Origin of the sequence: Haloferax sp. KTX1, from assembly GCF_902410085.1 — an archaeon.
Taxonomy (GTDB): Archaea; Halobacteriota; Halobacteria; order Halobacteriales; family Haloferacaceae; genus Haloferax; species Haloferax massiliensis.
The window spans coordinates 1-227523 of sequence record NZ_CABPRH010000006.1 but is presented as its reverse complement, the minus strand read 5'-3'; the positions used below and the strand labels follow the sequence as shown (position 1 = coordinate 227523).

The 227523-nt window shown below is 62.4% G+C and carries 223 protein-coding genes, 1 tRNA gene and 3 pseudogenes (1 of these 227 only partly in view); 107 read left to right on the top strand and 120 right to left on the bottom strand.

Going from position 1 to position 227523, the window contains the following annotated elements:
* The 3 genes and pseudogenes from FY251_RS11960 to FY251_RS23125 all read right to left on the bottom strand — a co-directional run.
* Positions 1–201, bottom strand: a pseudogene (locus FY251_RS11960) (type II toxin-antitoxin system HicA family toxin) (it extends 45 nt beyond the left edge of the window).
* Position 202: 1 nt separating this feature from the next.
* The gene (locus FY251_RS11955; protein WP_148415073.1) at positions 203–463 is read right to left on the bottom strand and encodes a hypothetical protein; all 261 of its coding nucleotides are present in this window, start codon (positions 461–463) and stop codon (positions 203–205) included.
* Positions 464–609: 146 nt separating this feature from the next.
* Positions 610–744 carry a hypothetical protein gene (locus FY251_RS23125; protein ID WP_007276028.1) on the bottom strand — a complete coding sequence of 45 codons (135 nt, stop codon included), beginning with the start codon at positions 742–744 and terminating at the stop codon, positions 610–612.
* A 53-nt stretch (positions 745–797) separates the two neighbouring features.
* Between FY251_RS23125 and FY251_RS11950 the strand changes: the two genes are divergently transcribed.
* Positions 798–2129: an RNA-guided endonuclease TnpB family protein gene (locus FY251_RS11950; protein WP_148415072.1), complete on the top strand. Its 1332-nt coding sequence runs from the start codon at positions 798–800 to the stop codon at positions 2127–2129.
* Between the two features lie 144 nt (positions 2130–2273).
* Here the strand turns inward: FY251_RS11950 and FY251_RS11945 are convergent, their stop codons facing one another.
* A complete protein-coding gene (locus FY251_RS11945) occupies positions 2274–3248 on the bottom strand; it encodes a hypothetical protein (RefSeq protein ID WP_148415071.1) in 975 nt (324 codons plus the stop codon).
* Positions 3249–3639: 391 nt separating this feature from the next.
* Entirely contained in the window at positions 3640–3924 is a 285-nt protein-coding gene (locus FY251_RS11940) for a hypothetical protein (protein WP_042665003.1), read from the bottom strand.
* Between the two features lie 205 nt (positions 3925–4129).
* Here FY251_RS11940 and FY251_RS11935 point away from each other — a divergent pair, with 205 nt between their 5' ends.
* The 6 genes from FY251_RS11935 (at position 4130) to FY251_RS11915 (ending at position 10606) form a co-directional block, all read left to right on the top strand.
* Positions 4130–4546, top strand: a complete 417-nt coding sequence (locus FY251_RS11935) for a hypothetical protein (protein ID WP_148415070.1) — start codon at positions 4130–4132, stop codon at positions 4544–4546.
* 284 nt (positions 4547–4830) lie between these two features.
* On the top strand, positions 4831–4992 hold the full coding sequence (locus FY251_RS22570; protein WP_187367401.1) for a hypothetical protein: 162 nt from the start codon (positions 4831–4833) through the stop codon (positions 4990–4992).
* Positions 4993–5706: 714 nt separating this feature from the next.
* Entirely contained in the window at positions 5707–6180 is a 474-nt protein-coding gene (locus FY251_RS11930) for a type IV pilin (protein WP_148415069.1), read from the top strand.
* A gap of 315 nt (positions 6181–6495) precedes the next feature.
* A complete protein-coding gene (gene agl6 / locus FY251_RS11925) occupies positions 6496–7734 on the top strand; it encodes a low-salt glycan biosynthesis hexosyltransferase Agl6 (protein ID WP_148415068.1) in 1239 nt (412 codons plus the stop codon).
* A gap of 122 nt (positions 7735–7856) precedes the next feature.
* A complete protein-coding gene (locus FY251_RS11920) occupies positions 7857–9353 on the top strand; it encodes a lipopolysaccharide biosynthesis protein (protein ID WP_148415067.1) in 1497 nt (498 codons plus the stop codon).
* A gap of 227 nt (positions 9354–9580) precedes the next feature.
* On the top strand, positions 9581–10606 hold the full coding sequence (locus FY251_RS11915; protein ID WP_148415066.1) for a polysaccharide pyruvyl transferase family protein: 1026 nt from the start codon (positions 9581–9583) through the stop codon (positions 10604–10606).
* A gap of 264 nt (positions 10607–10870) precedes the next feature.
* Here FY251_RS11915 and FY251_RS11910 read toward each other — a convergent pair whose 3' ends face one another.
* Positions 10871–11965 (bottom strand): glycosyltransferase family 4 protein, encoded by a 1095-nt coding sequence (locus FY251_RS11910; RefSeq protein ID WP_148415065.1) that lies wholly within the window; start codon positions 11963–11965, stop codon positions 10871–10873.
* Positions 11966–11996: 31 nt separating this feature from the next.
* Complete coding sequence (locus FY251_RS11905) at positions 11997–13211, bottom strand: sulfatase-like hydrolase/transferase (RefSeq protein WP_148415064.1); 1215 nt, start codon at positions 13209–13211, stop codon at positions 11997–11999.
* Between the two features lie 134 nt (positions 13212–13345).
* On the opposite strand from FY251_RS11905, the gene FY251_RS11900 reads away from it, so the two are divergent.
* Positions 13346–14911 (top strand): hypothetical protein, encoded by a 1566-nt coding sequence (locus tag FY251_RS11900; protein WP_148415063.1) that lies wholly within the window; start codon positions 13346–13348, stop codon positions 14909–14911.
* Between the two features lie 179 nt (positions 14912–15090).
* Here FY251_RS11900 and FY251_RS11895 read toward each other — a convergent pair whose 3' ends face one another.
* The 3 genes from FY251_RS11895 to FY251_RS11885 all read right to left on the bottom strand — a co-directional run bounded on the left by FY251_RS11895 (position 15091) and on the right by FY251_RS11885 (position 18546).
* A complete protein-coding gene (locus tag FY251_RS11895; protein WP_148415062.1) occupies positions 15091–16122 on the bottom strand; it encodes a glycosyltransferase family 4 protein in 1032 nt (343 codons plus the stop codon).
* Between the two features lie 109 nt (positions 16123–16231).
* Positions 16232–17287 carry a glycosyltransferase family 1 protein gene (locus FY251_RS11890; protein ID WP_148415061.1) on the bottom strand — a complete coding sequence of 352 codons (1056 nt, stop codon included), beginning with the start codon at positions 17285–17287 and terminating at the stop codon, positions 16232–16234.
* Between the two features lie 2 nt (positions 17288–17289).
* A complete protein-coding gene (locus FY251_RS11885; RefSeq protein WP_148415060.1) occupies positions 17290–18546 on the bottom strand; it encodes a sulfatase in 1257 nt (418 codons plus the stop codon).
* A gap of 166 nt (positions 18547–18712) precedes the next feature.
* Here FY251_RS11885 and aglF point away from each other — a divergent pair, with 166 nt between their 5' ends.
* The 3 genes from aglF to FY251_RS11870 all read left to right on the top strand — a co-directional run bounded on the left by aglF (position 18713) and on the right by FY251_RS11870 (position 22052).
* Entirely contained in the window at positions 18713–19441 is a 729-nt protein-coding gene (gene aglF, locus FY251_RS11880; RefSeq protein ID WP_148415059.1) for a UTP--glucose-1-phosphate uridylyltransferase AglF, read from the top strand.
* An 88-nt stretch (positions 19442–19529) separates the two neighbouring features.
* Positions 19530–20834 (top strand): UDP-glucose 6-dehydrogenase AglM, encoded by a 1305-nt coding sequence (gene aglM / locus FY251_RS11875; protein WP_148415058.1) that lies wholly within the window; start codon positions 19530–19532, stop codon positions 20832–20834.
* A 69-nt stretch (positions 20835–20903) separates the two neighbouring features.
* Positions 20904–22052, top strand: a complete 1149-nt coding sequence (locus FY251_RS11870) for a glycosyltransferase family 4 protein (RefSeq protein WP_148415057.1) — start codon at positions 20904–20906, stop codon at positions 22050–22052.
* 1049 nt (positions 22053–23101) lie between these two features.
* On the opposite strand, the gene FY251_RS11865 is transcribed toward FY251_RS11870, so the two are convergent.
* Both FY251_RS11865 and FY251_RS11860 read right to left on the bottom strand, forming a co-directional pair.
* Entirely contained in the window at positions 23102–24283 is a 1182-nt protein-coding gene (locus FY251_RS11865; RefSeq protein ID WP_148415056.1) for a tryptophan--tRNA ligase, read from the bottom strand.
* Positions 24284–25780: 1497 nt separating this feature from the next.
* Entirely contained in the window at positions 25781–26698 is a 918-nt protein-coding gene (locus tag FY251_RS11860) for an NAD-dependent epimerase/dehydratase family protein (RefSeq protein ID WP_148415055.1), read from the bottom strand.
* 417 nt (positions 26699–27115) lie between these two features.
* Between FY251_RS11860 and FY251_RS11855 the strand changes: the two genes are divergently transcribed.
* The 3 genes from FY251_RS11855 (at position 27116) to FY251_RS11845 (ending at position 30319) form a co-directional block, all read left to right on the top strand.
* The gene (locus FY251_RS11855) at positions 27116–27880 is read left to right on the top strand and encodes a hypothetical protein (protein ID WP_187367400.1); all 765 of its coding nucleotides are present in this window, start codon (positions 27116–27118) and stop codon (positions 27878–27880) included.
* Positions 27881–28769: 889 nt separating this feature from the next.
* The gene (locus FY251_RS11850) at positions 28770–29879 is read left to right on the top strand and encodes a PQQ-binding-like beta-propeller repeat protein (protein ID WP_187367399.1); all 1110 of its coding nucleotides are present in this window, start codon (positions 28770–28772) and stop codon (positions 29877–29879) included.
* The gene (locus FY251_RS11845; protein WP_148415053.1) at positions 29876–30319 is read left to right on the top strand and encodes a hypothetical protein; all 444 of its coding nucleotides are present in this window, start codon (positions 29876–29878) and stop codon (positions 30317–30319) included. The genes FY251_RS11850 and FY251_RS11845 overlap by 4 nt, the downstream gene beginning before the upstream one ends.
* Before the next feature lie 641 nt (positions 30320–30960).
* On the opposite strand, the gene FY251_RS11835 is transcribed toward FY251_RS11845, so the two are convergent.
* Positions 30961–31317 carry a hypothetical protein gene (locus tag FY251_RS11835; RefSeq protein WP_255516684.1) on the bottom strand — a complete coding sequence of 119 codons (357 nt, stop codon included), beginning with the start codon at positions 31315–31317 and terminating at the stop codon, positions 30961–30963.
* Positions 31318–31441: 124 nt separating this feature from the next.
* On the opposite strand from FY251_RS11835, the gene FY251_RS11830 reads away from it, so the two are divergent.
* Positions 31442–31675 carry a FaeA/PapI family transcriptional regulator gene (locus FY251_RS11830; protein WP_148415051.1) on the top strand — a complete coding sequence of 78 codons (234 nt, stop codon included), beginning with the start codon at positions 31442–31444 and terminating at the stop codon, positions 31673–31675.
* Here the strand turns inward: FY251_RS11830 and FY251_RS11825 are convergent, their stop codons facing one another.
* Positions 31676–31927 carry a winged-helix domain-containing protein gene (locus tag FY251_RS11825; RefSeq protein ID WP_187367398.1) on the bottom strand — a complete coding sequence of 84 codons (252 nt, stop codon included), beginning with the start codon at positions 31925–31927 and terminating at the stop codon, positions 31676–31678.
* 293 nt (positions 31928–32220) lie between these two features.
* On the opposite strand from FY251_RS11825, the gene FY251_RS11820 reads away from it, so the two are divergent.
* A complete protein-coding gene (locus FY251_RS11820) occupies positions 32221–32865 on the top strand; it encodes a hypothetical protein (RefSeq protein ID WP_148415049.1) in 645 nt (214 codons plus the stop codon).
* 315 nt (positions 32866–33180) lie between these two features.
* Entirely contained in the window at positions 33181–33591 is a 411-nt protein-coding gene (locus FY251_RS11815) for a hypothetical protein (RefSeq protein WP_148415048.1), read from the top strand.
* Positions 33592–33709: 118 nt separating this feature from the next.
* Here the strand turns inward: FY251_RS11815 and FY251_RS11810 are convergent, their stop codons facing one another.
* Positions 33710–34627: an NAD-dependent epimerase/dehydratase family protein gene (locus tag FY251_RS11810; RefSeq protein ID WP_148415047.1), complete on the bottom strand. Its 918-nt coding sequence runs from the start codon at positions 34625–34627 to the stop codon at positions 33710–33712.
* A gap of 145 nt (positions 34628–34772) precedes the next feature.
* Here FY251_RS11810 and FY251_RS11805 point away from each other — a divergent pair, with 145 nt between their 5' ends.
* A complete protein-coding gene (locus FY251_RS11805; RefSeq protein WP_148415046.1) occupies positions 34773–35309 on the top strand; it encodes a hypothetical protein in 537 nt (178 codons plus the stop codon).
* Positions 35310–35361: 52 nt separating this feature from the next.
* Here FY251_RS11805 and FY251_RS11800 read toward each other — a convergent pair whose 3' ends face one another.
* Positions 35362–35811: a hypothetical protein gene (locus tag FY251_RS11800; protein ID WP_148415045.1), complete on the bottom strand. Its 450-nt coding sequence runs from the start codon at positions 35809–35811 to the stop codon at positions 35362–35364.
* 289 nt (positions 35812–36100) lie between these two features.
* Between FY251_RS11800 and FY251_RS11795 the strand changes: the two genes are divergently transcribed.
* Positions 36101–37759: a nitrous oxide reductase family maturation protein NosD gene (locus tag FY251_RS11795; RefSeq protein ID WP_148415044.1), complete on the top strand. Its 1659-nt coding sequence runs from the start codon at positions 36101–36103 to the stop codon at positions 37757–37759.
* A 149-nt stretch (positions 37760–37908) separates the two neighbouring features.
* On the opposite strand, the gene FY251_RS11790 is transcribed toward FY251_RS11795, so the two are convergent.
* Positions 37909–38508 (bottom strand): cupin domain-containing protein, encoded by a 600-nt coding sequence (locus FY251_RS11790; protein ID WP_255516683.1) that lies wholly within the window; start codon positions 38506–38508, stop codon positions 37909–37911.
* Positions 38509–38607: 99 nt separating this feature from the next.
* The gene (locus FY251_RS11785; protein WP_148415043.1) at positions 38608–39582 is read right to left on the bottom strand and encodes an ArsR family transcriptional regulator; all 975 of its coding nucleotides are present in this window, start codon (positions 39580–39582) and stop codon (positions 38608–38610) included.
* A gap of 170 nt (positions 39583–39752) precedes the next feature.
* On the opposite strand from FY251_RS11785, the gene FY251_RS11780 reads away from it, so the two are divergent.
* From FY251_RS11780 to FY251_RS11765, 4 genes and pseudogenes are all read left to right on the top strand, one after another.
* Positions 39753–40016, top strand: coding sequence for a hypothetical protein (locus FY251_RS11780; protein ID WP_148415042.1), 264 nt, complete (start codon positions 39753–39755; stop codon positions 40014–40016).
* A 222-nt stretch (positions 40017–40238) separates the two neighbouring features.
* On the top strand, positions 40239–41393 hold the full coding sequence (locus tag FY251_RS11775; RefSeq protein WP_148415041.1) for a Fic family protein: 1155 nt from the start codon (positions 40239–40241) through the stop codon (positions 41391–41393).
* Between the two features lie 471 nt (positions 41394–41864).
* Positions 41865–42191, top strand: a pseudogene (locus FY251_RS11770) (DUF234 domain-containing protein); the annotation flags it as partial.
* A gap of 99 nt (positions 42192–42290) precedes the next feature.
* A complete protein-coding gene (locus tag FY251_RS11765) occupies positions 42291–42548 on the top strand; it encodes a hypothetical protein (RefSeq protein ID WP_148415040.1) in 258 nt (85 codons plus the stop codon).
* An 80-nt stretch (positions 42549–42628) separates the two neighbouring features.
* Here FY251_RS11765 and FY251_RS11760 read toward each other — a convergent pair whose 3' ends face one another.
* The 5 genes from FY251_RS11760 to FY251_RS11740 all read right to left on the bottom strand — a co-directional run bounded on the left by FY251_RS11760 (position 42629) and on the right by FY251_RS11740 (position 45193).
* A complete protein-coding gene (locus tag FY251_RS11760; protein ID WP_148415039.1) occupies positions 42629–42988 on the bottom strand; it encodes a type II toxin-antitoxin system PemK/MazF family toxin in 360 nt (119 codons plus the stop codon).
* A gap of 3 nt (positions 42989–42991) precedes the next feature.
* A complete protein-coding gene (locus FY251_RS11755) occupies positions 42992–43258 on the bottom strand; it encodes an AbrB/MazE/SpoVT family DNA-binding domain-containing protein (protein ID WP_148415038.1) in 267 nt (88 codons plus the stop codon).
* 179 nt (positions 43259–43437) lie between these two features.
* Positions 43438–44049, bottom strand: coding sequence for an HD family hydrolase (locus FY251_RS11750; RefSeq protein ID WP_148415037.1), 612 nt, complete (start codon positions 44047–44049; stop codon positions 43438–43440).
* A gap of 107 nt (positions 44050–44156) precedes the next feature.
* On the bottom strand, positions 44157–44642 hold the full coding sequence (locus FY251_RS11745) for a hypothetical protein (protein WP_148415036.1): 486 nt from the start codon (positions 44640–44642) through the stop codon (positions 44157–44159).
* 5 nt (positions 44643–44647) lie between these two features.
* A complete protein-coding gene (locus FY251_RS11740; RefSeq protein WP_255516681.1) occupies positions 44648–45193 on the bottom strand; it encodes a hypothetical protein in 546 nt (181 codons plus the stop codon).
* A gap of 471 nt (positions 45194–45664) precedes the next feature.
* Here FY251_RS11740 and FY251_RS23120 point away from each other — a divergent pair, with 471 nt between their 5' ends.
* From FY251_RS23120 to FY251_RS11710, 6 genes are read left to right on the top strand one after another with little or no spacing between them, the layout of a single operon-like run.
* Positions 45665–46087 carry a hypothetical protein gene (locus tag FY251_RS23120; RefSeq protein WP_255516680.1) on the top strand — a complete coding sequence of 141 codons (423 nt, stop codon included), beginning with the start codon at positions 45665–45667 and terminating at the stop codon, positions 46085–46087.
* A gap of 36 nt (positions 46088–46123) precedes the next feature.
* Positions 46124–47869: a hypothetical protein gene (locus tag FY251_RS11730; RefSeq protein ID WP_148415034.1), complete on the top strand. Its 1746-nt coding sequence runs from the start codon at positions 46124–46126 to the stop codon at positions 47867–47869.
* Complete coding sequence (locus FY251_RS11725; RefSeq protein WP_148415033.1) at positions 47866–48705, top strand: hypothetical protein; 840 nt, start codon at positions 47866–47868, stop codon at positions 48703–48705. Before FY251_RS11730 ends, FY251_RS11725 begins: the two co-directional genes overlap by 4 nt.
* 2 nt (positions 48706–48707) lie before the next feature.
* Positions 48708–49775, top strand: a complete 1068-nt coding sequence (locus FY251_RS11720) for a hypothetical protein (RefSeq protein ID WP_148415032.1) — start codon at positions 48708–48710, stop codon at positions 49773–49775.
* A 6-nt stretch (positions 49776–49781) separates the two neighbouring features.
* The gene (locus FY251_RS11715) at positions 49782–50906 is read left to right on the top strand and encodes a hypothetical protein (protein ID WP_148415031.1); all 1125 of its coding nucleotides are present in this window, start codon (positions 49782–49784) and stop codon (positions 50904–50906) included.
* Positions 50899–52998, top strand: a complete 2100-nt coding sequence (locus FY251_RS11710; RefSeq protein ID WP_148415030.1) for a VirB4 family type IV secretion system protein — start codon at positions 50899–50901, stop codon at positions 52996–52998. Before FY251_RS11715 ends, FY251_RS11710 begins: the two co-directional genes overlap by 8 nt.
* A 381-nt stretch (positions 52999–53379) precedes the next feature.
* Here FY251_RS11710 and FY251_RS11705 read toward each other — a convergent pair whose 3' ends face one another.
* On the bottom strand, positions 53380–54825 hold the full coding sequence (locus tag FY251_RS11705) for a PGF-pre-PGF domain-containing protein (protein WP_148415029.1): 1446 nt from the start codon (positions 54823–54825) through the stop codon (positions 53380–53382).
* A gap of 306 nt (positions 54826–55131) precedes the next feature.
* Here FY251_RS11705 and FY251_RS11700 point away from each other — a divergent pair, with 306 nt between their 5' ends.
* The 5 genes from FY251_RS11700 to FY251_RS11680 all read left to right on the top strand — a co-directional run bounded on the left by FY251_RS11700 (position 55132) and on the right by FY251_RS11680 (position 64219).
* Positions 55132–57168: a glycosyltransferase gene (locus FY251_RS11700; RefSeq protein ID WP_187367397.1), complete on the top strand. Its 2037-nt coding sequence runs from the start codon at positions 55132–55134 to the stop codon at positions 57166–57168.
* A 45-nt stretch (positions 57169–57213) separates the two neighbouring features.
* Positions 57214–58458 (top strand): oligosaccharide flippase family protein, encoded by a 1245-nt coding sequence (locus tag FY251_RS11695; protein ID WP_187367396.1) that lies wholly within the window; start codon positions 57214–57216, stop codon positions 58456–58458.
* A gap of 105 nt (positions 58459–58563) precedes the next feature.
* Positions 58564–59529: an LTA synthase family protein gene (locus FY251_RS11690; protein WP_148415026.1), complete on the top strand. Its 966-nt coding sequence runs from the start codon at positions 58564–58566 to the stop codon at positions 59527–59529.
* A 42-nt stretch (positions 59530–59571) separates the two neighbouring features.
* Entirely contained in the window at positions 59572–62325 is a 2754-nt protein-coding gene (locus FY251_RS11685) for a hypothetical protein (protein WP_148415025.1), read from the top strand.
* Positions 62326–62410: 85 nt separating this feature from the next.
* On the top strand, positions 62411–64219 hold the full coding sequence (locus FY251_RS11680; RefSeq protein ID WP_148415024.1) for a hypothetical protein: 1809 nt from the start codon (positions 62411–62413) through the stop codon (positions 64217–64219).
* A gap of 174 nt (positions 64220–64393) precedes the next feature.
* On the opposite strand, the gene FY251_RS23410 is transcribed toward FY251_RS11680, so the two are convergent.
* The 4 genes from FY251_RS23410 to FY251_RS23115 all read right to left on the bottom strand — a co-directional run bounded on the left by FY251_RS23410 (position 64394) and on the right by FY251_RS23115 (position 67933).
* Positions 64394–64843 carry a hypothetical protein gene (locus tag FY251_RS23410; protein WP_148415023.1) on the bottom strand — a complete coding sequence of 150 codons (450 nt, stop codon included), beginning with the start codon at positions 64841–64843 and terminating at the stop codon, positions 64394–64396.
* Positions 64844–65371 (bottom strand): winged helix-turn-helix domain-containing protein, encoded by a 528-nt coding sequence (locus tag FY251_RS11670; RefSeq protein WP_148415022.1) that lies wholly within the window; start codon positions 65369–65371, stop codon positions 64844–64846.
* 801 nt (positions 65372–66172) lie between these two features.
* On the bottom strand, positions 66173–67438 hold the full coding sequence (locus tag FY251_RS11660; protein WP_222847834.1) for a Fic family protein: 1266 nt from the start codon (positions 67436–67438) through the stop codon (positions 66173–66175).
* Between the two features lie 360 nt (positions 67439–67798).
* Positions 67799–67933, bottom strand: coding sequence for a hypothetical protein (locus FY251_RS23115; RefSeq protein WP_007276028.1), 135 nt, complete (start codon positions 67931–67933; stop codon positions 67799–67801).
* 53 nt (positions 67934–67986) lie between these two features.
* Here FY251_RS23115 and FY251_RS11650 point away from each other — a divergent pair, with 53 nt between their 5' ends.
* Together FY251_RS11650 and FY251_RS11645 are read left to right on the top strand one after the other, a co-directional pair.
* The gene (locus FY251_RS11650; RefSeq protein ID WP_148415020.1) at positions 67987–69318 is read left to right on the top strand and encodes an RNA-guided endonuclease TnpB family protein; all 1332 of its coding nucleotides are present in this window, start codon (positions 67987–67989) and stop codon (positions 69316–69318) included.
* A 1427-nt stretch (positions 69319–70745) separates the two neighbouring features.
* Positions 70746–73160 (top strand): type IV secretory system conjugative DNA transfer family protein, encoded by a 2415-nt coding sequence (locus tag FY251_RS11645; RefSeq protein ID WP_394349428.1) that lies wholly within the window; start codon positions 70746–70748, stop codon positions 73158–73160.
* 51 nt (positions 73161–73211) lie between these two features.
* On the opposite strand, the gene FY251_RS11640 is transcribed toward FY251_RS11645, so the two are convergent.
* Entirely contained in the window at positions 73212–74462 is a 1251-nt protein-coding gene (locus FY251_RS11640) for a hypothetical protein (RefSeq protein ID WP_148415018.1), read from the bottom strand.
* Positions 74463–74960: 498 nt separating this feature from the next.
* Between FY251_RS11640 and FY251_RS11635 the strand changes: the two genes are divergently transcribed.
* Positions 74961–76229, top strand: coding sequence for an RNA-guided endonuclease TnpB family protein (locus FY251_RS11635; protein ID WP_148415017.1), 1269 nt, complete (start codon positions 74961–74963; stop codon positions 76227–76229).
* 148 nt (positions 76230–76377) lie between these two features.
* Here the strand turns inward: FY251_RS11635 and FY251_RS11630 are convergent, their stop codons facing one another.
* The gene (locus FY251_RS11630; protein ID WP_148415016.1) at positions 76378–76566 is read right to left on the bottom strand and encodes a hypothetical protein; all 189 of its coding nucleotides are present in this window, start codon (positions 76564–76566) and stop codon (positions 76378–76380) included.
* Positions 76567–76885: 319 nt separating this feature from the next.
* Between FY251_RS11630 and FY251_RS11625 the strand changes: the two genes are divergently transcribed.
* The 3 genes from FY251_RS11625 to FY251_RS11615 all read left to right on the top strand — a co-directional run bounded on the left by FY251_RS11625 (position 76886) and on the right by FY251_RS11615 (position 79395).
* Positions 76886–77476 (top strand): hypothetical protein, encoded by a 591-nt coding sequence (locus tag FY251_RS11625; RefSeq protein ID WP_148415015.1) that lies wholly within the window; start codon positions 76886–76888, stop codon positions 77474–77476.
* Positions 77477–77526: 50 nt separating this feature from the next.
* A complete protein-coding gene (locus tag FY251_RS11620; RefSeq protein WP_148415014.1) occupies positions 77527–78366 on the top strand; it encodes a DUF4870 domain-containing protein in 840 nt (279 codons plus the stop codon).
* 327 nt (positions 78367–78693) lie between these two features.
* Positions 78694–79395, top strand: a complete 702-nt coding sequence (locus FY251_RS11615; protein WP_148415013.1) for a heme-binding protein — start codon at positions 78694–78696, stop codon at positions 79393–79395.
* A 93-nt stretch (positions 79396–79488) separates the two neighbouring features.
* Here the strand turns inward: FY251_RS11615 and FY251_RS11610 are convergent, their stop codons facing one another.
* A complete protein-coding gene (locus tag FY251_RS11610; RefSeq protein WP_255516679.1) occupies positions 79489–81327 on the bottom strand; it encodes a choice-of-anchor I family protein in 1839 nt (612 codons plus the stop codon).
* Between the two features lie 1195 nt (positions 81328–82522).
* On the opposite strand from FY251_RS11610, the gene FY251_RS11605 reads away from it, so the two are divergent.
* Both FY251_RS11605 and FY251_RS11600 read left to right on the top strand, forming a co-directional pair.
* Positions 82523–82864 (top strand): hypothetical protein, encoded by a 342-nt coding sequence (locus FY251_RS11605; RefSeq protein ID WP_148415012.1) that lies wholly within the window; start codon positions 82523–82525, stop codon positions 82862–82864.
* 383 nt (positions 82865–83247) lie between these two features.
* Positions 83248–83523, top strand: a complete 276-nt coding sequence (locus FY251_RS11600) for a hypothetical protein (RefSeq protein WP_089776799.1) — start codon at positions 83248–83250, stop codon at positions 83521–83523.
* A 69-nt stretch (positions 83524–83592) separates the two neighbouring features.
* On the opposite strand, the gene FY251_RS11595 is transcribed toward FY251_RS11600, so the two are convergent.
* Together FY251_RS11595 and FY251_RS11590 are read right to left on the bottom strand one after the other, a co-directional pair.
* On the bottom strand, positions 83593–87519 hold the full coding sequence (locus FY251_RS11595) for a heparinase II/III family protein (protein WP_148415011.1): 3927 nt from the start codon (positions 87517–87519) through the stop codon (positions 83593–83595).
* Between the two features lie 133 nt (positions 87520–87652).
* Positions 87653–88825, bottom strand: coding sequence for a hypothetical protein (locus FY251_RS11590; RefSeq protein WP_148415010.1), 1173 nt, complete (start codon positions 88823–88825; stop codon positions 87653–87655).
* A gap of 726 nt (positions 88826–89551) precedes the next feature.
* On the opposite strand from FY251_RS11590, the gene FY251_RS11585 reads away from it, so the two are divergent.
* Positions 89552–90769, top strand: a complete 1218-nt coding sequence (locus FY251_RS11585; protein WP_187367403.1) for a succinylglutamate desuccinylase/aspartoacylase family protein — start codon at positions 89552–89554, stop codon at positions 90767–90769.
* Positions 90770–90820: 51 nt separating this feature from the next.
* Here FY251_RS11585 and FY251_RS11580 read toward each other — a convergent pair whose 3' ends face one another.
* The 5 genes from FY251_RS11580 to FY251_RS11560 all read right to left on the bottom strand — a co-directional run bounded on the left by FY251_RS11580 (position 90821) and on the right by FY251_RS11560 (position 97063).
* Positions 90821–91939 carry a TrmB family transcriptional regulator sugar-binding domain-containing protein gene (locus FY251_RS11580; protein WP_148415009.1) on the bottom strand — a complete coding sequence of 373 codons (1119 nt, stop codon included), beginning with the start codon at positions 91937–91939 and terminating at the stop codon, positions 90821–90823.
* Positions 91940–92043: 104 nt separating this feature from the next.
* The gene (locus tag FY251_RS11575) at positions 92044–93099 is read right to left on the bottom strand and encodes an ABC transporter permease (protein ID WP_148415008.1); all 1056 of its coding nucleotides are present in this window, start codon (positions 93097–93099) and stop codon (positions 92044–92046) included.
* Entirely contained in the window at positions 93096–94226 is a 1131-nt protein-coding gene (locus tag FY251_RS11570) for an ABC transporter permease (RefSeq protein WP_148415007.1), read from the bottom strand. The genes FY251_RS11575 and FY251_RS11570 overlap by 4 nt, the downstream gene beginning before the upstream one ends.
* Positions 94223–95791 carry an ABC transporter ATP-binding protein gene (locus FY251_RS11565; RefSeq protein ID WP_148415006.1) on the bottom strand — a complete coding sequence of 523 codons (1569 nt, stop codon included), beginning with the start codon at positions 95789–95791 and terminating at the stop codon, positions 94223–94225. Before FY251_RS11565 ends, FY251_RS11570 begins: the two co-directional genes overlap by 4 nt.
* Before the next feature lie 57 nt (positions 95792–95848).
* Positions 95849–97063: a BMP family protein gene (locus FY251_RS11560; protein WP_148415005.1), complete on the bottom strand. Its 1215-nt coding sequence runs from the start codon at positions 97061–97063 to the stop codon at positions 95849–95851.
* Between the two features lie 261 nt (positions 97064–97324).
* Here FY251_RS11560 and lrp point away from each other — a divergent pair, with 261 nt between their 5' ends.
* Positions 97325–97786: an HTH-type transcriptional regulator Lrp gene (gene lrp / locus FY251_RS11555; protein ID WP_148415004.1), complete on the top strand. Its 462-nt coding sequence runs from the start codon at positions 97325–97327 to the stop codon at positions 97784–97786.
* A gap of 9 nt (positions 97787–97795) precedes the next feature.
* Here the strand turns inward: lrp and FY251_RS11550 are convergent, their stop codons facing one another.
* Positions 97796–99745, bottom strand: coding sequence for a PAS domain S-box protein (locus FY251_RS11550; protein ID WP_148415003.1), 1950 nt, complete (start codon positions 99743–99745; stop codon positions 97796–97798).
* Between the two features lie 254 nt (positions 99746–99999).
* On the opposite strand from FY251_RS11550, the gene FY251_RS11545 reads away from it, so the two are divergent.
* Positions 100000–100392: a DoxX family protein gene (locus FY251_RS11545; protein WP_148415002.1), complete on the top strand. Its 393-nt coding sequence runs from the start codon at positions 100000–100002 to the stop codon at positions 100390–100392.
* A 36-nt stretch (positions 100393–100428) separates the two neighbouring features.
* Here FY251_RS11545 and FY251_RS11540 read toward each other — a convergent pair whose 3' ends face one another.
* Entirely contained in the window at positions 100429–100608 is a 180-nt protein-coding gene (locus FY251_RS11540; protein WP_148415001.1) for a hypothetical protein, read from the bottom strand.
* Between the two features lie 100 nt (positions 100609–100708).
* Entirely contained in the window at positions 100709–101881 is a 1173-nt protein-coding gene (locus FY251_RS11535) for a PAS domain-containing protein (RefSeq protein ID WP_148415000.1), read from the bottom strand.
* A gap of 187 nt (positions 101882–102068) precedes the next feature.
* On the opposite strand from FY251_RS11535, the gene FY251_RS11530 reads away from it, so the two are divergent.
* The 6 genes from FY251_RS11530 (at position 102069) to FY251_RS11505 (ending at position 109974) form a co-directional block, all read left to right on the top strand.
* Positions 102069–103427, top strand: a complete 1359-nt coding sequence (locus FY251_RS11530; protein ID WP_148414999.1) for a hypothetical protein — start codon at positions 102069–102071, stop codon at positions 103425–103427.
* A gap of 779 nt (positions 103428–104206) precedes the next feature.
* The gene (locus FY251_RS11525; RefSeq protein ID WP_255516678.1) at positions 104207–106915 is read left to right on the top strand and encodes a 5'-nucleotidase C-terminal domain-containing protein; all 2709 of its coding nucleotides are present in this window, start codon (positions 104207–104209) and stop codon (positions 106913–106915) included.
* Positions 106908–107765 carry a hypothetical protein gene (locus FY251_RS11520; RefSeq protein WP_148414998.1) on the top strand — a complete coding sequence of 286 codons (858 nt, stop codon included), beginning with the start codon at positions 106908–106910 and terminating at the stop codon, positions 107763–107765. The genes FY251_RS11525 and FY251_RS11520 overlap by 8 nt, the downstream gene beginning before the upstream one ends.
* A 64-nt stretch (positions 107766–107829) precedes the next feature.
* A complete protein-coding gene (locus FY251_RS11515) occupies positions 107830–108435 on the top strand; it encodes an acetyltransferase (protein ID WP_148414997.1) in 606 nt (201 codons plus the stop codon).
* A gap of 272 nt (positions 108436–108707) precedes the next feature.
* The gene (locus tag FY251_RS11510; RefSeq protein ID WP_148414996.1) at positions 108708–108908 is read left to right on the top strand and encodes a hypothetical protein; all 201 of its coding nucleotides are present in this window, start codon (positions 108708–108710) and stop codon (positions 108906–108908) included.
* 262 nt (positions 108909–109170) lie between these two features.
* Positions 109171–109974 (top strand): DUF502 domain-containing protein, encoded by an 804-nt coding sequence (locus FY251_RS11505; RefSeq protein WP_148414995.1) that lies wholly within the window; start codon positions 109171–109173, stop codon positions 109972–109974.
* A gap of 53 nt (positions 109975–110027) precedes the next feature.
* On the opposite strand, the gene FY251_RS11500 is transcribed toward FY251_RS11505, so the two are convergent.
* Positions 110028–110258, bottom strand: a complete 231-nt coding sequence (locus tag FY251_RS11500; protein ID WP_148414994.1) for a hypothetical protein — start codon at positions 110256–110258, stop codon at positions 110028–110030.
* A 436-nt stretch (positions 110259–110694) separates the two neighbouring features.
* On the opposite strand from FY251_RS11500, the gene FY251_RS11495 reads away from it, so the two are divergent.
* From FY251_RS11495 to FY251_RS11475, 5 genes are all read left to right on the top strand, one after another.
* Positions 110695–110967 (top strand): PRC-barrel domain-containing protein, encoded by a 273-nt coding sequence (locus FY251_RS11495; RefSeq protein WP_148414993.1) that lies wholly within the window; start codon positions 110695–110697, stop codon positions 110965–110967.
* 276 nt (positions 110968–111243) lie between these two features.
* Positions 111244–111603, top strand: a complete 360-nt coding sequence (locus FY251_RS11490; protein ID WP_148414992.1) for a hypothetical protein — start codon at positions 111244–111246, stop codon at positions 111601–111603.
* 102 nt (positions 111604–111705) lie between these two features.
* Positions 111706–113088 carry a pentapeptide repeat-containing protein gene (locus tag FY251_RS11485; RefSeq protein WP_148414991.1) on the top strand — a complete coding sequence of 461 codons (1383 nt, stop codon included), beginning with the start codon at positions 111706–111708 and terminating at the stop codon, positions 113086–113088.
* Positions 113089–113171: 83 nt separating this feature from the next.
* Entirely contained in the window at positions 113172–114071 is a 900-nt protein-coding gene (locus tag FY251_RS11480; RefSeq protein ID WP_148414990.1) for a permease, read from the top strand.
* Positions 114072–114203: 132 nt separating this feature from the next.
* A complete protein-coding gene (locus FY251_RS11475; RefSeq protein ID WP_148415093.1) occupies positions 114204–115226 on the top strand; it encodes a cell division protein FtsA in 1023 nt (340 codons plus the stop codon).
* Between the two features lie 81 nt (positions 115227–115307).
* Here FY251_RS11475 and FY251_RS11470 read toward each other — a convergent pair whose 3' ends face one another.
* On the bottom strand, positions 115308–115727 hold the full coding sequence (locus FY251_RS11470) for a zinc finger domain-containing protein (RefSeq protein ID WP_148414989.1): 420 nt from the start codon (positions 115725–115727) through the stop codon (positions 115308–115310).
* A 122-nt stretch (positions 115728–115849) separates the two neighbouring features.
* On the opposite strand from FY251_RS11470, the gene FY251_RS11465 reads away from it, so the two are divergent.
* Positions 115850–117034: a tubulin/FtsZ family protein gene (locus FY251_RS11465; protein ID WP_148414988.1), complete on the top strand. Its 1185-nt coding sequence runs from the start codon at positions 115850–115852 to the stop codon at positions 117032–117034.
* A gap of 135 nt (positions 117035–117169) precedes the next feature.
* The gene (locus FY251_RS11460) at positions 117170–117565 is read left to right on the top strand and encodes a histidine kinase (RefSeq protein WP_148414987.1); all 396 of its coding nucleotides are present in this window, start codon (positions 117170–117172) and stop codon (positions 117563–117565) included.
* 856 nt (positions 117566–118421) lie between these two features.
* Here the strand turns inward: FY251_RS11460 and FY251_RS11455 are convergent.
* From FY251_RS11455 to FY251_RS11435, 5 genes are all read right to left on the bottom strand, one after another.
* On the bottom strand, positions 118422–118811 hold the full coding sequence (locus FY251_RS11455) for a hypothetical protein (protein ID WP_148414986.1): 390 nt from the start codon (positions 118809–118811) through the stop codon (positions 118422–118424).
* 186 nt (positions 118812–118997) lie between these two features.
* Entirely contained in the window at positions 118998–119306 is a 309-nt protein-coding gene (locus tag FY251_RS11450; RefSeq protein WP_089776818.1) for a phage repressor protein, read from the bottom strand.
* A gap of 102 nt (positions 119307–119408) precedes the next feature.
* Positions 119409–119678: a hypothetical protein gene (locus FY251_RS11445; protein ID WP_089776819.1), complete on the bottom strand. Its 270-nt coding sequence runs from the start codon at positions 119676–119678 to the stop codon at positions 119409–119411.
* A 223-nt stretch (positions 119679–119901) separates the two neighbouring features.
* Positions 119902–121659, bottom strand: coding sequence for an archaeosine synthase (gene arcS, locus FY251_RS11440; protein ID WP_148414985.1), 1758 nt, complete (start codon positions 121657–121659; stop codon positions 119902–119904).
* 119 nt (positions 121660–121778) lie between these two features.
* A complete protein-coding gene (locus FY251_RS11435) occupies positions 121779–122132 on the bottom strand; it encodes a hypothetical protein (RefSeq protein ID WP_148414984.1) in 354 nt (117 codons plus the stop codon).
* A 131-nt stretch (positions 122133–122263) separates the two neighbouring features.
* Here FY251_RS11435 and FY251_RS11430 point away from each other — a divergent pair, with 131 nt between their 5' ends.
* A complete protein-coding gene (locus FY251_RS11430; RefSeq protein WP_148414983.1) occupies positions 122264–122725 on the top strand; it encodes a pyridoxamine 5'-phosphate oxidase family protein in 462 nt (153 codons plus the stop codon).
* Positions 122726–122828: 103 nt separating this feature from the next.
* Here FY251_RS11430 and FY251_RS11425 read toward each other — a convergent pair whose 3' ends face one another.
* Positions 122829–124844 (bottom strand): PGF-CTERM sorting domain-containing protein, encoded by a 2016-nt coding sequence (locus FY251_RS11425; protein ID WP_187367402.1) that lies wholly within the window; start codon positions 124842–124844, stop codon positions 122829–122831.
* A gap of 244 nt (positions 124845–125088) precedes the next feature.
* On the opposite strand from FY251_RS11425, the gene epsC reads away from it, so the two are divergent.
* The gene (gene epsC / locus FY251_RS11420; protein ID WP_148414980.1) at positions 125089–125952 is read left to right on the top strand and encodes a serine O-acetyltransferase EpsC; all 864 of its coding nucleotides are present in this window, start codon (positions 125089–125091) and stop codon (positions 125950–125952) included.
* Between the two features lie 51 nt (positions 125953–126003).
* Here epsC and FY251_RS11415 read toward each other — a convergent pair whose 3' ends face one another.
* The 3 genes from FY251_RS11415 to tgtA form a co-directional block, all read right to left on the bottom strand.
* Positions 126004–126309 carry a hypothetical protein gene (locus FY251_RS11415; protein WP_007276061.1) on the bottom strand — a complete coding sequence of 102 codons (306 nt, stop codon included), beginning with the start codon at positions 126307–126309 and terminating at the stop codon, positions 126004–126006.
* Between the two features lie 79 nt (positions 126310–126388).
* Positions 126389–126664 (bottom strand): winged helix-turn-helix domain-containing protein, encoded by a 276-nt coding sequence (locus tag FY251_RS11410; protein WP_004041883.1) that lies wholly within the window; start codon positions 126662–126664, stop codon positions 126389–126391.
* Positions 126665–126749: 85 nt separating this feature from the next.
* Positions 126750–128309 (bottom strand): tRNA guanosine(15) transglycosylase TgtA, encoded by a 1560-nt coding sequence (gene tgtA, locus FY251_RS11405; RefSeq protein ID WP_148414978.1) that lies wholly within the window; start codon positions 128307–128309, stop codon positions 126750–126752.
* Positions 128310–128495: 186 nt separating this feature from the next.
* On the opposite strand from tgtA, the gene FY251_RS11400 reads away from it, so the two are divergent.
* Positions 128496–128777, top strand: coding sequence for a hypothetical protein (locus FY251_RS11400; RefSeq protein WP_148414977.1), 282 nt, complete (start codon positions 128496–128498; stop codon positions 128775–128777).
* Positions 128774–130294: a methyl-accepting chemotaxis protein gene (locus FY251_RS11395; protein WP_148414975.1), complete on the top strand. Its 1521-nt coding sequence runs from the start codon at positions 128774–128776 to the stop codon at positions 130292–130294. The genes FY251_RS11400 and FY251_RS11395 overlap by 4 nt, the downstream gene beginning before the upstream one ends.
* 158 nt (positions 130295–130452) lie before the next feature.
* Here the strand turns inward: FY251_RS11395 and FY251_RS11390 are convergent, their stop codons facing one another.
* From FY251_RS11390 to FY251_RS11380, 3 genes are all read right to left on the bottom strand, one after another.
* Positions 130453–131226, bottom strand: a complete 774-nt coding sequence (locus tag FY251_RS11390; RefSeq protein ID WP_148414973.1) for a CPBP family intramembrane glutamic endopeptidase — start codon at positions 131224–131226, stop codon at positions 130453–130455.
* Positions 131227–131318: 92 nt separating this feature from the next.
* Complete coding sequence (locus tag FY251_RS11385) at positions 131319–131918, bottom strand: NUDIX domain-containing protein (RefSeq protein ID WP_148414970.1); 600 nt, start codon at positions 131916–131918, stop codon at positions 131319–131321.
* A 45-nt stretch (positions 131919–131963) separates the two neighbouring features.
* On the bottom strand, positions 131964–132695 hold the full coding sequence (locus FY251_RS11380) for a hypothetical protein (protein ID WP_148414969.1): 732 nt from the start codon (positions 132693–132695) through the stop codon (positions 131964–131966).
* 119 nt (positions 132696–132814) lie between these two features.
* On the opposite strand from FY251_RS11380, the gene FY251_RS11375 reads away from it, so the two are divergent.
* Positions 132815–133531, top strand: coding sequence for a hypothetical protein (locus FY251_RS11375; protein WP_148415092.1), 717 nt, complete (start codon positions 132815–132817; stop codon positions 133529–133531).
* 33 nt (positions 133532–133564) lie between these two features.
* On the opposite strand, the gene FY251_RS11370 is transcribed toward FY251_RS11375, so the two are convergent.
* On the bottom strand, positions 133565–134182 hold the full coding sequence (locus tag FY251_RS11370; protein WP_148414967.1) for a bifunctional 2-polyprenyl-6-hydroxyphenol methylase/3-demethylubiquinol 3-O-methyltransferase UbiG: 618 nt from the start codon (positions 134180–134182) through the stop codon (positions 133565–133567).
* Between the two features lie 253 nt (positions 134183–134435).
* Here FY251_RS11370 and FY251_RS11365 point away from each other — a divergent pair, with 253 nt between their 5' ends.
* On the top strand, positions 134436–134630 hold the full coding sequence (locus tag FY251_RS11365; RefSeq protein WP_004041873.1) for a cold-shock protein: 195 nt from the start codon (positions 134436–134438) through the stop codon (positions 134628–134630).
* Positions 134631–134750: 120 nt separating this feature from the next.
* Here FY251_RS11365 and FY251_RS11360 read toward each other — a convergent pair whose 3' ends face one another.
* From FY251_RS11360 to FY251_RS11310, 10 genes are all read right to left on the bottom strand, one after another.
* Positions 134751–137114: a hypothetical protein gene (locus tag FY251_RS11360; protein WP_148414965.1), complete on the bottom strand. Its 2364-nt coding sequence runs from the start codon at positions 137112–137114 to the stop codon at positions 134751–134753.
* A gap of 99 nt (positions 137115–137213) precedes the next feature.
* Complete coding sequence (locus FY251_RS11355; RefSeq protein WP_148414963.1) at positions 137214–138449, bottom strand: ABC transporter substrate-binding protein; 1236 nt, start codon at positions 138447–138449, stop codon at positions 137214–137216.
* 265 nt (positions 138450–138714) lie between these two features.
* A complete protein-coding gene (locus FY251_RS11350; RefSeq protein ID WP_148414961.1) occupies positions 138715–139707 on the bottom strand; it encodes a hypothetical protein in 993 nt (330 codons plus the stop codon).
* Between the two features lie 499 nt (positions 139708–140206).
* Positions 140207–141244 (bottom strand): site-specific integrase, encoded by a 1038-nt coding sequence (locus FY251_RS11345; RefSeq protein WP_148414959.1) that lies wholly within the window; start codon positions 141242–141244, stop codon positions 140207–140209.
* Positions 141241–141444 carry a hypothetical protein gene (locus FY251_RS11340; protein WP_148414957.1) on the bottom strand — a complete coding sequence of 68 codons (204 nt, stop codon included), beginning with the start codon at positions 141442–141444 and terminating at the stop codon, positions 141241–141243. The genes FY251_RS11345 and FY251_RS11340 overlap by 4 nt, the downstream gene beginning before the upstream one ends.
* Positions 141441–141620: a hypothetical protein gene (locus FY251_RS11335; RefSeq protein WP_148414955.1), complete on the bottom strand. Its 180-nt coding sequence runs from the start codon at positions 141618–141620 to the stop codon at positions 141441–141443. The genes FY251_RS11340 and FY251_RS11335 overlap by 4 nt, the downstream gene beginning before the upstream one ends.
* On the bottom strand, positions 141617–141934 hold the full coding sequence (locus FY251_RS11330; protein ID WP_148414953.1) for a hypothetical protein: 318 nt from the start codon (positions 141932–141934) through the stop codon (positions 141617–141619). Before FY251_RS11330 ends, FY251_RS11335 begins: the two co-directional genes overlap by 4 nt.
* Positions 141931–143118, bottom strand: coding sequence for a J domain-containing protein (locus tag FY251_RS23110; protein WP_255516676.1), 1188 nt, complete (start codon positions 143116–143118; stop codon positions 141931–141933). Before FY251_RS23110 ends, FY251_RS11330 begins: the two co-directional genes overlap by 4 nt.
* Positions 143115–143756, bottom strand: a complete 642-nt coding sequence (locus tag FY251_RS23405) for a helix-turn-helix transcriptional regulator (RefSeq protein WP_148414952.1) — start codon at positions 143754–143756, stop codon at positions 143115–143117. Before FY251_RS23405 ends, FY251_RS23110 begins: the two co-directional genes overlap by 4 nt.
* A gap of 4 nt (positions 143757–143760) precedes the next feature.
* Positions 143761–144042, bottom strand: coding sequence for a hypothetical protein (locus tag FY251_RS11310; protein ID WP_255516675.1), 282 nt, complete (start codon positions 144040–144042; stop codon positions 143761–143763).
* Positions 144043–144150: 108 nt separating this feature from the next.
* Here FY251_RS11310 and FY251_RS11305 point away from each other — a divergent pair, with 108 nt between their 5' ends.
* Positions 144151–144429 carry a MarR family transcriptional regulator gene (locus FY251_RS11305; protein WP_255516674.1) on the top strand — a complete coding sequence of 93 codons (279 nt, stop codon included), beginning with the start codon at positions 144151–144153 and terminating at the stop codon, positions 144427–144429.
* 2 nt (positions 144430–144431) lie between these two features.
* Here FY251_RS11305 and FY251_RS11300 read toward each other — a convergent pair whose 3' ends face one another.
* The 18 genes from FY251_RS11300 to FY251_RS11215 form a co-directional block, all read right to left on the bottom strand.
* Positions 144432–144704 (bottom strand): hypothetical protein, encoded by a 273-nt coding sequence (locus FY251_RS11300; RefSeq protein ID WP_148414949.1) that lies wholly within the window; start codon positions 144702–144704, stop codon positions 144432–144434.
* Positions 144705–144908: 204 nt separating this feature from the next.
* Entirely contained in the window at positions 144909–145919 is a 1011-nt protein-coding gene (locus tag FY251_RS11295) for a Cdc6/Cdc18 family protein (protein WP_148414947.1), read from the bottom strand.
* An 88-nt stretch (positions 145920–146007) separates the two neighbouring features.
* Positions 146008–146493 (bottom strand): hypothetical protein, encoded by a 486-nt coding sequence (locus FY251_RS11290; protein WP_148414945.1) that lies wholly within the window; start codon positions 146491–146493, stop codon positions 146008–146010.
* A 45-nt stretch (positions 146494–146538) separates the two neighbouring features.
* Positions 146539–146976 (bottom strand): hypothetical protein, encoded by a 438-nt coding sequence (locus tag FY251_RS11285; protein WP_148414943.1) that lies wholly within the window; start codon positions 146974–146976, stop codon positions 146539–146541.
* 3 nt (positions 146977–146979) lie between these two features.
* Positions 146980–147462 (bottom strand): hypothetical protein, encoded by a 483-nt coding sequence (locus tag FY251_RS11280; protein ID WP_148414942.1) that lies wholly within the window; start codon positions 147460–147462, stop codon positions 146980–146982.
* The gene (locus FY251_RS11275; RefSeq protein WP_148414940.1) at positions 147459–147839 is read right to left on the bottom strand and encodes a hypothetical protein; all 381 of its coding nucleotides are present in this window, start codon (positions 147837–147839) and stop codon (positions 147459–147461) included. Before FY251_RS11275 ends, FY251_RS11280 begins: the two co-directional genes overlap by 4 nt.
* Entirely contained in the window at positions 147839–150967 is a 3129-nt protein-coding gene (locus tag FY251_RS11270) for an Ig-like domain repeat protein (protein ID WP_148414938.1), read from the bottom strand. The genes FY251_RS11275 and FY251_RS11270 overlap by 1 nt, the downstream gene beginning before the upstream one ends.
* Positions 150964–151179, bottom strand: coding sequence for a hypothetical protein (locus FY251_RS11265; protein WP_148414936.1), 216 nt, complete (start codon positions 151177–151179; stop codon positions 150964–150966). The genes FY251_RS11270 and FY251_RS11265 overlap by 4 nt, the downstream gene beginning before the upstream one ends.
* Positions 151176–151376 carry a hypothetical protein gene (locus FY251_RS11260; protein WP_148414934.1) on the bottom strand — a complete coding sequence of 67 codons (201 nt, stop codon included), beginning with the start codon at positions 151374–151376 and terminating at the stop codon, positions 151176–151178. Before FY251_RS11260 ends, FY251_RS11265 begins: the two co-directional genes overlap by 4 nt.
* Positions 151377–151378: 2 nt before the next feature.
* Complete coding sequence (locus FY251_RS11255; protein WP_148414932.1) at positions 151379–151570, bottom strand: hypothetical protein; 192 nt, start codon at positions 151568–151570, stop codon at positions 151379–151381.
* Positions 151570–154266: a hypothetical protein gene (locus FY251_RS11250; RefSeq protein ID WP_148414930.1), complete on the bottom strand. Its 2697-nt coding sequence runs from the start codon at positions 154264–154266 to the stop codon at positions 151570–151572. Before FY251_RS11250 ends, FY251_RS11255 begins: the two co-directional genes overlap by 1 nt.
* Positions 154266–154862 carry a hypothetical protein gene (locus FY251_RS11245; protein WP_148414928.1) on the bottom strand — a complete coding sequence of 199 codons (597 nt, stop codon included), beginning with the start codon at positions 154860–154862 and terminating at the stop codon, positions 154266–154268. Before FY251_RS11245 ends, FY251_RS11250 begins: the two co-directional genes overlap by 1 nt.
* Positions 154849–155028 carry a hypothetical protein gene (locus FY251_RS11240; RefSeq protein ID WP_148414927.1) on the bottom strand — a complete coding sequence of 60 codons (180 nt, stop codon included), beginning with the start codon at positions 155026–155028 and terminating at the stop codon, positions 154849–154851. The genes FY251_RS11245 and FY251_RS11240 overlap by 14 nt, the downstream gene beginning before the upstream one ends.
* Entirely contained in the window at positions 155029–155583 is a 555-nt protein-coding gene (locus tag FY251_RS11235) for a hypothetical protein (protein WP_148414925.1), read from the bottom strand.
* Positions 155584–155781: 198 nt separating this feature from the next.
* Positions 155782–156402, bottom strand: coding sequence for a hypothetical protein (locus FY251_RS11230; protein ID WP_148414923.1), 621 nt, complete (start codon positions 156400–156402; stop codon positions 155782–155784).
* Positions 156403–156412: 10 nt separating this feature from the next.
* A complete protein-coding gene (locus tag FY251_RS11225) occupies positions 156413–156718 on the bottom strand; it encodes a hypothetical protein (RefSeq protein ID WP_115879963.1) in 306 nt (101 codons plus the stop codon).
* Positions 156719–156727: 9 nt separating this feature from the next.
* Positions 156728–157159, bottom strand: a complete 432-nt coding sequence (locus FY251_RS11220) for a hypothetical protein (protein WP_148414921.1) — start codon at positions 157157–157159, stop codon at positions 156728–156730.
* 21 nt (positions 157160–157180) lie between these two features.
* Complete coding sequence (locus FY251_RS11215) at positions 157181–157492, bottom strand: hypothetical protein (RefSeq protein ID WP_148414920.1); 312 nt, start codon at positions 157490–157492, stop codon at positions 157181–157183.
* A 217-nt stretch (positions 157493–157709) separates the two neighbouring features.
* Between FY251_RS11215 and FY251_RS11210 the strand changes: the two genes are divergently transcribed.
* The 9 genes from FY251_RS11210 to FY251_RS22565 all read left to right on the top strand — a co-directional run bounded on the left by FY251_RS11210 (position 157710) and on the right by FY251_RS22565 (position 161397).
* The gene (locus FY251_RS11210; protein WP_148414918.1) at positions 157710–157988 is read left to right on the top strand and encodes a hypothetical protein; all 279 of its coding nucleotides are present in this window, start codon (positions 157710–157712) and stop codon (positions 157986–157988) included.
* Positions 157988–158449 carry a hypothetical protein gene (locus FY251_RS11205; RefSeq protein WP_148414916.1) on the top strand — a complete coding sequence of 154 codons (462 nt, stop codon included), beginning with the start codon at positions 157988–157990 and terminating at the stop codon, positions 158447–158449. Before FY251_RS11210 ends, FY251_RS11205 begins: the two co-directional genes overlap by 1 nt.
* Positions 158450–158459: 10 nt before the next feature.
* Positions 158460–159308, top strand: coding sequence for a hypothetical protein (locus FY251_RS11200; RefSeq protein ID WP_148414914.1), 849 nt, complete (start codon positions 158460–158462; stop codon positions 159306–159308).
* Between the two features lie 144 nt (positions 159309–159452).
* Positions 159453–159689: a hypothetical protein gene (locus tag FY251_RS11195; protein WP_148414912.1), complete on the top strand. Its 237-nt coding sequence runs from the start codon at positions 159453–159455 to the stop codon at positions 159687–159689.
* The gene (locus FY251_RS11190) at positions 159682–159870 is read left to right on the top strand and encodes a hypothetical protein (RefSeq protein WP_148414910.1); all 189 of its coding nucleotides are present in this window, start codon (positions 159682–159684) and stop codon (positions 159868–159870) included. Before FY251_RS11195 ends, FY251_RS11190 begins: the two co-directional genes overlap by 8 nt.
* A 251-nt stretch (positions 159871–160121) precedes the next feature.
* The gene (locus FY251_RS11185) at positions 160122–160403 is read left to right on the top strand and encodes a hypothetical protein (protein ID WP_148414908.1); all 282 of its coding nucleotides are present in this window, start codon (positions 160122–160124) and stop codon (positions 160401–160403) included.
* Positions 160404–160495: 92 nt separating this feature from the next.
* Entirely contained in the window at positions 160496–160681 is a 186-nt protein-coding gene (locus FY251_RS11180) for a hypothetical protein (protein WP_148414906.1), read from the top strand.
* 357 nt (positions 160682–161038) lie between these two features.
* On the top strand, positions 161039–161260 hold the full coding sequence (locus FY251_RS11175; RefSeq protein ID WP_148414904.1) for a hypothetical protein: 222 nt from the start codon (positions 161039–161041) through the stop codon (positions 161258–161260).
* Positions 161257–161397: a hypothetical protein gene (locus tag FY251_RS22565; RefSeq protein WP_187367395.1), complete on the top strand. Its 141-nt coding sequence runs from the start codon at positions 161257–161259 to the stop codon at positions 161395–161397. The genes FY251_RS11175 and FY251_RS22565 overlap by 4 nt, the downstream gene beginning before the upstream one ends.
* Positions 161398–161438: 41 nt before the next feature.
* Here FY251_RS22565 and FY251_RS11170 read toward each other — a convergent pair whose 3' ends face one another.
* A complete protein-coding gene (locus FY251_RS11170; protein WP_148414902.1) occupies positions 161439–162164 on the bottom strand; it encodes a recombinase family protein in 726 nt (241 codons plus the stop codon).
* Between the two features lie 176 nt (positions 162165–162340).
* On the opposite strand from FY251_RS11170, the gene FY251_RS11165 reads away from it, so the two are divergent.
* Entirely contained in the window at positions 162341–162577 is a 237-nt protein-coding gene (locus FY251_RS11165; RefSeq protein WP_147298802.1) for a hypothetical protein, read from the top strand.
* Between the two features lie 313 nt (positions 162578–162890).
* On the opposite strand, the gene FY251_RS11160 is transcribed toward FY251_RS11165, so the two are convergent.
* From FY251_RS11160 to trmY, 5 genes are all read right to left on the bottom strand, one after another.
* Positions 162891–164993 carry an Lrp/AsnC family transcriptional regulator gene (locus FY251_RS11160; protein WP_148414900.1) on the bottom strand — a complete coding sequence of 701 codons (2103 nt, stop codon included), beginning with the start codon at positions 164991–164993 and terminating at the stop codon, positions 162891–162893.
* Entirely contained in the window at positions 164990–165547 is a 558-nt protein-coding gene (locus FY251_RS11155) for a hypothetical protein (RefSeq protein WP_148414897.1), read from the bottom strand. Before FY251_RS11155 ends, FY251_RS11160 begins: the two co-directional genes overlap by 4 nt.
* Positions 165544–166011, bottom strand: a complete 468-nt coding sequence (locus FY251_RS11150; RefSeq protein ID WP_148414895.1) for a hypothetical protein — start codon at positions 166009–166011, stop codon at positions 165544–165546. Before FY251_RS11150 ends, FY251_RS11155 begins: the two co-directional genes overlap by 4 nt.
* Before the next feature lie 64 nt (positions 166012–166075).
* Positions 166076–166148 (bottom strand) — tRNA-Pro (locus FY251_RS11145).
* An 84-nt stretch (positions 166149–166232) separates the two neighbouring features.
* Positions 166233–166829, bottom strand: a complete 597-nt coding sequence (trmY, locus tag FY251_RS11140; protein ID WP_148414893.1) for a tRNA (pseudouridine(54)-N(1))-methyltransferase TrmY — start codon at positions 166827–166829, stop codon at positions 166233–166235.
* Positions 166830–166992: 163 nt separating this feature from the next.
* Between trmY and FY251_RS11135 the strand changes: the two genes are divergently transcribed.
* Positions 166993–168879, top strand: a complete 1887-nt coding sequence (locus tag FY251_RS11135; RefSeq protein ID WP_148415089.1) for an ABC transporter ATP-binding protein — start codon at positions 166993–166995, stop codon at positions 168877–168879.
* A 96-nt stretch (positions 168880–168975) separates the two neighbouring features.
* On the opposite strand, the gene FY251_RS11130 is transcribed toward FY251_RS11135, so the two are convergent.
* The 4 genes from FY251_RS11130 to FY251_RS11115 all read right to left on the bottom strand — a co-directional run bounded on the left by FY251_RS11130 (position 168976) and on the right by FY251_RS11115 (position 172788).
* Complete coding sequence (locus tag FY251_RS11130) at positions 168976–170031, bottom strand: hypothetical protein (RefSeq protein ID WP_148414891.1); 1056 nt, start codon at positions 170029–170031, stop codon at positions 168976–168978.
* On the bottom strand, positions 170018–170917 hold the full coding sequence (locus tag FY251_RS11125; protein ID WP_148414889.1) for a S49 family peptidase: 900 nt from the start codon (positions 170915–170917) through the stop codon (positions 170018–170020). The genes FY251_RS11130 and FY251_RS11125 overlap by 14 nt, the downstream gene beginning before the upstream one ends.
* Before the next feature lie 144 nt (positions 170918–171061).
* Positions 171062–171838, bottom strand: coding sequence for an ABC transporter permease (locus FY251_RS11120; RefSeq protein WP_148414887.1), 777 nt, complete (start codon positions 171836–171838; stop codon positions 171062–171064).
* Positions 171835–172788, bottom strand: coding sequence for an ABC transporter ATP-binding protein (locus FY251_RS11115; RefSeq protein WP_148414885.1), 954 nt, complete (start codon positions 172786–172788; stop codon positions 171835–171837). Before FY251_RS11115 ends, FY251_RS11120 begins: the two co-directional genes overlap by 4 nt.
* A 350-nt stretch (positions 172789–173138) precedes the next feature.
* Here FY251_RS11115 and FY251_RS11110 point away from each other — a divergent pair, with 350 nt between their 5' ends.
* The 5 genes from FY251_RS11110 to FY251_RS11090 all read left to right on the top strand — a co-directional run bounded on the left by FY251_RS11110 (position 173139) and on the right by FY251_RS11090 (position 177256).
* The gene (locus tag FY251_RS11110) at positions 173139–173393 is read left to right on the top strand and encodes a hypothetical protein (protein ID WP_148414883.1); all 255 of its coding nucleotides are present in this window, start codon (positions 173139–173141) and stop codon (positions 173391–173393) included.
* Complete coding sequence (gene aceA / locus FY251_RS11105; protein ID WP_148414881.1) at positions 173390–174427, top strand: isocitrate lyase; 1038 nt, start codon at positions 173390–173392, stop codon at positions 174425–174427. Before FY251_RS11110 ends, aceA begins: the two co-directional genes overlap by 4 nt.
* Positions 174420–175721: a malate synthase AceB gene (aceB, locus tag FY251_RS11100; protein WP_148414880.1), complete on the top strand. Its 1302-nt coding sequence runs from the start codon at positions 174420–174422 to the stop codon at positions 175719–175721. The genes aceA and aceB overlap by 8 nt, the downstream gene beginning before the upstream one ends.
* A gap of 217 nt (positions 175722–175938) precedes the next feature.
* On the top strand, positions 175939–176520 hold the full coding sequence (locus FY251_RS11095) for a DUF4112 domain-containing protein (RefSeq protein WP_148414879.1): 582 nt from the start codon (positions 175939–175941) through the stop codon (positions 176518–176520).
* Between the two features lie 100 nt (positions 176521–176620).
* Positions 176621–177256 (top strand): twin-arginine translocation signal domain-containing protein, encoded by a 636-nt coding sequence (locus FY251_RS11090; RefSeq protein WP_148414877.1) that lies wholly within the window; start codon positions 176621–176623, stop codon positions 177254–177256.
* A 139-nt stretch (positions 177257–177395) separates the two neighbouring features.
* Here FY251_RS11090 and FY251_RS11085 read toward each other — a convergent pair whose 3' ends face one another.
* Positions 177396–178373 carry a DMT family transporter gene (locus FY251_RS11085; RefSeq protein ID WP_148414875.1) on the bottom strand — a complete coding sequence of 326 codons (978 nt, stop codon included), beginning with the start codon at positions 178371–178373 and terminating at the stop codon, positions 177396–177398.
* 193 nt (positions 178374–178566) lie between these two features.
* Between FY251_RS11085 and FY251_RS11080 the strand changes: the two genes are divergently transcribed.
* The gene (locus FY251_RS11080; RefSeq protein ID WP_148414873.1) at positions 178567–179850 is read left to right on the top strand and encodes a tRNA pseudouridine(54/55) synthase Pus10; all 1284 of its coding nucleotides are present in this window, start codon (positions 178567–178569) and stop codon (positions 179848–179850) included.
* A 77-nt stretch (positions 179851–179927) separates the two neighbouring features.
* Positions 179928–180575 carry a ribonuclease HII gene (gene rnhB, locus FY251_RS11075; protein ID WP_148414872.1) on the top strand — a complete coding sequence of 216 codons (648 nt, stop codon included), beginning with the start codon at positions 179928–179930 and terminating at the stop codon, positions 180573–180575.
* Positions 180576–180644: 69 nt separating this feature from the next.
* Here the strand turns inward: rnhB and FY251_RS11070 are convergent, their stop codons facing one another.
* The 3 genes from FY251_RS11070 to secF form a co-directional block, all read right to left on the bottom strand.
* The gene (locus tag FY251_RS11070; RefSeq protein ID WP_148414870.1) at positions 180645–180875 is read right to left on the bottom strand and encodes a hypothetical protein; all 231 of its coding nucleotides are present in this window, start codon (positions 180873–180875) and stop codon (positions 180645–180647) included.
* Positions 180876–181170: 295 nt separating this feature from the next.
* Positions 181171–182742 carry a preprotein translocase subunit SecD gene (gene secD / locus FY251_RS11065; protein WP_148414868.1) on the bottom strand — a complete coding sequence of 524 codons (1572 nt, stop codon included), beginning with the start codon at positions 182740–182742 and terminating at the stop codon, positions 181171–181173.
* The gene (gene secF / locus FY251_RS11060) at positions 182739–183602 is read right to left on the bottom strand and encodes a protein translocase subunit SecF (RefSeq protein ID WP_148414866.1); all 864 of its coding nucleotides are present in this window, start codon (positions 183600–183602) and stop codon (positions 182739–182741) included. The genes secD and secF overlap by 4 nt, the downstream gene beginning before the upstream one ends.
* A gap of 127 nt (positions 183603–183729) precedes the next feature.
* Here secF and FY251_RS11055 point away from each other — a divergent pair, with 127 nt between their 5' ends.
* Positions 183730–184071 (top strand): hypothetical protein, encoded by a 342-nt coding sequence (locus FY251_RS11055; protein WP_148414864.1) that lies wholly within the window; start codon positions 183730–183732, stop codon positions 184069–184071.
* Between the two features lie 45 nt (positions 184072–184116).
* On the opposite strand, the gene FY251_RS11050 is transcribed toward FY251_RS11055, so the two are convergent.
* The gene (locus FY251_RS11050) at positions 184117–184608 is read right to left on the bottom strand and encodes a DUF5812 family protein (RefSeq protein WP_148414862.1); all 492 of its coding nucleotides are present in this window, start codon (positions 184606–184608) and stop codon (positions 184117–184119) included.
* A gap of 114 nt (positions 184609–184722) precedes the next feature.
* Between FY251_RS11050 and FY251_RS11045 the strand changes: the two genes are divergently transcribed.
* From FY251_RS11045 to FY251_RS11030, 4 genes are all read left to right on the top strand, one after another.
* Positions 184723–185322: a GNAT family N-acetyltransferase gene (locus tag FY251_RS11045; RefSeq protein ID WP_148415088.1), complete on the top strand. Its 600-nt coding sequence runs from the start codon at positions 184723–184725 to the stop codon at positions 185320–185322.
* Positions 185323–185449: 127 nt separating this feature from the next.
* On the top strand, positions 185450–186148 hold the full coding sequence (locus tag FY251_RS11040; protein ID WP_148414860.1) for a CDP-alcohol phosphatidyltransferase family protein: 699 nt from the start codon (positions 185450–185452) through the stop codon (positions 186146–186148).
* Positions 186145–186849 carry a PHP domain-containing protein gene (locus FY251_RS11035; protein WP_148414858.1) on the top strand — a complete coding sequence of 235 codons (705 nt, stop codon included), beginning with the start codon at positions 186145–186147 and terminating at the stop codon, positions 186847–186849. The genes FY251_RS11040 and FY251_RS11035 overlap by 4 nt, the downstream gene beginning before the upstream one ends.
* Positions 186846–187529 carry a TVP38/TMEM64 family protein gene (locus tag FY251_RS11030; RefSeq protein WP_148414856.1) on the top strand — a complete coding sequence of 228 codons (684 nt, stop codon included), beginning with the start codon at positions 186846–186848 and terminating at the stop codon, positions 187527–187529. The genes FY251_RS11035 and FY251_RS11030 overlap by 4 nt, the downstream gene beginning before the upstream one ends.
* 18 nt (positions 187530–187547) lie before the next feature.
* Here FY251_RS11030 and FY251_RS11025 read toward each other — a convergent pair whose 3' ends face one another.
* Complete coding sequence (locus FY251_RS11025) at positions 187548–188081, bottom strand: hypothetical protein (protein WP_148414855.1); 534 nt, start codon at positions 188079–188081, stop codon at positions 187548–187550.
* Between the two features lie 72 nt (positions 188082–188153).
* Between FY251_RS11025 and FY251_RS11020 the strand changes: the two genes are divergently transcribed.
* Both FY251_RS11020 and FY251_RS11015 read left to right on the top strand, forming a co-directional pair.
* Positions 188154–189446 carry a glucose-6-phosphate isomerase gene (locus FY251_RS11020; protein WP_148414853.1) on the top strand — a complete coding sequence of 431 codons (1293 nt, stop codon included), beginning with the start codon at positions 188154–188156 and terminating at the stop codon, positions 189444–189446.
* A gap of 329 nt (positions 189447–189775) precedes the next feature.
* Positions 189776–190513, top strand: coding sequence for a CPBP family intramembrane glutamic endopeptidase (locus FY251_RS11015; protein WP_148414851.1), 738 nt, complete (start codon positions 189776–189778; stop codon positions 190511–190513).
* Positions 190514–190545: 32 nt separating this feature from the next.
* Here the strand turns inward: FY251_RS11015 and FY251_RS11010 are convergent, their stop codons facing one another.
* Positions 190546–191004 (bottom strand): NOB1 family endonuclease, encoded by a 459-nt coding sequence (locus FY251_RS11010; protein WP_148414850.1) that lies wholly within the window; start codon positions 191002–191004, stop codon positions 190546–190548.
* Between the two features lie 19 nt (positions 191005–191023).
* Positions 191024–191269 (bottom strand): PRC-barrel domain-containing protein, encoded by a 246-nt coding sequence (locus FY251_RS11005; RefSeq protein WP_089776856.1) that lies wholly within the window; start codon positions 191267–191269, stop codon positions 191024–191026.
* Between the two features lie 197 nt (positions 191270–191466).
* On the opposite strand from FY251_RS11005, the gene infB reads away from it, so the two are divergent.
* Both infB and FY251_RS10995 read left to right on the top strand, forming a co-directional pair.
* Positions 191467–193269 (top strand): translation initiation factor IF-2, encoded by a 1803-nt coding sequence (gene infB, locus FY251_RS11000; protein WP_148414848.1) that lies wholly within the window; start codon positions 191467–191469, stop codon positions 193267–193269.
* 153 nt (positions 193270–193422) lie between these two features.
* Complete coding sequence (locus FY251_RS10995; protein ID WP_148414846.1) at positions 193423–193746, top strand: hypothetical protein; 324 nt, start codon at positions 193423–193425, stop codon at positions 193744–193746.
* A gap of 42 nt (positions 193747–193788) precedes the next feature.
* Here the strand turns inward: FY251_RS10995 and FY251_RS22560 are convergent, their stop codons facing one another.
* The 6 genes from FY251_RS22560 to FY251_RS10970 all read right to left on the bottom strand — a co-directional run bounded on the left by FY251_RS22560 (position 193789) and on the right by FY251_RS10970 (position 198325).
* Positions 193789–193950, bottom strand: coding sequence for a hypothetical protein (locus FY251_RS22560; RefSeq protein WP_172795730.1), 162 nt, complete (start codon positions 193948–193950; stop codon positions 193789–193791).
* Positions 193951–194121: 171 nt separating this feature from the next.
* The gene (locus FY251_RS10990; protein WP_089776859.1) at positions 194122–194505 is read right to left on the bottom strand and encodes a DUF5811 family protein; all 384 of its coding nucleotides are present in this window, start codon (positions 194503–194505) and stop codon (positions 194122–194124) included.
* A 186-nt stretch (positions 194506–194691) separates the two neighbouring features.
* Positions 194692–195537 (bottom strand): sensor histidine kinase KdpD, encoded by an 846-nt coding sequence (locus FY251_RS10985; RefSeq protein WP_148415087.1) that lies wholly within the window; start codon positions 195535–195537, stop codon positions 194692–194694.
* Between the two features lie 90 nt (positions 195538–195627).
* Positions 195628–196101 carry a pyruvoyl-dependent arginine decarboxylase gene (locus tag FY251_RS10980; protein WP_148414845.1) on the bottom strand — a complete coding sequence of 158 codons (474 nt, stop codon included), beginning with the start codon at positions 196099–196101 and terminating at the stop codon, positions 195628–195630.
* 111 nt (positions 196102–196212) lie between these two features.
* Positions 196213–197451 carry a proteasome-activating nucleotidase Pan2 gene (gene pan2, locus FY251_RS10975; protein ID WP_148414843.1) on the bottom strand — a complete coding sequence of 413 codons (1239 nt, stop codon included), beginning with the start codon at positions 197449–197451 and terminating at the stop codon, positions 196213–196215.
* Between the two features lie 400 nt (positions 197452–197851).
* Positions 197852–198325, bottom strand: coding sequence for a deoxyuridine 5'-triphosphate nucleotidohydrolase (locus FY251_RS10970; protein WP_148414841.1), 474 nt, complete (start codon positions 198323–198325; stop codon positions 197852–197854).
* Positions 198326–198597: 272 nt separating this feature from the next.
* Here FY251_RS10970 and FY251_RS10965 point away from each other — a divergent pair, with 272 nt between their 5' ends.
* The 8 genes from FY251_RS10965 (at position 198598) to FY251_RS10930 (ending at position 207228) form a co-directional block, all read left to right on the top strand.
* A complete protein-coding gene (locus tag FY251_RS10965) occupies positions 198598–200562 on the top strand; it encodes an aconitate hydratase (protein ID WP_148414839.1) in 1965 nt (654 codons plus the stop codon).
* A 174-nt stretch (positions 200563–200736) separates the two neighbouring features.
* Positions 200737–201225 (top strand): ribosomal protein S18-alanine N-acetyltransferase, encoded by a 489-nt coding sequence (gene rimI, locus FY251_RS10960; protein WP_148414838.1) that lies wholly within the window; start codon positions 200737–200739, stop codon positions 201223–201225.
* Positions 201226–201307: 82 nt separating this feature from the next.
* Entirely contained in the window at positions 201308–204517 is a 3210-nt protein-coding gene (locus FY251_RS10955; protein WP_148414837.1) for a GAF domain-containing protein, read from the top strand.
* A gap of 161 nt (positions 204518–204678) precedes the next feature.
* Positions 204679–205026: a HalOD1 output domain-containing protein gene (locus FY251_RS10950; protein ID WP_148414835.1), complete on the top strand. Its 348-nt coding sequence runs from the start codon at positions 204679–204681 to the stop codon at positions 205024–205026.
* Between the two features lie 214 nt (positions 205027–205240).
* A complete protein-coding gene (locus FY251_RS10945) occupies positions 205241–205756 on the top strand; it encodes a DUF5810 domain-containing protein (RefSeq protein WP_148414833.1) in 516 nt (171 codons plus the stop codon).
* A 24-nt stretch (positions 205757–205780) separates the two neighbouring features.
* Entirely contained in the window at positions 205781–206302 is a 522-nt protein-coding gene (locus tag FY251_RS10940; protein ID WP_148414831.1) for a DUF5809 family protein, read from the top strand.
* Positions 206299–206862 carry an NUDIX hydrolase gene (locus FY251_RS10935; RefSeq protein WP_148414829.1) on the top strand — a complete coding sequence of 188 codons (564 nt, stop codon included), beginning with the start codon at positions 206299–206301 and terminating at the stop codon, positions 206860–206862. The genes FY251_RS10940 and FY251_RS10935 overlap by 4 nt, the downstream gene beginning before the upstream one ends.
* Positions 206863–207228 (top strand): rhodanese-like domain-containing protein, encoded by a 366-nt coding sequence (locus FY251_RS10930; protein ID WP_148414827.1) that lies wholly within the window; start codon positions 206863–206865, stop codon positions 207226–207228. It begins immediately after the preceding gene.
* A 119-nt stretch (positions 207229–207347) separates the two neighbouring features.
* Here FY251_RS10930 and yciH read toward each other — a convergent pair whose 3' ends face one another.
* The 6 genes from yciH to FY251_RS10900 form a co-directional block, all read right to left on the bottom strand.
* Positions 207348–207641: a stress response translation initiation inhibitor YciH gene (yciH, locus tag FY251_RS10925; protein WP_004041826.1), complete on the bottom strand. Its 294-nt coding sequence runs from the start codon at positions 207639–207641 to the stop codon at positions 207348–207350.
* Positions 207642–207707: 66 nt separating this feature from the next.
* The gene (locus FY251_RS10920) at positions 207708–208718 is read right to left on the bottom strand and encodes a hypothetical protein (protein WP_148414825.1); all 1011 of its coding nucleotides are present in this window, start codon (positions 208716–208718) and stop codon (positions 207708–207710) included.
* A gap of 147 nt (positions 208719–208865) precedes the next feature.
* Complete coding sequence (locus FY251_RS10915) at positions 208866–210125, bottom strand: hypothetical protein (protein WP_148414823.1); 1260 nt, start codon at positions 210123–210125, stop codon at positions 208866–208868.
* Between the two features lie 52 nt (positions 210126–210177).
* A complete protein-coding gene (locus tag FY251_RS10910) occupies positions 210178–212424 on the bottom strand; it encodes a DUF3488 and transglutaminase-like domain-containing protein (RefSeq protein ID WP_148414822.1) in 2247 nt (748 codons plus the stop codon).
* Positions 212421–213449, bottom strand: a complete 1029-nt coding sequence (locus FY251_RS10905; RefSeq protein ID WP_148414820.1) for a DUF58 domain-containing protein — start codon at positions 213447–213449, stop codon at positions 212421–212423. The genes FY251_RS10910 and FY251_RS10905 overlap by 4 nt, the downstream gene beginning before the upstream one ends.
* Positions 213450–213454: 5 nt before the next feature.
* On the bottom strand, positions 213455–214411 hold the full coding sequence (locus FY251_RS10900) for a MoxR family ATPase (RefSeq protein WP_148414818.1): 957 nt from the start codon (positions 214409–214411) through the stop codon (positions 213455–213457).
* Between the two features lie 205 nt (positions 214412–214616).
* Here FY251_RS10900 and mutS point away from each other — a divergent pair, with 205 nt between their 5' ends.
* Together mutS and mutL are read left to right on the top strand one after the other, a co-directional pair.
* Entirely contained in the window at positions 214617–217433 is a 2817-nt protein-coding gene (mutS, locus tag FY251_RS10895; RefSeq protein WP_148414817.1) for a DNA mismatch repair protein MutS, read from the top strand.
* Entirely contained in the window at positions 217430–219121 is a 1692-nt protein-coding gene (gene mutL, locus FY251_RS10890; protein WP_148414815.1) for a DNA mismatch repair endonuclease MutL, read from the top strand. The genes mutS and mutL overlap by 4 nt, the downstream gene beginning before the upstream one ends.
* Positions 219122–219233: 112 nt before the next feature.
* Here the strand turns inward: mutL and FY251_RS10885 are convergent, their stop codons facing one another.
* A complete protein-coding gene (locus FY251_RS10885; RefSeq protein WP_148414811.1) occupies positions 219234–219494 on the bottom strand; it encodes a zinc ribbon domain-containing protein in 261 nt (86 codons plus the stop codon).
* Between the two features lie 151 nt (positions 219495–219645).
* Between FY251_RS10885 and FY251_RS10880 the strand changes: the two genes are divergently transcribed.
* Positions 219646–219882, top strand: coding sequence for a hypothetical protein (locus FY251_RS10880; protein ID WP_148414809.1), 237 nt, complete (start codon positions 219646–219648; stop codon positions 219880–219882).
* On the opposite strand, the gene FY251_RS10875 is transcribed toward FY251_RS10880, so the two are convergent.
* From FY251_RS10875 to FY251_RS10865, 3 genes are all read right to left on the bottom strand, one after another.
* Positions 219836–220822: a 5,10-methylenetetrahydromethanopterin reductase gene (locus FY251_RS10875; RefSeq protein ID WP_148414807.1), complete on the bottom strand. Its 987-nt coding sequence runs from the start codon at positions 220820–220822 to the stop codon at positions 219836–219838. The genes FY251_RS10880 and FY251_RS10875 overlap by 47 nt on opposite strands.
* Before the next feature lie 30 nt (positions 220823–220852).
* The gene (locus FY251_RS10870) at positions 220853–221608 is read right to left on the bottom strand and encodes a coenzyme F420-0:L-glutamate ligase (RefSeq protein ID WP_148414805.1); all 756 of its coding nucleotides are present in this window, start codon (positions 221606–221608) and stop codon (positions 220853–220855) included.
* A 106-nt stretch (positions 221609–221714) separates the two neighbouring features.
* A complete protein-coding gene (locus tag FY251_RS10865; protein WP_148414803.1) occupies positions 221715–222209 on the bottom strand; it encodes a metallophosphoesterase family protein in 495 nt (164 codons plus the stop codon).
* A 60-nt stretch (positions 222210–222269) separates the two neighbouring features.
* Between FY251_RS10865 and FY251_RS10860 the strand changes: the two genes are divergently transcribed.
* Together FY251_RS10860 and ddh are read left to right on the top strand one after the other, a co-directional pair.
* The gene (locus tag FY251_RS10860; protein WP_148414802.1) at positions 222270–223511 is read left to right on the top strand and encodes an NUDIX domain-containing protein; all 1242 of its coding nucleotides are present in this window, start codon (positions 222270–222272) and stop codon (positions 223509–223511) included.
* Between the two features lie 327 nt (positions 223512–223838).
* On the top strand, positions 223839–224765 hold the full coding sequence (gene ddh / locus FY251_RS10855) for a D-2-hydroxyacid dehydrogenase (protein ID WP_148415086.1): 927 nt from the start codon (positions 223839–223841) through the stop codon (positions 224763–224765).
* Between the two features lie 51 nt (positions 224766–224816).
* Here ddh and engB read toward each other — a convergent pair whose 3' ends face one another.
* Complete coding sequence (gene engB, locus FY251_RS10850; protein WP_148414800.1) at positions 224817–225434, bottom strand: GTP-binding protein EngB; 618 nt, start codon at positions 225432–225434, stop codon at positions 224817–224819.
* A 138-nt stretch (positions 225435–225572) separates the two neighbouring features.
* Entirely contained in the window at positions 225573–225905 is a 333-nt protein-coding gene (locus FY251_RS10845) for a hypothetical protein (RefSeq protein ID WP_148414798.1), read from the bottom strand.
* 483 nt (positions 225906–226388) lie between these two features.
* Here FY251_RS10845 and FY251_RS10840 point away from each other — a divergent pair, with 483 nt between their 5' ends.
* Together FY251_RS10840 and FY251_RS10835 are read left to right on the top strand one after the other, a co-directional pair.
* Positions 226389–227051, top strand: a complete 663-nt coding sequence (locus FY251_RS10840; RefSeq protein WP_089776884.1) for a helix-turn-helix domain-containing protein — start codon at positions 226389–226391, stop codon at positions 227049–227051.
* 87 nt (positions 227052–227138) lie between these two features.
* Positions 227139–227523, top strand: a pseudogene (locus FY251_RS10835) (5-formyltetrahydrofolate cyclo-ligase); the annotation flags it as partial.

The window sequence follows — 227523 nt, the reverse complement described above, 5'->3', positions numbered from 1 at the left end:
TGCACCGCACTGCTCCGCGATACTCCCGAGTGTTCAACGAGGAATCTCGCCGTGAAGTGGAACAGTCGGCCGTCGAACCTCGCCAGTGTCGGGGGTGACGTACTCCAGCGTGAGGTGACTCCCAGTCCGTGACTTCGGTTCGTAGCCGAATTTCATCAGCACTTTCGCGACTTCCCGGCCTGTGAACGTCGTCCGGCCCACGTTACTCGTGCCACGGCGGGCGGCCTTCGCTCCCGAGTTCGTCTTCGCTGAGACTGAGTTCGGCGGCCAGCTCGCCTTCATCGACGGGCTCTCCCTTCCCGTGGTAGGCATCGAGGGCGTCAGCGAGCATCCGCAGTGCTTCAGCGCGGTCGTCACCGAAGGAAGCGACACCCGTCTCGATGTCCTTTGCGGTGACTCGTCCATCATCCTCGTGGATGAACTCAACGCCCCCGTTACGGTTGTCACGAGTCGTGCTGGCCATCTCTATCGGAATTGAGTCGATCTCTACAAATAAGCGTTCGGACGGTCTTGCACCGAACTCTGGCCCCACTACCTGAATCAAGGAGAGAGTCCCGCCGTTCACGGCGGGCGTGAATCCGACAACAAGGACACAACCGCCGACAATGCTCAGTCCGGGGTATCCAAGTTCTCCGCCGCGTGGAGCAACATCCCCTTCCACGTCAGCCCGTTGTGCCGCTTAATCGCCCGTAACCGCTCGTACTGTTCGTCATCCTCTATCTCGATTTGGACCGTCGTTGCCATGTCACCATTGATTAACCATTGGTTTATCAATGTGGCGCACGAACCAGTAGTTGATGAAGCGGACCAACACCTTCGAGGTGGTTCCTCTGTCCGACGCGGACGAGGTGTTGCTTCGACGCCTATTGGACGCTTCTGCCGCTCTCTGGAACGAGATCAACTACGAGCGCCGCGAACACTACGCCGACTCCGACGCGGACGTATGGGACATCAGCGAGTATCGCGGGCGCTACGGCGGCACGCTCGGGGCTTCGACCGTTCAGCAAATCGAACGGAAGAACCGCGAAGCGTGGCGGTCGTTCTTCGCGCTCCAAAAGAAGGGCGAAGCAAACGGCAAGCCCGGATACTGGGGCAACGCCGAGGACGGCCGCGAACTCCGAACGTACATTCGGAACACGTCGTACTCTGTCGAGTGGGGCGAATACTCCCGGCTCGAAATCCTCGTCGGCCAAGACCTGAAAGAGGAGTACGGTCTTGGATACCGCGAGAGGCTTTGGCTCGAAGTCCGGGGCGAACCAAACTGGAAAGAGTACGACAAGCAAGGCCGGTTGGAGTTGTTCTGGGACGAGACTGCACAGACGTTCAGGGCCTTTCAGCCAGTCACCGTAGACAATTCTCGGCTGGCACACCCACTGGCGGACGAAACCGCCGCTCTGGATATTGGTGCGAACAACCTCGTCGCCTGCACGACCACGACCGGCACGCAACTGCTGTACGAGGGGTGCGACCTGTTCGAGCGGTTCCGCGAGACGACGCGAGAAATCGCTCGTCTCCAATCGCTCTTGGACGACGGCAGGTACAGCAGTCATCGGATACGCTCGTTGTACCGCCGTCGGACGCGCCGACGCGACCACGCCCAAGACGCACTCGCACGTGACCTCATAGAACGGTTGCACAACGAAGGCATCTCCACGGTGTACGTCGGGGCACTCACAGACGTACTCGACACGCATTGGTCGGTCGAAGCGAACGCGAAGACGCACAACTTTTGGGCGTTCCGGCAGTTCATCGACCGACTCGCCTGTACCGCCGAGGAGTATGGTATCTCGGTGGAGGTTCGTTCGGAAGCATGGACCTCTCAAGAGTGTCCGAACTGCGGTTCAACAGATCGGACGACACGCCACCGCGACACGCTGACGTGCCCGTGCGGTTTCGAGGGCCACGCAGACCTCACAGCGTCCGAAACATTCCTGAGACGTCATCAGAACTCAGAACGTTCTGATTGGCGAACGAGACACGCTGTGTCTCGTCAACGGCAGACCGACGTAGCACGGCCGATGGCACGGCCCGTGCGCCTCAAGTGGAACGACCACGACTGGTCAGAGTCACCACGCTCTTGTTCCAACGAGGAGCGCACGAACCCGCAAGTTGCCTCCGTGGGTCGGTAAGCGATCCCCCCAGCGAGAGGAAACCCCGGCGTTCGCGCCGGGGAGGATGTCATAACCATCGGTGAAACGTTGCTGAACTCTCCCTCTAAGTCTTGCACGGCTTTTCTGACAGGGTTCGGGGAGGTCTCTGTGCCCGTGTTGAACTCAGTCGTCTCTGACCCACCGGCGGCCGGTGAACAACAGCGCAGTCACCACGAGACCGCCGAAGAAGCCGCTGAGCAGGAACGTCGACGAGTTCGAGGGGTCCGCACTACCGAGGTTCATCGTGAGTGCGTTCGTTCCCGAGGCGGGCGTCGACGAATCGAACTGGACCGACTGCGTCGCCCGGCCGGTCGTCTCGCCGACGTCGTACGTCGCGGCGACCGTTGCGGTGTCCGACGGGCGCTCGTTGACCTCGACGACGACCGTCTCCGAGGTCGCGGCGGCGACCGACCGAAGCGAGGTCGTCGGCAGTGCCGACCGGTTCGACGCGCCCGAGATCACGACGTTGTCGATGGGTGCGTTCCCGTGATTGGTGACTCGATACCGAACGGCGACCGAGTCGTTTTCCTCGAAGGCGGTCGCGTAGACCGACACGTCGTCCCGGAGCGACTCGACCTGCATGGTGTCGAACGCCTCGACGGTCTCGCCGTCGTTGTAGCGGAGCGTCGCCTTGAGGGCGGTCTCGCCCGCCTCCGACGGTTCGACCGTGAACTCGTAGGTCGTCGAGTTTTCCGCGGCGAGGACCGGCGTGAGCGCGGTCTGAGCCTGCATCTCGCCGGTAACCGAGTCGAGTCGGAGCGACAGGTCCGTCAGCGCCTCGTCGTCGCCGTTCGACACCGTGACCGCCACGGTGGTCTCAGTCTCGGCGACCGCTTGGCGGGTCTCGATTTGGACCCGCGGTGGAACTGTCGTCGACGTGCTCGGTTCCGAGACCGTGACGAACACCGGATGCTTGAGGTGGACGATTTCCGACGTCGTACCTTCGGAGTCGTAATACCGACCGCGCACGTGCACCGTCAGTCGCTTGTCACCGGCGGTGGCGAAGCGCGCACTAATCGGCACTTCGGCGGTATCGCCGGCACCGAGAACGCCGATCTGGTTCGCTTCGCTGTGTTTCGTCCCAGAACGGTCCTCCACCGTCACCTCCGTGATTTCGAAACTGCCGCTTCCCGAACTGGAATGACTAATTGTCGGGGTTATTATAATACGGTCGCCGGTTTCCGGTTCGTCGTCGGACACGCTCACTCCAGTTACTGCGGTATGTGCGGGTGACGCCGCCGCACCACCCACTGCACTTCCAACCGTGAGTAAACAAACAACCGTTACTAATCCAACTAATACACCGTTCTTCGGGCCGAATTTCGATGTCATGCGAGTTTTAGGCTCGCCTAAATAGATAAAAATGCGTCGATTTTTAGGCCGGCCTAATACAGTAGGCAGGAGTTAGTGGGCAGAACTACTAGATGGCACTCGCCTGACACAATGGGGCTGTCCCGCCGTCAGCGACGAATTGTGCTAGAAAGATAGCTCAAGGAAAGAGTCGACCAGTTTGCCACTCCCAGACCAGTTCCGACCCCAACCAGACGACCAGCCAGACCGTTGCGAGGACGAAGACGAGGGCGGTGATCGACAACAGGTGGAGCGGCCGCGTGACCGCGAGCAAGAGCGGATAAAACAGAAACAGTACCGCCGCCACCGCGCCGAGGCCGATCAGACTACAGACGTACCGCTCAGTCGCGTCGATCTGTGCGGGCTGGACCACTTGCTGTGTCGGTTGGTCGTCGTCGGGCACGCCCCCATGTTGGTTGTACATCTGTTAGCTCCCCACATAGATAGTACATCAACAATCATTATAAATTTAGCGTCGTGACGACACGACAGCCGACGAACAGTTGTCTGACGGAATCTTGATTAGAACTGTCCGAGTGGACTGTATGATGCCACTGTCAAATTCGCCGGACGAATCGGCGGCCGATCGGGAACCGTCTGGCTCTCGCGACGGGGTCACACGTCGACGGGTGCTGCAGGCGTCGGCCGGAACGGGAGCGCTCTTGCTCGCGACGGGGACGGCGGCCGCGAACGGCAAAGGCGGCCAAGCGATCGTCAAGGAAGACGAGTACTACCCGGACGAGTCGTTCGTCATCCTCGAAGCCGAATCGTGCGACAACCAGACGCCTGACGGGTCCTGTCGCGACGACTCGCTTCCGTTCCGGTGTGAGGGTCAAGGCGGGCGATTCCCCCCGGGCAAAGGTGGCGCGCTCCCGTTCCCGTGGTGGAACTTCAAATACGAGAGCGGCCCGCTCGAAGGGGAGCTACTCCGAATCTACACGCGAGACAACAGCATCGACACCGACAGCACCTACCGCTGGACCCGAAAGGAAAAAGACTGCCCCGAAACGCCCGACTACTACCAAGTCGGCTTCGCTCGCGACTAGTACTACGGACCGTTTCAGTCGGCCAACTCGGACCGAGTCTCATTTCGACTGTCTCAAGCCGACTAGATGTCAGGTCTTCGCGTTTTCGTGTAGAAGAAATATCAGCGCCTCGGTTCGAATTAGAGCGCACCGAGAAGACACCACATAAGAGGTAGACGGTCTAGAAACACTTTTTAGATTAGATTAGCTATTAGACATGATGGTTGGGTTGTACAATATTACACGTCGCGGTACTCGGAACGTACCCGGACGGGGAACGACCGATGAAAGGGGACGTCACAGCGATGAGTGAGCAGTCAACGTTCGTCGAACAGACCAAGGTCCACCTGCACAAGGCGCTCGAAACGGAGGACCCCGACGAGAAGAACTTCCACCTCCGGAATGCGCTCCAACTCTGTGCGTGGGACGAGGTGACCGAACGAGCAGAACAGAACGACGCCGACTGACGTCTTTCTCACCGCAGCCACATTAGGGCTGTCTACCAAGGGACTCGCTTGGACACAGGTCGGTGACCTTTCCGTTGCTTCGTCTCCGGTGTGGAAACAGTCGCATTGGTAGTTCGAACAATAGTATCAGAACTAGAGTATATTCTGAATATGTATTGTTTTCGTATATGAACTGTCGTTATCTAAGTCGGGGTTCTTTGTTCCAATAGTAGCTGTTAGTCGGGTTAATTCGCAATCTAATGTGTTTATTGTTATTTTTCGCATAATAATATAGAATACTAAGTGTGGATGTGAACTAATGATCTTGGCAGTCTCAATTTTACTCGCTGTACAGAATATATCTGAATCTGATTATTTTCGTTCGCGTGGGTGCGCCCACAGCAGTCGGCGCGGCGTCACGGAGGGCCGCGCGACGACCGGCACCGTCACGAACGCCACGGCAGTCAGCGCGTGTCGTTCAGCGACTGCTCACTTGAGGCGAGCCAGTTCGGTGGCGAATCGCGATTTTGGCTCCGGGGCCGTGCCACACAGACCACTGGGAGAGATTGTCTGTCCGCTGTGACAGTCGCTCAATCTGTCTTTAAGACCGTTCCCGCCGAACGAACAGGTAAGCCCCACAGGCAGGTCGCACACAGTCGACAGGCGTCGCACCCGATTTCGCGGTTCGACCGCCATCGCCCGCCGATCACCCCTGTCCGGGCACAGGACATTCAAATGCAACTCACAACCCTCTTCAAAGACGAATCCGCCGTCTCACCGGTCATCGGCGTGATTCTGATGGTCGCGATTACCGTCATCCTCGCGGCCGTCATCGGCACGTTCGTCCTCGGCCTCGGCGACCAAGTCGGTGACACGTCCCCACAGGCGAGCTTCAGCTTCGACTTTGACAACGACGTATCCGACACCGATACCGACGCCCAGCTCGTCATCACGCACGAATCCGGGACCAGCATCTCGGCAGACCGCCTCACCGTGTCCGTCGACGGAACCGGCGTCGCCGCCGATACGACCGATGATTACCTGTTCAGCAGTCCGTTCCCGGCGACCGTCGGAGCCGGTAGCTCCGCGACGGTCGTGAAGAACGCAACTGGGGACGCCGTCTGGGAGGGCGAGTCCATCCGCGTCGTCTGGACCTCCGAATCCGGGTCGAACTCTGCTACCCTGCACTCCCAGACCGCACCGCAGTAACCACGCCGTCACCGCTTTTCTTCGTCGAATCGAGACGCCCGTCGGAACCCGAGACAGTTCACACAGTTGTTCTAACACCGATATGGCCGTTATATCTTCGTGAGCCACGGTCGCCATCCCGTGAGGAACGGACACACAAGTAGCCGACCAGAACAATCTAAATGCCCTGTAAGACCTAACACACCCTCAGACAGGAAGAGGCCAAATTCTTTATAGGTGTGCTTTCGTCTATCTGATAGTACGCGTCAACTCGGAGTGTGTACGCTTGTCGCCCCTCGCAGACACACCCGATAGCGAGACGGAGGAATCCAGTAAATGAGTACGAAACCCCAATCAGAATCCCCAGTAGACGCGCCACAAGAAGGCGCGACGAACGGGCAGTCTGCCTCGGACATCCAACTTAGCGGTGACGAACTACTCCTCTCGGCGGACAGTGAGGTCACCCCCACCCTCTCGGTCGTCATGCCCACCCTCAACGAAGAAGGTGGCATCGCCCAGTGTATCGAGTGGGTCAAAGCCGCCCTCGAAGACCTCCAAGTCTACGGCGAGGTCGTCGTCGCCGATAGCTCGACCGACCGCACGCCCGAGATTGCCGACGAAAACGGTGCCATCGTCATCGAACCCGACGGCAAAGGCTACGGCTACGCCTACCTGTACGCCTTCGAGCGCGTCCGCGGCGACTACATCGCCATGGGCGACGCCGACTGCACCTACGACTTCGAAGAGCTTCCAAAGCTGTTGAATATGGTTCGTTCGGGTGACGCGGATATGGCCATGGGCTCGCGGCTCGAAGGTGAAATCTTGCCCGGGTCGATGCCGCCGCTGCACGAACACGTCGGGAACCCGCTGTTGACGAAGTTCTTGAACGTCTTCTACGGCGCTGGCGTGAGCGACGCGCACTCGGGCATGCGCGTGTTTACTCGCGACGCCTGGGAGACCATGGACTGTTCGTCGACGGGCATGGAGTTCGCCTCGGAGATGATCATGGAGGCCGGCGCGAAGGATCTAGAGATCTCTGAGAAGCCGATTACGTACCATCCCCGCGAGGGCGAGGCGAACTTGGAGAGCTTCCCCGACGGCTGGCGACACGTTCGGTTCATGTTGGTTAATGCGCCGGGGTACCTGTTTTCGGCCCCCGGCTTCGGGCTGTCTGTGATTGGGGTGTTGTCGCTGGTGTTGGCCTGGAGTGGCCTGGAGATCGGTGGCGCACAGTTCGGGATTCACACCGGGATCGGTGGCGGGTTGTTGACGTTGGCTGGCTTCCAGTTGATGCTGTTCGGGGCCTTCTCGACGGTTTCGTCTGACCCGGTTCGGGGAGCTAGCGATCCGTTTACGACGTGGTTCACGAAGCGGATTTCGCTTGAGAGAGGGGCGACGATTGGGTCTGTCGTGTTGCTCTGTGGGCTGGCCTACGGTGGGTACCTGGCCGTTACGTGGGTGACCAGTGGATTCAGTGCGCTCCCAATTGCGGTCGCAGACGTCGTCGCGACCGTGGCCGTCGTGATTGGGTTGCAGATGGTCTTTGGGTCGTTTCTGTTGGGGTCGGTTGAGTGAATAATATCGTTAACTAACATGTCATAATTACTGAAATAGTTTCCGTGGCATTGACGGCTGCGAAAATATTATCATAATACTCAGAAAATGGACTTGATACTTACAACGATGGGGAATCAACATTGAAATCCGCGATTCAAAGTATTTATAGTAGATTAATTTCAGATGGGACTGCAGAACAAAAAGCCATCCAAAGTGGGGTTTGGGTGACCGGTATCAATGTCGGAGATCGAATTTTACAACTGATAAAAATAATTGTTTTAGCAAGGCTACTGTCACCGGCTGCATTTGGACTACTTGGTATTGGGCTAGTTACTCTCGCAGCATTCGAACAGTTTTCTCGATTAGGGCTGGATCAAGCATTAATTCAGCACAAAGACGAAAACGTGGATGGGTATTTAAACACTGTATGGGTTATGAAAATTATAAGAGGATTCACGATTGCGTCTATAGCATATATATTAGCCCCATTTATTTCAGATGTCTTTAATGAGCCTCAAGCGAAATCACTTATACGAGTTCTGAGCATCTCACCGTTAATACTGGGTATGCAGAACCCAGGGGTGGTTTATTTCCGGAAGGACCTAGACTTCCATAAAGAATTTGCCTACCAAATCGTTGCGAGGTTGGTTGATGCGGTGATTGCGATAGCCTTTGCGGTTGTCTTTAGGAATGTATGGGCACTAGCGGCTGGTTTGGTAGCTAGTAATGTCTCGAAGACCATAATCTCATATGTCATCCATAATTACCGTCCAGATTTGACTTTTAACGTTGAGTACGCAAAAGAGATGTTCGGCTTCGGAAAATGGTTACTTGCATCGAGTATTCTGATTTTCCTCTATGGCCAAGGAGATGATGCCTTTGTCGGTTGGTTCTTTGGAGCGACAACACTTGGTGTGTACCAGATCGCGTACAGATTTTCAAACGCACCAGCTACTGAGATTACGCATGTGATTTCACGTGTGACCTTCCCTGCATATTCGAAGGTACAAGACGATAAAAACAGGCTTCGAGCGGGATACTACCGTGCCGTGCAGCTATCGTCACTGATTGCTTTCCCTATGGTTGGTGGGATTATCGCAATAGCACCCATCTTTGTCACCACAGTTCTAGGAGACAGATGGACCTCAGCGATACCCCTAATCCAACTATTAGCATTCTGGGGAGGGATAAGAGCGATCGGGGCGAATATTGGACCAGTGTTAAAGGCCGTTGGTCGACCAGATTTTGACACAAAGATTCAGATAATCAAAGTCATTTTTATTCTAATATTCATATACCCGGCAGCAGAAATCTATGGGACCAACGGTGTGATTTATGTATTAATTGGAAGTGCGCTATTGACAATGCCAGTTCTATACCACATTGTTTTGTCGATTGTTGAAGGGACTTATTCAAGCCTCATTCACTATCTCATCTACCCTACAATCGGGAGTACACTGATGTATCTAATTGTGGTTAGCTTAAGAGAGAGGATTACAGTCATCGGTGGTAGTGGAAAGTTAATATTGTTAGTCATCATCGGGGTATTAAGTTATGTCGTGATAATGCTGTCAATAGATAAATGGATGAACTACAATATCACCGGGTTAGTTCAGTCATTAACTAAAGCAATTTAGTCCACAGCGGCATCATATTTTATTAGCTAGTGAACCTGAGAATAGATTCAACAGTAAATTAGTTAATTGGTTATTTAAAACACTGCATAGTCACCTGACATTTCAACAAATGGCAGGACTAAACGAGAATCAGACAGACTACAGAACAGAAGTGTCAAAATTCGATGACTGAATTCAAGTGAAAAGAACCGGAGGTTATACCATATCTGCGAGGTTAGAGATAAGTAATGTACACAGTTCAGGAGATCAAGAGAGGACTGCGAAATCCAAGTTTAGTTCAAGCGCAATTATCACGCATATATAGAATCTATCGCCCACACGATATTGGTGTCCATGGGAGTTATAAGACCGGAAATATCGGAGACAAAGCGTTAGGTGAGATATTTCAGAGTGAATTAACAGAAAAAGGATATAGAACACACATATTTGACAAAAACGTCACTGATAGCAATGCGAAAAAGATGATTCTAGGAGGTGGGGGAGTAATACATGATTTTTATGGCACAGAACATCTGAAGAAGAGACTAGACTACATTTCAAAAGACGGGTGTATCATTGGAGTTGGTGTCCCAGGATTGCGTTCTGAAGAAGCACGAGATCTGATCGATGCAATACTACCTAAGGTTCGATTAATTACTGTTAGAGATCAAAGGTCAAAAGACATATTGGAACGCTTCTGTGATGCTGAGATTATCAAGACAGCGTGTCCTGCGTTTCTATATCAAGAACCAAAGTGTGAAATTGATGACCGAACAGGTGTAAATTTCAGGCCATGGTATAATCGATCAAGAGAAGATATGTCGTATTATTTTGATTATGACAAAGATCTGGATGTGGATGCTGCTAAAATACAATACATAAATAACGCAAAAAGAATATGTAATAGTGTAGAAAATCCAATTTTCATCCCATTTCACAAGGATGATGAAGATTTCGCTAGGCGACACCTCGATATAGAGACATACCCATATGTGAATTCAGTTTCAGAGACATTAGATCGAGTAAGTAAGGTCAATAAGATGGTCACAATGCGCTACCACTCTCTCATCTTTGCAGCTGTCTGTCAAAAACCAGTACTACCGATTGCTTATGCTCCTAAAGTGAGTTCTCTATGTGATAGAATGAATATTGAGTCGTATACTCCACATGGAAAGATTCCAATACGGTTTTCCAGCATAGAGAAAGTCGACGACCTTAAAGAGCAAGCTGGATATAATTTCAAATTATTATTAAAAGCAATAGAGCACGAATAGAAGTAAGATAGCGCAAATAACTCATTTGTGGTATTATCTAAGGAGACACGACCTAGTTAGTAATATCTCCCGACTGGAACTCGTCCATTGAGCGCTTGATGCGACCTTTGAGAGTCGCAGTATTGCGTGAATTGTATGACCATCCACTATCTAACTACTACTTAGCGGTAAATCTCCATCAAATAGGATTCAACAGAGACCCGACGGCCTGTTCATTCCTCAGACTGGCTTAACTAAACAGTCCCGATACAACTAATTTGTCCATCAGTATTCTTGCAATAAAAGATCATATAAATCGACGTATCGATCTGCAATTGGAATTAAATCAAATTCGTCAACACGTTGATTAGCAGCAGACGAACACCGGTCCCGGACAGCTGGATCAGTCAGCATCCTATTCATCTTTGTTGCTAGTTCATCTGAATCTTGTTCGTCTTCCAGAAGGAGTCCAGCATCACCAACTGCTTCTGGTACACCCCCAATTGAAGAACCAATCACCGGGGTTCCAGTTGCTTGTGCTTCAAGATATACGATTCCAAACCCTTCAACGTCATAACCAGATCCACCAGCAGGAAGAACAAATAAGTCCGCGTTTTGAAGTCGACGCTGCTTTTCAGTCTCACTGATCCGACCAAGGAGATGTACGTCTTCCAAATCAGTAGATTGACTCTCTATTGAGTCATATAAGGGGCCGGTACCTGCAAGTTCGAGTCGATGATTTTCCCGAACATCTGGGTCAATTTTTTCCCATGCATCAACTATTGTATCCATATTTTTGCGCTCAACCATTCTTGAGATTGAAAAGACAGTTGAATCATTACTGTTATACTCCGAGTCAGTGAAATCATTATACTGTCCAATGTCAATTGATGGCGGAATTACTCGATCTGGAGTGAGGTCGTGATCCCGTTGCAGAATCGAAGACGTGAATTCACTAACAGAATGGACTGCATCTGAGTTACTGAACGCGATTGAGGAGAGGTGCTTTTCGCGTAGCTCTAATGCGTGCGTAGAGACAACAGTTGGGATACCCACCTTCTGGGCTGCAAATAACGCAGGCCATTCTCTTATGTGAAGCGCGTGAACAATATCTGGGTTGTGCTCACTAATCGCTTTCAGTGATTCACGATAGACTGCATTAAAGTAGGTATGCAGATGAGGCTTAAACGAGGCTACCGTTTGGAATGATATCTTGCTAGGTAACCTATCCTTGAATGTGGACTCGTAGTCTGTGGGATCCACTTGAAGGACAATCGGATCATGTTCTGTCAAATTTAGCCCGCGTTCAAGGTTTTTGACAACAGTCTGGATTCCACCAGGTGGTGGTGGGTAGTCCGGTGTTACTAGTAGTACTTTCATTAGATAGTAATTGATGAGGTAGCGAAAAATTCTATCGATATCCTAACGCCTCTAAATGTTCAGCTAAAGAATCATCAATATCCACCCCTTTAACATCTCCGTTCAGAAGAGGAACTTTCGTAAATTCCTCAGATTCAACGGCGGATCTCATATTCCGCGTGACATCACCCTTCTCGACCCCTGTCCCGTCTCGACGTTGTACTATAAAACCAGATTCTGTCGTCGCACGAATCGCACTATTCGATTTTGATATAACAATTCTAGGGTCATCACAATCTAATCTAAGTCCTGACGAGTCGACATCTGAGCCTGTGTGTGATACAACTTCCTGATACACATCTGCATGTTGAACAATGTAGTCACAGACCTTTCCTGACCGATATCCATCCGGAAATTTTACAGCTAATGGGGTTTTAATCACTTCTTCTATCGGATCCTCGTCCCAGGGGTGAACCATTTGTCCCATCTCACCAAACGCTTCACCATGATCACCTGCAAGAATCACCAGTGCATCGTCCCACCAAGGTTTTGACCGTAAATGTTCTAAGACTGTTGAAAGATGTCTGTCAAGGTATCTGATGTGCTCATCGTATAACTCTCGAAGGATTTCTAATTCTTCATCCGTAGATAGACCATCGTGAAAGCGGTCATTGAGTGACTGATAATCATCAACACCAACAGTTTTATCTTTTCGATCGGTGATCGTGAAATCTGTGTGCGGCGTATGAGGGTCCATGAAATGGCCCCATAAAAAATCGGGCTCCAAATCAACCGCATCTATGAGTTCCGACGAAAGTTCTTCAGCAGGAGTATACGGAGGAGATTCTAAATCAAGGGGAAGTAAGTCTTGAACACGGAAAAAGGCAGAGCGAGCAATCTCAAAATTGGATCCAATGTCCATCATCTTTGATATTAGTGAATAGTCACTATCTTTTTGCATATCATTAGAGATTCCACGTGAGTATCCTCGTTGTTCACTTAGATGAGGGTTATTTGGTATGGCAACAGATCGTCCAGAATGCATTTCGGCAAGTGTAGGCGTATCTTGTGATAGGGTTCCCTGACCCTCGGCTGTTTCCCCCGTGATTAGCCCTGGAAATGCTAGTGGTGTTGCGGTTCCATGCGAATACGAATTCGTGAAGATGCAAAAGTCATTCTGGATTATTGCCCAGCAAGAGGGGAAATAATCTGATGAAAGCCGATCAGCACGGATTGCGTCAATAGATAACAGCACCGTTTTTGCCATATGGAATACATCATCTTTCTCATATTTGTATGCTTGGTCTCACATGTCATATTAAATTAAATCGCGTGTTCAGACATTTGGATTGAGTATACAAAGCATCAAGTAGCATCAGATTGTCCATTGTGTGTAGGTAAATGGACAACGCTCAAGATGATTGGTGTAAACTCTGGATAGCCGGTTATTTTTTCCTATTCGCAGCTTTCTCTTTCCTCTCGATAGTCCCAAACACTTCCGTTTATGTTGAAGTGAATTATGCTACTTTGCTTGCAATATTCGCTTTCCCAATTTTCATAGCACTAAAATTTGACGTCCCCAAGTGGATATTATCAATCTTCGTTTTTGCGACCCCTTTCATCACGATGCTCGCAATCGTCGGCCCTCACGAAGCAGGCTTCTACGGGTATGATCCTAACAACCACACGATGGTAGCTTACGAACTTTTTCAGAGCGGGTGGGACGAAATAACGACTTGGTTGGGACACTGGCCTGGACTCCCTGCCTTAATGTCTGTCATCGTCGAAGTAACCGGTCTTGATGTAGAGACTGCTGGTAAGTACCTCCCTTTAGTCGTTGCTACAGTTCCGCTTTTTCTCTTCCGTGGACTGTCTCGTGTTGTTGATGACGACGCTGCCTTCTTGGCCGGGATGGGGGTGGCGTCTTCACAAAAACTGTTAATGTTTCAGGTGAAATTTATTGAGGAGCCCTTCGCGATGGTAATGTTATTCTTCTCGATTGCTGCAGTTTTTGTCGTCAGTAATCGACGAAAGCAAGTAATAGTTGTAATTCCTGCGATGGTAGTTATTGGATTTATTCATCACTACATCGCTGCAGTTGGGGCACTGATTTTCTTGTTGTGGGCTATTATTAACCATCTACCACTACCATCACGCTTCGATACAATTCCCACTGGATATACCCCAACAATTCTCTACGGAATTATTGCGACGTTGGTGTTGGTTTCCGTGTTCTTATTCGCATATGAATCATTCACGCGTTTTGTCACCATCAATGTAATATCCGGGGCTGAACCACCGTCACTCACCGGTTCCCTTGCCCAACCAAGTTCGTTAAGGCGGCTGTTAGTTCGGTCCTCATTAGTCGTATACTTGCTGATGAGCACCATCACGGCCGCAGGCGTGCTCTCGAAAGGTAAAACTGCTGACTGGGAACTCGCATGGGCAGTTCCGTCCGGAATTTTTGCGATTGGTTTCATTGGGACTACTGTCGCAGGCAAGATCGTTCCACTGTCTGCGGGCCGTTTTTTAGGTTTCATGATTCTATTCTTAGTTCCGGTCACTGTTGTAATGATAGTCAACAAGCGTGTCACCGTACCCCAACCAAAGACTGTCGCCGCGGTACTGGTTATGACCCTAATCATCACGCAGCTTAGCCTGGTCCCAGCGTATCGCATCGATACAAACCCGTCACAGATGGTCTATCCAGAGGCGCACTACACTTCCTCAGAATATGCAACAGTCGACTGGATGAAGATGTATGGAGAGGAGACAGTGGTTGTCGATCAACATCCTCGTTTCTGGACTGCCAATCAATACGATAACGTCGACAGGCTGTCTGGTGCCCCAAACTGCACGTCCTACTCAGTCCACCGTTCCGATTATTTGGGAGTTGATGAATGGGACAGGCCAGCCAAAGATGATATCATTTACTCAGCTGGGAATATAACGCTCGGCAGCTGTTAAGAGCCACTTCAGACGATCTAACCCACCACAATAAAAAAAAACTGGACTTAGTGGCTCTGTCAAAATTTTTCATCGTTGACATTAAGGGGCCACTCTCCCCACAGATTTTCACGTATGCTGTTACAAACTCACTCCTCAGCAAATCGCGAGACGTGAAATCTTTGACGATACGGTATTGCTCAAATAGTTTGTCTAATTAGAGAGGTTGTCTCAGCAGCAACTTGGGACCAATCAAATTGGGATGCAACCCTCACACAATCGTCTGGGTCAAGATCCTTGACCCTCTCAATTCCTGAATCAAGATCAGTAGTGACCCGACCACAAGTATGATCGATGATTTCAGACGCACCACACTGATCACTAACAACAACTGGTGTCCCACAAGCTAGTGATTCTAATACCACATTCCCAAAGGCTTCAAAGTTTGCGGGGTGGATAGTGGCAATTGCTGAACTATAATATTCAGCAAGCTCTTCCTGAGTTAGCCGTCCTAAGGTATGAACGTTGTCAACCCCCTGAGCATCACCAATAACGTAAATAGGATATGGTGAATTTTCAGCATACGACTCGACTTGTGGAAGTCCCTTCCTTGGACTATTTCCCACGAATAATACAAAATTCTCCTGCACTACATCACGAGGATGAAAGATACTTCGATCAACACCATTATAGATTGTAGTTGAAGGTGCAGTTATGTCATACTTATTGTTCCACACATCTTGTGTTAAATCACTATTGAATATTAATGCATCTGCACAGTTGAGTGCTCTTTGTGTCATCAAGCGTCGAGATGCCGCCAAAGTTGAGTCCATTACCTTCGAAATAACTCCCATCTGTTCCCGACTGAAAGACCTCTCAATGTGCTTTGCATCATGTATCTTGTGGATTGTTGGAATACCTAGTGAGAAAGGAACCTCAGTATGGGTGAGCGCGACATCATAATCTTCTATATCGACACTATTCAATTTTTTTCGAAGTGAAAGGGGAAACTGCAGGTGGTATCCAGTTAATGAGTAGAAATCTACCCACTGAATATCCAATTTTTCATCAACTTCGATTGAGCCTTGTTTTGATACAGTTCTCGGGCGTCCCGCTAAAATAGTAACATCATGGCCTAAATCAGCAATTTCTGAATACAGATAATGTAGATGGTAAGAAATCCCGCCAGCAACGTATGGAGGGAACTCGCGAGAGATAACCAACAGTCTCATACATCTATACAAGATATGAGATAATATAATTGTGTTGTTTAATTGATCAAATTTGAAACTATACGAAACGTATAGAATGCAAGTAATCTTCGACCCTCTATTCGAAACCTTATTTCACTTGTTCCTCAAACACCGACAACAACCGATCTGCTACGGACGGCCAAGTGAATTCTTTTGCCCATTCAATCAATATAGAGTCACTTGGAGGCTCGTTATCGAGAACTTCCATCATCCCATCGCTAATATCAGAGATAGCGTCGGGATCAACAAATACCGCATAATCGCCTAGAATCTCGGGTAGTGCCCCACGATTACTAGCAACAACAGGTGTTCCACACGCGAACGCTTCAAGTGGGGGTAAACCAAACCCCTCATAGAACGACGGAAATACCAAAGCTTCAGCATTTTCGTACGCATATTTCACCTCCCGTCTATCAAGGTATCCACAAAAATGAATTCCGTCAACTGGGTCAAGTTCAAGCGTCTTGAAGATATCTTTGTTCGATGGCCCAATTAATACTAGCTCAACATCACACTCATCCCGGATTTTGTTGAAAGATTGTAACAACCCACTAATATTTTTTCGAGGATTAAGAGAACCTACAAACAATAGATATCTGTCGGGGAGATCAAACGACGAGCTACTATCTTCAAAATAAAAATCGTCTACACCATTGTATATCACAGTCACATCATCCTGATTAATCCCCAGTTCGGAAGATATCTCGCTTTTTGAAAATTCAGATACAGTAACAACTTTGTCGCAAGCACGTGCAGCGACGGGAACGGTGAGTTTCCGATAAAGTTGATGAAGTCCATCTGACATTCCTTTTTGTGCATTTACATCGTGGATACACATCACAACAGGGATACTAAGTTCATGCAGAGGACCATTACCATTTGGACAATATAGAACCTCAACGTCAGCCTTACGGGCGAGACGCGGGAGAATGGTACGCTCCCACAACAACCCAAACATCTGATTTTCGTGAAACCTTGTTGAGTAGATGTCCACATCAAAATCAGATTCTAGTGTGTGTGACCCGAATAGAACAACTTCATGCTCTGGGTTATTGATTAATTCCCTAGTCAATCGAATTGATGCCTGCACTGCACCACCAGGCTCATCAACCGAGAATGTCCTAGCGTTAATTCCGATCTTCATTCCTACTTGTACCCCAACGCTTCCAACCGCCGCTCGATCTCCTCGTCGACGTCCTCATCGTCACCCGTAGACTCGCCGTTCTCGACGGCGACCCGGGCCTCAACATGCTCACGGAGTTCCGACTGCAACTCTGAGCCACTCAAGTCAGTAAATCCGATTTCTCCAGACTCACGGTCCCGTTCACAGAAGCACACGTCCTCAGCAGTCCGAACCGCGTACCGCCGAAGGTGACTGTCCTCGTTCTCACCGCGTGCCTGAGAAAAGACGCGCCGGTCCGAATCCGCAACTGGATCAACAAGCGAGAACTCCGACTCGTCACCGAACGCAGATTCGATCGTCGACACGATATCCAGCGTACTTGCGGGTGTCTCTACAACCCCGGATTCGCCGTTTGGATGGCGAACGATTAGCGGCACGTGCGTAATCTCGTCGTGGAGATACCGCGGGTGTTCGTAGTAGTCGTGTTCACCGAATGCGTCGCCGTGGTCGGCAGTAAAGATCACCAACGAGTTCTCTAACAGACCCCGCTCACGAAGCGCATCGAGGAACTCACCGATTCGCTCGTCGTTGTAGCGAATCTCGGCGTCGTACAGGTCGATCAACAACTGCTGTTCGTCGTCCGTAATCGAATCTGGCTCTTTGATGGCCCGCTGATAGAGCGACTGCGCGTTCCGCCCGGAAACCGTCTCGTCGGTGTAGAGTGTCGCGTACTCACCCGGTGGCTCGTATGGGCCATGGGTGTCCATGTAGTGATTCCAGAGGAAGAACGGTTCATCATCGTCGAGCGAGTCGAGCCAGTCTAACGAACGCTCGTTGATCTCTTCGGCGCGGGCATAGTGCCGATTCCGAAGTTTATCGAGCGCTCGCTGTGCCAACGCAATGACCTTGTGCTTCCCGAAGTGGAGGTCGTCGTCGAATGTGTCGAAGCCTTGGTCGAACCCGTAGGCCCGGGAGACGAACGGGTTCGAATGGAAGCCGGCCGTCGCAAAGCCCTCCTCGGAGAGCGTCTTGGCGACGGTGTCAGTTGCGAGCCGGTACTTCGCGTCGATGGCGGTGTCCGGATACTCACCAGTCAACAGCGCTGGAACCGCCTCACGGGTGTGCGAACTCGCGCTGTAGGCGTTCGTGAAGTGGAGCGATTCTGCTGCGAGGTCATCCAACACCGGGGAAGTCTCTCGATGGTAACCGTGGCACGAGAGATGGTCAGCCCGAAGGGCGTCGGCTGACAGGAGGATGATATTGTCCCAATCGGTAGTCATCTACTGCGTAGATGTTGAACCAGCGTTATATTACTAGCGTTAAATTCAACCTCGTGTCGACTGATTAAGACAGATGCGTATTGTAGGATGGGGAATCGTGTGGTTCAGAGGTGTACCTTCACACTGAGCAACAAGAACTATACAATACAACGACACAACACCCAGTATGAAAGCAGTCGTTTTAGCCGGTGGCGAAGGAACCCGACTCCGACCACTTACGGAAGACAAACCGAAGGGGATGGTCGAAGTCGACGATAAGCCTATCTTGACCCATTGCTTCGAGCAACTCGCTGAACTCGGCGCTGACGAACTCGTCGTCGTCGTCGGCTATCTGAAAGAACGAATCATCGAGTACTACGGCGATGAATTCCAGGGGCTTCCTATCACCTACACCCACCAACAAGAACAAAAGGGGCTTGCTCATGCTCTTCTGGAAGTCGAAGAGCACATCAACGACGACTTCATGCTGATGCTCGGCGACAATATCTTCGACGCCAACCTTTCAGATGTCGTCAACCGTCAACAGGAACAACGAGCTGACGCAGCGTTCCTCGTCGAAGAAGTCCCGTGGGAGAAAGCAAGCCGGTACGGCGTCTGTGACACGAACAAGTACGGTGAGATTACCGACGTCGTCGAGAAGCCGGACGACCCGCCGTCTAACTTAGTGATGACGGGCTTCTACACGTTCACACCTGAGATCTTCCACGCGTGTCATCTCGTGCAGCCGTCGAACCGCAACGAGTACGAGATTAGCGAGGCGATCGACTTGCTCATCCACAGCGGACGCACAATCGACGCAATCAGGCTCGATGGCTGGCGGCTCGACATTGGCTACCCCGAAGACCGCGATGAAGCAGAAGAACGATTGAGTGGCGAGGTCGCCGAAGCACAGTAAGCGAATCCAATTCTCAACCTTGGCTGGTGCGTCCGTTTCTTCATTTTTTCCGAGTATTTGATATGACCTGCGTGGGACACACGGAGTAATGGAACTCTCTGTCATCGGGAGCGGCTATGTCGGAACAACAATCGCCGCGTGTTTCGCAGATCTCGGTCACACAGTCGTCAACGTCGATATCGACACAGAGATTGTCGACGCAATCAACCGGGGCGAGCCGCCGATTCACGAGGACGGCCTCCCTGAACTTGTTGCGGCGCATGCAAGCGAAGACAGCACGGGCCGACTACGGGCGACCACGGACTACACCGATGTCCTTGAGACGGATGTTACGTTCCTCTGTCTCCCAACGCCACAGCAAGCCGATGGAGAAATCGATCTCTCGATTATGGAGGCCGGGGCAGAACAACTCGGCAAGACACTCGCACAGAAATCCGAGTGGCATACAGTTGTTGTGAAAAGTACCGTCGTCCCAGGGACGACTGAAGAAGTAATCACACCGCTGCTCGAAGAAGCGAGTGGGAAAGTCGAAGGCGAACAACTGGGAATCGGGATGAACCCAGAGTTCCTCCGTGAAGGAACTGCAGTTCAAGACTTCCGTAATCCCGAAAAAGTCGTTCTCGGTGCGGACAATGACCGAACGCTCGAAGATATGCACGAGGTGTTTGCACCACTCATTGCTGAAGCTGACCCCCACGTCGTCGAAACAAACAGCCGGACAGCGGAGATGATTAAATACGCCAACAACGGCTTCCTGGCAACCAAGGTCTCGCTGATCAACGACATCGGAAATATCTGCAAAGAGTTCGGCGTCGATGCCTATGAGGTTGCGGACGCGATTGGGCTTGATGACCGTATCGGAGAACAGTTCCTCCGAAGCGGACTTGGATGGGGTGGTAGTTGCTTCCCCAAAGACACCAACGCGATCATTCACGCGGCCAAGCAGCAGGGCTACACACCCGCTGTTCTCGAAGCCGCGGTCGAGGTGAACGACAACCAGCCCGAACGGCTGTTGTCCTTACTCGACCAGCACGTTGATATCGCTGGGCAGAAGGTCGCTGTTCTCGGGTTGGCGTTCAAGCCTGGAACGGACGACATTCGGAACTCGCGAGCAATCTCGGTGATTCAGGGTCTCAAAGACCGAGGTGCATCGATCGCCGCGTACGACCCTGTCGCGGCGACCAACATGCGCGAATACTTCCCGGATATTGAGTATGCGGACTCCGCTGTTGATGCACTTGCTGATGCCTCTGCATGTGCCGTGTGTACTGACTGGGATGAGTTTGAGGTGTTAGACGAGGAATTCGATCAGATGGAACAGCAGGTCGTCGTCGACGGCAGACACGTTATCGATACGTCTGAGGATCTTACGTATGAAGGGCTGACCTGGTAGACAACGTAAATCACAGGTAAAGTACCCTAATCGAAAAGGAATTCACCCGCCGTGAAGATGACACGAACAATGGATTTGGGCTTCGTCTCGAACGTCGTTTACCCCTACATAACCGGTGGCGCAGAAAAGCGCATCCACGAAATCGCCACCCGCCTCTCACAGAACGGCCACGACGTCACCATCTACGGCCGACATTTCTGGGACGGCCCGAAAGAGACCTCTCACGAGGGCGTCACCCTCCGCGCGGTCGCGCCCGAAACGGACCTCTACACCGACGACCGTCGCTCCATCACCGAAGCGCTCGACTTCGCCGCCCGACTCGCCTACCCGCTCGCCAAGCAGCTCCGCGACGAAAATCACGACCTCGTCGTCGCTTCCGTCTTTCCGTACTTCCCCGTGCTCTCTTCGAAGCTCGCCGCCCTCGGCACCGACGTGCCCGTCGTCACGACCTGGCACGAAGTGTGGGGCGACTACTGGGGCGACTACCTCGGCATGCTCGCACCCTTCGGGAAGGTCACCGAACACCTCACCGTCCGAGTCCCCCAACACCCTATCGCCGTCTCGGGTATCACCGCCGACCGCCTCGCCGATATCGGCCGCGACAGGGACACAATCGAGGTCGTCCCGAACGGCATCGACGTCGACCAGATTCGAAACGCGCCGCTGCCCGACGAGGGCGACTCGTTCGACGTGCTGTTCGCCGGACGACTCATCGCCGACAAGAACGTCTCCATCCTTCTCGATGCGTTCGACCGCGTGGCCGACGACTACGACGACGTGACCCTCGGCGTCGTCGGTGACGGCCCGGAGTCCGACCGCCTCGAACAACAGGCGAGCACGTTGGACCACGCCGACCGCGTGAGTCTGCTGGGCTTCCTCGACGAGTACGAAGACGTGTTGGGCCAGATGCGCGCCGCGGACGTGTTCGCCTCGCCCAGTACGAGAGAGGGATTCGGCATCACCTACGCCGAAGCGATGGCCGCCGACTGTACGGTTATCGGCGTCCAACATCCCGAATCCGCGGCGAGTGAAGTTATCGGCGACGCGGGCTATCTCGCCGAGCCGACTGTGGATTCGGTCGCCGAGTCGTTAGCCCGAGCACTCGCGGGCGAGACACCACCGACCGAACCCACGAACCGCGCCGACCAGTACGATTGGGACAGCGTCGCCGACCAAGCTGAGGCGGCGTACGAGCGCGCCATCGACGGTCGGTGGTGATGTTCGTTGGGGACCGAGCGACACGCCAGACCACGGGGGGAGAGTGCGAGACACGAATAGCGGTGTCGAGCATCGATTTAGTTAGTTGATTGTGTCCGTCGTATCACCGTAACCGCGCCGTCGAATGAGCCACACAGAACGGTCCGATCCGGACCTCTCTCCCCCCATGACTTCATCTGTTCTTTCAATGTCGGCATGGGGTGACTCATCGACCAATCGAAACCAATGCAGTCGGGGAAAAGCACACAAGATGTACTGTCTTTCAGCAGCAGATAGAATCCACTGAGAGACTGAGACGATCTGATACAGAGTGGGCATTTCGCGTGCGTCCGAGTCAGAAACATCCGTGTGGACATCTCGGGGGCTATGGGAGTCAGGCGTGGATCGCAGAAGCAGACGAGACGAACAAACACCGGTTCCGGGTATGAAGGCAGACGTCACGTGAGACAGCAGTTGAGGACCGGGTTGACCCACCACTTCATCTGTTCTATGCTATATGACCTGTCTACGACCGATACCGGTGGTTACGAGCCAGCGACCTCCAACTATCGAGCCACCCAAACCAAACAGAGACGATGCAGATAGTCAGAACAGATGAAGTGGTGGGGTGGGAGAGTATCCAACATTGTTGGTCATGGCTGTTCAGGTAGCCGAGAGGATTTAGTAATCGTTCTACCCCCACCACTTCATCTGTTTAGATGCGTCTCAGGAAGTAGTACACACGAAATCGGCAACAGAGACTCCGAGGCCGATACGAAGGACACGAGATCAGATACACTCGAAGTCGTGGAGATACACTCGAAACGGTACTCCCCGAGGAACCGTCATGTCGTCATCGCATATGCAGTGACCTGTACAACGCGATACATTCAAAATCCACCCCTCCTCCTCGTAGAACGCTTCGGCTCTGTCGAAACTCTCAGGTGCTGATAGTTTGCTGAGGCCGTGCTGAATAGAGAGCGCAAGTCGGTCAGTTTATTCGGCTGGTTATGCGGAAGCACTGCCCGCCCAACTACCGGCGAATCAGGGAAAAGTGGTGAATGAGACGTCTATTGTTGTGAGAGTGCGTTATCCGGATGTCCCGCCCGCCTTCTTGCAGCCTGCCGCTCGGTTTCAGTCAGTCGGTATGGGGACAACTCTTCCTCCAGCGAACCGAGTGCCGACCGACGCGCTTGATGAGATTCAAGGAAATCCGCGATACGTTCTGCCGCGAACTCCTTGAGTTCACCACTCAATAGAGACCCCTCACGGTATTCCTCTGCGAGTTGTTCAACCCGCTTGTCATCCTCCTCAAAGAAGTAGTACAACAATAGGTAGGGAACGTCAACCTCCGGATTCCCGCCTTTCGCACGATGTTCCTCGATGCTCGTCTGTCCACCTGAGTACGCGTACGTTCGGATTTTATCGGTGACCGTCTCTCGGTCGTCCGAAAGGAGGATACTCGGGGCGTCGTCAGACGAACTCATCTTTCCCGGCCCTTCGAGACTCGGGAGGAACTTCGAAAGCAATGCTCCGGGCTTGCTCACGTCGTACCGTTGCTTCGCGGCAATGTCACGACAAACACGTACATGTGGGTCTTGGTCTACTGCAATTGGAACGAGTGTCGGGTGGCATCCCTCGACAAGCTGTGGAAGGAGCAGATGAGTTGCTTGCACGGCAGGATAGAACGATAGGCCGATATTCTCGGGTTCTCCGTACGTCGCGTCGACTGTCGATTGGGTCACTTCCTTTGCAAAGGCAGTGGCAAGTGGATACACTACGTCGGCGTCTGCTGTATCTACGACGATGCGAGTGCGGTCAGGGTCGAAGCCGACCGCAAGCAGGTCACGGAGATTCTGGCGAGTGTAGTCGCTAATTTCATCCAGCGGTTTGTTCTTGAGGAAGTACTTCTCGTCGTCAGAGAACGGTATGTAGACAAGTGTGCCAGTCTGTTCTTGGAGATATTTTGCAAAGTAGAAAGGGAAAATGTGGCCGATGTGCATCGGCCCAGAGGGGCCACGTCCAGTTACGATTGAATGAAGTTCGCCATCGTTTGCGGCATTGAGGAACGGGTCTACGTCTCGCTGGGCATAGAATACGTCCCGTCGGACGAGTGGGTGGCCGGAGGCGGGGAACCGCATTTTCTGTTCGGGAGTGAGTCGGTCGGCTCCGAATCGGTCAAGGAGTCGGTCGTAGTCGATGTCGCCTTCGACGGCGTAGGGCGTTACGGTGAAGTTGTCTTCTGCTGGCATTGGTGGTATTGACGAGGTAGTCACTTGGAGTGCGATACAGCGAAGAAGCGAGTGAGCATCGCGGTGGTATCGTTGGGTGAAGCCCGTCAGACCCTATACCGAGATACTGTCCACTTCCCGTGACGCGTGCCAACGCCAGCAGTTGGCGGAGGAAGTGGACTGCATACACCTGACGAAGGGTACTTGTGATATATAACCTGTGCTTCGCTTGTTACGTTTTCTTAGATGTTGTACTATCGAGTCTGTCAATCAGACCTGTTGAATAGAACCTCTGTCTGTGTCACGTCACTACTGGCAGCATTCAGTGAAGTTTCTGTGATCGTGTTGAACTCAGAGCGCGTATCTCACATCAGCTTCTACACCCCACACCTTCCCGTTTATGAAGGCAGATCACCAGCGAGGCCAAGTAAACCGACGATTACTCCGAGAATCATAATAAGGAGCCCAATTTGACCAAATACGTTTGAATCCGCCGCGAATAGGTCTCGACCCAGCATTAGAAAACCCCCGAATACAACCAGGAGAAGACCGAAGTCAAACACACGATCGCTCATGTTTTCCAATTGAAACAGTCAGTTCATATTCTTTTTGACAGGCCCATCCTCTATATTCAGCACACGACAACTGTCAGGTTCGGAGGGTTTCAACAGAGCAAACGCTTCATATTGAGGAAAGCATACGAACTGTACTCTCTGACTCGGCCGTCAGTTCGACGTGAGTATTGTTCGTCGGGAGGGTGCAACACGGTCGTGGCTGTGTCTACCGAAGAAACTGACGCCAACGAGTGTACAGATACATCCCGCCGAAGATGAGGCCGACGAGCACCACGAGCCCGGTCACATGCGTTTCGCGCACACCGACGGGAAAGGGAGGTGTTTGGAGGGACACGCCGGACCACAGGAATGAGATCGGGGACACAGCTAGCAGTATCGAACGTCAATTGAGTTAGTGGTTGTGTCCATCGCATCGTCGCACTCGCGTCATCAAACGGACCACGCCGAGCAGTACGGGTGGGAGAGCGTCGCTAACTAGCCAGACGTGGTGAGCACCACAGTCGAGAATCAATCGAGGTGGTCGTACCCCCTCCCCCCATGACTTCATCTGTTCTTGTAATGTCGGAATGGGTGACTCGTCGACCAATCGAAGCCAATGCAGTTGGGGAAAAGCAAACGAGATGTGCCGTCGTTCGGTAGTAGAACGCTTCACACTGTGGAAAGCATCCGAAATGTACGCTCTCACTCAGCAGAGATGACCGAAGACGGGTGAGTCAGAGTACGTTTCGTATGCTTTCTTTCTTGGTTGAAACCGCAAGACAGTACAGACGATAGCATATGAAATACACTCTCTCACTTGAGTTTCAGTCCGACGACGGACGAGACCTATACGTAGTCGTCATCACGAGAAGCGCAGAGTCCAGTTCGTATGCTCAAATCTACGTCCAAAAACGGCAGGCACCGACGTGGAAAGCATACGAAATGTACTCTCCCTCGTCAAATCTTACTCTAGATACGGCTCACAAACACGCTCGACACCGTCTTCGAACGAGACTTCGGGCTCCCACCCGGTCGCGTCGTGTATCTTCGAGTAGTCCGCCTTGGTGTCGTGGACGTACACCTCGAACGGATTCTCCACGTACACCGGCTCGACGTCCGTCCCGAGCACCTCATTAATCAGCTCGACCATCTCGTTGAACGAGTAGCTCTCGGCAGTCCCGAGGTTGTAGATGCCCTGCAGCCGGTGGTCGGCGGCGAGTTCGATGCCGCGGACGATATCGTCCACATGCGTGAAGTCACGCGTTTGGGACCCGTCGCCGAACAGTTCGGGCGACTCGCCGTTTGCGATCTTGTCGGTGAACTGCGCGACCGTATTCGCGAACTCGCCTTTGTGTTCTTCCGCGCCGCCGAAGCCCTGGTACACAGAGAAGAAACGCATTCCCGCGAGCTGCATGTCGTAGTGGTGGTGGAAGTACTCCGCGTAGCGCTCGCGGCCCAGCTTCGACGCTTCGTAGCCCGTCCGCGATTCGACGGGCATGTCTTCCGGCGAGGGCTCCGTCCGCGACCCGTAAATCGACGATGTCGTCGCGTACACCACGGTGTCGCAGCCGTCCTTGCGGGCCTGTTCGACCGTGTTCACGAAGCCTTCGATATTGACACGGGCACCCTTCGTCGGATTCTCTTCGTGCATCTTGTACGACGACAGCGCCGCGAGGTGGAACACCACGTCGACGCCCTCGGTCGGGAGGTCGTCGTCGAGCACGCTCATATCGTGGAACTCCACGGCGTCGTCGAGGTTGTCGGGCGTCCCGAGATAGAGGTCGTCGAGTGCGATGACGTCGTTGTCGTCGGCGAGGTGGTTCGCCAGATTAGAACCGATAAATCCGGCACCGCCAGTAACGAGGACTCGTTTGCCGTCCATGTGTCGAAGCTCTCGCGGAGTGACAAGAACCTATCGTCAACGTGGAGTGAAGTTGGGGTGTGTTCTCTTGTACTCTTCAGAAAGGAACTCGGCTGATCACCCACCCCTCAAACCGAGTGATAGAATGGTGTATGAAGCGTTGTAACGCCCATCATCAACAGAGACCAAACACGGATGTATCCACAATCGCTGTCGTACCAGCATACCACCATCCAGAAGCTTCGCCGTTCGCAGCGAGAAGGACGTCATGCTGGTCTCAAAAATAAGTCAGAGAACACCGAGAACTCACGAGTGGGTGTCACAGCCGTACGACTGCCACACTGAAACGAGGACAGCCAGTCGATTCGCGGGAGTCGCCGCAGTTCCGAGACAGAACGTTGCACGGGAAGTTATGTGCCTGACCCATCTCGTTCGATTATGGGAGTCCTCCAAGCCCTCCAACGGACACCCGGTGCGCTCAAACGCGCCCCTGGTCTCGTAATCCCACAGCTGATCGTGTTCGTCTTAGTGCTACCACAACTGCTGTTACAGACGACGTATCCGTTCGTGTCGATGCTGTACTCATTGGGGTCTTCGCTCATTCTCCTGCTCGGAATGCCATTTATTCAGGGAGGAATGTTCGGGATGGCCAACGAAGCCCTCACGACGCGCAGTTCGCTATCACGATTCGTCAGCGATGGAAAGGCCAACTATGTGCAGTTGCTAGTCGCCTACATCGTGTTAGTTGTCGTCAACGGTGTCATCGGTGCAGTCGGAGTTGGATCTGGTATCGGTGCGGTTGTGGGCCATGGATCCGTCAGAATCGTCTTTATCGGACTGGCAGCAGTCGCGGGACTGCTGTATCTCGTTACCGTGTTCGTGCTCCAATTTTACGGCCAAGCAATCGTTATCAGCGGTGCGTCCGCAATCGCATCGTTCAAGCGGAGTTATCGTATCGTCCGAGAAAACCTTCTCGCGGTTGGCGGCTACACGCTGGTTGCGCTGGTAATCGGCATGTTGGTCGGCGGCATCTACGGCGGTATTTCGTTGGTAGCCAGTCCTGAGGCCACGACGATGATTGGCCTCCCGCCGCTTTCGACGCCGTTACTCGTAGTCGTCGGGCTCCTTGCCGCAGGAATCGGCAGTATTGTATCGGCGTTTATGCTCACCTTCTCGGTTGCTGTCTACGACGAATTGGCCTGAGCGAAGCTGATTTTCGCCTCTCGTGTTGGTGACGAGACGACGTACGTCCCGGTCGTCAACACAGACCGCTCAGAAAGCGGCAAAATTCGTGACCAATCGCTTATGTATCGTTCGCACAACGATCTCAGTAGGAGGCGCACCCGATCCGAACGAGACGGTGCGACCGAAGATATGCCTACTGAAGAGAACACACAGAGTGGCGACACTCGCAGACAGGTAAACCAGGCGACACAGCTTACGCGAATACTAGCAGTGAGTGTGATGAGTGCGGCGACGTTGATAGCCGTCGCTGTGACATCATTTACACAGTTCATCCTCGTCGTACTTCTCGCAGTGGTACTCGGAGTCGGTATCTATCTGTTAGCGGGAGTACTTCACCACGACTGACCGAGTGGCCATCGTTGACGGACTGAGCTTTCTGCTTCGGGGTCGAACACAGACGATAGCGATCGAAACGAAATGACACGGACCGACCACTCAATCACGAGGGTCGACGACGTAGAAACAGAGCCGTACAGATAGCGTCCTACCCCCGAAACCGAGTACTGAGCCAGCGGTCAAGTCGCCGAAAGTGACTTCTCACTATCGCTATCGTGTGCCGAAACCATCATCATAACACCATTGCAAGATCCGGTAGCGTCACCGCACCCAATAAGCGCACTCCGCCCGATAGCGTCGATAGAGAGAAGATCGTACCAACGAGAGCGCCAGACACAATACCGAGTCAGGAAAAACAGCGAGTATGCCCTCCGAATCGCTCGTCTCTCGACGGGGCTTGCTTGCCTCGCTGGGCGGTGCTGCCTCGATCGGCCTCGGGACCCTGTTCGGGACCGACGCTGTCCGCCCTCCGGTCCGTCTCGAAAGTCGGGTCCCCCCTGGTGAGTGGCCGATGGCAAAACGGTCCCCTCGGCGCACCGGCTTTCAACCACGTCCCGGCCCGCAAGACGGCCTCGTCGAAGCGTGGCGACAACCAGTCGAATCCGCGCCCGTCGTCGCTCCGGGAGTCGTCGCTGCACACGACCGGGTGTACACGGTCGGTCGGTACACGGTGCGGGCGCTGGCGAGTGCTGACGGCCGTCCCGACTGGACGCGTCCCCGAGAGAACGCCCCGGGTCTCTTGTCCAGTCGTGCCCCCTTCGAGTTCCTCCAGACGGGCCCGACCATCAGCGGCGACCAACTGTACGTTGTCGGCGGAGTGACGCTGTACGGACTCGACGCGACCAGTGGTCGGTCGACATGGGCGTTTCGCACGACCAGCAGCTTCGAGCACGTCCTCCCGGTCGGAAACCTCGTCGTCGTCGGCATCTCTCGCGGGTCGGATGACCAACTCGTCGCGCTCGACCGGTCGACGAGTTTCGAGCGCTGGACACGGTCGACCGCCGAAGTCCCGCTCGCGTTCGCATCGGCCACGGACGGCCACGTGGACTCCCCGCTGCTCCTCACCGCGACGACAGCCCACAGCGACCGGCGGCAGTTAGTCAGCCGCGACCCGGTCGATGGCTCCGTCCACTGGCGAGCGCCCGCCGACGCGCCGCAGTTTGAGGCGTTCGCGCTGCCTGCAATTAGCCGGGGGCGGGTCTACGCCGGTGGGACGAGACTGACCGCGTTCGCAGCCAGCGACGGGAGCGTCGTGTGGCAGACCGCGGTCGCCGACGGTGCCAAATCAATCTCGCCGGTTACCGATGGTGAGCGTGTCTATGGTGTTGGTGGTGGCGTCGCCGTCGCGGTGGACGCCGCGACCGGGGATCCGCAGTGGTCGGTTTCGGTTGGCGAAGTTACCCCGTTCGTCTCGCCTGTCATCGCCGGTAAGACGTTGTACGTCCCCGGCGACGGTGTGGTGATTGCGCTCGACACGACCGACGGCTCTACTCGGTTTCGTCACACGCTGTCGGGGACGACAGATGGTATCGACGGCATGGCGAGTGCTGACGGGACCCTCTACGTCAGGTCCCACCAGTCGGTCCGTGGGTACGCCGCCCCCGAGGAGGGTGACTCGTGAGCGAATCTGAGTCAGCGACCGAAACAGCGGTCTCGGGGTTCCTACAGCAGGTGGGTCGTGGCATCGTCTCCTTTCTCATCCTCCAGTACTCCCTCGGCATCGGTGTCAGAGCGGTAGTCAACCAAGCGGTCGGACCGACACCCATTGCGAGTACAAGTCTCATCTCAACTCTCGTCGTGGCGCTCGTCGTTGCGGCCCTCATCAACTACTCGAAGCTACCCAGCTATCGCCGGCAGGTAGGGTTCACGGTGGTTGCGTTGGCGATCGGAATCACAGTAACGACGCTCGTCATGAGTGGAGACCGTCATGTCGGTGGCCTGTACCCGACACTGCAGACGGGCCTTTCTTGGTTGGGTGCGTTTCTCATCGCGTACGCGGTTGCCTTCGAAGTCGAGTGGAGTCGAGTCGTTTCGTCGTTAGTACCGCCTGGAGCCGACTAACCACTCCCAAGTAGTGTCTCACGGAATATAAGAGAAGAGTATTGTATAATATATACTTCTTACTGTGATGAGAATATGAATTGGAACCGTCCTAAAAAGAGTAACAGCCAGTTCGATAGTATTACCACAGGTGGATGACTGCAATACCTGCCCCGGGGACTATAGAGATACAGAATAGTGGAATGTAGTGATTCAAACCGTCTTATTCGGGCGATAAGCAATACACTATCCAATGTGCCGCGCATTAGTCTTTGTAGGCGAGTTCTATTACCCCAAAATGGACACAACAGCAAGAAAAAGCAGTATAAGGGGTTCTAGATGTCTCACTACCGATCAGTGATACCCTCGTTTCGAGAGATACCCAGAGATCACATCCAAGTAGAATATCCAAGAAAACAGTAGCTATATGATAGAATATATTTTTGGAATGGTGTTTTAGTTTTCTTACTATTCTCTACAGCAACAGTCGTGAATCTCAATTCGCTCTGGCAGTCCCACTACACCACACGCGGGACACGCCACGAGCGTCGTCGGTAACGCCTGACAGGACTCCAACGCGGCGTGCAGATGCGCCTGTACGTCGGGTTCGGTCGTTCGCGTCAGCGCTTGAGCGAGGTGCATTTGCAACTCTTCGTGGGCACTCATACGCGAGGGGTCTCCTTGCGCTCAGAATCCACTCGGAGTCCGAGGGATGCAAGCTGGCCCATCGAGGCCCACCCACGCTTCTGGGAGACGAACGCCTTCCACTCAATGAGGGGCCGGCCATCAAGTGTCTGGTAGTGATCGAGCGTTCGACCGTCAAAAACGACGACGGCGTCGGCCCGGCGGTAGTAATGGTGTGTACAGCCCTCAGTGTCGACACCAAGGGTAAACGAGCGTGCGAGGGCGTTGATAAGGTGGTCGGCTAGCGATACGGTACGCTCTTGTGTCGCGGTGTGCGTAGTTGACATTGGTCTTCTGGTATCCATTCGGAAGACCGGTCCCGCGTGTTCCTGCACGCGGGCATTCTCATACCTTAGAGGGACCAATCTTCCTTACCAATTGCTACGTGGCAATGGGTCATAAACCTTCCCACTTGCCACCTAGCAGTAGGGTTATCAGCTGTGAATTAAACAAGAGTACATGGACCGCGAACGAGACAACCAAGGGCGATATTCGACACAAATTACACCAGAAAGAGTTCTCGAAGTTCTGTCTGAGGCAGAAACACCAGTTTTGACAGCAAAGTTAGTTGCAGAGGCTCTCGGATGCTCTAGTGAGGCAGCTCGACAGAAGTTACAGGCACTCCACGAAGATGGCGACGTAGGAAAGATGAGCGTCGGTGCCCGTGCAGTTGTGTGGTGGAAAGAAGAGTAGCTAGTCCTTGATCTCTTCTGGTTCTACGTCTCCCTGTAAGAATCGCTGTCCAACCTCAGACACTTCGTAATAGCCACCACTTCCGACTTCTTTCACTAACCCACGTTTCTCAAGTTCACTTATTCGAAGGCGTACTGTCGAATATCCAATCTCGTGCCCATGACGGTTGAGATTCCGGTAGAGCGGCTTCGGTGGGAGCTCCAAATTATGCTCCGCAAGAAACTCAAGTATTAGCCCATCTTTCAGTGACATCCATTCTGGGCGGGGTCGCATTTTTCCTAGCAGGTTGTTCTGTTACAATAGTACGGGCGATGAGTGCGTATATTAGCTTATTTGGGATATTACTCTAGCTCAAATATGCTAAAGATTATAGTACCCGAGAGTCTATTCGCGGTAACAACCGCTCTTGGGTACTGTCCTCGTAGAAAGGACCCGTGCTGAAGACACGGACCCCGGCGGTTGGTTGGACCAAACCGCATGTCTTCGAACACACCACCCACGCAAAAAGGTCTCGTCGCACAGCCACCCCGGACGGAGGGCAACGAATGACCTCCATCGAGGACCTCGCCGCCCGAATCGACGAACTCGAAGATCGCGTCGACGAACTCGAAACCGACACCCAACAACTCGAAGAGACAGTCGACGCCCAAGCACAAACAATCGCGTCCCAACGCGAGGAGCTCTCCCAATACAACACTCACATCCAAGATCTCGAAGCCAAACTCGACGCGGCATCGGACCACCGCAAGCATCTCCAACAGCGCCTCTACGCCGTCGAATCATCGGACACCCCCATCGACGAAACCACTACCCCAACCTCGCCACTCCAACAACTCATTCAACTCCCCTCGAAAGCGCTGTCGAAACTCACCGCCAACCAAGAACGCGCTCGCTTCATCGCAAAGGACATCAGAGAGTACGCCACGAACGTCCCCGCAGGCTTCGCACTCGATTCGAGTACCATCAGAACCGTCCTCCACGCAAAGGAAGGCCGAACACCCCATACCCAAACCGTCACTCGCGTGATGGACTTTCTGGATGACCTTGGCAAAGAAGGCGTGAAGATCGTGAAACGCCGCGGGACAAAACGCGTCATATTCTCTGAACACGCCGTCTCGGAACTCGCAGAGACGTCACCTGCGTCCGCGGGTGGAAGTGGGATCACGGACGTTGTGATGAGGTGGCGCTAGCGAGCGTGTGATCACCGATCGATAGTCGGACGCACGCCACAGGTCGTCGACACCCACTGTGGGTACAGACGCTCGTTCTAGCAGCAGCACTGGAGAGAACTCCTCTGTGGACAACGGTAGTGTGAGTGAATAAAACGAGTTCGAGGCTCCGACCCAACTGAGACAGATCACAACGGATGTGATGAGAATCGGTTGGCCAGGCCACGTTGAGGAACATCCCCTGCCGTAATACCCAACTATGCGCCGCGAGTGGATTCGCTCACGATGTCGGTCGAATCGTACGGTCCCACTCGTCCAGACCCGCTGACTCGATTCATGGCCGCCTGCCAGGGTGCTGGGATTGCCTCCATCGCATCTCCAACGGTCGGAAGTGCGTCGATCCTCGCCGTGAGTGCTATCACCAGTTGGACGCCGGGTGAGCTAGTGGTTGGGAATGAAAATCTCCTGTTGTTGCTGTTCGTGTGTGCAATCGCCGTCGGCTTCATCGCGGGGTCGTACTGGCCGGTGGTCGATGGCCTCCCACAGAAACGCGAACACGAACTGTACTGGGTTCGAAAGCGCTTCACCATGTGTCTCTTTGGCGGCCTCGGGTGTTACGGTGTGTTCTCGCTCATGTTCGTCGTGACGGTCACAGACCTACTCCAGAATATGGTCGGCCTTGGCGCGGCGATTCTCGTGTGTACCTATCTGTATGCGTATTCTGCGGACCGACGTGGGGTGAGGTGAGCAGCTGAAGCAACGCGTCAAGACTCCACGAGAACCGAACGATCGGGACGCCCAGCTTCTGCCCGTTCGAATCGCTCAAGTAAATTCGAAACCCCCGGCCGAAACACGAACGCTTCCGTCAGTCGAGATACGGCTCACAAACCCGCTCGACACCCTCTTCGAACGACACCTGAGGTTCCCATCCGGTCGCCTCGTGTATCTTCGAGTAGTCCGCCTTGGTGTCGTGGACGTACACCTCGAACGGATTTTCCACGTACTCAGGCTCCACATCCGTCCCGAGCACCTCATTAATCATTGCGACCATCTCGTTGAACGAGTAGCTCTCGGCAGTCCCGAGGTTGTAGATCCCCTGAAGTCGCTCCTCTGCGGCGAGTTCGATGCCGCGGACGATATCGTCCACGTGCGTGAAGTCACGCGTTTGGGATCCATCACCGAACAGTTCGGGCGACTCGCCGTTCGCGATTTTGTCGGCGAACTGCGCGACTGTATTCGCGAACTCGCCTTTGTGTGCTTCTGCGCCGCCGAAGCCCTGGTACACCGAGAAAAAGCGCATCCCAGCCAGTTGCATATCGTAGTGATGGTGGAAGTACTCTGCGTAGCGCTCACGGCCGAGCTTCGATGCTTCGTATCCCGTCCGCGATTCGACCGGCATATCCTCGGGCGACGGTTCCGTCCGCGAGCCATAGATCGACGACGTGGTCGCGTACACGACCGTGTCGCAGCCGTCTTTCCGGGCCTGTTCGACCGTGTTGACGAAGCCTTCGATGTTGACACGGGCACCCTTCGTCGGGTTCTCCTCGTGCATCTTGTACGACGACAGCGCCGCCAGATGGAACACCACGTCGACGCCCTCGGTCGGGAGGTCGTCGTCGAGGACCGTCATGTCGTGGAACTCCACGTCGTCATTCAGGTTCTCGGGCGTTCCGAGATAGAGGTCGTCGATTGCGATGACGTCGTTATCCTCCGCAAGATGATTCGCGAGGTTCGAGCCGATGAATCCGGCACCGCCAGTAACGAGGACTCGTTTGCCGTCCATACGAGATGGCTTTCGCCAAGTGACAAGAACCTATCGCGTGCGTGTCCATTCACGAGCCGGGAGACGACCACGGGAACCTGTGGGAACCAACCGAATCTAGTTAATCAACCAACACATTTTCAGGCCCACCCGCGAACCCGTTTCCATGCGACAGTACACCCGCCGGACCGCCCTTCGTGCGTGCGGCGTCGCCGCCTGCAGTTCGCTCGCTGGGTGTTCGGCCCTCCAAACGGACGATTCAGACACTGAGAAGCCAACCTACGAGCGGCTCGACGTGACGCCGGTCTACGTCGCCGATGAACTGGACCTCTCGATACCCCCAGACATCGAGACGGTGAGCGCACCGCACAACGCCGACCTGCTCGTCCTCCCCGACGACACGGACACCGACGCCACGCAGGCGCTCGAGTGGCTGACCGACGACCGAGTGCTGGCACTCCTCGGGGAGAACGCCGAAACAACGTGGCTTTCGTGGGCCCGGAGCGACGCGTTCAACGACGTGTTCGACACGCAGGGATACAGCGAGAGCGAGCCAGCCCCAACACTCGTCGTTGCTGCAAAAGTCGGCCTCAATACCACGACGTCTCGGTACTCCTGGGGGAGCGAACCAAGCACTCGCGACGTACTCGGGGCGCTCGATGAGTCCCTTGTTGCGATTGAAAAGTGGACGCCGACAGGATGACCTGGCGTCGGCTGCATTGAGCGGAGTTCCTGATTCCCTCTCGCTACCGGTGTCAGGTTCGGGGTTCGTCGTGAAAATTCACAGAGAGCCTGAAAAACCCGGTGTAGGTGACTGTGTATTCGATGTAGGGCTTGTCATGAACTGCCCTTGTTCTGTGGGTTAACACGTCAGATAGCGTCAGCGCCACCTGTTCACCGGCTGTCGATGTGACTCGAATCCCGTACCGTGCGTTCTCATCCATCCAGGGTTCTTCAAGCACCGTAGAGGAGTCGCCGTCGTCAGCGTCGAGCGCACTGAGTGTAACGGGTGTGTCGTATATCGGGTCCGTTCCATCCAGTATCTCCACTGTGAACTCGATTGCTTCGTCGACCGCGTTGTCTGTGAAGATACCGTCGAGTTGGTATGTGACGAACGGTTCTTCGACCGTTTCGAGGGTGCTACACCCGGAAAGAGATGATATCCCGACTGCAGAAGCAGTTCCAAGGAAGGCACGACGGTTCATAGTCCCCGATCATGTCTACTGAGTGTGAATTTTTCTATCGTCTGGACCGAGCCGCGGCCTGTCTGCAGCACCGCACCAACAAAATCAGCACCAGCGTCGACGAGTTCACGCATACTGTCTAGGCCGACTGACCCCCACACCTCGCACCGAGTGACACCGTGCCGAATACAGGCGTCTCCCACCGAACGAGTATCCATGCACGCAAACCCCCGCATCACCACGCGAAACCCCCAATTGCAGACCTTAGCCGACTGATAATAATGCGGTAACACCGACCACACCCACGCGGATGCGACGATTACTTACGACAGTCGCCGTCGTGACGGCCCTCGTAGTGGCGTCGACGGCGGCTCCCACAATTGGTACGGCACAGACATCTCACTCACAGTCGATCACCGAGTGTACCACCATCACCGACCCCGGTGTCTACACGCTCGGGACCGACATCACGAACGCCACCGCCAGTCCCTGTCTCGACATCGAATCGAGTGCTGTCGTCGTCGACGGGAACGGTCACACCCTGACCGGCGACGGTGACGGCGTCGCGGTCAACGCGAACCAGACCGAAAACCGGACTGCAGACGGCCACGCGAACGTCACCGTCCGCGACCTCACCGTCGACTCGTGGGGGACCGGCCTCAACTTCGTCTTCGCGCCGAACGCGACGGCGACTGACCTCACGGTGACCGAGACAGCTATCGGCGTCCAGGTTGGCTCGCTCGACACCCGGCCGGGATACGAGACCGCTTCAGACGGAGCGATGGTCAGGAACTCGACCTTCGAGCACGTCGAGAGCGCGGTCCGCACAGCGGGGTCGAACCGAATCGAAGTCGTCGATAACGCGATCACGACCTACGAGACGGTTGGTATCCGCCTCGATACCGTCAACGACGCCATCGTCAGCGGGAACGACGTAGTCGCGACCGCCGAGTCGGGAGACGCGATTCAGGTCCGCACCTCGGATCCCGCGGTGAACGACGGCAGTTCCGACAACGTCGTCGCATCGAACCGTATCGTCAACGGGGCGATCACCGTCGAACACGCGTCCGATGACGTCACGAACACCCACCTCGTCGACAACGAGGTCGTGAACGGCTCGATTGCGGTCGGGCTGGCCCGCGGCGTCCCGACCCAGACGCGCGTCGCGAATAACACGCTCACCCACAGCGACATCACCGTCTCGTTCGCGTCGGCCGTGACCATCGAAGACAACGTCCTCACCAACCCCGGTACGGGGCCACGCGGGAGCATCGCCCTCCGAAACGCCGGGTCGAACACCGTCCGGAACAACACGATTTCCGGGGCGGAAACCGGAGTCGTCATGAGCCAACTCGCGACGGACAACACGATCACAGCCAACACGATTACCGACACTGACGTCGGCGTGTCGCTTCGGTCGAACTCGTACAACAACACCATCGAGGGGAACACGCTTGCAGACAACGCAATCGGCGTCGAGGTCTCCTTCGTCGACTCGACTGATGACCGCGCGAACGACATTCGCGGGAACGACATCATGAACAACACGGACGGCATCTTCGTCAGGGCGCTCGACCGCAACCTCGTCGTCGAGGGCAACGATATCCGGCACAACGAACACGGCATCACCCTTCGGGCGTCGGCAGTCTGTTCGCCCACGGCCGAGGGCGCTGCATTCGTCGCCGTCCACGACAACCGCATCGCCAACAACACCGCGTACGGCGTGTTGAATCAGAATGCCGACGTGGTGAATGCGACGTCGAACTACTGGGGCGCGAGCGACGGCCCATCGAGCGCCGCGGACGTGGACGCACCGTTCGCGGACCCGGAAACGGGGACACTCGCGAACGGCAGCGGTGCAGCCGTCTCCGAAGACCCGAACAGCGCGGGCCAATCGAACGTCCACTTCGACGCGTGGCTCCAGCAGGCACCCGAGGACGTGGGTGCGGACAACCAATCAGCAGCGTAACGAACCGTGCTCCACGGCGTCCCCGCTAACGGGCCGCCACCGCACGCCAGTTCCCGACCCCACACGACACAGCACGGCGCCCGGCCGAGTTCGCAATGCCCGCCGAGCGTGACTCAAACACCCGACGCTGGATACGCAGGACCCAGCGTCTACTCACAGGCCACCGGAGGCACCAGCACCGTCGCCGGCGCGCCGGCTGGCACGCCGAGGAACGTCGCGTAGGCGACGGCGATGTCGCGCTGGCTCGGATTCGACGCGATGTGGATGTTTCCCTGCCCGGGGTCGATGAAGGCTTCACCCGCCGAGTAGGTCCGGGTGATGCAGTCGCGCTCGTTGATGAGTTCGAGTTCGCCTTCGACGACGCTGACGATGACCGGCCCGGGGTGGGTGTACCAGCCCGAGGTACCCTCGGGTTGCCACGTCACCTTCGCGAAGATGGTCGTCGACGCGTCCCGTGGCAAATTGGAGACGATGGTTCTGTCTCCATCCTCGTATTTCAGCCGGAACGTCGCGGCAACCTCGTCAGGGAACGTGGCGTGCCCTGCGAGGAGGTCGACGGTGAAGCCCGCGGGGCTGTCGACGTCGCGGTCAGCTTTCGATTCGCCGTTGTGATCTATCGGGTCGGCGGCAACGGGAACGCTCATGCCGAGCGCGGCGACGGTCGCGGCGCTGGCTTTCAACACGGTCCGGCGCAACACACCGTCGGGCTGTTCATGCTCGCTTCCGCCACCCAGTTCGAATCTGGTCATGTCTCCTCGTGCGTACTGACGGCCGCTCAGGGCATATATGTAAGCTGAATTATATTTCTATCCAGGATCGGACTGGAATTCAGTAGCCTGAGTCTCCTGTCATGACTGCTCTCGAGAGCATCTACAGAGGGTTGTGACCGCTCCCCGTTCGTCCAGGGTTGCGACCAGTCGGTCCCCGTCGGCTTCGAGGACCATCTCCAGTTCGAACGGGGTCTCCGAGAGAACGGTCTGGCGGTGGACTAATTCCAGTTCGATCAACAGCCAGTCGTACCAGGGGTCGTAGTCGTGGGCTTCGAGGAAGACGAGCACTCGGGGCTCAGTGAGCAAACAGCGGTTGCTCGGAATACTGAATCGCTGGTGGCAGACGTCACAGACGATGTCGTACTGGACCTCGAAGATGGTGTCACACGATACACAGCGGTGGCCCGGCTCCACGTGGTGGTCCCGACAGACGTGGGGCGTCGCGCTCGTGGTTCCGGTACAGTCGGGACAGACGCCTTCGATTGCGGACATAATCTGGTGTTTCACCATGACGTCGAGCGCTCGGTAGAACTCCGCGGGGTCTCGACTGCGAGTCCCGACCGGCGAGAGCGATTCGGTCAGGCTCAACGTCCCATCGAAGCCGGTGCCACCGAACGCTCCGTCGCACTCGGTACACCTAATCGCGAAGTACCCACGGGTCAACTCCGTGTTGCACTCGAAGACGGTTTGGCCGCCACAGAGTTCACACGGCTTGTCGTTCGGGACGGCGTCGAATACGAGTTCGTCGGTGAACGCGCCGGCGAGGATGGCGCTGACCACACGCTCGCCCTCCCGTCGGAGCACGTACCCGTCTGCGACGTGGTGGACGAACCGACCGAGGAGGGGCTTGAGGTGGTAGTTGAACTGCGAGCCGTCCCGCATCCCGAGGGTCTTCCGTAACGCTGAGAACGTCATCGGGTGCTGCGGAACGTGTTCGTCGAGACGCCGGTGTTCCCAGAGCGCAAACAGGATGGCGAGTCGCGTCTCGTGGCCGAGAACGGCAAACGCCTGCTCCGGTGTCGGTCCGTATTCCGACGCTTCGTCGGCGGTCATACTGGCATCTCACTAGGTGCCAGCGGTGGTTAACGATTGTTAACAAACTTCATGAATGCGGTTTCGGACTCGCTTGGCAATTCATCGGTCGCGGACGGGAACACAGGCCGACTCGCGCGCTCGATGCTCTAGCCACCACCCTTAGTGTCACAGCGCCAATTGGTGAGCATATGGTCCAAGAAGACCCGTCAGGACCCGGATTCGGCAGTGCAGTCGGCAGAGAGACTGTCGACCAAGACGCGTCGCAGGGCCAGCGAGACGCCAGCTCGTCGAACACCGGTTCCGACGCCCTCGAGGCGATGGGCTACGTTGACGGTGCCGGTGGAACGGACGACGGTGGGTCGTCGCTTCTCACATCGACGGTGAAATCGATGCTGTGGGTCGGGCTCGGGATTCTTGCAGTTGCTGCCCTTCTCGCGGTCATCTTCGGGTGAGGTGTGTCTCTTCCACCCACTCACCGGTTTGCACGTGTTTTGCTGAGACAGACACATCTCGTCTGTCGAAACTGATGGCTCACACGTGAGCAACAATTCCGACGCACCCACATACTCCAGAACGACGACTCAATTTTGACTGAAGAGACATACTCGATTCACTATCCAAAATCAAGTTAATACAGATATGATTAAGGTACCACAGACTCTGTCTTACTCAAAATGAGGACGCGAAACCTTCCACCAGACGCACCCGGTCGCTATCTCGAGTCCCATCCGAACCCCTACTACATTCCGGACAAGTTACCGCTGTCGTCGAAAATCGAGATGGACGACGAGCTTGCATCGTCCGTTGCAGATGCGATGTTCCAACTCGGACGTATCGATGGCATCAGCCCCACCGTCGACTTCTCCCCGGTTCTGTACACCTCACTGCTCCGACTCGAGGCAGTCGAAACAGCCGAAATCGAGGGCGCAGATGTCGATGTCGACGAGGTGTACGCGTATCACACGCGCAGTCGGTCCCAGGAGACAGTCGACGTCAGTCGCGACCTCCAAGAGGTACTCAACGCCGAACGAGCACTCAACGAGGGATTCGACGCGATGAGAGATGGCGAATCGATTACGCTCAGTCTGCTGCAGTCGCTCCACGAGACACTCCTCGAAGGCGTTCGGAACGAAGGAGACGTCGTCGGCGACTGGCGGGAAAGCGACGTCCACATCCCGTCACCACGTGGCAGCCAGCCACCGTTTGTTCCACCGCCGCACGGCAACGTGCCTGAGCTGATGGACTCGCTCGAAGCCTACATCCAGATGGGAGGCCAGCACCACCCCCTCATCGACCTCGCTATCGCACACTACCAGTTCGAGACGATTCACCCCTGTTCTGATGGGAACGGAAGACTCGGACGGATCCTCATCGTCCTCCAACTGCACGACACGGGGTATCTCTCGGACCCCTGTCTCTACCCGAGTGCCCACTTCAATCGGAACAAACAGGCGTACGTCGAGAAGATGCGCGCAGTCAGCGAGGAGGGGAACTGGCGTGACTGGATTCTGTTCTTCCTGGACGGAATCGAAGCCCAGGCGAGAGACTCCTACGAGCGGACGTTCGAACTCATCGAGCTTCGACGGGACTACGAGACGCGTTATCCGCACTCGAAAACGAGCCACAAACTCGCCCGGAGTCTGTTCGACCTCCCGTACTTCACCGCGAACGAGGTCGAATCACGCTTTGACGTCAGCCGACAGACGGCGTACAATGCAATCGAGGAGCTGGAAGCAGACGGTCTCATCGTCGAAGCAACCGGAAAACAGCGCAACCAGGAGTACAAAGCAGTCGACGTCTTCGATATCCTCGAACGCTCGACGGTGTGAGGGCCTCCACACGACTGCAGTCACAGTCGTTCTTGCATGGCCAGCGAGACGGTCCTCGTTGGCACGAGTTGTGTGTGCAGTTCTGTGACTGCGGGCGTCACAACGCCGTCACTCACCAGTCTGTCACTCGGTACGAGGGTGTGGGTTCCCACATTTGAATACGGTATCCCCGTGACCACAACCGAGACGCCGAGTCCACGACCGACTACTGACTCGAGTATTCGTTGTATCGGTGGACTGTGAAAGCCGAACGGCTGACTGGAAAGCCCAACACCGTCGTCGAAATGAAATCTGCCGAGAAGCGTCGACCACTCAATATCGACGCAGACGCCAATCAAACCGAGTCTCAAGCGGTGAATTCAATTCGAACACGGTGGGCGAAGAACCCTCCCGTCGTGGGGTTCTGCCTTCGTGATTGACCCGTAGAGTTAGAGTTTGAACTATTATAGTTTGAACTATTATAGTTTAAACTATCCAGACTACCAGCTCACACAGATGCCAAGTCAGTGGTGGTACAAGGGCCAGGAGATAGATGTCGTTGCACCAACCGACGAATCAACGCTGATCGCTGGCGAAGCGAAATTCACCAACGCTCCCCTCGGCTACGACGTGCTCGCGGATCTCGAAGACGACGTGGAGCACATCGATTGGACACCCACGGGGGGTGGTAAGCCGACGTATGAATTCGCCTTGTTCAGCCGTTCTGGGTTCAAACGCTCCGTCGAGGAAGCCGCAGCCGAGCGTGATGACCTCCGCCTCTTCGATCTCTCGGATATCGTTGCTGCTCTCGAAAGTTAGACATTCACGCCTGCCCCCTGGGAACGGGATTGAGGAAGGGTCTGCACGGGACTTTTCACCGTCCGAACGCTTATCGTCTGAGATCGATTCGAGTTCAGTATGGCAAGTGCGACCCGGAACGGTGAGCCCAACGGAGTTGAGTTCGTCCGCGAAGATGATGGGAGCATCACCGCCTACGATACCGAGACCGATCTCGCACGTGGTGGCGACACCCGGGCGGAAGCACTCTCGCAACTTGCGGAGGTTCTTGTTCTCCACGAGGGAGGTGGTGAACCCCTCACCGACGATGACCTCGAAGAACTTGGCCTCACCGACGATGAGTTCGAGAACCGCGACCTGCCCGACTTCACGCAATAACGCGGCGTACTCAGGGCGCTCGATGAGTCCCTTGTTGCCTTTGAGACGACTGAGAACACGAGAACGTTCGCCAATCCCTCTCAGACCTCGGTGAGGCCGAGACTGTATTCGAGTGCGGTATCGACCTCGTCCATCCGCTCTTGCGGAATCGAGCCGATGTTCTCGGTGATGTGGTGCTCTACGGAGACGGTTCGAACCTGGCTACAGAGCGCGACAGAATCCTCCCGAAGCGCACACTCTTCGGCTGGGACGAGCACTTCGAGCGGGTAGAGCTGCTCTCCGAATGAGGTCGTGAACGGAACAACGATCGTTGTCGGTGCGTTTGCATTCCCGACGTTATTCTGCACGACGAGACACGGACGCGTTCCCCGTTGTTCGGATCCCTGCGTCGGATTGAGTTCAACAATAACGACGTCTCCTCGACGGACAGACGTGGCCATTCGCTACCACTCTGGGGCATCGCCCAGGTGTTCATCAGCCTCCGTCGAGACACCCTCCAGTTCGTTAGTAAGTTCGCGGGTCCGTTGGGCACGCTGGCGGTACCCCGCGGCCAACTCTTCACGAGTGATTGACCGCTCGATAACGAGCTTCCCCGCCTCTTCGTGGATCACGACGTCATCTCCTCCCTTTATTCCGAAGCGTTCGCGGAGCTCTTTGGGGATCGTTACCTGGCCCCGCTCCCCGACTTTCCGGCGTTCACCCTTACTCATACATATTCGTATCATATTCATACTGATGAGCGCTTCGGGCGGAAGGCAGTCAGTACGGACCGATGTGAGAATCTGTCGAAAGGGCTCTGTTGAAATCCTCAGAAAGTGACACATTCTGACCCAGTCGTAGTCAATACAGGAGTTACACCGACCAGGGGAGTTGCGACTGAAAGATGTATTCAGAGCTGGCAGGGTCGCCCGAGTTCTCGTTCGTACTGCGATTTAATTTGCTCGAACAGGTCCTGGCCGACTTCTGTCTGGAAACGAGGCGCGGCGGTAGCAAAGAACTCGTCCAGGTTCTCGAACTCGGCAAAGTGGTCGTTCGCCTCGGTCTCGTCGTACCGACCTTGGCGCTCGTACTTGAGCGCTTGGAGGCAATTATCGATCAGATCCATGTCTTTGACGAACTGTGCTGTCGGGGTGTCACGAGCTTCGTACTCTTCCCAAAGCGACAGCAGTTCGGTATCGTTGAAAGGTCCGACGAGATCGGTTACTGCGCTCCGTTCAGCCGACTCCTTTTCGGACGTGGGGGTGGTCTGGCGTCCGTCCTCCGCGCGGGTTGCGATATCACCCGTTCGAGCTTCGCCGAGGTCGTGAATGAGTGCCATCGTCACTGCTTTCTGACAGTCAACGTCTTCCTGGTCGGCATAGAGCAGACAAAGCGACGCTGTTCCCCACGTGTGGGCTGCGACCGATTCAGGCGAGTCGATATTCCGAAGCACCCATCCCGTCCGAAGTTCGTCCTTCAACTCGAACCACTCGAGCAAGGAGTCGAGTTCGTTGGTCATCATATCGTGGAGAAGGGAAGTGGCCAATTCAACTCATCGAGACTATTCCGCCGGGGCGCCGACATTCAATCTGAAGTTGCGGGGTTCCGTCTTGAAGACCAATCAATTAGTCAATTGCCGACAAGATAGTCTGCGCCGTCCTCCTGCTCGAATTCGTATTCCGACGGAAAAACCGGATCTGTTGTCGCCCAGATATCGTTGATTCGCTTCTCGATACTCTCGAGAACCATCCGAAGCACGTCATTCGGATCATCTGGATACACTGCATCAATCGCACGCTCTTCTCGTGGCTGGGGTGGCACGTGGTAGTGGTTGCGTGTGTTGTGCGTATTTGGGTGGCGGTCCCATCGACACGACCAGCGTTCACCAGCCCATTCCTCAACATACTGAATGTTGAACTCTCCATTCAGTCGAAGGCGGATCTCGAGAGTCGCAGTATCCACGACGTTGGGGTAGTAATTCGACCGAAGAGTGGCAACAACACGGTCTTCCTTTCCAGATGGGAAGTACTGGACGGTCTCGATTACCGAGAGGTCTGCGAGGCGGCCACCGAGGATTCGCATCCGTTCTTCATTGAGGTCATCTGTGCGTCCCATCGAGGTTAGGGGAACGAGGAGGCAGGACTTCCACTGACATTTGATTCGAGACGGAATTTGGCTTCTCGGAGTTCACGAAGGCGGCGAGTGACAGTTCGCCATTCACTCAGTCTATCGTACGCCTCATCGAGATCGTCGTACGTCGTCTCGGAAAGGACAACTGCCTCAGGCGAGGATTCCTCAAAGTAACTCGAGAGCTCCTGTTCTCGGGCTCGGTACTCGTCGATTGCTTCCTCGGCCGCTTCTGGTGTCTTGAGCTCCCGGGTCAGTTCCGTGATACGACGGAACTCAAAGTAGGCCTCATTGCGAACGAAGAGCGCAGGATTGTCGGCAACTTTTTCGAGCACTCCGACGTCAACGAACCACTCAAGATGAGGACGTGCGCCTTCTTTTGTACAGTCAGCACGCGCTGCGACATCCGAAACAGTGGTCGGCGACGTGAGCGTCGTTGCTGCTTCATACACACGATCTTTGACCGTCCGACCCTCAACGGCTGTGTCCCATTCACCAGCCAGATTCATGTCCGGCGGAGACGATGTATCCTCAGTCATTACGCATAGAGACAGGGTGCACTCATATTAGTTTGTGGGTGCAAATATATATTTGTAATTGCGATAGCATACTGTAGGTCGGCTCTGTTGGGAACCAATCGATAACTGAGGAGTTAACCCGAACCGCTCTGTTCGTCTCTCGTTCTCGAAAGAAGACACACCGCACACCGAGTGAGCAATGCAGCGACAGTACTGGCAGGGGACCGACCACACTGAGTAGCAGTGAACGCACGCTCGGCCACTCACGCACAAACAGCAGGCCCGTTCGTGGTACGATCTTGTGTTGAAATCTGCAGTGAACTCCTCGTAGACAAGACAGTCATGAGATAATGAATTACCATTGAAATCTAGATATTTCACAGATATTAGCACCAATTCCACACATTCTACAACCAAAAGAACTTAATTATCGCCTGAAAGTTGAAAGTGTAGGAATTGTCTCCAACGGGACGCAATTCACAAGCAACCCACATGTCGAACGAAAAAGACAGCCCAACCAATACAGTAGTCACTTCAGCTCACGATTCAGTTCGAGTTGTTCCGTCCGGCCGTATCCTCGCGATAACTGCCCTCTTTGGACTCGTCGTCCTCACACAGCCTGTTGCAGCCCAAGATGGAGTCATCTGCAGTACAAGCAAACTGCCGCAGATGCTCGAAGGCTTCTTCCAATTAACCACGGCGCTCGGGCTGATCGGTCTCATCGTTGTCTGGCAAGGAGATTCGCTCTTTCAGATGTTTACGACGAATCACGAGCAGAAAGCCAAACTGAAAGAGCATATGCGTGCAGCCCTGAAGTCTGCAGTCACCCTGCTCGTACTCGGCCCCCTCTACACCGTTGCGGGGTCGTTGATGGGACTGCCACTTGCGCAGTGTGTTGATCTCGCGCCCTGGTAGGCTGGTCGAGAGACTCACATCACATTGCCTTCCCGTATGCGCACTTCCGTGTGGCCTGTCGTCTTCGTTTGCCTCCTTCTCACGAGTGGTCTCGGTCTCGCCGGGCTCGTCACAGCAACGCCACACCCGGAGACGGAATCCAATGGCTTGACCGAAAACGAGACGGCAACACTGTGGTCTCGTGACGCAGACGAGTACGTGAACGAAACGGTGTATCGCCAACGCTACGGCGAAAGCCGAACCCCCATCCAGCAACTCGCCAATGGGACAGACATCACGTTCACACGCCCACCGGCGACCGCAGCAACGTGGACACGAAATGACTTCGGTGACCTGAGCGCAGGCAGTACACAGACATCGGTGTATCCGGACCACGCGTCTCTCACAAGTGGACGTTTCATCGACGATGCACACGCGACGTTCTTCGGTGTCCATCCATCGACACGCGGTCATCTCGAAGCAGGTGAGACACCGCTGTACGTCGCACCCAACGGAAGCGTTCGCGGATTTGTGGATTACCGTGTTCGGATTCCTGCTGGCCACCACTCCAATCGATCGTCTGTGACGTGGTCTCTCGTCGACGACGAAATCTCAGAGGTTCGCCTGAAGTCGGATGGTGACGTCATTTCGCGATCGACGGGGACGCACACGCCACTCCTTGCGTACCATCTCGACGAGACATGGAGCACAACACTCACACTCGAAGCCGACATCGACGTCCGACTGGAGAAGACGACGACAGTCTCTGTTGGGAACCGAACCCAGACAGAGGTCGCCTATCGGACTGAGACGATCACCGTCGCTGATTCACTCGATGTCGAGGTGTACAATCTTCATGCATACGCCTACGACGCGGCGTATCCCAATGGTGACACCGGCATTGCAATCTTCCAATCGAGGCCGTGGCAGGGCTACACACTCACCGAAGATGGCGACGCACGCGTTCGTGGAGTCTGGCGGTTCTACACAGCTCGTGACCCACGCTGGGATCGGCTCACCCAAGCGACGGCCACAGACGAGACTGAGATCCATTCCGAAGCACACCCGGTGTACGTCCATGCCTACCCATCACGCATCGGGCCACGAGCTGACCCAATTCGTGATGGGCCGACCATAATCGACTCGTGGGGACGCGAACGAACGTCGCCACACTCGACACTCCCAGACACGGTGGCTGTCGAAGTCGTCGACCGGGCGTATACACCCACCTACGGGCTTGCAGTCCGCACAGCGGAACTTGACCGCGACGCCCTCCGTGTGACTGGCATCGTCCGCGACAGCAACGCAACACCCATCACGTCATCTGTTGGCCGTGGTCCGGATCGTGAACTTCGCGAGAGTCGACTCACCGCCGACGTGGTCACACAGACGAACGAGCAGGCGACCGTTCACATTGAACTTCAAGATACCGAGACTGGCACACCGATCGACCTCACGGCCGACGAACGCCAAGTCTCGCTCAACGGTGAGTCTGGTGGGGGCTACATCACCATTGCTGACCAGCGTGTTCGGACGAACGAGTCCGGCGTCGCAGTCGTGAGTATCGACCAACCAGGAGTCTACACCGCACGCTATCATCCGGGAACGTGGCTTGTCGCAAACCCAGCCTATGTTTCCGACACGGCGACTGTCCGGTGGCATCCACTCGGAACGCTCAATGGGTGGATTGGGTTACTGATCGAGGTCGGCTGGCAGTTCATCCCCTTCGTTGTGACGTTCTATGCTGGCAAGCAGGTTCTCCGATTTTTCGGGCCACGCGATGATTCTGAACGATATCCATGACACACGATCAATCACAGTTCGATCGACGTACCGTTCTCCGAACAACTGCAGGGCTCTCACTCGCTGGCATTGCTGGCTGTCTCACCGGCAGTGACTCCAGTAACGAAACGACCAGCACGAATGGCGACTCCGACGACCAAGGAATCTTGCGTCAGGTCGCTGTGGAGGGAACCACGCTTGTCGTCAGACTCGGCTCTGAGAGTGCTGTCGAACAGCTCAACCTCATCCAGCCGAATGGAGAGCTATTCGGGACGCGCGAGGTCGCGACCGGCGTTCAGCAGGTCCCATTCGAGATTGGGACTGCGTACGATCCCGGTGACTATCGAGTGCTCGCCGTTCACGGCGACGAGACAGTAGCCGAGACGAGGTTGGAGATCCGACCGCAACTCGAAATCGTTGACGTCGGTCTCTTTAGGAACAACCCAGACAAGCCGTGGGATGAGATCTACGGGGAGAGTGAGACTAATCGAACGAGAAATAGCGAAGTGTATGTCGAAGTTCGGAACCTCGGTACTGGGCCTGAGGCGATCCTCTCACTTCGATTCTCTGGAGATGTTCCTAACCCAATTGAGAAACCTAGAAATCGCGGTCTGCATGATGCTGAGGAAATAATCACCCCACCCGGCGAAAGCAGAGATCTGTACAGCAGCTCTCTACCGTTCAGTGAACAGTTTGGTGACGATGGTATGGGTTGTAGCGTAGAAAAGAGCACAGGAGAATTCACTGTCTTCGTTGGAACGGGTGTTTCCGATAGGGAACTGTGGCAGGAATTCGATATTGAATACTCAGGTTCGGACACAGTGAGTGACTGCGACATAATGATCAACAGGGCCTAATGATGGTTGATCTAATAGATGTCGTTTTAGAGGGTTTCAAGGACGTTCTTGGCTGGCTCACCGACTCATTCTCCGAAGGTATTCAAACTGGTTACGATACACTCTCTACGGAGTTGTTTGGTACGCCAACTCCTGAGACGAGTGAGACTTTTGTCTTTGGTACTCCCTCCAACAGCCCTTGGGTTCAGATTAGGGAAGCCCTCGTCGGTGGCGACATCATGCTCATCGCACTGTTGCTGCTCGTGGTAAGTGTGCAGGCTCGACATGTGATTCGTATTTTCAACATGGGTAGTACGTACGAGGCCCGCAAAACGATGAAAAACGCATGGGCTGGTGCAGTTTTCATTATTTCGTGGTACTGGGTTGGTGTCGTCTCTCTGTACCTCGTGAATGGATTCACGATTGCTTTGATCCCGTCACTTGAAACATTGGCAGAAGTCTTAGTTGGGTTCTTAGGGGTGACCCTCACCAACCCCATCTTAGGCCTCCTCCTCGCCGCACTCGGGGGGATCTCGATGTGGGCGATTCAAGCCCTCTTTTTCATCCGCGAGATCTTGCTGTACGTCTACGTCTATGGGATGCCCATCGCCATCGCGCTCGGATATGGAAACATCCCCATTCTCTCCGACATCGCGACTGGCTTCGCAAAACGATTCGTTCCGTTAGTCGTCCTCCCACTCCCCACAGCGGTCGTGTTCAAAGGCTATGACCTCCTATTCGCCAGTGGGACATTCAACCCCGCGACCGCCTTTCTCCAGTATCTCGTTGCCGTCTCACTCCCTGTCATCGCACTCTATCTGACGTGGAAGACCTTCGCTTACGCCACCCCACTCACTGCGAAGGCCATTGGAACCGCAAGCAAAGGCGCAGTCATCGCCGGAAGCGTCGCCACAGGCGCGGCCATCGGCGGGTCTGGTGTCGCAACGACCGCCGCCCGCTGGGGGCCAAAAGCCGCTGCTGGGCAGGTACTCGCACAGAAAGCTGCCAGCCGAGCTGAAAGTACTACCACCACACCCACCACTGCTGCGTATCGCCGTACCGAAAACGACCCACACAACACCAATCGCTAATTCATCATGTCGACAGATTCAGACGCTGCAGAACGCCGCCTCATGGACGAATTCGGAGAAGAAAGCCGCATCCCAGGGCTCAATATCGAAGAAGGGGACGTTGGCGTCCTCATTGTGTTCCCACTGCTCGGATTGTTCATTGCCGGCCTCACTGGAATCGACTCACTCGCAGTCCCACTCATCGCAGGGGGTGTTGGGATGGGTGCCGCCGTCGTCTATGTCGCACCGGACCACCTCACTGCGTGGGCATGGGCCACAGACGTGTCTCGATTCGCACTGCGACCGCGGCAGACGTTTAGCGCGCCTATCGAAACAGACACAGACATCACCGCAGAGGCCGTCCGAAATGCGGGTGGCCTTGCGAACTACACACCGTTCAAACCGGATGAACGAACACAGGAACTCACCAACATCGAGCGGGCGTGGCCGGGCGTGGGTGCAATCCAGCGTACTGACGGTGTGATGGAGGCATTCATCGAAGTGAACCCAGGGAATATGGACTTCGCCATGTCTGATGACTGGGCGAGCCTCCAAGCAGCAGGCGCTGCGTTCGCAAACACGGAACTCGATTCGAAGCTAACGTTTCACGCGACGACGCGGTCGTTTCCAGTCGAACAACTCACAGAAAACATCGAACAGCGGCTTTCGGATGAAGACGTCACCCAAAACCCTGTCTTCCGTGAACTCCTCGAAGAGTACCGCGAGAGACGCCCACGGGCGATGCGAACCCGCGGGACACAACAGATTCGCTTTTTCATCGGCGTCGAGGTCTCGCCACTGGAAGTCTATGACCGCTTCCACGATGAGCGAACACCCGCAGAGAAGTTGACTGAACTTCCTGGGATTGGCTTCCTATTCACGCCATTCGTCACGCGCCGAGAAGACCTCTCGAAGCCCGAAGAGCGTGCCCGAATGTTCGAGCGATTAGCGACCCGAATCACGAACATCGACTCGGGGTTCATCCAACAGGCGTCGGGGTGGTCGGCTCGGCGAGTGAGTACAGCCGAGTTGTTCATACTGACGATGGAGTTTTGGAACGGCCACGAACACGACTACGACAACCCACAACGAGTGATCCGCGACCACCCGATTATCGGACGGTCTCGTCGAGAGGATGCGTTCGATGCGTAATCTCACCTTCCAAACGGCGAGCGAACTCGCACACCAGCTTTTCGAGTGGCTCCAACAACCAACGTCACCCGAGGGTGCTGCTGTGTACGCTGTTGGAGCGCTTGGTATTGCGCTCGGAGCCATCGGTGTGTGGAGAACCCGTTCTTCCGACGACGTACCCGAAGTCGAGTTCTCGGACGTCCTCGACGAAGACACAATCCAAACAGGACACACTGAGGGGCAACTCCTCGATGACGTCGCAGAGTCACACAAAACCACGATTGCACCCACAGCCATCGAATGGGAGACCCGAACTGCCCGTGTGGGCGAACAGTGGACCTCGACACTCATGATTACTGACTACCCTGATTACCCGAATGATGGCTACCTCAGTGATCTGTTCCAGCTAACAGACGTTGAGTTCGACCTCACAGCCCATATACGGCCAAAAAACCAGCTGCGTGCTCGAAGCGAACTCCAAGAGATCGCCGATGACCTCCAGGTTGACGCCGACCTCGAACAGAGCGTTCGAAGTGGGTATCTCCAACAGCGAGCACACCAAGCTGCGGCGACGTACAATGCGGTCGAAAGTGGGACTCGTGTCTTCGACCAGTCGGTGTTCGTCACTGTGCGTGCCGACACACGCGAGAAACTCAACGACGCCGTCCAACGCGTCAAAAGCGCGCTTCGAGATGAGCCGGCCAGTCTCACACCGAAAACTGCGATTTGCAAACAAGACCTCGCACTCCAATCTGCAGCACCGATTGGAAAGAACATCGTTGGTCGCAGCTCAATCGCGCTTGGTGGGGCCGTTGGCGCGCTCCTTGCATCACCGCACAACGCGACCATCCTCGAAGAGGGCGGCGTCGAATTCGGGATTCACAAAGATACCCACAGCCCAGTGGTGATCGACCCATTCGCTCGCGATAACGGCTATGCGATGTTCACCGTCGGCGATACCGGCTCTGGGAAGTCGTTTAGCTCGAAACAGAACTTCATCCGGTCGATCGAACAAAGCACAGACCGGATTGGCATCATCCTCGAACCACTCAACAATTGGGCTGGCGTCGCCGAAGCCTTGGACGCCAAGCGCATCACCGTTGGCGGGACACTCGGGTTGAATCCCTTAGAGATTCGCCAGACGCCTGAGCACGTCCAGCGGGCGATGGGTGAGGATGCGAGTCCGTTCAACGAGAAACTCGATGACGCAATGAGCTTTCTTACGAACTACTTCGCACTGCGTGGAATCTCGCTTGGTGACCGCCGAACCACACTCGAACTCGGACTTCAACAGGCGTACGAACGCCAGGGGATCACCGACGAGATCGACACGCACGGCAATCAGAGTCCGACCATCCGCGATATGATGGACATCTTCGAGGAGATGGTTGCATCACCCAGCGAGTTTGTCGTTCGGGCAGACGCCGAGGCGCACAAACTCCGCGCGGACGCGACGTGGCTTCTCGGACAACTTGGTCTGTTCGAAGACGGTGGCCGATATGCAAACTTGGGTCGACAATCTGAGTTCAACATCCGCGACGAGAAGGTCGTCTACCTTGATTTAGCCCAACAAGAAGGCAGCGTCAGCAGTAGTACGGCACTGACGATGCAGCTTCTCATCTCCTTGGTGTACGAACGTGCCAAAGAGACAGACAAGGAAGTCGTGTTCGTCATCGACGAAGCACGGTACATCATGCAAGACGCCGCAAGTCTGGCGTTCTTAGAGACGGTATTCCGTCATCACCGCCATCATGATCTCTCGATTCGACTTGTCACACAGACCGTCGACGAGTTCTTCCAACATACTGAGTCCGAAGCGATCCTCGACCAGTGTGCAGTCAAGCAGTTCCACCATCTCGATGGCATGGACGAAACGTGGGCCAAAGAGTTCGGGCTAAACTACGCGCAGATGCGATTCGTCCAAGATGCGATTCCGGGGAATGAGGATGCAGGGTACTCCGAAGCGCTCATTGGCGTCGACGGTGAGTGGCGTGGAATTCGCGTCGAGGCGATGCCCAAAGAAAAGCGAGTCATCGACTTCGACCCAACGGAGTCGTCTGCCGGATCGCTACCCGGAGGTGAGAACACTCGTCGAGCGTACAGGCGTTCGTGAGGATCCCAACGCCAAATTTAGCAAAAATCGAAGTTATTTCCCTGAGTGAACAACCGGTTGCGTGAAGACGGACGATGAGTGTCCCAGAATGCGGCGCGTTCTGGTGTCTTGGAAACCAACATCCGCTGAGTCCGCAGAATCTCTAATGCTGCGAGATGCGAATGAGACGCGAAGCATCTCAGTCACGTTCGAAAGACGTGCTGCGTCTTTCGAGCCTACAAACTCGCTCTGCGTGTGTGGGACATCGCCGTCCACACACGTGCCTCATATTCTTGGCTCTGTTGAAATAGTTTATATCTGACATTGAAGAGGGTTACCACAGATTTTCGCGGATGCTGTTGCAAACTCGCATCTCAATAAAAACGAGAGGTCGTTTGTGCGTTAGTCTTGACGGCGAAGACCAACGAGCGCAACTGCGAAGAGAGCAATAACTGCGAGGACTACAGAGAATCCTGGGCCATCGGTTGACGTCGTTTCAGTCTCTAGATTCTCATCCGTTGTCGTTACCTCCTCTTGAGGTGTCGCAGTAGACGTCGCGGTAGGTGCCGCAGTAGACGTCTCGGTAGTAGTCTCAGGTGTGTTCGATTCGGTCGTCGTTGTACTCTTGTTCGAGATCGCGAACACAGAGAGACCAGGAGACTCAGCTGTGAAGCGGTAGGAGTCACCAACTTGCTCAGTAAAGCTAGTATCGAGTGCATTCCACTCACCGTCATGGTACCGGTAGAGTGCAATATCTTCTGGTGAGCGGTCGCCAAGTTGTTGTTCACTCACACGGAAGTTGAAGTCGACCGTCGCAAGGTTGTCATCAGGTGCGCTGTGGTCGACGTTAATGTATCCAAGCACGTCGTCATCTGTTGGCGAAGTGGATACCTCTTCATCACCGATCTCTGGTTCGTCAGGTGATGAATAGGTCACATCCATGTCGAAGTCAGAGTCTTCCTCGAAGTTGACGTTAATATTCTCGACAGCACCACCAGAAGTTTTGACCTGCTCCTCAACCGTCTCCTTGTTAACAGTCAACTTGACGGATTCACCGGCCGATCCAGACTTGATATTCACTGAGATACTCCGTCCGTCAGGAGAATCTTCGACGGAAACTTCTGCGCTTCCAGTCGATTCAACTGTCGCCCGCTCAGACGTTGCTATGTTGGAGGCTGTGCTGCTTTGGGAAGCACCACCACCACCGCCGCCGCCGCTGCGGTCGTCATCATCGTCGTTGTCGCTGTTGTTATTGTTAGTCGACTGCTCTTTGACGTCAAACGTATACGTTGTTTGACTGTCATCGAACGGGAGGAACTCACCATCGGTGGCTTCCGTGTCGAAGCGTACGGTCCACTGACCGTTATCAAAGTTGCTGGTGTCAATGACAAGTTCGTAGGTGAGTTCACTATCAGCGCTACCGTAGCCGTAGCCGTAGCCGTATCCGAAGTCCTTGCTGTATCCGGAGCCGTAGCCAACAGTGTTTGAACCGTACCCGTAGCCTGCGTTGTTTGAGACAAGCGTCACGGAGTTCAACCAAGACGGTTGCTTAGATTCAACGCCGCCGCTCGCATCAATGCGGACGGATTGTTGTTTGCCATCGGGGCCCTCAAGCTCAATCAGGTGATTTTTGATTGGCGTACTGTCGCCCGATTCAAGGTCGATATCGACAGTAAGAGTCACTTGATTACCGCTCTGGACCGAGGACTTGTCCCCGTCGAGAGTCCCTGTAATAGCTGATGCTGGTGATGCGACACTCAACACAGAGACCACGACAACCGCTGCGAGCAGGACACTCAGCAGCCGTGTGTGGTTCTGAAGTTGAGACAACTTGTCGGTGAGAGACATGTCTGCGTGCTAGGTCCAACCATTCACATATAGTAGCTTCGGATTACCAGATCTGAATTCAGATATTCGGAGAACTATCAGTCGGCCCTATCAAATTCACCATTCGTTAACCGCCCTAGTTTGATGGTTAAACGCCTGTTATAGGACGTTATAGATAGAGCGGTGACATTCTCGGGAGAGACTAAGGGACGTTTCTGAGAATCATTATTCTGAATGATAGCCAGTTTTATAAGCAGTATTGTCAAAAGGATTTGTAACACAACCGGGTCCGCGACGGACGGATCCTTCACTCACAGAATCAAAGACATGCTCCAACTCATACAGACTCTCGCAGTAGGCTGCTTCTTCATCGTTTTACTTCCCGTGAAGTTGCTTGCACGCGTTCTCCCAACTCGTGTTCTCAGTCGTTGGACGACAGGTCAGGTTAGTCAGCAAAGCCAGCCTCGTGCGACCGAAAACTCATCCAGCACGACGCGGAGTATCGTTCTTCCGATTTACAATGAAGATCCGTCTACTTGGGAATCTCTTGCCTACTCGCTTCGTGTCTCGGGGTGGGACGAAGTCATACTCACAATTGACCAACCGAATTCGGAAACACAGGCTGCCATTGATCGCATCTCCGACCCAAATATTAAATTCTCAATCTCGCAATCACGCCGCGGAAAGGGGGGAGCACTCCACGAAGGTCTCACAAGCACAACAGGAGATATTATCGGATTCATTGATGCAGACGGGGCAATTAGTACCGAGAGCATTGACAAGCTCTACGCAACTGTTGAATCGACCGATGCACATGTTGCGATCGGCTCTCGCGATATTGGGTCAAATAGCAGAGCTTCTCAGTCAGCCTTACGGCAACTGCTTGGACAGATCTATAGTAGGCTTGCACAAGCGGCAACGAAGGTCCAGGTGACCGATTTTCAATGTGGCGCGAAGGCGTTTGATGCACAAGTCTGGGAACAGACTCACCCCACGCTCCGTGAACGCCGGTTTGGGTTCGATACTGAATTCCTTGCACATGCGAATGCAAACGGATACACAATTGAGGAAGTCGGAATTGAGTGGAATGATCCTGGAGATAGCGAAGTAACGCTGTACACCGATATCCCGGATATGCTTCGGGCATTACTCCGTGTCCGGCGTTCACTACGGACAGTTTCTGAACAAGGAACTACGAACAAGCAATCGCTCGCACTTGTCTCTGCACACCCCCCAACGCGAGGTGGGCTTGCAGAGTACGGAGAGAAACTGGCACATGCATATCATCGTCGCGATGATGTCGTCCCAACAGTCGTCTCTCGAACAACTGAGAACACTAATAGAGAGTACCCATATCAAGTTGTGCCTCGCTGGCGGCGGGACTCATTGGCAGCTGCAGTATCACTTATTCGCGAAATTGCAGATCCGACGTACGATGCAGTACAGTTCAACATCCATATGACATACTTTGGTTCACAGAACCTCCACCGGTTTGTTGGCCTTCTCATCCCACCGTTTCTCAGCACGGTTCTCGAAACCAAAGTCGTCGTCACAATGCACGATTTCTTCGAAGTGGTAGAAGACGAGGAACTCCCAGACGATGTGGGACGGCTACACGTGTGGGGAGCGAAAATCGCAACTCGACTGTTGCTCCTTAGCGATGTTGTGACTGTCACATCGGAGAAGTATCTGGAACTCGTCGAGGTTGAATACGGGATCACGGACGCCGAGTACATTCCTCATGGCACCTTCCAGCAACCAATGAAAGCAGATGGAGGACAAAGCCATGAGACAGATAACCAGTCGGAGAAGACAGACTCGCCGTTCACGGTCTTATTGTTTGGCCATCTCGGCCCCACGAAAGACGTTGAAACTGCTGTCAACGCGTTTGAGCGTTTCCACCGCCGAGTTCCGGATTCCGAATTAGTAATTGCTGGTGGGTCCCACCCCGAGTATCCGGAATACCAAAAGGATCTCAAGCAACGATACGGGGATCTCGACGGTATTCGATTTACCGGATATGTTCCAGATAACGATCTTCGACGTGTCTGGAAGAATGCAACCATCACAACGATGCCGTATCATACGATGACTGGCGTCTCCGGGGTGTTCCAACTCGCTAAGTCCTACGGAGTCCCTGTTGTTGCAGCCGACGTTGAGGGGATGCGAACATCGACTGTCGATACTGGTGGAGACGCAGTATTTGTCACACCAAGTGATGCACACGAATTATGCCATGCGTTTGAGAAATTGCACGGGGACATCGAGTATCGACAAGAACTCGCATCGAAAAACCGGAAAGCGGGCGAAGAATGTACAATTGAGGATACCGCAGCAATGATGTCTGCAGTTCTCGCGGATTAGCCTTACATCGCTATGGATTTTCTCCGTTCAACCTTTCTGACTCGGTTGGGGTCGCAAGTCGACTCGTTACTGAGAGATGCGGGTATCGTCACCATTGGAGTCATCCTCAGTGGAGGAATCAACTACGGGTTTCAACTGTTCATGGGTCGAGCACTTGGTCCTGAAGAATATGGCGTATTCGGCGCTCTGTTTGCACTCACGTATCTTCTGCAAGTATTCAGCCGCGGGATTCGGTTTGCCTCAAGTCGCCATGGGGCAAAACTCAACCAAGCTCAGCAGAGTGTCTTAGCCTTCCATTCGTCGTTCGCAATACGTGCTGTCGGGATTGGTATCGTTCTTGCTAGTATTGTAGTTCTCGCGACTGAAGAACTATCAGCGTTGCTTGGTATCGGGCAGTTCAGCACAATAATAATTGTAGCCCTCTCGATTCCGTTTTCTTTGCTTCTTCCGGTCAATATTGGGTTAATGGAGGGAACGAGTCAATTCAAAGATCTTGCTGGGTTTCAGGTGATTCCTGCGGTTCTCAAGCTTGGGGTCGGTGCTGGGTTAGTACTACTGGGCTACGGGATTGCAGGTGCATTTCTTGGTATCTTCGCTGGCGTTGCCGTCGCTGCAGTCTGGTCTACGAAGCGTATTCGTGACCGAAACGCCGCGTTGGGGGATCTGTCAGAACTCTCTACCCACCATGCATACCGGTATCTAGTCCCAGCAACGCTTGCAGGGCTCTGTTTCAACATTCCAGGTAATGTTGACGTGATACTCGTCCAAGGGCTTACGAGTGATACCGCTGCGGGCTACTATACAGCAGCGTCTGTTCTCGGTAAGTCACTTATCTTCCTTGTGATCGGCTTGACTGCTGCGTTATTCCCTGCGATTGCTCGGATAGATTCTGATGAGACTGCAGACCAAAAACAGATGCAGTCGCTATTCAAACGGGGGATGGGGTATTCGGTACTACTCCTCGGAAGTGTAACCGCAGTATACGCCCTGATACCAAAGTACATCCTTGTGATTTTGTATGGGGGTGCATACGCCAATGCTGCACCCTTTGTTCGATGGTACGCCGTTGCAATATTCGTATTCTGTCTGGCATTGGTCATTCTGAATTTCGAGCTGGCACGGTCCAACTATCGATTCGTAGTCTTGTTCTCAATCGTCTCAATTAGTGAGGTCATTGCAATGATAGTGCTCGGAGGAGACCCAATTGCGCTCATCCAAACGTTACTGGCCGCAAACACGGGGTTAGTCTGTGTTGGGGGTGTCAAGGTGGGCTACGAGTTATGGGGCTAAGTAGTCCACACGAACCGATACAGGTTCCCATTGACTTTGCCTCCAATACAACAATTGAGAATCCCCTCGATTGTTTTATAACTGCGCAGCAGGGACCGGATTAGTATGGGTGCAATTCGTAACGTGGTCGAGGGGGTGAAACTCTGGGCACGGAGTTCTGTGAAAGCAATTAGGAAAGAAGGCTTATCCGGATTCTCGGAGTCAACTCGACTGCTTTACACACATATTCTGCGATTTTACGGACTCATTCACAACTACGGTGAGCCGATCTACGATGCTGAGTGGGACGTATTAATCGTGCTTGATGCGTGCCGAGCCGACCTCATGGAAGAGGTTGCATCCGAGTACGATTTTATCAATTTCGATGTCACCAACTCTCTCGGGAGTTGCTCTCCAGAGTGGATGGAGAAGAATTTCACATCGTCCTACATCGATGAAATGCAACAGACGGCATATATTACTGGGAACCCATATTCTGAGACCTGTCTTGAGTCAAGTGAGTTCGAACTGTTTGACGAAGTCTGGAGATATGCGTGGGACGAAGAACTTGAGACGATTCCACCAGGGCCACTTACTGATCGAGCAATTACAGTCGCCCGGGAAGGCCAGCCAGATCGACTAATTGTCCACTATATGCAGCCACATCACCCCTTTGTTCCATCACCTCTGGGTGAAGGCATACGACCTGACACGGGAGAGCGAATCGAATTTAGTGATCTCGAAGACGTGTGGACACGGCTTCAACGTGGAGACCTCAGTCGTGAAGAAGTCTGGGAGGGGTACCGAGACAATCTCGAATATGTCCTTGAGAGTGTCGAAACACTCATCAACAATATCGATGGGAAAGTGGTCATCACAGCTGATCACGGCAACGCACTCGGAGAATTCCACATGTACGGTCATCCGATCTATGCACCTGTGTGGCCACTCAAGCGAGTTCCGTGGTGTGAGTATGAAGCAACCGACTCAGGGACGTACACTCGGGACCAGACTGCATCGGAACGCCACGACACGACAGATGACGAAACCCTCTCAACAGAAGACAAACTCGCCGCACTTGGATATATATAGCACGTTCAACGGGCTGAAACAACAATATTTCAATCACATCACATGCAAAGAATCCTAACTCGTCTCTCTCAGCACAAGATCACCGATGACCAGCGTAACAGAGTTCTTGCAGGAATCGCATTTCTTGTTGCCTACAGTATTCTCCTCCAGGGGATTATTCTCGGCCGATACTATGCGATTGGTGACCTACCACCACACGCAAAAGGGATTGCACTAGCGAAGTTCTTCGGGACGTGGCATGAGACGATGTTGGGATTCGCACACCAGTACCCGATTCACAAGATGTACTTTGGTGTGTTTACTCAACTCCTTGGGCCACTCGGGCAGAACCTGCTGTTTCTGTCACTCCCAGTTGGTGCGTTCATTGCTTTCATCTTCCTTGGACGCCGGTTTGTTCCAGAAGGAACAGCACTCTTTGTTGCGGCAGGAGTGTACGCTCTCAACCCGCTAACGCTAGCGGAGATGGTAAACGGAGGGTCTGGAGAATTCCTTGCGTACGTTGGCGGACCAATTGTCATTGAGTACCTATACCGGATTACAGAGCGAGATTCGCTCAGGCCTGTGCTCAAAGCAGGAGCAGCATTCGGGTTATTTGGTGTGATTCCATGGACCCTCTTTTGGATCCTTGCTCCGTTCGCGCTAAATCGCCTGTATTCAGTTCGTAAGGACCCAAAGTCGGTTTCCCGATTGGTAGCATCTGGGGGTCTTGGAATCCTGCTTTCGATTCCGGGCGTATTCTATCTCTTCGTTCGTGGGGCAAGTATCTCAACAGCCAATGGGTTTGCGAGCCATCTGGATTGGAACTACGCCGATGCTACTGTCCTATCGATACTCCGCCTTGCCGGCAATCACGGCTCATACGCGTTGACCACGTACGGATACAATACTGATTCATGGGCGGCTGTTGGTCTCATTATCCCCTGTATTGCGCTCTTCGCAGTTACGAAGACAGAACTTCGGTTTCTCTACCCAACCGTTGGTGTGTTTGTCTCGTTCGCGGTACTTACGAATGCAACAGTCACCTACCCGCTCTTCGAGCTGTTTCCACCACTATGGACGTTCCGTAACATGACCAAGATTCTCTTCCCGGTTTCACTCTGTGTCTTGTTGCTGTTTGCTGCTGGCTTCCACTATCTTCTAGCACTCACACGACGCGTGCCGTCTTTGGGACTGTTCGATTTTCAGGTGACCGAACCAATGCAGACAGTCTTCAATCGGCTTCCACAAGTGCTACTCGTCGTCCTCATCGTCAGTAGCTCGTTTGCGTATGTCGCTCCCATGGCAGGCGCAGCAGGACTGAATGGGACCTATGATGATAGCTATGCGATTCCTGAAGAATATGATACGGTCGCAAACTCACTTGATGGAAAGGTCCTTTGGGCACCATACAGCTATACGACACAGCTTCGGCTGCGAGCCACATACCCAAATCATGTCGGAATAAAAAGTGGTGGTCTTAATACTGGAAAAGCGAACGGAGAGTACGTTCGCCAATTTTTCAGATCGATCGGAGCTGGTGACCGCCTCTACCCGCACCTTTCGGCGCTTGGAGTCCAGTATATTGTTGTTGACGAACTCCCCCAACAACGCTATCCAGCAACAGAAGGGCGTATTCGAATGGAAGAACGCCACGGTGCACCCTGGTTGTTCGGAAATCCGACCGAATTTGCCAGTCGATTCGACGACTCAGCAGCCTACACGCGAGTGATGGAGACTGAGAATCTAACGGTGTATCGTGTGAACGGTATTGAGCGAAAGTCCGGAAGCGTCATCAAACAGGGAGTACACAGGTTATACACACCACAAACGCCGAGTACGCACGCCGGTGACGCCTCGAATCTAATTTCGAACCCTAATTTCGAACAAGGGCTCTCCAGTTGGTGGACGAACCCACGGTCGACAGGTACCCAAGCAACAGTGGTTTCTAACAACGACACGCGAACACTCAAACTTGAGACGTCGACCGGAAACGTCATCCCTGTTGCTCAAGGATTCGAGACAGATCCGAAGCAAGCATACCAGGTAGCTGTAAATTCAACTGGTAATGTGTCGGTTGTTCTCTACTGGTATGACGGAGAAAAACGGGCAGATAACTCAAATCTCATCGATCGAAGGGAATACCCCATCTCAGAACACCCCGTACAAGTGATTGCAAAGAGCGATTATCTATCGTTGCGCCTTCGACCGAAGAACGAGACAGTCTACCTTCACTCGGTCTCCGTCAAGCCAACGACTGTGCCGGCTGCAGTTGGCTTCGAGCAGAATACCGAGGACATTCCAGGCGTCCTTATTGACGGAGAACGAACAGATACAAACGTCGGAAAAACGGTGGCTGTGAACCTCCCAGCAGATGAACGTGCCTCGCTAAATCCCGACATTGTTGTGACTGATGCAGAGTCCGTCCTGCCTGGAACTGTAGTGCTGAACGATACATATCGACAAGGGGCTGGGGTACTCCTCCCTAACGAGACGATTGAGACACAAATCCCGGAGAATGCGACAGTCACCACGTATGAAACAGAAAACGGGACTGTCGTTGATTATTGGGTCGTTGGAGAGTGGGATCACACGGAAACCGCAGTCAAATATACTTCCTACCACGATGCTTGGACAGCAGGAGCCAATGCAACGCATCTCCGTGCGTTTGGTTGGGCGAACGCATTCACGAATACAACGACAGCAGAGATCACTTGGTCCGGGAACGGAGTTAGATTACCCGTGATCGGGATCTGGGGCTTCAGTTGGCTTGCTATACTGGCTGGGCTGACCTATCTCCGGCGAGAGCAAAACCAATGAATACACATCGGAGAGGAGTAGCCCGAACTACTCACAGGAGAGATTGCCCGAACTGCTCGCAGGAGAAATATCTCGAATAGCAAATATGAACCAAACGCAGAGCCTCTATATTCGTGGTGTACTTGTCTTCTCGGGAATTGCACTTCTTGTATTTGCACCGCTGTTTGGTTCGGGGTATATCCTGTCGCTTGACCTTGTTTGGGCACCCGGAATGTCGCACGTCCAGCACCTCATTGAGATCAAAGGGCCACTATACTATGGCCGGTTCCCCTTTGTCTTCCTCCTCGATACACTCGGGGTAGTTGTTCCGTTAGACGTCCTTGAGAAACTCGTCTTGATGAGTGTGATTGTGATTAGTGGTCTTGCAGGCATCCACAGTACTCCTGCACAGACACACACTAGCAAGTTTGCTACGGGGCTAATCTATGCTGTCAATCCATTCGTATACACTCGGTTTCTTGCCGGTCACTGGTATCTACTACTGAGTTACGCCGTATTACCGCTCGCCATCCGTGCGTACTATCAGTATCTATCTGGAGAGGTTGAGCAACCCTATCGTGCCTTACTGTGGGGAACGCTAGTCTCAGTATTCGACCCCCATGGAACTGTTCTACTTGCGTTCATTGGAGGGATATTCACTGTTGTACACGGCTTCCACTCGGAACTTGAACAAAACCTCTCAACCGTGAAACGGGTCGGGTTCTACTGTGTAGGATTTGTGCTTCTGAACAGCTACTGGATCCTCCCAGTCGTTACAAATTTGACCGGCGGCAACGGGACGCTGTCGGCGTACAGTATTGCCGACCTCACCGCGTTTTCAGCATATCCAACGATCGATGAGAACATCCTACTGTCCGTAATGATGCTCTATGGGTTTTGGAGACCAGGCTATCTCACCACAACGAGTGTTCTCCCCACACCACTCGTGTTTGGCTTGTTTACACTGCTGCTAGCATTGTTATTGTATGGGGTATTTATCTCAGACGACAAGTCATGGCGAGACGGGCTGTTTGTAAGTGCTATCTGCTGTTTCATCCTAGCAATGGGCGCTACTGGGCCAGTGACTGGGCCAGTTGTTACCAAACTGTTTGAGACTGTGCCCGGCCTTCTCGCGATGCGTGATACCCAAAAATTCAGTATTGGGCTTTGTCTCGCATACGCGTGGTTTAGTGGGGTTGCTCTCGATGAGCTTATTCGGGATCCCCCGATCAACGTCCCATCATTCTCAAGAGACTCATCACTCCGAGTTGGACTTAGTCTGGTGATCTTAGTTGCGACGCTTTCATACTCTCTTCCAATGCTCAATGGTTTCCACGGCCAGTTATCACCAACTGAGTACCCTGATAGTTGGAACGTACTCAATGAACGGCTCACCGACGACCCGACACCGTCTCGTGTTCTCGTGTTTCCATGGCATCAATACATGATGTTTTCATTTACAGACAGGACAATTGCAAACCCCACCGACATATATTTCGATAAACCAGTTTTGCGGGGCCGAAACATCGAAATCGGGACTATCGAAAGTAACGCTCCAGAACCCGCCCATCAAGAAGTTCGCAGCCTCTTGGCAATGGACTGGCGTGATCGATCAGGGTTCGGAGAAGCAACCGCTCCACTTGGAGTGAGATACATTGTGCTATTCAAATCTGCAGACTACGAGAGCTATAGCTACCTCAACGATCAAACGGATCTCAGAATCCAGCGTGAGACAACGGAATATGTTCTCTACGAAAATACGGCCTTTGATGGTCAACAACAGGACGCATGGCCAGCAAAAAGTTCGCCGATCCCAATGACAGCTGTTCTCGTTGGTTTCGGACTGTCGCTGCTGACATTACTGTCAATAAGTATCCCAGTAGGTCGACGAATACTAAACGGAAACTCTCGTTAACTTCCTGGGCTGGCGGTCGTCTGTCGCGCGATTGATGTAGTCTTCGGCACGCGTGACATCCTCCTCGTCGGAAACCTCGCCGTTCACGGCGAGGAGGATGTCATTGGTTCTCGTTCTCGTAGGCAACACAAGACCGAAGCGTGGCCATGTCGTGGATGGTCGCGATACCTGCGTTCATTGAGTCGACCACAGAGTTTCAAGTCGCTGATCAACTGCTGTGAGAACAGTCGAGTACACTTCGAGAGGATGGAGTGAAGACAGAGAAAGGCCAGTGACCTCCGCTGCATCTGGGGGCTGGTGAAAATGTACCCGTGCGTTGTGGGTGTTTGGGTGTTGATCCCAGCGGCACTCCCATTGGAATCCGTCGTCATGCGCTTCGACATAGTGAATCGAGAAATCACCAGTCGTGAACCATCGGATATCAAGTCGTGCAGTCTCTATCGATTCGGGGTATCGGCCAGCATCAAGCAATACGTGGAGGAGTCGTGGTTCGTAGGAGTCTGGGTCGAACTCTGTCTCGACCACGAACGAATCCGACGCGAGGTGTCGCTCAAGCAATCGCAGAGTCTGACGGTCGGGAGGCCCAGTTGAATTCGGTTCTGGGTCTTCAGGAGGTGTACCCATTTAGGCCGGGATGAGGTGCCCGTCGTTCTGGGAGAGCTGGCGTGCAAGCTCGTAGAGCCGAATATCCCGGATCACTCCCTGCCATTCATTGACCGCAGTCATGCGGTCGTGAATCGTTTCATGGGCTCTGTGGTCGAACACCGAGACCTCGTTGGGATCTGTGGTCTCGAATTGTGTCTCGTACTCCCGTCGTCGTTCTTCGAGCGCCTTCACGCGCTCAAGTATCTCTTCGACAGAGAGGTCATTTGCAATTCGACTGGCGTCTTGCCACTCCAGATACCCCTCATTCCGCTCATACTGAGCCGGTCGACTGTCTCTGTCTGCTCGGACAATGCCCATCTCAGCGAGTCGGTCAAGATGTTTTTTCGCAGCGTTAGGTGAGCAGTCCGCTAACTCTGCGATATCAGTGTACGCGGTAGGCGACGTAACACCCAGAACAACATCATAGACACGGCCAAACGTGTCTGTTCCCTCTTGCCATCTTCTCCGAGCGGAATCAGAGTCAGGTGAAGGATCGAATTCAGTCATACGTTGGTGTAAGCGCTTTCTCTCAATATATCTTTGTGTTTTGCAGATATTTGGCTCTGTTGAAATCCTTCAGCGTTGACATTGAGAAGAGCGACTCTACCCACCGGCTTTCGTCGATCCGGTTAGAAACGAGCCTCTCAGCAAATCGCAAGACGTGAAGAGGATTTCAACAGAGCCGGGAGCTACAAATCGCTGAAGGAAATGATACTTGGTTGTACAAAACATCGTACACTGCAGGATATGGTCTCCGAGAAGACGAAACTAATCGCCCTTACACTTATAACTGGATACCTGTTCAGAGCAGCAGACCCCCAAGAGCCGTTTTCACCCATCTGGTGGGGGCTTCTCTTCGGCTGTTTGCTCAGTGGTGTGTTTCTCATCCGAGTTCTCCGGCAATACCAGTCTACATGAATGATAGCTCTGCACGCCTACCTAACAGCTGTTTCAGAGAGGCAGGTGTCGAATCAATAGGATTTCAACAAGGCCAGATATTTGAATTGTCATTGAAACGACTGGGAAGTGTCTGTGACATCCTCCCCGCAGTAAACGGCGAGGCTTCCCACACATGGGGAATACCAGTCAGTCGTCGCCAGAGTCACGGACAACTGCTCCCACACGGGAGTGACAAAATTTCTCGCTGAAACTAGAATTACGGGGGAACTCCCGGACCCAATGCTAATTGTCTCCGGTTATGTTGAATTTCCGAGTTACCTCGTCTCCTGCTCGCACGTCTCGAAGTGGCGATTCGTCTGCGGAGACACTAGCGTCTAGACAGTCCAAAATACGTCGGAGTGAGGTGGCTCAGCGGTCAGGGAGTTTCCAAGCGTGCTCAATATCGACGAGGTCAGCTGCATCGGGCAGGTCTCTTGCTGGCCGTTCGACGATATTCATTATCTCATCAGCTCTGAAGACACGGTTTTTTTCGTTGCCAGTAATTTCAGACACAACACCGTCCGATTCTAATCGCTTCACTGCATTGTTCGCGGTCTGATAGACGACTCCAATTCGATCACTCGCTTCTGTAACCGTGAAATATGGGTCTTCGAATATCTCCAGTGCAAGGTTTCGGACAGACTTCGCTGCATCCGCGTATCGATTTTCGTATGTCTGTCGTGTGCTAATCAGGAGTTTTGCACGAACAAATGCTTCTGCGGCTTGCTCACGGATTCCTCGAAGAAAGAACTGAAGCCATGCGTCCCACTCACCGTCTTCACTCACAGCCAAGAGACGGTCTGCATACTCTGTACGATGCTGTTCAATATACGAACTTAAATACAGAAGTGGGTAGTGCAGTAGTCCATCAGCGATAAGCATTAGTACAGCCAGTAATCGACCGACTCGCCCGTTACCGTCGTTAAACGGGTGAATCGTCTCGAATTGATAATGAGCAACGGCGATCTCGATCAGTGTCGGCCACGTGCGGTCAGTCTGGATAAACTGTTCAAGGTCGGCCATCAATCGCGAGACCATGTCTGGTTTTGGTGGAATGAACCGAACACGATTTCCAAACCCATGAGGGTTCGATTCTTCGATGACCGCAAACCCAGGGCGAAATTCACCTGGGAGTGGATCTGTTCCATCACTTCGCCCGCGTTCCAATAATTGCTCATGAAGTGACTTTACGAGCGCTGTCGTGAGACTCGTGCGTTCGAATCCAGCGGTTCTGAGGTACGAGACTGCACTGTCCAATGCTCGGATATAATTTCGTGCCTCACGGACGTCTGCTTCGTGGGAGCGACTCTGACCACTCTGTATCGTGAGTTGGTTAATATCGTACCGATAGATATCTGAGACAGTCACGTTTGCTCCTTCAACACGAGATGACTGCTCAGCTTCTTTATATACAAACGAGCTGAATACTGCTCCAGGATTGTCGATCTCGCTTCCAAGTCCTTCTAACCGACCGAGGGCCCACATCGCATTTCCATGTTCTCGAATAACGTCCTCGGAGAGTTCAAACCGTGGGGGGAGCTTGTCTGGGAAATATGCCTTTGGGAGAGCCTGGTCTGTCCGGAGAGGCATATATTGTCCTGGTGCGTTTGCAGGCAGGTCGTACCCATCTTTCATTGTAGAAGACACACAGCCATCAGATAAAAATTTCCCGCTATAATTACAATGTGACCGATATAGAATCTCCCCAATTTTAATTTTCGACGTTTATATTGAATTGCGAAGCCACCACGTCTCCTGCTCGCACGTTGCGAAGCGGCCAGTCGGCTTGGGCAGCACTCGCGTTCGGATTTCGAACAGAACACCACGGAGATGCTGACACTCGACACCACGTTTCCGGTGGACACGAACACGTCCCCGCTTCAACGTCAACGTCGTACGTCTTCCCGTTCGACGAGTCTACCTGAATCAAGGAGAGAGTCCCGCCGTTCACGGCGGGCGTGAATCCGACAACAAGGACACAACCGCCGACAATGCTCAGTCCGGGGTATCCAAGTTCTCCGCCGCGTGGAGCAACATCCCCTTCCACGTCAGCCCGTTGTGCCGCTTAATCGCCCGTAACCGCTCGTACTGTTCGTCATCCTCTATCTCGATTTGGACCGTCGTTGCCATGTCACCATTGATTAACCATTGGTTTATCAATGTGGCGCACGAACCAGTAGTTGATGAAGCGGACCAACACCTTCGAGGTGGTTCCTCTGTCCGACGCGGACGAGGTGTTGCTTCGACGCCTATTGGACGCTTCTGCCGCTCTCTGGAACGAGATCAACTACGAGCGCCGCGAACACTACGCCGACTCCGACGCGGACGTATGGGACATCAGCGAGTATCGCGGGCGCTACGGCGGCACGCTCGGGGCTTCGACCGTTCAGCAAATCGAACGGAAGAACCGCGAAGCGTGGCGGTCGTTCTTCGCGCTCCAAAAGAAGGGCGAAGCAAACGGCAAGCCCGGATACTGGGGCAACGCCGAGGACGGCCGCGAACTCCGAACGTACATTCGGAACACGTCGTACTCTGTCGAGTGGGGCGAATACTCCCGGCTCGAAATCCTCGTCGGCCAAGACCTGAAAGAGGAGTACGGTCTTGGATACCGCGAGAGGCTTTGGCTCGAAGTCCGGGGCGAACCAAACTGGAAAGAGTACGACAAGCAAGGCCGGTTGGAGTTGTTCTGGGACGAGACTGCACAGACGTTCAGGGCCTTTCAGCCAGTCACCGTAGACAATTCTCGGCTGGCACACCCACTGGCGGACGAAACCGCCGCTCTGGATATTGGTGCGAACAACCTCGTCGCCTGCACGACCACGACCGGCACGCAACTGCTGTACGAGGGGTGCGACCTGTTCGAGCGGTTCCGCGAGACGACGCGAGAAATCGCTCGTCTCCAATCGCTCTTGGACGACGGCAGGTACAGCAGTCACCGGATACGCTCGTTGTACCGCCGTCGGACGCGCCGACGCGACCACGCCCAAGACGCACTCGCACGTGACCTCATAGAACGGTTGCACGACGAAGGCGTCTCCACGGTGTACGTCGGGGCACTCACAGACGTACTCGACACGCATTGGTCGGTCGAAGCGAACGCGAAGACGCACAACTTTTGGGCGTTCCGGCAGTTCATCGACCGACTCGCCTGTACCGCCGAGGAGTATGGTATCTTGGTGGAGGTTCGTTCGGAAGCATGGACCTCTCAAGAGTGTCCGAACTGCGGTTCAACAGATCGGACAACACGCCACCGCGACACACTGACGTGCCCGTGCGGTTTCGAGGGCCACGCAGACCTCACAGCGTCCGAAACGTTCCTGAGACGTCATCAGAACTCAGAACGTTCTGATTGGCGAACGAGACACGCTGTGTCTCGTCAACGGCAGACCGACGTAGCACGGCCGATGGCACGGCCCGTGCGCCTCAAGTGGAACGACCACGACTGGTCAGAGTCACCACGCTCTTGTTCCAACGAGGAGCGCACGAACCCGCAAGTTGCCTCCGTGGGTCGGTAAGCGATCCCCCCAGCGAGAGGAAACCCCGGCGTTCGCGCCGGGGAGGATGTCATGCGCTGTCCTCAAACCATCGGACGTCAAGGCGAACGTCACGAATCGACTCTGTGTTCTGTGTCAGTCAAAAGTCAAGTCCGACCCCAATTATCAAACAATAATGTAATTCCATCTAGTTTTATTTCTGAAACCACAGATGTAGAAGGAATTATGTCCACAGTGTGAGAGTGAAACTCGTTATTTCGTCTACAACCGACCGAGCCTTCATCCGCCTCTCGCCAACTGCGGATACGTTCACCCCTTCGACTGTCACCGCACAGTTCACTCGATTGTACTACCTCTTAGCGTCGACACAAACTCCATCCACTCTCGAATGGCTACTCGTCACTGATGGATCGAACGCAGACACGATCGAGTACGTTCTGAGCGTCGACACTGCACTCGCATCGACGATCGAAGCGTGGTGTCGAGAACTCGTTCCGAACTCGTTCGATATTTCGACTCCAACGACAGACCCACTCAATCGGCTCTCACCTGCTGACGCTGACGTCGACCCAGACGATGGGGCTCTCGAATCGTATTCACCACCACAATACCGAGCAGTCGAGTTCGTGGGCGTCACTGACCGACGCGAAGACTGGCAAACCACGCTCACTCGATACGACGAGTTCACCGACAAACATAGCCGCCTTCCACTCGCAACGGTGGTGAGTACGCTTGCGGACGCGTCCGTGCCGATGGCCGTCCAGATACTCATCACACCGTATCCAGACTGGCGACACCACGCCATTGACAGAAAACAACGGCTCAAACACGGCCGGGATACGGTCTTCCAGCGATTCGTCGAGGACTGGCTTGTGTCGACAGACCCCGAGAACAACATCTCAGACCCAGGGGTTCGCTCGCGCGTGGATGCACTCGACGAAAAAGACGCACAACACAGTTTTGCAGTCACCGCCCGGGCAGTCGCAACAACGACCGACCAACGTGCACAATTACCCGACTGTTCCCCAGTCACCACGGCATTTTCGCACCTCAATGGCGACCACTACCGAATCGAAGGTCGCACACACCACGGCGAAGACGCAAAATCGATCTACGACTCACTACGCAATCGCGTCACGATCGACCCAGAACACTCGAAGCTCACTGCGAGACTTCCGTGGACCGAAAATGCCAGTCGTGGACTCGTCATGGATGGGTGTGAACTTCCGGTGCTCTGTCTCGTAGATGCAGCCAGCCTCCCGACAAAAGCTCACCGTGGACTCGCCCCCACACCGACAGACGAACACGGGCTTCCACGCCCACCGCGTGATCGGATCGAGCGGTATCGAACAGCGGGGTTCACACTCGGCCATGCACAGACGGCCGACGGCGATGCCGAAGCCGTCCCCATCTCACTGCCGCCAGCACTCCAACCGCTCCACGTTGGTATGTTTGGCCGGACCGGGTCAGGCAAGTCATCGAGTCTGGTTGCGGCGCTGCTCGCGAATCACGCAGCAACCGATGGCGCAGATATCCTCATAGACCCCAAAGGCGACGGGATGGCCGACGACTATCTCCGAGCACACTATGCGAAATACGGCACTCTCGATGACGTCTACTACTTCGATTGCACAGAGACACTCCCCGCGCTGTCGTTTTTCGATATTCGCGACCAACTCGATGCAGGCATCGACCGGACGACTGCTGTCGAAGACGTCGTCGACCACTACATCGATATCCTGATCGGCATCATGGGTCGCGACCGATTCGAACAGGCGGTTCGGTCACCCGACATCATTCGCTACGTCCTCAAAGCGATGTTCGATCCGATTCATGGGTCGAACGCATTTAGCCATCGTGAGTTCCAGACGGCAGTCGCCAGATTACACGAAACGCGCGACCCACCGCCGGTGGTAGATGAAGATCTCCAAGCGATGCTCGCCGGTGTCGCCGCCAATTCGAAGCGCTCGTTCGACGAGCTCATGCAAGGGGTTGCAAATCGTATCGAGAAAATCCCACTCGATGCACGCCTTGCACAGATATTCAATCATACCCCAGCCGACGATCGTGATGCCCCGAAATTCGATCTTCGGAGACTCATCGACGAAGACGCAGTCATCATTATCGAGACGGGTGGTCTCAGACCGGCCTCACAACGTGTCATCACGCTTGTCATCCTCTCGGCACTGTGGACTGCCCTTCGACGCCGAACCCAACAAGGTGACGACGAAACAGACCACCCACTCGTGAATCTGTATCTCGAAGAAGCCGCGCAGTTATCGACGTCATCGCTCTTGTCAGACCTCCTTGCCCAGTCTCGTTCGTTCGGCCTCTCGATTACCTTGGCGATGCAGTTTCCTGCACAACTCAAAGAAGCCAATCCAGAGGCCTATCGCGAAGTCCTCAATAACGTCTCAACGATTGTCACGGGGAACGTCGCAGTCGACCCGGAGTTCAGTCGGCGATTTGCAACAGCCGAACTTCCCGCAACGGAAGTCCAAACCCGACTCCGGGCGCTTCGTCGTGGCCAGTGGCTCGCAACGCTCCCTGCGGGATTCGGACAACCAGAGCCACACCCGTTCGTCCTCCAAAGTCCACCACTCCCAGCTGGCCACCCAGAAAGTGAGGCCCCGTTTTCGCCCGCTCGTGAGACAGCATACGCGACAGCACTGGAGTTGTGTACTACTCGATCTTCCCACACGTCTGGGATCGATGTCTCGAAGATTGGCAGTCGGGCCACCACAGAGCAAACACACACGTCACTGGGCCACCGTGAATCAACGCCGCTTGCTGATTCAGAAGCGTCGACACACCACGCGACTCCCGAGCCCTCACAGACACCATCCGGGCACTCACCACCAGAACCCTACCCAGATCGGAACGCACCAACACCCGATGCCCGTATCAACTCTGCGCTACCCTACACGTCGCGTCTCCCACCGATGGTTGTGTATGACTCAGAAGTGCACGTCGTCGTCTGTGAGGAGTGTTCGACTCGATACGACCCAACACTCACGGGCATCAAAAACGCCGTCGAGTGCTGTCACAGCCTCGATGACGTTGACCGCGATGACATCCCAATCTCACAACTCCCACTCAAACTGTCTGCAGTCGAACGCGGCAGTAGTGCCTTTACTGACGCACAACTGCGATTCCTCCAAGCGGTCTACTCTGCACATCAGCGTCGATTCGACCCCGAGTTCGAGTACGACCTCTTGTATGACAGTATGGTTCGTCTGCAAGAATACACCGGCATCAGATATCAGGAAGTAGAAGAACTCATCGATGGCGGATCTCTCTCGGTCGATTGTAAGTATCCACACAAGCTCTACACAGTCACACCAAAAGGTCGTCGTGCGATTGCAGTTCGCCATCGCGAAGGCATCGCTCACGGCCACGGCCGCGGCGATCTGAGTGAGTCAAGTCTCCACGTCGTCATGGTCGAACTTGGCCGGCGGTATCTCGAAGCACAGTTCGTTGACGACGATGACTCGGAAGCTGTCGAAGCTGTTGCATACTACGAACACGAAGGCTCGCGTCTGGATGCGGTCTGTCTCGATGAGCATGGCGACATCGCCGTCACCCTCGAAGCTGAGCGAGCGAATCACGATATTTTGACTGCAGTTCCAGACGACTATGACAAGATGGCTGCGTGCGATCCCGAAGCAGCGGTGTGGGTCGTGAAGAATCGAAGTGATGCACATGAGGTCCTCCGTGCACTCAACGAACCAAACGAGGGCTACCCACGCGTCGAAAAAACCTACAGTTCGAATTCGCCGCCATCGTCGTTCAAGATTCACCAACCCGGATTCACCGAGATGCGCACGCTACAGGAGCTGCAGTCGGTACTGTCCCAGTCGTGAAAATCGCCAGTCACCAGTTACAAACGAGAGAACCAACGAAACAGGGCTGGGCTACCGTCTGAACCACCCAAACAGCGACCACCCACGACCACTCTCATCTGTCTCGCCTTCCGCAGCGACCGCCGCTTCGAGTTCACGTCGCCGTTCGCGTTCGGTTTCCAACTCCGCTTGTAATCGTTCGTTCTCTGCGAGTGTCGCTTCGAGATGACTCTGCAGGTCTCTGAGTCGTTCGAGAGTGCTGGTATCGCGAGCTGAGGCTATCTTTTCACTGTCGGTTGGTGTGGCCGATGTCGGCTTACGTGGTGGCTGGTGGTCCCCACGTCCAGTTCCATCTCGGGTGGAGTCTGTGCGCGATAGTGAACGGCCGGCTGTAGTCGACCACTGTGAGGGGTCATAAAACTCGGACGTGCCTGAAACCGACCGCTCAATGGTCTTTTCTCCGTATGTTGACCCATCGGCGAAATGAACGTCATCCCATTTCTTGCGATACAGTCCAGAGTCTCGGAGAAGCCGGTCTATCTGTGCTGCGTCGCCACCTGTCCAAAACGCGAGGATCGAACACAGCGCCATGTCCGCTTCTGAGTGGCTGTCGTACGCGCTCGTGTCACCTTTCCACAGTCGGCTGAATTTCAGGCCGTTTGCTGCGTTCGATGCACGTTCGACCACATCTTCGTCGGTGAGGTCGTTTCCTGGCGTGTCGACAGCACTCGGTTTCTGAATCGTGCTGTCTGTGTTTGATGTGTGTTGGTCACGCTGGGTGTGTTGTGTCTCGAAGTACGCACCGTGGATTTCGGTGAGTTCGTCCGTTCGGTCAGCAACTGTCGTGGGCGTCTCGTCGACGTGGTCACCAGTCACCGTAAAGAATCGCGCGTCTTCGTAGAGTTCGAGGTTCCCTGTTCGGTTGCCACCTGGCGGCAGTGATCCACGGACGATGACGTGATAGCCCGTTCCTGACGGACTAACCTCTGTATACGACGCAAGCTGGTCGATGATCTCTGTGGCCCATTCGTCTGTCTCGCCCGTTTTACGACTGCGGCATTTGTCGAGATCGACACCAACATACGGGTCGTCAGTACTGAACACGAAGCCGACACCATCTGCCGCGCCATCTGTTGCATACGCGAGCGCGTCGTCGAACGTCGTCCACGTCGCCGCATCGGTTGCAGAAGCGTAGCCGCCGTTCACCGAGACTGGAACCTTCGTTTCGGCCCCATCGCGTGTCTGTTTACGCCATCCCACCCAGTGGTCCCGTTCGAGGAGTTCGTCGGGGAGTGTGTCGCGTGCGGGTAGGGGTGGAGCCATCGGTACTCGATGGTCTCGTAGACACGTAGATAGCTATTTCGTGCTGCTACACCGGTGCGTCAATTTCTCTGGGTTCTGTGGAGATACGATGGGGGTTCGCTCAGTGTACACAAACCCACGGCTCTGTTGAAATCCTCCGCAATTGATAGTTTCCCACCTTCAACCGCTCAGTACAGGGGACTCACGGATCGCTCAATACAGGGAACTCAGGAATCGCTCAGTAAAGGATAGCCAGTTGACATCAAACCATTTAACCGAATCTCCGGGCATTGATTCTCTATGGATGTCCGCCGTGCCCTCCTCGGCAACCCTGACCTACGCCGCCGTCTTGCTGGCACCATCGTTATGGAAGTTACAAGGCTAAAACCCCGCCCTTCAGGGCGGGGATACAGCCGACAATTCCTCCACTAATCACGCTCGATGGTCCTGTTGGATATTCTACGTTCAGTCGTCACTTTTAATACCTGAATTTCCATAACTGGTTATGGACTCAGTCCGATGCTGGAGACAACCCGCACTTATCGAGCGAAAATCGTCAACCACCAACAGGTGAGCGACGACCTCGACCAGTGCGGGTTCTCCGCGTCGAAACTGTGGAATGTCGCCCGATACTACACGCAAGGCCGATGGGATGAAGACGGGGAAATCCCCGACGACGGCGAACTCAAATCCGAACTCAAGGAACACGAACGATACAGTGACCTACATTCTCAGTCAAGTCAGCGAGTTCTTGAAGAACTTGCTGAGTCGTTCACAAGTTGGTACAAAGCACGCCAACGAGGAGACGAGGACGCCAACCCACCCGGCTATCGCAAACACGGCGACGAACACCCGCGCTCCACCGTGACGTGGAAGCAAAAGGGCATCAGGCACGACACCAAGCACAATCAACTCCGTCTGAGCAAGGGGTTCAACCTGAAGACTCACCGTTCGGACTTCATCCTCTGCGAGTACGAAACACGCCCCGACGTGACCGTGGAGAACATCCAGCAAGTGCGGGCCGTGTGGAACGGCGACCACTGGGAACTCCACCTCGTCTGCAAAGTCGAAATCCCCGTAGAGGACGCACCCGGCGACAACACCGCTGGAATCGACCTCGGCATCAAGAACTACCTCGCTATCGCCTATGACGACGGTGATGCGGAGTTGTATCCGGGGAACGTCCTGAAGCAAGACAAGCACTACTTCACCCGCGACGAGTACGACACGGAAGGCGAAAACGGCCCGTCACGACGTGCTCTCCGTGCCCGACAGAAGTTGTCTCGGCGGAAAGACCACTTCCTGCACGCCCTCGCCAAACACATCGTTGAACGGTGCATCGACCATGAGGTAGGCCACATCGCCATCGGTGACTTGAGCGAGATTCGAGAAGACGAAAATGGTGAGTCTCGGAACTGGGGCAAGCGTGGAAACAAGAAACTCCACGGATGGGAGTTCGACCGCTTCACGACCTTGCTCGAATACAAGGCAGAGGAACACGGCATCCTCGTTGACCGAACGAGCGAACGAGACACGTCGAAGACGTGTTCGTGCTGTGGTCGGAAGCGTGATGCGAATCGCGTGGAGCGTGGCCTGTACGTCTGCGAGTCGTGCGGGACGACGATGAACGCAGACGTGAACGGTGCAGTGAATATTCGCAGAAAGATAACTCAGAATCCCCCAACTAGGGATATGAGTAACGGTCGTTTGGCACGGCCAGTAGCCTACCTGTTCAACCAAACCTCCGGGTCGTTCCACCCGAGGGAACAGGTAGGTTGCGAACCCTAATATCCCAACGCTCGGGAATCCTCGCCCTTCAGGGCGGGGAGGATGTCAATCTGGGTGTGCTCACCGCGCTGGCTCTCGGATATCTCTTGACGTACGAACTGGACCTGTGGTGACGCCCAACCACAACCCACCCGAGAACGTCGCCACCTCACCCGTTGGACTGCCGACGGAGTTCGTTAATTACTGTGGGAAGCACAATACCCACACCGAACAGCGCAACGAGTTCCACAAGCCCATTTCCCAGATACTCCTGTGCCAGATACCAGGCAGTGAGCCCGAGAAACATGAACACGAGCGTCGTCTTCGTCTCGGCGCTCAGGAGTCGGTCACGAGCCATACTGGGTGGTTTCAGGGAGCGCTCCGGGATAAAGTCGACCCAAGGTCATTTCCGTGAGGGTTGCGACGCCTCAGGAATCCCGTCGTCCACATCGGAGTCCACATCGGCACTAGAACGCGCGTGATGTCTTCCGACAACGACAGACACAGAGTCGAGTGAACGACGGTACCGACTACCACAACCAGTATCGAAGTCTCGGTGTCCATCCGGAAGACCGTTCTCACAGCGATGACCGGGCGTTTCACGGCCGTGAAACGGCGGTTCGTGGGGTCGAAAAATCCGTCTCGATTTAATAATCCCCGTCGACAACGGTGGATCCGTGTCCACGCTCCCGTCATGGATCGATGAACGAATCGATCGGAACCTCGACAACACGCTCACACAAGAGCACGTCGTTGAGACGATGATCGAGTCCGATCGACCGTTCTTCTCCCTCCGGCAACTGCACGCACGAATCAAACCCGAAGTGAGCAGGGCAACAGTTCGAAATCGGTTACAGGAGTTACAAGCAATCGACGTCGTGGCCACAGAGACGTATCCCGACTCGATCACCCTGTACTACATTAACCATCCAGCGTCGGACTGGCCCCTCTCGCCCGAGGGAAAACGCGCGCTAAACGCAGATACCCCGCTTGACCGGCTCTCCACACGAGGATTCCTCACGCTATCGGACACGGCAGGAATCCGCACGCTCGTACTCGCCGGGCTTCAGTTGAGTTTAGTGCTATTCGCTTTCGGCGGTGTTCTCACGATCGTCGGCGCTGATATACGCAGCACGCAGAGCGATATCGTGCTGTGGGACACCGCAGTCGATCTGCTCGTAACCAGCCTGGCGTTGCTCGTCGTAGAGCGACTCGTTCGCTGGGTTCGCGACCGCTACGGCCCGCTGAACCTCCTCTCATCGACATAACCAGCACACCCAACAGTACCTCATCACCCACCACAACCCTCCAAATCCCAATGACATCGACATTCACGCCCGCCACACCCGGTCCCGAACTGCTCAACGAACGATCGATCGGCGGCATTCTCGTCCACCTGCTGTCGATCCCAACCGGCGTCATCGGCGCCGGACTGGTGTATCTTGTCGCGACCAACGAGTTCACGAAACGAAACGCCCGCAACGCTCTGGACTGGCATTTCACCGTGCTGGCACTGACAGTACTGACGTTCGGTTCCGTATTCGTCTACGCCGAACTCACCGAACAGGGCATCACCAATGTCGTTACGCTTTCCGCACCCATCGCCGCTGGGGCCGGTCTCGTCATCTCAGCGTTGCTCCTCGTCTGGATGATCGTCACGACCTGTACGTTCTTGTTCGGATTCATCGCAACCGGCAAGGCAATATTCGGGGACGCGTGGCGGTATCCGCTGACGCCGGCGCTCGTCGAACGGTTCGGCTCACAGGTCGAAGTCCCCGGCGGATGGCCAGGTGTTATCGTCGGCTACGTGGTCATCGCACCGCTCGTCATCGGAACTGCATTTATCGGACCACACGAGGGAGCGGCCGTCCTCGCAACTGTGTTCGGCATGTTCGGTCTTATCATGATACTCGTTCCGCTGACCGGCGTTGCGATGTATCTTCACGTGAAACGCACGAGCGCCGCAGGTGCGAACTGGATGCCGCATCTCGTCGCGTACATTGGAGCGCCCGTTCTCGTCGCTGTCCTCGCATACGCTCTCTCGGGGACGTTTACCGACTCAATCAACCCCGGGGGCGACGCGATGTATGTCTTCCTCGCAGCGTTCTGGGTTGCCTCACTCGCGTACGTGTTGCGGTGGAGAACGACGTTGCGCTGATCGGATGCGAACAGTTCGCGCAACTCAGCCCTGAATTTCGAGTGCTGGCACCAACGACATCCGAAAACTGAGTTACCACGATGGCGAAGGCGGAACCGTAGTAACAACTCGAAACTCCCGAAACGACGAATGCGGAGCGTCTAGGGACCGCGAGTGGAACGTCACGCTCGAACCAGTACTCCATCTGGTTCGACATTCGCGACACCACCCACCCCCGCGACTTCATCTGTTATCGCCCTGGTCGACTGTGTTCACAGCCGAAGTCGACGCGAGCGGAACGCAGAGCCACACAAGTCGGCTTTTGCAGTCGCGTCGCCTACACAGGACATGGATTGGAAGACGAAAGCGAAGTTGGGTGCGGGCATCGTCGGCGTGGGACTGGCCGCCGCAGCAGTCTGGACGGCCGTCGATCTCGTGAACAACCGCGGGACTGAACGAGTCCCCTACAAGACGGTTGAGCGAATCGATGGTGTCGAACTCCGGCGATACCCGGAGACGATTCGCGTCCAGACCACCGCGTCTAACGGCCGAGAGGCGTTTTTCCGCCTGTTCAACTACATCGACGGTGCGAACGAAGGCGGCACGTCCGTCTCGATGACCACGCCCGTCGAAACGGGCGCGGACACGAGAGCCACCGGAGACGCCGATGACGGGGCCAGCGTGACGGGCGAGTCGATCTCGATGACCGCCCCCGTCGAGACAACCCGAGAAGACGGTGCGACGATGTCGTTTTTCCTCCCTGCAACGTACACGCCGGAGACCGCTCCGGAGCCAACGAACGATGACGTGAAGCTCGTCGTCGACCCGCCACGGACGCTGGCCGTCCTCCGCTTTTCGTGGTGGGCTCCGAGCGTCCGCGTCTCGCTGAAAGAACGCACCCTCCGGAAGACGCTGGCGCAAGCCGGCATCGAACCGACGAGTGAGCCCCGCCTCTTGCGCTACGACGCGCCCTTCACGCCCCCGTGGCTCCGTACGAACGAGGTCGTCGTCGAGGTGGACACGACGAGTGTTCGGCGGGCGCTAAGGTGAGAACACGGAGACGGTCTGTACGTTGGTGTTTCGTGTGCGTATACGACCCCCCGGTGTTCAAGCCGGGGAGACTGTCATCGACCCGCCGTTACATTACGACCGCCGGCCGTTTCCACGACCGTTGGCGTTTCCGTTCTCGTGTCCGTTTCCACGTTCCTTGACGTGTTCGTTCTTGTGTCCGTTCCCACGCGAGTCGGCGCTGCACGATCCCACAACGTCATCGCTCTCGTCGCTCGTCACGCGGAATATCGCCGTCGTCCCGCTGATCTCGTGGCCGACGAAGACGAGCGGGTCGTCAATCGGGCTCTCCTCGGCGGTCGCGAAGTCCAGTCCCTCCGGACCGAGGTCGCCCGCAGCGCCAGCGGGGGCGTCACCGTCTTCGATGGCCGACTCGATGTCGACCGAGAAGTCCCGGTTGTTGACGTACTCAACGAACGTGGCACACTCGGGCTCGGTGATGTCGTAGACCATGATGCCGCCGATGCGTTCGAGTCCGATGAACGCGTAATACCGGTCGCCGACCTGCCCGATTGTGAGCCCTTCCGGCTCGGGGCCTTTGTTGTCGCTGCGGCCGTCAGGGTCGTGCTCGTTGTTGTCGTTGTTAAACTGGTCGTCGAATCGCTCTGCGGTGATGTCCTCGAAGTCGCTCCCGCTGTCGAACACCCGCTCGCCGTTCGTCGTGAAGATGCTGAACGACCGCCCGCCGAAGACGTACAGTTCCTCGTAGCGCCCGTCACCGTCGACGTCACCGAGCGTCGTCGTCACGCCTTTGGCCCCGAGATTCTCGGGCTGTTGGAGTTCCTCGACGCTGTCGATGCCTTCGATCTCGTCGAAGTCGAACGCTCCGGGGTCAAGTCGGAGGTCAGAGATTTCCGCCTCCTCGCTGAACGAGTCGTAATCGCGGCTGTCGCCCTCGTTGGCCGTCACGAGGTAGGTCTTGCCATCGGGGCTGTACGCGCCGATTGCGTCCGGCTGGAGAATCCCGTTGATCGGCCAGTTCCGGACGTTGACCCCACCGTCCTCGTTGCTTGCATCGAGTTCGTTTCCGGCCAGACTGTAGTCCTTGAACCCCAACGGCAGGAGATTCTTGATTTTCGCCGTGTCGATGTCAATCTCCGCAATCGCGTTGTTCTCTTGCAGCGAAACCCACGCTGTTTTCGAGTCGTCGCTCACGGTCACATACTCCGGCTCGAAATCCTGCGACGCGCTCGCGTTCGGGCCGAAGATGCGGATGCCCTGCTTTCGGAGCTGCTTTTGTTTCCCGTCGAAGGCGGTGAAGTCGGCGGTGCTGACCGTGGGGGTATCCGCGCCGTCGGAGACGTTGACGATGCTGACGGAGCCGCGGGGGTCGTACGCGTAGTTGTCCGTCGGCTCGCCCTCGTTCGCGACGAGCACTCGCGTTCCGTCCGGGGTGAAAGTGACCTTGTCCGGAAGCGGGCCGACCGGTGCGGTCCCCAGGCGTTCGAGCGTCTCGGGGTCGTAGAGCCCGACTAACCCGGAGTCCTGGGCGACCTCTGCTTCGAGCGCCACGGCGACAACGTCGGCGGACGTCGCGACGCTGTTCGCGGAACTCACGCCGTCGAGTTCGCTCGCGGCGTCGAGTGCACCGACCTTCTCTGGTGCAGTTGGGTCCGAGACGTCCAGGACGTCGACGCCACCGAGGTCGGCGTTGATCACGAACAGCCGCTGTGTGGGGGCGTGGTAGGCGATGATTTCGGCCCCACCTTCGTCGAAGAGCCCCGACTCGTACCGGCCGATCTGTTCGAGCGTTACGTTCTCGTCCCCCGAAACTCCACCCGCAGTCTCGGAGCCACTCAGCGCTTGGCTGTCGCCCGCGACAGCCGTGCCTGCGAGGAGTCCAAGGACGGTTCCACCTGTGAGGCCCAAGACGGCTCGACGACCGATATCGCTCGTCTGTTGTGATCGTTCCACAGTCGATAGCTTCTGTCGGCCACGTTAAGCACTTATAATAGCTGACCTGATTGCTACGTAGTGAACTGTTGACGATACTACGGAATCAAGGGACTCCCCGCCCGTTTGAGCCAGGATGAATCCGGCCGTTGCGTTCGTCATCTACTGTTCGGAAGGTGGTGCAGATAGCCCGTCTGTGATGCGCTGGGAACAACGCCTGATCGAGGACTCGTATCTGATAGCACACCTGCGACAGACTCCCGCGTCCAATTCCTGTGGAGAATCTAACACCGCTACTACCGAAAATTGGACATGCTTGACGACCAGTCATCCGCGACAGCGACCACGCGAACACCCCGACCATCGTGCTACACCTCTAGCGAAAATTGCGATCGATTCTACACCGTAGTGGCGAGGGTGAACCGGGTCACACGCGCTACACACCCCGATACGCAACGGTGTACATGGACGACGATTCTCCGCAAAGGTGTACTCGGTTCGCGTCGATCACTGACGTATCCGGGGTCGACATCGACGCCGGCTGTGTGGCACTCGTCACTCACCCGATTCCGACCGGCGTGCGTCTCACACCGCTCGCTGGGGGGATTCGCCTGTTCCCAGCCACCGTGCAGGTGCCGTCTCGACGGCCGCGTATCGTCGCTCGGCCAAGGTTGAAATGCGTCGATTCTCCGGCACACCCTCTCGAACGTGGGGTGTACCGCCCGATTTCGCGACCGGGAATCGGGACCGAGTTGGCGTCTGCACGCGCTCGCGACGCGTGACGACGACAGTTCACACACCTCTCTTTGTTCGCCGTCTGAACGCTCATTTCGGGACGTTCGACCTGAAATGGGGGTTCGTCGACGACGACCGAATATGGCCGCGATTGCCGGCCGAATTGGAGTCAACGCGACGACGGCCGAAGAGGACACGTTGTTGCGGGAGTTGACGTGGATGTACGCTGACTCGTCGCGAAAACTGGGGTGGACTGTTCCGACTACAGGAGGAAGACGAGAATTGTGCTTCCCGTCCAGTCGGTACTCAAGGGGGTCAGCCTGCTATTTTTGTTGTTCTTGGTCGCCGGCCCGATCCTCCTGTACATCCTGGTCCGGAGCCAGGGACTACTCGGAGACCCGCCCGGTCGGGGACTACAGTAGCACCCCCGACGAGACGGCGCTGACTTATATCACCGCCCGACCCGACACACGAGTACGGAATGACCGACACACGCCCACTCGCCGAGACGAGCAAACGCCTTGGGACGTACGCCCTCATTGTCGTTGTCCTCGTCGCACCCCTCGGTCCGTTTTGGTACGTCGAGTCGGCGGTAGGCCAGCAGGCCTCGCTCGCACACATTGTCGGCGCACTCCTCGTCGGGTCGCTCGTTCTTCTATGTGGACTCGTCGTCCTCGAACACTACGCGGGAGTCCGCGCGAGGACCGTCGCGTCGTTCGACGGCTTCTTCCTCGGCCTCAACGCGGGAGTGCAAGGTGGGGAGTGTCTCGGTCTCTCGCAGAACGCATCGGCGTTTCCCGGATTGGCCGGGGCGCTCGTGTGATCCCTCGGCTTTCTCGAACTGTACGACCGGATTCGGTGAACTGTCCTCTCGGTCGTGTCTCGGCGGGCGAGTCGACGACAGGCGTGTTTTGCCCTCGTCACCGCAACAATCTCCTGGAGGTACACTTAGGGCTCACAGGTCCGTTCCGACGGCATGGCTCACCACGGACCGGACTCACACCAGTTGCTGGACTAAGCACCGCTACTGGATTCGACCCGAGACGAACTCATGGGTTTGGGAGGGTACCGTCGGAAAAAAGACACATCCGATTGAGACTGACGAGCGGTTTCGGGCGTTCTCCTGCGATGTTGTCCTCGCGCTAACTTCGACGCCTGTCGTGGCCGTAATGAACATATGCCGGCGGGCGAGTGTACCAGCCACGGATGCCGACGCGAGAGCATATCGACCAGAAGCCCACGAGCGAGCAGCGAAGCGAACTCGCTGCACAGGACACCCGCGACGACGACGACCGCGTCGCGACGACGCCCAACGGCGCGTACACCGGCGGCTACGCGTATCACGAACTCGACGGAGACGGCGAAATCGTCTGCGGCGGCCACAGCGAGGGTCACTTCGTCGAGGTCACGCGCGGCGAGGCCAAGCGGACGGGCAAGACGCCCTGCGGGAAGTGCGAGTGGATTCTCGAACTGAAACGCTAGCGCCCGCCACTGCGACGCCCGTCGAGAAAGCGGCGTCCGCGTGCCGACGAGCGGGCGACCGACGGGCTCCTACCCCGACCACGTGGCGCTCAGCGGGATGACGAACCGCCCGTTTTCTTCGAGGACGTACTCGTAGCCCGCGTCCGGATCACTCGGGTCGCGGAACTGTTTGACCGTCGTCCGCTCGCCGAGTTTGAGCGTCGCCCCGGCGCTCGTCGCGTCCTCGACGCCGACGATTTCGTACGCGCCGTTTCGGCCGTCGACCGCGTCGGCGTACACCCACGAGCCGACCGCGCTCTCGATGCGCCCGGGGTCGAGCGGCCCGTTCGTCACGCTGACGCGCAGTTCGTTGTCGAGCGAGAGGCTTCGAGTGAAGCCGTCGACGGTCCCCTCGATACGCGGCCGTTGGTCGATGAGTCTCTCGCCGTCGGCCGTCAGCGACGACCCGTCGACGAGGTACGCGTGTTCGTGATTCCCCGCGTCGTCGACGGAGTAGACCGCGAACGCGCCGTCGCAGGAGAAGACGCCGTCGACAGTGTGCTGGGCCGGTTCCCCGTCGGGACGAGCGGTCGCACAGAGGACGTAGTCCGTCCGGCCGTCGTTCAGTTCGACTTGCACGGCGCGGGCGGTCGGGCCGTCGCTCTCGACGGGGACGGCGGTCACGTCGGCAATCGCTCGCTCGCCCTCGTACGATTCGATAACTGACCGGAAGACCGAACTGCCGCGTTCGGGCCGTCGGTGGGCGAGGACGTAGTTCAGCGAGTCCGGGTTGTTCCAGCGCTGTGGCGGGTCGCCGGTGGCGATTGCCACGTCGTCGCACGCCGTCAGCACCGTCAGCCGCATCCTGACGGGGTCGGCGTCGGCCGGCCGGACGTCCCAGTAGTCGAGGGCGTTCCACTCGACGCTGAACCGGTCGCCCGGGTCGGGGTCGCGCTCGACCTCCGAGAGGTAGTTGAAGCCGTTACCGACCCGCTCGTCGTACTCCGTCTGCTCCCCGGGGGCGGGCTTCGGAACGTCTCGACCGGCGTACGTCCCCCCGTCTTGCGGCGTGAGATGCAGCCGCTCGGTCGAGACACCGGACTGTTCTTCGAACTCCGTCCGGAGGAGTTCGACCGCGGTGCCGTCGACGGTGAACCCGTCGAAGTAGAGGCTCCCCGTCTGGCGCGTCCCGAGTCCGCCGAAGATGCCGACCCGGTCGTCGGTCGCACTCGGTAACTCGTAGGTTCCCCGTGCGCGGGTCGTACCGTCGGGCGATTCGAGCGCGACGTCGACGGTCGTCCCGTCCGTCGAGACGGCGAGCGAGTACCACGCCCCCTTCCTCCAGCCGTCGATCGACGTGGACGCTGCCCACGTGTTGGCCTCGGGGTAGAACAGCCCGAGCCGCGGGTCGTCACCCGAGCCGTGGTTGCCGACGCCCGCGCAGACGTGCCGACCGCGCTCGTCTTGACCGAGGTAGATGGCTTGGACGTGTTGCCAGTAGGCCTCCGTCCCGGTCGGCTGTGCGTTGATAGACACCCGCGCCTCCGCGTCGGACCCCGCGGCGACGGACAGCCCGCGGCAGTCGTGCGACTCGTCGGAGGGGTCGAAGACGCGTATCGACCACGACCCGTCGACGGCGGCGTCCCGCGAGGGTTCGATGCCGCCCGCGCCGCCGCGGGCGACGAACTCCGAGACGCCGTCTCGAAGGTCGTAGGTCACGCGGTCGCCCGGCGTCGGCGGGCCGTGGAAACTGAAGTGGTGGTCGGTCCCGCCGGCGACCGCGAAGAAGTCCACCGCGTACGAGTTCGCCTCGTCGATGGTCACCTGCGCGGTCGTTCTGCGGTATCGGTCGGTCTCCTCGTACACGTCGGCGGCGTCGACGTCGAACAGTTGGACGCGGTCCGTGTGGTCGAACCGCTTCGGGGCGGCGACCCACTGCCGGTCCTGCTGTCGCTCGTTGACGACGACGGTGTTGTGGCTCACCGTGTTGGCGGTCCAGTGCCACCGCTTCGGCCAGTCGCCGGTCTCCTCCGGATAGCCGAGGTCGGGCGAGAGGTTCAGGTCGTGGCCGAACACGCCGAGGTTGAGCGTGTCGCGGTGGCAGTGGCTCGTCCCGTAGCCGTCGTCCGGACCGAACGCGTTCCGCCCGTAGTACGTCCACACCCCGCGCCCCGTCCCGTCGGCGGCCGACCCCGCCCGGAGGGCCGTGAACCCGTAACCCGCGAGCTGTGTGCTTTCGAGGTCCAGCGGCCCGGTCGCGGCCAGCGCCGTCTGGAGCGCGGAGTCGATCTGCTCGGGGTTCCGGTCGAAGATGTCGCCTCGGAGGCCCGCGCCAGAGTTCCCGTTTCGGTGATACAGCCACTTGACGAGGCCTTCGCCCCCGTATTTCACGTACGCCCGAATCAGGGTGGCCGTGGGAATCATGTCGTCGAACCCCGGACTGCCCGTCCCGGCGGTGTCGCCGATACGCGGAACGTACCGATTGAGGAACGTCAGCCGCGACTGGGTCTCGAACGCCTGACTGACGAGCGGAGTGCGATACAGGTCGGCACCGGAATAACCGTCGTAGCCGTTGAGAACCTCGGCGGTGCCCTCGAACGCCCGAGCGACGAGGCTGTTGTAGTGGACGCTCGCCTCGTTCGAGAAGCCGTCGCGGTCGAAGTCGGCGAGGAGCTTCGACAGCACCTCGCCGCCGGTGAGACGCCAGCGGCCGAACGCCGTGCCGTTGTCTTCCTTTTCGAGCGTTCCCGCTTTGAACAGGAAGTCGAGCGCCTCGTCGGTGTAGCCGTCTCGGTCGTCCTGAACGACCGCCGAGAGCGCCACCGTCTGCTGGTGGCTCCCGAAGTTACCGCGTATCTGCGCCCGCTTGACGCCGGGGAGCATCTGCCTGATGAACCCCGATTCGATGTTCGACCGGACGGCGTCGGTGGTGTCCTTCGCTGGCAACGAGGGGTACTCGGTCGCCTTCCGGTCGAGAAAGCGCGTGAGTTCGGAATCGACGTCGAGCGCGGGGAAGACGGCGTCGTAGGCCTTCATGACGGCTTTGACCCAGTACGACTCCCAGATCGACCCGATCTGTTTGCCCTGCCCCGTCCCGCCGTGGGTCGGGTTCGGAAGCCCGTTTACCTCCGTGTACCCCCCGTCGTCGAAGTACACCGTCTCCTGCAGGCTCATGTTCGGATACACGTCGGCCAGTCGGTCGAGAAGCACCGCGACGGCGCGTGCGTACCGCTGGTCTTCGGTGTAGAGGTAGGCGTGCGAGAGGTTGTCGAGCATCGAGCGCATGCCGTAGATGACGTTCCAGTGGTGGGCCCACCCGACCGGCGTCCACCGGACGCCGGGGTCGCCGAGGTCGCCGTCCTCGTCGACCCAGCCGAGGCCGTCGTCGACGCCCCACTTCGGACCCATCTCGGGGTGTTCTTCGTTGACGAGGAGCGACCGGTCCGCGAGCGACGGGTCGAACGCGCCCGTCTCGTCGAGGCCGCTCCGGCGATACGCCTCGAAGTCGTTCGTCGGAAGCGTGTACTCGCGGTCGGATATCTTCCACTTCGCACCGGGCTTCGCCGCGTAGGAGGCCCCCGAAGCTGGCGACTTCGGTGCCCAGGCGCTCGACCACGGGTAGCTCCCCGCCGTGCCCTCGGCGAGCCACGCCGTCCGAGGGACGTGCTGTGAGCCGACGTACTCCCAGAGGTCGTCGAGCGAGAACTGGTCGAGGAGTTCGTTTGCGGCCGACACGACGCCGTCGCGTCTCGCCCGCGCCCAGTCGTGCGAGTCGATGTTCTCGCGGGCGGCCCGCCGCTTCCGGTCGGTGTAGAACGTCGCCCGCGTCTTCCGCGACGACGGCGTCTCGGAGGGGAGATAACGCCACAGCAACGCGCCGATGAGGCCGACACTCGACGCTTTCAGGAACCCGCGACGGCTCAGAGGCAACGTGGAGCCCAGATATCCGTCGGTGTCAGACCGCTCTGACGGCGGGTCGTCCGAGTCGGTCGGTGGGCCCGGATTCGTGTTAGTCATCGGTACAGTGTTGTATTCATGAAGTTTAAAACACTTTATACATTTTGATTAAAACTAATAAAATTCTGATTAGAAAAATATGCCGTGGTCTGTACTTCAGTTGCGATAGTCGGTGGTGAGTCCTCGCTGCGACCTATTCCGGCAGTTTCACTTTCGCCACGAAGCCGCCGTACTCGTCGCGCCGTTGAGGCGGGTTCCGAGAGCCACAGATGCCGAGGTGTTCCGCGTCCATCGCCGCGATTGCGTGCGGCTGTTCGGCGCGCTCGGTCCCGAACGTGTACGTCCACGTACGGTCCCCGTTCCCGTCGAGTCCGTTGAGCCACATCTGCGGACCGACGACGTCGACGCTTCGGGTTCCGACCGCGGCGTAGCCGTCTTCGAGGGCGACGATTCCGTCGGCGGTGAACTCCTGACCGTCCTCGCCGTGGGTCTTCGTCCAGACCGCGTCGCCGTCGGCCGCGGTCTTGACGAACAGCGCGTCGGTGGTGAAGGCGTCCGCCGCCCCCGTCGTCCCCGCGAGGACGTAGCCGCCGTCGACCCGGATGCACTCTTCGAGGCGGTTGTCTTCGTTCGCCGCGTAGGACGTTCGCCACCGCTCGCGTCCCGCCGCGTCGGTTCGCACCATGAGGAACTCGGTGGTGTCGTCGTCGCTCGTGCGCGTCCCCGCGAGGGTGAACCCGTCTTGGGCCCGGGTCACGGACGCGATCTCGGTGCGCGTCCCGCCCGCGTACGTCCGCGTCCAGCGAACCGCGCCGTCGGAGCCGAGTTTCGCCAGCGCCGCGCGGCCGCCGGAGGTGCCGGCGACGACGAACCCGCCGTCAGATGTCTGGACGACGTCGTTCGCCCGGTCGTCGGCGGTCGAGGAGATCTGAAACCGTTGCGTCCACCGTTCTCGACCGTTTCGATTGGTCTCGACGACGTACATCTGTTGGGCGCAGCGACCCCCCGTTGCTCCGCACAGCACGTAGCCGTTGGTCGCGGTTCGGGCACCGCCGTACGCGATGTCGAACCCGGCCTGACCGTGGGGGGTCGTCCACCGCGTCTCACCGTCGGCGTCCCAGGTGTACTGCCACGACTCCGCACCGCCGTCGGACGTGGTGGCGAGGCCGAGCGTCGTGACGCCGCCGTCGGGCGTGGAGACGGCCTCCATGAACCGCTCTCGCCCGGATTTGTCGCCAGTGCGGTACCAGACGACGTTCTCTCGATACTCGCTGAGCGGCGTCGCCTCGGTGGGAGCGGCGTCACCTTCGGTCTGCGTCGGCGTCGCGGTCGCGGTCGTCCCCGCGGCCGACAGCAGTGCTGCCAAACCGATGCTTCGGAGAACGTCCCGACGGTTCACGGGAGGTCCCGTACGTGCTGTGTTTCTGTCTGAGGAATCTGTCATTGGTCGATGGGGAAGTGGTTACGCGCGTACGGTGGACCCGAAACTGCGCACGCGACGTGCGTGGGTCGATCAGAGGTCCACCGCTGCACGCTCGCTACGCTACGTCGTCGGACCGGCGGCGACGTCGACTGGGTGCCTCTCCTGCCGCTCACCCATCCAGACGGCGTCGCACGGGACGCGCGTGTTCCGGACGGGGTGTGCGCTCGGTGGGCAGGGCGCGGATTCGCGATGCTGTTCCCGACATTACACGTCCACGCGATAATTACTACTGGCCAACATGACAAAAGGAATGTGGCGGCGAGTAGTAATATTTTACTGATATGTGTGGATAACCATAGTATCGGCCTGTAGTGGGTGATTGTTCGATTTATCGTACAGTACCAGCACCTATTTGTCAGTTCGGATTAGTGTATTGAGACGGGCGTTCACACCGTGCACGAGTACCTCCAATCGCTCCGTCAGAAACCAGATATTTCGCTGAATCGAGTTGCGACTCGCGGGTCGGGACGAGGGACGCTCGGCCGTCGCTCGCTTGCAACCGCCGCCGGGGAGACGGCGCTCCTCGGCGCGGCCGGTGACGCCGAAGCCGCGTTCTCGCCGGGCGTCGTCGGAACCGCACCGTACCTCCCCGACAGACTCTACCCGACGATGGGCACCGACGACGACAACCCCACCCTCGTCGTCTACGTCAACTTCCTGTCGGACTCCTCGCAGTACTTCGTCCAGCACAACCTCGAAGACGTCGTCCGCGAGTACGTCCTCACCGGCGACCTCAATCTCGAACTCAGATTCCTCTCGTACAAGCCCGACGACCTCGACGCGTATCTCGTCGGCGACGACGAGGGCGAGGCCCGCGCCGCTCGCGCCGCTCACGGCGTCTGGGACGTCGAACCCGAGAACTTCTGGCAGTTCTTCGAGTTCATGTTCTGGAACTTCACCACGAAGACGTACACCCACGCTCGCCTGGAGTCCTACATGGACCTCGCCGGCGTCCGCAACATCACCAAAATCGCCAACCGAGCCTACGAGGACCGCTACGACAGTCTCGTTCGCTCGGCCACCGACGAGGCCGTCCGCTACGGCATTTCGAGCGTGCCGCGCGTCCGACTCCTCCGCGACCACAAACACGGCAACTACTCCGACATCCTCGGCTGGACCCAGACCCGCCTCGACCGCGTCAACGCGGGGTCGGTCAGCACTCACTCGCTGCTGCCCGGAACGAATCACGAGACGCCCGTCCACGTCATCGACTCCGGTAAACCCGGCCCCACCGCGTTCGTCGTCGGCGGCGTCCACGGCGAAGAACCGCAGGGCTACCATGCGGCGGACTACATCAGACACCTCCGCCCGACCGGCGGCAAACTCGTCGTCGTTCCCTACGCGAACATGCCCGCGGTCAAAATCGGGGCACGGTACACCGAAGACGGCGACCTGAATCGACAGTTCCCCACCGGCTCCGAGCCGACCTCGAAGCTCGCGCGAGCGCTCTGGGACGAACTCGTCTCCCACGACCCCGACGTCGTCGTCGACCTCCACAGCTCCAGCGGCATCTACCGATACGACGGGAAAGTCGGGCAGGCCGTCTTCTCGACGCCTGCCACGCCCGAAAACGCCGGCAACGCCTGCGACTACGTCAACGAGCAGTACATCGACCGCTCGGCGTACCCGTCGCACTACGACTTCGACTGGCGCGGTTCGCTCAGCGGGTCGCGACCCCTGTTCGTCCACAAGGCGTACGGCGACTTGCGACTCCCGGGGTATATCGTCGAGACGACCCGCAAGGGGACGACCCTCGAAGACGCCGTGACGTGGGGAGTCGCCGTCGCTCGCTCCCTGCTGTGGCAACACGAGGTCTACCACGGGTGATGTCGCGCCGTGCGCTCGGGTGCGCAGCCAGCGCGTTCGCCGATGGGTACGTCAGCGATTGAACGCGTCCGAGCGGGCGAGGAGCTCCGAGACCGACTGTCCGGTGGACTCAACGACGTCGAGCGTCACGCGTCGGGCCTCGTACGGTTCGACGATCGCGCCGGGGCCGCCGACGGTCAGCCGTTCGGTGCCGTCGTCGACGGTGAACGAGTTCTCGATGGGAATCGAGTTCGTCGTCGGTTTCACGAGCCCCTGCGTGATGTCGGTAATCGTCCCCGAGCGCGTTTCGAACGCCTCGTCCGAGTCCGCCGGTCTGAGTTCGACCTCCGCGACGAGCGTGTAGCCGCGTTTCTGATACCGGGTCGCCGCGAAAATCGCGTGTCGGAAGCGATCGTACGTCGCCGGAAGCTCGTCGGGTTCGTGGAGGTAAATCTCCTCTGCGAGCGGCCAGTAGTTGCCGAGGAACGACCCCACGAGCGCGGGTGACAGGCGGTCTTCCGTGAAGCTAATCGCCTGATGGTTCGACCCCTGTCCCATCACGAACTCCGGCGGGGAAAACAGCCCGTGAGTCCGGTCGACGCAGACGAGCATCGGACCGCCGTCGGCCCAGTAACGGACGACACTGCCGAGTCCCTGCAACGCCGACTCGGAGACGGCGTCGTCGCCGTGGCCGTTGGCGAGCACGAGCGTGAGCACCCCCCGGTCGACGGCGGCCGCCAGCTCGGACGCGAGGTCCGGAAGCAACGACGCCGGCACCGACACGTTGACCTCGTTTTCGGCCTGCTGTACCAGCGACGCGATGCGCTTTTTGACGGTTGACTTGGATTTGATGACCTCGTAGCGACGGTCCTCGCCGGGGTCGGGGTTGTGGATGGCTTCGAGCTGCGTTTCGAGTGAGGACAACTGGTTCGAGAGCTGTCTGACGACGACCGCCGGGTCGACGGCGCGAATCGTCGTCGGCGTTTCGTGGTCGTTGACCTCGACGAGTCCGCGGTCCTCGAACTCCCCGAGGACGTTGTAGACGTAGCGCTTGGACACGCCGGCGCGCTGGGCGAGGTCGCTCGCTTTCGCCTCGCCCTGTTCCAAGAGCGCGACGTACGTGTCGACCTCCTTGTCGGAGAAGCCGAACGCCTTCAGCCGTTCGCGAACGGTTGGTTCATCGATGGTCACTACCCCGCCTTTCGAGGCGAACGATAATTGAACTGTTCGTTGGCGACAGGACTACGAGCGACGCGGCCGGCGGCGTCGGTTCGAACGCGGCCCCGCGAGGGGGGTTACTCTTCGGTGTCGTAGGACTCGCCGACCGCCGACGGGACGCGCGTGTAGCCGACGCCGACGAGGACGACGAGCACGGCGACGTAGGGGAACAGCCCGGTGATGCTCCCCGGAAGCGAGATGCCGATGGTCTGCAGTTGAATCTGGAGCATGTCCATCGCCCCGAACAGGAGCGACGCGCCGTAGGTCCCCAGCGGGTTGTAGTTGCCGAAGAGGTACGCGACGATGGCGATCCAGCCGCGGCCGTCGACCATCGTCACGCCGGTGCCGGTGAACCCGCTGCCGATGCCGATAGACAGGACCGCGCCGCCCAGGCCGGCCATGACGCCGGAGAAGATGACCGTCGCGTAGCGGACGCGGTTGACGTCGATGCCGGCGGTGTCGAGCGCCTCCGGATTCTCGCCGGCCGCCTGGACCCAGTAGCCGTAGCGCGTCCGGAACAGGACGACCCAGGCCGCGACGGCGACCACGATGGTCAGCAAGACCAGCGGCGAGGCGTCGAAGAACAGCCGTCCGAGGACCGGAATCTCGGCGAGGACGGGGACGGAAACCGCGTCGATGTTCGGCAGCGAGGGGCTGGAGACGCCGCCCCACAGCACGGTGGCGGCGAACGGCCCGAAGCCGAGCCCGATGAACCAGACGGCGAGGCCGGCGACGATCTGGTTGGCCTCGTACCGAATCAACAGGACGGCGAACAGCGTCGCCAACACGCCGGAGACGAGCGCGACCGCGACGAAGGCAACCCAGAGGTGTACCTGCGTGATTCCCTCGCCGCCGGCGAGGAGCCAGGCGACCGCGGCACCGACGAGCGCGCCGAATATCATGAACCCCTCCAGCCCGATGTTGAAGACGCCGCTTTTCTCGGCGTACAGGCCGCCGATGGCCGCGAGCGCGATGGGCGTCGCCGCCTGTAAGGCGCGTTCGAGCGCGCCGACCGTCACGAGGTCCGACCCCGGGAGGTCGGTGAAAAGCAGGAGCGCAATGACGGCGACGAGCGCCCCGAGGACGCCCAACAGCGTCCGGCGGTCGTCGACGAGCGCGCGAGCGGTGCTCATTCGCGGTCACCTCCGAGCGAGGTGTACTGTCCCGCCGCGCGGAACAGCTCCGGCGCGGCGACGAACAGGACGATGAGCCCGATGACGCCGTCGACGAGTTCGCTCGGCACGTCGAGCGTGAAGCCGATGTACTGGCCGCCGGCGTCGAGGCCGCCGAACAGCAGGCCGGCGGGAATCACGCCGAGCGGGTTGTTCGCCGCGAGGAGGCTCACGGCGATTGCGTCGAAGCCGAACGTGGGGAACGTGCTGGGGTCGCTGTAGTAGCCGAGAATCATGATTGCGAAGAGCGCGCCGGCGAGGCCGGCGATCATCCCGGAGATGGTCATCGTCCGGACGATCATCCGCTTGGGGTCGACGCCGGAGTACTTGGCGGCCGGCTCCTGATAGCCGCTCGTGACGAGGTCGTAACCGAAGCCGGTCCGGTCCATCACCAGATAGACGACCGCGACCGTCAGGAGCGCCACCCCGAGTCCGAGAATCGAAAACGACGGACTCTCGAAGACGAGGCCGGGAAGCCCGACGTAGTCGGGGAACTGTTCGGTGTTCGGCGCGGCGGCACCCTCCGGTCGGAGGTACGCGTCGAGCAGGAAGTAGACGACGCCCGAGGCGACGAAGTTCAGCATGATGGTCGTGATGACCTCGTTCGCGCCGGCGTACGCCTTCATCATCCCCGGGAGCGCCCCGTACGCGCCGCCGGCCGCCAGCGCCAACAGCGCGGCCAGCGTCATCAGCGGAATCGCGGAAACCGGCGAATTCGGGAGTAGCGGCGCGGCGAACAGGATGCCGAGGGTGGCCGCGAAGCCGCCGACGACGAACTGGCCCTGCACGCCGATGTTGAACACGCCCGCGCGGAACGCGACCGCGACCGCGACGCCCGTCAGAATCAGCATCGACGACTGCCGGAGCATGAACGCGAGGTTCGAGACGTTCCCGACCGCGCCGTACACGAGCGCCGAGACGAACTCGACGGCGTCGTACCCCGAGGCGGCGACGATGACCGCGCCGATGAGCAGCGCGAGCGCGGTTGCGACGAGCGCGATGACGACGCGTTCGAGCACCGACGCGTCGAGCATGCGGTCGGCGATGCGGTCCGCGAGGGACCGGACGCCGGTGGCTGCGTCGGTCACGCGTCCCCCTCCACGCCGCGCGCCGCGCGTTCGGTGCCGTCGCGGGCCCGCCCGGCCATCAGTAAGCCGAGTTCCTCTTCGGTCACGTCGTCGGGGTCGACGGTGTCGACGACCGACCCCTCGTACATGACGGCCGTGCGGTCCGAGAGCTTCTGGACCTCGTCGAGCTTCGACGAGACGAGGAGGATGGCGACGCCCGCCTCCCGCATGTCCTGGAACCGCCGGTGGATGAACTCGATCGAGCCGATGTCGACGCCGCGGGTCGGATGGGCCGCGACGAGCACCGACGGGTCGCGTTCGAGCTCGCGGCCGACGATGAACTTCTGTTGGTTGCCGCCCGAGAGCGATTTCGCGGTCGCCTCGGGGTTCCGCGGGCGCACGTCGTACTCGTCGATTATCTCGTCGGCGTGGTCGCCGATTCGCCCCCAGTCGAGGAAGAGCCCGTCGGAGAAGTCGTCCATCGTCTGATTGCTCAAAAGCGCGTTCCTGACGAGCGTGTAGTCCTGAACGAGGCCCTCTTCGAGCCGGTCGCCGGGGACGTACGAGATGCCGTCTTCGATGCGGCGGCGGCGGGACAGCTCGGTGATGTCGCGGCCCTGAAGCGAGACCGTGCCCCGCTCCGGGGTTCGCATCCCGGTGATGGCCTCGATGAGCTCCTGTTGGCCGTTGCCCTCGACGCCGGCGATACCGAGAATCTCACCCTCCCGAACCGAGAGACTCACGTCGCGGACCTGTTCGAGTCCGCGCTCGTCGCGCACGGTCACGCCGTCGACGGTGAGCGCGACCTCGCCGGGGGTTCCGCCCCGCGAGTCGACGTCGAAAAGCACCTCGCGGCCGACCATCATGCGGGCGAGCTCGTTCTGTGAGGTCTCCGAGGCGTCGACCGTTCCGACGGCCCTCCCGTCCCGGAGGACGGTGATGTCGTCGGCGGCGTGCATCGCCTCGTCCAGCTTGTGGGTGATGAAGATGAGCGACCGCCCGTCGGCGGTGAGCGCCTCCATCACGTCGAACAGCCCCTCGACTTCTTGGGGCGTCAACACGGCCGTCGGCTCGTCGAGGATGAGCGTGTCGGCGCCCCGATAGAGGCTCTTGACGATTTCGACGTGCTGTTGGACGCCGAGTCCGAGCTCTTCGATTCGCGCGTCGAGATGCTCGTCGACCGAAAAGCCGTAGGTGTCGCAGATTTCGGTGATGCGACGGCGGGCCGCGCCCTCGTCGACGAGTCCCCGCGACGAGGGCTCGTGACCGAGCACGATGTTCTGGAGGACGGTCATGTTGTCGACGAGCTGGAAGTGCTGGTGAATCATCCCGATGCCCGCCGCGATGGCGTCTCTGGGCGAGTCGAACGAACGGGGTTCGCCGTCGATAGCGATGGTCCCCTCGTTCGGGTCGTACAGTCCGTACAGGACGTTCATCAGGGTCGTCTTGCCCGCCCCGTTCTCTCCGATGACGGCGTGAATCGACCCGCGGTCGAGCGTGAGGTCGACGCTGTCGTTGGCGACGACGTCGCCGAAGCGCTTCGTGATGTCCGTGAGTTGAACTGCTGGTGCGGTCGTGTCTGTCATGGGTTGGAGTCTACGCTGTCAGTAAAAACCCTGCGAGGTGGTGCCATGGCGGCGTCGCTAGCAGCCGCTGGCGCTACACGGCACGGTGACGTCGCCGTTGATGATGGCCTCTCTCGCCGCTTCGAGGTTCTCCGTGACCACGTCCGGAAGCTCGCCGCCGACCGCCTGCCCTAAGACGACTCGGACGGCCTCCTCTTCGAGACCGAGGATGTTCGCGCCCTGCACCGCCGACCAGTTGCCCTGAACGGTGGCCTCCGCGACCTCGTAGGTCCCCTCGTTGATGTACTTCACCGCAGAGCCCATGATGACGTCCTGGTACTCCGGGAGCGTGACGGACTGGTCCGCGTCGACGCCGATGGCGAAGCGGTTTGCGTCCTGCGCCGCCTGGAACACGCCCTGTCCCGCCGCCGCCGCGGCGTGGTAGACGATGTCCGCGCCGGCGTCGTACTGCGAGGTGGCGATGTTGTTCGCGGTCTGCGTGTCGGTGTAGTTCCCGATGTAGCCGACCGTGACGTCGACGTTCTCGTCGACCCACTCGACGCCCGCCCGGTAGGAGCGCTCGAAGGCGTTGATGAGCGAGCCGTCGACGCCGCCGACGAACCCGACGGTCGACGAGTCCGGGTCGAGCGAGTTCCCCTCGTAGGAGAGTTCGCGGGTCGTCATCGTCCCCGCAAGCACGCCCGCCTGGAAGGACATCTGGTGGTTCGCCCACGTGTACCCCGCGACGTTCGGCTGGTCGATGGAGTCGTTTATCAGCATCCAGTTCTGGTCCGGGTACGCCTCGGCGTTCGTCTGGAGCGCCTGCGTGTGGTTGTAGCTGACCAGCACGACGAGGTCGTAGTCGGGGCTCGTGCTCTCGGCGAGCCGGGACTGAACCGTCTGGTAGTTCGACTGGTTCGTCTCTTCGACCTGCTGAATCTCGATGTCGTACTCCTCGGCGGCCGTCTGAAGCCCCTGAAGCGCGAGGTCGTTGAACGCCTGATCGCCGAATCCGGCCGGACTGGAGACGATAGCGACGTTCGTCGTCTCGCCGTCCGACCCGCCGCTTTCGGTCGTCTCGCCGGTCGTCTCCGAGTCGGAGTCGCCGTCGTCCGCGGCGGTCGTCGTGGTGGTCTCTTCGGAGTCGCCCCCGGAGAGACAGCCCGCGACCCCAGCTATCGCCGCGAGGCTGATTCCCGATTTGAGAACGTCCCGGCGTCGAGTGCCACGTCGCGTCTCCCGGTTCGCTGTCTCGTCTGCCGCATCTCCTGCTCCAGTGTCCCTTGCTGCCATTATGTTTCCTCAGACTCACTCAGAGCTGAGTAACATAAATAATTATTCGCTATTTTCGCATTGTAAACGGGTGAGAGGAAAGTGTGAGATATTCGTTTATCGCACGTCCGCTCGAAAACGGACGGGGTCGAGGCCCGGACGCGTCCGGCGGAGCGCTCGACGACCGTGCGACCTAGTTTCCGGACGCGACTGGGCGACGATTCACCGAATCGTCAATTTAGATCGGGGGATTAATGATAATCACACGCAAAAGTTCCGGAGATGACCTACGAGAACCTCGATTCCGACCTCATCAACGCACTCCTCGAAGACGGGCGGCGCAGTCTCCGGAGCCTCGCCGAAGAACTCGACGTGTCGGTGACGACCGTCTCGAACCACCTGCGAGACCTCGAAGACGAGGGAATCATCGAGGGCTACACGCCCCGCGTCGACTACGACGCGCTCGGCTACGACGTGACCGCGGTCATGCATCTCAAAGTAGAGGGGAGCGCCCTCTCGGAGGTCACCGAACTGCTCGCCGACGAGCCGCAGATGGTCTCGGTGTACGAAGTCACCGGCGACTACGACGTGCTCGCGGTCGGGAAGTTCAGGAACACAGACGACATGAACCGACAGATCAAGGCGCTGTTGAGTGAGGCCCCGATTCGGGAGTCGAACACGAGCGTCGTCCTCAACGCGGTCTCCGAGAACGAGCAGTTCGACCTCGGCGACGACGACGCCTGACGCGGCGGCTCAGTCGACGCGGAACTCGAACCGCGCACCGCCTTCGGCCCCCTCCGAGACCGTCACCTCCCAGCCGTGTGCGGCCGCGACCTGCGAGATGATGTTCAGTCCGAAGCCGGTCCCCTGCGACGACGTGGTGTAGCCGGCCTCGAACACGGTGTCGCGGTTCTCAGGGGGGATTCCCACGCCGTCGTCTTCGACGTAGAACCCGCGGTCGGTCTCGCCGACGGTGACGGTCACGCCGGCTCCGCGGTCGGGCGAGTCGTCTCGGTCGCCTGTAGAACCGTGTTCTACAGCGTCACCGGACGCAGTCCGGTTGCCCGTCGAGCCGTGCTCGACGGCGTCGTCGGGAGAATCCCGACTGCCCGTGGAACCGTGTTCCACGGCGTTCCGAAACAGGTTTTCGAGGAGTTGCTGGAGTTGGTCGGCGTCGGCGTCGAGGACCAGTTCGGTCTCGACCGAAAGCACGGCGCCGCCGGTCACCACGTTCCGCCAGCACGCTTGCGCGAGGTCGGACAGCGCGACCGGCTCGATTTCCATGGCGTCGTCGCCGTCGTGGGCGAGCACGAGCAGGTCGCTGATGAGGTCGTCCATGCGTTCCAGCGCGCGGTCGATAGCGTCGACGTGGTCGCTGTCGCAGTCGTCCGCGAGCAGGTCGAGTCGGCCCATCGCGACCTGCAGCGGGTTGCGGAGGTCGTGGCTCACGACGCTCGCGAAGCGGTCGAGCCGCTCGTTTTGCTCGACGAGTTCGACCTCCCGTTGCTTCTGCTCGGTGATGTCCCGAATCATCGCGACGTACAGGTCCTCGCCGGCGACGTTGAGTTGGATGAGGTGGACCTCGGTGGGGAACGTCGTGCCGTCGCGGCGCTGCAGTTCGCCTTCGAACCGGTCGGGTTCGTTCGGCGGGAGCTCCCCCCAGAACGACCGCGAACGGGCCGGGTCCGACGAGGGGTCGAGGTCCCAGATGGTCTTGTCGACGAGTTCCGCCTCGCTGTAGCCCAGCTCCTCGCACATCCGCTGGTTCACGTCTCGGATCGTGCCGTCGTCCGTGTGGATGACGACGAGGTCCGGCGAGTGTTCGAACAGGGCTTCGAGCCGCGCGGTGTTCGCCCAGAGGGTCCGCTCGTAGACCTTCCGCGGCGTGACGTCGTCTTGGAAGCCGACGAAGAAGTCGATGTCCCCGTCGTCGTCGAACAGGGGCGCGATGCGCACGCGATTCCAGAACTCGGTGCCGTCCTTGCGGTAGTTCAGCAGTTCGACCGTCGTGGGGTCGCGCTCGTCGACCGCCGCCCGCAGTTCGGCGACGGTGTCTTCGTCGGTCGCCTCGCCCTGTAGGAACCGACAGTTCCGCCCGACTGCTTCCTCGGCGTCGTAGCCCGTGAGCGTCTCGAACGCCTCGTTGGCGTAGACGATGGGGTTGTCCGCCGCGCGGGGGTCGGTGAGGACGATGCCGACGGGCGCTTCGTCCATCGCCCGCGACCTCACCGACAGGCGCGTTTCGAGCGCCTCGCCCGGCGACGCCCGAGCGGACCGGACGCGCTCGACGGCGTTCTCGACGCGGGTGGCGAGGAGTCGGTACTGGGTCGCGTCGTCGCCCTTCCGCAGGTACCCGGTCGCGCCCGCGGCGAGCGCCTCGTCCGCGATTTCCTCGCGCGCCCGTTCGGTAAAGACGATAAACGGCAGTTCGGGGGACTCGTCGCGGACCCGCGACAACACGTCGAGACCGTCGAGGCCGGGCGGGTCGTAGCCGCAGACGACGCAGTCGAACGCCGCGTCACCGCTCCGAATCCGGTCGAGCGCGGCCCGCGGGTCCGACTCGGTATGGACCGTGAATCGCCCGCGCTCGCGTTCCAGTTGCGACGCGACGAGCGCCGCGAAGTCGCGGTCGGCTTCGACGTAGAGGACGTCGATAGACGCCGGCTCCGAGAGTGAACGCGGCGCGTCACGAGATGAGACCATACGCGACGATAGATAACGCCAAGAGACTATAATGGTGATGCCGGGCGAGAACGTGTCGCATCCTCGGTCGCGTCGGACTCCCCGTCCGGAAGGAGAAACGCATCTATCGACGCCGCCGGGGACGGCCACACTGCAACTCGCGTGCGACGGCGATACAGCGCCCGAATTTCGGAGGCTGAACGGCGAGCGGTAAAAACGCATCGGCCGGTTCGTAAACAGAGCGCTTATAATTTTGAGTCCGCGTACAAACGGTAATGACAGCCTCCGACGACACCGAACGCAACACGCCATCGCGGCTCGCCCGCGCCCTCTTCGCGAGCGGCCTCGCAGTCCTGGCGATTCGCAACCTGACCGACCTCGACGGCCGCATCGCCTACGCGGAGGCGAAGGGCGTCCCCGAGGCGGACCGACTCGTCCCCGCCGCGAGCGGTCTGCTCCTCGGAGGCAGCCTCGGTATCGGCCTCTGGAAGCTCCCCAAACTCGCTTCCGCGAGCGTCGCGGCGTTCTTCGCCGGCGTCACGCCGACGATGCACGACTTCTGGGCCGTCGACGACGACGCCCGCGACGAGGAGCTCACGTCGTTCCTCCAGAACCTGACGCTGTTCGGCGCGGCGCTCGCGTTCTTCAAGCGCGCCTCGGACGAGTAGAGACAGTCCGGACGCGGCCGGCCGGTTTTTTTGCGGTCACGTATCGACGGCATACTCGTCGATCTGGTCGACTCCCCGCCAGAGCGCGTACAGATACCACAGTCCGACAACAGTCCACTCAACCGCGACGAGCGGAGAGCCGTGGAACCACCGGTGCGCCGCGAAGCCGAACGCGGAGAGGGCGAGGACCTGATAGAGCCGAGCGTGGGCGGACACGACCGCGGCTAGTACCCGCCGCGACCGTATTTTTTACCCACGCCGGAGGCGGACACCCCACCGTTTCCAGTATCTCGTCGGCGGCCGCGACGAAAGCCAATCAGGACGAGAACACGTCGCCCGCGCCGTCGACGTCGGCCGGGCGGTAGAAGCCGACGAAGAACTCGACTTCGCCGTCGTCGTCCCGAATCGGGCGAATATCGAGACGGGTCCGGACGGGCTCGCCGCCGGCGTCGTAGATTCGGATCTCCGTCGAAATCGGCTCGCCGGCGGCGACGGCCGCCCGAATCGCGGCGACCGTCTCGGGGTCCGTCTCGGGGCCGTAGAGGAACCGGTAGTTGCGACCCCTCACCGACTCGGCGTCGTAGCCCGTGAGCGTCTCGAACGCCTCGTTGAGATAGACGATTGGGTCGTCGGGCTGCGACGGGTCGAAGACCACGGTGGCGACGTCGACGGCGTCGAGCACCCGGTCTTTCAGTTCGACTTCGGCCCGCAGCGCGTCGACTTCGGTGAGTTCCTGGACGATACAGACGTGTCCCCCGTCGTCCATCTGCGTCAGCACGAGGCGCTCGGGAACCGCCTCGCCGCCCTTGGTGACGCCGGTCGAAAACCCCCGCCACGACCCCTCGGCTTCGAGTTGCGGGAGGATTTCGTCGTGGAATCGCCGGGCCTCATCGTCCGGGTAGAGGATGGCCCAGTGCTCGCCGATGAGTTCGGCCCGGTCGCGGTCGTAGAGCGCGGCGTACGCCTCGTTGAGGTACTGGTAGACGCCCTCGTCGTCGATGATGCCGATTCCCTCCTCGGCCGATTCGATGGCGAGAAAGCCGCGTCGCACGTGCGTCTCGGCCCAGTACTTCTCGACGAGGTTCGAGACCTTGTTCGCCAAGACGGGGTACTCCTCGGGGCCGCCTTTCTGGAGGTACTCGTCGACGCCGGCGGAGATGGCGCGGCTCGCGATCTCCTCGCTCCCCTTGCCGGTGAAGAGGACGAACGGGAGCTCGATGCCCCGCTCGCGCGCCGCCGTGAGGAGTTCGAGCCCGTCCATCCCCGGCATGTCGTAGTCGCTGACGACGCAGTCGTACTCGCCGTCGGTGAGTTCGTCGAGCGCCGGCCCCGGCTCGGTGTACGTCTCCGTCTCGACGTCGTCGAGTTCGCGTTCGAGAAAGGTCGCGGACAGCTCCACCATCGCCTCGTTATCGTCGACCAGCAGGATTCGCATCGCACGCCGCTCCGCGCTAAACGGGGCGATACCGTGGAGTGGAGACACGTCCATACGTCTGTGGTGTCGCGTCACAGTGATAAAAACAGCTACGGCGACAGTCACGCCCGACGACAGAACGCCCCAGACCGTCCCGGGGCACTCGCCTCGGTGGCGAACGGACGTCTGTGTAGAATATATATTACTAGATGAGCCCGACGGCAATAAATTATATGCGGTGTGACACAGTTGACATCATCATATGGAAGTGGTCAGGAACGTCCGAGAGCTCACGGCGGTTCTCGAACAGTTTACGGAGACGACGGGAGCGGTCTGCGAGCTTGAACTGACGAGCGACGGCGAATCGGCCGCGGACGGTGTCCTGGCTTCGGTTACCGTCGCGTACGACCTCGCGTCCGAGTGCGCGGTCGACCCGAACCGGCTCTCCGTGTCGTCGCCGGCGGCGACGGTCGCCGACGGCCGGCTTCGACTCGAACTCGACGTGGCGCTCGCGCCCCCGCCGAGCGGAGACGCCGACCCGGAATCGGCGTCGGCCGAGCGCGACTCCGAACGCGACTCCGAGCCGACTGAACCGGTCGCCCGGGCCGACGGCTCCGGGACGCGAAACGCGGCGGTCGACGCGGCCGTCGGAGCCGGCGCGTCGCCGCCGACGATGGAGTCCGCAGTTCCAGCGGTGAAGGGCGGAACGCCGGAGAGCGACCGGGGCGAATCTGCGTCGGCGGACGACGCCACCGAGGCGGGCGCGGAGACGGAGGCGGAGGCGGAGGCGGACGTCAGCACCGACGCGGACGCCAGCACGGAAACGGAGACCGACGCGGACGCCAGCACCGAGACGGAGCCAGCGGTGGAGTCGGACGCAAAAGCGGACACAGACGCGGAGCCGAATTCCGACGCGGTCCCGGCCCATCACGACCCGGTTCGGCTTCGGGAGGCCTACGAGGCCTGCGAGACGTTCAAGGAGATGACCGCCGCTCTCGGCGTCGACGTGACCCCGCAGACCGTCCGCAACCAGATGATTCAACGCGGGATTCACGAACCGGAGTCCTACGGCCCGTCGACCGAAACGGCGTCTTCGAGCCGAGCGAGCGACGCGGGCGACGAGGCGCGGACCCCGGAGCCGCGCGTCGCCGACGAGGGGGGCGCGGCCGCGCCTGAGCGGTCGGCCGAACCGGGAGGCGAGGACACCGCGGACTCGGCGGGGGCGGAACGTGAGACGCGAGCCGAGGCCGACGCGGAAGTCGGGCCGGCGTCGACTGCGGGGCCGACCGGTGACGCCGGGACCGACGCGGGCGACGCAGACGAGACGGCTGCGGTGACCGAGGACGACTCCGGCGCGAGTGACCTCCCGGCGCTTCCCGCGTCGCTGTCCTCGCTCGGCTGCTCGACGGCGGACGTGTGTGCGGCCGTCGCGGGCGCGAAGACGCTGTACGAAGTCGAGCGTCGCCTCGGACTCGACCGCGACGAGGTCCGCGACCTGCTGACCGCGCTCGACCTCCTCGACCTCGTCACCGGGCGGATGGCCCGGCGCGACGCGTCGGCGGCGACCCCCGCCGACGTTCGAACGCGAGCGCGCGCCGCGCTCGACGGCGATGCCGAGTGAATCGGCCGGGCGAGTATCGGCGCGACGGGAGACGCCTACCGATACGCCGCTCTACCGCGAGTGGCGAGCGAGTCTTCTCGGAATCCATTACATAATTAGAAAGTGATATGATTCGGGGGTTCGGGCGGTGTACGCCGCACGTCGAGCGGAAGCGCGCTCATCGAGGTCGGTGTGCGGTCCCGGCAGATACGCCAGTCACGCGGCCAGCACGTTCGACGGGAGACCGAGTGAGCCTGCGAAGGCGTCCGTCTTCCGACGCTGTTTTCGCAGTCGACTCGGACCGCTTCTGCCCGTATTCGCGGATTCGACGGCGAGAAGGCGTATTCTGTATTCCCGACATCGATTCGTTGAGCAACTGCCGGTGGGCCGGGACCGCGCAGTCGACGCCGGACGTATCCTCGTGAGCTTCTCGGCCGAATGCCGGCGCGTCCTCTCCCGTCCGAGTCGGGCGGGTCGTCGACTCCCTCCTCGGTTTTCCTGAGTTACTGATAGTTCTCAGTTATTACCACTCATCTTATTCTCAGAGTTCCGGACACGTTCCCGGCCGAGTACCGCGGGCGTCCCCCACCCCCGCGTCGCTCGACGCGCGGTGAAGTCGGTGCGTTTCGCCCGCCGGTCCGAAGACGAACCGCGGCGCGCCGAACACGTCAGTATGTTGTAGTATGGTCACCAACATATCAGTCTTACCAGCAGTTATCACATCCGCCTCGGTGCGGGTTGTTGTGTTTGCGCACATGACATCACGGACAGTTTTCAGACGTACTGTAACAGCAATGCTGGTGGTCGTACTCACGACCGCGACGCTCCCCGCCGGTGCGGCGGGCGTCGCGGCCGGGGAGGACGCGAGCGCACTCGATTCGAACGTCCAACCGGTGGCGAACGCGTCCGACCCGGCGGACGTGACCACCGCCACGCTCCAGTCGGACGGGGCCGACGGCGACGCCGGTAACGATACCGCTGGCGCGAACGCGACGACCGTCACGCTCGTCGGCTTCAACGACATCGGCAAGGCGGCCGCCGGGTCCGGCGACGACAAGCTCGGTCGGATGATTACGCTCATCGACCGCGAGCGCGCCAGCGCCTCCGGGCCGGTGTTCGTGGCCGGCGGCGGCGACGAACTCAGCCCGCACGCACTCCGCAACTACGACGGCTTGGAGCACGGCTACGAGCCGCCGATGACGGCGATGAACCTCATCGACCCCGACGCCGAGGTCGTCCAGAACCACGAACTCGACTACGACGAGGACGCGGGGACGAACGACTTCGCCGTCTTCGAGGCCATCGCCGACGAGTCGACCTACCCGTGGCTCCTCGCCAACGTCGTCGACGAGGAGACGGGCGAGAACCTCCCCGGGACGAAGAACTACACCGTCGTCGAGCGCGGCGGCGTCAGGGTCGGCTTCTTCGGCCTGACCGACGAGGCCATCAACGCCAAGACCGACGGCGTCATCGAGCGCAACGGCTACACCGTCGTCGACCCGACGACCGCCGCCCGGCGGACCGTCGACACGCTCCGCAACGAGGAGGACGTCGACGTGGTCGTCGCGCTGGCTCCGGTCGGGATTCCGGACTCGAAGGCCCTCGCGCGGAACGTCGACGGCATCGACGCGCTCGTCTCCGGTGACGACCAACAGCGCTACCCGCCGCAGACGACGAACGGGGTCCTCATCGGCGAGACCACCGGCAAAGCCAACGCCATCATGCGGATGGAGCTAACCGTCGATAACGGGAGCGTCACCGACGCTTCCGGCGAACTCGTCGACGTGACGACCGACGTGCCGCGCAACGACTCGTGGCAGACCTACATCAACCCGCTCCGCGAGGAGTACCTCGACACGGAGCTCGCAACCGCGGTCATGCCCGAGCACACGGGCGTCGGCTCCAGCTACACCGACGACTCCGCGACGGGCCACCTCGTCACCGACGGCGTCCGCGGCTACACCGGTGCCGACGTGGCCGTGACGAACGCCGGCGGCATCCGCGACACGCTCTATCCGAGCGACTACGCCGCGGGCGAGGAGTTCAACGTCACCCGCGGGATGGTGACCTCGACGCTCTCGTTCGGCAACCACATCGTCGTGGTCGAACTGACCGGCGCGGAGCTCCGCGAGGTCGTCGAGAGCCAGATAACGCCGCTGGAGATGGACAACCAGTACGGCACGCAGACCCAACAGCAGGTCAGCGGCGTCACCTTCGAGTGGGTGCCCCACACCGATAGCTCGTCGCCCGGCGAGGGCGACGCGACGATTCGCGACCTCACGGTGAACGGCGAACCCGTCAACGACTCGGCGACCTACACGCTCGCGACCAACTCCTACATCGCCGACGGCGGCAGCGGCTACCCGCTCGCCGACAAGCCGCGCGTGGCGGTCTACAACGAGACGACGATGGCCGACGGCGTCATCGGCTACCTGCAGAACCGCTCGACCGTCGCGGCCGCCGAGGTCGACACCGAATCCGACGACCGGATGCGACGGGTCGACACGGCGGTCGACGCCGACGCGGTCGACGTGACGAGCGGCGACGGCCGGACGACGGTCACCATCGACGCGCCATCGCGCGTGACCGGCGTCGATGGGACCGCCGCCTTCGCCGACCGAAGCGGCGGCTACGTCGAGGCGACGAACGTCGCCTACGACGGCGCGAGCGGCACCGTCACGGTCTCGGTGCCGACGAGCGACCTCGACGCCTTGGAGACGCCGGTGACCGCGCCGGACTCGGGCGTCGACCTCTACGTCGACTACACCGACAGCGCGTATTCGAGCCGGTACGAGAACTTCGATTCGGCGGTGCTGAACGTCGACCTCGACGGCGAGGCGACGACGCCCGACCCGACGCCTGAACCGACCGACGGCGTCGCGCTCGCGGTCGGCTCGAACGGCCAGTCCGTCCCCCTCGGCGACACCCGGACGTTCGACATCACCGCGAGTGACGCCGCCAGCGGCGTCGGCGCGTACGAACTGACCCTCGCGGTCGGCGATTCGAGCGTGGCCCGCATCGCGGACGTACAGTTCCGCGACGACCCCGGATTCTCGGCGGTCAATATCAGCGACGACGGCAGTGAGGTCCGCATCGAGGCCGCCGGCGTCGACCCCGACGACGGCGACGCGAACGACTCGCAGGTCCTCGCTACCGTGACGGTCACGGGCGTCGCGCTCGGCGGGTCGACCGCCCTCGAACTGACGCCCGCCGCGACCTACGACCCCAACGGGACGGCCTACGCGGTGTCGCGCATCGACAACCGACCCGTCGGCGTCGAACCCGGCGACCTCACCGGCAACGGCTACGCGATGGCCGACCCCGACGGCGACGGCACCTTCGAGGACGTCAACGGCGACGGGAGCGTGGACATCGTCGACGCGCAGGCGCTGTTCGTGAACCGCGACGCCGACGCCGTCCAGGCGAGCACCCCCGCGTTCGACCTCAACGCCGACGGGCGGGTCGACGTGGGCGACGTGCAGTGGCTGTTCGTCACCACGGATGACTGAGGCGAACACGCCCGCGGTCGCGGTGTTCGTGGCGGTCGTCTGTCTGAGCGCCGTCGCGCCGCCCGCGGTCGCCGCGACCGACACGACCGTCGGCTTCGGCACCGACGCGGCGACCGTCGAACCCGACTCGACGCGGACGTTCGACGTCGTCGTCGACAGCGTCGACGGCGGCGTCGGCGCGTACGACCTGACGGTCCGACTCGACGACGCCGTCGGCCGCATCGCCGAACTCACCACCCCCGACGGCACCGACCCGCAACTGAGGAACACGTCGTACGACGAGAACGGCACGGTCGCGTCGCTTCGCGTCGTCAACCTCGACACCGACGACGACGGAACGGTCGCGGTCGCGTCCGTCACCGTCGAGACCGCCGATACCACCGCCGACGGTGCGCTCAACGTGTCCGCGGCCAAACTCGGCGACGAGGACGGCAACAACTACTCCGTCACCGGCACGTCCGGACTCGACCTCTCTGTCTCGGAATCGACCGGCGGTGGCGGTGGTGGTAGTGGTGGTGGCGGTGGCGGCGGCGATGACGACGAGTCGGACGACGACACCGGCGACGATGCCGACGCGGACGACGGGTCGGACGACGACACCGACCGGCCCGCGACCACCGAGTCGGCGGCGGAGTCGCCGACGTCCACCGCGTCGCCCGCGAGTCCGACGGCGGCCGACGACGGTACGACGACCGCCAGCGCGACAGACACGCAGTCCGCGACCGCGACCGGGACGACCGAGTCCCGGACCACGGCGACCGGCGTCCCCGGCTTCGGCGTCGCGCCCGCGGTCGCCGCAACCGCGGCGCTCCTGCTCGGGGCCGGACGCCGAATGCGACGCGAGAACTGAGCGAACGCGGGCTCTGCGGAGCCTGTGTCGAATCTTTATCCGTGTGGGCGTCTAGCAGAGAGGTATGAACGGCCCGGACACCGCGGACGAAACGAGCTTCTATCTCGACTACGAGCTGCAGGTCGATGCGACCCGCGACGCCGTAGCGAAACTCGCTCGTGAGGTCCTCCAGTACGAGTGGGCCGACTACCTCCGCGCGTCGCCGCCGGCGGGCGGCCACGAATGGCACGCCCTCGACTCGGGGAAGCCGTGGGGGCGCGTCACGCCCACGTCGTGGGAGCGCGGCCGCGACAGCGGCTACGACCTCCACTTCGAGCACTACCCGACGCCGCGCGCCCTCCAACGCGGGCAGTTCCGGCTCGAACTCCACCTCGAAGACGGCGTCCACGGCGACGCCGACTTCTCCGGCGACTCGCCGTACGCGGCGCTCCGCGAGCGACTCGTCGCGGCGCTCGACGAGGCGCGCGGCGAACACGACGACCTCCCGGCAGGCGAGTTCGGCACCGGGCGGACGCTCTGGCGGGTCGACTCGCAGTTCCTCGCGGGCGACACCGTCGCCTACTACGAGGCGCTCCGCGAGGCGCTGTCGGCGCACGACCCGTTCGTCGACGCCGTGGCGGCCGTCCTCGACGACGAACTGCCCGAACGCGACCCGTTCGAACGCGGCTGACGCGGCGGGCGACAACCGACTCGCGGTGCGGGCCGAACCGCGCGAGTGCCGACAGACGCGCGGCGACGCCCGGATTCGACCGCGATTGTTCCGCGGCGCAGTCGGCGGACCCCGCGAGCTCCGGCCGAGTCGGAGCCGCGACCGGTAGTTCGAAACCGTCCGGAACGGAAAGTGTACAATCAACCCGTCAATACCACTATATAGTCACATTTGCTCACCGAATGTCGAGAACTGCGAAAGAACTATACTATTTGACGCCCGCTAGTGAAACGATGGCACAAGCAATCGAGGTCGCCCCGCACGTGATCACGGAGGGGTCGACCATCCGGCATTCGACGCTGTGTACGGAACAGACGGTGGTGGAAATCGAAGACGGGACCGTCCGGACGACGTACGACGACGAGGAGTTCGTCTACCCGCGCGAACAGCTCGCGCTCGACCTCTCGGTCGGTCGGTTCGAAGTCGTCTCCTAACCCCGCCTTCGGGACGGCACGGGCCACCGTCCCGCCTTGCGTCGTCGCTCACGGTTACCGTACTCGGGGCTTCCCGGCCCACACGTGTCCCCGTTTTCGTCGCTCGTGACGGATTCGCCCGTCTCCGGACGCCCGCGAGCGTCCGCGCCGAAGCGCGCCTCGGAAATACGGACAGTTCGATTGCCGACACTATTTGTACGAGCCACATGAACCACCGGGCGTGTCCTCCGCTGACCCTCCGCGCTCGCCGGGCACACTCGCCGTGAGCGCCAAAGAGACCGGCCAATCGCTGTACGAACGAGCCTACAACACCCTGCTGACGGGCGTGGCGATCATGATCCCCATCGTCATCACGCTGTACGTCCTGCGCGTCGGCATCGACTTCGTCAGGGACGCCCTCGAACCGTTCATCGACCTGCTTCGCTGGGCGGGCGTCATCAGCCGCTTCGAGAGCGTCGAGTTCATCAGCCTCCTCATCGAACTCGGCGTCTACTCGTTCGTCGTCGACTTCTTCACCGAGTTGGTGGCGCTGCTCGTCCTCTTCGGAATCGTCGCGGTCGTGGGGACCGTCGGCCGCAACCAGTACGGCGAGAAGATCATCGGCGCGTTCGACCTCGTAATTTCGTCGATTCCGGGCGTTGGGACGGTGTACAAGAGCTTCCGCCGCATGGGCGACGTGGTCCTCGACGAGGGGGCAGACGAGTTCCAGGACGTGAAACTCGTCCAGTGTTTCGACGACGACGTGTACGTGCTGGGCTTCCAGACGGGCGGCTCTCCCGCGACCATCGAGCAGTCCACCGGTCACGGCGAGATGGTCTCGATGTTCCTCCCGCTCGCGCCGAACCCCGTCACCGGCGGCCTGCTCACCTACATCCCCGCCGACGACGTGTACGACATCGACATGACCGTCGAGGAGGGCGTCCGGAGCATCCTCACGAGCGGCGTCGCCACCGACGAGGACTCGGACGCGCTGGGCGTGAACATGTCCGAACTCCGCGGCACCGAGCGGTTACAGGACATCCGCGAATCGATGATTACGACCGACGAGAAGCGAGACGACGACTGACCGCAGAGGAGTCGAAGGGACGAGTCGCGTTTCCGAGGCCGTCCCCCGGCGACCTACCGCCCGTTTCCTCCGAACTCGGCCGACAGGATACCGGGGAGGTCGGTCAACCAACTGACGACCGCGCAGACGACCATCACGCCGACCGCGGCCATGTAGCCCCAGACGGTGACCGCGTCGAGCACGAAGTCGATAGCGACGAATCCCGAGAGGATGACGGCACCGCTGACGGCCGCCGCGACGACGACGGCCAGCGCACCGTACGCCCGTGTCGGATTGTCTACCATATCGAAGGATGTCGGCTCGGAAACAAAAAACGTGAGGGCCACCCTCGGCGGCGGGAACGACACCGCCGGCCGGCGACGACCATCGGTCACCGCGACGAGAGACACCGCGGGCGCTCACGGGAGACTCGTCGGGACGCGAAGATGGTCAGTCGGCCTCGGTAGTGGTGGTGGGTCTACGGAAGGAACACCGAGGCTCGGTTCGTCCTGACCAGATGGATATCTCTTAGGCGCTCCTAAAAAATATACCGGAGGTCACGAATATCAGCCGCATACACGTCGAACGAGGCTGTCCGCGTCGTCGGGCGGGAGACGACCGCGGTGGCGCTGAAACACCACACCACGGTCGGAGGTCGCCGTTCAGCGGTCGGTCGGGAAACGGCGATGTCGTTCCGTCCCGACCGAGGTATTTTTGATTGACACGTCCGATAGCGGAGATATGGGTCCCCAGTTATCGTCGGGCATCGAACCGATTCCGAGCATCGAAGGCCGCCCCGTGTACACCGCCTCGGGCGATCGATTTGGCGAGGCCGTCGACCTCTGTGTCGACCTCGACGACGACCGCGTGACCGCGCTTCTCGTCTCCGTCGAGGATCCGCCCGAGGGGTTGGAGGTCGGTCTGCGCGGCGTCCGAGTTCCGTTCGAGTCCGTGCGCGGGATGGCCGACATCGTCGTCTTGGCGGGCGATCCGGCGCTTGAGGCCACCGACTGACCGCGGCGGCTCCGCGTTCGACCGACCGCGCCGCCGGGCAGACGTTGATATGCTCCGGACGGCGACTGTACGACGGGCGGTCGCGTCGGTCGGGATGTGGACAGCACGACCGCCCAGTCACGGCGACCCGTCCCGCCCGCTCGCCTCTGACAGGCGGTCGGAACCCGGTGGTTCGATGCTGGCTGTGAGCCTCGCAACCCGCGCCGACGGCGAAAACTCGTCGTCGGTGAACAACTGTGTAGATACGTTGATACGAGCGGACCGAGTAGGCGGGCTGTGAGTTTCTACGAGTCGATTCACCAGTTCGTCGGCGAGCGCGAGACGCTCCGGTCGGTCAGCCACTACGAGGAGATGACGGTGCTCCTCACCGAGACGCGACTCGTCCAGATTCGACACGACGGCGGGCAGGCGACCCCCGAGCGGGTGCGGGAGATGCGGACGATACAGCTCAACCGCCCCGTCTTCGCCGGCTGTTCCGTCGAACTCGAATCCGACCGCACCGTCGTCGGCTTCCACGACAGCACCGGCGAGACGGTTCGGCTGGTGACGCTCCCCGTCCGCGACTTCGAGTTCGCGGCGACGTTTTCGGCCGTCGTCGGCGACGCCGAAGTCGGCGCGCCGTTCGTCGGGGAGTGACCAACGCGACCGCGACGAGGACGGCCGCGACCCTGTGGCGGCGCGCGACGCGCCCACCTCGTGACAATCTATTTACGTGATAACGACGAACGGTCGAGTAACGTGGAACGCACCGCGCGCTGTACCTACGAGCACGTCTTCGACGCCGCCGACGAGACGGGTGCCGACGAGTCGCCATCGGTGTGGCGGTGTCCGCACCCCGCCAGCGGCGGGTCAGACCGCTGTCTCTTCCACCGACCCGCCGAGGAAACCCGCTCCGGGGCCGTCACCGAGGCGCTCCGCGAGGCGGTCGAGGACGACGCGCGACCCTCGGCGTTCGTCGGCGCGGCGTTCGAACGCATCGACCTCGCGGGGGTGACGCCGCCGTCCGACGCGTCGCTCGACTTCCGCGGCGCGATGGTGAAATCGGATATCGACCTCCGCGACGCGACGCTCGACGGCGCGCTCCGGCTCGACCGCGTCTCGGTCGGCGGCGCGGTGTGCATGCAGCGTCTCGACGCGTCCGGGGCGGTGAGCTGTCGCCACCTGCAGATTGGCGACCGCTGGGTGCTCTGCGAGGCGCGCTTCGACGAGCGCTTCGACGCGACTGCCTTCAGCGCCGAGACGGTGGTGGCGACGGCGGCGCGCTTCGAGGCCGGGGCGACGTTCAGGAAGGGCGTCGTCGACGACGACGTGTCCGTCGCCGAGGCGAGGTTCGGCGGGCCGGCGTGGTTCTCCCACACTCGACTGGGCGGCCGCCTCGACTTCGGGAACGCCGCGTTCGACCGTCGGCTCTCGCTGGCGCACTGCCGCGTCCGCGGGAGCGTCGTCGCCGCGTCGGCGACCGTCGACGACGGCCTCTCGCTCGAACACCTGACGGTCGAGGGCGAACTCGACGCGGCCCGGCTCACGGTCGACGGCGGCATCGACGCGACGACCGCCGCCTTCGGCGGCCGGGTCGACTGCACGGGACTCACCGCCCGCGACGGAGCCGTCGACTTCACCCACTGCGCGTTCGGCGGCCCGGTCTACTTCGACAACGCGTCCGTCGAGGGTCGGGGGCTCCGCTTCCGGAGCGCGCGGTTCGAGTCGGGACCGGCGTCGTTCGTCCGCGTGGCCGTCGACGGGGGACTCGAACTCTCGGACGCGGTCTGTTCGGCCGAGTCGCCCGTCCGGTTGGTCGAAGCCGCCGTGGGCGAAAGCGTCATCTGCGACCACGCGCGCTTCGGCGACGAACTGTTCTGTTCGGGGGTCCGCGTCGCGCGCGACGTGGACCTCTCGGACTGCACCGTCGGGTCGCTCACCTTCGGCGTCGAAATCGGCGGGCGGCTGGACTTCGCGCACGCCCACGTGACCGACGCGGCGGCGTTCGGCGACACCGTCGTCCACGGCCCCGCCAGATTCACCAGCGCCCGGTTCGACGCGGACCCCACGCTCGCCGAGGCGACCCTCGACGACACGGTCGCGGCCTACGACGTGACCGTCGAGCGCGCCGGCGGGCGGTGACGGGGTCTCGGGTCGGTCGCCGGCGAGGGGACGAGGCCGAACCCGGCGAACATTATATGTCGCGCGGGAGAATGGTCTGAGGTATGTCGAGTGACGGGCAGAACACCCTCATCGCCCTCTACCGACGGTACGTCGACGCCGACCCCGACGAGACGACCGTCTACGCGGGCTTCGCGCTGTTCTTTACGGCTATCGGACTGCTCGCCGTCGCGCTCGCGGCGGTGGTGTGGAGCGGCGGCATCCCGCCCGAGAACATCTTCAAGTACGAACTCCGCGAGGTCGCGGGCGTCACCGGCGCGCTCGGGATTCCCCTCCTCCTCGTCTCCGTCGTGGTCTTGCTCCCCTCGCGGTACCGGTTCCCGAAGCTCCTCGCGGGCGCGGGACTGGTCGTCTGTGCGGTCGCCGTCGTCCAGTTCGTCGGCGCGTACCCCCACAACTGGAACGTCGCCGCGAGCGCCGACCGGAGCGGCCGCATCGTCGGTATCTACTCGCTCGGCGCGGTGGCGGTCGTCGCCGCCAGCGGCACGTCGCTCGTCGGCTTCCAAATCGCCCGGGCGAAGACGAGCGGCCCCGCCGCGGGCGGGAGCGACGCGAAGTCCGACGCGACCGACGAGGAAGACGAGGAAGCCGTCTCCGCGCAGGTCCGCCGCGACATGGACGAGGCGCTGTCGAACACCGAACTGTCGTGGGGGGGCGTCCGCAAGACCGAGACCACCCGCCTGAAGCTCGACACCTCCGCCGTCGACGACGTCGACCGCGCGAGCTTCGAGAACGCCAAAGCGACCGAGACGCGCGGCGGGGGCGTCGACGACGCGGTCGCCGGGCTCCAGGGCCTCCGCGGCGGGAAGAAAGACACGGCGGTCGGCGACAGCACGGACGACCAGGCCGCCGCGCTGGCCGAACTCCGGAAGCGACAGCAGGCCGACGCCGAACGCGATGACTCCGAGGGGCTGGTCGACCGGATTCGCGGGCTGTTCTCCTGAGCCGTCGCGGGACGCCGGGCCGTCGGTTCGGCGTTGGATTCATCGGCCGACATGAATGTCAAAAGCGCATACAGATTTATGCGACAGCCCTACGACGCGTGAGGTATGGCGAAAGGCCTTGACGTAGGTACCATGAACATCCTGTCGGCGAGTCAGGATGGGAGTGAGACCGTATTTGTCCAGCAGCGAAACTCGTTCGTCGAAATCGACTACAGCGACATGGCGGAACAGATGCTCTCGCGGAGCGACGTGCTCCACATCCGCAAGGACGACAAGGTGTACGTCGTCGGCGACGACGCGCTCAACTTCGCGAACATCTTCGGCAAGGAGACGCGCCGGCCGATGCAACACGGCATCCTCTCCAGCGAGGAGTCCTCCGCGATTCCGATGATCAAGCTCATCATCGAGCAGGTCGTCGGCTCGCCCTCCCGGCCGAACGAGCGCCTGTTCTATTCGAGTCCCGCCGACCCCATCGACTCCGACCTCTCGACGCTGTATCACGACAAGACGCTCGAATCGATGCTCGGCGACATGGGCTACGACCCCGAACCCATCAACGAGGGGATGGCGGTCATCTACAGCGAGCTCGCCGACAACAACTTCACCGGCCTCGGCGTCTCGTTCGGCGCGGGCATGACGAACATCTGCCTGGCGTACTACGCGGTGCCGGTCATGCAGTTCTCCATCGCCCGCGGCGGCGACTGGATCGACCAGCAGACCGCACAGGCCACCGGCACGGCCGTCGACAAGGTCACGTCCATCAAGGAAGACGACTTCCGGCTCGACTTCCGCACCGACGTCGGCGGCGTCGAAGGCGCGCTGTCGATCTACTACGAGAACCTCCTCGACTACGTCATCGAGAACATCGAGCGCGAGGTCGACGAGGAGGACATCGAGGAGGGCCTCGACGTGCCCGTCGTCGTCACCGGCGGCACCTCCAGCCCCGACGGCTTCGAGGAGCTGTTCGAACACCACCTCGAAGACTCCACGATTCCGTTCTCGGTCAACGAGGTCCGGAGCATCGACCGACCCCTCTACAGCGTCGCCCGCGGGTCGCTCGTCGCCGCCCGCTCCGAAGAGGAGTCCGACGGGAGCGCCTCCGAGCCCGACCCGGAACCCGAAACCGAAACCGAAGCCCCGCCGGAATCGAACTGAGCGCCGACCCGAGCTGACACACCGGCCGGACAGTACGTCACGACCGAGGTCGACGCGCCGCCGGCGACGCGCGAGCGCGCGTCACTCGTCGCCCGCGCGGTCCCCGCGGTCGCCGTCCTCCCCGTTTTTCCGCAGATAGTCGCTCGGCTCTCCGTCGGAGGCCACGCCGTCGTCAGCCCCGCCGTCGTCGGACTCGGTCGCGTCGGCCTCGTCCCTGTCGGCGTCAGCGTCGGCCTCGGCGCGCTCAGATTCGGCCGCGTCGTCGCCCTCGGCGGGGCCGTCACCGGCGTCACCGCCGCCCACGTCCCCGTCCCGCTCGCGCGCCTCGCGGACCGCCCGCTCGTGGAAGCGGGCTATCGCGTCGTCCCACGACTCTCGGCTCGGCGCGTCGCGCTCGTGGACGGTCTCGACGCCGACGAAGCCGCACCGCTCGCAGTAGCGCGCCGCGCGGCCGTCGAACGAGAGCGTCGAGAGGGGCTGTGAACACCGCGGACAGGTCATGGCGTCTGTCGGTGGTTCTCGCGCGGGTCGTATAGAACTACCCCGTCGGCGGCGCGTCCGAGTCCGAGCGTGGACGTCCCCTAACAGAAGATTCACCACTGATGACGTGTCAAAGAGAGACGATGAAGGTCCTCTGCTTCGGCGTGGGGCAAGCGGGCGGAAACGTCCTCGATGCCCTCCTCCGGTACGAACAGCGCACGAACGCCGACTACGTCGTCGACGCGGTCGCGTACAACACCGCGTCGGCCGACCTCCGCGGCCTCGACCTCGTCCCCGAGGAGAACCGCATCCTCTTCGGCGCGGACGAGGTGAGCGGCCACGGCGTCGGCGCGGACAACGAACTCGCCGCGGAACTCGCCGAGCGCGACAGCCGGCAGCTCCTGCGGGGCACCGACGGCGCGCCGACCTCCACGGCCGACGCGTTTCTCATCTTCGCGGGCCTCGGCGGCGGCACGGGGAGCGGCGCGGCCCCCGTGCTCGCAAAGCACCTCAACCGCGTCTACGAACAGTCCATCTACGGCGTCGGCGTCCTCCCCGCCGCCGACGAGGGGGCGCTGTACTCGCGCAACGCCGCGCGGTCGCTCAAGGCGTTCGTGGACGTGACCGACCACGTGTTCGCGTTCGACAACGGCGCGTGGGCCGAAAGCGGCGAGGACGTCGCGGCGGCCCACGAGTCGATGAACGAGGAACTCGTGCGCCGCCTCGGCATCCTCTTCGCCTCGGGCGAGGTGGGCGAGTCGGGGGCGGTCGGCGAGAGCGTCGTCGACTCCTCGGAGGTCATCAACACCCTCCGCGGCGGCGGCATCTCGACGATCGGCTACGCGGCGAGCGAACTCCCCGAGAGCGGCGACGGCGGCGGGTTCAGCATCTCCGGGCTCTTGGGCGGGGGGTCGTCGTCGGCGGACGAACTCGACTCCATCAACCGCATCACGACCCAGACGCGGAAGGCGGTGCTCGGGCGACTCACGCTCCCGTGCGACGTCGACTCCGCCTCCCGGGGACTGGTCGTCGTCAGCGGCCCGCCCGAGTGGCTCAACCGGAAGGCCATCGAGCGGAGTCGAACGTGGGTCGAAGAGCAGACCGGGAGCATGGAGGTCCGCGGCGGCGACTACCCGCTTCCGGAGTCGAACCACGTCGGCGTGCTCGTCCTCCTCGGCGACGTGTCGCGGAGCGACCGCGTGGCCGAAGTCCGGTCGACCGCCGTCGAGGCCGAGCGGGACCGCCGCGAACGGGAGGCGGGCGACGCCGCCGACAACGGAGACAAAGCGGAGGCCGTCGTCGACGACCGCCTCGACTCCCTGTTCTGAACCGACGACCGACGACAACCGGCGACGCCGGCGAGCGGTCCCGCGTGCCACCGCCGGGCGCGACCCCCGTCGGCGGCGGGCGTCGTCTCGGACCGGAGAAAGTGTCAAATACTCTCACTGCGAACAGTCTGATGCGTGTCCGAGACAACCATAGCGGCGACGCCGCGCATCCTCGCCTACGGTCCGCCACCGGCGGGTCCGATTGCGACGGACCGCGACGTGGACGTCGAGTTCGTGGGGTCGAGTCGGGAGTTGTTCGAGCGATTGACCGACGGACCGGTGCATCTCGTCGTCTGCCTCCACGCCCCGCCGGCGTTCGACGGCGTCGAGGCGGTCAAAGGAATCCGCCGGTTCGACGCGACGGTTCCGGTGGTACTGGCGTCGCGGGTCCAGAACACGATGCTCAACCTGCAGGCGATTCAGTCGCAGGTCACCTGGAGCGTCGGTCTCGCGGGTGACGTGCCCGTCGAGGAGGCGCTGTCGGACCTCGTCGTCGATGCGAGCGAGTGGGTAGAGCGGCAGGTGAAGTAGCGAAATCGCGTCCGTCGACCGCGCCCGAGGTCGAACCGCGGTCGGTCGTCACTCGTCGAGGTGTCGATGGATTCTCGCGGCGACTCCTCGCCTTCGTCCGCGCCGACGACGACTTCGGCACGACGGACTGAAAGGGGCTTCGACAGACCACCACCGGCACCGAAACGCAGAACCGGCCAAGTTGTAACGACGTTACACTCGTTATATCTTCCGCGATACTGTTCGTCGCGCTGATAATCAGAATCATTTATATATTCGAAGCGAATGTATTCAATCGGATGCAGTACCGTACAGAGTAACCCCTCGGACGCATCCAACTGACCGAACTCATCCCCCTTCCCCCCCTTCCCCATTAGGTTCGGTCACCCTTCACGGGGCGCGACTAACTATCCTCACTAGCGACTGTCGTCCCCACATCTGTCGGAAAGTCGATGCGGAGTCGCTCGACGTCGAACCGCCAGTCGGTCACACGACCGAGGTGCGAGCGTGCTCGCGGTCCCGCGGCGACCGACTGAACGCGCGGCGGTTTCGAGGACGCAGTCGACTCGAATGCGGACCCACCAGTATAGTGGTTAATTTACAATACTACTTGGAGGCGCTCCGATTTCGGATATCGAACATAAACCCGACAGTCAGCCTGTGAAAACAGCTATTAAACCGTTACTCAGATATTCATTCGGATCGACGGTAAATATCTTTTGTTTTTCTGTCCTGTACTAAGCTCGTTCCAAAATAAACTAATAACATTATGTTTAGAATGATTCTACTGTATTTCAATATTGTCGCACAACACCTAGGAGTGAAATAGTCGTGCGGTTCGAAAACAGACCGTCAATCGGTACCGCGGACGCCTCGGCTACTTGCCGAATCTGATGCCGTCTTCGACCAGTCGAAGGTTTCGTTCTCGGTCGATATGGGGTTTCAGCCAGTCGTACTCCTCGATTTGGAGGATGAGGTCCGCTTGGAGGTTCCGCCACGCGATGGCGTAGATGGGCGACTGGCCCCACGCGCGGAGTTCGGGGATGAACTCGTCGTAGCGCTCGTAGTGGCCTTCGAGGCGTTCGAGCGCGTCGACGACGTAACCGGCGGCCTCGGATTCCGTGTCGGCGTCCTCGATCGCGCGGTTCAGTCGCGTTTCGAGTCCGTCGACGGCGCGTTGCATGTCCTGTGCCGCCGTGCCGTCCGCCTCCGGGAGCGAGTCGATGATGGGTTTCGGAACGCCGAGCGAGAGTGGTTCGACAGCCATACCTCGAACTGGGCGGCAAAGCGGCAAAAAGGCGGCGGCGACCGCTTCACAGCGCGGGCGGTTCCCGACACCGCGGACCCGTCGAGAACGCGGGGCCGGGCGGCGTCGCCACTCCCCGCGAGGAACAGCGCGCCGGGGTGCCTCCGAAGGCCGTCCCGACCTCCGGTTTCGGCGCGTCGTTCGCCGTTATGCGTCCGTCTCGTCGGTCCGTGCCCTGAGTTCGGAGTCGACGAGGGCGTCGAAGTCGACGCCGTCGGTTCGGTACTGGTCGCGGTTGTCGAGGACGACCAGTCCCTTGTCGGTGATTTCGTACAGCCCGGAGTTCGGCGCGGGGCCGACTCGCGCCAACAGGCCGTAGTCCGCGAGAATCGGCAGTCGCGTGTTGATGTACGAGCGGTTCTTGTCGAGGATATACGAGAGGTTCACGGCGGTGTTTCGCCTCCGATCTGAGAGCGCTTCGAGGATGTCGAAGTCAGTTGGGACGGCCAACTTCATACACGGTTGTTCGTAGCCGCTGTTAAATAAACAACTTATGTGAGAGGGCGTACGGTCCGGTTCGCGCGGCGAGGGACAACGACGCGGCGACCTCGGGTCGGGTTACCGGTGTTCGAGCGCGTCGCGCGCGAGGCGTAAATCCTCGAGAATTCGCGCGTGTCGGTCGATCGCGTCGTCGATGTGTCGGGCCGTCGCCGCCGTGTCGAGGTCGGCGTCACCGCGGTACTGCACCCGCAACAGGTGTGATTCCAAAGCGCGGGACGTCGAATCGCTCGCCGCCAACAGCGCACGGGTGATCGTCCAGTCTACCGCTCTCTCGTCGGGAAGCTCGTCGAGCTCCGGTCGCTCCCCCTCGTGTCGTTCTGCCATTATTGCCCACCTTGGGCCGGGATGCTACTTAAAGTTGTAGTGACATGATATTTCCGCCATGATCGGGTGCACAGAAATCCGGGTATACGCCCCATTTAGCGGCGTTCAAAGGCTGATTAACCACCGCGGAACGAATCATCAGGGAGATGTGATTTCGAGGGTATCTTCGGCGTGTCGGGCGGTTTTCGGGTCGAGTCGGAGCCCCCCTCTCCGAACCGGGTTCGGGCTATCGCTCTTCGACGTGCCGAATCTCGACGCCGATGCCGCGCGTGGACTCGACCAGTTCGCGGCCGCCCATCTCCGCGCGGCCAATGGCGAACGCCTTCGGGCCCTCGACGACGACTTCGTCGCCCGGGCGGATGTCCGCGTCGGCGTCGACGACGCCCGGCGCGAGGACCGACCCGTGCGGGACGAACCCGTCGATTTCGACCGTCTTCGTCGGCGCGTCGCTGTCGCGCCACACCTTCGCGCCTTCGAGCGTGAAGGAGAGCACGCCGTACTGCGGGACCATCGTCGCCAACTGCACGCCCGCGTCGTTCCACACCTGTAGCTTGGGGAACCGACTCGTCATCTCCAACTCCACGTCCGCAAAGAGCGCGTCGCCCGCGTCCGGGCCGAGTTGGTAGTCGGCGAGGGCCTTCACGACGTTATGCTCGCGCTCCTCGCGGGTGAACTTGGGTTCGCCGTCGAGCGTCCGCATGAGGTTCCCGATGGACTCCGTCGTCGTCGGATGCTCGGAGACCGTGAACTCCACGTCGAGGCCGAGGTCGTCGGCGACGCGCTCGACGATCTCCGTGTACGCGCCCGGCGGGAGGTGCGCGACGATTCGCGGGTAGTCGTTGCGCTCCAGGTAGCGACGGAGCACCTCGGCGACGAACGACTTCTCGTCTTCCGACCAGTCGCCCGTGACGACCGAGTCGTAGTGCTGGGCGGGGTAGGTGAGTTCGAGTTCCTGCGGGACGACGCCGATGGGCGAGGTCATCGACACCATGTGCGCGCGGTACTGGACGGCCTCGTGGAACTGCCGGTGGCTCTGGGACTCGCTGTAGGGTTTCTTCGCCGAACACGGCAGGAGCACGAGCGGGTTGTCGAAGCGGTTGCGGTAGCGTTTGGTCACGCGGTCGGCGAACCGCTGAATCTCCACGCGGTCGATGGACTCCTCGGAGGCCGCGGTGAGCTCCGAGTCGCGGATGACGGGAACCCGCTCCTCCATGAAGCTGTACTGCTGGTCGAACCGTCGGAACAGGGCGGTCAGCCACTGGTCGTGGCGGGCCTGCCCCTCCACGTAGTCGCGGAGCCGACCGTCGCGGACGCGGCGTCGGACCCGCGCGAGTTCGGCGCGCAGGGCGTTGGCGTTGTGGTCGGCCGCGTCGGCGCGGGTGAACTCCGAGGCGGGCGTCCGGCAGGCCTCGCAGGCGCAGGGGAGTTCGTCGAGGTCTTCGAGGAAGTACTCGCCGTCGCTCGTGAGGTAGAAGCCCTCCAGTCCGCGGGCGCGGGCGAGTTTCTCGTCGACGAGGTCGACGCCCGCGTAGACGAGAAGCGAGACGTTCCGCGGCGTGGCGACGCCCGAGAGCATGAGCGCCGTGTCGGCGGGGAGGTTCTCCTTCGCCTCGATGACGTTGTCGCGGAAGGCGCGCGCGTGGCCGACGAAGCCCTGCGCGTCGGAGAGCACGTAGGCGTCAGCGCCGTAGTCGGCGGCCGTATCGGCGGTGACGACGGCGGCCGACGGGAAGTCCGCGTCGGGGTAGTCCACCGAAAAGGACTCGCGCACCTCGTCGGCGCTCCCGGCGGGAAGCGAGCGGTGGGGGAGCACGGTCAGCACGTCGTCGGAGCCGTCGGGGAACTCGCGCTCGGCCGCCCAGAGGCTGCCGGCGTCCGCGAGCGCGTCGTCCACGACCGCCGGCGTCGTCACCGAGTCGGAGAGCCGCAACTCCCCGATTCGGGCGGCGCCGTCGCGGGCGTGAACCTCGAAGTAATCGGTCATACCCGCTTTCGGCCCCCGACAGCCAATTAACTTGTCTTCTGCGGGCGCGCCGAAACCGGCGGGGCGACGGGGGTCTTCGTAAACGGCGAGTTACGCGAAAAACAGCGGAAACGGACGGACTACTCGTTCGACCGACCGTCTTCGACTTCGATGCGCTGGGGTTCCTCCGTTCGCGCGTCGGCGTCGTCACCGCCGCCCAGTAGCGACGATTGCAGGTTCTTCGCGAACGACTCGACCTGGTTTCGGAGCGTCTTGACCTCCGTCTCGAACTCCTCGACGGAGCGCTCGACGTAGTGGACTCGCTGAATCGGAATCCGGCGGACGACGTCGTTGCCGCCGGCGTCCTCGTCGAGTTTGACGATCCAGTGGTCCTGAAAGTAGGCGATGTTCTCGTTTTCGACGCGTTTCTCGACGGTTCCCTCGTCGGGGTCGTCGTAGACGATTACCGCCGTTCCGAGGTCTGTGTCCGTCATCACGTGGGCTTGTGTCCTGACACCCGTATGTCTGGTGGCACGGCGGACCCGCCGGCGACCGACTCACCGGTTCGGCGGCTCCACTTCCACCGAGCCTACCGAGTTTAGCCCGTCCCGACCGAACGACCACTATGGACGCCTCCGACCCCACCGGCCCGTGGCCGCGCGACCGCGTCGACGACTTCCTCGCCGACGCGACCGTCCCGGTTCGGCTCTCGTGTCGCACACCGGCGGACGACCTCTGGATGCTCTCGCTGTGGTACGAGTGGGACCCCGAGGCGGCCGAACTCCGGTGTGCCACCGCGGCCGACGCCGACGTGGTGCGATTCCTCCGCGCCCGCGACGACGTGGCGTTCGAGATCTCGACCAACGACCCGCCGTACCGGGGCGTCCGCGGGCGGGGGACCGCGACCGTCGAACCCGACGCGGAGAAGGACGTTCTGCGACGACTCATCGCGCGCTATCTCGGCGACACCGACTCGGAACTGGCGAAGCGATTGCTCTCGCCCGAGCGCGACGAGGTCGTGATTCGGATTCGTCCCGCGCGAGTACATACGTGGGACTACGCGGCGCGGATGAAAGAGACGAAATAACCCCGAAGCGGGGCGCGTGCCGCGCGGGGGTGGCTTGTGACCCGCGCGGCGTACGAAAAAGGGTGCCTCTGTGTGGTGGTGGGCCGGTGCGTCGTCAGCGGGATTACCGACGCCGGGCGGCGACGAGCGCCGCCGCGACGAGCGCGACGAGGGCCACGACGAGACCGAAGCCGGGCGCGTCGGTGGACGACTCGGTCGTCGTCTCCGTGGACTCGTCCCCCATCTCGGTCGTGGGTTCGTCGGTCATCGAGTCGGTCGGCTCGTCGGTCGTCGTCTCGGTCGACTCGTCGGTCGTCGTCTCGGTCATCGTGCCTTCGACCGTGTAGTCGGCCGTCGTGAGGACCGCGCCGCCGGCGGCGACGTAGGGCCCGTCGTTCGCGCCCTCGCTGGTCACGAAGTCGTAGGCCTCGTTGCCGTTGGTGTCCATGTGCGCCATCGGGACGACGGTGCCGGACTCCTCGAACGGCGCGTCGAGGGTGATTTCGACGTCCTCGTGGGTGCCGGGTTCGAGGTACGCGGAGGTGCCGCGGACGCTCTCGAACACCGCGCCCTCGGTGACGGAGGCGTCGTGGACCGTCACGAACCCGCCGTCGTGGAGCGTGACGGACTCGACGGTGACGGTCGCGCCGTCGCCGGACTGGTCCATCGCGGTCACGACCGCGTTGACCGAGGTGTGGGCGCTGGCGACGACCGCGCCGCCGTCAGCGGTGTACGGGCCGTCTGCGTCGCCCTCGCTGGTCACGAAGTCGTAGGCCTCGTTGTCGTTGGTGTCCATGTGCGCCATGGGAGTGAGCGCCTGCGAGGAGCGAATCGGCTCGTCGAGGGTGACTTCGACGTTCTCGTGGACGCCGGCGGGCAGGTACATCGAGGTGCCGACCACGCTGTCGAACACCGCGCCGCCCGACAGCGACGGGTCGTGAATCGTCACGAAGCCGCCCTGCGAGAGTTCCACCCGGTCGACCACGACGGTCGCGCCGTCCGAGGTTTTCGTCGTGTAGTCGACGCTGGCGGAGACGGTCGCGTCGCCGCTGTCGACGACGGCGCTGCCGTCAGCCGTGTACGGACCGTCGGCCTCGCCTTCCGACTCGGGGAAGGTGTAGGTCTCGTCGTCATCGGTGTCCATGTGCGCCATCGGGACGACGGTGGTCGTCTCGTTCAGCGGCGCGTCGAGGGTGACCCGCACGTCGCGGTGCAGGCCGGGTTCGAGGTACGCGGAGGTGCCGCGGATGCTCTCGAACACCGCGCCCTCGGTGACGGTGCCGTCGTGGACCGTCACGAAGCCGCCCTCGGGCAGGTACGCCGAGTCGACGACCACGGAGTAGCCGCCGGTGGCCTTCGCGGTGTAGTTCACGCTCGCGGTGTCCGAAGGCATGGCCATCGCGGTGTCGACGACGGCGCTCCCGTCAGCCGTGTACGGGCCGTCGGTCTCCCCCTCCGACTCGGGGAAGGTGTAGTTCTCGTCGCCGTCGGTGTCCATGTGCGCCATCGGGACGAGCGTCGCGTTCTCGGTCACGGGCGCGTCAAGCTCGACGCGGACGTTCTCGTGGACGCCGGCGGGCAGGTATATCGAGGTGCCGCGGATGCTCTCGAACACCGCGCCCTCGGTGACGGAGGCGTCGTGAATCGTCACGAAGCCGCCCTGCGAGAGTTCCACCCGGTCGACCACGACCGAGTCGCCGGTCGTGGGCTGGTCGGACATCGAGACGGTCGCGCTCGCGTTGACCGTCGCGGTGTCGACGACGGCGCTCCCGTCGGCCGTGTACGGGCCGTCGGCCTCGCCGTTGGCCGCGACGAACGAGTAGACGCGGTCGCCGTCGGAGTCCGTGTGGGGCATGGCGACGAACGTGCCGGACTCGTCGACCGGTTCGTCGAGGTGGACGGTCACGTTCTCGTGGGTGCCGGCGTCGAGGTACGCCGACGAGCCGACGACGCTCCCGAGGACGTTCCCGTCCGTGACGGAGGCGTCGTGAATCGTCACGAAGCCGCCCTCGGGGAGCGTGACGGAGTCGACCGTCACGGTCGTCCCGCCCGTCGCTTGGTTCTCGAAGGAGACGGCCGTGGTCTCCTGTTGTGCCGCTGCGGCCGCCGGGATGCCCCCGACGACCACGACGAGTGTCATCAACACTGCGAGTGTGCGTCGCATGTCTCAGACGGGGGCGAATATTTAAAAGAAGATTTTCCGAACTGTCACCCAAATCTCTCCCCGATGTGTCCCCAGTCGCCCGGTTTCGGCGGCCGGAAGTCGCATCGAGCAGTCGGCTCGGGGCGAGTGGGAGGCGGCGCGGAGCGCGGCTCGGGGGCGGCGGCGCGGACCCGATAAACGGGGAGTTAAATACCGCTCGTCCACCAACTATCGCTATCGGATGTCCTACACCTACTCGGGCGACGCGCATCTCGGGCTCGCGGCGTCCTACCGGGCCGACGACGACCCCTTCCCCACGGACACGTCGCTTTCGTTCCCGCGGCAGAACCACCTGCGAGAGGACGTCGACCTCATCAAGCGCCTCCTGTTCCCGCGCTGTTGGAACGCGGGACCGTGGGTCGGAGACGAGGAACTGCTCCGCGACGCCGTCGCCAACTTCGGCGCGCTCTGTTACTCCGGTATCGAACCCTACACGGACGAGGACCCCGCACCAATCGTCGACGAGGTCGTGAGGCGACTCCCGGATATCCGCGAGACGCTGAAAAAGGACGTGGAGGCGGCCTACAAGGGTGACCCCGCCGCGCGCGGCTATCTCGAAATCATCCGGTCGTACCCCGGCGTGCAAGCCATCGTGGTCCACCGCGTCGCCCACGCCTTCTACGAGGCCGGCGCGCCGGCGTACGCCCGCGAACTCACCGAGTACGCGAAGATGGAGTCGGGCATCGACATCCACCCCGGCGCGACCGTCGGCGACTACTTCTTCATCGACCACGGCACCGGCGTCGTCATCGGCGAGACGGCGACCATCGGCGAGTGGGCGCGCATCTATCAGGACGTGACCCTCGGCGCGCTCCACTTCGAGGAGGACGAAGACGACGAGCACTCGCTCAAGAAGGGGTACAAGCGCCACCCCGACATCGGCGACAGCGTCGTCATCGGCGCGGGGACCAAGGTGCTCGGCGCGGTCTCCGTCGGCGACCACGTGAGCATCGGCGCGAACTCGTGGGTCACCGAAGACGTGCCGGACCACACGAGCGTCTACATCTCCGAACACCCGACCCACGAGCGGAAACACCGCGAGTGAGCGGGCGGCGGGAAAAACCGGACGGCGCGGGAGAACACAGCGGTCTCGTTCTCAGTCGAACGTAATCCACGCGAGGAACGCGAGGCCGAGCGTCTCGAAGACGTGTAACAGCATCATCAGCCGCCACGCGATGACGGGGACGTCGGTGCTGAACCACCCCGAGAGCGTCGGGTCGAGGATGTACATGTAGAACGCGAGCGCGTTCTCGGCGAGGAGGAACACCCCGAACACGAGGAGGCCGACGGCGTGTTTGGACCTGAAGGTAAGGTAGTTTCGGGCCCACACCGCCGACAGTGCGAGGAGCACGACGACGTTGACGCCCGACGAGACCGTCGCGACGTCCACCCAGATACTCATTCGTTCTCTCCTTTCCCCGTCATCCTGATATACGCTTTCCCAAATCTGTCCATAATCACCGCGTCCGTGGCCTGCATGCTCAGTCCATCCGCTCGACGATCGTCTCGACGGTCTCCCAGTTGGCGCGACACCGCGGCGACGGGAGGTAGACCGCGCCGTAGTCGTCGCCGCTGCGCTGGACCACGTCGTTGTCCATGAGCACGTCGAGGTGGTGTCGGACGGTCTTGTAGTCGAGGTCGAGCGTCTCGGCCAACTGGTTGGCGTTTCGGGGCTGTTCCTCGACGGTCTTGAGGATGCGCACACGGTTTTCACCGCCGCGGGTTCCCGTGAGCACGTACCAGAGGACAGCCTCCATCGTGTTCGTTGATACGTCGGGTGAACCTAAGAGCATCGACCGACAGACGTCGACGCGACCACCGCAACCGATGCGGCCGACGCGGCTACTCCTCGGTCGATTCCAAAGTGTCGTCGTCCTCGACGCGCACGTCGTCACTCTCGGCCGACGCCTCGTCGGCCAACCGCTCGGAGACCGCCGACAGCGACTCCAACTCGACCGACTCGGGCACGCGGGCGAGCGCCGACTCGGGCCAGTCGTCGTGCGCCAGCGTGAACGCCGCGTCGGGGTTCTCCTCGACCAGCCGCGAGACGCCGCGGGCGGCCTGCTCGTAGGCGTCGCGGTCGAGGCGCTCGGGCACCTCGGCGGTGAGCGGATAGGTCTCCGAGAGCGCCCGCGGGAACGGGCCGAACGGCGGGACGACCCGCCACGTCGCGTCGAAGTCGTCGCCGGAGGGGGTGCCGCCCTCGGTGAGGAGGACGTGACCCTCGGCGGTCAGGCGGTCCATGCGGGCGTGGTGGCGGGCGACTTCGGGCCGGTGGGCGCTCTCGTTGGAGACGTAGAAGAACGCGCCCTTGGAGGCGGGGTCCTCGCGTTCGAGCTGGTCGACGTGGTCGAGGAGTGCGCGGTAGCCGTCGAGCATCGCCGGGTGCGAGCGGGCGCGCTCCTCGACGAGTTCCATGAGGTCGCCGTCGCGGATGGCCTGCTTGATGCGGCGGAGTTCGGCGAAGGTGACGTGGAGGTTGTGCTCGGCGAGCAGTTGCTCCTGTCGTTTCGACCCCTTCGCGCGCAGGTCGTCCGGCGAGTACTCCGTGCAGATGGGGCAGGTACACGGGAGGTAGTCGAGGTCTTCGAGGTGTTCGGTCCCGCGGACCGTGAGATACCGCCCGTCGCGGGCGTAGAGGGCGTAGGCGGCGGAGTCGAAGAGGTCACAGCCGAGCGCGACGGCGAGCGCGAGCATCATCGGGTGGCCCGCGCCGAACAGGTGGACCGGGGCGTCGACGCCGAGGCCGCGCTTGGCGGCCGCGACGGCGTCGACCATGTCGTCGTAGCGGTAGGCGTTCATCATCGGCACGACCGCGCCGACGGGGAACACGTCGAGGTCGGTCGCCTCGGCGTGGCGGCCGGCCGCCTCGCGGAGGTCCGGGTAGGTCGACCCCTGAACGGGCGCGTTGACGAGCATCTCGCCCGTGTCGGCCGCCTCGGCGTCGGCGAGGGCTCGCTTCGTGATTTCGAGGTCCGTCTCGGCCTGCTCGCGGGCCACGTCCGGCGGCGTCGGGATGTCGACCGGCGTGGCGATGTCGGTGCCGATGTCGCGCTGGAACTGCAGAATCTCCTCGGTCGTCGTGTCGATTTCGCCGTACTCGGCGAGCTGGAACGACCCCGAGTCGGTCATGATGGCCCCGTGGAAGTCCAGCATCTCGTGGAGGCCCACGTCCAGCGCCTCCTCGCGCAGGTGCTCGTTCGTCTTGATGATGTAGGAGTTGGTGATGAGGATGTCCGCGCCGAACTCGGATTCCAGTCGCGCGGGCGAAATCGTGTCGATGTTGGGGTTGACGACCGGCAGGAGCGCCGGCGTCTCGACGGTGACCCCCGCACGCGGGACCGAAAGGCGGCCGATGCGGCCGGCGAGGTCCCCGTCGCGGAGTTCGAAGTGGTCGCGCATGGAGTGGCGTTCCCCGAGCGCGGCGGTAAGGGTTGCGTTCGCGGGGCGGCCGGCCACGGAAAAATGGACGCACGAAGATATCACACCGCATTCCTTGAAATAGTCTAGATAATATACACGAGGAGTATCAAACGTGATTTTTTGGACGAACAGTTTACAAAGAGATTGGCTCAACCGAGAAGGTAGATGTTAGCCGACTTATCACCGCTCGAAGTAACCGCGCTCGCCGTCTCGCTCGTCGGGCTCATACCGGTTATCACGCAGTACAGAGAGGAGACCAAGCTGTTCGCCGCGGGGTACGTCCTGCTCGTGGTCGGGATGATCGCGACGAACGTCGAGGCGCTGTTCCTCGGGTCGGTGCTCAACTTCGTCGAGCACGCGTTCGGCATCGGCCTCGCGGGAGCCACCTTCTTCGCGGCGGCGTACCTGCGCCGGAAAAACGTCATCAAGGGCGGTGACGCTTCATGATAATCGACGCACTGTTCGACGCTATCGGGACCCTCGGGTTCATCGGCGCGGCGGTGCTGGCGTGGCTCAACTACCGCGACACCGACGCGGAAGCGTCGTTCTGGCTGACGTACGCGTTCGCCTCCGTGCTGGCGATTCTGTGGATGTTCAGCCTCACGATGGAAAAGCTCGGCATATACACCGAGATATTCAACCTCGTGACCTCGCCGCTCATGACCGCCACGGTCGCCGTCTTCGCCATCGGCGGCACCGCGACGCTCGCCATCGTCGCGGACATGAAGGAGCTCGTCGACGACGCCGACGAACGGCGGCGCGAACTCGACGCGCTCACGACGGACCTCGAACGGCAGGCCGAGAGCTACGGCGACGCGATGCAGACGGCCGCCGACGGCGACCTCACCGTCCGCGTCGACGCCGAGAGCGACAACGACGCGATGCGCCGCATCGGACGGGGCTTCAACGAGATGTTGGAGGCCATCGACTCGGTCATCGTCCAGATACAGACGTTCGCCGAGCAGGTCGACGACGAGAGCTCCGAGGTCACCGCGAGCGCCGACGCCGTGAAGACGACGAGCACCGACGTGGCCAACAGCATCGAGGAGATTTCCGCGGGCAACGAGACCCAACACCGGAACCTCAACGCCGCGGAGTCCGAACTGAGCAACCTCTCTGCGACCATCGAGGAGATCGCCTCGTCGTCCGAGGAGATCGCGCGGCAGTCCCAACAGACCGTCGGCCGCGCCAAGGAGAGCCAGGAGGCCGCCGGTTCGACCATCGAGAAGATGGAGCAGTTGGAGTCGCGGTCGACCGAGACCGTAAACGAGGTCGAAGACCTCCAGCAGTCGGTCACCCAGATCAGCGAGGTCGTCGACCTCATCGACGACATCGCCGAGAAGACGAGCATCCTCGCGCTCAACGCGTCCATCGAGGCGGCGGGCGCGGGCGACGCCGGCGAGGGGTTCGCCGTCGTCGCCAGCGAGGTGAAGACGCTCGCCGAGGAGACCGCCGAGGCGACCCAGGAGGTCGACTCGCTCATCCGCGACATCGAGCAGTCGACCGAGAACGTCGCCGAGGACACCTTCGAGACGCAATCCGAGGTCGAATCCAGCCGCGAGACCGTCGGCGAGACGGTCGACGTGCTCGAAGAGATCGTCCACAAGATCGAGGACAGCAACGACTCCATCCAGTCTATCAGCAGCGCCACCGACGAGCAGGCGCAGTCGACCCAGGAGGTCGTCACGATGATGGACGAGATAACGAACCTCAGCGACCAGACGGCGTCCGAGGCGCAGAACGTCTCGGCCGCCGCCGAGGAACAGACCGCCGCGACCCAGCAGATTGCGGCGTCGTCCTCGTCGCTCTCGGAACGCGCACAACAGCTCAAGTCGCTCGTCTCGCAGTTCGAATCCGGGCGTGCGATGGGCGGCACGCCGGGCCGCGAAACGGCGACGCCCGCGGCGTCAACCCCCAACCGAGCGATGCGGGCCGACGGGGCCGGCGACGACGGACCGAACTGACCGACGACCGGCGACCACGCGGGCGAGCGACCCCGACGAACGCTTTTTTCCGCCGACTCGAACACCCGACATGGAACCCGTCAATCAGTCCGACCTCGGCTGGCGGTCGGCGGCGTCGAGGGCGCATGCAGAGAAGAGTCCCGACGAGTCGTAACGACTCAGAACAGCAGACCGGACGGAACCCCGCCGGGGTTCATCTCGGTGAGCTTGAACACGAGGTACGCCAGCGAGAACAGCGTCGCGTTGTACGCGCCGTGAATGAGCGCCGGGACGGCGATGTTGTCGGTCAGTTCGTACGCCGTGCCGAAGACGACGCTCGGGAGGAACAGGATGCCGATGGTGACGAGGCGGCCGCCCGCGCCGCCGGTGAGCGCGACGTAGTGGATCGCGGCGAAGATGGCGCTGGCGAGGGCGATGCCCGGAACCGGCCCGAACGACTCGCGGATGCGGTTCTGGACGACCCCGCGGAACAGCAGTTCCTCGCCGGGGCCGATGAGGAGGAACGACGCCGGGACGAGGAGCAACAGCACCTCGGGGTCCTGCGCGGCGATTTCGGTCACCTGGTTCGACCCCGCTTGGACGCCGAACGTCGAGACGAGAAACGCGCCGACGAACGCCGCGGCGAGCGCCGTCACGTAGCCGAGGACGACCGCGACGATGTCGCGGAGCGACGGGACCGAGACGCCGAAGTACGAGCGGTCGAGGCCGCGGTACCGGCTGTAGGCGAGGGCGACGCCGCCGAAGGCGATACCCTGCAGGAGGATGAGCGACGTGACGACGAGCGCGAGGGGCGTCAGTTCGACGCCCGCGCGCACCGCCGCGAACTGCGTGATAAAGACGAGTATCGTGCCGACGACGAGACCGCCGCCGCCGAGGGCGATAGCTGCGAGGAAGGACCGAGCGAGGTCGGGGAGACGCGTCGTAGTAGACACAGCCGACCACTTAGAGCGCCGGCGTCAAAATCCTTCTCGCCTCGGAACGGGGTTCGAGGGTCGAACGTGGGGTGCGCGAGTGACCGGATGCGCTACTCGCCGGCGAGTTCGTAGTAGAGCACGCCGAGGACCGTCCGCGCGTCGCGGACCTCGCCCGCGAGGACGGCTCGCTTGAGGTCGTCGCAGCCGACCGTCGTCGGGCGGATGCTCTCGTTGAAGTCGAGGTTCTGGTCGGCGCTCGGCTCGCACCCGCGCGCGACGAAGTAGTGGTGGACCGAGTTGGCGATACCGTTGGTCGGCTCGACGGTCACGAGCGGTTCGACCGCCTCGGCCTCGTGGCCGGTCTCTTCCGCGAGTTCGCGCCGGGCGGCCGCGGCGTAGTCGTCGTCGTCCGGTTCGGTGCCGCCGGCGGGGAGCCCGCGATTGGTCCGGCCGACCGCCTGTCGCCACTCGTCGATGACGACCACGTCGCCGTCGGGCGTGAAGGGGAGGACGACGACCGCCGCGGGTTCGTCGACGTAGTGGAAGTCCGTCTCGGTCCCGTCGGGGAGCCGAACGTCGTCCATCCGGATGTCGAAGCCGGGACACGAGTAGTCGATGCGCGTGTCGGTGGTCTCCCACGCGAGGTCGTCGGTGGCGGCGTCGCCGGGGGCGGCGGGCGCATCTTCGCCCGCTTCGGGGTCGTCGCTCATGGCGGTACGTGACGGCGGCGTTTCCAAAAGCGTCGCGATGCCCCGCTACCCAACGTCGTCGAACGAGACGGTGGCGAGGTCGGCTTCGAGGTCGTCGACGTAGTCGTTGTACGCCTCCACGAACGCGACGAAGTCGCCGGCGAGTTCGCGCACGTCGGGCGCGGCGGGCGGCTCGTACTGCGACAGTAGGTAGATGCCGCCCTCGCCGCCGACGCGGAGGTACGACGCCCGCGGCCCGTCCCACTTCAGCTCCCAGCGCGTGCCGCCGACCCGCTGGGTGAACGTACCGTACTCGCCGTCGAAGCGGTTGAGTTCGCCGGCCATGGTGTCGGCCACCTCGCGGATGGTCGAGACGAGTTGGTCCCGCTGGGCGACGATTTCCTCGGTCGTCGTCACCGCGGGGAACGCCGTCGGCACGTCGTCGAGGACGCCGTCGAGCGACTCGACGTGGTCGTTGTACGCCTCGACGAACGCCGGATAGTCTTCCATCGCCGTCGCCAGGGCCTTCGGCTCCGGCGGCTGTTTGGTCGAGACGACGTACGTCTCGCCGCCGGACTTCCCCTTGAACCGGAGGTACTGGAGCGCGCCCGCCTCGTACTTGACCGTCCACGTCCCGCGGCGCGTCTTAAACGTCTCTTGGCCGTAGTCGCCGCCCTGGAGGATGGCGAGTTCGCGCGCGATGGTCCCCGCGTGGGCCTCGACCGCGGCGACGACCTCGTCGCGGTTGGCCGCGACGTCGTCGACGCTCGTGATATCGAACGAGAGGGCGTCAGTCATGGTCGGAAGGTGGGGGGAAGGGGGGATAAGTGCGTCCGTCGCCGGTTTTATCACCGATAGTATACGTCTCGAATGTGATGAGTCAACACAGGGCAACGATTGGTGGGACAATCGGGGGCATGGCACGGCGGGCGAACCCGGCCTTTGCGGGCGGTATCGTCGCGGTTTCCGTAGTCGCGTTGGGGTACGCGGTCACGGTCGGGTCGCTCCAGCAACACACGTTCGTCCACGTCATGGCGGGCCTGCTGTGGACGGGCACCGACCTGTTCATGGGGGCGATTCTCGGGCCGGTCATCGGCGGGCTGACCGACGAACAGAGCGCCGCGGTGTTCGAGCGCCTCACGCCGAAGACCGCGTTCTTCCTCCCGTCAATGGCGCTTGTCACCATCGCGGGCGGCATCACGCTCGCCCAGCGACTCGGGGTGTTTCCCCACGCCGAACCGTGGCTCGCGCTGTTCACCGCCGCGAATCTGATTCCGACGCTCCTCTTGCTCGGTCGCCGACTGAACGCGTGGCGCGACCGGCGCTGGCAAGTCGTCTTCGCCGTCGCCACCGTCGGGTCGCTCGCGTGGGTCGCGACCACCATCGGCGACTTCCGGATGACGACCCCGGCCATCGTCGTCGCGCTGGCGGTCGTCACCGTCCTCTCGGTGCAGGGCTTCGGCTTCCTGATGCCCGGCGAGATACGGATGTACTTCGAGATGACTTCCGACGACCCGGACGCGAGCGTCATCTCGGCCATCGGAAAACAGAACGCCATGCTCGGCGGCGTGCAGGGGGTGTTCCAACTCGTCCTCATCGCCGACATGGTGTACCTCCGCTACGGCGGGTTCTGAGGTGAACACGGGGCGGCGACCGCGCTTGCGGCCTCAGTCGGTCCGCCGGAAGACGCGGAGGGAGTCGCGGTCGCCGTGCTCGCGGGCGACCTGCTCGAAGCCGAACTGCGTGAACACGGCCGCCCAGTCGCGGTAGTACAGCGGGAAGTCGTACTCCTCGTCGTTGACGCCGCGGTCCTCGGGCGGGACCGACCGGTCGCCCTCGTTTTCGACGGTGACGACGTAGCTCCCCGCGCTCCGGGCGAGCGCCTCGAACACCCACGCGTCGTCGGGATGGACGTGCTGGAGCGTCTCGACGGAGTAGACGGCGTCGAACTGGCGGGGTTCGAACTCGTCGACGACCGCCTCGATTGCGTCGGCGTGGAACGTCCCGCAGTCGGCGAGGTCGGGGTAGGCGTCGGCCATCACCTCGAAGCAGTCGGGGTTGATGTCGACGCCGTGGAGGTTCTCGAAGCCGTGTTCGCGGAGGTGCGAGAGGTGTCGACCGGGACCGCAGCCGAGTTCGAGAATCGACGCCGAGGGGTCGAGACGCTCCTCGAACACCCGTCGAATCGACTCGCTCGTCTCGTTCGGCCCGTAGTACGCGTAGTACTCCGGCGAGAACTCTCCCGACCGATCCGCCCACTTCCGACGAACGTCGTTAGCATCCACGGTGTCGGAGACCGTCCGGCCACGCGTAAAACCTCGTCGGCTGTGGGCAGACGCGTCCGAGACCAGAACTGCCGATACCACAGGATATCGAGGAATCGACGACGAACTACGAGTCGGGGGCGGAGAAGAATCGACGTACCAGAACATTTGTCTACAAAACCCGACGATTCAGAAATGGATTCAATAAAATAACCCCCATGACAGCACGACTCGCACAAGTCTTATCCGTAAAGGGCGTGTGTGTTCAAAAGCAATGGCGAAAGGAAACGTTGATTTCTTCAACGACACTGGCGGCTACGGTTTCATTTCGACGGACGATGCTGACGACGACGTGTTCTTCCACATGGAAGACATCGGCGGCCCGGACCTCGAAGAAGGCACGGATGTTGAGTTCGACATCGAGCAGGCCCCCAAGGGCCCCCGCGCGACGAACCTCACGCGCCTTTAAACTAATTTAGTACGCCGCGTTTCGCGGCAGAACGATAACCTACATTTTACCCCATATTCGACCGGCGAGCGGCGCGTTCGCGGCCGGTCGGCGACGCGACCTATCCTATACACTCACCGCTCAGAGCGCGTCGGCCGCGCGGGCCTGCTCGGAGCGACGGCGCGCCTGTTCGAGTCGCCGGTCGGTCGCCCGTGAGAGCGACCCCGGAAGCTCCCCGCGGGCCTCGGCCAACCGCTCGGCCACGCGTTCGAGCCGCGACGCCACGGTGTCGAGGCTCTCGTCCGCCCGCCCGCGGTCGCCCGCCTCGGCACGTTCGGCGGCCCGGCGCGCGGCCTCCGCGACCGATTCGAGCGCCTGCGCCAGCCCGCGGACCGCGTTCGCCTGCCCGCCGCCCGTCGACGTCTCGGGCGCGTCGTCCGGGGTGCCCGCGTCGTCCGAATCGCCTGAGGTAGCCGCACCCGCCGAGTCGTCCGAACCGTCAGCGTCGTCGCCGTCTCCCCCGTCGACCGCCGCGACCGCCGCGGCCGTCTCCGCGGTGATATCTGCGAGGAACGTCGCGAGCGACGCCTTCCCGGTTCGGGGCTCGTCGATGCGGACGCTCGGAATCGACGCGGGCGCGGGGCCGGTGTCGGTGTCTGAGTCCGAGTCGGTGTCTGAGTCGGACGCGCCACCCGCCGCGCCCGTGTCCGGGTCGGGGTTCACGCGGAACGCGCCGACCTCGTCGTCGCTGTCGCGGACCTCGACGGTGTACGCGCCGCCGCGGTGGACGTAGACGGCGTCCGGCCCGGACAGCGGCGCGTCGTACAGCCGGCCGCCGAAATCATCTTCGAGCGCGAGCGCCGTCAGGTCGCGGTCCGTCCCGTCGGCGTCGACCTCGACTTTCGTCGCCGACGCCCGGGCGACGAGCGGGATTTCGCCGTCCACCCCGGCCGTGACGAGCGTTTCGTCGCCGCCGTCGCCGTCGTCGGGTGATGATTCGGTCTCCGACGCGGACGCCGAACCGGACCCCGCGTCCCCGACCCGAACCGTCTCGCCGTGCGGTGCCGACCCCGCGCCGTTGACCGTGAGTCGGTGGTCGCCCGCGGGCACGTCCCGGAGGACGCCGAGACCGCCGAACGTCGGCGCGGCTTCGGGGTCGCTCTCCAAGAGGAGGACGGATTCGACGCCCGACTCGCGGGTCGTCACGCCCTCGCCGTCCGGCGCGTCGGCGTCGGTGACGGCCTCCGTCACCCGAACGAAAAGCGTGTTGAGCGTCGAGGGCTCGTCGACGACGTCGTATCGCTCGGCGAGCGCGGTCCGGTGGGTCGGGTCGGTGATGTCCGCCGCGGGGTCGGCGTAGCGCGGCTGACTCCACGGCGCGCTCGTCGTCGTGAGGTGGCTCGCAATCGCGTCCTCGACGAAGCCCGGGACCGAGAACTCGAAGCTCAGTTGCGGCCCGGTGAACTCAGTAATGTGCTCGACTTCGCTCGCGGGGGCGAGCGCGTATTCGATGTCTGCGTCGGCGGCGGGGTCTGCGTCCGCGTCGGCGGCGTCGCCGTCATCGTCCGCCGCCTCGGGCCCGAACACCAGCCCCGTCGACCGCGCCGGGAGGTCCGTCGGCGGCGACGACAGCGCGTCGAACGACCGCACCGTGAGCGCCTCGCTGACGAGGGACTCGCGGGTGACCGACGGGAGCCGCTCGTCTTCGTACACCGGCGCGCCGTCGAGTTCCGGGACGACGTAGGGCAGGCGCGCGCCCTCATCTCTCGGGAGGCCGTAGGCGATGGGTATCTCCGCGGCGTCCTCGATGCGGTCGAACGCCCGGTTGGTGATGTCCGCGAACGTCCCGCCCGTCGGGAGCCGCTGGAACCGGTCGGCGCGGTCGTTGAGCGACAGCGCGCTGGAGTGCGACCCGAGTTCCGACAGCACCCGCGGCGGGCGCGCGGGGTCCGGGTCGAGAAATTCGTTGTTCGGCACCGACCGCGCGTGCGAACTCGCGACGTACAGCTGGGGAACCGGCTCGTCGCCCGCCGTGTCGACGAAGACGTGCAGGACCTCCCAGTCGTGCCAGTGGAAGTTCGTCGTGAACTGGTCGAACACCGAGTAAAACCAGTACTGCACGGCCGTCAGCGACGAGCCCTCGTAGCCGACCACGTTGTAGAACACCGTCGGCTCCGGCGCTCGCTCGCCGGTCTCCCGCTGCGTCGCGTGGTAGCCGTCGAGCGCGTCGAAGCCGTCGACGACCGTCTCGCCGTCCCGGTCGCTCGCGTACGCCCGCGGGTCCGTCGGGAACCACGTCTCGTCGGCGTCGAAGTAGAGCGTCGGCGCGAACCGCGCCGCGAGGTCGCGGGCGACGTCGGCGTCGACGCGCTCGGTCGGGGCGGCGGTGTTGGTGGTTTCGGTCGAGTCGCCGCCGAGGGCCGAACAGCCGGCGAGCGACCCGACGCCGGCGCTCCCGAGCGCGGCGAGGAACGCCCGTCGGTCGAACGCGGGTCGGTCCGTCATCTGTCTATCTGGTGGAGTCGAGGACGGGACAAATCTCTTGTGCCGGGCGGCGGCGGGTGCGGGGCCGGTCGCTGGCCGAAAACGTGGCGGAGAGACCGCTCAGAACTCGCCGTTGATGATATCGGCGACGCGCTGGCGGTCGAACAGCTGTTCTTCCTCGGGGATTTCGGGGTACGGGCCCCCGTCCGAGGTCGGCCACTCGCCGAACGCCTCGGGGTGGAACTGCTTGGCGCTCATCTCAAGCTGGAAGAGGTTGAGAATCGGGCCCTGATAGCGCGCGCCCTGCGGGTAGACGCGGCCGTTCTGGACCGCCGAAATCTCCGCGGCGACGGGGTCGGCTTCGAGCGTCGCCCGGAGGTCGTTCATGCTGACGCTCGGCTGCATCCCGCTCAGGAAGAGCACGACATCGGGGTCGGCCTCCAACAGCGCCTCGAAGTCGACGGTCGACCCGGACTCGATGGAGCCCTCGAACGCGTCGTGCGGTTCGAGCGGCCGGATGTGCGAGGTCATGAAGCCGGGGTTGCCGACCGTGTACGCCCACACCTGCTTCTCGATGTCGGACGCGGTGAGCAACGCGACGCTCGGGCGCTCGTCTTCCGGCGGGAGCCGTTCTTCGATGGCGGCGAGCACGTCGTCGCGGACGGCCGCGAGCGCCTCGTAGCGTTCCTCCTCTCTGAGCACCTGCGCGACCTTCTCGAACTGCTCCCACAGCGTGTAGTACTCGTAGCCGCCGGTCCACTCGTCCGTCGGCGACGAGTGACGGGCGCTCAGCGAGTTCCCGAACCACGGCGAGACGTTCTCGGCGACCTCCTCGACGTCGCCAATGTCCCACTGTTCGAGTTGGACGACCGACGCGGGGTCGGCCAGATGCACGTCGCTGTCGAGTTCGTAGAGCTTCTCCTTGCTCGTCTCCCACGACGGATACAGGTCAGCCCAGTCGACCTCGACGCCCGGGAGTCGCGCCGTGAACTGCTTCCACGTCGTGTCGTAGTACTCCGGACCGTTGACCGCGTTCACGTCGTCGCCGCGGCCGAGCGCGAACGCCATCCCCGCGTGGTGGGAAAGCCGCGTGAAGATGCTCCGCGGCGGCTCGTCGAACTCGACGGTGCCGACCGGCGACATCGTCACCGAGTACGACGCGTCAGCGGGCGTCTCGGTCTCCGTGGCCGCCTCGGTCGGGGTCTGCGCCGCCGCCTCGGTCTCGGCGGCCGTCGTCGACTCCGAACCGCGTCCCCCGGTACAGCCGGCGAGCAGACCGCCTCCGACGGCCGCGCCACCGTACTTCACGTAGTCGCGCCGCGTCAGTCCCGTCCGTGGCGTCTCGTCGTGCTCCATAGTTTTTAGGCTTGCCTAAAATTGATAATTGCTTCGGTTCTTGGGCGACTAAACGAGACCCCAGCGCCAGTTCTGCTTATACTCTATATGGCCCATAACCGCAACCACATCGGCCACCTAGTCGAGTCGCTCTGTATCTATACACGGCACTCACCGTCGACGGCAGTGAAGGTGCATACATCGAGGATGTCGTATACATTCGTGATCAACCACATGGGTTTGGATAATCAACATTAGTATCGGGCACTTCGGAACCCCAATATTGTTAGCCTATTGGTGTATCCTCTTCATCTTCTGTTGGTTCTAGTTTGCCAGTTTTTGGGTTGTATCTCGCGTAGGTGTAACCGCTATTCTCCTCCATGCTACTCCTATCAGGACCTGGTCTTGGCCCATGATAATCATCAACAGTAGAACCGTATTCTACTGCTGTTCTAAGTCGAGTTCTTCCCTTTATCGGAAGTAGCAGGTCTGCAAACTCCTCCTCGTAGGAGTGTTCTTGGCTGTCTGAAAAGTGGAAAATCAATTTGAGTCTCAGCCAGTCTTTATTCACATCAGCCAACTGTTCAGTTGCCAATTCGAAAGCAGCACGTGTTGTGTGATCCTGGTTTACACCGATATTCAACCCTGCAGAAAGGAGAAATTTGACATCCTGTTCACCTGCTCGAAGAAAAGATGAGTCCGCTCTAACACCCGTGAAACTCACTTCGCGGACTGGAACCCAGCGACTTTCTTCAAAACAAATCTCAGCAGAAGTTGACTCGGGAAAGTCGAAGTCTGGTTTTAATTCAATTTCTATGTTTCGTGCAATCCCTTTACCAATATTTGAAATTTCAATTTCAAAGAAATCGACATCTCTTGCTGTCTTAGTCCCGATATTACTCACCTCTAGAATAGGTTTATGCTCCAGCTCACTCAACTCAGTCTGAGCCACCATAATCTCGGTTTGCTGCTTGGCGATGCGGGTTTGGTCTTCACTCAAGTCCCGCTGAGAACGCTGGATCTCCGCTTGTCGATCGTATAGCAACAAAAGTCCCAATGACAGTCCCAACGACCCAAGACCAGTGACAATCCGAACTGTGTCGGTGATCTGTAGTGGGAAACTTATCTGCAGGAAGTCTGTAGTCCCTGAACTCTCAAGAAGAAATACGAGAAGTAGTATCACAAAGGCGGAGCCAAGAAATCCAATTACCCTACTCTGTGTGAAGAGTAGTGAATTCTGGCCGTTTTCAATAGAATCTACGTGCTCCTCATCGGGCATCTTCCTTGTTCCCACGTGGTTGTCATATTTGACTATACTGGTTATCTCAACAAAGAGCAACGAGACTGTTTAGGAGGAATCTCCGGAATTTCCGCAATCCCACCATCAGCAACATCTCACTGAGGTGTTCGACTAATGGTGCAAAACAAGACTGTGATCGCGCTTGCACTCACGTCTGTGTTCGTCTTCCTCGCTGCAGTCGGTCTGTTCAGTCGAGTAGCATTACTGCGACTACACGGCAGTGGCTGGACATACGAGAAAATGCAGAAAAAGAAAATATACAGTAAGTCAGCTCAGCTTCGCATGTCCCTCGCTGTCGCTCAGGCATTCGAATCTTCAGTCGCCCAGACAATCGTTTCAGGGGGACTCGCACACGCTACGCGGTGCTCGTCGGCGTTGAAAGGGGTAGAAATGGGCCGGCTCAGCGTACACCTAATCCCCAGACGGCGAGGGTGAGTAGCACTCTCACCAGAATTCAAAAATCCGGTCAGAGCGCCGCTCATAGATCGATTACTAGGTTGTCGATGTACTGGCGACGACGACGCTCCATCCGCTCGAAGGCGGTGGCCGCGTCGTAGTGCTTCTTGATCACGTCGATACCGGCGTTCACTCGCTCCGCGACAATCTCCGGAGGAAGTCCCGAGTCCAACTGCCAAGTAATCGACCCTGTCCGAATCTTGTGCGGCGACCTCGAGGACGGACACTTACTCGCATGTGCGAACTTGGTCATCTCACACGTGTCGGAATCCCGACCATGTGGGCACAGGTCGTGAAGACACGGGAGCGTTGCGAGATACGACCACATCCGGATAGTGCCTGTTTCCGGGCGACCATCCATGCTGGCGAGCAGCGGTTGGCGCTGGTGATCGTCGTGGACATCGTAGCGGTTCTCGTCTACGTACTCGCGGATGATTTGAGAGACTTCAGGCGGGATAGCTACCGGACGTTCACCATTTCGTTTGTTCTTCAGCGGTGTTCCAGTCTCGGGGCGGTGGCGGAACTCGATGAAGTTGTCTTCGAGCTGGAGATCTCGAAGGTCAAGCGCACGAATACCACCCTGACGAGCACCAGTGTACCACGCAAGTTCGAGGAAGACGTGGTTACGGCTCGCTCTGTGATGGTCACTCTGTCTGTAGAACTTGAGAAGCGCAATCGCGTCAGGCGCATCGAGTTGCGTGTCGTCAGAACGGTCATCCTCGTCGAGATCGGGAATCCGAACCGACTGGGAAAGTCCGTCGTCGACGGCTTCGAGCTGCTCTAGATACTCGAAGAACTTCCGAAGCGTCCACATCTCGCCCTCGAGCGTGGCCGGTGCGATTTCTGAACTCCGAACCTCGAAGTACTCGTCCAGGTCATAACCTCGGAACTGGCTCACCGTCTCGATACCAACGCCCTCGGCCCACTGAACGAACAGTTTCAAGCGGTACTTCCACGAGTCGATGCTCGCTTCCGTCGAATCGGCGCTACGACGGCGAAGATACCGACTGACAGCCTCACGAGGTTTGAGCGCGCCAGGGTCACGGCGGCGGTCACTCACGGCGACCACCTCGCGCGATGAACGAGGTGGCCGTCGACGAGCTCGGACTCGACGTCGAAGTCGTCCGGACCGACGCCGAAGTTTGAAGCGACCTCAGCACGGAACTCAGCTTCAGACGTACGAACCGACCGGATCACCCCCATAACGTGGTCGAGTTCATCGCAGGCGAGCGCGAGCCCGGTCGAGAGATGGTAGCTCATATCTCCATCACCTGCTGGACCTTCTCTCGCGGGACCCAGGTCGTGGTCGGGCCACCGCAGAGCCGGATGTAGTGTGCGTAGATCTCGATCCGGCCCTCGTGGCGAACGGGCTCGTCAACGTCCTCGTAGTAGTACGCAGTCCCGTTCTCGATAGCGGCGATCTGGTTCGAACTCATTCGGTACTCACCTCCGGTCTCTCGAAGGTGATCGAGCGAGCGTGGAAGCTCACCGACCCAATCGACCAACTGAACTGCTGCGCGAGTTCGAGCGTCGCCTCGATGGCGAAGTCGGCGTCTGGGTCGAACCAGACGATTTCGGAGCCGTCGCGGTCACACTCGATGTGGCGGACGCCTTCGAGGCCGCTGACCGTCTGGAGCCACTCGTTGATGTGAATCTCCTCGTACTGCAGCGCCTCGCGGATGAGTTCGCGACTGCGCTCGTGGTTCGCACCGTCGAGGGCGTCCTGCAGCGACGTGATCGCGGGCGTCATCCGAGCATCGCCTCCTTGGCCTCTTGCAGCTCGTTGAACAGTTCGAGACGGCCGCCCTTGTCCGGGTGACGTTTCTTGACCGCCTCACGGAACGCATCGCGAATCTCTTCGTCGGAGGCATCGGGCTCGACGCCAAGAACTTCGTGCGCGGGTCGCGGCGCTGCGACGACATCATCATCGGCCGGTGGCAACCGAGCGTTGGCGAATTCGCTTTCGCCGGTCGCGACTGGTCGGTTCTCCATCTTCCGCTTCTCCTCCAAGTAGAGGCCCACCGCGCGGACGTTGTCGCGGAACTCCGAGTAGCGGTCGCAGGCGACAGCGAACTGTTCGCCGTCCTTCGTCCAGCGGACGACGAAAGACGGGTCGTCAGGGTTTGCCCGAGCGTATGGGCGCTTGTCCTTCTGACGTTGTCTCGCGTCGAATTCGTAGTCGAAGTCATCGACACCGATGCGTTTGAGCGACCGTTCGAGCCGGGTGAACGCGCTCGTGAGCGAAATCGAGAACTTCGTCGTTGATTCCCGATCACTCGGCGGGGTCCGCTCGAAGTTTGCGGGCCAGTTGATACGGCCGCCATCAGTCTCGATTCCGTCGCCACGATCGACCCCGGCGAGATTGTACTTCCGGACGATGACGCCGGAGTTCGCGTCAGCGGCACGCTTCGAGCCCGCAATCAGCGCGCAGCCGATCGCTTTGGCTTGGTCGGGCGCGAACGTCGTCGAGAACGAAACGCTCTGGAACTCTTCGGCGACCTCGAAGATGACGTTCTCTGTCGTCGCCTCGACGTAGAGCTGGTTGACTCGGTCGGAAAGTTCTGCACTCACACCTCCCTGCGCGGTGGTCGGTTCGACATCGAGCGCGACGTGCATCTCCTCGGCACCGGCGTGCTCTTGGGCTTCGGGGAGTGGCGGTTCCCACTCGCGCGGGTTCGACGGCGTCTCGTGCGCGAGTCGGCGGTAGAGCGTGTCCAGCGAGATGCCGAGCGTTTCGGCAACGGTCTCGAACGCTCCGAGCGAGGCTTCAGCGTTTCCGCCGTCGGTGGCGACGCCGTCGCCGCGGTCGACATCATCCTCTTCGTCGTCGAGGTCGTCCCAGCGCCATTCGAGGTCGTCTTCTTGTCGCTCCATCAGCTCGCAGTCGCGGCAGAGCCGGCCCTGACAGCGCGACCCGCAGATGTCGCAACTCATTGCCGCTCACCACCGTCGGTGACCGCTTCGGCGAGTTCGAGGCCGGCCAGCGAGGCCATGTGCTCTGCCTCTCCAGCGACCATCGCGCGGGCGGATGCGGTCGATTCGTAGGCGTTCGTCCGCTTGTCGAGTTCGCTCTTCTCGATGATTCCCTGTTCGACGAGGTCGTCGAGGTTGGGGTAGAGGCGACCGTGGTTCACCTCCTTGTTGTAGCGTTCCGAGAGCAACTCTTTGATACCGAGCCCGTAGGGCTCTCCTCCTCGCTGCTCGATTTCGATGATGGCCTTCACGACTTGTTGCTGGAACTCGCTCAGGTCCAGCCACCGAACGCCGCCATCGGCGACGATGCGTTCCGAATCGGCGTCGTCCTGTGGTTCGGCTTCGACGCGTTCGACCTTCCAGCGGACGGGCGTTGATGCGCCGGTGTTCCACTTCGAGACTTCGAGGCCGGGTGTGTGGATTGGGTCGAAGTCATCGCGACTGCCGTTGATGCGTCCAAGCCAGTACCCGACTTCACGGGTTCCGAGGTCGGTGCTGTTGGAGATGCGCTTCGCAGTGACGACGGTCCATTCCCCGATGGTGAGGTCGTTGCGCAGATGGCTGACGATTCGGTCGAGGTTCTCGGCGTTGTAACTCATGGTGTTAGTTCTCCTGCGCGATGTCGCTCGCGCGGACGTTCGGTAGGACGCAACCGCACGGTTCGACCGTGCGGCTAAGGGGGCCGCTCGCGGCGAAGCCCTCGATGGGCGTGGCGCACGTGGGGCAGTTGTTTGACGCTTCGTCGGGCGTGTCGCGGGATTTATTCCGTGCCCGCGAGAGCTTCAGTTTGGTCGTCATTGTGGGTGACGGCCCGTTGCTCGGGTCCTGCTGGAACAGGAGCCCGGGCGTTTTCCGCGACCTGTTGGCCACGGTGAGAGTCGTCACTACCGACAATGATAGCCATCCAATATAAAACTTTGTAGCTATAGCTACATTCCTATTATAGCTATATCTACAAAACTTATTTCGCAACGCTGTTATTTTAGAATAGTAATGAGTTTGCGTCTCAAGGAAATGGTTGAGCGTATCTCGTGGTTCAAAGACGGAGTTGACTACGAGATCTTGTTGTTCTACGAATCCTATGATATTGGAGCGACAGCAAAGGTAGTGGCATACAACATCGACTACGGTCAGAACTACGTCAACGCTCGAATGAAGAAGATGGAGCGTGCTGGCCTGTTTTCCAACGAGGGTGGTGTCTATGAGTTGACTGACCTCGGCAGAGAGTTCCTCGCGGGCAACGTCAGCGAAGACGAGCTGCCGGAACCGTAGCGTCATTCCCTATCAACCTCCAATTCAAGAAAGACCTCGCGCATCCACTCTGGCTCGTCGGGATCGTCGACGCGACCGTCGGTGTCGAACGCATCGATGAACGTCGCCTTCTCGTTGCTATCGATTCCGTAGACCCATCGCCGGCCATCGTGATGGACATCGAGCCTCGCCGCGTAGTCCGCGTCAGAAGTAACCTCGATGCGGACCACGAAGCCGCTCAGCAACCGCAGTTCTCGACTCGTTCCGTTCGGGCTACTGCCAATCGTCGTCGACATACCCGAGCCGATGAGTATCTCCCTTAAACGATTTGCAGGGTGATGAACGAATAACCCGATTCGAACGGACTACTCTGCTGTTTTCATGAGCGTGAGGCTTTGCTACCAGCGTTTGGCCAAATGAGCGAATGAACGAATAACCGCGCCGTCTGCCGATTAGCCCGATGAACGAATCCGCAAGATTTGCACTTAGGGTTCGACCAGTTAGGGCTCGACCAGTCGGTAGCGTGTCCCTTTTGTCGCCCCCTCTTTCGCAATGAGCCGGTAGCGTTCGAGCGCGCCGAGATAGCGGCGGCGCGTTGGTTTCGATTTCGCATCTCCGACTCTCGACTCGTACCGGTCGTGCAACTGCTTCGAGGTCACCCCATCGGCACCACCCTCGCGAATGATGTCGTAGAGGAGTCGCTTGTGGGTGGAGAGGCGTTCGACGTTTCGCTCGTGAACTTCGACTTCTGCCTCTTCCGAGACCTCGTCGATGAGTCCCGGACTAAGTGCATCGAGTTCTCGGACGTCGGCGAGCTGGGCCGCCCGTCGAAGCTTGGTAATTGCGAGCCGCGCGTCACCAGCCGCCCGGTCCGCGATGTGCTTGATCGTCGCTTCGTCGACAGCACCGAGAACGAGGCCGTGGTCGACACGGGCGCGGATGATGTCCGCGAGTTCGTCGTCTCGGTATTTTTCGAGGACGACCGACGCCGCGGCGCGCACCCGTGACTCGACGCGCATATCGAGCGTGGACAGAAAGGCGTCGTCAGACACACAGACCATCATCGTCGTGAGATTCGGGATATCGTAGAGCATCGCGATGAGCGACGGATCGTCGAGGACATCGACCTCGTCGAGGATAGCGACAAACTGCTCGTCCGAGTCGCGGACCTTATCGAGATATGCACTGACTGGAGTGTTCCCACGGTCAAATTCGAAAGCAAGGTTAGCGTCTCGAAGCAACGAATGGAGCACCGCGGCGTTCGTCGAGTTCGAGATGCAGTTTGCGTAGGCCGTTCGAACACCCAGCGAGGCTCGCTCTAACTCTCCAGCGACGAATCGAGCAAGAGTCGTCTTCCCCGCACCGGACGGTCCCGTGATGAGGATATCCGACCCTGCTTCGCCGTCCTCAATCGGCTTCAAGAGCGACGAGAGGTGGCCGATTTCGGCGTTCCGGTGTTCGAGGTCTGCCGGAACGAAATTGTCCCGAAGCGCTCGGGCGTCTCGAATCATGTCTCTCTGATTCGAGGATGAGGGTTTTGAAGAGTTGGATAGTGGAGTGAAAGTAAAAGTCTAAGCGAATGTGACCTACCGCTGGCTGTTAGCGGCTGGTCGAGGTCGTCAACCAGATCGTGATACTTCCGATGACGAGCAAAAGAACTGGAGAAAGACCGATTTGGAGGTAGACATCTCGGATGAGGGTAGTCGGCAAAAAGTCGAGGCTGAGGCCCCCTGCCTCGATAGCTGGACCAAGCATGACATAGGCCGCGAGCAGGGCGAGTGCGAAGCCGACGAGTTGGACCACTCGAAACAACAGGAACTTAGCACGGAGCCAGATCAGCGAGGCAGAGATCTTCATTCGGTCGTTACGCGCCTGATTCTGTTCCTCTTTTTCCTGCTGTGTCGGAGGCGAGTCAGCATCCACGTCGGGGCACCGCTGTACCGGAGTGTCGCGTGCAGTACTGCCAGCGTTACCCATTGACTCCAAATCCATCGGCTTCGGCTTTCGTTCGATTCGCTCCCTATATTTCTCAACAGCTTCTGCGGATGGTTTCTCAGGAATATCCCCCTCTTCCTCGCCAGTCATGGTTTCTGATATGTTTGCCGTGTCAAAAATATTCGGACAGTTGAGCTACTGGACAGACTCACGTCTCTCATCGAGGCGGTCGACGGCGACGACGAGCGACCGTGAGATGGCGAACCCTCCGACACCAGCAACGACGACAGTGCCCACGTAGCCTCCAGGGACGACGCCCGACCCTCGAAGGGTGGTCGCAAGCACCAGCACCGCAAGCCACGTCACGCCGTTCTCGGCGCTCTCACGGACCACGTCATCATCGACCCCGTGTCGGTGGTAGCCGAGGGCGACGAGGAAGACAATCGCGACGATGAGGCACTTGAGCACGAGGCCCAACCACTCGGGCGGCGCGAACATCAAACGGACCAGCCACTCGGGACCGAACTGCGTGCAGACGGGAACGCCGTCGACGACGACCGTTGGCTCCGTGCAACTCTGAGCGGCGGCGCTGGTAACCTCTGGCCCGGATGTGGGGAGTGGTGTGACCGGCATCGCTCACCTGAACGCTCGAATTGCGACGGTCGAGAGGACGATTCCGACGCCCATCACGACAATCGCCCACATCCACTGCGGCGCGAGGCCGACCTCAACGATACCGGCGGCGATGGCGGTCGCCAGCGTCGCACCGCCGACAGACCCGACTCTGGTCCCCATGACGGTGCCGAGGAAGACGGCGAGGACCATCAGACCGGTGACGAGAGCGCCGGCTTGGGCGCTCCCGATAGTGTTCGCGGAGCCCCCGCCAATGACGAACGGACCGATCCGCGTCGCGATGTTTGTGATATTGTCGAGCGTCGGGTCTGTCCGGCCGTCGAGCCATGTGTCGACGGAGACGTTCGACGAGCTGTTCGCGTAGTACGGTGCGGTCTCGTTTATCGTCGTGTTGTTCGTCGTGGTTTGCGCTCCGGCGACGCCGACGAGCGCCGTCGAGGCGAGTATAAGAACGACGAGCAGTCTGAGTGTGGTGTGTCGGGTCATGATGAGGTCCTGATGAGTCTGAGCACGCTCCCGAAGAACGCGACTGTCGGGATGCCGCCGAAGATGAGGACCACCTCAAGCGGAGCGTTAACACTCAGAAGCGTGGTTATCGGCCAGAACAGGAAGCCGATGAGATTCGCGAGAATATTCCACGCGGCGATGAGCCCACCGCCGCCGATGGACTCCGCGGCCTCCTGAATGGGGCCGCCAAGCCCTTCGAGGTTGTCGGCAGTCTCGCGGTTGACCTCGACCTGCTCGCCGGGCGCGTAGTCGATGAAGACGCCGACGATGCCGGAGTCCTGCCAGGCAACGACGCCACCGCCGAACATCATCGCACCCATCACGAAGTAGACGAGGAGGATGTTCGAGAACCGCATCAGAGACCCCTCCTAAGTGCCGCGAAGGCGATAAGCGACATCCCGGAGACGAACACGATTGGGATACCGACCCACTCAATGATAGAGAAGAACGCGAGGGTCCCGACTGCGGACACGCCCACGAGCTCAGTCGACGCGGGGAATGCGCGTGCGACCCCCGTCGCGACGAGGACCGAGACGATGACCGAGAGGAAGGTCGTGAACACACTGAGGTTCGGGTCTGGAACCATCGAATCGACCTGTCCGAGCACCGGCAAGAGACCGTATTCGTTCGTGAACGACTCCCTGACGAAGAACGTCTCTGTCTTCGAACCAGACTCACCGGCCGATGAGGTCCAGTTGACGATTACAGTGACGTTCCCGCCTGCACGCCCAGAGAGGTCGAGCGAGGGCGAGATGGTGCCGCCAGTAGCCGACGTCGAGTTGGTCATGAAGAGCCGCTCCTCGGTAGTCGAATTGCGATAGACGACTTCGACACTCCAGGAGGTGAGTTCGGAACTCTGGTTTTCGACCGAGGTGATGACCTGCGTGTTCGAAACGGCTGAGAGGGACCGGACCGATGGGTCGAAGACGATGCGGGGAGCGTCGAGAGCGAGTTGGACGTCGCCGTCCTGCATGACTTGGATGCTCTTCGTTCCCGACGCGAGCGGGGTGTACGACCCGACGACCTTCTCCTGACCTGTTCTGGTGTTCCGGAGGATAAGTCTGTGCCGAACGTTGTAGGCTAGCTGAGCGCTGTACTCTCCGGTGGCCCCGAAGTAGTCGCCTTGGACTGTCTCCCACGAGCCGTTAAGTGACCGCTGGACGATAAGGACTGTCTCGGACTTGTCGAACTCTCCTGAGTAATCAGAGAGTGTGATTAGGTTGTCGACGTGCTCAGTGCTCTCGTTTAGGAGATAGATGGACTGACGTTCGAGGAGTGACCCCACAAAGATCCGTCGCGGCAGATAGCCGGGAGCGTCCGCGACGACAACGAACGACTGGTCAACCGGAAGCCCCTCTAAAGAGATCGTTCCGTTAGAGGTCGTTCGTTCGATGACTTGTCCTTGGCTGCCGTTCTCGTAGTAAAAACGGAGGGTGACCGGTTCTGATAGGTTCGTGAGCTTCTGGGTGGGAGAGGATTCGTTGTAGATTGTGAGGTTGGACGGGACTGAGAACGTATTCGTCTGTGACTGAACGGTCTGACCGTATTGATCCGTGACTCGGACGAAGACGGTGTTTTCGCCACCGACTGCACCTGCGAAGTTGAACGATGCAGTGCCGTTCGAGGTCAACGTGTCTGTCCCAGCGGATTCGTTGTTGACGAAGAACTCGGCAGTGAGTTCGTCGCCTTCGAACGCGAAGTCCGAATCCGTGAGGTTGGCAGAGAGTGTGATATCACGGGACGATAGCGACGTATTATCTGGTGGCGAGAGACCTGATATGTTTGGGTCGTAGTGGCTAATTGCGAACGAAAACGATCCTGAACTGGACGTGTAGCCGTAGGTGTCAGAGAGCTCCACGTGCCACGAGTGGTTTCCGTCTGAGAGCCCTGTCGGCGTGTATGCGGCCGTCCCATTCGAGGAGATCGTATCCGTTCCGACGCTTGAGCCGTCTACGAAGAACTCCGCTGTCACCGTATCTCCGTCTCGCGGGAAGTCCGGATCCGCGACGGAGATCGAGAGCTGTGGTTCCGTCGTGTGGAGCGTCTCGCCACCGGACGGATCCGCGCTCGCGTCGTCGGCACTCGGCTCCTCGTGAGCAATTTCGAAACTCCACGTGGAGCTCGTCGTGGTCCCGCCGTAACTGTCGGTGAGGACGACGTGCCACGAGTGGTTTCCATCTGAGAGCCCCGTCGGCGTGAATGAGACCGACCCCGCAGCCGAGGCCGCCGATTCGCCCACTTTCGCACCGTCCACGAAGAACTCTGCCGTCACGGTCTCGCCCTGGCTCGAACCGAACTGTGCGTCCGACACGTCCACCGAGAGCGTCACGTCCGAAAACCTCGAAATCTCCCCACCGCTTGGGGATGGATTCGAAACCGTCGGAGCGTCGTTCTCGAAGTAAACTGCGTCTCGATCCAGACTCACCGTCGGGTTCGAGCCAGTCTTCTCGAAATGCACCCGGACACGATACTCGCTTGCGCTCGTCCCCGAGAGATCTGCCGTCTTCGTCCCGCTTGTGGAGTACGTGCTCGTCGTCACGTTCGACCACGAGCCACCCGAATACGCCTGCCACGTCACCGTGGCATCCGCGTTCGAGAGAGTTGGCAGGTCAACATGACCATCTGTCGGCTCATCGACAAAGTGAGAGTCTGAGAGGTACGTCCCGCTTGTCGATTCACTCACAACACGGAACTCATCGAAGGATACACCGTCGCTCGTTGATGCACCGAGCCCGTTGTAGAGTCCGAATCCGATGCCTCCGTAGTCGTCATAGTCCGTGTTTCCGGTGCTAAGAGTTGCCAACTCAGAACCTGAGCTATCCGAGAGCGTGATCGTGGTTGTCGATCCCGTCCGGTCTATCTCATATTCATACCATTCGTTGCCGGAGAGACCGAGACTCGTCGAATCAAGGGTCGTTCCAGACCCTCCCGAAATTTGGGTTAATGTGAGTTCGTTTCTCCATTCGGTGTAGGAGACTTGGTATCTGTTATCTGGATCTTGAACACCGAATGAGACGTGGAATGAACGGTCATGAATGGTTCCAGGATTAACGTTTACCGTAGCGACCTCCCCATTGTCGAACGTCTTTCCGTCGACACCAGAAGGTGCAAACGCAGCCTTTGAAACGTCGTCTGTGCTATACTGGAATCGAAGGGAGCGAGAGCCATCCGTCGCTATCTGGTTTGTTATATACGGGTCCTCAGGTGCATCACCTGATATCGAGTATTCGGAGAGATCTCCGTCTTCGAACGAGTCGATTAGTTCAGTCGAAGCCAGCGATATCGACGCATCATCGCCGGTCCCACTTATGCTAAGACCGGAGAGGGTTCCAGCCTCGAAGTCGCTCGCCGTATCGTGCTCGGATCCGACCCCGACGTTCGTTCCTGCCGCCGAGACGGGCGCGACGCTCACGACGAGTAGGGCCATGATGACGGCCAGCGCCGCCGTGCGAGACGGCCAGCGATTCATAAGTCGCATCTTCACACCCCCTCCGTCGCTTTGAACCAGATGACGGACATGAGGACCAGCGTGAGCAGCGGACCAATCAGCAGGAAGAGGTACGCCTCTCCAGTCCCTAACTCTCCGGCGTTGGCGTCGAGGCCGTTGTAGAAGACTGGTGCAAGCGCACCGACGAACGCGAGCGTAGCAGTGATGTAAACGACATCGGGGACTGTAATCCGGCCACGGTCCATCATCGGCCACTCACCCCGACCGAAATGACGAGTGCGATGAGGAGCAGTGGAGGGATCAACTGCATAAGTAGCGCAGTGAGTGGATCTGACTCCGACGAGACCATCCCGATGAACTGGTAGATGTACGGTGCGAGCGCTATCACGGCCACGAGGACGAAAAAACCCATAATCGCGTCGACCAGTTGCAACTCTCCGCGCATGGTCAGGCACCCCCTGGTTGCATCCACGAGCCGAGGAAGACGAGAAGCATCGCCGGGAGTACGAGCCCAGCGATGAACTGGAACTCAAGGGGGAGTCCTGGGAGACGGTCGTTGAGAAACCACATCCAAACCGGGATGATCGCAACGAGCCCAAAGAACGCGAACAATGCCAGCGGGAACGAGTACGGGCTCATCAGAACCACCCCAGGCCGCCGAACCAGTCGTCGGTCTCTTCTTCATCGCCATCATCGATGCCGAAGCTCCCGAAGCCGAGTAACGATTCGACGTCTTCGATTCGGTCTCTCGTCTCGGGGTCCCCCCGCACCATCTCGGCGGTCGGGAGTTCGCCGTAACCGAGACCCCCTCCGGCAAGAGCGGCGAGCTCTGCCTGCGTCAGTGGGTCTTCGTCGCTCTGTCCGGAAGTTGCGATGTCAGTGACCGTCTCGGAGTACCATCCCGAGGCGAACCTGTCCTCGGCAACGCCACGGACCCCAACGCCAAGACTGGATCCAAAGTTCCGGGTGTCATCAGCGTCTCCAGCTCCTCGACGTGGCCGTCGACCCTTGTCGAATCCGATGTCGTAGCCGTATCCGTAGCCATCTGCTGGTGGGGTCTCGTCGGCGACAACGTTCGGGTACGGCGCTCCGTAGCCGTCAGGAGCCGATGTCTCCGTCGCGGTCGGCGTTGTGGTAGTCGCCGCAGTCCCGATCTCTCCGATAGTCACCGACTCAGTACCAACATCGGTCTCTGGAGTTTGGTCAACAACGTCAGCGGGTTGTTGCGACTGCTGTTGGTCGGCCCCGACGTCGGTGACGATGTCGTCAGTAATCTGCGGCCCCTGATCTTGGGCCGTCCCAGCACCACCGAGTGGGGGCGTTTCAGGGCGCGACGACCCACCGCCAAAGCTTCCGACGTCAACGTTGACCGACGGCTCTTGAACAGACTGCGTTGCGTCCATGATATCGGATGTCTGACCGGCGGTTTCGTCGCCACGAACAACCTGGACCGGCTCCCAGTTCTCATACTGGTAGCTTCCCTCATCAACATCGACGTAGCTCTCCGGTGGTTTGTTCGAGAAACCCTGCCGCTGAGAGCGCTCCATCTCTCGAATCGAGTCCGCGAGTGGGTCAGTTCGCTCCTCCTCTTCATCGAGCTCTTCTTGACGACTGCGAGATGCGAGTTCAGCGGCAGAGATAGTCAGAACGTCGCGCTGACTATCATCCGGAACATCGACTTCAGACTGCCTCATTTCACCGTCTTCCGGCACGTTGACCTCTGACAGCGATTCAGACTGTTCTGGAACGCCGACTTCTGACGTGCCGGATGCTGGCTCTGCCGGAACATCGACTTCGGGTTGTCGGCCTTCCTCAGGGATGCCGAGCTCAGCATCGTTTTGGTTGAGCAGAGCGTCGGCAGCGAGTCCGGCGACAGCGATGCCTCCGAGAGTCACCGCACCACCGACCGTCGAGGCGGGCTCGGGTGCGATGACCCCCGCGGCGGCCGCTGTTGCGACGCCTTCTTTGTTATCTCTCAGGACACCAACAACATCGTCTGAGAGGTCTTCCTCAGTGTAGACATCGTCGCCTGGTGTTATCCGGCGATTGATGTCGTCTATGGCGTCTCTTGCCCCGTCTCCATACTTCGAGATGGGTCGGAGTAGTGCCTCCTCACGCTCGCGACCGGCACCACGAAGGAATCCAACAGGGTCCTCAACAGCTTGCTCCCAGTCGATTGCGTCGCTCGCACGGTCTGCTCTCTCAACAGCCTCTGAAACTGCGTCTCGCTGTGTCTGCTCAAAGTCGGAGGCGATTCCACGATACCCCCCGTCTTCGGTCCGTCCAGTGATCGTGACGTCTCTCGCCCCGACTCCGGCTTTATCGGCAAGAGCGTCTCGGGCACGTTCGCGTTCTCGGGTCGATATCTGTCCCGTTGGACTTTTGGTGAGCTGAGTGTCCTGTGATGGGACTGGTGTTTCCTCTGCGGAGGGTCCCTGCTTCTGTCGTTTCTTCGGTTTGGTCGCGTCCTGGAGAAGTTCGTCTTCACTCTCGTCCCCGAATGAGAAGAAGCGACGATACGTCGAGTCGCCGTACACTGCTTCGGCAACGTAGACGTCGTCACTGGACTGTGTGACGGAGATCTGATTCGGCTCCCCGAAGTCATCTTGGACCGTCTCTTCGACGAGAGTCATCTGCCGTTCGTCACTATAGGACCCGGTCGACTCGTTGTACCGGACGGCGTCGAGGTACTCGATGCCAGACCCAGTCGTCCGTGCACGAGCGTTGTCCCTGAGGTTCTGGAGCCGATCTGGGTCCTCAAATCGGAACTCTTGTCGATACTCGCGGCCGTTGGACACGTACTCCGCAACGACTCCCGAGCCATCCCCTGCCTCGCTGATCGAGACGTTTGACGGATCGCTGTTCTGGGACAAACGATCTTCGACAGTCTCGAACCGGTTTGGCGAGTCGGGGAGAACCGTGGTTCCTCTGTCGACAGTCTTTCTCTGCCGGTCTCGTGCATCTCGGACAGCCCGCTTATACTGTTCGACTGCCTGTCGGTCTGTCATCTCTTGTGGACTCGTCGATGACGATGACGACGAGGAACTGTCGCTACTCGACCCCGAGGCGGGTTCACTTCCAGTTTGGTACCGGTCGCCTCGCCGCTGGGATTTCCGCTGTTCGACGATCTGTCGGTCGCGGTCCCGATCTCGGTTGCGGTCCCTATCGCGGTCCCGGTCTCGGTCTCTGGATGATGACGAGCTCGATGGGCTTGACGACGAGGACGACGTTGCTTCGTCTCGTGCATCGCGGACGTTCTCGTCATACTCCTCGGCGGCTTGCTGGTCCTCTTCACTGCCTCCTCCGGAGGAGTTGAGGACGTCTCGGAGTCCCATCAGAACCCACCTCCAACACCGAACGGATCGTCAAACTCGAACATCCCACTGTCCTCACCGTTTGACTCTTCTTGGTCGTCGTCCTCGCCGACCGATCCAAGGCCAACACCGACATCGAACCCTGCCCCCATGCTGTCTTGTCCGGGGACGCCAGCGCCGTAGACGAGGTCGTCGACTCTGGGCTGGTTGTCACCACCGGCAGAGTCGACGTTTGCTCCGTCGCTTCGGCGGCCCATCGCGAAGAAGCCGGTCTCTTCGGGGGCAGTCACACCGTCGAAGGTGGCATCGACAATCGCTCCCGCGGTTGCAGCTTCTTCTGCACGCTGGGCCATCTCTCGTTCGTCTGCGGTCCCCCGCGATGGGCGGGGAGAGCCACCTGACCCGGACTGTCTGAGCGCTTCGACGATGCGTCGCTTGTCGACGTTGTCGAGTCGTTCCTTCGCTGCTTTCGCTCCGCGCGTTGCGACTCGGCGGGCCGTTCCGTCGTCGTCCCATCCGCTTCCGGTGAATCGCTTTTTGATTCTGTCTGTCCGAGACTCCTCATACTGGGACCAGTATGAGTCGTCCTGTGAGCGGAGACGATCACGGATTCCCATCGTCATCACCTCGGTCGCCGGTTTTCGCTTCGATAGTTGACGAGAGATCTTCGAGACGCTGGGCCTGCGCGATGAGACGTGTCCCTGGTGGGAGACTCCGCGAGCGGTGCTCGTCGACCGCGATGAGCATGAACCGGGAGTTCCGCGAGATTCGCTGTGAGGACATTCAGATCATCCCCTGAATGAGCGCGAAGGCGACGATGGCCATCATCCCGTACATGACGAGGTCTTTCGGGTTGATGTCGAGTCGCGACAGGAGGCCGGGCGGACTGGTGGTCACGCGTTTTTCGAGGTACTGCGTGAGTGTGTCGGCCCCGATGGAGTGTCGAACCGGCTCGCGGAGGTTTATCGGGTCGGCTTGGCCTTTTTTGTGGACAACGGTCCACATCCCGGTCTGCGCGGATGGGACCATCGCGTTCCGCGGGAAGAGGTAGGTCTCTCCGTCATGTTCGTATTCGAGGATTCCGCCTCCCTTGGCCTTCGGCTTGATAAACCTCGGCCGTGGGAACTGCGAGTCGATGAGAAGCCACTCGATGTACCCCTTGTTCGCGAGTTTTTTACGCTTCTTTTCGTACCGTCGTTGCTTGATCGCGGTACCGAGGAAGCCGAATCGAGACTGGCGAACGTTCGGCGGCATCATGGTTGGCTCGCTGTCTTCGATGGAGTCTGTGGGTGCCTCGTCGGGAAGAGCGGCGACAGGATCTGCGTCTTGATTACTCATCGACCACACCTCGTGATTGGGCCATTTCACGGACCTGTTGAAACACACTGCTGAGCTCCGGTTTGAACGTGTAGTACCCCCCGAAAATGATAGCAAGATAGACGGTACCTGCCATAGTCTCTGGGTCGCCTCCATTCGCTGTCTTGGTGAGATGCAACAGCATCGCAAAATTCAAGATAGTGAGTCCTTCTCCGATCCTCATCGCGACTCACCCCGATTACGGCTGAGGATTCCACCTTTTTTCTTGCCGTCGTCGTTCTCGCTGATGACGTGGCGGATGCGACCGAAGATATTGTCGATGAGGCGGGCGTCACGAGACCTCGATGTCTCGTGGCGTGCCATCATCATCCGGTAGAACGGATTCGTCCATTCCCCGGTGAGACCAGCGTGGTCTTCGAGCGCGGCGGCTTTCTCTCGGTCCGGGAGTTCTTGCCAGATGACCTCTCCACGCTGGCGGATGTCGTCTGGCGAGTGTTCGAGGTCATCGATTTCGTCGAGAGGCTTCCAGTCATACCGATTCTCGTCTTCGGTCCAGTATGTCCAGCCGTTGAGTGCGAGCTCGATTTTGGCTTCATCGATAGCACGTTCTAGGATGGTCTCAGAGAACGCCGCTTCGGCGAACAAACCGGACTTGTAGCTCTCGATTTGTTGCCACATCTCGGAATCCTTGTAGTTACCGAGCCCGAGATTAGCGTCCGACAGGAACTGGTCTCTGTCGGTGGATTCGATGGCCTTCTCCATCACTTCGAGGCTGGATTGTGGGCCTCCACTCCGCTGCTTGTCAGGGATGTTCAGGTTTCGGGATTTTGATTGAGTCATGGGTTATGGGTTATCTGAAAGAGTCGAGACTCCGAAGCACGAGTGCGCCACCGGTCAGCATGACCAGTGAGCCGAGTGGGAGTCGCGTGGGTGTCTCGACCGGGGTGTAGTCGTAGTTGATCTGCGTCTCGTTGGCGTCGACGGCGACCTCCGTCTTGCCGCTCTGATACTCAAGCGTCGTCCCGGTGACCATGACGCCGACTCCGAAGACGATGACCGCACCTATGAGTGCAATCTCGTGGTAGCCGGTGACGTAGCCAACGATGAAGACGCCAATACTGAGCGCCAATAAAAGGGCGAAAACAGTGAGGAGCATGGGGCTACCTCAGAGTCCGTCCATAGCTTTGGCGGCGAGCACTCCGAGGATGAGTAACGCGACGAACAGCGGGATGAGACCGGTGATTGTGGTCGTTGAGCCGCTGGTCGCTTGATAGTCGTAGCTCACCCGGAGCGCCGCGCCGTCATCGATGCTTCCGCCGGATAGAGCGGTCACGCTCGCGGAGTTATCGTCGAAGCTGTAGTCCGTCCCGGCAGTAGCTGTCGTCCAGCCAGAGCCGTTGTCGTAGTAGACGGTTTCAGAATCGGCGACGACCTCGTAGCCGTCGAGGTCGACCGCGGTCCCGACATCGGCAGTGGCGGTCTCGTTGACCACCGACTGCGTGCCGGTGTTCCCGGTGACGACGTTCGAGATTGGCATGAACAGTGTCGCCGCTATCGTAGCGGCAATCAGAACTGCTGCAATCCCTTTTGCGTTCATAATAAAGTACCCTGGTGGTGGTTAGATGCGGCGCATGAGGGGCGACGCGAGGGCGATCAGAAGGAGCAGCGCCGCGAAGAGCGGCAGCAGTCCAAGAATCGTTGCTTCGGTACCGGTGACGTTCGACGACGCGATTGCGTCGTTGACCACCGGGATGAAGACCTGAATCGCGACGATAGCCGCGATCATGAGGCCGATGAATAGTCCGACGAGGTTGGTTTGACCTCGGTCGTAAGCATCGTAGTGGGGCTGAGCGAACGCTTGGAAAGTTCGGAACTCTTCGAGGGCGAGTTCGCCTGCGAGCGCCATGAGCATGAGCACCGAGTAGAACATCTGGAGGATGCTACTCGATGCGCCGGATCGTTGCCGCGAGAATTTGGATCTGGTTGAGGTTGACATGTTGGGTGCCTCCTAAACCGGGGTTTCAGACAAGGACATATAGTATTTCTGAGCAGTTGAGCAACCATTGAGTAGTGGCTGAGTAGCAACTGAGCAATGTCTGAGCAGATTGCTCAGAAGTATTACCTCGGTTCGCTAGAACGTTATGAATATGGCACTTTCATCAAAACATCGAGGAAGTGGTCCGGTCATCAAAAGCTTCGGTCTGTTCAGACTTCGGGGCAATGAGGAGAACACCCACGTGACGATTTCGAAACGGTTGGACACAGAGCCGTTTCCCACAGAGTTGTCGCGAGGTCTCCGTGCCGAGTTAGTCATCCCGGACGACGATTCAATTCCGTATCTCAAACTGCACCCGGTCCTTGAGGAAGACGAGGTTGACCTCGACAATATGAAATTACGGCGGATGTGGGAATCGCAGGTGGAGTGATGACCGACTCGAATTCCGAAAAGCGTGGGACGCGGTGGGACGGCTACTCGAACTACGAAAAAGTCTCCGACCGCTATGCTCGGGCGGTCGACGACGCTCTGAACGCATGGGCGTGGATCGACGCGGCACACGCGGAGGACGCTCAAATCCGGCCGGAAGACGCGGCCGAGGCTCGGTCGCTCATCAAAGCGGCCGCGTTCCGTCTCATCCCAGAGATGGAATACGACAAGGAAGACGTCGACCTGTACGGCGAGATTCTCGACCGCTGGCTCGGTGAAGACGGATTCATCGAGCGGTTCGAGTCGGTTTCGCTGACGACCTCGTCGCCGGGTTGGATGCACGAGTTCATGCTCGACATTCGACGCGCCGGATGGGAAATCGGCTACTTGAAAGCTGGACGGACGCAGAAGGAAGAGCCCGAAGACAAGGTCGAGGCGGAGACCTCGGCCATGTTCACATGAGGTGACGAGGATGGAGAAAATTCAGCGATGGGTTGAGAAAATCCACGAACGGCGGATCGAGAAACAGTACGACGCAATCGTCCTCGTCATCGCAGAAGAGGGGGACGGGAAGTCGACGCTGATGAACCAGCTGACGTGGCTCTGGCAGGATGTCCGCGGCCTCGACCCGACGCCCGAGTCAGTCTTGGACCGAGTTGTCTGGGGCGAGCGAGACGAGTTCAAGCGCACGATGGCAACCGCGCCAGAACGGTCTGCAATCCCGGTCATGGACGCGGCACGTGCACTCTACAAGCGCGATGCAATGGACAGCGAACAGAAGGATGCCGAGAAAGACCTTCTCGACGTCCGGACGAGCGAGTACTTCATCATGCTGGGGTATCAGGGCTACGACGACATCCCGACGACTCTTGCGAAACGTCGGGCACTCGCGGCACTCAAAATCCCTCGAAACCAGCGCGGCAAGCTCCGTGGTTATTCTCGTGAGTCGCTCGACGAGAAATGGGAGACTGGTGAGTGGCCGGAGCCGGACATGCGCGACACCTTCCCATCGCTCGAAGGAACGGAACTCTGGGAGGTGTTCAAACGCCGCGACAAGAAGAGAAAGGCCGAGCGAATCAATCCTGACGACGACGAAGAGGAGTCGGAACTTGATCTCGACCCGCGCGAACTCGCTCAGGAGATCGTCGACGAAGGTGTCGGGCGCGTGGTGTCGATTCACGGCGGTAACAAGCAGCCGTACATCGCGTCTGAGCTCATCGAGGTTCACTACGGTGCTTCGATGCGGAACGCGAAGAAGGTGAAATTGATTCTGGAAAACAGACCGGACGTCGACTTGGAACGATTCGCGGAGGAAGCCTGAGATGACACCGAGCACTCACACACAGCACACACCCCTATTGACTTTTGCCTATATTTGCGCACTCGCGCTGTACGCGCGCCTGCGCGCGCGACCCCCGGTCAGATTCGATTCCGGGATTTTCTCGGATTCTGGTGGTGGTTTTCGATGAGTTCGACGAGTCTCTCACTACGGTTCGAGCGTTGGCAGTATCAAGTGACGATGTACGTGTCTGTCTTCGCGATTGTACTGTTCTACACCGGCTATCAGTCCGGTATCGCGCCGACTGTGACGGGGTCGCTTACTATCGTCGGCTTCGTCGTCACGCTGGTCTCCTCAAGTGGAGCCGCGACCTATGCGTTCGACGATCTCGTCAACATTGGAGTCGAGGAGGGCGATGACTGATGTCGATCCGAGTGTCCCAGTCATCGAGACGTTCATCAACATCGTCGCAGTCGTGCTCGTCGTCGACGTCGTCGCCGACTGGCTGGCGTTGTCGGATGACGTTCACCTCGTTGTCGCCCTGGTCGCGATGGCGCTCGTCCTCGCCTTCGTCAAAGTCAGGGTTGAGCGTGGGGTTCGGTGAGTCCACGCGCGCGCAGTCAACGTCTTGGCCGATAGAAGTGGTCTTGGCGATGATGGGTATCCTCATCTCCCTCGTCGTGTCCCAGCTGTGGTCCGTGATAGGGCCGGTGATTGGATGACTGATCTTGTCGTCCCGTACATCTGCCCCGAGTGCGGCCATGACCGCTGGGTATCCGTCCAAGGCGAAGTCGGTGGTCAGAAAGTGAAGTGTCCGAACTGCGGGCACGAAGATGAGCTCCGGGGGCCAGGAAGATGAGCGACGCTGTAGTCATCGAGGGCGACGACGGCGAGTTGCTTGTTGAGATGCCATACCGTGAGGCCTGCAAGGAGTACTGCATCGGCTTCTCTTATGCAGGCTTGTTGCTGGTTGCGGTGTCGAGTCTGGTGTTCCTGACGGACGCACCCGAGTTCTGGCTGAGAGCCGCGAGGTTCGGCTACATGGTCGGCATCTCGATTGCTCTTGTCGCGTTCGTCGCCGGCTACACGGTCCCGTGTCGGTTCTACGAGCTAATGGAGGATGAGCCGGATGTATAACGAGCAAGAGCGTACTGTGGATTGCCCCCACGTCGATGGCAACGGTGCATGCATGAATTGTCTCACCAAAGCTGACGCGAGAGGTATCGAAGATGAAATCTGAACTCCCAGACCGAAGCAATGAACTGGGTGTCACGATGCTTGCGAGCGTTCTCGTATTGGTAGGGGTCGCTAAGCTAATCTCGATCGAGGTTGCCGGTGGATTCGGTGTGCTGTCTCTCGCAGTTTGGGGCATTTACCTCTCACATCCTCACGTTGAGGTGAAGGAAGTTGACTGAATCTGAGCCCGACAGACACACTTCACGCATTGAGAGATGGGCGGTCAACAATTCTCAGCGAGTTCGATTAGTCGGGGGATTTATGATGATCACTGCAGCCGTTGTTGGCGCGTTCCACCACGTGATAGTTGGTTCAGTCCTCAACGGATTCGTCGGTGTTCTCGCGATTGGTGGCTGGCCAGCTCTCAAACGACTGGTTCGGTCTCCACAGATGCAACTCCGTCACTGGTATCACGTTATGGTGAACTCGCGACGATTCGAGCACTGGGTGCGTCCTGACGGCTCGGTTGAGGTTTGCGTGATGCGGCCATACCTCCGGAACGGATGGTACTGGAAAAGTGATCGAGGTGGTCGTCGATGAAGTCTAAACTCCTTGGTGCAATCAAGCGAGATCTTCATCGCCCTATGGGGGGATGGATTTTTGGTTTTATGACGATCCTGACGGCGCTGGCAATCCCAGTCTCCGATGTTATCGGCCTTTGGCCGGGACCCTCTTGGTCGGCGACAGTAGGGGTGTTCGTGATGCTGTTCACGCACATTATCTGGGGCGCAGCGGGCTACTACCCGAGGAGAATATGATGGTGGTAGACTCGGCGTCGGTGTTCAGTTCGTTGCCATGGGGGCTCTTCGCGCTTGTCTTCGTTGCGATAATTCTGCTCGTGATTTACCACATGGTGTTCGTTGAGCGGTTCGGGTACTGGGAGGTCCGCTTATGAGTTCGGTGCGACCGCTTCCGAGAACCGACTATTTCCGGAACTCAAAGTCCGTAGAGTTCTGCGCGTTCGAGTGAGCGGTTGATTGTTCTTCTCGACGTCCCGAGTTCCCGAGCAGCCTTCCGCTTCGAGAGCGCGCCGTCATCGACAAGTTCGAGGACGGCACAGACTCGGTCGAAGCCATCGGCCTCGATGAGGTAGCCGTCGTCTTTCTCGAAGCCGAGTGGAGCGGGTCCGTGATGATACTCCTCGTTCGCCATGCGCGTCTGAATTCCTTCTTTGGTCCGTTGCTTCGCGATGTCTGCTTCGAGCTGGGCGAAGACGCCGAGGAGTCGGAACATCGCGTCTTGGTATGGGTCACGCTCGCCGGGTACCAGGTCGAAGTTCTCGCTGATGATGTGGAGTGCGGTCTCGTTCTCCTCGACGATCCGTTCGGCAGTCTGGTCGAGATCTCGGATGGAGCGAGACATCCGGGAGACGCTATGAACGACGACCGCGTCGTGGTGTCCGTCGCCGACGTCGTCGAGGAGGTCTCGGTAGCCGTCGCGGTTGGTGTTGGTCCCGGTTGACTTGTCGAAATATAGGGTGGCGTCTCCGAGATGGATCGGCGAGGTTGCAGCACCGGCCTCGATTTGCTCTGCGACCTCTTCGGGAGTGCCGGGCGTTTTGAGGTTCGATCCGAGGTCGGCGGCAAAGTTGAGCGTACTCGTGACTTGTCGAGCGAGGTTCTGGTCAACGGTCGAGACGCGGGCGTAGCAGGCGACGTCCATGCACAGGGTTTCGTTGTATTAAACCTAGACAGTTTCGCCCAGTCTGTGCGATTACGAGTGTTCTCGCACAGGCGGAGAGACGGCATCGCGCGATGACGACAGCGACTGAGGACCACACGGATCATATGATTTCGTCGACGGGAACATATATTCCGTCTGGTCCTCATCAACACAACATGGCGAAACACACAACGAGGGACAAGATTTGGTCCACGGCGTTGCACGTCGCGCATTCGCGGAAAGATCGAGAGATACCAGCTGACCGTGAATTCGGCCATCGTGAGGTGATGGAATCACTCGACGTTGAGGTGAGTGAGAAGACCGTCCGCGACTGTCTCCAGTCGATTCGTTCTGAGGGGTGGCTTAGGTCACCCGGAACCGGAATATATCACGCACCCGGTGCGCACGACTGACCTCTGGCGTAGCGAGTCGCCGTCTAAATTTTTTCGCGCGGGCAAGCCGCGCCGAGTAGGCGCGGCGACCCCCGTTTCATCTGTTTCATCTGGAGTCTGCGAAGCAGACTCCGGTAATCTTGGAGTGTGGCTCTTTAGCCACACATCTAACGGAGAATCAGGGGGGTCCCCCCGGATTCGGAGTGGCGCGGTCGCGGCGCTGGTCGAGGCGAGACGACGCCAAGAAAAATGCAGTCGCTAACGCCCTGAGAACACAGACATTCTTGCCGGTACTAACGTCGGAGAACAGCGTTGCCACTCGCGAGACCAGACGTCAGCCGATGAGCTGACGCATCTGACCGAAGCTGTACGTCAACGGCGCGGAGGTATCGTAGGCCTCACCGACGACGTCGAACTCACGGACGAACTGCCGCCAGTCGTTTCCGGTCACCTCAGCCCACTTCGCCGCGCCGGTTCGGAGGATTCGCTTGACCTCCTCACGCGTCGCCTGCGGCGCGAGTTCGAGAAGCTCTCGACCATCGTCGCGTTCCTTCCGGTCGCGGACGTAGTTACGGAGCCAGCGCTCCCACGGGCCGTTCCCATCGCCGTACGTATCCGCGCGGATGATGTCGTCGGTCGCCTCTTCGAGCGTCGCCGAGACCGAGCGTCGAGCGGACTCGATGTGCTCGACGATCCCCTCGGCGATGTGCTTCGAAGCGAGCTCGACGTGACCGTACTCGTGAATCACGAGATCACCGAGGCGCTTCAGCGCGCGGTAGACAGTGTCGATGTGAACGCCAATGCGCTCGGCGAGTTCCGCTGGCGCGATGTGGCCTCCGTCGGTCACCAACTCGTCAGCAATCGACACGTCGGTCTCGTAGAGGTTGTTCGCGGCGGCGAACATCCGAATCTCGTCGTCCTGTTGCTGGGCGATCCGCGGCAGTGGGTTGTCGATGACCTTGACCATCCGCGCCTCGCCGTCGACTTTGAAATAGTCGTCCGCGACGAACTTCTGGTGGTCCGGCGTCACCGGCAGGTCAGACCAGTTCAGGACGTTCAGTAGTCCCTCTTCGAGTTCCTTGTGGAGCTGGTCGACATCCGAGAATCGAAGGGTGTCGTCGAACAGCGAGTTCTGATAGGAGACGCCGATCTTCGGGTTTTCGAGTTCGGTCCCCGCGACCGCTTCGGGGTTCTTCATGTGGTAGTGCTTGAACTCCTTCGGGAGCTCGTGCCCACCGACGACCTCAGCCGCGCGCATCGCGCAGATCGTCGCCGTGTGGTAGTAACCGGCGCACTCGCGGTCGTCGCGAACAGTCTTCGAGTAACCGCTCCGCTCGCGACCGAGAATCAGCGAGATACGATGGAGCGTACCGTCGAGTGCGAACACTCGACCGGTCTCTCCCTTTTTCGCACGGACATACAGCTCGGCGTCGGTCACGTTCGACGACTCGTGAACCTGTTCGGGCGCGAGCGCCTCGCAGTCGATGCTGGTGAACGAGTTCCAGCCGAACTCCTCTTGTCGCTCGCGAAGCTCGTGCAGTGCCTCGAACAGGACGTTGGGGTACTGGTCGAACTCGAAGTAGCTCCCGCGCGTCTCGACGTCCACGCCGAGGATGTTGTGCGGGTTCGGGATGTTCTTCCCGCTCTTCGAGGTGATTCCCGGCCACCGCGGGCGAACACGGAAGTACGCGCGCTTGCGGTTCTCGTCCTTCGCGTCCTTGAACGACTGGTAGGCCGCGGGGTAGACCCGGATGAGGAACTCGGGAACGTCGTCGAGTCGCCAGTCCCACCGACCGAGGTCGGTACTGTCGTCCGGCGTCGCGAGACCGGGGTTGTCGGCGTAGCCGAACTCGACGTTCCATTCTTCACCGCCAAACTCGATACCGGCGCGAAGGTTCCCATACTCCTCGAAATCGTGCATCTTGTAGAGCGAGACGAGTCCGAAGTACGTCGACAGCGAGTCGTCCCACTTGAGATAGGCGCTGAACTCGTGCGGTTGCGGGAGGAGGAACTTCCGCAGGCCCGAGACGGCAGTCGACGAGTCTTGTCCGCGCATCGTCCGCGCCCGGACACCGCGCTTCTGACGGCGCTCGTGTGCTTCCGCTTCCGAGCAGGCGTAGAAGTGGTCCTCGCGAACGTCCTTCCGAATGTGGGTGTCGCCACAGAAGCGACACTCGCCGGTCGGCTCTTGGTCGCAGTTCCACTCGTGTTCGCGCGTGGCCTCCTCGGTCTCGAAAGTCCGCTGGCAGTAGCGGCAGGCGGCGACGAACTCGGGCATCTCGAACTCGACGTCTTCGGAATCATCGTCGATGGTCGAGCCGGGCTCGTAGCCGTTGTCAACTGCGGACGCGACGGTGTCGTCGTCGTCCGAGGTGACGACGTCGGCCTCGTCGAGCACGGAGAACTCCGCGACGACCTCGCCGGTATCGTCGCTCACCGGCGGTCACCTCCGTAGGCGACGCGAACGTGTTGACTGAACCAGTCAGCAACCGACTGCGAGGAGTAGCCGCAGATGTCGCAGACGAGCACACCGACGACCGACCCACGACGCCACTCGTGGCGTCCGTCGTCGCAGGGGCCGTCCTGCGTCCGCTGTCGGAGTTCGTCGAGGACGATGCGGCGATGGTCGAGACGGTCGTCGGAACGCCACGAGACGAGCCAGACGGGGCGCTCGTCAGCGTCGGACTGCACCGTCGCGAGGACTTCCCGCGGGCCGCTCGACCGAAGGTAGCTCCGGAAGCGCGTCTCGAAGTCGGTCGAGTGCCACGAAATCGCGAGCGCGTTGTCGACGCCGTCTGCGTCGGCGGCCTCCTCGACGCGAGCTCGCGCGTGTTCGAGAGACTCGGGTGGCGCGAGGTGCGGAAGCGCGCGGTCGACGAGGTCGTCGGCCCACTCGGGGACGTCGCGGACGATAGCGAAGACTCGCGCGCGGTCGCTGGGGACGACGTCGCCGTTCGCGAGCGCGGAGAAGTAGGTGCCGCGCACGCTCATCGCGACTCGACCTCCTTCGGCGCGAAGACCTGCGTCCAGGTGATCTGCGCGTAGTCGGAGCGCGTCTCCCGCTCGACCCACGAGAATTCGAATTCATCGACGAGCGTCGCAGGGACGACCTTCGCGACGATGATGTCTCGGTCGGGAGTCGGCGCGCAGACGGCGAAGAGGTAGACACCGCCTTCTTCGAGGAGGTGTTCGTGTTGACTGCGACGAAGCAAGAAGCGCCCGCGACGCTGGGCTTCGCCATAGACGACCATCGCGCTCTTGATTTCGACGATGGTGCCGACTTCGAGGAGACAGATTCCGACGAACGGGAGCTCTCGACTCGGCGTCAGCAGTTCCGTGACGATAGCGTCGTGGTGTTCGTGCTGGCTGTCGGGAACGTGCCGAAGCTCTGGGTGGACCTGAACGACCGTCGATTCGACGGTATCTCCCGCCTTCCGAGAGGGCGCGAGACTCACGCGGACCACCCCGAGCAGTGGCTGGAAAGTGTAAGAAAATGCGGGAAAAGGGGTATATACAGTATGGGCCGGCTCAGATTCGAACTGAGGTTACGGCCACCCGAAGGCCGAAGGATACCAAGCTACCCCACCGGCCCGCATTTTGAGGCAAGCCACCGTCGCGTTTAACAGTTGTGATTGCGGGCCACCGTCAGACGACGTGACACACCGCCGACCCCGACTCAGTACCGCGAATACCCGGCTGTGTCGAGGTAGTTGTGCGCCACCGTAATCGAGTGGTCGGCGTGGAGAATCTCCGGGCCGAGTCGGACCCGCTCGTCGGCGGCGGCCGCCAGCGACTCGGCTTCCTCGTCGGTGAAGTCGTGGTGGTCCGAGAGGACGAAAAGCGGGTTCTCGGGCGGGTCGACCTGAACCACGGGGTCGCCGTCCTCGTGGAGTTCGACCACGGTCGCGTCGCGGGCGGCCTCCTCCAGCGTCGTCTCGAAGCCCATCCGGCGGATGGAGACGCCCGGCGACGACTCGGCGGGCATGTGGCCGATGGCCTCCTCACGCTTTTCGAGCGCGTTGCGGATCAGGGCGGCGGTGGAGCGCTCGTCGGGGTTGAGCCGGCGGAGTTCCGACCCCTCGAAGCGGACGGTGTACTCGTCGCCGAGGACGAGGTGGACGCGAACGTCCTCGCGGATGTCGTGCGAGAGGAAGAACGCGGAGTTGACACAGCGGCAGAGCACGTCGAGGCGGCCGGCCCCGCCCGCGATGTCGTCGAGCGAGAAGTCGGGCGTCGTCGGCGCGTCGTGGCCGATGACGATGAATTGGCGCATGGATCCGACTCGGCGCGTGAGGGTCTTATCGGTGTTCACTCGCGCGGGGCCACGGGAGGCGAGCGCCGGGGCGACCGGGAGACGCGAATCACCCCGACCGCGCACGTCATACTCGCGGAACGCTTACCTCGGGTAAGTGAGCCGCCAATCCGGGCGCGACCCGATGGTCCGCCTGTTCGCCGAATACGGACGCGAGAACCTCGCGTGGTTCGTCGTCGGGCTACTGGCGAGCGTCTTGGGGCGACTCGTCGCTATCGTGCCGGCGCTCGTCCTCGGGGTCGCCATCGACGCGGTGTTCTTCCGGAACACGGCGTACGCCCTGCCGTTGGTCCCGTCGTCGTGGCTCCCGACGACCGTCACCGGGCAGTTCTGGCTGAGTTTCTGGCTCGTCATCGGGGCGTTCGTCGGCGGCGTCGCGCTCTCGTGGGTGCAGGGGCTCGGCCTCGCGGTCTACTCGAACCGCGTCCAGCACGCCGTCCGCGTCGATACCTACGACGCGCTCCAGCGCCTCGACATGGCCTTCTTCGACGACAAACAGACCGGGCAGGTGCTGTCGATTCTCGACGGCGACGTGCGCAACCTCCGGACGTTCCTCGACAGCACGCTGTCGGGCGGCCTCCAGTTGGTCGTCGCCGTCGTCGGCATCGCGGGCGTGCTGTTCTATCTGAACGCCCAGCTCGCGGTCGTCACGCTCGTGGCCGTCCCGCTTTTGGCCGTCTTCACCGTCTGGTTCATGCGGACGATTCGGCCGCTGTACCGCGCGCTCCGCGAGAGCGTCGGCGCGCTCAACACCCGCATCGAGAACAACGTCTCGGGGATGGAGGTCATCAAGGCCTCGGCGACCGAGGACTACGAGACCGACCGCGTCGCCGACGCCTCGATGGAGTACTACCGGCGCGCCCTCGCGGTCGTCAGGCTAGACTACCTCTACCAGCCGTCGATGGAACTCCTCGCTGGCGTCGCGTTCGCCGCCACGTTCGCTATCGGCGGCGTCTGGCTCATCTTCGGCCCGCCCGCGCCCTTCACCGGCGACCTGCTCGTCGGCGAGTTCGTCACGTTCCTGTTCATGACCCAGCGGTTCATCGACCCGCTGTCGGGCGCGGGGCGCATCGTCAACTCCTACGAGAACGCCCGCGCCTCGGGCGAGCGCATCTTCGGACTGGCCGACCGCGAGGCCGTCGTCCGCGACGCGCCCGACGCAGAATCCCTCGACGCGGTCGCCGGCCGCATTGAGTTCGACGGCGTCTCGTTCGCCTACGCGACCGGCCGCGAGGTGCTCCGCGACGTCTCGTTCGCGGCCGACCCGGGCGAAACCGTCGCGCTCGTCGGCCCCACGGGCGCTGGAAAATCCACCGTCGCGAAGCTCCTCCTCAGGCTCTACGAACCCACGGACGGGGCGGTCCGCGTGGACGGCCGCGACGTGCGCGACGTGCGCATCAGAGACCTCCGCGAGGCCATCGGCTACGTGAGTCAGGACGTGTACCTCTTCGACGGCACGGTCAGGGAGAACCTCCTGTACGGGGCGTTCGACGCGACCGAATCGGGGATGGTCGCGGCCGCGAGAGCCGCCGAGGCCCACGAGTTCGTCTCGCGGCTCCCCGAGGGCTACGACACCCGTATCGGCGAGCGCGGCGTGAAGCTCTCCGGCGGCCAGCGCCAGCGGCTCTCCATCGCCCGCGCGATGCTCCAAGACCCGCGGATTCTCGTCCTCGACGAGGCGACGAGCGCCGTCGACACCGAGACGGAACTGCTCATCCAGCGCGCGCTCGACCGGCTCTCGGCGGGCCGGACGACGCTCGTCATCGCCCACCGGCTCTCGACGGTCCGCCGCGCCGACGCCATCGTCGTCCTCGACGAGGGCGAAGTCGTCGAGTCGGGGACCCACGACGAACTCGTCGAACTCGGCGGGCTCTACGCGACGCTGTGGGGGATTCAGGCCGGCGACGTGTCGGGCGTCCCCGCGGACATCCTCGCGCGACTGGTCGAGCGAAGCCGCGCGGCCGACGAGGCCGACGCCGACCGCATCGCCGACGGCGGCGACGACGCCTAACGGGGGCTTAGCCGTCGCTCGGAGTCGAGTGAGAAAAAAGTCGAGTCCGGGACGAGAGAGCCGGCCGCCGGCTTCGGTCGCGTCGGGGCGACGCAGTTACGCCGGCGTGGGCGTGGTTCCTTGGGTGGGTGCTGACCCCGTTGTCGAACCGGGTGCTGACCCCGGCGCTGAACCGGCCGGACCGCCGGTTTCGGGCGTGGCCGGTTCGGGCGCGCCGGCTTCCTTGTCGCCGGAGACGAGGAAGTCCGCGAGGTTGCCGACGAGCACCTCGTTGTCGGCCTCGTAGGCCGACTCGGGCGCGAGGAAGTCGGCGTCGCCGATGGCGACGACCGTCTCGCTCTGGGCGGCGACCGTGTACGGACCGGGCTTGCGAATCGACTCGACGCGGGTCTCGCCGCCGGAGACGAGCGCCGGCGAGACGCCGTCTGCCGAGACCGAAAGCGGCGCGGCGTCGCGGAACACGACCTCGTCGACGCCCTCGGTCAGGGCGGTGTCGCCCTCGGGCGTGGCGTAGACGTTCTCGTAGTTGAGGTAGTAGTCGTGCATGTTGTACAGCGACGACGAGCCGAACGTGACCCCGTAGTCCGAGGTCAGGCCGGCGTCGCCGCCGGTGGTCCCGGACGACACCGAGACGGTGACGAGCCCGAGGACGCTCGTCGTGCCCGCGGACTGCGGGTCGCCGACGAGGGCGACGCGGCCGCCGGCGTCCTCGAACTCCCGGACACCGGTGAGCTGGCCGCTGGTGTACGGCTGTTCGGGGTTGACGACGACGAAGGCGTCGGCCCGACGGAGCGAGGCGTTGAAGTTCCGCTGGGCGTCCTCACGGGTGAGGTACTTCACCTGGTGGCCGTTGGCGACGAGGGCGTCGACGAGCGGTTGCACGTCGGACTCGCTCACGTCGTTGCCGTGGGCCACGTCGATGAGGACGGTCTTCGGTGCCGCGTTCGAGTCCATCGTCACCTCGCCAGACTCGGGGCCGGGCGTGGCGACGAGTTCGTCCGCGTCGAACGCCTGTTTGGCGGCGTTTTGGGTGTCTGTCGAGTCGCTGCCGCCGAGTTGGACGGCGTAGGGTGCCACCGCGGCCCCGACCAAGATGAGGCCGAGCGCGACCGCGAAGACGACCGTCCCGCTGAGTACGTTACGCTGAGACATTAGCGATCACCTCGTCTTCGTACTGCACCTGTCCGTACACCATCAGGAACTGCGGCGCGCGAACGCCGTCGTAGCCGATGGGACTCTCGTCGATGACGACCGTCGAGTTACCGCGCTGGGAGCTGAGAAGGATGATACCGGACCGGGTCGGCGGGTCCTTCTCGACGACCTCGTAGTTTTCGAGGCCGGCCTCGGAGGCGGCGCGGTCGATGGCCGTCTGGAGCGTGCCGATGTCGTCGGCGTAGCCGTTCTGCGTGGCGCGAGCGCCGGTGTAGACCTTCGCGTAGGCGACCTCCTCGCGCGACAGCGAGAGGTCGTCGCCGCGGTGGTCCATGACGCTGCCGACGAAGGCGTGTTTCAGCGTCTCGATCTGGGCTTCGCGCTGGTCGACGGTCATCGACGCCTTGTCCGGGCCGGTGCGAATCTCGCTGGACGTGCCGCCGATGGGGGCCGACCCGCGGACGCCGACGCTCCCGATGACCGACGAAGGCGTCACGTAGATGCTCTCGGAGGGGAGCATCGTGTAGTACGCCCCCGACGCGCCCGTGCCTTGGACGCTCGAAACGACGGGCATCTCTTGGGCGGTCCGATTGACCGCCATGTACATCCGCTCTGAGGCGGCCGCGGAGCCGCCGGGGCTGTCGACCTTCAGGACGACCGCCTGTATCGATTCGTTCTCTCGCGCTTCGTGGAGGTCCTCTTCCAGCTGGTCAGCTGTGTAGGAGGTGATGGTCCCGTCGACCGAGATGACCGCGACCCTGTCGGAGGTGGGGGCGGCCGCGTCGTAGACGACGGGGGCGAGGAATGCTCCAACCAGGACGGCCGCGACGAGGGCGAGGACCGAGACGGTCCGCGCCGACGCCGCGGAGGAGGGTTTTGATACCATACTGCGGACGGGAGTTTTAGAGCCGGTGACAAAATACTTGTCATTAGAAAAGACAGTTCGGTGGATAAGACAGTCGGCGAACGCCGGTTCGACGACCGAAACCCGGACGACGAGACGCGAGAAGACGGAGCCGGCCGACCGACCTCAGTCGGTCAGGCCGTAGCCGCGGCGGAACAGCACGACGTTGAGACCGACGACGGCGAGCGTGAGCGCCGTCAGCACGCCGAGAGACAGGTTCGGGTCCACCTCGGTGACGCCGAGGAAGCCGTAGCGGACGCCGTTGACCATGTACACCATCGGGTTGAGGAGCGACGCCTGCTGGAAGGTCTCGGGAATCTCGTTGAGCGAGTAGAAGACGCCGCCGAAGAACACCAGCGGCCGGAGGATGAACTGGTTCATCATCGTCAGGTCGTCGAAGTCGTCGGCCCAGAGGCCGCCGACCACGCCGAGCCCCGCGAACAGCAGGGTGATGACGAGCATGAACGCGACCAGATAGAGCGGTTGGGCGACGCCGACGGTGGTAAAGACCATCCCGATGAGGGCGACGAGCGCGCCGACGAGCACCCCGCGGGTCGCGCTGGAGAGGACGTACGCGCCGACCATCGAGGTGTACGACAGCGGCGAGGTGAGCGCCTCCTCGATGTAGCGGTTCCAGCGGCCGTGGAAGATGGAAAACGAGGCGTTCTCGAAGGCGTTGGAGACGGCTCCGAGGACGATGAGGCCGGGGAGGATAAACAGGATGTACGGGACGCCCGCGATCTCGTTGATGCGCTCGCCGAGGATGACGCCGAAGACGGAGAAGTACAGCACGTTCGTGATAAACGGCGGGACGAACGTGTTGCGCGGGCGGCGGACGAACCGGAGGACCTCGCGGCGAAGCAGGGCGTAAAAGCCGGTCACGTCGAGGCTCGTGAGGCTCATTGCTCGACCTCCGCGGTGGCGCGGCCCTCACCCTGTCTCGTCATCTCGACGAACACCTCTTCGAGCGACGTGCGGGAGATTTCGAGGTCGACGAGTTCGTGGCCCTGCCGGTCGAGCGCCTGCACCACGTCGGGAGCGACGAGGCCGCCCTGCTGGGCCGTCACGACGAGGCGAGTGCCGTCCAGTTCGACGGCCTCGACGCGGTCGTCGTCGGCCGCGAAGTCGGGCACCGCCGTCGGCGGGTCGCGGAGTTGGACGACGATGTCGTCGGTGCCGCGGTCCATCAGTTCCTCGGGGCTGGCGACCTCGATGACGGAGCCGGAGTCGAGGATGGCGACCTCGTCGCAGAGGCGTTCTGCCTCCTCGATGTAGTGGGTCGTAAGGAGGATGGTCGTCCCGCTGTCGTTGAGGTCGACGATGGTCTCCCAGAGCTCGTGGCGCAGTTGCACGTCGACCCCGGCGGTCGGCTCGTCGAGGATGAGCAGGTCGGGGTCGGTGATGAGCGCCCGCGCGAGCATGAAGCGGCGTTTCATCCCGCCGGAGAGCCAGTCGAAGCGGGTGTCGCGCTTGTCGTAGATGCCGACGCGCTTGAGCACCTCGTCGGCGCGCTCTGCGGCCTCGTCGTGCGGAATCCCGTGGTAGCCCGCCTTGTGTTCGAGCACCTCGCGGATGGGGAAAAAGCGGTCCACGTTGAACTCCTGCGGCGCGAGGCCGATGCGGTCGCGGGCCTCGCGGTAGTCGTCTTCCACGTCGTAACCGAAGACGCTCGCTTTCCCGCCGGTCTTGCGGACGAGGCCGACGAGGATGTTGATGAACGTCGTCTTGCCCGCCCCGTTCGGCCCCAACAGCCCGAAGAACGACCCCTCCGGAACGTCGAGGTCGACGCCGTCGAGGGCGCGGACGTCGCCGTAGGACTTCGTCAGGTCGCGTATCTCAATCGCGGATGCCATTCGTTGGTGCGTCGTCGGGCGTGGACGCGATTAAGCGTAGTGTCCGCGGAACGCCCCGTCACGGCGTGGCACGCCCGGCGACGACCACCGCCGGTCGTCGCCGTCGGGAGTCCGCCCGCCGCGTGTGATGTGGTATGACGTGTCAAATTAGGCCCTAATATCCGTCTGTACAGAACTAAGTCATTAACTAATATTATCATTATCAATCATTAACTATTTGTACGGCTCGGCAGTCCAACCGGGTGAGGAGACATCCGATGGTAGTACCCGCAGCACACCACGCGACCGACCGCTCGACGACCGCGATACGAACCGACCGCTACCGACCGCCGACCCCACCGACGTAACCGATGACAGACCGCGACAACACGACCCGAACCGACACGACGACCCGCACGCCGACCACCCCTCGCTCGACGACGACTCGGCCTCGCGCCGCGCGGCGCTCCCCCAACAACGAGGAGAACATGGACGCGCCGCTCGTCCCCTTCATCCAACGGCCGGGTGAGGACGACGAGATGACGACGATTCGGCGCGAACTCGCCGCGCTCCGCGCCCAACTGAACCGCATCGAGCGAACGATGCAGCCCACCGACACCCAATGAACCCGACCGAACTCGACAGCGACGTCTTCGCACAGGATGTTGACAACCAGAAGGCCCGCGAACTGCGGGAGATGCTGAACACGCAGGACTTCGTGTTCGCCCCCGGGATGTACCACGCGCTGGACGCCCGCCTCGCCGAGATGACGGGCCACGACGCCGCCTACATGTCCGGCTACTCGACGGTCCTCGGGCAGTTCGGCTTCCCCGACTTGGAGATGGTCACGATGACCGAGATGGTCGAGAACGCGAAGCGAATGGTCGAGGCGACGAACCTGCCGGTCATCGCCGACTGCGACACGGGCTACGGCGGCGTCCACAACGTCCGCCGCGCCGTCCGCGAGTACGAGAAGGCCGGCGTCGCCGCCGTCCACATCGAAGACCAGACGACGCCCAAGCGCTGCGGCCACATCGCGGGCAAGCAAATCGTCTCTCGCGAGAAGGCCAAGGCTCGCTTCGAGGCCGCCGTCGACGCCAAGCAGTCGGAGGACACGGTCGTCATCGCCCGCACCGACGCCTACGGCTCCTCGAACGGCGACTGGGACGAACACGTCGAGCGCGGTCGCATCTACGCCGACGCCGGCGTCGACATCGTCTGGCCCGAGATGCCGAACCCCTCCCGGGAGGACGCCGTCGCCTACGCCGAGGAGATTCACGAGACCCACCCGGACCTGAAGCTCGCGTTCAACTACTCGTCGTCGTTCGCGTGGTCCGAAGAGGAGGACCCGCTGACGTTCCAGGAGTTGGGCGACCTCGGCTACAAGTACATCTTCATCACGCTGTTCGGCCTCCACTCGGGCGCGCACGCCGTCTACGAGGACTTCAAGAAGCTCGCCGAACGGGACGAGGAAGGCCAGTTCGACCTCGAACAGCGCTACCTCGACCACCCGACCGAGAGCCACCACGAGCTGTCGTTCGTCTCGCGGTACCAGGACATCGAGACGCAGTTCGACCCCGAGGCGCGCCGGCGCATCGAGGAGTCCGAAGGGTTCAGCGAGGAGCAGGCCGACCCCATCACGAGCAACGACGATGACTGAGCGCAGACACGACCGGCAGTTCGTGCGGACGTTCTTCACCTCGCCGACGGCCGTCGAGGGCGAAGACGACTCCGCGAAGATGCTCCGACGGGCGGCCGGCCTCCGCGGGATGCAGGCCCCCGACGTGTGGGTCCCCGACAACGAGGACGCCACCGCGCCGTCGATGCGCGACGAGGGAGCCGAGAACATCGTCGAGGTCGTCGCCGAACGCGGAGCCGACTTCCCCGGCGAGATTCACCCGCGGATGGTCTGGCACCGCGACAGCCCCGGGACCCGGTATCAGGGCTTCCGGCACATGCTCGACATCACCGACCCCAAGCGGGGCGCGGTCGAGCACATCGACGGCTTCGTCATTCCCGAGGTCGGCGGCATCGACGACTGGAAGAAGGCCGACGAGTGCTTCACCATCGTCGAGAACGAGCACGGGCTCGACGAGGGGAGCCTCGCCATGTCGGTCATCATCGAGAGCGGCGCGGCCGAACTCGCGATGGGCGACCTCCGCGACGAGATGGGCAAGCCGACGAACAACCTCGAACGGCTGTTCCTCCTCGTCGACGGCGAGGTCGACTACACGAAGGACATGCGCGCCATGACGCCGACGGGAGAACTCCCGGCGTGGCCGGAGCTTCGACACAACACCTCCCGCGGGGCCAGCGCCGCCGGCTGTATCGCCGTCGACGGCCCCTACGACGACATCCGCGACGTGGAGGGCTACCGCGAGCGCATGACCGAGAATCAGGCGAAGGGGATGCTCGGTATCTGGTCGCTCACCCCCGGGCAGGTCGTCGAGGCCAACACATCGCCGCTCCCGCCGAAGACCGGCAGTTGGCTCCTCGACGCGGGCGGCGAGGAGGTCGAACTCGCGTCCGAGGACGGCGTCGAAGCCTACGACGGCGACCGCCTCTCGCTCGAAGCCACCGACGGCGGCTACGAACTCCGCGTCGGCGGCGACGCGCGGGAGCTCACCGCGGACGAACTCCGCGAGGAACTGCTCGGCCTGACCTCGTACGTCCCGAGCATGGACGACATCGTCGACTCCATGGAGGAGTTCGAGGCGGCCAAGGAGGCCGGCCGCGGCGCGATCGCCATGACGCAGTCCGCGACGCTCCGCATCGGCGGCACCGAAATCGACATCGAAAAGGACCGCATGTGGGACGAGGCGACCTATCAGGCCGCGATGACGCCCATCAGCCTGTTCCAAGACGTGTACGAACACCGCCCGGACCAACACGGGGGGTTAGAAGAGCGCTACGGAGCGGACGTCGTCGAGCGCGCGATGGAGGTGGGCCTCTGAGCGCGGGCACCGACCACAGGGGGTCCGCCGTCAGCCCCGCGTCCGGCTTGGTCAGACGACGGCGTCCGGTTTCGTAGCTCCGACGACGCGCTCGCCCGAACCGTGGGGGCGACGCGTCGCGCTTTTTTCGGCAGTCTCGCGTGTGGTCCGTTCCGACCGTTCCAGTTCGACCCCGGCCGACGCTATTCTCAAGGTCCGCCCGCGCGAGTTGACACGTGTGAACGATTTGAGGAACACCCCGGCGACGCCCGCGGCGGCGAGCGACGGCGACAGCGGCGCTGACGACCCGCTGGAACCCGACGCAGTCGTCGACTTCGAGTCGGCGGGCGTCGGCGACGAAGAGACCCTCGCGCGGCTCCGCGCGGTGAGCTTCTACCTCGACGAGGCGTTCGAGGTTCCGGGGACGAACTACCGCGTCGGCCTCGACCCGATACTGGGGCTCGTCCCGGGAATCGGCGACGCGACGGCCTCGGCGCTCTCGGCGTACATCCTCGTCGAGGCCGCGATGCTCGGCGTCCCGCGGGCGACCCTCGCGCGGATGCTCGGCAACGTCGTCCTCGACGCGACCGTCGGGTCGCTGCCGCTCGTCGGCGACGTGTTCGACGCGGCGTGGAAGGCCAACGCCCGGAACGTCCGCCTACTGGAAGCCCGATACGACGACGCCTCCCCCGCGGCCGCGGCGGCCGACCGGCGCTTCCTCTTGGCCGCGGTCGCCGCTATCGCCCTGCTTCTCGTCGCGCTCGGCGCGGCCACGGCGTTCGTCGCTCTCTGGGTACTCGGACAGGTCGGCCTGCTGTAACTACCTGATATTCGAGATACGGAAACCGGTTGTGCGGGTCGTTATCCATCCCCAAACTGTAAACTACAAGACATATATACTAGCTTGCAAACCGTGGCGTATGGAACGACGTACCTTCCTGAAGAGCGTCGCCGCGACGGGAGCCCTCCTCACCACCGCCGGTTGTATGGGCGGTGACTCCGGGTCGCAGCCGACCGCGGGGAACGAGACGGGTAACGGCACCGCCGGGGAGACGACGACCGAGGCCGAACCGGCCGAGGTTCCGGACCCCGAACTCGCCTTCCGCACGAACAGCGGCGTCCTCCGCGTCGTCCACATGGGCGGCGAGAAAATCACCGCCGACGAGACGAGCGAGGTCTACGTCGCCGTCGACGACGAGCGCGCCACGACGTGGGTCGACGACAGCGAAGAGACCGAAGACTTCCCCGTCTCGGTCGGTAACTTCCAGAAAATCGAGTCCGCGGAGACCGGTTCGACGGTCGAAGTCGTCTGGGTCGGCACCGAGGGTGCCGAGGAAGTCCTCGCGACCCACGAAGTCGCCGCCGAGGGGACCGCGACCACGACGACTGCGAACGAGACGACCACAAACGACACGACGACGAACGGGACGACTACGACGACGTCCACGAACGAAACCGCGATGAACGAGACGGCTACGACGACGACCGCCACCAACGAGACGGTCACGACGTCCGACGAGACGACCACGTCGTCGGGCAACGAGACCAGCAACTGAGCAACGCGACTGACGCCGGCGCGGACACCGGCGTCGGACGCGGCGGGACTTTTTTCGACTCGAACGGGGTTCGATATTCCCGCGGCCACGCCCGAAGCGACGGGACCGCGACCCCCCGCGGGCCGGGGGTGGGGCGGACTCAGTCGTCGGTCGGCAGGGCGTCCGAGTCGGTCGCCGGTTCGGGCGCGACGAGGCCGGCGCGGACGCCGAGGCGACGGGCCAGCGGGCCGAGCGCGTCGCGCTTCATGAACGCGAAGCCGAGGAGGATGAGTGCGAAGCCGGAGACGGTGACGGGGCCGATGCGCTCGCCGAGGAACGCCCAGCCGGAAACGGCGGCGACGACCGGCGTGACGTAGTTGACGAGGCTGATTTCGACCGCGCCGATTCGGTCGAGCAGGACGAAGTAGGCGATGAAGCCGACGGCGCTGCACAGCACGGCCAAAAAGAGCAGCGCGGCGACGACGAGCGGCGACCACGCCACGCTCGCGAGGCCGGGTTCGCCGAGGACGGGGCTCGTGACGTGGAGCATGCCCGCGCCGAGGAGCATCATCCACGCCTGCATCGCGACGACGGGGGGATTTCCGGGGAGGCGCTTGACGAGCACCGAGCCGAACGCCCACGCCGCGGCGGCGAGAAACAGCAGGACGACGCCGAGGAGTTGGCCGCCGACCGACCCCGAGGCGAGGGCGATGACCACCGTTCCGGCCAGCCCCAGCAGGACGCCGAGGAAGCCGAACGCGTCGAGGCGCTCCTCGGGCAGCATCGGCCACGCGAAAAACGGCGTGAGGACGGGTGCGAGGCTGATGACGATGGCCGAGACGCCGCTCGTCACGTACCGCTGGCCGGAGAACAGAAGCGAGAAGTGCGCGCCGATGAGGAGCGCGCCGCCGACGAAGACGACGAGCCACTCGTCGCGGCCGCGGGGTCGCCAGTCCGCCGCCGCGAGCAGACCGTAGACGAACAGCACGACGCCGGCGACGTCGTACCGGAGGGCGGCGAACAGCACGGGCGGGAGGGCGTCGAGACCGACCTCGATGGCCATGAAGGAGGTCCCCCAGAGGACCGCGATGGTCGAAAACAGTGCGAGCGTCCGATTCGTTTGCGTATTGAGAGACACGAGATATCGACCGGAGAGCCGGGTGTTGAAGCGGCTACCACGCCGCCGTACATCAAATTTCTCGGAGCCGAGATAGCACTCCACTCGGGCCGTGTTGACAAACAGCGCTGTTCTGAGGTCTGTCGCCAAGCCGTGCCGCGACGACCCGGCGAACAAAGTAAGCTAGTTACGCGCGCCCCGATAGAGACCGACCATGAGCATCCTTGAGGACGCGCGAGCGCTCGCCGAGAGCGGGCCGGTCTGCGACGCCTGTCTGGGCCGGGCCTTCGCCGAGCGCAGTTTCGGGCTGACGAACGCCGAGCGGGGCAAGTCGCTCCGGGTCGCCGCCGCCCTCGACGACGACGAGCCGTACGAGGCCGTCGAGACCGAGGACTGCTGGGTCTGCGAGGGGGCCTGCGCCGAGTTCGACGAGTGGGCGGAACGCTGCGCCGAGGCCATCGATGACGTTGAGGTCGAGACGTATCAGGTCGGCACCCGCGCGCCGCCGCTGGTCGAGGAGAACGAACTGCTCCTCCGCGAGGGCGCGGGGCTGCCCGAGGACGCCGGCGAACTGTTCAAATCCGAGTTCAACCGCGAGGTCGGAAAGCGGGTGGGCCGGCTCACCGGCACCGAGGTGGACTTCACCCGCCCGGACGTGCAGTTCCTCCTCGACATCGAGGCCGACACCGTCGAGGCGCAGCTCAACTCCGCGTTCGTCTACGGGCGCTACCGGAAGCTCGCCCGCGACATCCCGCAGACCGAGTGGCCCTGCCGCGAGTGCGACGGCTCGGGCTACAAGGGCAAAGAGCCGTGCGACTACTGCGGCGGCTCCGGCTACCTCTACGAGGACAGCGTCGAGGGCTTCGTCGCCCCCGTCGTGACGGACGTGATGGACGGCGTCGACGCGAAGTTCCACGGCGCGGGCCGCGAGGACGTCGACGCGCTCATGCTCGGCACCGGCCGGCCGTTCGTGGTCGAAATCATGGAACCCCGTCGCCGCACCGTCGACGTGGAACAGCTCGAAGGCGACATCAACGCGATGGCCGGCGGCGAAATCGAGGTCGAGGGACTCCACCTCGCCACCTACGACATGGTCGAGCGCGTGAAGAAACTCGACGCGAGCAAGGAGTACCGCGCCGCCGTCGAGTTCGACGACGACGTGACCGACGAGGAGCTGCAAGCCGCGCTTGACGAACTCACCGGCGCGACCATCGAGCAGTACACCCCGCACCGCGTCGACCACCGCCGCGCGAGCATCACCCGCACCCGCCACGTCTACGACGCCACCGGCGACCTCGAAGACGCGCGCCACGCGACCGTCGAAATCCACGGCGAGGGCGGCCTCTACATCAAGGAACTGGTCTCCGGCGACGAGGGCCGAACCAACCCGAGCCTCGCCGACATCCTCGACACGGGCGCGGTCGTCACCGCGCTCGACGTCATCGCGGTCGAAGGCGAGGACGAACCGTTCGAGGACGACGAGTTCTTCAAGGACTGAAACGAGACCCCGGGACCTCCCACGGGCGTCGTCGCGGACCGCAACCTCTAATTCTCCACCCCAAGACCCGACCAGATATGCACATCGGCGTCGACGAGGCCGGAAAGGGACCCGTGTTGGGTCCGATGGTCGCCGCGGCGGTCCGGGCGGACCCCGACGCCCTCCCGGACGGAATCGCCGACTCGAAGCGACTCGCTCCCGAGCGGCGCGAGGAACTCGCCGCGAAACTCCGGGAGCGCGACGACATCGACGTCGGCGTCGCGTTCGTCGAACCGGAGACCATCGACGACCCCGAGACGGACATGAACCTGCTGACCGTCCGGGCGCAGGTCGAGGCGGCCGCCGACGTCGCCGTCGACGACGACGAGCTCGTCTGCGACGCGGGCGACGTGAGCGAGTCCAGATTCGGCCGCCGCGTCCGCGAGGGGCTGGCCGAGGCGGGCGTCTCGGTCGAGGTCCACGCCCAGCACCGCGCGGACGACGAACACGCCATCGTCGGCGCGGCGAGCGTCGTGGCGAAGGTCGAACGCGACCGGCGGGTCGAAGAACTCGCCGCGGCCTACGGGGAAGTGGGAAGCGGCTACCCGAGCGACGGAACGACCCGCGATTTCCTGCGGGAGTACGTCCGCGAACACGGAATCCTGCCGGACTGCGCGCGGAAGTCGTGGTCCACCTGCGCCGACCTCATGGCCGCCCACGAACAGTCGTCGCTGGGGGACTTCTGAGGCGTCGCGGGACCGGCGGTCGAAAAAGTGGAGGGTCGGGGTGGTTCGAAAACGGGTCGCTGAGCGGGGCTACCGCATCTCGGCGAGCGCGACGTACCCGCCTTCCTGCGCGGAGAGCCACGTCGTCAGCAACTCGTCTTCGGAGAGTCCTGCGGGGAAGATGGTGCACTCGTCAGGTGCGTCGTCGTACGGGGCGACGATGGCGACGTACTCCTCGTCGTCCCCGGCGGACCGCCGCGAGGCGGCCGGCCGGGTCGTCGTCGCGTCCGTGTCGTCGTGTCGAAGTGGCGTGTCGTCCATGAGTGGAGTGCGTGCACCGTGATTACCGACGGGCGGCGGTTGCTTGGTTGCCGCTTCAAGCAGTATTTTATAGGCAGTCTATATGATTCTATCGGCGACTACTCCCCGGCGGGGACGATCGAAACCGCCACCGTCTATCGATTCTGGAATAGGGAACAGTCGGTCGGATACGGGGGTATCAACTGCGAGAATCGCCGAGGCTGCCCGAGCGTACGAAATCGGCGGTTCCGGTGTTCGAGGTCGGGATGTCATTCCGGACGGGCGAAAAAAACGCGTCGGCCGAACTGGGACGGCCTCAGCGGTCCTCGGTCAGGAGGAGTCGGAGGATGTCACCGTACGCCGGGCGGGTGACGAGCACGCCGACGATGACGCCGAGGATGGTGAAGATGGCGAAGCCCTGCAGGTCGCCGAGCGAGAGCACGGCGAGCGGGCTCATGGCGATGATGGTCGTCGCGGCGGCCGCGCCGATGACCCAGAAGGCCCGGCGGAACCGCGACTGGAAGACCTTGCGCGAGGTCACGGAGCCCTCGGCCATCACCTCGTCGGCGATGATGATGAGGTCGTCCACCCCGGTCCCGATGACGGCGATGAAGCCGGCGATGACAGAGAGGTCCAGCGGGTAGCCGATGGCGGCGGCGAACCCGAGGAGGATGTACACCTCGGAGAGGCCGGTGACGATCATCGGCAAGGCGACCTGCGGTTTGCCGTAGCGGACGAAGACGACGCCGGCGACCGCGAGCACCGCGATGATACCCGTGATGAGCGAGTCGAACTTGAAGCTCTCACCCTGACTCGGGGAGATGTACGACGAGGTGCCGCTGTCCTCGCCCGAGAGGTCGAGGCTGGCCGGCAGCGCGCCGGCGCGGAGGTTGATGGCGATTTCCTGTGCCTCGGACGTGTTGCGCGTCTGGAGCTGGAAGCTCGGTGCGCCGGCCCACTCGCCGGCCCGCATGGTGTCCGCGAGTCCGGGGCTCATCCCGAAGGCGTTGACGACCTCGCCGTTGACGACGAGGAGGAGACAGCCCTCGGTCGTGTTCTCGCCGCCGTCTTCCATGTAGGTACACCGCGTCCCGCCAGGTTGGGCGAGGCCGGTGTCCTGAACTGCCGTCTGGAACTCTCCTGCGGGCTCGTCGCGGACGGAGACGGGGACGAACGCCCCGCTTCCGGTCTGGGACTCCTGTGCGGTCCCGATGGAGGTGAAGTCGGCCTGCGTCAGGACGGCCTCGCGCGTCTCGTAGGTCCGCGTGCCGTTCTGCGAGGTCGGGTAGTAGATGTCGATCTGGACCGTCCCGCGCTCGCCGACGAGGTCGACGACGTCGGACTGGTCGCGGTTGGGGACCTCGACGAGGACGAAGTGCTCGCCCGTCGCCGTGGTCACCTGCTGGACCGTCCCGCCGGAGAGGCCGGCCTCGTTGATCTTCGACTGGAGGACGCGGACCGTCTCGGCTCGGGTCGTCGCGGTGACGCCGTCTCTGACCTCGCCGTGGCCGTAGCCAGCGGCGTCGAGCGCGGCGCTCAGGTCGTCGGCCGTGACGTTCTCGATGGTCGCTTCGACCGTGTTGGACTCCGCGCCCGTGCGGGCGATGATGTCCGCGGCGTCGGCGCCCGCTATCTGGGCGGCGACCTCCCGTTCGACGACGCGCTCGGAGTCGCCGTTGAACTCGACGTCCTCGGCGGTGACGCCGACGAGCGGCGCGCGGATGCGCGTCCCGCCGTCGAGCTGGAGGCCGAACTGGAGGTTCGTCGCGCTGTCGTCCTCGCCGATCGGGGACTGGTTGCCCATCGTCGGCGAGAAGAGGGCGAACGTCGAAAACAGGATGGCCACGACGAGGAAGATGACCCGCCAGTTGTCGCGGAGCGTGCTCATCGGGCCACCCCCTCGAACTTGTACCAGCGAAGGAGGGTCACGTTCAGCATGTAGGTGTTCATCAGGTCGGCGGTGAGACCGAACACGAGGACCGTACCGATGGCGGCGAGCAGTTGAATCCCGAACAGCGTCGCCGTGATGGTCATGACGATCATCGCCGCGATGGACGTGAGCGTCATGGTCACGCCGGTCCGCATGGCGCGCGCGGTCGACTCGTAGAAGTCACCGGAGCGCCGGAGGACGTGGTTGTTCAGGAGGATGTCCGAGTCCACCGAGTACCCGATGAGCATCAGGAGGGCCGCGACGGTCCCCAGCGACAGTTCGATGCCGAAGAGGTTCATCAGCGCCACCGGGATGACGATGTCGGAGAACGCCGAGAGGACGACCGCGATGGAGGGGACAAAGGAGCGGAACATGGCGAACACGAGGACGCTCATGCCCGCGAAGGCGACCGCGAGGCCGCCGAGGGCGAGCAGTTGCGTCTCGCCGCCGAAGTTGGCCGACACGGCGTCGATAGACCGGACTTCGTAGCCGGCGTCTTCGGCCTGCGTCTGCAGTTCGCTCGACGTCGCGCTCCCGGACTGGAACGTCACGACGTACGTCCCGTCGGCCGCGACGGAGCGAATCGACTCGGGCTGGCTGTCGAAGGCCGCGGCGACCTCGCTTTGCGGGGCATCCGTTGCGATGCGGAGTTCGGTACCGCCGGTGAAGTCGACGCCCGGATTCACCGGCGCACCAGTCGCGACGTACCACCCTCCGATGACCAGTAGGGCCACCGCGAGGACCGCGAGGGGGACGGCCGCGAGTTGGCGATTCGTGTACCGGGTGTAGTCTACCTCCGGTACCGTAAACTCAACCATGGGTTGCGGTCCTGAGCGGTGCGGAATAAGGTTTCTTATCCGCGGACGGCCTCGGCCGCAGAACGGTCTGGCGAGCGCCCGACGAACCCGCGACAGGCCCATAGTCGTTGGCCGACAATCGTGAACTATGACGACCGACCAGACGGCGACCCGCGTGGTCGTCTCCTTTCCCGACGAACTCAGCGCGTGGGGCCGCGACCAACTGACCGCCGACCGCTTCGTGACCTACCTGCGGCGGGTCCACGGCGAGGCCGCCCCGGGCGACGAGTGGGAGGAGTTCCTCGACGTGGGCTGTTGCGGCGACTCGCTGACGCTGACGCTCCGCGTGGAGGACCTCGACCCCGCGGGTGCGACCCGCATCGGCGAGGGGACGGCGGTCGAGTTCGTCGAGCGCGAGGGGAGCGTCCACGGCGGGTGGTGCGTCCAGAGCGCCGACGGTCCCGTCTCCTCGACCGGAAAACAGCGGTAGCGGGAGCGCGAGAAGACGGGCGGGGGCGAGCAGAAAAGACCCGGCTCAGGGCATGTAGCGGACCGCGACGACGCCCGGTTGCGAGCGGATTTCGACGCGGTTCACGTCGAGTCTGGCGGCCCGCGACAGCAGGCCCTCCCTGTCGTCGAGGATGTCGTCGACGGCCTGTTCGGTCATGTCGTCGGGGACCGACAGGACGTGAATCTCGCCGGTCCCGGCGCGTTCCTCGCGGACGAGTTCGCCGTCGGGGTTGTCGGCGGCGACGTCGCGGGAGTTCGTCGTCGGCGACTCGGTGGAGCGCTCGACGGAGACGGTCCAGCGCGACTCGACTTCGACGAGTTGCCACGAGACGTTCATCGGCGGGTCGGGCGCGACGGTCCCGCGGACGGCTTCGTCCTCGGAGACGCCGGGGTTCGACGAGAGCGCGTGAACCTGCCCGGAGTGAACGTCCTTCAGGACGGCCGACTCCTCGTCGGCGGCGGTGACCAGGAAGGTTCCCGTTCGCTCGGATTCGGTCTCGGACTCGGACTCGGTCATCACCCGGTGTAAGCAACCGGGCCTTTTCCCCGTTTCGGGCGCTCGCGGCCGCGTATGCCACCGATACCCACGGCGACGGTGGGCTTTTCTCGCGGCGCTTCGACGCGACTGACGATGCCCGCGCTCTGGCGGTTGACCCGGACCGAGACGGCCCGCCGCGTCTACGACGCGCTCAAGGCCCGCGGACTCACGGCGACGCAGATGGACGAGTACGTCGCGGACGCCGACGCGGCGGACGCCGACCGCGACCCCCCGACGGGAGTCGAGATTCGCGCGCTCGAACCCGACGAGGCCCGGCGGTTCGAAGCCGACTACGACGCGTTTTCGGAGCTTCGAGACGACGAGACGGCGGTGTGCGCGTTCGATGGCGGGCCGAACGTGGAGCGTGCTCTCGTCGGCTACCTCTTTCTCGGCGACCCCGGCCTGACGTACCACGTTCACCCGCTGGAGGCCGACGTGACCGTCCCCGGCGGCTACGTCCGCCGGGTGTTCGTCGCGCCCGAGGCGCGGAACCGCGGCATCGCCACCGCGCTCGTCTCGCGGGCCGTCGCCGTCGCCGGCGGGAAGGGAGCCGAGACGGTCCACGCGCTCGTCGCCCGCGACAACCGGCCCTCGCAGTGGACCTTCGAGCGCGTCGGCTTCCGAGTCGCCCGCACCCGGGCGTACTACCGAGTCGGCCCGTGGCGACGCCGGCGCGTCACACCGCGTTCATAGCCGTATAGAGCGCTCAGTTCCGTCCCGAGCGCTCCGTTCGGGAACCCAAGTATATAGATATTTGAATTATATATACTATAGCGGTTAAATTTATACTCGACCGGACGAGTGTGTCGGACAGACAGGCATGACGGACGAACTCAGGTCGGCAGTTCGCGGGCGGCTGGACGCGGTCGACGCGCGGGCGAGCGAGGTCGTGCGCTCATCGACCGGAGAGAACATGGTTTCGCGGCTCGGGGCCGCGGACTGGTTGAGTCTGGGCGCGCTCTTCTGGGCGTGGGTCGGCGCGATACTGTTCGTGTCGGGCGAGCCGAACTGGGCCATCGTGGCCGTCCTCGTCGGCTTCGCCTTCGACAAGGCCGACGGCTACTACGCCCGCAAAACCGGGACCGCGTCGGCGTTCGGCCGACAGATAGACTCCTTTATCGACATCTTCGCGTACCTCGTGTCGGCGGCGCTCCTGTACCACGTCGCGCTCGCGCCCAACCCGGTCGTGAGCGCCGTCGTCGGCTTCGTCGTCCTCGCGTTCGGCGGCCTGCGACTCATCCGCCACAACAGCGAGGGGTTCGGCGACGACTCGGGGACCTCGTACTACCACGGGACGACGGTCGTTCACACGCACCTCGTCGTGCTGGCGAACTACTTCCTCCTCCAGTTCGTCCCGCTGTGGAACGGCTGGGTCGCGGGCGCGACCATCGTGGCGGTCTGCCCGCTCATGACCTCCGACTACAAGGCGTACAAGACCGACGCGGGACACGTCCTCGTCGGCGTCGCCGGCGTCCTGACGGTCGCCGGCTGTCTCGCGCTCGAATTCGGCGTGGTATGAGCGGTCGGACGCGGGACTCGCGGGGGCCGCGAACGCTCGCGGTCGACCTCCACGTCCACACCGACGCCTCCTACGACTGCGAGATGTCGGTCGAAGCGGTGCTGAGCCGCGCGGCGTCGGTCGGCCTCGACGCGGTCGCACTCACCGACCACGACTCGGTCGGGTCGCTCGCGCGGGCGTTCGACATCGCCCACGAGTACGGCGTCCGGGTCGTCCCCGGCGTCGAGGTCTCGACGGCCGACGGCCACCTCCTCGCGCTCGGCGTCGACGACCCGCCGGTGACGGGGCGACCGCTCCCCGAGACGGCGCGGGCGGCCCGCGAGTCGGGCGGGCTCGCGGTCGTGCCGCACCCGTTTCAGACGTTCCGGCACGGCGCGTCCCGGCGGGCGATTCGGGACGTGGACGCCATCGAGGTGTACAACGCCCACACGCTCACCGGATTCAGAAACGGGCAGGCGCGGCGCTACGCCCGCCGGCGGGGACTCCCGGGCACGGGCGGGAGCGACGCGCACCGACCCGCGCTGGTCGGACGGGCGTACACGGCCGTCTCGGTCGAGGCGGACGGCGGCGTCACGACCGACGACATCTTGGAGGGGATTCGCGCCGGGCGAACCGTCGCGCGGGGGACGCGAACGACCGCCCGTCAGTACCTGCGGAAGTACGCGCTGAACGCCCGGCTCAAGACCGCCTCGTTCCTGTGACCGGTCGGCTGTTCGACTCGACCGACGCGCGGAACGCGGCGCTCGTCAGGCTCGGCGTCGTCGCGGTCGCCTTCGCGGCCGTCGCGGTCGGCGTCGCCGCGTTCGCCCCGCGACTCGCCGACCCGGCGTGGGTCCGCTCGGCCGTCGAATCGACCGGGGCGTTCGCCCCGTTGGTGTTCGTCGGTATCCAGACGCTACAGGTGATTCTCGCGCCGATTCCCGGGCAAGCCCTCGCCGCCGTCGGCGGCTACCTCTTCGGGACGGTCGCCGGGACGGTCTACAGCATGGTCGGCGTCGTCGCCGGAAGCGCCGTCGTCTTCCTGCTCGCCCGGCGCTTCGGGCGGCCCGCGGTTGAGCGTCTCGTCGCCGACGACGCGCTCGCGCGGTTCGACGGCTTCGCCGACCGCCGGGGCGTCGCCGGGCTGTTCGTCCTGTTTCTCCTGCCGGCGTTCCCGGACGACGCGCTCTGCGCGCTCGCCGGGCTCTCGCCGCTTCGACTCCGGACGCTCGTCGTCCTCGTCGCCGTCGGTCGCCTGCCGACGTTCGCCCTCGCGGCGGCCGCCGGGCGGAACGCGGGCGCGGCGAACTACGGGACGGTGGCGCTCCTCGTCGGCGTCGGGGTCGTCAGTTCTGTGGTCGTCTACCGCTACCGCGACGAGTTGGCGGCGAGAGTCGGGTGAGAACGGAGTTAGCGGCGCTTATCGGAGCAGTCGGTGGATTCCGTAGATGCCCGCCGCGCACGCCACCGGGGGGACGAGACCGTAGACTGCGGGCAGGCCGTAGAGCAGTCGGACGACGGGGACGAGCGCCGAGACGGTCACGGGGCCCACCGTGAACGGCTCGGCCGGCGTCTGAAGCTCCGCCGGCACCGACGCGAGAAGCCCCACGTACACCGACAGCATGAACACGAATCCGGCGAGCGCGAGGCTCAGGTCGTACCGCGGTTTCGACCCGGTGCGGCGGTGTCGTCGGGCGACGAACAGTATCGGGGCGACCAGCGGCGCGACGACGAACAGCCCCACGAGAACGTAGAACGACCGCGAGAGAGTGAGCGACCCGCCGGGGACGCCGGCGGTCGCGCCGATGAGGACCACGAGTCCGAAGGCGACGAACAACGAGACGACACCCGTCGCCAGCGCACCGACGAGCACGTAAAACTTGAACAGCCACGACTCGCTGTGCCGGAAGGCGTACGGGAACGCGCCGACGACGCCGCCGTAGTCGTCTGCCATCGGTCGCCCTTGGGAGCGGCCGCGATTAAAGCGACCGGTGTCGTTTTGACGCCGGGCGACGCGGCATCCTGTATGCAGGTAGACCTCGGGAACGTCCTCGACACGGCGCCGGCCCACGGCGTCTCGCGCGAGACGCTCGAACGACTCGACGGCCGCGTCGCGGCCGCCCACGACCGCATCGAACGGGGCCGCGAGGCCGGCGAACACGGCTACGAATCGCTGAACCTCCCGAACAGCACCGACCCCGCGGCGATTCGCGACGCCGTGAGCCGGTTCGACGACCCCTCGGCGGTCGTCACCGTCGGCATCGGCGGAAGCGCCCTCGGCGCGGCCACCCTCACCGACGCGCTCGAAAGCGACGTCGACGCCTACTACCTCGACAACGTCGACCCGGAGGCCGTCGAGCGCCTCCTCGACTCGCTGGACCTCGCGTCGACCGTCGTCAACGTCGTCTCGCGGTCCGGCACGACCGCCGAGACGCTGGCGAACTTCCTCGTCGTCCGGGAGGCGATGGCCGACGCGGGCGTCGACTGGGCCGACCGAACCTTCGTCACGACCGGCGAGGAGGGCAACCTCCGCGACCTCGCCGACAAACACGACCTCCCGTCGCTTCCCGTCCCCGACGGCGTCCCCGGCCGCTTTTCGGTGCTCTCGACGGTCGGCCTCGCCGCCGCGGCCCTCTGCGGCCACGACATCGAGGCGGTCTTGGAGGGCGCGGCCGCACAGGAGGCGCGCCTGTCGGACTCGCTTTTCGACTCGCCCGCCTACGCCTACGGCGCGGTCTCTTACGCCCTCGCCGAGCGCGGCCTGCGACAGAACGCAATGATGCCCTACGCGGAGTCGCTCGAAACGTTCTCCGAGTGGTTCGCCCAGCTGTGGGCGGAGTCGCTCGGGAAAGACGGCCTCGGCCAGACGCCCCTGCGGGCGCTCGGCGCGACCGACCAGCACTCCCAGCTTCAACTGTACCGCGCCGGCCCGCGCGACAAGCTCGTGACGCTCGTCCGCGCCACGGAGCGCGACGACGTGTCTATCCCCGAGACCGACCTCGACGGCCTCGCGTATCTCGGCGGCTCGTCGCTCGGCGACCTGCTCGACGCCGAGTTCGAGGCGACCGAAGCGAGCCTCGCCGCGGCCGACCGCCCGAGCGTCCGTATCGAACTCGACCGCGTCGACGAGTACGGCCTCGGCGAACTCCTCTACGCGATGGAGGCCGCCTGCGTCCTCTACGGCGAACTCGCCAGCGTCGATACGTTCGTCCAGCCGGCGGTCGAGTGGGGCAAACGCGCCGCCCGCGGCCTGCTCGGCGGCGGCGACTTCGAGGAAGCGGACGCGGTCGCCGACAAAGAAGAACTGGTCGTCGAGTAGTCGGAGCGAGCGGCGCACGGCGACCACGGCCGAGAATCGGCTTTTGCGACGACGACCGAACAACCACCCAGCGGCGACTACCGAACAGTCCACGGGGTGGGACTGAAAGGGGCCGCGGTCGAGGGCGAACCCCGGACCGGTGAGGACCGCAGGCCGGAGGCCGAGGACCGCGACGGCCCGCGGGAGCCGTCGTGGCGGGGGCTTTCGAGGTGGTTCCGCAGTCCGGCCCTCCTCCTAAAACGGCGCAAGCGACACAGACTCACGTGACTCCACAGACTGGTGAGAATCGACCCGAACCGGTTATCCGACCCCGTTCCGAAGGGAGGGCAATGGCACACGACACCGCCCGCGCGTCTGCGAGCCCCGCAGACCACCTCCAGGCGTACGGTGGCATCATCATCGTCGTCGCCCTCTCGCTCCTCGTCGGCGCGACGCTCGGCTCGGTCGCCGGCGGCCTCGCTCGCGGCGTGGTTCCGGGCGACACCGCGCTCGTCGGCGCGATACAGACCGCCGGACAGTTCGTCGGCTTCGGCGTCGTCGGCGCGGGCTACCTCTCCATGCGCGACGACTGGGACCTGATTCGGTTCGAGCGACCGACCGCGCGCGACGCCCTGTGGATTGCGGGCGGGTTCGTCGCCGTGATGGGCGTCTACCTCGGCGCGTCGGCGCTGATGTCCGCGCTCGGCATCCAGAGCGGCGACAGCGTCATCGCCCAGCAGGGCCGCGAGAACCCGGTGTACTTCCTGTATCTCACCGTGATCACCATCGCCCTCGTCGGCCCGGCGGAGGAGCTTATTTTCCGCGGCATCGCCTTCGGTGAACTCCGCCGACTCTGGGGTCCCGCGCCCGCGGTCGTCCTGTCCAGTCTGGTGTTCGCGTCGATTCACCTCTGGTCGTTCTCCGGCGAGGGGCTGTACGTCTCGCTGGGGATGGTGTTCGTCCTCGGGAGCGTCCTCGCGCTCGTCTACGAGAAGAGCGGGAACCTGCTGGTCGCCGCGCTGGTCCACGGGCTGTACAACGCGGTCCAGTTCCTCGTGAGCTACGCGCAGGCGACCGGCATGGTCTGAGAAAGGAGAGTCGAGCCGCTGAGTCGACCGGCTTACGCCGGGTTCTTCCGCGACAGCTCCATCCCGCAGATGGGACAGCGCTCTTTGTTCTCGTCGAACTCCCGGCCGCAGCCCTGGCACTGGAACTTCCAGCTTCGCTGTTCCGCGATGCCGTCTTGGGCGATGACTTCGACGCCGACGTTGAGCCGCTCGGCGACGTTCTGCATCGCGTAGTCGTCGGTGACGAGCGTCGCGTCGAGTTCGAAGGCGGCGGCGATGAGGCGCGTGTCGGTCTCCGAGAGCACGTCGCGGTCGCCGGTCTCGTCCGCGGCGCGGAGCACCTTGTCCACGGTCCCCTGTCCGGGGATGTGGACGTACATGCCCGCGCCTTCGAGGGCGTCGAAGCGGAAGGCGTGCTCGCCGGTGAGTTCTTCCTTGACGAGGGGAATCGAGGCCGTCTCGTCGTCGGTATGGTACTCGTGGATGAACGCAGAAGCGTCGAGAATCCGCATTTGAGAATCTATCCTGAGTCTACCGTTGGACGACGATGTAATCCTTGACCGCCTGCACGCGGTTCACCGGCACTCGGAACCGCCCGCGGTCGTCCCGGTCGAACGAGACGCGACCGGGGGAGATCTGCTCGTTCGGCTGGACGAGCAGGTCGTGCAGCTCGCCCGACTTCAGGTCCATCGTGATGTTGTACAGCATCCCGAGTTCCGTCCCGTCCGAGCCCATGACGGCCTTTCCGGAGAGGTTCTCGGCGAGTATGTCGGCCATACACACCCCTTCCTCGTCGGTTCACATAAACGGCACGGGCACGTCTGACGGGCGGCCGACGGACGCCCGAGTTCACCGATGGGCCGCGAGAACACTCGACACGGTGAATCGCGGACTCGTGGGCGCGGGCGTGACGATGGACTTAACTTGAGCCACCGACTCGATTCCGGTAAGAGCTTTCTCCGGGGCGATTCTCCATGTCCGACACTGATTCGACGTCACAATCCGATACGCTTCGCACACCCATCGTGGCCGTCCTCGGCCACGTGGACCACGGGAAGACGAGTCTTCTCGACAAGATTCGCGGCTCCGCCGTCAGCGACGGTGAGGCCGGTGCTATCACCCAGCACATCGGCGCGACCGCGGTCCCCTTAGACACCGTCTCGCAGATGGCCGGCAGTCTGGTCAAGCCCGAGGACTTCGACCTCCCGGGGCTGTTGTTCATCGACACGCCGGGGCACCACTCCTTCAGCACCCTCCGCTCGCGCGGCGGGGCGCTCGCCGACATCGCCATCCTCGTGGTCGACGTGAACGACAGCTTCCAGCCGCAGACCGAGGAGGCCATCGACATCCTCAAACGGACGGGCACGCCGTTCATCGTGGCCGCCAACAAGATAGACACCACGCCGGGGTGGAACCCCCAAGAGGGGGCCCCCATCCAGAAGACCTACGAGGAACAGTCCCAGCGCGCCCGCTCGAAACTCGACGAGAAACTGTACGAGATTATCGGCGAACTCTCCGACCGCGGCTTCTCCTCGGACTTCTACTGGCGCGTCCAGAACTTCCAGTCCAACATCGGCGTCGTCCCCGTCTCCGCGCTGACCGGCGAGGGCATCCCCGACCTGCTGGGCGTCCTGATGGGCCTCTCGCAGCGCTACATGAAAGACGAGATGGCCATCGACGTCGCCGGTCCCGGCTCCGGGACGGTCCTCGAAGTCAAGGAGGAACGCGGCTTCGGCGCGACCCTCGACGTGGTCCTCTACGACGGGACGATCCGCGCGGGCGACACCGTCGTCGTCGGCGGCGCGAACGACCCCATCGTCACCGAGGTCCGCGCGCTCCTCCAGCCCCGGCCGAACGCCGAGATTCGCACCGAAAAGCGGTTCGACAAGGTCGAGGAGGTCCGCGCCGCGGCCGGCGTGAAAATCGCCGCCCCCGACCTCGAAGACGCGATGGCCGGCGCGCCGGTCCGCGTCGTCGGCGACCGCGACCTCGACGAGGTCGTCCGCGAGGTCGAAGCCGAACTCGCGGACATCGAGGTGACGACCGAAGAGGAGGGCGTCGTCGTCAAGGCCGACACGCTCGGCAGTCTCGAAGCCATGGCGAACGCCTTACAGGAGGCCGAAGTCCCCATCCTCCGCGCCGAGGTCGGCGACGTCGCTCCGCGCGACGTGGCCGTCGCCTCGACCGCCCGCGAGCCCGAGCACAAGGTCATCCTCGGGTTCAACGTGGACGTGCTCTCGAACGCCGAGGCCGAACTCGAAAAGAACGACGTGAAACTGTTCCAGGACGACGTCATCTACCAGCTCGTCGAGGAGTACGAAGACCACGTCGACGAGATGAAACGCGCCCAACAGGAGACGATTCTCGACAAAATCGTCCGCCCGTGTCGGTTCCGCATCCTCCAGGACCACGTCTTCCGGCAGAACAACCCCGCCGTCGTCGGCGTCGAAATCATGTCCGGGACCATCAAGAACAACATGAACGTCGTGAAGTGGGAGGACGGCGAGCCGAACCGCGTCGGCCAGCTCTCGGGCATCCAAGAGAACGGCGAGGACGTGTCGAGCGCCCGCGCCGGCTCGCGCGTCAGCGTCGCCATCGACGGCCCGACCGTCGGCCGCCAGATAGAGGAGGGCGACGAGCTCTGGATCGAACTCCCCGAAAAGCACGCGAAGATTCTCGAACAGGAACTCCGCGACGACATCCCCACCGACGAACTGGAGGCGCTGTCCGGCTACCTCGAAAAGCACCGCCGCCGCGACCCCTTCTGGGGGAAGTAGACGACTCGCCGCACCCCGGTTTTTCTCGCCGTCTCGGCCCGTCCCCGACGCCAGCATACCGCGAGACGACGGCCGTCTCACACGACCCGAAGGGGCTCCCGTCGGGCGAAATAGCTAATATTCAGACGTTCGTACCCGTCGCCGAGTGGTATCATGCGCACACGAACACCCAACAGCGACAGCATCGTCTCGGAAGCCACGCGGTACGACGCCATCCTCGCGACACTTCCGCTCCCGCTCGCCGTCGGGACGGCGGTCGGCGTGCTCTCGCCGCTCCCGATTTCGCCCGTCGTGGGCGCGAGCGGCCTCGTCTCGGCGGCCGTGCTCGCCTACGGGTTGTTCGTTGCGACACCGCGGTCGGCGGTCGGTCCGACGGCCGAGTCGGACGCATCCGCCGAGACCGACGCGGCGCTCGGCGGCATCGAGTCCCGCGTCCGCGACGACGCCGGTCGAAACCGCCGCCGCGGGAGCGTCTGATCGGGGGCGCTCGGGAGAACGCTCACGGGGTCGGAGGCGCGCTCAGGGGCGGTTCCACTCCCAGAACCAGTACGCCGCGCCGAACAGCATCAACCCCGCACCGAACGCCGAAGTCGCCGGTTCGGGGAAGACGAACAGCAGGAAGCCCACGATGATGAGCGTCGTCGGGCCAATCTCGTCCGCGTAGTCGAAAATCGAAGCCATACCTCCCTTTCGACCGCCTCCGTGAAGTGTATTGTTCTCGTTCTGAACTGACGAGAGCGCGGCGCGGAAACGCAGGACGAGGCGACGGGACGACGACGAGGAACCGGTCGGCGGGTCGCAACGGCGCGTCAGTCGCCACTCGGACCCCGACAGCGATGGGGTCGGCGCGGGTTACCGCGCGGCGGGCGTGAGGTCGTCGCCGACGGCGCTCATGACCTGAAACGCCGCGGTGGCGGCGAGTCCGCGGGCGACCTCGTTGCGGTCTTCGTCGGTGAGTCCGGCGTCGAGTTCGTCGGCGTCCGGCGAGAAGCCGGCGCTGACGGGGTGGCCGACCGGCGGATGGACGGCCACGGTGGCGAGCGGCCCGTTCATCCCGGTCGAGAGCTCCGACCCGACGGCGAAGCCCTCGGGGAGGTACGACTCCGTCCGCGAGACGATACCGGCGACGGCCCGACGGAGCGCGTCCATCTGCTCGACGGTCAGTTCTCGGTCGGGCGACGCCTGACCGGCCCCGGTCACGCCGGGAGCGCCCGCATATGGGTTGTTCCCGTTCATCAGTCGTCTGCGATACGGGAAGGACGTGTAAAAAGCCGTCGTCGGTTCGCGGCGCAGCGGGCGAATCGAAACCGGGTGACGACCCGGCGACGATCCGGTGACGACCCGGCGACGATCCGGTGACGACCCGGCGACGATCCGGTGACGACCCGGCGACGATCCGGTGACGACCCGGCGACGCCGCCGTCAGGCCGGTCGCGGGAGCGAGACGGTGACGACGGTCCCGTGGGCCTTCGGCGTCGAGATGTCGAGCGACCCCCCGGAGGCGTCGACGATGGCGCGAACCAGCCAGAGTCCGACGCCGCTGGTGTGCGAAAGCGGCGTCTCCGACCCCGAAAGCAGGGCCTCGCGCTCGGCGTCCGGGATACCGGGACCGTTGTCGGTGACGGTCACGCCGACGACCTCGCCGAGTTGCCAGACGGCGACGTGAATCTTCGGCTCGTCGCAGTCGGCGTGGACGACGGCGTTGTCGAGCAGTTCGGCGATGCTTCGCGGGAGCGCCGGGTGCGCCCGCACGGTGAGCGTCTCCGGCGAGGCGACCGAGACCCGCACCGCAGAATGCTCGATTTCGAGGTCCTCGACGGCGTCCGCGACCGCACGGGTGAGGTCGACGTCGACCTCGTTCCCCTCCGCGAGTTCGACGGTCCTGAGGAGCGCGACCTCGTCGCTCACCTCCACCAGTCGGTTCGCTCGGTCTCGAATCGCCGCCACGGGGTCGGTGTTCGCGTCCGCGTCGTCCCGCGACTCGACCAGTTCGGCGTAGCCGAGGATGGCGGTGCAGGCGTTCCTGATGTCGTGTCTGAGGATTCGATGGAGGACGCTCGTGTGCGCGAGCGTCGACTCCAGCCGTTTGGAGGTCCGGTTCAGTTCGGTCTGACTCCGGTCGACGAGGGCGTACACCAACAGCGCCGACAGGCCGACGAACAGCCATCCCTTCGCCGTCTGGATGAGCTCGTGGTTCGGAAGCCCCTCCACGAGACTGTCGCTCGTCGCGACCCAGAGGAAGCCGAAGGCGGCGTAGATGAGCGCCACTCGCCACGGGGACAGGTCGAACGGCGCGTCACCACTCATGCCGAAGGGATTCTCACAAACGTTGATGAGTCCGTCGGTCAGCGCGGAGTGTCAGAAAATCGATTCGCTCTGCCCGTAGGCCGCGACCGTGACGGCGGTGGTGTAGCCGTCGCCCTCGTGGGTGCCGGTCGTGAGCGCGACCTCCTCGTCGTCGAACGACCACTCGCGGAGGTTCCGGCCCGCGGCGAGGCCGTCGAGGACGGCCGCGCGGACGCTGTCTTCGTCGGTTCCGGACGCCTCGTAGAACAGGCCGGGCCCGGAGCCGGTCGCCCAGCCGAGGCCGGCGACGACCGTCTCGCCGGGCGTCGAAGTCGTCTCGCGGGCCTGCACCACCGTCAGTCGGTTGCCTGCCGGACCGAGGTCGGGAGCCACGTCGACCGCCTCGACGGTCGCGTCGGCGGGGACGACCGAGGAGACGGCGACGAGGTTGTAGTTGTGGACGTTGGCGGCGGCGAGCGCGGCGTCGTACGACGCCATCTCGGTGGGGGCGGTGCCGACCCCGCGGACGACGCGAATCGTGTTCATGTCCGAACTCTCGCGGCGGCGGAAAAGGGGGTTACGAATAGCGGCGCTCGAAAGCCGGGGGCGTCGGTGACCGTCGGCGACCGCCGCCGACGCGGTTCCCGGCCGCCGAGTTCAGTACTGGTAGTCCGTGAAGCCCGAGATGGGGCCGGTGCCGGACTCCTCGACGTTCGAGAGCTTCTCGTGGGCGGCGTCGAAGTCCGCGCCCGTCACCTCGGTCCGGCCGTCGCGGATGGCGAACATCCCGGCCTCGGTGGTGAGCGACGCGATGTCCGCGCCGGAGTAGTCGTCGAGTTCCTCGGCGAGCGCGTCGAGGTCCACGTCGTCGGCGACGTTCATGTCGCGGGTGTGGATATCGAGGATGCGGCGGCGGCCCTCGACGGCGGGCTTGGGCACCTCGATGAGGCGGTCGAACCGGCCGGGCCGAAGGATGGCCTCGTCCAGCATGTCGAAGCGGTTGGTCGCCGCGATGATGCGGATGTCGCCGCGGTCGTCGAAGCCGTCCATCTCCGAGAGGAGTTGCATCATCGTGCGCTGGACCTCGGCGTCGCCGGAGGTCTTCGAGTCCGTGCGCTTCGAGGCGACGGCGTCGATCTCGTCGATGAAGATGACCACCGGCTCGCGCTCGGCGGCGAGCTTGAACAGGTCGCGGACGAGTCGCGCGCCCTCGCCGATGAACTTCTGGACGAGTTCGGAGCCGGCCATCTTGATGAACGAGGCGTTGGTCTCGTTGGCGACGGCCTTGGCGAGCATCGTCTTCCCGGTGCCCGGCGGGCCGTACAGGAGCACGCCGGACGGCGGGTCGATGCCGACTTCCGCGAACATCTCGGGGTTTTCGAGGGGCTGTTCGACCGCCTCGCGGACCTCGCGGACCTGCTCGTCGATGCCGCCGATGTCGTCGTAGGTGACCGTCGGCGACTCGACGACCTCCATCGCCTGCGCCCGCGCGTCCGTCTCGTCGTCGAGGACGGTCTGGACCGCGAACGAGTCGTTGATGGCGACGCGGTCGCCGGGCTCGATGTCGTCGATGTTCAGGTTCGGTGCGAACTCGGTCAGGACCTCCTGGTTGTTGCCGTGCTGCTTGATGATGACGCCGTCGTCGGTCAGCTCCTCGACCGTGGCGATGTAGTACGAGGCCGTCTTCAGGGCCTCGTTGCGCGCTTTCATCTGGTCGACCTCGTCGACCAACTCGGCGTGACGGTCGTCGGCGTTCTGGAGCCGCTGGTCGAGTTCGCGGTTGACGTCGACCATGCGTTCGAAGTGCTGGCGGAGTGCAGACAGCCGCTCTGCATCCGACATCTCGGGGTCCAGATCGAGATGAGGACGTTCCGGGAGAGATGGACTCCGTGACATCAGTGATTGGCCACACTTAGGCATGGGCGTAAATGTGCCTTTGGGTCAGAGAACCCGACTGCCGCGCTCGAAGCGGCTTTAGGTGACGGTGCCCCCGTGGCGTCCGCTCGCGGCGGCGAATCGAAAGCCGGCAGCGCGACGCCGCGGCTCGCGGGTACGAGCTGTTCGCAGGAACGCGCGAAGCGACGAAGACGAAGATGTGGAAGGAGGAAGTTGCGGAGGTTCAGTGTGTACAGGTCGCCCCTCGTTTCGGCCCGACGTGCCCTCCGCGAGAACAGATACGACGCCCACCGACTTGAAAGGAATTCGTCATTGCCGAGAACGTCCCGTGAATCGGGATATCGGTATTCATCCGGTAGCATCCGGCGAGCACTGCTTCCGAGAGCCGCGGTCGCGGTCGTCAGCGGGTGCGCTCGCCCTGGTAGCTCCCGTCGTAGGTCTCGTCGTGGGTCGCGTCCGCGAGGACGATTTGGGCGACGCGCGCGCCGCGTTCGAGTTCGACCGGGTGGTGGACCTGTAGGAGGCCCTCGCCTTTCCCCTCGTAGCCGGCGTCCCAGACGGCCGTGTTCAGCATACAGGAGTTCCGCATGAGCGACGACCGCGGGTAGATGAAGCCGACGTGGTCCTCGGGGATGCGGACCGTCTCGGCGTACTGGAGGACGTAGCCGCCGGGGTCGAGTCGGTACGTCTCGGTCTCCGGGTCGGCGAAGTCGAGGGCGCGGCGCTCCCCGACGGTCTTGCCCTCGCGGCCGAGGCGGCCCGGTTCGACCTGTTCGAGGACCGCTTCGAGCGTCAGGTCGACGCCGTTCGGTTGGACCTGTTCGGCCGTGACCGGCGAGATGTGCTGTGCGACGAACGAGCCAGCGCGGTGCATATCCGAACCCCGTCCAGCGAGCGCAAAACTGTGCCGGACCTCGGCCGTCGTCACCCCTCACACGACCCCCCGCGTTCGGGGCCACAACGGGGTCGAAATCGCTCACCGTTTGGGTCGGTGACGACCCCCGCGGTGACCAGTCACATGGGAGAACCAACAAGGAGTTTAATGGCCCTTAGACGCTAGAAACCCCGAGACGGCGCTATCGTTCACGTTCGAAGATAGGGAAGTACGCGGGATTTATATCCGAGGACCATCGACGTTCGGGTGTTATGGGACAGACGCTCACGGAAAAGATTCTCTCGGACCACCTCGTCGAGGGTGACCTCACCCCCGGAGAGGAGATCGGAATCGAAATCGACCAAGTCCTGATGCAGGACACGACCGGGACGATGGTCTGGCTCCAGTTCGAGGCGCTCGACCTCGACGAGGCGCAGACCGAACTCGCCGCCCAGTACTGCGACCACCAGACCTACCAGTTCGACTTCAAGAACACGGACGACCACCGCTTCCTCCGTTCCGCGGCCGGGACATATGGTGCCCACTTCTCCCGCCCCGGCAACGGTATCTGCCACAACGTCCACAAGGAGAACTTCGCCGCGCCCGGCAAGACGCTCCTCGGCTCGGACTCCCACACGCCGACCCCCGGCGGCCTCGGCCAGCTCGCCATCGGTGCCGGCGGCCTCGACATCGCCGTCGCCATGGGCGGCGGCGCGTACTACGTCGAGATGCCGGAGGTCGTGAACGTCCGCCTCGAAGGCGAACTCCCCGAGTGGTCCTCCGCGAAGGACGTCATCCTCGAAATGCTCCGCCGCGAGACCGTCAAGGGCGGCGTCGGCAAGGTGTTCGAGTACACCGGCCCCGGTGCTGAATCGCTCACCGTGCCCGAGCGAACCACCATCACCAACATGGGGACCGAACTCGGTGCCACCTCGTCGCTGTTCGAGACCGACGAGAAGACCAAGGACTACCTCGAACGCCAGGGTCGCGGCGACGAGTACGTCGAGCTGACGGCCGACGACAACGCCGAGTACGCCGACGAAATCGTCATCGACCTCGACGACCTCGAACCCCTCATCGCCTGCCCGTCGATGCCCGACAACGTGGTGCCGGTCCGCGAAGTCGCCGGCGAGACGGTCGAGCAGGTCCTCGTCGGTTCCTGTACCAACGGCGGCTACGAGGACGTCCTCCCGGCCGCGAAGATGGTCAAGGACCAGGAGGTCGCAAAGCACCTCGAAATGATCGTCGCGCCCGGTTCGAAGCAGGCCGGCGAGATGCTCGCCCGCGAGGGCTGGACGGCCGAGATGATGGCGGCCGGCGTCAACGTCTCCGAGGCGACCTGTGGCCCGTGTATCGGCATCGGCCACGTCCCCGCCTCCGACTCCGTCTCGCTGCGCACCTTCAACCGCAACTTCGAGGGCCGCTCGGGCATCGAAGACGACAACGTCTACCTCTGTTCGCCGCAGGTCGCCGCCGCCGCGGCGCTCAAGGGCGAAATCGTCGACCCCCGCGACCTCGCCGACGAACTCGGCCTCGACGCCCCCGGCGTCGAGCTCCCCGACGAGTACGACGGCTCGAAGACGGACCTCATCTACGCCGACGACGCCATCGACGACGAGCTCATCAAGGGCCCGAACATCGGCGAAGTGCCCCTGCAGGACCCCCTCGGCTCGAACATCTCGGGTGAGACCCTCCTGAAGATGGAGGACAACATCACGACCGACCACATCATCCCGGCGACGTCCGACATCCTCAAGTTCCGCTCGAACATCGAGCGCCTCTCGGACTTCACGCTCTCGCGCGTCGACGAGACGTTCGCCCAGCGCGCCAAGGAAGCCGGCACCGGCGTCCTCGTCGCGGGCGAGAACTACGGGCAGGGCTCCTCCCGCGAACACGCCGCGATGTGTCCGATGTACCTCGGCATCGAGGCCGTCCTCGCGCAGTCGTTCGCTCGCATCCACAAGGCGAACCTGTTCAACTTCGGTATCGTCCCCCTCGCCATCGACGAGGAGACGTACGAACAGATCGAGCAGGGCGACGACGTCGAAATCGTCGACGACGTGGCCGCTGCCGTCGAATCCGGCCAGGAGGAGTTCACCATCCGCGTGAACGACGACTGGGAAGCGACGGCGAACCTGCACGCCTCCGAGCGCGAGCGTCGTATCCTCACCGCCGGCGGCAAGCTCCCCCTCACGAAGCAGCAGGCCGAGGGCGGCGCTGCCCCCGCGGACGACTGAACGCGACCAACCACGTTCTCGCTTTTTCGCCCGGCGAGCGGCGGCCACGGCGGGGCCCGAGGGCCGCGCCGACCGCTCCCGTGAGCGTCCGCTCCGGACCAGCCGCCTCGATGCGTCCGTCACTCCCGGCCCCGTGCCGTCGGGCTTTTGCGTGCCAACCGCGTAGCGCCGGACGTGACGGCGTTCGACGACGCGCTCGCCGGCGACGCGGTCGTCAGGCGGGTCGACCGGGCCGACCTCCTCGACGTGCTCCGCATCGAGCGGGCCTGTTTCTCCGAGCCGTGGCCGTACTCCGCGTTCGAGATGTTCGTCGACGAGCCGGCGTTCCTCGTCGCCGCCCGCGGGGGCGAGGTGCTCGGCTACGTCGTCGCCGACGTGATGCCGAACCACGGCAACGATATCGGCCACGTCAAGGACCTCGCGGTCCGCCCGGAAGCCCGCGGCGACGGTCTCGGGCGGCGGTTGCTCCTCCAGTCGCTGACGGCGATGGCCATCGCGGGCGCGGCGGTCGTGAAACTCGAAGTCCGCGTCTCGAACGAGCCGGCCATCGGGCTCTATCGGAGCGTCGGCTTCGAACCCGCCCGCCGGGTGCCGAGCTACTACGCCGACGGCGAGGACGCGTACATCATGGTCCTCGACGTGGGCGAGTGGAAAAACGCCTGACAGGACCGCTCGCGGCCGAACGAGGGCTTATCAAGGCGAGCCGCGTACACGGGTTGTGTTACCGTCCCCCACCGTGCTCTGTGTGAGTGACGACGACGAGTTCGCGGCGGCCCTCGACTCGTCGCTGTCGTCGCTCGGCGACGCGACGGCCGTCCGCCACGTCCGCACCCCCGCCGCGGCGCGCGCGGAACTCGTCTCCACCTCGGCGGCCGTGTCTTGTGTCGTTCTTACCGCACCCACGGCGGCCGGCGACGAGGAGGCGTTCGTCCGCGACGTCTACGCGCAGGGGCTCGACGTTCCCGTCGTCGTCGCGGCCGCCGACAGCGAGGTCGCGGCGCGCGCGGTCGACGCCGGCGCGACGGACTACGTCGTCCGCGACGACGACCCGGAGACGATGTCGTGGCTGGCCGCCCGCGTCGAGCGGGCGCTCGGCGAGTACACCCTCGCGCGGAACCACAGAGACCGCATCGAGCAACAGCGCGTCGTCTCCGAGGTGGGCACGCGGGCGCTGACCGCCGTCGACCTCGACTCGACGCTCGACCACGCCGCGCGCCGGGTCCGCGACGTGCTCGGGGCGGACTCGGTCACGGTGTTCGAGGGCCTCGACGACGGCGCGTTTCGCGTCGCCGCCGCCGCGGGCTGGTCGGCGAGTCGGGGTCGCGGACCCACCGCGACCGAGGGGACGCAGGCGGCCGAGACGTACCGGACCGGGCGCTCGACGCTCGTCGACGACTTCGACGCGGACGGGCGCTTCGAGCACACGGACGGCGCGGGGGCGTCGGTGCCGAAAAGCGGGATGAGCGCGGCCATCCGCGGCGACGGAACCCGGTGGGGAGCCATCGTCGTCCACGCGGTCGCCCGCGGTCGGTTCGCCGACGACGACGTGCTGTTCTTGGAGAACATCGCGGCCGTCGTCGGCGCGGCGACCGAGCGTCACGAACTCAAAAGCGCGCTCTCGGAGGTCTTAGAGCGGATGGACGAGGCGGTGATGGGCTTCGACGCGGACTGGCGCGTCACCTACGTCAACTCGACGGCCGAACACGGGCTCGGCATGTCCGCCGCGTCGGTGCTGGGGACGCGCATCTGGGACTCGGTGCCCGAGGCCGCCGTCTTCCGCGAGGAGTTCGAGCGCGCGATGGAGCGACAGGAGCCCGCGACGTTCGAGACCTACTACGACCGCCTCGAAACGTGGTACGCGGTTCGGGCGTACCCCTCCGAGACGGGGCTGTCGGTCTACTTCACCGACATCACGGAGCAGTTGGAACGCGAGGCCGAAGCCGAGCAGTACGGGCGGATGGTCGAGGCCGTCGCCGACGCGGTGTACGCGCTGGACGACGAGGGGCGGTTCGCGGCGGTCAACCCGGCGTTCGAGCGGCTCACCGGCCTCGACCGCGACCGCGTCATCGGGTCGCCGACGGGGCTGCTCGCCGAGCACGCGACCGCGACCGACGGGAGCGACGAGGCGTTCGCGGCCGCGTCGCGGGGAATCGTCGAGTTCGAACTCCGAGCGCCCGACGACGAGGTCGTCCGCGTCGAGAACCACCGGACGCCGCTCGTCGTCGGCGGCGAGGAAATCGGCTCCGTCGGCGTCCTCCGCGACGTGACGAAGCGACACCGCTACGAGCGCCTGCTGGCGACGCTCCACGACCGGACCCGCGAGATGATGGGCGCGACCGACAGACAGGCGGTCCTCCGCGCGACCGTCGACGCCTGCGACGAGGTGCTCGGCGACGCCCGGACGGAGCTGTACGTCTTCGACGAGGCGGACACGAGCCTCGTCCGCGTGGGCGCGGCCGGGACCGGGCTCGGCGACAAGCCGTTCGAGGGCGGCCTCGACCGCGGCGGCGTCTGGGACGCGTTCGTCTCCGGCGACGTCCGCGTGGTCGAACTCGCGCCCGACGGGGGCGTCGTCGACGGCGTCGAGCGGGTCATCGCCGCGCCGCTGGGTCGCCACGGCGTGCTCGTCACCGGCCACCCCGGCACCGTCGCGCCCGACGACGTCGACGTGGAACTCGTGAACCTGCTTTCGGCGACCGTCGAGGAACTGCTCGACCGAATCGACGCCGAGGCGGAGCTGCGCGAGCGCGACCGCCGGCTCGAAGCCCAAAACGAGGCGCTCACGCGTCTCGACCGAATCAACGCGACCATCAGGAACATCAACCGGTCGCTCATCCGCGCGCCGACCCGCGGCGAGGCGCTGTCGGCCGTCGCCGAACAACTCGTCGACGCCGACGGCGTGGCCGTCGTCTGGCACGCCGAGGCCAGCGACGTAGACGAGACGTACCGCCCGCCGAGCGACGCGGTCCACGGCGCGGACACCGCCTACGCCGACCGACTGGGGGAAGTAGCGACCGCGGAGCCGCTGTTTTCGCTGCTCGAAGCCGCCATCGAGAGCCGAGAGATACGGGTGATAGCGGACGTGCTCGACGACCCCGCGTGGGCCGACCACCGCGGCGACGCGCTCAGCTACGGGTTCCGCGCCGTCGCGGTCATCCCCGCGGTCGCCGACGACCGGGTGGAGGCGCTGCTCGTCGTCCACGCGACCGGGTCGGAAGTCGTCGACAACGACGACGGCTTGCTCACCGAACTGGGGGAGACGGTCGGCTACGCGCTCGCGGCCACGGGGCGCGCCGACGCCATGCTGACAGAGCGCCGGACGGACGTGCAGATACGGCTCGGCGGCGACCGACTGTCGCTGTCGCGACTCGCCCGGCGGGTCGGCGACGCGGTGAGCCTCGGCGGCGTCATCCCGCAGTCCGACGGCTCGGTCATCGCGTTCGTCGCCAGCGACGCGGAACCAGACGACGTCGTCGCCGCCGGGCGGGACATCGCGACCCGCGTGCGCCACGTCTCGACCGACGACTCGGGGTCGCTGTTCGAACTGCGCCTCCCGCGGGAGTCGCTGTTCGAGACGCTGTACGCCTCGGAGGCGACGCTGCGGGCGCTCGACGCGACGCCGACCCAGACCACGCTCACCGCCGAGGTCCCCGAGCGAATCCGGGTCCGGTCGTTCGTCGACGCGCTCGACGCGAACTACCCCGGGACGGGGCTGCTGTCGCGGCGGACCGCCGAGGGAGCCGACTCGCCGCAGACGTTCGCCGCCGAGATGCGAGAGGCGTGGACGAGCCGGCAACACGAGTCGATTCGGGCGGCCCACCTCGCCGGCTTCTACGAGTGGCCGCGCCGCAGCACCGCCGAGACGCTCGCCGAGACGTTCGACATCAGCGCGCCGACATACCAGTACCACCTGCGCGCGGCCGAGCGAAAGCTGGTCGAACGGGTCTTCGAATGATAACATACCACACATCTACCAGCGATACCAACTGATTTTCAGTTACGGTTCTAGGTACCTAGAGGTGGCACGCGCGCCACCACTAGTTGGATAGCAGCGACCGCTATATCCGGGAGCACCGTCGATACGGCCGTCGGCGAGGTGTCGACGCGAACCGAACCATGGACGAAACTCGCGTGCTACCGGGCAACGATGTGGGATGGAACACGGAGACAACCGACGAGGTCGTCGCCCGACACGATTGGGGCGGCCGAGACACCCTCGCGGTGACCGTCGTCACCGCGACCGCCCAACTGAGAGGCGTGGACGCCATCGACCTCCCACTGCTGTCCGAGGCTATCGACCCCGACGCGCTGTGTCAACTGTTCGCCCCGCTGGCGCGGCCAGCGATGACGGACGGCGGCACTCGCGGGTCGGTGGCTCCCTCGCGCGGTCACATCGAGTTCCGGTACGCTGCCTGCGACGTGACCCTCTGGGCCGACGGAACGGTCATCGTCACCTCCGCCTGACGCATCGACACACGAACGAGTCGGTATCACCACCACCACTACCACCACCGGACGCGGCACCCTACGCGGTGCCGTGACGGCCGCTCGCCCGCGACCCACCACCACCACCACCACGCGGGCGACGCGGTCACATTTCTTCGACGACCGACGACGCCGACGTGGCGCGACGCGAGAGTGCGACGGGTTTTGGTACACAGAGCCGCTACCGGAGGGTATGGGATACGCCTGTCCGGTCTGCGACGCGCCGCAACGCGACGAGACGCATCTCGCGAACCACCTCGCGCTACAGGCCATCGTCCACGGCGACGACCACGAGACGTGGCTGGACGAACACGCCCCCGAGTGGGCCGACCTGAACGCCGACTCGCTCGGCCCGCTCGTCTCCGACCTCGCGGCGGAACGCGAGTTCGACGAGGTGTTCGAGGACACGGTCGACCGAACCGGCGGCCGCGGCCACAGTCACGCGCACGGACAGGAACACGACCACGACATTCCCGACCGAGAGCCGCAGCCGTTCGGCGGCTCCGACGGGTCGCAGTCGCTGTCGGGCGACGCCGCGCGCATCTTCGAGGAGGCGCGGTCGCTCACCCGCGAGATGGTCGCGGACGACGGCGAGGACGGCGAGACCGAGGACGCGCCGCGGGAGGACGACGCCGACGCCCGCGACGCCACCGATGCCGACGGCCGCGACGGGGGGACCGAAGACGACGCGGACAGGAAAGAGTCGTAAGTCCGGGCCCCGAACCGACTGGCGATGGAAACCCACGGGACGATTGCGCCGGCGTCGCTCGACGAGGCCGAGGCCGCCTTCGACCGCGTCGGACCGACCGCACAGGTGGTCGTCCGCGAGACGGCCAAGGCGATGGAGTTCGACCGCGAGGAGTACCGCGACCGCGTGACCGGCGACGTGGTCGAGACCGTCCGGAACGCGCTTTTCGCCGAGTCGCTTTCGGTCACGGTCGGCACGCGCGCCGAGTTCGACGACTGGCGCGCGGCCCACGAGGACTACGAGGTCGTCGAACTCGGCAACCCCGATGTCGAGCGCGTCGCGTGGCACGCGGTCCCCTTCGCCGAGACGGTGCTGGCGACGACGTTCCAACACGAGGAGGACGCCGCAGTCAGCACACTCCGACGCAACGCCTTCGGCCGCGTCTACCGCGACGCGCTCCTCGGCGAGGAGCCCGAGGGCGACGACGATGAGTCGGCCGGAGCCGACGACGACACCGCGACCGACGCCGGCGGGCTCGGCGGCGATGCGACCGGAGCGGACCGATGACCGACGACGGCCGCCGACACGAGCGCCTGCCCGACCCCGAGTGGCGCGTGCTGGAATCCGAAACCGAGTACGACACCGGCTGGTTCACCGGCGGCTACGACCTCGTCGAACAGCCCAACGGGACGACGAAGCGCTACTACTGGGCCGAGTTGGCGACCGCGGTCGTCGTCGTCGCGGTCGCGGACGACCACGTCGTCTTCGTCGAGCAGTACCGGCCGAACATCCGCCAGACCCAGCTCGAACTCCCCGCGGGCGTCGTCGAAAAGGGCGAGTCCTTTACCGACGCCGGGGTGCGCGAACTCCGCGAGGAGACGGGCTTCGCCGCCGACTCGGCGTCGGTCATCGGCGACGTGTGGTGTTCGACGGGCGTCCTCCGGCACCGCCGCGGCTTCGTCTTCGCCGAGGGCCTCACGCCGGTCGAGCGCGACCTCGACGACAACGAGTTCCTCTCGGTCCGCGCCGTCCCGGTCGAGGAGGCCATCGAGCGGGCGACCGAACCGCCGACGAACGACGCGACCGTCGAGGGCGTCCTCCTCGCCCGCGACGAGGGCCTGCTGTAGATGGTCGACGAGATATCTCCCGACGAGGTCGCGGCGCTCCTCGACGGCGAGGAGCCGCCGCTCGTCGTGGACGTGAGCACGGAAGCCGAGTTCGCGCTCGGGCACGTGCCGGGGAGCATCAACGTCCCGCTTTCGAACCTCGTCTCGCACCTCGACCGCGTCGCGGGCGCGGAGCACGTCGTCACCGTCTGCCCGCGGGGCGAGGCCAGCGTGCAGGCCGTCCGCCTGCTTTCGGCCTACGAGGGGACCGAAAACGCCCGCATCGAGAGCATGGCCGGCGGGCTCGCGGCGTGGGACGGCCCGCTCGAAGAGGGTCTCGACGAGGGACACGGCGACAGCGAAGAAGGCGGCGACGAGCGTCGCTGAACGGCGGCGTCGCCGGACGGTGACGTGACCGAACAGAGTCGAGCAATCGGCGGACTAACGGCTCGCGCGCGCTGACTCGCGTCGCAAAAATCTCGACGGCGGGCTAATTCAGAGGTCGGTCACGCGACGTTGAACCCCTTTTCGCGGAGGAAGTCCTCCACGCGGCCGCGGTGATTGCCTTGGAGTTCGATGGAATCGTCTTCGACGGTTCCACCGCAAGCGAACTTCGACTTGAGGTCCGACGACAGGCTGTCCATGTCGACGTCCCTCGGGTCGAATCCCTCGATGACTGTAACCTCTTTTCCGTAGCGGCGCTCGTCGATGCGGATGACTATCTCCTGAGACTCTTTCGCCACGTCCTCGCAGACGCAGAGCTCTTCAGGGAGCCCGCACGTCGAGCAGACTTCCGACATTACAGTGTGGACCTACAGGATGGGGATATTAAACAGTATCGGGAGGCGGGGTCGCCGTCCCCGGCCTCAAGCGCCCGAGTCGTCCGCGGACGACGTTTCCGATTCGTCGTCCGTCGTCGCGTCGTCGGGGTTCACAGCGGGGCCGCTCTCGTCAACGTCCCTCGCGCGCTTGTCGTTTCCGGGCGGCGTGTCCGGGGCGTTGCCGCGGTCAGCGCCGTCCGAGGGACGCTCGGACGCGTCGCCGGGCGCGGCAGTCTCGTTTCCATCGGTCGCGTTGCCGTTGGGCGCGGTGCCGTCGTCGGCGCGAACGTCATCGGCGCGGCCGCTCGCCTCAGAACGCGAGTTTCCCGGGGCGTCACCCCGCCCCGCGTCGTTCGGTTGTCCGCCGTTGTCGGTGTCCGACTCGTTCGCGGCGCGCTCGCGGCCGATTCCCCTCCCGGGGTTCCCCGCGAGTTCGCCGGCGATTTCGGCCACTTCGGGGCCGGTGAGTTCGCTCGCGTTCGTGCGAAGCCTATCGAGTTCGGCCGTCTCGACGCCGCGCGCCGAGAGGTCCTCGGAGGGGACCGTCGAGGCGGCGTCAGTCGTCTGGTTCAGCATGCTCCGGGTGCGCTCGATGTCGGCGACCGTCCGAGTCAACAGCACGCGGTACTGTCCCTCAGAGAGCGTCCCGTCGGCGTGCTGGGCTTCGAGGCGGTCCTTACGCTGTTCGAGTTCGGTGAGGCGCTCGCGGACCGTGTCGACCTGCGTGGCGACGACCGCGGCCTTCGAGGCGTTCGAGTTCGCGTTCGCGAAGCGCGTCTCGAAGGCGCGGCGTTCGAGTTCCCCGTCGGTCTCCGAGCCCTGCACGCCGATGACGGCGGACAGGCGCTGACCTGGGAGCGTCTCCGACGACGCGGCGCTGTCGTTGGTCGCGCTGTCGTTCGCGGTCGTCTGTGCAACGGGGGCCGCGACCGACCCATCGGTGACGGCGGCCGTCGTTCCTATCGGTCCGGCCGGGGCGGCGAGAGCGAGCGGTGCGCCCACCGTCGCCAGCAACACGGCGGCGGCGACGACGAGCGCAGCGGTTCGTCGACTCATCACTCCCGCTTTGGAGCCGCGTTCCGATATAAACGTGCGGTCGTACCCGCGAATCAACCCCAGTCAACGGCAGTTTGGGAATCTCGACCGGGTCGCCTCCGTCTGCCGATTAGGGACTTACCACCGGTATAAACAGTCGTAAGAAATTTATACTCCTTTCGGGTCGCCGTCGTCCGCGTCCGCGCCCTCGTCGTCTTCGGGCAGGCGGAGGACATTCTCGCGGCCGAGGCGGAAGCCCTCGATGGTCCCCTCGTCGCGCATCCCGCGGACGACCTTGCTCGTCTTCGCGTCGGTCCAGTCGAGCGCGCCGGCGACCTCCTGTTGCTTGATGCGGCCCCCGCGGGACTCGATGAGTCGGAGGACGCGCTCTTCGTTGCTGAGGAGTTCCGGCGGCGGACTCGGCTCGTCGCCGCCGTCGCCCGCGTCGGACTCGTCCTCGGACGCGCCCGCGCCGGCGCTCGCCGCGGCGGTGGTGGCGTCGGCCGCCGACGCCGAGTCGGCTTCGTCCGCGGTTGTGGTCGCCGACTCGGGGGGCGCGCCGGCGTCCGTACCGCCGGCCGCGTCTGCACCGCCGTCGCCGCCGCCGAGCGCGCCCCGCGAGCGGAGATAGAGCGCGCCGGCACCGACGAGGACGACGAGAACGACCGCGACGAGCGCGGTCGTCGTCGGGAACGGGTCGTCGCCGGCGGCGGGCGTCTCCGAGTCGACCGGGGTCGGCGACGCCGTCGCCGTCGTTCCCGGACCGCCAGCGCCGCGTTCGAGGACGACGCTCGGCTCGCCCGAGACGAACTCGGTCTGCGAGCCGCGCCAGATGACCGTGTGCTCGCGCGTCTCGTCGCCCGCGGGTTCGACGGTGGTCGCGTCGTAGTCGTCGGGCCACGAGAGGATGAGCCGGGAGCTACTGTCGAGGAAGAAGCCCTCGATGGCGTCGCCGACGACGAGGCGGTCGCCGTCGACCGCCGCGAAGTTGGACCACTCGAAGGAGTAGCTGACGACGCCGAAGCTATCGGGGAGCGACCGCGTCTCCGCCGAGACCGAGACGTTCGTCGCGGTCATCTCCCGGCCGGTGGCGTTCTCGGCGGCCCCGACGGTCGAGGCGATGCGCTCCGCGAACGCCGCGGTGTAGTCGTCGGGGTTGGCCCGCACGTCGTCGCGGAGCGACTGGAAGGCCTCGGTGGTGTTCTCGTCGTCGAGGCGGGTCCAGTACTGAATCTCCCAAGTGGCGTCGCCGCTCTCGGAGACGTCGACGACGATTCGCGTGCTGTCCGGTTCGACGCCCTGTTGGACGAGCGGTTCGACGCCCGGGCCGCTCGCGGGGGCCTCCTGTGCGGCCGCCGTCGGCGCGACCACGGCGAGCACGCAGAGGGCGGCACACAGGAGTACGAAGACAGCGTCTCGTGTCGCCATTGACCGTTCGTGCGAGCGCACGCAGAAAAAGTGACGCGGTTCTTCGCGCCGCTCAGTCCGTCCAGCGTCTGACGAGCGGCAGACGAGCGCGGACGACGGCGTTCGCCGCGGCCACCGCCTCGTCGGCGTCGGCGCGGGTGACGCCGTCGCCGTACTTCGCGCGCTCGTAGAGTCGGCCGACCTGTCGGGTCCGCTCGTCGACGCCGACCCGAGAGAGCGAATCGAGGTACGCCCTGACCGTCTCGCCGGGGCGGCGCGGCCGGTACTCGCGTTCGAGGGCGAGTTCGAGGCGGTCGTACGCCCGGAACACGTCGGCGGCCGGCGAGTCGGTGCGCCGCTGATACGCCGCGGTCGCAAACCGGAGGTGCGCCGGAAGCCGCGTTCGCCTGACGCCGGCCACGACGCCGAGGAGGCCGACGAGACCGACGAACATCGTCTCCCGCGAGGGGAGTTCGGGGACGAGGCCGCCGCCGTCGTCTTCGGCCGCGCCGTCGCCGGTCGGCGTGACGCCGAGGCGCTCGTCGATGCTCGGCCCCGGCGGGCTGCCGCCGGCGGGCGTCTCGTTCGTCTCGGTCCCGTTTTCGGTCGGCGTCGGAGTGTCGGTCGCGGTCGTCGTGGGCCGTTCGGTCTCGTTCGACTCGGGGGTCGTCTCGTTGGTGTCGATGCCCGTCAGTCCCTCGTCGCGGGCGTCACTGAGACTGCTCGACTCCGCGTCCTGCCGGGGGCCGGCGGGCGTCGGGTCGAAGCGGACCCAGCCGGTGTCCTCGAAGTAGACCTCGACCCACGCGTGGGAGTCGAGGCCGCGGACGACGTAGCGGTCGTCGCCGACCTGCTCGCCGGTCGTGTAGCCGGTGACGAACCGCGCGGGGACGCCCTCCGAGCGGAGGAGCACGACCATCGTGGAGGCGTAGTAGGTGCAGTAGCCGGCGTCCATCTCGAAGAGGAACGACTCGGCGATGTCGCCGTCGGGGCGGGACACGCGGAGCGAGTACTCCTTGTTGGCTTCGAGCCACTCCTCGACCGCGACGGCCTTGTCGTAGGGCGTCTCCGCGTCGCCCGCTATCTCGGCGGCGCGGTCGCGGACGCGGTCTGACGTGCTGTCGGGGAGCGCGAGATACCGCTCGCGTATCTCGTCGGGGTAGTCGGTTCCCGTCCGCCGGAGCGACGCCGGGGTGTACTGCGGGACCTCGCTCGTGACGTTGTAGGTCTCCCCGATTTCGACGGTGCGGTCGGGCCGGAGGTTCCCCTGTTGAGTGACGAGCGTCTCGTTTTCGATGTCGCCGGAGACGGCGACGGGCCGCCACGCCGCGGGCATCGAATCGAGCGGCGTCGCCGGCGTGACGGTCTGGCGGACCAGCCGCGAGGGGCCATCGGGACCGGCCAGCCGGCCGCCCTCGTAGTCGCGGGTGTCGCCGGTCCTGACCCAGCCGTCGCCGGTGTAGCGGTCGAACGTCGCGGTCTGCCAGTAGTCGGGCGACGTGCTCTGGACCTCGAAGCGGACCCGCGGCGAGAGGCTGATGCTCCCGACGACGGAGATGCGGTCGTCCGCGCTCACGAGGCTGGCCTCGACGGTCGGCTGGTCGGCCACGCCCTCGTCGGGGAGGACCGGCGACCCGCCCGCGCCGGGGAGGACCGTGACGGTGGCCGAGAGGACGACCATCGCGGCGAGGACGAGCGTCAGCACGTCGAGTTGGCCGCCGGCGCTCCCGAAGCGGTCGATGCCGTCGAAGCCGACCGCGGCCATGCCCGCGCCGACGCCGAGGAGCGTGAGCGTCCCCGTGGCGTCGGTGGTGAGGACGAACAGGCCGAGACCGCTCCCGGCGACCGCGACGGCCGGCGCGATTCGCCCGCGGATCGCGAGGTACCACGCGAGGAACACCGGCCCGGGCGTCACCGCGAGCGCCCACACGTCGGCCGACAGGAGTCTGAGCGCCGACAGGCCGCTGAGGAGCGCGAACGTGTCGGCCAAGAGGCGCTCCGGCGAGAGCAACGCGAGTTGGCTCTCGGGGAGCGCGAGGAAGTACGCCGCGAAGCCGCCGGCGGCGATGAGGACCGCGAGACCGAGCGCGTAGCGGGGCCGGAGCGTCCAGCCCACGACGGTGGCGAGGGCGAGGGTCCCCCCGGCGAGGAGGAGGAACTGGTCGCGGCGGCCCACGACGTCCGTGATGTCGTAGACGACCGCGAGGAACGCCCCGATGAGAACCAGCGAGGCCGCCGTCGAAAGCAGGTCGGCGGGGACGCCGAAGACGGTGTTCGTCGAGCCGGCTGAAGTAGACGACGACTCGCCGGCGACCGTCACGCCGACACCCCCGAGCCGGCACCGCGGGTTCCGACGCGACTCGCCGGGCTCCGGTTCGAACCGCCCGCGGCGTCGCCCTCGGCGCGCAGGCGGTCGAACGTCGTCTCGCGGCCGCCGAGCGCGACGTGCGTCTTCCCGGCGTCGCCGCTGACGACGACCTCGGCGGTCTCGTCGGGGACCGACCCCGAGCGGAGCCGCGAGAGGTGTTCGAGGACGCGCCGGCGGTCGCCGGGCGTCGCCTCCACGACCCCCGCGGGCGAGGTGAGGTGGACCGGGACGCCGGCGTCGAGGAGCGCACAGCAGAGCGTCGCGGCCGCCTCCGCCGCGTCGTCCTCGTGGCCGTCGGTCGCGCCGGTCGAGACGCGCACCGTGTCGGCCGTGACCCGGTCGGAATAGGCTTTCACCACGAGGTCGCCGGACTTGGCGCTCGACTTCCAGTGGATGTCGCGGAGCGGGTCGCCGGGGACGTACTCGCGGAGGCGGTCGAACTCGGCGCGCTCGTCGGTGCGGCCCGCGTCGGCGAGCGCCGAGAGGTCGCGGCGGGCCGCCACGCCGAGCGACCGGACCCGCGGGAAGACGAGCACCTCGGTCGTCTCGCCGGCGGTGAACGACTTCGAGAACAGGCCGAGGATGTCGCGGGCGACGACGGTCGCCGGGCCGAGCGTCGCCGGGCCGCGACCGCGGAAGGTCACCTCGTAGTCGACGCGGCCGTCGCCGACGACCGAGTCGAACGCGGTGTCGCCGTCGAGCCCGGGCGACAGCGCGTCGGAAACAGTCGCCGGAAACGGCCTGTCGGCGTCGATGTCGAGCGAGACGGTGCGCGTCTCGCCGGGGAAGCCGTCGTCGGGCGCGACGCGTTCGACGCGGGGCGGCGAGACGCGCCAGACCTGTACCGCGCCGACGACGAGGCCGACGGCGACCGGGACGACGACGGCGTTGAGCGCCCGCGGGCCGTAGGCGACGGCGTTGGCGACGCCGACGATTACGACCGCGACGGCGACCCAGCCGCGGAGCGTGAGCCGCATCGGTCTCACTCGACCGCGACGGTGTCGAGCGCTCGCTCGACCACCTCGCGGCCGGAGCGCTCGTCGGTCGTCCTGACGCGGTGGGCCCAGACGCTCCGCACCTCGCGCTGCACGTCGTCGGGGACGACGTAGTCGCGGGCGTCGAGGGCGGCGCGGGCCTGCGCGGCGCGGACGAGGGCGATGGAGCCGCGGGGGCTCACGCCGAGGTCGGCGCTCGCTCTGGTGTCGGCGGCGAGTCTGGAGACGTAGCGGCGGACCGGCTCGCTCACCGTCACGTCGAGGATGCGCTCGCGGGCGTCGCGCACGTCGCCGGCCGACGCGACCGGTTCGAGCGACTCGATGGGGTGGTGTCCCGAAACGCGGCCGAGCAGTTCCGTCTCCTCGGCCTCGTTGGGGTAGCCGAGGTGGATCTTCTTCATGAACCGGTCGAGTTCGGCCAGCGGGAGGTCGTACGTTCGGTCGGGTTCCACGTCGTTCTGCGTGGCGATGACGGTGAAGGGGTCGGGGACGCGGCGGGTGACGCCGTCGACCGTGACCTGTAGCTCCTCCATAACTTCGAGGAGCGCGGCCTGCGTCTTCGGCGGCGCGCGGTTTATCTCGTCGCCGAGGACGACGTTGCCGAAGACGGGGCCCTCGCGGAACTCGAACTCGCTGGTCTGTTGGTTGAACACGTTCACGCCCGTCACGTCCGACGGGAGGAGGTCGGGCGTGAACTGGATGCGCTCGAACGACCCCTCTATCGAGGTGGCGATGGCGCGGGCGAGCATCGTCTTGCCGACGCCCGGCACGTCCTCCAACAGGAGGTGCCCGCGGGCGAACAGCGTCACGATGATGTCTTCGATGGCGTCGTGGTGGCCGACGATGACTCGTTCGACGTTCTCGGAGATTCGTGTCGCGAGGTCCGACACCGCCTCGACCGAGAGCGCGGGGTCGAAGTCGGCGTCTGCATGTGCATCAGTCATTGATATTCCGGATGCCCCGCCGACCGTCCGCACCGCCGACGGGTCTCTGCATGTTAGTATTGCCTCAGTCTACCTAACCTTGCTGGGTGTCCACACTGGCCCCGTCGAGCGTACACACGCCTCAGTCGTGGGGACGATTCGGCCCGACGACCGGCGACCGGGGCGTTCCCGGGCGTTTTTATCGCTCGGCGACCCGGGTGTGAGTATGAACGCGGACGCCCAGCGCGAGGCGGTGTACGGCGCGCCGCCGGAGATGCTGGCAGCGCGGGACGACCTGACGCCGATGCTCTCGCAGTACGCCGACCGCTGCGAGGAACACGACGACGCCGTCGTGCTGTTTCAGGTCGGCGACTTCTACGAGGCGTTCTGCGGCGCGGCGGAGGCCGTCGCCCGCACCTGCGAGGTGACGCTGACCCAGCGCGAGGACTCCACCGGGACGTGGCCGATGGCGGGCATCCCCATCGACAACGCCGCGGGCTACCTCGAACGCCTGCTCGACGCCGGCTACCGGGTCGCGCTCGCGGAACAGGTCGAGGACGCCGAGGAGGCGTCCGGCCTCGTCGACCGCGCGGTCACCCAACTCATCACGCCCGGCACCGTCGTCGACGAGGAACTGCTCGACGGCGGGCGAGCGACCTATCTCGGCGCGGTCGCTCGGGGCGGCGGCGACGGCGGAGACCGCGGCAGCGACAGCGACGCCGACGCCGACAGCGACACCTACGGCCTCGCCGTCGTGGACGTCTCGACCGGCGAGTGCCTCGTCACCGGGGCCGACCGCGCGCTAGCGCTCGAAGAACTGGAGCGCCTCGCGCCCGCCGAACTCGTCGTCGGCCCCGACTGCGACCTCCCGGACCTCCCGTTCGACCCGATGGAGACGCCGTTCGAACCGGGGGCGTTCGACGCCGACGCGGCCCGCGAGACGCTGTCAGCCTACGCGCCCCGGCCGGACGCCGTGGTCGAATCGGACGCCGAACTCCGGGCGGTCGGCGCGGCGCTCGCCTACGCCGAGTACGCACAGGGCGACTCAAAACTGGAGTACGTCACCCGCGTCACGCGGTTCGACCCCCGCGAGTTCCTCCAACTCGACGCGACCGCCATCCGGAGCCTCGAACTGTTCGACTCGCGGAGCGCCCGCGCCGGGAGCACGCTGTTTTCGGTCCTCGACGAGACGGCCTGCGCGCTCGGTCGCCGCCGGCTTGAGGCGTGGCTCCGCCGCCCGCTCGTCGACCGTGACCGAATCGAGGGCCGACTGGACGCCGTGGAGGCCCTCTGCGACGACGCGCTGGCCCGCGCCGACCTCCGAGACCACCTCTCGTCGGTGTACGACCTCGAACGGCTGGTCGCCCGCGTCTCCCGCGAGCGCGCCGACGCCCGCGACCTGCGCTCGCTGAAGACGACGCTCGACCGGGTTCCGGAGATTCGCGAGGCGCTCGCCGGAACCGACGCCGACCTCCTCGCGGACCTCCGCGACTCGCTGGACGAACTCGAAGACGTGCGCGACCTCGTCGGCGACGCGGTCGTCTCCGACCCGCCGCAGGAGATTACCGAGGGCGGCGTCATCGCCGACGGCTTCGACGCCGAACTGGACGACGTCCGCGGCACCGCCGAGGCGGGCCGCGAGTGGGTGTCGAACCTCGAAGCCCGCGAGCAGGAGCGCACCGGCATCGACTCGCTGGAGGTCGGCTACAATCAGGTCCACGGCTACTACATCGAGGTGACGAACCCGAACCTCGACCGCGTCCCCGGCGACTACCAGCGCCGCCAGACGCTGAAGAACTCCGAGCGGTTCTACACGCCCGAACTGAAGGAGCGCGAAGACGAGATTCTCCGCGCCTCGGACCGCGCCGACGCCCTCGAATACGACCTGTTCTGCGAGGTCCGCGCCGACGTGGCGACCGAGTCCGCCCGGATTCAGGCCGTCGCCGACGCCCTCGCCGACCTTGACGCGCTCCGGACGCTCGCGGACGTGGCGGTCGCGAACGACTACGCCCGCCCCGAGTTCCACGGGGACGCCGCCTCCTCGGCCGGCTCGACCGACGAAGCCGGGGCGACCGGCGAGGGCGGCGGTATCCACATCGACGCCGGCAGACACCCCGTGGTCGAACGCGCGCAGGACGAGTTCGTGCCGAACCTCGCCGACCTCCCGCGGGGGAGCGTCGCGCTCGTCACCGGCCCCAACATGTCCGGGAAATCGACGTACATGCGGCAGGTGGCGCTCGTCTGCGTCCTCGCGCAGGTCGGGAGTTTCGTCCCCGCGAAGTCGGCGCAGTTGCCGGTGCTCGACCGCGTGTTCACCCGCATCGGCGCGTCCGACGACATCGCGGGCGGCCAGTCCACCTTCATGCGCGAGATGAGCGAACTGACCGAAATCCTCCACAACGCCACCGGCGACTCGCTCGTCCTCCTCGACGAGGTCGGCCGCGGCACCTCCACCGCCGACGGCCTCGCCATCGCCCGCGCGGCCACCGAGTTCCTCCACGACGAGGTCGGCGCGACGACGCTGTTTGCGACCCACTACCACGACCTCACCGACGCGGCCGACGACCGCGAGGGCGTGCTCAACCTCCACTTCACCGCCGCGCGGCGCGACGGCGAGGTCACGTTCCTCCACAGCGTCGCCGACGGCCCCTCCTCGTCGTCCTACGGGGTCGAAGTGGCGCAGTTGGCCGGCGTACCCGCAAGCGTGGTCGAGCGGGCGCGGAACCTCGTGGACGAAAACGAGACTGACACTGAGAGCACGGAGGAAGACGACGTCGCCGCCGCCGCGAACGGCGAGACCGATGAGGTGACCGAGGCCGCGGAAGACGGGACGCTCGCGGCCTACGTCGACGGATTGGAGAACGGCCACGGCCAGCGCGAGAAGCCGAACGGAGCGACTGCGACGACCGCGACGACCGCGACTGCCGAACCGGCCCCCGAACTCGAAGCCGTCGCCGAGGCGCTCCGCGAGGCCGACCTCGCGGACACCACGCCGCTGGAGGCGCTGAACCTCCTCTCTGACCTCAAAGGAAGACTCGAATGATTCGCCGACTCGACCCGGAGACGCGCTCGAAAATCGCCGCCGGCGAGGTCGTCGCCCGCCCGGCAAGCGTCGCGGTCGAACTCGTGGAAAACGCGCTCGACGCCGGCGCTGAAACCGTCGAAATCGAGGTCTGCGGCGACGGGACCGAGCGAATCCGCGTTGCCGACGACGGCCGCGGGATGGCCGAGTCGGACGCCGCGCTCGCGGTCGAGCGGCACGCGACGAGCAAACTCGCGGCGGCCGACGACCTCGAAACCGTCGAGACGCTCGGCTTCCGGGGCGAGGCGCTTCCGAGCATCGCCGCGGCCGCCGCCCGCCTCGAACTGACGACGAACGACGGCGGCCCGCGCGGGACGCGAGTCGTGGTCGACGGCGGGGAGCAGGCGGCCGACAGCGAACACGGGAAGACCGTCTCGCCCGCGGGGCGGGCGCGCGGGACGACCGTCGACGTGACCGGCCTGTTTTCGGACCGCCCGGCCCGGAAGAAGTCGCTCGCGTCGCCGAAAGCCGAGTTCGCCCGCGTCTCGGCGGTCGTCACCCGCTACGCGCTCGCGCGGCCGGACGTGCGGTTCGTCCTGCGACACGACGGCCGCGAGACGCTCACGACGCCCGGGACCGACCGCTTCGCCGACGCGCTCTTGGCGGTGTACGGCCGCGACGCCGCGAGCCACGCCACGACGTTCGACGCGGTTCGGGAGGTCACCGCGGCCGGCGAGACGGCCGCGGTCGAGGTCGACGGCGCGCTCTGCCACCCCGAGGTGACGCGCTCCCGGCGCGACCACGTCCACGTCTCGGTCAACGGCCGGGCCCTCGCCGAACCGCGAGTCCGCCGGGCGGTCGCCGACGGCTACGGGACGTTGCTTCCCGACGGGCGCGAGCCGGTCGGCGTCGTCCGACTCCGCCTGCCGCCCGCGTGGGTCGACCACAACGTCCACCCTGCGAAGGACGAGGTGGGCTTCAGAGACGCCGACGCGGTCGCCGAGGCGGTCGAGGCGAGCGTCCGCGACGCGCTGTCGACGGCCGACCTCCGGCGGAGCGGCGAGGTGGCGATGGACCTCGATAGCTCGCTCGCGCCCGTCGAGGCCGCGTCGGTGTTCGACGACCTCCGCGTCATCGGGCGCTTCCGCGGTCTGTACCTGCTGTGTGAGGCCGGCGACGAACTCCTCGTCGTCGACCAGCACGCGGCCCACGAGCGCGTCAACTACGAGCGACTCCGCGAGGCCGTCGAGTCGGCGGGCATCGACGCCGTCCCCGTCGACCCGCCGGCGACCGTCTCGCTGTCGCCGACCGACGCCGCGCTCCTCGACGCGAACCGCGGCCTCGTCGAGGGACTGGGATTCCGCGTCGCCGAGTTCGGCGACGGGGACGGGGCCGGAACGTACCGCGTCGAAGCGGTCCCGGCACCGCTCGGCCGGCCGTTCGCCCCGGACGCGCTCGCCGACGTGGTGGCCGACGTCGCCGCCGGCGACGACGCCGACCCGCGGGACGCGCTACTGAAAGACCTCGCGTGCCATCCGTCCATCAAAGCGGGCGACGACCTCACCGACGACGAGGCCGCGCGACTAATCGAGCGACTCGGGTCGTGCGAGACGCCCTACACCTGCCCACACGGCCGGCCGACGGTGCTCTCTATCGACGAGGAGACGTTCGTCCGCGGGTTCGGCCGGCGAAGCGGTCGGCTCGGATAGGAGTTCGGCGAGAGCAACGTTGCCGAGCCACTCCGAGAGGGTCGTGCGAAGTGGCGCGATAGCTGGTGCGGAGATAGTTGCCGGATAGTTACAGAACTGGCTTGGCCGGCCGCTACCAGTCCTTGCAGTCGAGACAGACGTACTCGTCGCCGTCGAGCCACCGCTTTTGCACCGACTCGCCGCACTGGGGGCACGGCGTGGATTCGGATGTCCATCGGTACGTGGCGAGCGTGCTCACGCCGCGGTCGTCGGGGTCGTCGGAATCGCCGGGGTCGTCCGCGACGTCGGAGCCGTCAGCGTCGGCGTCGGCCGTCGGTTCGTCGGCCGCGCCATCGTCGCCGCCGGCGAAGTCGTCGAGCGAGCGGTTCGGCATGTGTCCGGGTCGGTGCGCGCGGTTCTTATCGGTGCCGACCGAGCGTTGCGGCCGGCCGCCGCGAACCGCGGGGCGGTGGGAGTCTCGGCGGTCGGGGCGAGCGTCGTGCGAAACCCACACAATCAATACCCCCGAATCCCGAGAGTCGCGCATGGCAACACTCACGGACTTCGTCATCGCGATTCTGCAGAGCCTCGTCGAGTTGGTGTTCAACTTCGCAAGCGTGGCGACGAGCGATATCCTGTCGCCGGTGCTCATCCTCACCGGGGGTGCCGTGATGGCCGTCTCCGTCGGCGCGTTCGCCTACGTCACCCTCGGCGCAATCGGCGCGGAACTCGGAATTATCGGTATCGGCTCGTCGACCGGTAGGCCGCAGCAGCGAGAGTAATCGCTTCTTCGAGGTCGGGGCCGACCGGCGACCCGACCACGACGCCGTCAGCGTGTTCGAGCACCGCGTCCATCCGGTCGGCCACGTCGTCCGGCGTGCCGGCCATCGAGAAGGCGTCTATCATTTCCGGCGTGACGAGGCCGAACGCCTCGGAGAACGCGCCAGCGGAAATCTTCTCGCCGATGTCGCTCGCGCGGTCGGCGTCGATGCCGTGTCTGTCGAGGACCGGCGGGGCCGCCCCCGCGGTGATGAACGCGACCGGTGGCCGGGCGGCCTCGCGGGCCGCGTCCTCGTCTTCCGAGACGGAGACGCTGGCGTAGGCGGCGAGCGTGAACTCGCCGCGGGAGTCGGGTCGGTCCTCGACGCCGATATCGACCTGTTCTCTGGCCCACGCGAGGTCGTCGGGGTGCGAGCCGTTGAACAGCAGGCCGTCGGCGTGCTTGCCGGCCATGCGGCACATGTGGGGCCCCTCGCCGCCGACGTACACCGGCACCTCGCCGGGCACGTCGAAGTTGAGGCCGGCGTCGGTCGCCTCGAACGTGCCGTCGTGGCTGACGCGCTCGCCGTCCCAGAGCTTCTGTGCGACCTTGAACGCCTCCAGCACGGAGCGGAGGCCGCGCTCGTCTTCGAGGCCGAGGTTGCGGAGCGTCGAGGGGTCGCCGGGGCCGATGCCGAGGAGGCCGCGGCCGTCGGAGGCCTCGGCGACGGTCGCCACCTTGCCGGCGAGCGTCACGGGGTGCATTTCGTAGGGGTTGGCGACGCCGGGGCCGAGGCGGATGTCGTCGGTCTCGGCCGCGAGTCGCGCGAGGACCGCGAAGGGGTCGCGGTTGTTGTAGTGGCACGAGACGAAACACGAGTCGTAGCCCTCGCGTTCCGCCTGCGCGCCCAGTTCGACGAGGTCGTCGACGGGGTGTTCCGGGGTGAGTTCGAGTCCGAGCATGGTGTGAGTGTGAGATGCAGAAATGGGTCGTCAGGGGTCGTAGCGCCACTCGCGGAGCGCCTGTCGCACGAAGTCGCCGTCGACGTCGCGGAAGTGGGCGTCGCTCTCGCCGTGGTCGCCCCACTCGAAGTCGCGGACGACGACGACGGGCGTGCCGCCGTCGCCCTCGCCCTGCACGAGGTTGGCGGCCGCGGCGAGTTCGTCCACGACGCTCTCGACGGTGACGCCGAGTTCGCGGCCGTCGCGGTCGGCCTCGCCGCGCCAGTCGCGGGAGGCGCGCAGCCCCGCCCAGCCGATGGCGACGCCGCGCTGGCCGTGTCGGAACGGCCGGCCGCAGGTGTCGGTGACGATTACCCGGTCGGCGTCGACGCCGGCGCGGATGCGCTCGGCCGACTCGCTCGGGCGCTTCGGGAGCAACAGCAGGTCGTGGTCGGGGACGTTCGAGCGGTCGATGCCGGCGTTGACGCCGACGTGGCCGAACCGCGTCTCGGTCAGGAGGAACGGCTCGGTCATGACGAGGTCGACGCTCTCTTCGAGGACCGCCTGCGCGAACCGCGGGTCCTTCTCGTCGCCGGTCAGTTCGGCGAGGCGGGCGGCGAGTTCGCGCGCCCGCGGGCCGGCCGGGAAGTCGTCGAGGTCGGCGAACCGCCCTTCGGCCTTCGAGACGACCGTGGAGGCGACGCAGACCACGTCGTCGGGCCGGAGGTCGACGCGCTCCGAGACGAGGGCGGCGAGGTCGTCGCCCTCGCGAATCTCGGGCACGTCGGGGACGGGAAACAGCTCCATACCGAGTCGGAGGGCGAGGGCGGTGAAAAACGACGGGATGCTGGCGAACCGGGCCGGTATCGCAGGCGAGCGGGAAGGGTCGGTTCGGGGGCGGGCGGCGCGCGCCTCAGTCGTCGCGAACGACCTCGACCGACAGCGAGCCGTCGGCGACCGTGCCGACCATCATGGTCGCGTCGTCGCCCGGGTTCGCCGCCGTCGCGGTGCCGGGGTTGAGGACGCGGACGCCGTCGACCGTCTCGTCGACCACCTCGTGGATGTGCCCCGCGACGCCGACCGCGCCGTCGCTCGCGGCGTCTCTGACCGCGTCGGCGACGCGGGATTCGTAGCCGGTCCGCGTGCCCGTGCCGTGAGTGACGACGAACGTGAGCCCGTCGACCTCCGCGATATCGACGAACGGGAGGTCGATGGTCGGCGGGTCGACGTTCCCGCGGACGCCGACGAACCGCGCCGAGAGGTCGCGCAGGCGGGCGAGCGTGTCCGGCGAGTCGAAGTCGCCCGCGTGAATCACGAGGTCGGCCTCGCGGACGCGGGCTTCGACCCAGTCCGGAATCCCGTCGGCCCGCCCCGGAACGTGCGTGTCGCTCAGGATAGCGAGTCGCATACCGATACCACGCGACCGGCCTGAATAGTCGTTTTGTCAGTCGCCGACGTAGGTCAGGATATGCCACACGTCGTCACCGTCTTCCTCCGACACGGCGGGCGCGTCCTCCTCGCTCGCCGGAGCGAGGCGGTCGGAACGTATCAGGGCCGCTGGGCCGGCGTCTCCGGCTACGTCGAGGGCGACCCCGCCGACGCCGAGCGCGACGCCCGGCGCGAACTCGCCGAGGAGGTCGGCGTCCGCGAGGCCGACGCCGACCTCGTCCGTGCCGGAGAACCCCTCGCCGTCGCCGACGAGGGACGCGAGTGGACCGTCCACCCGTTCCTGTTCGACGCGGGGAGCCGCGACGTCGACACCAACGAGGAACTCGCCGCGGTCGAGTGGGTCCACCCGACCGCGATTCGGGAGCGCGAGGCGGTCCCCGGACTGTGGGCGGCCTACCGCCGGGTCGCGCCCGGGGTCGAGACCGTCGCCGAGGACGAGACCCACGGGTCGGCGTGGATTTCGCTCCGGGCGCTGGAGGTGCTTCGCGACGCCGCCGCCGAGGCGGACTCGCGGGACGCGCTCGCGTCGGTCGCCCGGCGACTCCGCGACGCCCGCCCGAGCATGGCCGCCGTCGAGAACCGCGTCAACCGCGTGATGGCGGAGTCAGGGCCCGACCCGGAATCGGTCCGCCGCCGCGCCGAAACCGCCATCGATGACGCTGCCGAAGCGGACGGCGCGGCGGCCGCCCGCGCCGCCGAACTCATCGGAGACCGCGGCTACGACCGACTCGCCACGCTCTCGCGGTCGGGGACGGTCCTCGCGGCGCTCGAAGCCGCGGCGGTCGCCGAAGCCGCCGTCCTCGTCGCCGAGTCCCGACCGGGCGGCGAGGGCGTCGGCGTCGCGGAGCGACTCGCCCGAGGCGGACTAAACGCGACGCTGACCACCGACGCGGCGCTCCCCGGACTCGTCGCGGGCGGGGGAGTCGACGCCGTTTTCCTCGGAGCCGACTCGGTGCTCGCGTCCGGCGGCGTCGTCAACAAGGTCGGAAGCCTCCCCGTCGCGCTCGCGGCCGCCCGCGCCGACGTGCCCGTCTTCGCCGTCTGCGCCCGCGACAAGGTCCGCGGCGACGACCGCTTCGTGGGCGAGGACGCCGGCGCGCTGTACGACGGCGAGGCCGCCATCGAGACCGCAAACCCGCTTTTCGAGGTCGTTCCCGCGGACCTTGTCGCGGGGGTCGTCACCGAGGACGGCGCGTTGGGCACGGGCGAAATCGGTGCGGTCGCGGCCGAACACGCCGCGTTGGCGGCGCGGAACGACTGAGACGGGAGCAGAGGAACCGGGGCAATGACCGCCGCCCGGCGGGGCCAAAAGGGTGGATTCTTGAGCGTCCGCCCCGGACTCCGACTCGGTGGCGATGACGAAGGTTACCCCCACTCAGCCCCTTGTGATGATAGATTTCATCCGAGCCACCAACTACTGACGACGCGCCTCCCGTTACACCGAACCGACTTCACCCCGGAGCGTCGCGTGCGCGCTTCTCGCGGCAGGCCACCCGCTGTGACCGGGCGGGCGCTCGTCGGCCGCCCGAAACCGGACACCCGCGCCGAAGGCGCAACTTCCTTCGTGGGCCGCCGCGACCCCTCGGCCATGCACATCGAACGCATCGCGGTCGACGAGTCGGTCGGTCGCGTGATGCCGCCGGGGCTGTTCGTCGAGGCGCTTTCGGGCCGCGGCGTGCCCGTCGAGCGCGTCGGCGACGGCGAGGAGTTCGGGCCGGGCGACGCGGTCGCCACGTTCGGCCACAGAGACGCCTTCGTCGGGGCCGACTGGGTCCACTGCGTCCGCGCCGGCTACGACGAGTTCCCCGTCGCCGACTACGAGGCGGCCGGCACGGCCCTCACGAACAGCACCGGCGTCCACGGGACCACGGTCGGCGAGACGGTCGTCGCCTACATGCTGACGCTCGCCCGCCGCCTCCACGCCTACCGCGACGCCCAGCGCGACCGCGAGTGGGACCTCCCGAGCTACGAGGAGCCGTTCACCCTCGACGGCGAGCGCGTCTGCGTCGTCGGTCTGGGAACTCTCGGGCGGGGTGTCGCCGACCGCGCGGCCGCCCTCGGGATGGACGTCGTCGGCGTCCGGCGCTCCGGCGACCCGGTCGAGCACGTCTCGACGGTGTTCACCCCCGACCGGCTTCACGAGGCCGTCGCCGACGCCCGGTTCGTCGTGCTGGCGATGCCGCTGACCGCGGAGACAGAGGGCATGGTCGCCGCGCCGGAACTCGACGCGATGCGCGAGGACGCCTATCTCGTGAACGTCGCGCGCGGCCCCGTCGTCGACGAGGACGACCTCGTGGCGGCGCTCGACGGCGGCGACATCGCGGGCGCGGCGCTCGACGTGTTCGAGACGGAACCGCTGCCCGCGGCGTCGTCGCTGTGGGAGTTCGACGAGGTGCTCGTCACGCCGCACGTGAGCGCCGCGACGGGGAAGTACCACGAGGACATCGCGGCGCTCGTGGGAGAGAACGTCGAGAAGATAGCCGCCGGCGACCCGCTCACGAACCGCGTGGCGTGAAGGCGAGGCGGTCCGAGCAGCGGGCGGTGCGCCGGCGCGTCAGCGCCTCGTTCAGAGGAACTTGAACAGGTCGTCGCGGCCCTGCTCGTGGAGGTGCGACCGCAGGGCGTCTTCGAGGTGCGAGATGTCGCCGCGCTTGGCCGTGATGGGCGCGACCACGTTCCGCCACTGCTTCCACGGCGGGAACAGCCCGAGGCGGTCACAGAGGTCGTTCAGCCGCTCGTCGCGGTCGTCGACCTTGTCCATCTTGTTGACCGCGACCACGGTCGGGATGTCGAGTTCGTCGAGGAAGAAGAACATCTCCACGTCGTGGGGGATGGAGTCCTCGGTGGTGTGGCGGTCGATGATGTCGATGACGCTTTTCCCGTCGACGACCAGCACCGCCGCGAGGATGTCGTCGGCGTGCTCCTCGATGTACTGGACGACGTCGGTCTTGATGGCCTCGCGGGTGTCGCGGTCGACGCCGGACATGAAGCCGAACCCGGGGAGGTCGGTGAACATGAACTTCTCCGCGTTCCAGTCGAAGTGGTTGGGTTTGCGGGTGACGCCGGGCTTCTTGCCCGTCGTGAACTTGCTGTGACCCGTCAGCTCTCGCATCAGCGTCGACTTCCCCACGTTCGACCGCCCGACGAGGACGATTTCGTCGCGGTCCGGTCGGTCTTCGAACATACCCGTGGTTCGCCACCGCGACGGATAAGGTGGGCGGAATGGGCTCACCGCCGGCGGCGTCACCGTCGAAAAGAACACGTCTCCGGGCGAGTCGCCCCCACGACGACTCGCCGACGACGCGTGAATGCGGCGGCCGCGTCAGTCACAGCCGCCGGCCGAGAGCTCGCCCGCGTGTTCGTCGAGGAGTCGCAACAGCGGCTCGATTTCGTCGAATCGAGGGCCGCGCGCGACGGAACCGCGACGACGGTTCCACTCGACGAAGCCCGCGTCGGCGAGTTTCGGCAGGTGAACGTGGAACAGTTCCACCTTCAGGCGGTCGCGGTCGCGGCCGCCACCAACGGCCGCGTCCCGCGTCGCCGCGTCGAGGCGCGCGCGTCGCCGTCGGCGAAGGCCCAGCAGCAACCGTCGCCGATGGACGTTTCCGAGGGCGTCGAGCGCCTCGTCGAGTCGAGGGGACGTTGCGGCTACCATCGGCTCGGCCTCCGTCGAGACCGAACTGGCGTCGCGCGACGGGCGCGAGACGCCGAGGTAACGCGCCTCCCGCGAGCCGCCGAACGGCCCCGCTCCGGGCACCCGGTGAACACCACCCGATACCGGTACCGTCGAGAGCGCGACCCGTCAATCACACGTCCGTACGCCTCCGCGCCGTCACGACGCGGTCGAACGGCGGACGGCTGTCGTTGTCTGTGTGCGTTCACAACTACGTCCCCGAGGGGTCATAGTTAGCAAGCCCCCATTCCCTTTCTGCTTTCACAGTCCGGTCATTGAAGTACCGCATTCGGAACGCAACGTGACGCGCGTGCGAACCGAACGTGGACAGAGACGGCCGCCGTCGGTCGAACCGCTCCTGAACGTGATGCGCACTGGTCGTTCACCGACCGCGTTCGGGGCGCGTTTCGTGATAGTAATCCGACGGGAGAGTTCAATACAGCGGCTACGAAAGGAGAGCCAGTAATGGCCGTAATCGTCGAGTTGACGATCGACTCGGAGAGCTTCGACCTCGGGAGGGTCACCGCCGTGTCGAACGGCGTCCACATCGAGCTAGAGCGCGTCGTCCCGACCGGCGGTGAGGTCATGCCGTTCTTCTGGGCGCACGGCACCGACTTCGAGGCGTTCGAACGCGCCGTCCGACACAACCGCATCGTCGACGACCTGACGGCGGTCGCCCGCATCGAAGACCGAGTGCTGTACAAGGTCAACTGGGGCGATACCCCGTCGAGTCTGACCCGGATTCTCACCGACAGCGAGGCGACGATTCTCGAAGCCCACGGCAACGACCCGTGGCTGTTCCGCCTCCGGTTCAACGACCACACCGGCCTGACCGCGTTCCACAACCGCTGTCAGGACGAGGGCATCGAGTTCCACGTCGAGCGCATCTACACCCTCTCGGAGGGGGAGCCGGGCGTCTACAACTTCGACATCACCAGCGAGCAACAGGAGGCGCTCGTCACTGCCGTCTCGGAGGGCTACTTCGAGGTCCCCCGTCAGACCACGCTCAACGAGGTGGCCGACCGACTCGGAATCAGCCCGCAGGCCGCCTCCGAGCGCGTCCGCCGCGGGGCCGACACCGTCCTGCGGAAGGTGCTGTTGTCGCAGTCGGCGGCCGACTTCTCGTAGCGACTCACCGCCCGCGCGACGACGGGAACCGCTCGCGGCCCGAGCGGGGGAAATATCTCCCCGCCGCGAGTACGCGACGGCGACGCGATGGACAAAGCGACGCTCCGAACGACGGTGTGGGACGACCTCGAATCGTCGGGCGCGGCCCGGTTCCCCTTCCCGCCGCACGGCCGCATCCCGAACTTCGCCGACGCGAACGCGGCCGCCGAGCGACTCGCGGCGACGCCCGAGTGGGCCGACGCCGACGCGGTGAAAGCCAACCCTGACGCCCCGCAACTCCCCGTCAGGCGGCGGGCGCTCCGCGAGGGGAAGACCGTCTACATGGCCGTCCCGCGGCTCCGCGACGAGGAGTGTTTCTACGAACTTGACCCCGCACGCATCGACGACGAACACCTCGACAGCGCGCCGACCGTCTCGCACGTCGAGACCTACGCCGACAAAGTCGGCCCCGACGCCCTCCCGCCCGTCGACC

Bases quoted from the DNA above. Each gene is read 5' to 3' on its own strand.
- FY251_RS11895 (WP_148415062.1), bottom strand. From the start codon at position 16,122: ATGAGACTGTTGGTTATCTCTCGCGAGTTCCCTCCATACGTTGCTGGC.
- FY251_RS11800 (WP_148415045.1), bottom strand. From the start codon at position 35,811: ATGAACCGTCGTGCCTTCCTTGGAACTGCTTCTGCAGTCGGGATATCA.
- FY251_RS11865 (WP_148415056.1), bottom strand. From the start codon at position 24,283: ATGCCAGCAGAAGACAACTTCACCGTAACGCCCTACGCCGTCGAAGGC.
- FY251_RS11955 (WP_148415073.1), bottom strand. From the start codon at position 463: ATGGCCAGCACGACTCGTGACAACCGTAACGGGGGCGTTGAGTTCATC.
- FY251_RS11070 (WP_148414870.1), bottom strand. From the start codon at position 180,875: ATGGACGACACGCCACTTCGACACGACGACACGGACGCGACGACGACC.
- FY251_RS11195 (WP_148414912.1), top strand. From the start codon at position 159,453: ATGAGTTCGACGAGTCTCTCACTACGGTTCGAGCGTTGGCAGTATCAA.
- yciH (WP_004041826.1), bottom strand. From the start codon at position 207,641: ATGTCGGAAGTCTGCTCGACGTGCGGGCTCCCTGAAGAGCTCTGCGTC.
- FY251_RS11690 (WP_148415026.1), top strand. From the start codon at position 58,564: ATGGGTGCAATTCGTAACGTGGTCGAGGGGGTGAAACTCTGGGCACGG.
- FY251_RS11275 (WP_148414940.1), bottom strand. From the start codon at position 147,839: ATGCGGTTCTCGAACATCCTCCTCGTCTACTTCGTGATGGGTGCGATG.
- FY251_RS11520 (WP_148414998.1), top strand. From the start codon at position 106,908: ATGACTGAGGCGAACACGCCCGCGGTCGCGGTGTTCGTGGCGGTCGTC.
- FY251_RS10995 (WP_148414846.1), top strand. From the start codon at position 193,423: ATGCGCACACGAACACCCAACAGCGACAGCATCGTCTCGGAAGCCACG.
- FY251_RS11720 (WP_148415032.1), top strand. From the start codon at position 48,708: ATGGTTGATCTAATAGATGTCGTTTTAGAGGGTTTCAAGGACGTTCTT.
- FY251_RS11700 (WP_187367397.1), top strand. From the start codon at position 55,132: ATGCTCCAACTCATACAGACTCTCGCAGTAGGCTGCTTCTTCATCGTT.
- FY251_RS11045 (WP_148415088.1), top strand. From the start codon at position 184,723: ATGCCCGCGCTCTGGCGGTTGACCCGGACCGAGACGGCCCGCCGCGTC.
- FY251_RS11265 (WP_148414936.1), bottom strand. From the start codon at position 151,179: ATGATGGACCGTGGCCGGATTACAGTCCCCGATGTCGTTTACATCACT.
- FY251_RS11300 (WP_148414949.1), bottom strand. From the start codon at position 144,704: ATGTCGACGACGATTGGCAGTAGCCCGAACGGAACGAGTCGAGAACTG.
- FY251_RS11940 (WP_042665003.1), bottom strand. From the start codon at position 3,924: ATGTACAACCAACATGGGGGCGTGCCCGACGACGACCAACCGACACAG.
- FY251_RS10970 (WP_148414841.1), bottom strand. From the start codon at position 198,325: ATGCACCGCGCTGGCTCGTTCGTCGCACAGCACATCTCGCCGGTCACG.
- FY251_RS11220 (WP_148414921.1), bottom strand. From the start codon at position 157,159: ATGAACGCAAAAGGGATTGCAGCAGTTCTGATTGCCGCTACGATAGCG.
- FY251_RS11550 (WP_148415003.1), bottom strand. From the start codon at position 99,745: ATGGTCTCATCTCGTGACGCGCCGCGTTCACTCTCGGAGCCGGCGTCT.
- FY251_RS11330 (WP_148414953.1), bottom strand. From the start codon at position 141,934: ATGACGCCCGCGATCACGTCGCTGCAGGACGCCCTCGACGGTGCGAAC.
- FY251_RS11710 (WP_148415030.1), top strand. From the start codon at position 50,899: ATGCGTAATCTCACCTTCCAAACGGCGAGCGAACTCGCACACCAGCTT.
- FY251_RS11395 (WP_148414975.1), top strand. From the start codon at position 128,774: ATGATAATCGACGCACTGTTCGACGCTATCGGGACCCTCGGGTTCATC.
- FY251_RS11380 (WP_148414969.1), bottom strand. From the start codon at position 132,695: ATGACTGACGCCCTCTCGTTCGATATCACGAGCGTCGACGACGTCGCG.
- FY251_RS11795 (WP_148415044.1), top strand. From the start codon at position 36,101: ATGCGACGATTACTTACGACAGTCGCCGTCGTGACGGCCCTCGTAGTG.
- FY251_RS11480 (WP_148414990.1), top strand. From the start codon at position 113,172: ATGTCGAGTGACGGGCAGAACACCCTCATCGCCCTCTACCGACGGTAC.
- FY251_RS11620 (WP_148415014.1), top strand. From the start codon at position 77,527: ATGACATCGACATTCACGCCCGCCACACCCGGTCCCGAACTGCTCAAC.
- FY251_RS11860 (WP_148415055.1), bottom strand. From the start codon at position 26,698: ATGGACGGCAAACGAGTCCTCGTTACTGGCGGTGCCGGATTTATCGGT.
- FY251_RS11185 (WP_148414908.1), top strand. From the start codon at position 160,122: ATGAGCGACGCTGTAGTCATCGAGGGCGACGACGGCGAGTTGCTTGTT.
- FY251_RS10935 (WP_148414829.1), top strand. From the start codon at position 206,299: ATGACCGACGACGGCCGCCGACACGAGCGCCTGCCCGACCCCGAGTGG.
- FY251_RS11435 (WP_148414984.1), bottom strand. From the start codon at position 122,132: ATGACGGACACAGACCTCGGAACGGCGGTAATCGTCTACGACGACCCC.
- FY251_RS10875 (WP_148414807.1), bottom strand. From the start codon at position 220,822: ATGCTCGGACTCGAACTCACCCCGGAACACCCCGTCGACGACCTCGTC.
- FY251_RS11005 (WP_089776856.1), bottom strand. From the start codon at position 191,269: ATGGCCGACATACTCGCCGAGAACCTCTCCGGAAAGGCCGTCATGGGC.
- FY251_RS11530 (WP_148414999.1), top strand. From the start codon at position 102,069: ATGGAAGTGGTCAGGAACGTCCGAGAGCTCACGGCGGTTCTCGAACAG.
- FY251_RS11410 (WP_004041883.1), bottom strand. From the start codon at position 126,664: ATGGAGGCTGTCCTCTGGTACGTGCTCACGGGAACCCGCGGCGGTGAA.
- ddh (WP_148415086.1), top strand. From the start codon at position 223,839: ATGCACATCGAACGCATCGCGGTCGACGAGTCGGTCGGTCGCGTGATG.
- FY251_RS11930 (WP_148415069.1), top strand. From the start codon at position 5,707: ATGCAACTCACAACCCTCTTCAAAGACGAATCCGCCGTCTCACCGGTC.
- aceB (WP_148414880.1), top strand. From the start codon at position 174,420: ATGACTGAGCGCAGACACGACCGGCAGTTCGTGCGGACGTTCTTCACC.
- infB (WP_148414848.1), top strand. From the start codon at position 191,467: ATGTCCGACACTGATTCGACGTCACAATCCGATACGCTTCGCACACCC.
- FY251_RS11515 (WP_148414997.1), top strand. From the start codon at position 107,830: ATGAACGGCCCGGACACCGCGGACGAAACGAGCTTCTATCTCGACTAC.
- FY251_RS10915 (WP_148414823.1), bottom strand. From the start codon at position 210,125: ATGGCGACACGAGACGCTGTCTTCGTACTCCTGTGTGCCGCCCTCTGC.
- FY251_RS11810 (WP_148415047.1), bottom strand. From the start codon at position 34,627: ATGGACGGCAAACGAGTCCTCGTTACTGGCGGTGCCGGATTCATCGGC.
- FY251_RS11155 (WP_148414897.1), bottom strand. From the start codon at position 165,547: ATGAGCGTGCGCGGCACCTACTTCTCCGCGCTCGCGAACGGCGACGTC.
- FY251_RS11565 (WP_148415006.1), bottom strand. From the start codon at position 95,791: ATGACAGACACGACCGCACCAGCAGTTCAACTCACGGACATCACGAAG.
- FY251_RS11240 (WP_148414927.1), bottom strand. From the start codon at position 155,028: ATGTCCTCACAGCGAATCTCGCGGAACTCCCGGTTCATGCTCATCGCG.
- FY251_RS22570 (WP_187367401.1), top strand. From the start codon at position 4,831: ATGAGTGAGCAGTCAACGTTCGTCGAACAGACCAAGGTCCACCTGCAC.
- FY251_RS23120 (WP_255516680.1), top strand. From the start codon at position 45,665: ATGTCGAACGAAAAAGACAGCCCAACCAATACAGTAGTCACTTCAGCT.
- FY251_RS11830 (WP_148415051.1), top strand. From the start codon at position 31,442: ATGGACCGCGAACGAGACAACCAAGGGCGATATTCGACACAAATTACA.
- FY251_RS10880 (WP_148414809.1), top strand. From the start codon at position 219,646: ATGGCAACACTCACGGACTTCGTCATCGCGATTCTGCAGAGCCTCGTC.
- FY251_RS11050 (WP_148414862.1), bottom strand. From the start codon at position 184,608: ATGACCGAGTCCGAGTCCGAGACCGAATCCGAGCGAACGGGAACCTTC.
- FY251_RS11400 (WP_148414977.1), top strand. From the start codon at position 128,496: ATGTTAGCCGACTTATCACCGCTCGAAGTAACCGCGCTCGCCGTCTCG.
- FY251_RS11385 (WP_148414970.1), bottom strand. From the start codon at position 131,918: ATGAGCGACGACCCCGAAGCGGGCGAAGATGCGCCCGCCGCCCCCGGC.
- FY251_RS10980 (WP_148414845.1), bottom strand. From the start codon at position 196,101: ATGAACACGATTCGCGTCGTCCGCGGGGTCGGCACCGCCCCCACCGAG.
- FY251_RS11200 (WP_148414914.1), top strand. From the start codon at position 158,460: ATGGAGAAAATTCAGCGATGGGTTGAGAAAATCCACGAACGGCGGATC.
- FY251_RS11130 (WP_148414891.1), bottom strand. From the start codon at position 170,031: ATGTCTCAGCGTAACGTACTCAGCGGGACGGTCGTCTTCGCGGTCGCG.
- FY251_RS11025 (WP_148414855.1), bottom strand. From the start codon at position 188,081: ATGGCAGACGACTACGGCGGCGTCGTCGGCGCGTTCCCGTACGCCTTC.
- FY251_RS11775 (WP_148415041.1), top strand. From the start codon at position 40,239: ATGAGGACGCGAAACCTTCCACCAGACGCACCCGGTCGCTATCTCGAG.
- aceA (WP_148414881.1), top strand. From the start codon at position 173,390: ATGAACCCGACCGAACTCGACAGCGACGTCTTCGCACAGGATGTTGAC.
- FY251_RS23115 (WP_007276028.1), bottom strand. From the start codon at position 67,933: ATGGCAACGACGGTCCAAATCGAGATAGAGGATGACGAACAGTACGAG.
- FY251_RS11360 (WP_148414965.1), bottom strand. From the start codon at position 137,114: ATGACGGACCGACCCGCGTTCGACCGACGGGCGTTCCTCGCCGCGCTC.
- FY251_RS11170 (WP_148414902.1), bottom strand. From the start codon at position 162,164: ATGGACGTCGCCTGCTACGCCCGCGTCTCGACCGTTGACCAGAACCTC.
- FY251_RS11090 (WP_148414877.1), top strand. From the start codon at position 176,621: ATGGAACGACGTACCTTCCTGAAGAGCGTCGCCGCGACGGGAGCCCTC.
- FY251_RS11725 (WP_148415033.1), top strand. From the start codon at position 47,866: ATGACACACGATCAATCACAGTTCGATCGACGTACCGTTCTCCGAACA.
- FY251_RS10905 (WP_148414820.1), bottom strand. From the start codon at position 213,449: ATGCGGCTCACGCTCCGCGGCTGGGTCGCCGTCGCGGTCGTAATCGTC.
- FY251_RS10950 (WP_148414835.1), top strand. From the start codon at position 204,679: ATGGACGAAACTCGCGTGCTACCGGGCAACGATGTGGGATGGAACACG.
- FY251_RS11015 (WP_148414851.1), top strand. From the start codon at position 189,776: ATGGCACACGACACCGCCCGCGCGTCTGCGAGCCCCGCAGACCACCTC.
- FY251_RS23410 (WP_148415023.1), bottom strand. From the start codon at position 64,843: ATGGGTACACCTCCTGAAGACCCAGAACCGAATTCAACTGGGCCTCCC.
- pan2 (WP_148414843.1), bottom strand. From the start codon at position 197,451: ATGTCACGGAGTCCATCTCTCCCGGAACGTCCTCATCTCGATCTGGAC.
- FY251_RS11645 (WP_394349428.1), top strand. From the start codon at position 70,746: ATGTTTGGCCGGACCGGGTCAGGCAAGTCATCGAGTCTGGTTGCGGCG.
- FY251_RS11010 (WP_148414850.1), bottom strand. From the start codon at position 191,004: ATGCGGATTCTCGACGCTTCTGCGTTCATCCACGAGTACCATACCGAC.
- FY251_RS11825 (WP_187367398.1), bottom strand. From the start codon at position 31,927: ATGTCACTGAAAGATGGGCTAATACTTGAGTTTCTTGCGGAGCATAAT.
- FY251_RS11910 (WP_148415065.1), bottom strand. From the start codon at position 11,965: ATGAAAGTACTACTAGTAACACCGGACTACCCACCACCACCTGGTGGA.
- FY251_RS11640 (WP_148415018.1), bottom strand. From the start codon at position 74,462: ATGGCTCCACCCCTACCCGCACGCGACACACTCCCCGACGAACTCCTC.
- FY251_RS11225 (WP_115879963.1), bottom strand. From the start codon at position 156,718: ATGCTCCTCACTGTTTTCGCCCTTTTATTGGCGCTCAGTATTGGCGTC.
- FY251_RS11755 (WP_148415038.1), bottom strand. From the start codon at position 43,258: ATGAGTAAGGGTGAACGCCGGAAAGTCGGGGAGCGGGGCCAGGTAACG.
- FY251_RS11850 (WP_187367399.1), top strand. From the start codon at position 28,770: ATGGCAAAACGGTCCCCTCGGCGCACCGGCTTTCAACCACGTCCCGGC.
- FY251_RS10990 (WP_089776859.1), bottom strand. From the start codon at position 194,505: ATGAACGGGAACAACCCATATGCGGGCGCTCCCGGCGTGACCGGGGCC.
- trmY (WP_148414893.1), bottom strand. From the start codon at position 166,829: ATGCGCCAATTCATCGTCATCGGCCACGACGCGCCGACGACGCCCGAC.
- FY251_RS23125 (WP_007276028.1), bottom strand. From the start codon at position 744: ATGGCAACGACGGTCCAAATCGAGATAGAGGATGACGAACAGTACGAG.
- FY251_RS11615 (WP_148415013.1), top strand. From the start codon at position 78,694: ATGGATTGGAAGACGAAAGCGAAGTTGGGTGCGGGCATCGTCGGCGTG.
- tgtA (WP_148414978.1), bottom strand. From the start codon at position 128,309: ATGCGCGACCACTTCGAACTCCGCGACGGGGACCTCGCCGGCCGCATC.
- FY251_RS11595 (WP_148415011.1), bottom strand. From the start codon at position 87,519: ATGACTAACACGAATCCGGGCCCACCGACCGACTCGGACGACCCGCCG.
- FY251_RS11545 (WP_148415002.1), top strand. From the start codon at position 100,000: ATGACAGCCTCCGACGACACCGAACGCAACACGCCATCGCGGCTCGCC.
- FY251_RS10845 (WP_148414798.1), bottom strand. From the start codon at position 225,905: ATGGTAGCCGCAACGTCCCCTCGACTCGACGAGGCGCTCGACGCCCTC.
- FY251_RS11465 (WP_148414988.1), top strand. From the start codon at position 115,850: ATGAAGGTCCTCTGCTTCGGCGTGGGGCAAGCGGGCGGAAACGTCCTC.
- FY251_RS23405 (WP_148414952.1), bottom strand. From the start codon at position 143,756: ATGAGTTACAACGCCGAGAACCTCGACCGAATCGTCAGCCATCTGCGC.
- FY251_RS11260 (WP_148414934.1), bottom strand. From the start codon at position 151,376: ATGCGCGGAGAGTTGCAACTGGTCGACGCGATTATGGGTTTTTTCGTC.
- FY251_RS11215 (WP_148414920.1), bottom strand. From the start codon at position 157,492: ATGTTCTACTCGGTGCTCATGCTCATGGCGCTCGCAGGCGAACTCGCC.
- FY251_RS11295 (WP_148414947.1), bottom strand. From the start codon at position 145,919: ATGATTCGAGACGCCCGAGCGCTTCGGGACAATTTCGTTCCGGCAGAC.
- FY251_RS22560 (WP_172795730.1), bottom strand. From the start codon at position 193,950: ATGGCTTCGATTTTCGACTACGCGGACGAGATTGGCCCGACGACGCTC.
- FY251_RS11245 (WP_148414928.1), bottom strand. From the start codon at position 154,862: ATGGGAATCCGTGATCGTCTCCGCTCACAGGACGACTCATACTGGTCC.
- FY251_RS11705 (WP_148415029.1), bottom strand. From the start codon at position 54,825: ATGTCTCTCACCGACAAGTTGTCTCAACTTCAGAACCACACACGGCTG.
- FY251_RS11125 (WP_148414889.1), bottom strand. From the start codon at position 170,917: ATGGTATCAAAACCCTCCTCCGCGGCGTCGGCGCGGACCGTCTCGGTC.
- FY251_RS11870 (WP_148415057.1), top strand. From the start codon at position 20,904: ATGGATTTGGGCTTCGTCTCGAACGTCGTTTACCCCTACATAACCGGT.
- FY251_RS11180 (WP_148414906.1), top strand. From the start codon at position 160,496: ATGAAATCTGAACTCCCAGACCGAAGCAATGAACTGGGTGTCACGATG.
- FY251_RS11335 (WP_148414955.1), bottom strand. From the start codon at position 141,620: ATGAGTTCGAACCAGATCGCCGCTATCGAGAACGGGACTGCGTACTAC.
- FY251_RS11535 (WP_148415000.1), bottom strand. From the start codon at position 101,881: ATGGACGTGTCTCCACTCCACGGTATCGCCCCGTTTAGCGCGGAGCGG.
- FY251_RS11340 (WP_148414957.1), bottom strand. From the start codon at position 141,444: ATGAGCTACCATCTCTCGACCGGGCTCGCGCTCGCCTGCGATGAACTC.
- FY251_RS11495 (WP_148414993.1), top strand. From the start codon at position 110,695: ATGGGTCCCCAGTTATCGTCGGGCATCGAACCGATTCCGAGCATCGAA.
- FY251_RS10865 (WP_148414803.1), bottom strand. From the start codon at position 222,209: ATGCGACTCGCTATCCTGAGCGACACGCACGTTCCGGGGCGGGCCGAC.
- FY251_RS11165 (WP_147298802.1), top strand. From the start codon at position 162,341: ATGGCGAAACACACAACGAGGGACAAGATTTGGTCCACGGCGTTGCAC.
- FY251_RS11510 (WP_148414996.1), top strand. From the start codon at position 108,708: ATGGCACAAGCAATCGAGGTCGCCCCGCACGTGATCACGGAGGGGTCG.
- FY251_RS11475 (WP_148415093.1), top strand. From the start codon at position 114,204: ATGAACATCCTGTCGGCGAGTCAGGATGGGAGTGAGACCGTATTTGTC.
- FY251_RS11305 (WP_255516674.1), top strand. From the start codon at position 144,151: ATGAGTTTGCGTCTCAAGGAAATGGTTGAGCGTATCTCGTGGTTCAAA.
- FY251_RS11285 (WP_148414943.1), bottom strand. From the start codon at position 146,976: ATGCCGGTCACACCACTCCCCACATCCGGGCCAGAGGTTACCAGCGCC.
- FY251_RS11415 (WP_007276061.1), bottom strand. From the start codon at position 126,309: ATGAGTATCTGGGTGGACGTCGCGACGGTCTCGTCGGGCGTCAACGTC.
- FY251_RS10945 (WP_148414833.1), top strand. From the start codon at position 205,241: ATGGGATACGCCTGTCCGGTCTGCGACGCGCCGCAACGCGACGAGACG.
- aglM (WP_148415058.1), top strand. From the start codon at position 19,530: ATGGAACTCTCTGTCATCGGGAGCGGCTATGTCGGAACAACAATCGCC.
- FY251_RS11255 (WP_148414932.1), bottom strand. From the start codon at position 151,570: ATGAGCCCGTACTCGTTCCCGCTGGCATTGTTCGCGTTCTTTGGGCTC.
- FY251_RS11350 (WP_148414961.1), bottom strand. From the start codon at position 139,707: ATGCCCGATGAGGAGCACGTAGATTCTATTGAAAACGGCCAGAATTCA.
- FY251_RS11355 (WP_148414963.1), bottom strand. From the start codon at position 138,449: ATGGAGCACGACGAGACGCCACGGACGGGACTGACGCGGCGCGACTAC.
- FY251_RS10930 (WP_148414827.1), top strand. From the start codon at position 206,863: ATGGTCGACGAGATATCTCCCGACGAGGTCGCGGCGCTCCTCGACGGC.
- FY251_RS11670 (WP_148415022.1), bottom strand. From the start codon at position 65,371: ATGACTGAATTCGATCCTTCACCTGACTCTGATTCCGCTCGGAGAAGA.
- FY251_RS11055 (WP_148414864.1), top strand. From the start codon at position 183,730: ATGACGACCGACCAGACGGCGACCCGCGTGGTCGTCTCCTTTCCCGAC.
- FY251_RS11205 (WP_148414916.1), top strand. From the start codon at position 157,988: ATGACCGACTCGAATTCCGAAAAGCGTGGGACGCGGTGGGACGGCTAC.
- agl6 (WP_148415068.1), top strand. From the start codon at position 6,496: ATGAGTACGAAACCCCAATCAGAATCCCCAGTAGACGCGCCACAAGAA.
- FY251_RS10840 (WP_089776884.1), top strand. From the start codon at position 226,389: ATGGCCGTAATCGTCGAGTTGACGATCGACTCGGAGAGCTTCGACCTC.
- FY251_RS11745 (WP_148415036.1), bottom strand. From the start codon at position 44,642: ATGGGACGCACAGATGACCTCAATGAAGAACGGATGCGAATCCTCGGT.
- FY251_RS11630 (WP_148415016.1), bottom strand. From the start codon at position 76,566: ATGGCTCGTGACCGACTCCTGAGCGCCGAGACGAAGACGACGCTCGTG.
- FY251_RS11020 (WP_148414853.1), top strand. From the start codon at position 188,154: ATGCAGGTAGACCTCGGGAACGTCCTCGACACGGCGCCGGCCCACGGC.
- FY251_RS22565 (WP_187367395.1), top strand. From the start codon at position 161,257: ATGATGGTGGTAGACTCGGCGTCGGTGTTCAGTTCGTTGCCATGGGGG.
- FY251_RS11175 (WP_148414904.1), top strand. From the start codon at position 161,039: ATGAAGTCTAAACTCCTTGGTGCAATCAAGCGAGATCTTCATCGCCCT.
- FY251_RS10920 (WP_148414825.1), bottom strand. From the start codon at position 208,718: ATGAGTCGACGAACCGCTGCGCTCGTCGTCGCCGCCGCCGTGTTGCTG.
- FY251_RS11430 (WP_148414983.1), top strand. From the start codon at position 122,264: ATGGACGCCTCCGACCCCACCGGCCCGTGGCCGCGCGACCGCGTCGAC.
- aglF (WP_148415059.1), top strand. From the start codon at position 18,713: ATGAAAGCAGTCGTTTTAGCCGGTGGCGAAGGAACCCGACTCCGACCA.
- FY251_RS11785 (WP_148415043.1), bottom strand. From the start codon at position 39,582: ATGACCGCCGACGAAGCGTCGGAATACGGACCGACACCGGAGCAGGCG.
- rnhB (WP_148414872.1), top strand. From the start codon at position 179,928: ATGCACATCGGCGTCGACGAGGCCGGAAAGGGACCCGTGTTGGGTCCG.
- FY251_RS11450 (WP_089776818.1), bottom strand. From the start codon at position 119,306: ATGAAGTTGGCCGTCCCAACTGACTTCGACATCCTCGAAGCGCTCTCA.
- FY251_RS11815 (WP_148415048.1), top strand. From the start codon at position 33,181: ATGGCCGCCTGCCAGGGTGCTGGGATTGCCTCCATCGCATCTCCAACG.
- FY251_RS11780 (WP_148415042.1), top strand. From the start codon at position 39,753: ATGGTCCAAGAAGACCCGTCAGGACCCGGATTCGGCAGTGCAGTCGGC.
- FY251_RS10870 (WP_148414805.1), bottom strand. From the start codon at position 221,608: ATGGAGCTGTTTCCCGTCCCCGACGTGCCCGAGATTCGCGAGGGCGAC.
- FY251_RS11890 (WP_148415061.1), bottom strand. From the start codon at position 17,287: ATGAAGATCGGAATTAACGCTAGGACATTCTCGGTTGATGAGCCTGGT.
- FY251_RS11685 (WP_148415025.1), top strand. From the start codon at position 59,572: ATGCAAAGAATCCTAACTCGTCTCTCTCAGCACAAGATCACCGATGAC.
- FY251_RS11760 (WP_148415039.1), bottom strand. From the start codon at position 42,988: ATGGCCACGTCTGTCCGTCGAGGAGACGTCGTTATTGTTGAACTCAAT.
- FY251_RS10860 (WP_148414802.1), top strand. From the start codon at position 222,270: ATGCCACACGTCGTCACCGTCTTCCTCCGACACGGCGGGCGCGTCCTC.
- FY251_RS11115 (WP_148414885.1), bottom strand. From the start codon at position 172,788: ATGGCATCCGCGATTGAGATACGCGACCTGACGAAGTCCTACGGCGAC.
- FY251_RS11650 (WP_148415020.1), top strand. From the start codon at position 67,987: ATGAAGCGGACCAACACCTTCGAGGTGGTTCCTCTGTCCGACGCGGAC.
- FY251_RS11040 (WP_148414860.1), top strand. From the start codon at position 185,450: ATGACGGACGAACTCAGGTCGGCAGTTCGCGGGCGGCTGGACGCGGTC.
- FY251_RS11855 (WP_187367400.1), top strand. From the start codon at position 27,116: ATGGGAGTCCTCCAAGCCCTCCAACGGACACCCGGTGCGCTCAAACGC.
- FY251_RS10940 (WP_148414831.1), top strand. From the start codon at position 205,781: ATGGAAACCCACGGGACGATTGCGCCGGCGTCGCTCGACGAGGCCGAG.
- FY251_RS11635 (WP_148415017.1), top strand. From the start codon at position 74,961: ATGCTGGAGACAACCCGCACTTATCGAGCGAAAATCGTCAACCACCAA.
- lrp (WP_148415004.1), top strand. From the start codon at position 97,325: ATGACCTACGAGAACCTCGATTCCGACCTCATCAACGCACTCCTCGAA.
- secD (WP_148414868.1), bottom strand. From the start codon at position 182,742: ATGAGCACGCTCCGCGACAACTGGCGGGTCATCTTCCTCGTCGTGGCC.
- FY251_RS11790 (WP_255516683.1), bottom strand. From the start codon at position 38,508: ATGACCAGATTCGAACTGGGTGGCGGAAGCGAGCATGAACAGCCCGAC.
- FY251_RS11680 (WP_148415024.1), top strand. From the start codon at position 62,411: ATGAACCAAACGCAGAGCCTCTATATTCGTGGTGTACTTGTCTTCTCG.
- FY251_RS11820 (WP_148415049.1), top strand. From the start codon at position 32,221: ATGACCTCCATCGAGGACCTCGCCGCCCGAATCGACGAACTCGAAGAT.
- FY251_RS11235 (WP_148414925.1), bottom strand. From the start codon at position 155,583: ATGAGTAATCAAGACGCAGATCCTGTCGCCGCTCTTCCCGACGAGGCA.
- FY251_RS11575 (WP_148415008.1), bottom strand. From the start codon at position 93,099: ATGAGCACCGCTCGCGCGCTCGTCGACGACCGCCGGACGCTGTTGGGC.
- FY251_RS10900 (WP_148414818.1), bottom strand. From the start codon at position 214,411: ATGACTGATGCACATGCAGACGCCGACTTCGACCCCGCGCTCTCGGTC.
- FY251_RS11900 (WP_148415063.1), top strand. From the start codon at position 13,346: ATGGACAACGCTCAAGATGATTGGTGTAAACTCTGGATAGCCGGTTAT.
- FY251_RS11500 (WP_148414994.1), bottom strand. From the start codon at position 110,258: ATGGTAGACAATCCGACACGGGCGTACGGTGCGCTGGCCGTCGTCGTC.
- FY251_RS10885 (WP_148414811.1), bottom strand. From the start codon at position 219,494: ATGCCGAACCGCTCGCTCGACGACTTCGCCGGCGGCGACGATGGCGCG.
- mutS (WP_148414817.1), top strand. From the start codon at position 214,617: ATGAACGCGGACGCCCAGCGCGAGGCGGTGTACGGCGCGCCGCCGGAG.
- FY251_RS11730 (WP_148415034.1), top strand. From the start codon at position 46,124: ATGCGCACTTCCGTGTGGCCTGTCGTCTTCGTTTGCCTCCTTCTCACG.
- FY251_RS11110 (WP_148414883.1), top strand. From the start codon at position 173,139: ATGACAGACCGCGACAACACGACCCGAACCGACACGACGACCCGCACG.
- mutL (WP_148414815.1), top strand. From the start codon at position 217,430: ATGATTCGCCGACTCGACCCGGAGACGCGCTCGAAAATCGCCGCCGGC.
- FY251_RS10965 (WP_148414839.1), top strand. From the start codon at position 198,598: ATGGGACAGACGCTCACGGAAAAGATTCTCTCGGACCACCTCGTCGAG.
- FY251_RS11765 (WP_148415040.1), top strand. From the start codon at position 42,291: ATGGCAAGTGCGACCCGGAACGGTGAGCCCAACGGAGTTGAGTTCGTC.
- epsC (WP_148414980.1), top strand. From the start codon at position 125,089: ATGTCCTACACCTACTCGGGCGACGCGCATCTCGGGCTCGCGGCGTCC.
- arcS (WP_148414985.1), bottom strand. From the start codon at position 121,659: ATGACCGATTACTTCGAGGTTCACGCCCGCGACGGCGCCGCCCGAATC.
- FY251_RS11470 (WP_148414989.1), bottom strand. From the start codon at position 115,727: ATGACCTGTCCGCGGTGTTCACAGCCCCTCTCGACGCTCTCGTTCGAC.
- FY251_RS11080 (WP_148414873.1), top strand. From the start codon at position 178,567: ATGAGCATCCTTGAGGACGCGCGAGCGCTCGCCGAGAGCGGGCCGGTC.
- FY251_RS11280 (WP_148414942.1), bottom strand. From the start codon at position 147,462: ATGACCCGACACACCACACTCAGACTGCTCGTCGTTCTTATACTCGCC.
- FY251_RS11375 (WP_148415092.1), top strand. From the start codon at position 132,815: ATGGCACGGCGGGCGAACCCGGCCTTTGCGGGCGGTATCGTCGCGGTT.
- FY251_RS11560 (WP_148415005.1), bottom strand. From the start codon at position 97,063: ATGGCAGCAAGGGACACTGGAGCAGGAGATGCGGCAGACGAGACAGCG.
- FY251_RS11425 (WP_187367402.1), bottom strand. From the start codon at position 124,844: ATGACACTCGTCGTGGTCGTCGGGGGCATCCCGGCGGCCGCAGCGGCA.
- FY251_RS11455 (WP_148414986.1), bottom strand. From the start codon at position 118,811: ATGGCTGTCGAACCACTCTCGCTCGGCGTTCCGAAACCCATCATCGAC.
- FY251_RS11750 (WP_148415037.1), bottom strand. From the start codon at position 44,049: ATGATGACCAACGAACTCGACTCCTTGCTCGAGTGGTTCGAGTTGAAG.
- FY251_RS11190 (WP_148414910.1), top strand. From the start codon at position 159,682: ATGACTGATGTCGATCCGAGTGTCCCAGTCATCGAGACGTTCATCAAC.
- FY251_RS11885 (WP_148415060.1), bottom strand. From the start codon at position 18,546: ATGACTACCGATTGGGACAATATCATCCTCCTGTCAGCCGACGCCCTT.
- FY251_RS11605 (WP_148415012.1), top strand. From the start codon at position 82,523: ATGACCGACACACGCCCACTCGCCGAGACGAGCAAACGCCTTGGGACG.
- FY251_RS11905 (WP_148415064.1), bottom strand. From the start codon at position 13,211: ATGGCAAAAACGGTGCTGTTATCTATTGACGCAATCCGTGCTGATCGG.
- FY251_RS11035 (WP_148414858.1), top strand. From the start codon at position 186,145: ATGAGCGGTCGGACGCGGGACTCGCGGGGGCCGCGAACGCTCGCGGTC.
- FY251_RS11950 (WP_148415072.1), top strand. From the start codon at position 798: ATGAAGCGGACCAACACCTTCGAGGTGGTTCCTCTGTCCGACGCGGAC.
- FY251_RS11915 (WP_148415066.1), top strand. From the start codon at position 9,581: ATGTACACAGTTCAGGAGATCAAGAGAGGACTGCGAAATCCAAGTTTA.
- FY251_RS11585 (WP_187367403.1), top strand. From the start codon at position 89,552: ATGGGCACCGACGACGACAACCCCACCCTCGTCGTCTACGTCAACTTC.
- FY251_RS11120 (WP_148414887.1), bottom strand. From the start codon at position 171,838: ATGAGCCTCACGAGCCTCGACGTGACCGGCTTTTACGCCCTGCTTCGC.
- secF (WP_148414866.1), bottom strand. From the start codon at position 183,602: ATGGTTGAGTTTACGGTACCGGAGGTAGACTACACCCGGTACACGAAT.
- FY251_RS11740 (WP_255516681.1), bottom strand. From the start codon at position 45,193: ATGACTGAGGATACATCGTCTCCGCCGGACATGAATCTGGCTGGTGAA.
- FY251_RS11135 (WP_148415089.1), top strand. From the start codon at position 166,993: ATGGTCCGCCTGTTCGCCGAATACGGACGCGAGAACCTCGCGTGGTTC.
- FY251_RS11600 (WP_089776799.1), top strand. From the start codon at position 83,248: ATGCCGACGCGAGAGCATATCGACCAGAAGCCCACGAGCGAGCAGCGA.
- FY251_RS11805 (WP_148415046.1), top strand. From the start codon at position 34,773: ATGCGACAGTACACCCGCCGGACCGCCCTTCGTGCGTGCGGCGTCGCC.
- FY251_RS11715 (WP_148415031.1), top strand. From the start codon at position 49,782: ATGTCGACAGATTCAGACGCTGCAGAACGCCGCCTCATGGACGAATTC.
- FY251_RS11210 (WP_148414918.1), top strand. From the start codon at position 157,710: ATGGCACTTTCATCAAAACATCGAGGAAGTGGTCCGGTCATCAAAAGC.
- engB (WP_148414800.1), bottom strand. From the start codon at position 225,434: ATGTTCGAAGACCGACCGGACCGCGACGAAATCGTCCTCGTCGGGCGG.
- FY251_RS11660 (WP_222847834.1), bottom strand. From the start codon at position 67,438: ATGAAAGATGGGTACGACCTGCCTGCAAACGCACCAGGACAATATATG.
- FY251_RS11290 (WP_148414945.1), bottom strand. From the start codon at position 146,493: ATGACTGGCGAGGAAGAGGGGGATATTCCTGAGAAACCATCCGCAGAA.
- FY251_RS11365 (WP_004041873.1), top strand. From the start codon at position 134,436: ATGGCGAAAGGAAACGTTGATTTCTTCAACGACACTGGCGGCTACGGT.
- FY251_RS11250 (WP_148414930.1), bottom strand. From the start codon at position 154,266: ATGGGACTCCGAGACGTCCTCAACTCCTCCGGAGGAGGCAGTGAAGAG.
- FY251_RS23110 (WP_255516676.1), bottom strand. From the start codon at position 143,118: ATGAGTTGCGACATCTGCGGGTCGCGCTGTCAGGGCCGGCTCTGCCGC.
- FY251_RS11230 (WP_148414923.1), bottom strand. From the start codon at position 156,402: ATGACTCAATCAAAATCCCGAAACCTGAACATCCCTGACAAGCAGCGG.